The organism is Helicobacter felis ATCC 49179 (assembly GCF_000200595.1).
GTDB lineage: Bacteria > Campylobacterota > Campylobacteria > Campylobacterales > Helicobacteraceae > Helicobacter > Helicobacter felis.
In genome coordinates this window covers 170,281-400,966 of the sequence record NC_014810.2, presented here as the reverse complement: position 1 = coordinate 400,966, position 230,686 = coordinate 170,281, and the positions used below count along the sequence as shown (strand labels likewise).

Sequence of the window (230,686 nt, the reverse complement as noted above, 5' to 3'; positions counted from 1 at the left end):
ACCCAAAGCCTACCTCTCGCACAAATCAAGAGAGCAAAAACAATCTTTGAATTTGAAAAGGTTTCTAAAAACCCCTCTAAAAAATAAGGGGGTCTGTTCTAGGACTTTTTTCTAATTTCTGTAACACTATTGCCACCTATACCCCAGTTATCCATGTCCAACTCTTCGATGATCACTATTGTGGTGGCCCTGTTTTTATTCAAAACTTTTACAAGCAGATCGGTTGCCCCCTCAATAAGAGCCTTTTTTTGCTCAGGAGTAATGGGGGTACTTTCACGCGTAAGTTTAATGTTCACAAATGGCATTCATTCTCCTTATCAAATTACCCATGCTAACAAAAGCCCCCTTGTAACTTTTTAAAATGCGCTAGAATGCTAGTTTTTAAGACGATCTAAGGAGCTCTTATGGATTTGCTAGGGTTGCTAGGTATCCAATTTATTGCCTTGCTCACTCCCGGACCTGATTTTTTCTTAGTAAGTTCTTATGCTTTGAAGCGTAGTTTCAAAGAAGCTTTTTTAGCCGTCTGTGGTCTCTGCTTGGGGGTTTTAATTTGGGTTACCCTCTCGTTGTTTGGGCTAAAACTCTTTTTACAAACCTTCCCCATTTTTCATGTCTTACTCACTCTTTTAGGCACTTTTTATCTATTTTTCATGGGCTATTCGCTTTTTAAGAGTGCTAACTCTCCTCTCAAACTCCAATTTGATTTTAAATCAGCCGCCTTTTTACAAGGTCTCATTACAGATTTGCTCAACCCAAAGACGATGCTATATTTTGTGAGCATTTTCTCAAGTTTAGATTTTTCTCATAGCAATTTATGGGCGATCATGGTAGGCATTGTCTTAGAAACTTTGCTGTATTTTAGCACCATCGCGCTCTTGTTTTCACACCCTAGAGTGCAAAATTTTTACCTCAAACACCACCAAAAAAGCGATCGCTTCTGCGCTTTGGTGTTTTGTGGCTTTGGATTTTATTTATTGTGGGGTTTGTGGCATTAATATGCTAGAATTGCCTCTTTTGATAGGGGAATTTATGGCATTTTTAGAAGGTAAAACAATTTTAATCACGGGGGGGACGGGGAGTTTTGGCAAGAGATGCGCGCGCATTCTCTTAGAACAGCCTCAAGTCAAAAAAGTCATTATTTATAGCCGAGATGAATTAAAGCAATATGAAATGGGGCAGACTTTCAGCGATCCTAGAGTGCGCTTTTTTATTGGCGATGTGCGCGATGGAGAGCGGCTTAAAGTAGCGATGCAGGGTGTGGACATTTGTATCCATGCCGCTGCTCTTAAACAAGTCCCCACTGCTGAATACAACCCCTTAGAGTGCATTAAAACCAATATTTTAGGCGCGAGCGCGGTGATTGAGGCGTGTTTGCACGCACAAGTAGAGCATGTGATCGCTTTGAGCACGGATAAGGCAAGTAATCCGATTAATCTTTACGGGGCGACTAAATTATGCAGCGATAAGCTTTTCACGAGCGCTAATAACATGAAAGGGCGCGCACGCACTAAATTTAGCGTGGTGCGTTATGGGAATGTAGTGGGCTCTAGAGGAAGTGTGGTGCCCTTTTTCCAAAACTTAGTAGCACAAAAGGCTTTGCAAATCCCTATCACTGACACGCGCATGACGCGCTTTTGGATCACGCTAGATCAGGGAGTGCACTTTGTCTTGCGTAGTTTGGAGCGCATGCATGGGGGGGAGATCTTTGTGCCTAAAATCCCTAGCATGAACATTTTAGACCTCAAGCAAGCCCTAGCCCCTGATATTCCCATTAAGATCGTGGGGATTAGACCGGGCGAAAAACTCCATGAGGTGATGATTAGTAGTGATGATCGCGCCTTTGAATTTAGGGACTTTTATATCTTAGAACCTACTATCTCTTTTCAAACCCCTATCGATTACAGCCTAACCCTCTTGGGCGAGAAAGGGAAGCGTGCCCCTGAGGGCTTTAGTTACAATAGCCTAGAAAACCCCCAACGCTTGAGCGCGTCTGAACTGCTAACAATGGTCGCCACGCTGTGAAAACCCTAGACTTACTCGCCCAAAATGCCTTGCTCAAAAATCGCCGTATCTTATTATTGGTAAGCGGATCGATTGCCACCTATAAAAGCTTGGATTTAGTGCGTGCTTTTATCAAAATGGGCGCAAAGGTGAAGGTGGTGATGAGTAAGCAGGCGATGCGCTTTGTTACGCCCTTAAGCTTTGAAGCCCTGAGCCATTACCCCGTGCTCACGCACAAAAGCGAACGCTGGGATTTGAGCGATCCAAATTGCCCCAATCATATTAGTTATGCCCAGTGGGCAGAGGTGGTGCTACTTGCTCCTGCTAGTGCCAACACCCTAGCCAAGTTAGCGCATGGACTTGCTGATAGCCTCTTAAGCGCGGTGTTTTTAGCCAGCAATGCGCCTAAAATCCTAGCCCCTAGCATGAACACGCAAATGTTAGAGGCGCGCGCCACTCAAGAGAATTTAAAACGCCTCAAGTCTTGGGGGTGCATAGTTGTAGAACCTAGAGAGGATTTACTAGCTTGCAACACACAGGGCAAGGGGGCGATGGCAGACATTTTAGAGCTTGTGTGTGCCAGCGTGCAGGCCTTATACAAAAATAGCTTTTGGGCAGGTAAAGAGGTGGTGGTGAGTGGGGGGGGAAGCTTGGAGAAAATTGACAGCGTGCGCTATATCTGCAACTTTTCTAGTGGTTTGCAGGCTAGTTGTCTGGCTTTGGTGTTGTATTTTTGGGGTGCTGAGGTGTCTTTGGTGGCGAGTGCCTTTCCTTTAGAGTTGCCCGCAGGCATTGGATGCTTAAGGGTGCAAAGCGGGGACGATTACCTGCAAGCCCTGCAAGAGAGGGCAAACCTGCAAGACCCACCCTTTTTATTCATGCTAGCTGCCATTAGCGATTATAAGCCTGCTACCTCCCACAAGGGCAAGCTTAAAAAGCAAGATTTGGGCGCGTCTTGGAATTTGGAATGCGTGCAAAATGTGGACATTTTAGCCTCTTTAAAGGGGTTTATTAAAATTGGCTTTAAGGCTGAGGAAGAGGGGGCTAATGCAATCGCCAATGCCCGAAAATTATTAGAGAGCCCAAAAAATGGGGGCAAGGGCTGTTTGGCGGTGTGCTTAAACACCCTTGATTGCCAACCCTTTGGATCGGCGCAAAACCAAATGTGGCTTTTAAGCGCGCAACATAGCCAACGCACAAACCACCTTAGCAAACTCGCCTTGAGTTTTGAGATTTTGAATTTTGTGAGCCAAGTCTGCCGTGCTCAATCCTGTTAACGCGCTTTTAAACATCCAACTTTTACAAGAAGTCCTTAAAGACACACCTTCTCAAAATTTTAACGCGACCTTGCCTTTGCTTTTAAAAGTGCTTGAGAAAAAAGGGGATCATAAATACCTTTTACAACTGGGTAGCCAACTCATTGAGACCAAGAGTCAAAAGGCGTTAGTCTTGGGCAAAACTTATTGGGCACTCATGCATAAAAGCTCAGTAGGAGCGACCATGCTCTCTAACTTGATCCCCCAACCTAAGATTATGGAACAACTTAAAGATGTCCCGCTCAAATTTGAACTCAAGGATTTACCCAAATTGCTCAGTTCAGATCAATTCCAAGATTATAAAGAAGTTTTGATCCAACACTGCGCCCACGCCCCTACTCGTCAAGATTTTTTACTCTTTGGCAATTTGCTCTTATCTTTGCACCATCAGGTGGCTAGTTTTGTGATCCAAGATGGGCAACAAAAAGAAGCGTTGCTCCAACTCAAACCCAAGAAAAAACAGGAGAAATTAGAATTTTATGCTATTTACCCGCATTTAGGACCTCTGCAAGGTGTGGTTTACAAAGAGGGGGAGGGCGTGTGTCTTTTATTAAGCGTCTCTTATGTTAGCGTGTTGCAGTTATTAGAACGGCACAAAGCAGAGCTCAAGGGCTTTGAAAAAATCACTCTAACCCTCGCTCAAGCCCCCTTAGAGCCCCTATTTAACTTTGAGGAAAGCTTGCTAGACACGAGGGGGTGATTAACAAGAAGCTAAAGGCTTTTAGGCTAGAATCCGACTTTCAAAAAATCAGCGAAGGATTTTTGTGGAGTATTATGAAATCTTAGGCGTGGATCGCAATGCGGACAAAGAAACGCTCAAAAAAGCCTATAAAAAACTCGCCTTAAAATACCATCCCGATCGCAATTTAGGAGATAAGGAAGCCGAAGAAAAATTTAAACAGATCAATGAGGCTTATGGTGTCCTTAGCGATGACCAAAAAAGGCAAATTTACGATCGTTATGGCAAGGAAGGCTTAGAGGGGCGCGCAGGAGGAGGGGGAGGTTTTAGCGATTTAGGGGATATTTTTGCTAACTTTTTTGGCGAGGATTCTATTTTTGGGAGTGCCTTTGGATTTAGCAAACAAGAACAATCTAAAATCCCTAAAGATCGCTTAATGACTTTAGAGCTCAGTTTTAAAGAAGCGGTCTTTGGGTGCAAGAAAACCATTCAAAATCATTACAAAACATTCTGCCATGATTGCTCAGGCAGTGGAGCTAAGGGGGGCAAGGCGCACACCTGCCCTGCATGCAAGGGCAAGGGACAAACCTATATCCAACAAGGTTTTATGACTTTAGCTAGCACTTGCCATCAGTGTCAGGGTAGCGGGCAGGTTGTGGGGGAAAAATGCGAGTCTTGCAAGGGCGAGGGCTGTGTGCAAAAGAGTGAGAGTTTTGAGCTAGAAGTGCCTGAGGGGATTGATGTGGGGAATCGTATCCGCGTCTCTAGGCGTGGCAATGAATACAAGCCCGGGGTGCGTGGAGAACTTTATTTAGAGGCCAATATAGAACCAGATGAACACTTTGTGCGCAAAGGGACACACATTCTTATAGAAGTGCCCGTTTTTTTCACCTCTATCCCGCTGGGGAGCAAAATCACATTCCCCGCGCTCAAACAAGAATTAGAGCTTCAAATTCCGCCCAACACCCCCGATCGCGCGCAATTTGTGTTTAAAAATCAGGGAGTTAAAGATGTTAATAGCACGCGCTATGGGGATTTGGTTGCCGTGATCAAAATTGTTTATCCCCAAAAGCTCAATGACAAGCAAAAACAGATTTTGCTTGATTTGCATGAAAGCTTTGGCTATGAAAGCGAGCCTTATAAAAATGTCTTTGAGGTTTGCTACAGCAAGGTCAAGCAGTGGTGGCAAGACCTCGTGGGCAAGGCTTAAAAGACGGTGCTATTTTCTAAAATTCTACTAGCTAATATTCAAGTGGGCGATCTTTTTGTCATTGCTTAGAAACAAGCGCGTTACATAAAAGATCGCAATTTCGGATTTTTGAAGCTCTATACCCAAGCTTTTTAAATCAAGCTTCCTTTCACAATCGGGTTTTAAATTTTCAGCCAAGCAGTAGCGCGCGACCTCATCTAAGAGGGCGATTAAATTTTTTGTCTGTGAATCGCCGGGTTTGAGCAAATCATAATCAAGCAATCTAATGGCTCTTAAAACACCCAAGAGTGTGAGGGCCGTATTGACAATGTTGTTTAATTTTTCAAGCTTGCTTAAATTATCTCTTAGAGATTGCAGGGCTTTAAAATTAGTTTGCATATTGTTTTCGATACTATTTAAAAGCGTCTTGCAATCCTGCTCTTTTAGTAACTCGTAAGCCTCTTTGGTATGCCATAGCGCAATCCGCAATGCAAAGAGGGCATGCTTTTCTTCTAATTTTAGGACATGCTCCATCAGTGGCTTAGAGTGGACATTGGCAAGATAAAAGCCCAAATATCTCAGATCTCTTGTTCTACAAGTGCCGCATAGAAAATGCTTTTTAAAATAAGGGTCAAAAAACTCTCTTTGTTGGGGGCTTAAAAGATGTCCTAAGGGAGCGATGATTTTTAGGTATTGTTTTTGGAAAAACGCCTCTTCTTTGGCAAGCTCTTCTTCAATAAATTCTATCCGCTCCTCTAACATCTCTCTAAATGCCTTTGGAAAACTTGTATCTAGGGGTCGTCTTTGCGTAAAAAGTGCGGCTAATAAAGAGGCAAAGTTATTATAAAAATCCTCTTGACTATAGATTCTCATAACACTGGCCTGATTCCTATCATTGAATCTAAGTTTAGCCCTTAAAAGAGTGCCGTGTTTCAACATCTCCTCATTGCAGTAGTATTTGAGAATAACCTCTTCCCCTTCAATATCGCCACAAAACCAACGCGCAGTGGGAGGATCTATCTCATCTAATCTGACTAAATCTACATAGGCATGATGAGAATCGTATTGGCGGTTATAGTATCTCCCAAATTCTACATTTTTGGGGACTTGAAGCCATTCGTAATCCTCTAGCTGCAAAACTTTATCTACTAATTCTGTCTGGATTGGTTGCAAAGCTGGAAACTTGGGGTAAATGTTAGAATCAAAAGGCTTTTGCTCAATGGTGCTTGGGATATACGGCCTAGGGTAATTGATAGGCAGAAAATGGATTGTGTAGACATTCTCATGCTCATAGCAATATTCCAATTCTACATGGCAGACAATGTCGTTTGCGTGAGGCAGGGTTTCTAAATGGAGTTGGTAACGGCTGGGTTTGCCCGCGACACTGATATTAAAATAATGAGAGGTTTCTTTAGCTTTGAGAATAAATTTTTCTGCAATGCAGGTCTTATTTTCCTGGAAGAGGCTTTTTTCATCAACCAGCATAAAAGATTTGAAATAAGTCCCATCAAAATATTCTAAGGAGAGATTGGGCAGGTGATCTTTATAGGGTTTGTTGCCCTGCTCAATGAGTGTAAAAACCTCGCGCATGTTTGTGAGTAAATCTTGGGCATTGGGGTGTTTTATGATAAAGGAACGCTCAGGGTTTGTAATGAGAAATGTCAATCATTATAAGAAATCTTTCTTAGCAAGACTGCAACACAAAAACCACTATTTCTAAGCTAATGCCTCTAGTAGCTGGTAAGATTGGCAACAAGGACAAAAAAGCCCCGTGAAAACGGGGCGGATGCAACTTAGTTAGAGCCGTGCTCTCCATGTTGATTATGGTGGTGATGATGGTGTTCACCGCCGTGGTGATGATGGTGATGATGGTGGGTGCCACCATGATAGTGATGATGATGGTGGTGGTGTACTCCGTGTCCTTCGTGTCCTTCGTGCCCGTGACAGCATTCGCCATGTTCTGACATAATGTCTCCTTGCAAAAAATTCCTAGCTAAAGCTAGGTAGACGCATTCTAACAAAGAAATGTAAATGCAAGTTAGGATTTTTGTGTAAAAAAATCTATGCATTCTTTCTCGAGGACATAGAGTTGATAACGCAGAGTCTTAAATGTGGGGGGAGGCTGTAGAGGGTAGGCATATTTAAAACATTCCTCAAGAACGCGCGCACTCTCCTGAGCGCGTTTAAAATTGGCTTGAAGCATGGATAAGATGGGATCCCCTTCTTTAGGTAAAGTATCGCTATCCTGCAACACATCACAGACACTATCCCTATGTGCATAAAGAGTGTGCAAAGCAAGATGTTGGGCCACAATATCAGTAGCACTGTGGCGCAAATGTTTAAGTTGTAAAGCTAAAGATGGTTGGTCATAAAGATAGCGGAAGACATCCTCCACTACCCGCACCCCCTCCTTGAAGCGATTTAAATTGGCGTCTATGAGCCGTTCAAAAGTCCGTCTAGTCGTTGCGACTCCCCATAATGCCAAAGATTTGAAGCAAAGAGATGAAAACATTCAAGAAATCCACATAGAGCGCTACAGCAGCTTCAATGGGTGTTGCATAAAGACCACGGATGATATTCTGGGTGTCATAGGCAATAAAAAGACTGAAGAGAATCACGCTCACACCCGCAATGGCAACCTGCATCATAGGCGAACCCAAGAAGAGATTGATGAGAGAAGCCACCATTACGACAATCACCGCGATAAAAAGCATCTTGCCCATGTTGGCTAGATCGCTCTTGGTTTTGATAGCATAGACACTCATTACACCAAAAACGATAGTGGTCATTGCTAAAGCCTGCCAAATCGCGCCGACCCCCGCCCGCGCGATCACAAAACCTAACAATGGCACAAGAGTAATGCCAGAAAGGAAAGTAAAAGCAAAGAGCATGAGCAAGTTAACGGTGGGCATTTTTCTAGTAAACATAAGACCGAAAAAAGCGGCAATTTCTGCAATAAAAAACGCCCACTTATATTGGACGACCATTTGAAAATTCATAAAGCCCACCAAAGCCCCGATGGTTGCTAGCAACAAACTAGCTGCAAAAAACTTATAAGTAGTTTTTACAAAATTCACTAAAGCCGTATCGCTGAGTTGGGCAGACGCTTCCAAATCAGGGTTGAGATTAGCATCGCGATTGTATAACGCCATTTAAACTCCTCTAAAATAAAATTCCTCCATGATAACATCAAATATTTAACACTAGACTTAAATCTTCATCCTCCACACCTCAAGCAAAGGGGGTGTGCATGCTCATCTAAGTTGCCTATCGCGCTACAGCGGATAGCGTTGACTAATTCTACAGCTTTGCGCGCTGTTTCTACTCCCACACCTTCACCATTTAAAATGGCCTTATAATTATCTATATGTAGGTCATCAAAGCCATCGCTAAAATCGATTTCTTCGCCCTCTAACACGAGAGAGCGGTAAGAATTTTCTCTTTGCGCGCCTAAGTGTTCAGGATTGATGGAAAGAAACCATGAAATACGGGCATGTTGCAAGGTTAAAAAACCCCCTACACAATCGTTTTGATGCACATGCACTATGCTATCCACCACATCCCCAAAAATATCTAGCAAAATATCAAAAAAATGAACCCCAATATTGCTAGCCAACCCTCCACTTTTCAGTTCATCCCCTTTCCAAGAATTTAAATACCATTTTCCGCGTAAAATCAGGTAAGTTAAAGAAATTTCATAGATTCGATCGGGATGTTTATCTATTTCAGCGCGCACATTCTCTTTAAGAGAGATGATATTAGGATGAAAACGCAATTGCAGAATATTAAACACTTTTTTATTGTATTTTTTTTCTAAATCTTGGATTTCAGAAAGTTCGCCCGGATCGAGCACTAAAGGTTTTTCGCAAATGACATTGATTCCATGCGAGAGCGCAAATTCAATATGTTCAAAATGTAGATAATTAGGACTACAGATCACCATGTAGTCCAAAAATTTGCCCTGATCTTTACAAGTTTCTAAATACTGGTGTAGATCTTCTAAATCCGTAAAAAACTCGCAACCAAGTCCATATTGATCTAAATAGCGCACGCTATCATGAATATCCATCGCACAATCAAGCACATGCCCTAACTCATGGATCACTTCTACATGCCTGGGGGCGATGAATCCCCCTGCTCCAATAATTCCAAATAACATGCACACTCCTTAAGCGTAATGCTAAATGGTACTCAAATTAACTTAAGGGGTTTTTTAGACCCCTCCAAAAGTTCGTTAATGAAACTAAAACTGATAGGAGATTTCAAAACGCGCGTTGAAACCAGGTTCTGGAAGAGCCATGCGGATATGCCCTGCTGTAGCAATCATATCTTCATGGGGTGCGTCTGCGCTAGCTTGCCATACAGAAGTTTGATTAACATACTGCTTGTTGAAGATATTGTTAAACACTGCGCTCAACAACAAGCCTTTCATGCGCCCATGGGGAGGCGACCAGTTGACAAAAATACTGCTCACGCCATAGCCGGGTTTATGGATAGACATCAAACCATAGCCCGGATAGTAGATGCTGTAGCCATTGTAATACATGTTGGTTACAAAACGACTAAGCCATGTAAAAGTAAGCCCGGCTCTTGGAATAGTGTAGTCGCCCTTTAAAATAAAGACATTCCCATAAGTGGCAGCTAGTGCGTAGGTGTCTGCCAATAAGTAATATTTTCCATTCACATTAGCGGTAGGCCAAGAGCGCGCAAAAGAGAAAGTCGCCGTAAAATTCTTATACCTAGCATTACCGCTAACTTCATACCCATAAATAGCAATGGTCTGAGGAAGGTTACCTGTCAAGTTTTTAGCTGTGGCGTTCCCGCCCCCATTCTTGGAGACATCCTGCCCATAAGAGTTAACAAAGTTGTTGATCACCTGATAAAAGGCCGCGCCACGCACATTGAAATACGGACTGTTGTAATCGATGTTAAACTCGACATTCTGTCCAACAGCTGGTTTCAAATTCTTTTGATAGATGACTGAAGGGTCGCGCATTAAAACCCCATCCCCGGGTAATGCGCCCTTGGTAACATAAGCATAACTTAGTTTTAAGCCCAAAGAATCAATGGGGTTGTAAAGAATGGTTGCACTAGGGGAGAAACCAGAAGTCAAATGGTGTTGACCATCTTTATCTTGCAAGACATAAATATCATAACGCGTGCCCGCACCCACAATGAGATTTTTGAGGAAATTGTAGTTTGCTTGGACATAGCCCCCGATAATATTACCGATTGCATAAGAATTTTGAGGCAAACCTCGATAAACAGCGTTGGGCGAACTCATGTTCTGATTGTATTCATCACCCGGATCGACATAGTAATGGCGGTAAGGCAAGCCTGCACCGGTGGGATCATTGGGATTGACATTGCCTTTATATAGACCATTAGAGCCTCTAGGCAAACCGGAAAAAACACTTAGGTTTTGATAAATCGCTCCGTATTCAAAAACATTCCCATAATCTTCGCTAATGGGGTGCTGGACCTTGACATTCACCCCAGAGTTGATCAGATAAATATTACGCTCTAGGGTCCCTTCTGCATCGGCATTTCCTAAAGTCCAATCGCTATTAAATCCTGGTTGCATATCGTATTCGGGGTATTTAGGAATCATTGTGCTTGCACTATCATTCTTTGTGAGTTGGTACCCACCTCCATTTATTGGACTGATACTCCCCTTGATGCACTGTCCGGGGTTTTGTTGACACCATGTCTGCACATTGGCTTGATAGTCAGGATTAGAGGGTTCTACAGAGTTGAGCGCAAAGGGATTGTTAACAGGATTATAATGTCCGTTACGGACACTTAAGAAAGCTGTAGAAGTGATACGAGGCTGATCGAAAGTCTCTCCACCCTCGTGATTGAATTTGAAAGAGAGATTGTTATTGGAGTTGATGGTGTGGGCTAGCTCCTTACCAAAATCGATCACAAAGGGAGCAGGCTGAGTGCCCGGGTCATTGGCCTTACTCAGCGCGCTTGTGGTGTTGGGGCGCAACAAGCGCGTAGAGTTATAGCGGGTCATGTTATAGCTGATGGTCAAGCTATCTCTTTCGTTAAAGTAAGCGTTGAATTTAAGAAGGACATTGTTTTGTTCGCTAGGGCTACCGATCACCTTATCGCTAGCAAAAGGATTTTCTACATCGTAGGTAGGATTAAAGAGATTCTTCATCAAGTTATTCGCATCGCGGTAATAAAAGATATTTTGGTGGGTGAAATAACCTAAGATGTCCCATTTCTCTGCCCTGTAGGCCGCAATGGTGTTAAAACGCATCCCAAAGTTGGTGTAAAAACTCGCTGAGGCACTGCCCCCATAGGTTTGCCCCTTGCGCAAAAAGTCGTTAGCTCCGATGGTCTCCATCGCCATTTTCCCGGCGATGGCTCCCGGCCCTGCAGAAGCGTTAGCTGCCCCCTTGATCACTTCAATTTCTTTGAGCATGCCCGGATCGATCACCGTGTTAGCATCATGGTGGAAAATATTCCCATTTTGTGCCGCACCATCGATGGTTACCCTAAGCAGACGGCTTTCCATGCCCCGCACATAGATTTTTTGTGCCATAAGCCCGCCCCCGGCGACATTGATATCTGCTCTTGTTCTGAATAGATCGTTAACCTGATTACTTTGGCGTTGTTGTAATTCTTTGCGTTCGATAAACATTTTGTTGTTATATTCAAAGGTGCGTTCGCCTAGCGTAGTTACTTTGCCTAAAGTGTGGGTTTCTTCAGCCTCCATTAGCACACCTGCTCCTATAACGCTGAGTGCTAAAAGAGCGCGCGAAAAAGTGGGAAAAGACCATTCCTGTGCTTGTTTTGTATCAAAAAGCACACTACAATTTTTCTTAGGTGCGTTCATTTATTCATCCTAGAGTGATTAGTAATACAATTATTGATTTTATAAGATTAAAGCTAAGATATTACTGAAAAAAATGAATAAAATTTAGACAGAAATCTTACACTTTTCCTAACCCTCCATAGGAGATCATTAGGACTTGTATTTGTCTTAACAGCGCGGAATGTGGACATTAACTGCCAAGCCACCCAGCGAGGTTTCGCGATACTTGGCATCAATGGATTTGCCCACTTGGAGCATGGTTAAAATCACCTCATCAAGGCTTACTTTTGCTTGATAGCCATGCTCAAGAGCCAAGCGCGCTGCAGCAACGGCTTTGATTGAACCTACAACATTCCTCTCAATGCATGGGATTTGCACTAATCCGCCCACAGGATCGCAGGTTAGACCTAGGTGGTGTTCCATGGCAATTTCAGCCGCACTTAAAACTTGGTGCACATTCCCGCCCATCACAAAGGCAAAGCCTGCTGCTGCCATAGAAGAGGCCGCTCCCACCTCTGCTTGACATCCTGCTTCCGCCCCACTGATTGAGCCATTCTTTTTATAAAGATAGCCGATGGCACAACATGTAAGCAAAAAATCTACAATCTGTTCTTGAGAGAGAGGTTTAATATGTCTATGGCAGTAAAGCAACACAGCAGGCACGACCCCACAAGCACCATTAGTGGGAGCTGTAACGACTTTGTTTCCACAAGCGTTTTCCTCACTCACAGCGCGCGCGTACATAGTCATGTAGTCCATCACAGCTAAGGGGTCTTGAGGATTGGGATGTTTGCTCATGCGCTCTTGAATGCTAGGAGCTAGGCGATCCATCCCAATACAACCGGGCAGGCGTTTTTCTTGAGCGTGCACCCCACTCTCAAAGCAGGCTAACATCGCCTCATACACCTCTAAACAATAGTTTTTGGCGTAATTCTCACCAAAAAGCGCGTTTTCATGTTGGGTTACGATGTGAGAAATAGAGCAATGGTGCTTTGCGCACATTTCTTCTAATTCTTTAGCGCTATTGAAGTCAAAGGGGGTGTGTTTTGCATGGGTAGAGGTTTTCTTTCTATGCTTTAATTCCTCTTGTGTGTAAATAAAGCCCCCACCCGTAGAATAATAAGTTTCCTCAGTCAGTAGGTGTCCTTGATCATCAAAAGCTTGCACCACCATGCCATTTTCATGGAATTCTAGGGCCTTATTCTCAAACAGAATATCTTTATGGAAATCAAAAACAATATCATGGTGTTGAGCTAAAAAAATGCGCCCTTCTTTGAGGGCTCTTTGCACAATTTCGTGGCGCTGGGCGACACTCACTTTTTTAGCGCTGATTCCACTCAAACCCACCAAGCAGGCCAAATCTGTTAAATGCCCCTTGCCTGTGAGAGCCAAAGAGCCGTGCAAGGTTACGCATGCGCGCGCTGTGCGCTCTAAAACTCCTTTTTGCGCAAGCAGAGCGCAGAAACGCACACAGGCATCCATAGGGCCTATGGTGTGTGAAGAGCTAGGACCAATGCCTATTTTAAAAATAGAGGTCATGGATTGCGCATAAATTTCTTGTTGGGTCTGAATGTCCATATTTATCCTTTCACAAAGAGATCGATCACGGCGTTAAGCACGGTTAGCACGCCTACAGCTAAAACAAAGGCATCTGTCCAAAAGTTTCTAAAAGTTTTCATTGAAGGAATTATATACATCGCTACGATGGGCAGAATAAAAGTGATCGTGGCTAGTGCAGGCCCACCCAAACTCTCAATGAAGCCTAGAATACTTGGATTATAGTAGGAAACCAAAATAATACTAATCCATAAAAACAAAGTTACAGAAATATCAATTTTTCTATGACAACTAGGAGAGAGCTTGTCTTTCACTAAGGTTTGCACCACTAGACCCTTTAAACCCTCTTTAGCGCCATAATAGTGTCCAAAAAAAGAAGTGCTAATAGCCAAAAACGCCACAACGGGACCAGTGTATCCAATGATGGGATTGCCCAGCGTGTTGGCAAAATAGCTTAAAATAGGGATATTTTGTTCACGCGCTTTAATAAAGTCAGCAGGCTCAAGGCAGAGAATGCAGGAAAAAACAAAAAACATGACAAATAGAAGCAAAAGAGAAGTGTTGAGCAATTCGATCTGATTGGTTTTAAAGTGCTTGAGTTCCCCATAACGCTTCTCAACCGCTTGGGCAAAAGTAGAAATGATCGCGCTATGGTTGAAGGAAAAGACCAAAACCGGAAGTGTGAACCAAAGTGCGGAAAAAAACCCCCCAAAACTAGGGATTTCTGTTAGCATGGAAGTTTTCCAATAGGGAATGAGGTAGAGAGAAAAGACAAATAAAATCAATGCCATAGGATAAACTAAAGCGTTGGCGACTCGTGTAACAATGGTGGTGTTAAAGATCATCACAAAAATCATCCCGCTGACCAAGTGTTCGGCCAAGAAAAAGCGATTGTGATCAAAATAGTGGAGTCCTAACTGGTGAGCAAAAAAGGATTCTACGGTATTGGTAATCCCCACCCCATAAGCAAGGCAGATGGGATAAAAGGTAAAAAAGTAGATAAAGGTAATGAGGTAGCCCGCCTTTTTTCCAAAATAAGTTGCCGCATGGGTGATGTCATGGTTGCCAATCGCATTCACAAAGCGTGCTAAAGCCCGATGACTAAGCCAAGTCATAGGAAAACTCAAAATTGCCATCACCACCACAGGCCAAAAGCCCTGCGCCCCAGCCTTGATGGGCAAAAACAAAATCCCTGCCCCAATCGCCGTGCCAAACATGGACCACATCCAACGGATGTCAAAGAGATTAATTCTCTTGTCCTTCTCCATCACCATCCTTTTAACAAGATTCTTTCATGCTAACAGATTTTCCTCCAGCCTTACAGCATAAACTCAAGACACTCTATCCCTAGTGGGTTGAATGCTTAGTATGGTAACTCCACTTCACAAAGAGCCTTGTAGATTTTTAGCAAGTCTTGATGGGGGGCAATGTCGTGCACGCGTAGAATGCTCGCCCCTCTTTGCAAAGCAACCAAGTGCAAAGCCAAAGTGCCACTTAAGCGATCTTGCACCTCTCTAGCGCAAATCTCGCCAATACATTTTTTACGGCTTGCGCCCACAAGTAAGGGATAACCAAAATGCAAAAAATGCTCTAAGTGCTGGATAAGGGCCAAGTTCTGCGCAGTGGTTTTGTTAAAGCCTAGACCAATATCTAAGAGAATATTGCTAATTTCATATTGATCCAAACGCTCTAATTGCATCTCAAAAAAGCGATCCATCTCCAAAAAAAGTTGCTTGTGGGGCGCAAAATGATCCATATCCATAGGCACCCCGTTAGAATGCATCAGCACAACTTGAACTCCATAAGCTTTAGCCACTTGACACATTAACTCTTCTCTAAAACCATTGACATCGTTGAGTAATTGAAAACCGTGCCGCAGAGCAAAATCGGCTGTCTTGGGATTATAAGTATCTATGCTAAAAATGGCGTGTTGGGTTAGGTTGTGGGTTTTGATTTCTGCACAAATGTCTTTGAGGCGTGCGATTTCTTCATGTGCTTCAAGGCGTGCGCTAAAGGGGCGTGAGCTGGCTGCCCCAATATCAATATAGGCGATTTTTTGTTCTAAATAGTGATAAATTTTTTCTAAAGCTTGCTGGACATTGTGCCGACTCTGTGGGTAAAAACTATCCGGAGTGATATTGATAATACCCATCAGAGCTGGATTGTCAAAAGATGGAGATTGCAGATGGGACTCTAGCATCTTTGCCAATCTTTTTAATCCAAAGGCTTGAGAAGTGCATTTCACGCGCAAGCGTTCTAGTTGGTCGTAAGTGCCCACTAAAAGACATGTGTAGGCAGGTTTCTTAGCCAAAATGCAATCCTTAGGTGTCGCTAATTCAGCTCCCACGCGCAGGGCTTCTTGCTTGAGTGTGAGTGCAGCACTCAAGGGTAAATCGCTAATTTTAAAAGCGAAGAGTCGGGCTTTTTGGCTCATAATAGCTTGACCAACTGGGTGGGGAGTGATGCGCTCTAATTCTAGGGCAAAACTAGCCGGAGCGATGCGTTCTAAAAACACGCAACCCCTCTGAGTTGAAGCACTCTTAAGAGTAAGGGCAAGAAATTGTAGCTAGGGCGGTAATAGAGGGTATTGGCATGGATTGCGCTATCCAAACTCTGTAATAAATCTAAGGGTAAAGGAAGCGCAATTTCTTGCAAGGCGCGCAATAGAGAATAAAGACGCATTTTGATTTCTTCCGGAGTTAGATGTGTTTTGTCTAACTCTTGAAGATAATTACAGACATCCTGCACGCCACATGTGCGCAAATCTAGTCCAAAGGGATCAATAGGAGTTTTTGTGCGGCGATCGGCGCAAATTAAGCGAGAGAGCAGGGTGTTTAAAAGCGCATGCTTATTTTTGGCAATCAATATGAAATGCGTTTGTGGTGGGGGTTCTTCTAAGATTTTAAGCAGGGCATTTTGAGCGAATGCATTAAAATGGTGTGCAGCAATGATGATAAATTTTTGCTCCGCATCGCATAACATAGCGCGCCTTCTGATCTCATGCGCATACTCGACCTTGAGCTCTTCTTGGATAAAACTTTCAATCAAAATAGGTTCTTGGGCTTGTTTTTCTAATTCTTCCTTATAAGCGTGCGCTTCCTCATGGGGTGTGTGGCTAAGAATTAAAGTGTTCAATCCAAAATTCCTAACAAACTTTCAAAAAGCATTGTTTCAAAAACTTGATAAAGTTGGAGAAGTTTTAGATCACAAAGTGGATCGCGCGGACTAAGAAAACCATCTTGCAAGATCCAAAGTAAATTTTTTGTGCTAGAGGCTAAGGTGCTCAAAATTCCCTCTTCACCAACATACCAAAATAGGTAATTTTTATAGGTGAGATTTAAAAGATTTAAAACAAGGGGTAAATTGCGCGCATCTTTTAAAAGCGGATCAAAACCTAAAAGCCCATCAACAATGGGTAAAGGCGGGCGCAACAACTTAGCATTGAGATGTGTAAAGACATATTCTTTAAACCACATACGCGATGCATCTACGCAGAGCAAAATACATCCCCCACCCGCAATGTGGGAGATACATGTCTTAAAATTCTCCCAATCATAATTGGCTATATCCACACGCCCTAAGCGTGTATGGTGTTCTCTGAAAATCTGTTGTGCGCGCCCTTTTAAATCCATCACAGAGCTAATTTGAACGCTTTGTGTAGAGTTTGCAGGGCGAGTTCGGCTAGAGAAACTTCTACGATCACCGAAATTTTGATCTCGCTTGTGCTAATCATCAAAATATTGATATTTTCTTTGGCTAAAGCCTTAAAAGCAGCACTGGCAATTCCAGAATGTGAGCGCATACCCACACCCACTACAGACACCTTAGCTACTTGGCGATCGCATTCTACTGAACCAATATCGCGCACATTTTTGAGCACTTGCTGGCAAACTTCTATATCTTCTTCGGGTAAAGTGAAGTTAATATTGGTCTTACCATTTTTGCCAATGGTTTGCACAATCATATCAATATTGAGTTTGGCCTCTGCTAGTAATCCAAAAATTTCTCCAGCAATACCCGGATAATCACAGGCATCGATGATATTTACACGCGCCTGATCTTTATCTAGGGCGATCCCACTTACGATAGGTTTTTCCATAATTTGCTCCTCTGAAGTGATGAGAGTTCCGGGGTTGTCGTTAAAAGAGTTGCGTGTAATCAGAGGAATGTTGTATTTCTTTGCTAATTCCACTGAGCGGTTAAAGAGAACCTTGGCCCCCATAGAGGCTAGTTCCAACATCTCATCATAACTGATCTGGGTGATTTTACGAGCCTCAGGCACAACGCGTGGGTCGGTGGTGTAAATACCATCTACATCGGTGTAAATCTCACAGAGTTGGGCGCGCAAAGCCCCTGCTAACGCCACAGCACTCAAATCACTCCCTCCCCTGCCCAAAGTGGTGATTTCTCCACCCTTGCTGACACCTTGAAAACCTGCTACAACAACCACGAAATCTTGCGCCAAAAGATCTTGAACACGGGTGGTATCAATCTCTAAAATTTGCGCGCGGGTAAAATGCGTATCTGTAAAAATTCCAGCTGCTTTACCGCTTAAAGAATAAGCTTTTTGCCCCATAGATTCCAAAGCAATGGCTAGAAGCGCGCTAGAAATTTGCTCCCCACTGCTTAATAAACGATCCATCTCGCGATGATTAAGTTTATTCCCAAAACAATGGGCTAATTCTAGCAAATCATCCGTGGTATCCCCCATTGCCGAAACCACCACGACAACATCGCCAAACAAGGCTTTACTTGCCATCACTCTTTGCGCCACAGTCTGAATGCGCGCACAACTCCCCACACTCGTCCCCCCAAATTTTTGAACCACTAACACCTACAAATATCCCTGTTGTTTAAAATAGCTAATAACTTGGCGATAAACCTGCCGCTTAAAGTGCACAACTTTTGAAAAAAGATTCTCCGGCTTGACAAATTCATAACGATCAAATTCTGGAACAGGTGTTTTAATATTGATGAGAGTGTTATTTTTAAGGCGCACTAAAAAATAGCGTTGTTTTTGCCCATCAAAGGGGTAGAGCTTTTTGGTCATGGTTGGTGGAAAATCATAGGCAATCCACTTGGGATATTCGGCAATCACTTCTATTGCATCTGTGCCAATTTCCTCCAACAATTCACGATAGAGGGCCTTTATTGGGGTTTCACCCTGATCAATCCCTCCTTGGGGGAACTGCCAAGCCCCTTGAATATCAATGCGTTGAGCGATAAAAAACTCACAATCCCTAGGGTAACAAGATGAAAGCACCACAGCAGCCACATTAGGACGATAGCTTTTTGGAGCGTCCATGGTAATCCTTTCTAGGGATTATAACATACAATAACCTAGACTATTTTTTAAGAGTGGGGATATACTTAGATAACGCCTCAATCTCCTCATTGCTCAGATTCTTGGCTTGAGCATGCATAATCACACCTGAACCATAACGATTCAAAGAACCCGCTTTATAGCCCATTAAATCTTCTTTGATCTGTGTGCTATCAAGAGTGTTGACAACATGCCCTTTCCCGAAAGCTTTTCTATCCATAGAAGGACCATGACAGCCCGCACATTTTTTAATCAAAACGGCAGGCTCGGCTGCCCAAAGCAAACCTAAACCTGCAACCAAACTCATCAAAACGACTTTTTTCATCGTTAGCTCCTTATCAAAAATGTGTCATAATGGTATTATTTTAAGGGTTAAGCTATGCTTAAAATAAAATCCTCCAAAAGCCTTTATATCCACATTCCCTTTTGTAAAAGTAAGTGTGGATACTGCGCTTTTAACTCTTTTAGTGGTCTAGAAGATTTGCAAAATGTCTATGTTAATGCGCTTTGCAAGGATATGGAAACTTCTTTACAAGGGGAACGGATAGTGTCTATTTTTATAGGAGGGGGGACACCAAATATTTTAAAAATAAAACACTATGATCAAATTTTTAATGTCATTGCACGGCATGCAAGCGTGCCATCTAATACAGAAATCACTTTGGAGGCTAACCCTGATTTAGTCTCATTGGAGTGGTGCCTTGCGCTCAAAAATCTAGGCATGACTCGCCTTTCTATAGGAGTGCAAAGCTTTTTTGAATCTAAACTGTGCTTTCTGCAACGCGACCATATGCCTAAAAATGTTTATAAAGCCTTAGAATATGCTCAAAAAAGTGCCATTGAACATATAAGCATAGATCTTATTTACAATACACCACTAGATACGGCGCAGAATTTGGAAAAAGAAGTGGCGTTGGCAAGTGGTTTGCCCATCGATCACCTCTCTGCCTATAGTTTAACCCTAGAGGATAATACAAGACTAGCAAAGATTGCGCCTAAAAATTTGCCAGAGTTAGATATGGTCATGCGTGCAAGTTTAGAAGCGCAGGGTTTTAAACATTACGAGGTTTCTAATTATGCTCGCAATTACAGAGTAAAACATAATTTACACTATTGGAATTCTTTAGAATATATTGGTTGTGGAGCAGGAGCTGTAGGAAGAGTGGGGCAAACACGCTACCACAAGCTTAAAGATGTGCAGAGCTATATTGCCGACCCTCTACATAGGCGCACAGAAAATTTAACAGACCAAGATTTATATTTTGAAGCCATATTTTTAGGCTTGCGTTGCGATTTAGGAGTGCCAATACATTTATTGAAACCTAAGAAAGTAAAAACACTGCTAGATGAAAGGATATGTGAACAAAAGGGCGACCGACTTATCGCTAGGGACTTTTTCCTAGCTGACGAAATCGCCCTATGGCTAAACCATTAAAAGAACTGCAAACCTAAGTTAAGAGGCGGAGGATGTTTTGTTGCACGGTATTAGCTTGACTCATCGCATAGCTACCAGATTGTGCCAAAATGTTGTTTTTACTAAAGTTAGCACTCTCTTGAGCAAAATCCACATCCCTAATTTGCGACTCGGCTGCCTTCACATTTACCTGAGTGATTGTGATGTTATTCACAGTGCTCACCATTTGGTTTTGCACAGAACCCAAGTCGGAGCGCACTTTATCAAGCATTTTTTGTGCAGATTCGGCAATATCCATAACCACCATTGCTCCACGCAAAGTAGTTACGCCTGAACCCAAAGTAAGATTTTCAGAGGCCAAAGTTTTATTATAGTTGGCCCCAGAAGCTGAACGCACCGCCTGATTAAACTCTCCCAAAACATCTCTGAGATTCACGGTGGTGTTTGCTGTTGTGCCTTTGGCAAAACCAATAGCAGCATATCCAGCAGATGCGCTTACATTGGCCCCAGAAACTACCAAAATATCCCTAGCGTCTTGACGCACTAAGGAGAGGCGACCAAAGTTTGTAGAACCTCGAGTGATGTCCTGTCCACCATTGAGGGTAGTTAATGCAGAAGCCTGCCCATCGACATTAGTTGAGTTAGCTTTAATATTGATCCCGCGTCCATCGATACTGCGCAAATTCAAGCGACCTACAGAGTCTGTATAAGCCTCTACCCCTGTTTGGGCCGTTACGGCGTTCAAAGCAGCAACCAAGCGCCCATCGCTATCGTTTTTCTTGATGCCAAGGATATTTCCAATTTCAATCCCATTCACGGTTAGGCTACTCAAACTCCCCGATTTGATAGCGCTATCAGAGGTCGTGATGACATTAGCAGTTGCGCGTACCCCTGTGGCGTTAGAGTTCTTATTAATAACTTCCGCCAAAACACCTAGCCCAGTGCCTGCACTTGTAGAAATCTTCACACTTTCCAAAGAAACATCGTGCACCCCATCAACCTGCTTGAAAGTCAAAGCCACCTCACCAGAAGCAGTGATATTTTTGCCGGTAGTGATTTTGACCTGCCCAATTTTATCGGAGGTAGCCGATCCAATACTCGCCTTGATCGTTTCGTTGGAATAAGCACCCACCTGAAACTCTTTATTAGAAAAAGCACCAGAGAGCAAAGTCTGTCCATTATAAGAGGTGGTATTACCGATATTGTCTAAGCTCTGAATTAAGCGCACAATATCCGCCTGTAGAGCCTTGCGTGATTGGGTATTCTGACCATCCTGAGCTGCTTGAGTTGCTTTTACCTTAATGGTATCGAGAATTTTGATCTGCTCATCCATCGCTTTATCTGCGATTTGGATGATTCCCATGCCATCGTTAGTATTGGCGATTGCCTGCCCCAAGCTCTTAGCTTGTGAACGCAAAGAATCTGCAATGGTCATGCCTGAAGCGTCATCAGCCGCCTTGTTGATGCGCAAACCAGAACTTAAGCGCTCAAGCGATTCTTTTAACTCGCGCTGTGTAACCAAACCCATTGCGTGAGCGTTCAACGCATTGATATTGGTATTAACCTGAAATGCCATAATAACTCCTTGTTAAATTAACCTAAAGCATCCTTGCTTTGGTGTTTCTATATCGTCAAAATCTTTGTTTTATTAAGTAAACTATAAAAGCTACGCCGTGAATTACGCAAAAGCACCGTAATTCATGAGTTTTTGATAGCGAAGAGCTAAGAAATCGCTCTCTTGGATACGAGGAAGCTGGGCGAGGAAATAATCCTTAATGGCACAGCTAGCCTCAAACTTATTGCGATGCGCCCCTTTTTGGGGCTCTAAGATAATATCATCAATCAGTTTAGCATTTTTGAGATCTGTAGGTGTGATTTTCATGGCTTTCACAGCCACCTCTGCCTTGCTTGGATCGTTCCACAAGATTGCTGCACACCCTTCTGGAGAGATCACGCTAAAGATAGAATACTCCATCATTGCTAATTTATCTGCCACTGCAATGGCTAAAGCCCCGCCACTTCCTCCCTCGCCAATGATAATAGAAATAGTGGGAACCTTGAGCGTGGCAAATTCTTGCAGATTTTTAGCAATGGCCTCACTCTGTCCTCTTTCTTCTGCACCAAGACCAGGATAAGCTCCCGCCGTATCTACCAGCATCAAAATAGGTAAATTGAATTTTTCGGCGAATTTTGCACTCTTTAAGGCTTTACGATAACCTTCAGGATTGGGCATTCCGAAATTGCGCCACAGTTTATTTTTAGTGCCCCTCCCCTTTTCCTCAGCAATGACTACTACAGGGACACCTTCAATTTTGCCTATAAAACTTACAATAGCCTTGTCATCACTAAAATGACGATCTCCAAAAATCTCGTAACGATCCTGTAAAATAAGCTCAATATAATCCATGGCATAAGGCCTATCGGGATGGCGAGCAAGCTGGAGACGCTGATACTCTGTTAAGTTAGAATAAACACTTTTTATCTCTTTGACCAAGCGCTTTTCTAAAATATCCTTAGCGTCAATATCGCCACGAATAGTGGCCGTCTCGATATCGTCCTGAAGTCCTTTGATGCGATTCTCAAAATCTAAGTAAACTGCCACTTTCCTAACCTAAATGGCTTTAAAAATCACCACTGCATTAGTGCCCCCAAACCCAAAAGAGTTACTCATAACCGCTTTTAGTTTGGCCTGCCTTGCTTGATTAGGAATATAGTCCAAATCGCAACCTGGATCGGGAACTTCTTGGTTAATAGTTGGAGGTAACACGCCTTCTTGAAGTGCCATTAAAGAGATCACGGCCTCAATCGCTCCAGCAGCACCCAAGCAATGCCCAGTTTGCCCCTTAGTGGAACTCACGGGTGGAACATTCTCTTTGCCATTAAATACACTCTTTAGCGCAATGGTTTCATAGAGGTCATTGTAGCCAGTGCTTGTGCCATGTGCATTGATATAGCCTACTTCAACCCCATGCTTACTAGCCATTTCCAACGCACGCCTCATAGCTCTGTAAGCTCCCTCACCATTAGGGGCAGGGGCAGTGATATGACTAGCATCTCCGCTTTCTCCATAGCCTATTAATTCGGCAATAATGGGTGCTCCTCGTTGTTTAGCACTCTCATACTCCTCAAGCACCAAAGCCCCAGCACCCTCACCCATTACAAAGCCGTTCCTCTCCTTATCAAAAGGCCTAGAAGCCTTTTGAGGTTCGTCGTTACGGTTAGAGAGAGCACGGATAGAGGCAAAACCTCCGATACCCACAGGACAAATTGTCGATTCTGCTCCTATGACAAGCATGCGATCTGCGCCTTCTAAGAGGATGGTTTTATAGGCCTCGATAATTGCATGGGTGCCTGCTGCGCAGGCAGTTACACTGGAAACATTAGGACCTTTAATACCATATTCAATGGATACAAAGCCTCCAATCATGTTGACAAGGGCAGATGTGATAAAAAAAGGATTCACCTTTCTAGGGCCTTTATCGTAGCAATAAATAGAATTAGCCTCGATATTGCCCAAACCTCCAATCCCAGATCCAGAACTAATACCCATAGTAGGTGCAAAAGACTCCGGACACTTGCCATCAACAAGAATCTGACTCTCCAGCATTGCCTCTTTGCTAGCCAAAAGACCTAGTTGGATAAAGCGACCCGCTTTTTTGACATCTTTAAGGTTCATCACGGAACCTGGATCAAAATTCGTAATCTCGGCCGCAATCTGTACGGGAAAACCGGTAGTGTCAAAGCAACTAATTTTTTTTACTCCACAATCCCCGCGCACAATGGCATCAAAAGCCGTCCTTCTGTTCAACCCCAAGGCATTCACCATACCCATGCCCGTTACCACAACTCTACGCAACAAAAACTCCTCTTGATGATACCAAAAACTTGTAATTGTGGTTAGGACTGCTTGTCTTTTCCGATAAGCTTATTTTCCTCAATAAATTTAACAACATCCCCAACAGTTTTGATTTTCTCGGCCTGCTCATCTGGAATATCAATCCCAAACTTTTCTTCCAAAGCCATAATAAGTTCTACAACATCCAAAGAGTCGGCATTGAGATCCTTAATGAAGTCTGCCTCTTCTGTTACCTGAGACGCGCTCACATTCAACTGCTCCACAATTACCGCTTGGATTTCCTCAAATAACGCCATTAAAATCTCCTCTCAAATCTGCAATTCTTCTCAAAATTCTAACCTAAAAATGCTATCCTAAGCTTAAAAAGCTACTTTTGTTCCAAAACATCAACAATGCGGTAGAGGAAATAAATCACCACTATCAATAAGATCAAAATAATAAAAAGCATGTTTTCTCCTTTTCTTTACATATATAGGCCACCATTGACCTTGAGTGTTTCCCCTGTGATATAGCTAGCCAAATCACTCAACAAAAAGGCCACCGCTCCAGCAACTTCTTTTGATTCGCCAAGGCGACCTAAGGGGATGTTTTTAAGATATTCCTCTTTTACATCTTCCTTGAGGCCAGCGTTCATATCGGTTGCAATAAACCCAGGAGTGATGCAGTTGAAGCGAATATTGCGCAAAGCTCCTTCGTAAGCAAAGGATTTGCTCATAGAAATAACCCCTCCCTTACTTGCAGCATAATTAGTTTGCCCCATATTGCCCCTTTCGGCAATCACTGAAGAGAGATTGACAACACTTCCAAACTTCTGTTTGCCCATCACTTTGAGCGCTTCGCGACAACCTACGAAGACAGAGCGAAGATTGACATCGAGCACATGCATAAAATCCTCAGTTTTCATGCGCACAGCCAACTTATCCAATACGATCCCGGCATTGTTGACTAAGTAGCTCAACCCCCCATCAGCATCCACAATTGTTTTAAAACCCTCTACGAAATCTGCTTCATGAGAAACATCAAATTTTACTAAAGCGGCACGCCCTCCCAAGGCTTCGATCTCTTGTTTGAGACCATCGACCGCTCCCGGATCGCTTCGATAATTGAGCCATACTTTCAGAGGTTGATCCTCTTTGTTGCGACAACTCCCTAAAAACAGCGCAATGGCACGCCCGATACCCCGACCTGCCCCTGTAACCAAGACATTATGCCCACTAAACTCCATCTATCCTCCCTACAATTTAGATTCGTAGCGACGCAGCATATAAAGGCGCTTAAGAATCTTTTTCTTAGCGTTGATCTTTTGCTTTTTGCGCTTCTCTGTTTTGGATTCAAAAAAACGCCGCGCGCGGCATTCTGTAACGACTAAATTACGGTCGGTTTGTTTTTTAAAGCGTCGATAAGCTTCATCAAAGCTATCACTCTCTCTGACCTTGATTCCGGGCATGCTATCACCTACTTTCTCACTCAAATGCGCCAATTTTAACAAAATTTTGTAAATTTAACCTAAAATCAGAATAAATTCTGCTATAATAGATTTTTTGGGTGCTCATAGCTCAGCTGAATAGAGCAACAGGTTGCGGTCCTGTAGGTCGGGGGTTTGAATCCCTCTGAGCACACCATTCTGCTAAATACGATGTAAAAATCCCTTTTTTGGAATACTATGGATGCCTATCAGTACAGCGAACTGCTTAAGGAATTAGAAAACAAATGCCAAAATGTCGCCCAAATTATCAAACCGGAGAGTTTACAAGATACCTTAACTGCCTTAGAGCGTGAACAATCCGATCCTCTCTTTTGGCAAGATAAAGAACGCGCCGCCTCTAAGAACCAAGAGAAAGTCAAAATAGAACGGCTTTTAAGCGCGTATCAGAATGCTAAAAATACTTTAGTAGAAGCGCGTGAACTCTTTGAGTTGGTTCAAAATGATGATCCATCCACACTGGCCCAACTTTTCGAAGACGCTCCTCACTTGCAAGCATGTGTGCAAAGCTTAGAGGTGGGGGTGATGTTGGCTAATGCCCATGATGGGCGTGATGCGATTGTGAGTATCCAACCGGGAGTAGGAGGGGTTGAGAGTCAAGACTGGGGGAGTATGCTTTATAGAATGTATTTGCGTTGGGCGGAGCGCAAAGGCTTTAAAGTAGAGTTATTAGATTACCAAGAGGGCGAAGAGGCAGGGATCAAGGGTGTCGCCTTTATCATTAGGGGGATTAATGTTTATGGCTACATGAAAAATGAAAACGGGGTGCACCGCCTCGTACGCATGTCGCCTTTTAATGCTAATGGCAAAAGACATACCAGCTTTGCTAGTGTGCAAGTGAGCCCGGAAGTGGATGATGATATTGATATTGTGATTGAGGATAAAGACATCCGCATCGACACTTACCGCGCCAGTGGAGCGGGGGGGCAACATGTCAATAAGACAGAATCTGCTATCCGCATTACACATTTAGCGACTGGTATCGTGGTGCAATGCCAAAACGATCGTAGCCAACACAAGAATAAGGCGATGGCGCTTAAAATGCTCAAGTCCCGTCTCTATGAATTAGAGCTACACAGACAAAAAGAACAGAGCAGCGCAGAGGAAAAAAGTGAAATTGGCTGGGGACACCAAATTAGAAGTTATGTGCTTGCCCCTTATCAGCAAATCAAAGATGCGCGTAGCGAAATCGCCTACAGCAATGTAGAGGCCATTTTAGATGGAGATTTGGATGCGATGATGGAAGCGGTTTTGGTTTCTAAGGCGCAATAAGCTAGACACAAAAAGTCTTTAGCTATAATCCAGGCCAAATTTGGGGTGCTAAGGAGAGTGAATGACACAGGAAGAATTGGATGCTTTGATCAATGGGGGTGGTTTAGAGGGAATGGAACCCTTGGATAAGGAAATGGAAAATCAAGAACAGGGGGCATCTTCCTCGAGTAAAAATAAGGACAAGCAAAAGGAGGAGAATTGGAATGAGGCCTATAAGCATTACAAGGTAGATCAAAAAATGGCCGAGAAATACGGCAAGGTGGATTCTGAGGAGTGGCCTCCTCCACCTCCTACCGAAGAGCATAAAGTCGTGCACCAGCTCGATGATGTAACGCGCGATTCTGAAGCCAAAGCAACCCAAGTTTTTGATCAACTAGATTACATTAGTGTTAGCTCAGAAAACATCATTAGGACACTTAAGAAAATCAAAGCACCCCTACAAAAACATTTGGAGATCTTTGAAACTCTAGCTCAAACTTTTCCGCTCATCAATACTTTTCAAACTTCCTTAGAAGAAACACGGGAAATTTTAAAGGGTATCGATCGCATTCAAGAGGGAGCGGAAGGGTGCTCAGACAGCGCGATGCAGGCGATGGATATTATGCAATTCCAAGATATTCACCGCCAAAAAATCGAGCGCGTGATCAATGTCATGCGCGCCCTTACCCAGTATATGAACTCTCTCTTTGAGGGCAATATCGATGATTCGAAACGGGTTAGCTCGGCTTCTTATATTATTGGAGATGATAATGAAAGCGCGGCGAGTGAGAGTGATATTGAAGCCTTGATCGCTGCTTTTGGAAAAAAATAACCTTTTTGGATGAGTCGAGTCGAATTACTGGCCCCTGCGGGCAATCTCAGCAAGCTTAAAATCGCCTTAGATTATGGTGCAGATGCGCTTTATGGGGGGTTAGGGCAGTTTTCTCTGCGTAACCGCGCTTCTAAAAACTTTGATTTAGAGAGTTTTAAAGAAGGGGTAGCCCTCACCCATGCACGGGGCAAGAAATTTTACGCCACGCTAAACGCTTTCCCTTTTAATTCCCAAATCAAGCTCTTAGAAGAGCATTTGTACAAGCTTGCCGATTGCAAGGTCGATGCGCTCATTGTCGCTACGATCGGTGTGCTCAAACTTGCCCAAAAACTCACCCCCCATATTCCTATCCATCTTTCTACTCAAGCCAATGTGATGAATGTCTTAGACGCACGCGCCTTTTATGAAATGGGAGTCAAGCGCATCGTGGTGGCTAGAGAAATGAGCTTAAACGATGTGGTAGAGATCAAAAAGGCATTGCCGGATTTAGAGCTAGAGATCTTTGTGCATGGAAGTATGTGTTTTGCCTTTTCAGGACGTTGCCTGATCTCAGCCCTGCAACACGGGCGCGTGCCCAATCGGGGAAGTTGCGCCAATGATTGCCGCTTTGATTACGAATATTATATTAAAAACCCGGATACGGGGGTGATGATGCGCCTAGAGGAAGAGGAGGGTATAGGCACGCATATTCTCAATGCTAAAGATTTAAATTTGGCTAGCCATATTGGCGCAATCTTAGATAGCAAGGCCATCAGCGCGCTCAAGATTGAGGGCCGCACGAAATCTAGCTATTATGCTGCCATCACCACCAAAACCTACCGCACCGCCATAGAAGACTATTACAATAACCAACACCGTCCCGCCCTCTACCAAGCCGAGCTAGCCACACTTAAAAACCGTGGGTTTACACAGGGGTATCTCATCCAACGCCCCCACCAGAGATTAGACACACAGAACTTTAAAAGTGCAATTAGCGAGGGAGATTTTCAAGTCAATGGTGAGGTGCTAGATAGTGGAGAATATTTTTTATGCAAATTCACCACAAAACCCCATGTGGATTATGAAATTGTTTTGCCTTACAAGGCAGACTTAACCCCCATGCTTAATGAAATTGGAAAAATTTACACTTTTGAGGGCAAATATTATCTTTGTTTGTATAAAATCCTGCTCCAAGATGGGCGGGAGTTAGAGAGTATCCATAGTGGAAACACCCATCCTGTGAAACTCCCCACCAAACTTCCCCCCCATAGTTTTTTGCGCACCCGAAATTTTTCTTAAAAAAGAATAAGGGTTTAGCCCACATTTTAGAAGATTTTAAGTATGGTGATACGCTCTCTTGTTATGTGGTTCTGTGTGTTTACTCTATCATTAGCTCACCCCTCGATCGCCTCTTACTTAGATGGTTCTTTTTTTTCTGTAGGTTTAGATCTTGGCGGAGGAGATGCCCTAGAAAATGAACGCGTGATTCCAGATACAAACACCACAAAACAGCAAATCTACAATACAAACCTGCAATCTTATGATGAGGCGATCAATAACCTTAAAATCAATCAGACCAAAACTATCGCCGTTCTTAAAAATCTAGCCCAACAACTCACAGATCTTAACCCCACTTCGTCCACACTTGATACACTTATTAAGCAGATTGATGGCATGATTTCTGACCCCTCCAGCATCGATCTTGAGGCTATAACAAGTAGTGTGAGTGCCTATAATGCCTATTTACAAAAAACACTCACGCAATATAAAGATGCCAACCAACAACTCCTTATACAGGCCCAACAAACCATAGATAATTATGAAAAACAGATCGCTAAAGATAATGCTATCAACCAGAGCACCTTACAAAATGCCCTCACCACCATTGATCAATTTAATAGCAAGATGAAAAATATAGCCAATGCGCTTAAGATTACCTACACCCCTATACCTTTGCCTAAATCCTTGCAAAATTGTAGTACGCCACCCACATGTGTTAGTAATTTATCACCTAAGGCCACAATTCAGGCTCTCTCTAGCATGTCTGAAAACATGAAAAATGTGGTAGTTATCGTAGGAAATGACATTAACACGATGGATCAAGCCAATCAAAAGCTTGCTATTGAGTATGCGAGTGAATATAATACACTCAAAACTCAAAAGCAAAATGCCATTAATAACGCCCTTGACGATGTGAACAACATTGTAAAAACTATCGCAAGTGGCTTTTCTAGTCAGTGGAAAAATTTTGGATTAGGGCAGGATTTTTTACAGCAGAATGGCAATACAAATGAGATTGGGAAGTATGTCAATGCTGCAGACACTTGCGTTTTTCAGATTATTATTTATAATAATATGGATAGCACGAATACCTGTGGTTATGGGGGTGGAACAACCGCTGCCCTGCAGTCTTTCCAAGCAACCATTCACGATTACAAGGGCTTGACAGCTTGGGCGGTTTGGGACAGCATTTTTGATCTCAACAAGTTAAAAAATAATGTCTTTATCACGCCTTCTGATTGTTCAAGTGGAGGTTGCTCTGGGGTGAGCCCTCAAACCTCTATTGATAAAGTGCATGATTTTTTCAATTTTATGAACGGCTATGTGGGCAACATCTCAAAATTTTCTGGGAATTTTCTCCCTTCTGACTTGACTAAACCCCCACACAATACTCTTTATAGCCTTTTAGAAAACGATCTTAATTCCAACAACTTCACTCTAGCCACCGATCTTGTCAACACCTACACAAACACTCTCATACCAGATATGCTCAATATGTTTGCGCTTAATCCCGTGTGGCTCATGAGCACAATGCCCTCAGCCCAGCAGTATTGTCAAGACAATCTCACTAAGAACCTTCCCTTTTCACAAGGTTATAGCGCTTGTCAATATAATTCGTGGGCACAAGCCACTTTTTTAGGCTATTTTGGATATGTTAACCAACAATCCATTACCGACCTGATCACATCCAAGCAACTCAATACATCTCTAGTTGCTGCACAAAATGCCATCAGCGACGCAACCAAATATAACAACCAGTTAAATGCACTCAAAAAACCTAATAATCTATCTATCTCTCCCCCCTCCTATGCAATTAATCCAGTCCCCATGCCAGCTCTGCCCACCATCAACACCGGGGGCACTCCTTTACCTGATGTCATCAAACCTCAAGTCCCTTTGCTTGTCTTTTCTAGCCGCAGTCTTAAAATGCATCCCCTGCAAATGGGTTTACAAGCTAAATGGGGCTATCAAAAATACTTTAATCCTTTTTTTGGAATTTCCTATTATAGCTCCATGAGTTACCGCTATCTCTATATTAATAAACTGAGCGCAGATAGCAATTTGAACGCCATCAATCATTACGCTTTTGGGATTGGCACCAATTTACTTTTTAATGTCTATAGCAAAATTAGAAAACCAAGATTTGGCCATCCCATCATCCGCACCTATGGATTTTTTACAGGACTTTTAGGCGTGTTTAACCTATATAATGTGGCATCTCTAGGCAGTTCAACGCAGTTTTGGCGCAAAAGCGCGAACATTGATGGGGTGTTTGGATTGAGTATGCGTGTGGATCGCTTTAAATGGATGTTGGGTGTTAAAATCCCCTTTATTAATTCCAGCCAACTTATCAGCATTTCCGGCAAAAATGGCACAGAAACCCTGAGTGTGATCGACAACTACAAAAGCTCCAATCTCTTTTTAGATTTCTTAACTTTCTTTTAGGATCGTGTTATAATTCTCATTGATGTGGAAGATTTGCTATATAAGTTTTTTGCTACTAGGAGGGGAATTACTAAATGCGCGTAATATAGCTTCCTATTTAGATGGGGGGTTTTATGCAGTGGGCTTGGGTCTTGGTGGGGGCAATACTTTGCAAACAGCCCAAATTGCCTCCTCACAAAATACAAGCGGTGCACAAATTTATAAACAGAATCTGCAACTTTATAACGAAGCGATGGCCAAGCTCAAAGCCAACAAAGAACAAACAGCGATCGCGCTCCAGGTCCTCATAGCACAACTCAAAAGCCTCAACCCCACAGCGCCTCAATTACAAAATATCCTTAAAAATATCGGACAGGTAAGCACCAATAGCACACTTTCTAGCGTGGTCGCCTATCAAAACGAACTCAACAAATTGTTAAGCGCTTATGCCAACGCCAATCAAAGACTGCTAAAAACCGCAGAGATGCAATTTAAAAATTACCAACAAGCTCTAAGCCAAGCCAATAATCAGAGCCGTGCTATTCTCACCAATGCGATCAAAACTTATCAAGAGTTTAACACGCAAATTAACACGATCGCCAAGCAACTCAATTTAACCCCTCTCACTCTGCCCCCTCTCTTGCAAAATAATCCGGATGTGCAACAATTCACTCCTGAACAGGTGCAAGAAGCCCTTAAAACCCTTGCTGGACAAGTCAACACTCTCTCAACAACCATCGCTGAGGATATTCAAAAAATCAGTGAGGCCAACCAAAATATCGTCAAAACCAACGCCCAAAACCTCGAACAACTTACCCTTGAGCGCAAAGACGCGATCCAAAAAGCGCTCACGCAAATTACACAGGTGTCTAATGTGGTAGGGCGGGCTTTTCATGAAGCTTGGATGGATTATGCTGTGGGCTCAGTGTTTGGACTGGACAACGCCCAAAAGGCCAATCAAACTTATCAGTGGAAAGGCAAAGATTACAACTACATCAATAATAATTTTAGTTGTGTCTTTGTTTCTATTTTAAAATCTATGCCCGGGTGGAAGGGCGGAGTTTCTAACAATTGTGGCAATCTCCCCGATGTGCCTTCAGTGCCTCAAAGTCTATCTAAGCTAGGGTTTAATTTAGGCGATCTATGGAATAGTCTCTTTGATCTGAAGAGTCTGCAAAAAGGCATTCCCTATCTCTCCAATTCAAATTGCGCAGGGGGAACAAAAGATATGGGGGCGTGCACTCTCCCCTTAGATCAAACTAGGAAAGATGCCAACACTTTTTTTAAAACCCTGAATGCCTCTGTAGGCGCGCCCGGCTTTACAGGTAATTTTGTTAATTCGCAATTTTATAAACAGCTTGAAAAAGATTTAAACGCAGGAAATTTTGATGCCGTGCAAACTTTCCTTAAAGATTATGCTGGCGATCAAAACAGCATGGTTAAATTCATGCTCCAAACCTTTAATAGTAATCCAGTGTGGATCATGTCTGTTATTCCTAATGGTGCGCCCTCAAGCAATCCCCAAGCTCCAAACCATGATTCCGGCGTTCCGGACAATGTCAATTATTGTTATGCAAGCCCTAACAGAGGTTTGGGTTTTAAACAAGGTTATACAGTGTGCCAATATAGCAGCGCTAGCTCATGGGCTAATTCCATCTTCTTGGGCTATTTTGGTTTTTTAGACCCTGCGATGAAAAACACCCTTGCAGAAGTGAATGCTGCCCTTCCAGCCGCAGAGCAAGCGGTCCAAAATGCTAAGCAAGCCACCCAAAACCTCAGCAACTTCGCCCCCACAGCAATCTACACCATCCCCACAATCCCAACCACCACCCTCCCCCCTCAAAAACCTCTCCCTCCAACACCTAGAATTGGCACCAACCCCGCCCCTATTCCCACTCTAAAAAAACCCCAAACCCCTCTCATCTCCCCTAGCACTCTTAGTAATGTCCAAAACAATAAACTACGCACAGGTCTTCAGCTAGAAGTGGGGTATCAAAAATATTTTAATCCCTTTGTAGGCCTTTCCTGCTATGGACACCTATCTTACCATTATTTAATCATGGGAACTCCCAATAGCGCATTGCGTATCAATGCGATTAACCACTATGGCACGGGTTTTGGGACAAACTTCTTGTTTAATTTTTATAGTAAAATCAAGATAGACAGATATGGCATCGCCAAAATTAAAGCTTATGGGCTTTTTGCCGGACTTTTAGGTATGTACAATATTTGGACAACAAGTTTTTTTGGCCATCATAAGGTGTATGCACTGAGCAACACCAACATTAACGCGACTTTTGGTCTGAGCATGCGCCTTAACCGCTTTAAATGGATGTTGGGTGTGCGTGTTCCTCTCACAGATGCTAGCCGCCAACTCGTGCTTACACAATCTGCAAGTACAAATGTGATCACCTTTGTGGATAATTACAAAAGTGCGGGACTATTTTTAAACTTCGTAGCCTTTTATTAACGATTTGTTGGATGTGCGCATGGCAAAACCTCTTATTTTAAATCTTTGCTTAATGTTAGCAACACCCTTATTTGCCCACCCCTTTGCCTCCTATTTAGATGGGGGTTTTTTAGGTGTGGGTGTGAGTGTGGGTGGGGGCAATGTTGCTAAAAATTCAGGCGATGCTTTGCGATCGCACTCTATTCAACTAGGTCTGCAGATACAAGGGGGGTATCAAAAATACTTCATTCCCTTTTTGGGCGTGTCCTGTTATGGCTATCTTGCTTATCGTTACCTTTATATGGATAAATTTGCCACCAGTGTTAGTAATATCAATAATGTCAATCGTTATAGCTTGGGTGTGGGGGGGAATTTACTCATCAATCCCTATAGCAAAATCAGAAAATCGCCTTATAAGTCGGTCAAAATTTATGCCTATGGTTTCTTTGTAGGCGTGTTGGGTTTAGTGAATATTTGGACCACGCAGTTTGCCAATTTTGGGACAACACAACTGAGCAATAATGCCAATGTAGATGCGACCTTTGGAATCCAAGCGCGCATCGATAGCTTCAAATTAAGTTTGGGAATGCGTGTGCCTCTTATCAACCAAACCCGTTTTTTAGTGGGCAAAGAGGCCGGAGGGTTGCGCTTTCTCAACAATTACAAAAGCTCAGACATTTTTATCAATTTCATCAAAATATTTTAATCATCAAAGCTATACCCTTTTAACGCGATTTGGGCGTGCTCACTAGAAGCTCACGCCCCGCGCTCAAAAAAATCAAGAACGCGCCCACTCCAAAGAGCGCGCCAGACACTCCCAAAACATAACCCAAATGTTGCCCAGAAAATGCTGCAATGAGCATGTTGTTGAGGTGATAAAAGGGCGAGGAAGTGATAAAAATTTGACTCCATTTAGGCAGGGCTTGCAGGGGGACAAAGACATTAGCCGACATGATCGCATAGAGATTGATCATATTGCCAATGGCTAGTATATTTTGGGTGTTGTCAAAGTATCTAATAATGATGAGTGCTAAGCCAGAACAAAACACTCCGGCAAAACCTAGCACTAACAAACCCCATAACAGCGACCACACGCTCAAAAGGGGCAAAATCCCTAGCACGCTAAAACTCCCCACAACAAAAAGTGTGCTAAAGCACAATAACCCCATCAAACGCGATAACACCATTCCCATAGCCATCGCTAGGCTAAAAATGACCGTAGAAACTAAATTGAGTGTTACAAGCCCAATAGTCCTGCTAAAGCGAAAATCGGGCGAGTAGGTGTGTTCATAGACTCCAATCAAGAAGGCCAACATCAAAAAAGGATGAATCATGGTCCAAAAAATAGCAATGTGTTGGGTGCGATAAGACTTAGCCTCTAAGAGAGAGATATGATAGATATGGCGCATGCGCTTGTCCTTTAAGTTCCCCAGTGATCTAATGCCAAAAGCAAGTCCTGCGCCTTTGTGGGGCGTAAGTAAAGTCCCATGCGCTTAGTGGATAGGGGAGGTAGTTCTAGGCAGTCTTTTAAAGCCATTGTGCCAAAAAACACATCGCGCTCAGCTAGACTAACTTTTAAGCGGTATGCATTTGCAAGGGTAGTAGCGATACTCTCGCGCTCTAGCTCATTTTCATAAGAGATTTCCAAACTCAGATCACCCAATAACGCCCGCATCACTTCGGCCAATGTGCCATGTTGAATCACTTGCCCCTGATGCAAGCACAAAACCCGCGCACAATTCTCCAAAATTGTAGCATTATGCGTGGCAATGAGAGAGGTTTTTTGAACTTGATTACGCACGCTAATGGCTTCTGCCACGCGCATAATGGTGGGCTCATCTAAACTCGATTCGGGTTCATCTAAGATCAAGAGATCGGGATTGTGCCCTAAACTCAAATCCAACTTCAAGCGTTGTTTCTGCCCATCTGAAAAGCTGTCATAGGGTTTAGAGAGTAAATTTTTTGGGAAAAATTTAAGTGGGCAAGTGCCATGCGAACTTTGATAAAAATCTAAAAGGTCTTTGGCTTTGAGTCCGGGAGGGAAGTTTAAAGAGGGCGCGCTATAGCCAATTTGGGCGCGCAGGGGTGGGGTAGTGTTGGTGTAAGCGATTCCATTGAGGCTAGCTTGCACCTCAAAATCTAGGCGAAAACCCAACAGCGCGCCTAGTAGAGTGGATTTACCCGCTCCATTGCTCCCAATGAGGGCCGTGCTAGTGTTTTCTGTGAAACTTAAATTCTCTACACTCAAAGGATACAGAGGTTTTAGCTTCTCAGAACCGCAATAGCGCAAAGATTGGAGGGTGAGTTGCATTTAAAAATTAGGCAAAAATATCAGAATTTAAAAATTAGGCAAAAATATCAGATATCATTTTTTACTCCCCATGTATATATAAATGTAATAACCAACTCCGCCCACTAAAACGGCGATAAGAAACACTAACATCAAGTCATCCAACAGACCCATAAAAACCCCTAGTTTTTTGGCCATTATAGCGCAATGGCTTTGCAACTGCGATTATCTAAATTATGCTAGAATAATCTTCCATATATTCTAAAGAGCGCGATTTGGACATCATTAGTATTCGTGGGGCTAGGGAGCATAATCTTAAAAATATCCATTTGGACATCCCCAAAAATAAGTTCATTGTTTTTACAGGTTTGAGTGGCTCAGGAAAATCTACTTTGGCTTTTGACACTCTCTATGCTGAGGGACAGAGGCGTTATTTAGAATCTCTCTCCAGCTATGCGCGCCAATTTTTAGATAAGGTGGGCAAACCTGCAGTGGATAAGATTGAAGGTTTGATCCCCGCCATCGCCATCGATCAAAAAACCACTTCCAAAAATCCACGCTCCACTGTGGGCACGATCACAGAAATCTATGATTATTTGCGTCTGCTCTATGCCCGCATTGGTCGCCAACACTGCCATTTGTGTGGCGCGCCCATCGCTTCTATGAGCGCAACTGACATCATCGCCCAAGTTTCACAGGATTTTCAATATAAAAAAGTGTTGATTTTAGCCCCCTTAGTAGAAAACAAAAAGGGGAATTTTACAGAAATCTTTCAGACTCTGCGTCAAAAGGGCGTGGTGCGCGCCCAAGTAGATGGAGTTTTGGTGCGCCTAGATGAACCTCTTGAACTCTCTAAAAATAAAAAGCACACCATTAAGGCTGTGATGGATCGCCTAGAGATCAGCGATGAAAACCATGCTCGCCTAGCTAGCGCGCTAGAAAAAGCTTTAGCCGAAGGTTATGGGCAGGCTGAGGTGTGGAGTCTTGAAGATCAGCAAAGCCGCCATTACAGCGAACATTTGGCATGTTTTGCTTGCAAAGTGGGCTTTGAAAAGCTCCAACCTTTAAGCTTTTCGTTTAATTCACCTAAGGGAGCGTGTGCTGAATGCGCTGGATTGGGGAGCAAGGTGCGCTTAGACATCCAAAAAATCTTAGATTTGAGTTTGCCCATCAGTGGCATGAAAAAAATTTTCTACCATAATGCCTACTACTGCGCTCTTTTTGAGGGGTTTTGTGAGGTTAATGGCATCGACCCACAAAGCCATTTTGAAACTCTAAGCGCACACCAACAAGAGGCATTGCTCTATGGTAATGGCAAGGAAATCCGCTTTATGTGGAAGCAGAGGGTTATTGAGCAGGCATGGCGTGGGCTTGTTCAGATCGCCTATGATATGTTTAAGGACACCAAGGATTTAGGCCAGTATATGAGCGAAAAAGCTTGTCCTAGTTGTAAGGGGCATCGCTTAAAGCCGGAATCTTTAAGTGTGAAGGTCGCTGGACTTGGTATTGCAAATTTGCTTGACATGCCTATTAGTGCCGTGCATGCTTTTTTTAACAATCCTAATCATTTTGCCTATCTGAGCGCGCAAGAAGCTAGAATTGCTGCTCCTATTTTAAAGGAAATTAACGAACGCGTATTCTTCTTAGTGGATGTGGGATTGGGATACTTAACTTTAGGTAGAGATGCGCGCACACTCAGCGGAGGAGAAAGCCAGCGCATCCGTATTGCTAGCCAAATAGGTAGTGGCTTAACCGGCGTGCTCTATGTCTTAGATGAACCCAGTATTGGCTTGCATGAGAAAGACACGGCTAAATTGATCAGAACTTTAAAGAATCTACAACAAAAGGGGAACACCCTCATCGTAGTCGAACATGATAAAGAAACGATTAGACAGGCGGATTTTATCGTAGATATTGGACCTAAGGCAGGCAAGTATGGCGGAGAAGTGGTTTTTAGTGGCGACACGGCAACACTTTTGCAGAGCCAACACCCCACCGCGCTTTATTTGCAAGGACTTAAAAACATCGCGCGCCCTAAGCACACTTCTAAGAAGCCTACACAATTTTTAGAGCTAAAGGGAGTGAGTATACATAACATTAAAAATCTTCAAGTCAAAATTCCTTTAGGGCAGTTTGTCTGTGTTACGGGAGTGAGTGGGAGCGGGAAAAGCTCGCTTATTTTACAAACTTTGTTGCCTATCGCTCAAGAACGCCTAAACCATGCCAAAAAGAATGCTAATTTGGGGGTGCGTGTTACGGGTTTAGAGCATTTGGACAAAGTGATCTACCTTGATCAAGCTCCTATTGGCAGAACCCCACGAAGCAATCCAGCCACTTATACGGGTGTGATGGATGATATTCGGGAGTTTTTTGCCCAAAGCAAGGAAGCTAAGGTATTAGGCTATAGCGCGAGCCGCTTTAGTTTTAATGTTAAGGGGGGGCGTTGCGAGAAATGCCATGGGGAGGGAGAAATTAAGATTGAGATGCATTTTTTGCCCGATATTTTGGTGCAGTGCGATAGTTGTAAGGGAAACAAATATAACGAGCAAACTTTGGCTATCAAAATTCGCGATAAGTCCATTGCCGATGTGCTCCACATGAGTGTAGAGGAGGCTTTAGAGTTTTTCTCTAAAATCCCAAAAATTGCGACAAAGTTACAAACTCTAGTGGCTGTAGGCTTGGGTTATATCACTTTGGGGCAAAACGCCACCACTCTAAGCGGTGGGGAAGCCCAACGCATAAAACTCGCTAAGGAATTAAGCCGTAAAGACACAGGCAAAACGCTTTATATCTTAGATGAACCCACTACGGGGCTACATTTTGAAGACATCCAATTACTTTTGAATGTTTTGCATTCTTTGGTGGATTTAGGCAATTCTATGATTGTTATCGAACATAATTTGGATATCATTAAAAACGCTGATCACATTATTGACATGGGGCCTGAGGGGGGGGATGGTGGGGGGCAGATTGTCGCCACAGGTTCACCTATGCTATTAGCCAAACACTATAAACGCACAGGAAGCCACACAGGGGAATTTTTAAGTAAAGAATTAGGGTTGGAGTTTCTCGCTTAATTTGGCTAAATGATGGAGTCAATTTTCTATCTAATCTCAGTAAAGGACTTGGATGAATTTTAAAACAAAAATTTTGCTGGTTTTGGCTGGATCATTAAGCATGATCTTTTTGACTATCATTTTTATCATCAATCGAACCGTGAGCACTAATATTGCAACTAGGGTGCAACATTCTTTAAATTCAGCCGTTACTCTAATCTCTGCCTCCATTGCAGATTGGGATGACAATATCCGCACGGGGATTACAAGTTCCGTGCAACATTTAGAGGCGATGAATTTACAAGATAGTGTGCGCATCTTGCAAATGTTAAATTTCATCCACTACAGCATGAACACTGAGAGCACCTACATTGGCTTTAAAGATGGCCAAATTTTGGGCACAATGGCCTCCATACCTGAGGGTTACGATCCTAGAAAACGCCCATGGTATAAAAAAGCGCAGGAAAAAAATGGCATCGCCGTTTCTAGTCCCTATATAGATGCCTTTACTCAAAAAATGATCCTCACTTATTCTATCCCGGTTTATGAAAAAGGGGTTTTTCAGGGTGTTTTAGGGATGGATATGAATTTAGACCGATTGTGGCAAGGTGATAAAAGATTTCATTTTGAAGGAGGGCGTGTGCATATCTTAGATTCGCAGGCCCTAGTGATCCGTTCAAATAAATTCAAAAAAGGAGAGAGTTATTACGACTCGCATAAATATCCGGGTGGTAAAGAACTCACCGATCGTATTCTAGCTACCCATTCAGGTTTTACTGAACATATTGCTAGAAACACAGATAAGTTTTATGTCTACACCACCGTGCCCAAATTGGGTTGGAAAATCTTGGGTGTGATCAATAAAGATGATGCCTTTGCTAGACTTTACAAGTTGCGCAACACTTTGGTAATTCTTGCCATTCTCTCCATTGTGGGCAGTTCTCTCCTCTTATTTGGAGTGATTCAAATTCTTTTCAAGCCTTTGATTAGACTACGCGATCTTGTCATGGATTTAGTTTCTGATGAGGGCGATCTTACCAAAAGATTAGAGGTTAAGGGCAAGGATGAAATCGCCGTGATTTCTGAGAATATCAATAAACTTTTAGAAAAAATTCAAGGGATTATTTCCAAAATCAAGGAACTTAGTTCTCAAAACAGCAAGATCGCCAACACGCTACACCAAAACGCCAACGATGTGCAAAAACATCTTCAAGAGAATACAGGCTATATCTCTAGAGCTGTGAATAATGGTAATGAGATTGTGCACACCATTTTAGCAGGGGCCGACAACGCCCATGGCAATAATGCGAATTTAGTGCAAACTGGCGATAATTTAGGCGGTGTGCGTGTTAAAATTGCTGATTTAAGCTTAAACCTTGCCAATAACGCGCAGGTGGGCGTGGAGTTTTCTCATAAGCTTGAAGAGGCCTCTAAAAATACCGCAAATATCAAGGCGGTCTTAACCATCATCTCTGAAATTGCCGATCAAACCAATTTATTAGCCCTAAATGCTGCCATTGAGGCTGCGCGCGCAGGAGAACATGGAAGAGGCTTTGCGGTGGTGGCTGATGAAGTGAGAAAACTAGCTGAGAAGACGCAAAAATCCCTGACAGAAATTCATGGCACGATCAATGAAGTTGTGCAGAGTGTGGGGGATATTAGCCAAAACTTCCACAAGAACGCGCAAGACATTTTAAAGACTTCTGAGCTCACTAACGAACTCCAAGCGGTGGTAGACACCAATGTACAAAGTATTCAGGTGGTGATTGAGGCGACCACAAAGGATGTTGAAGAATTTAAACACATGGCTGAAGCGATTAAAGGAGTCGTCAAAGAAGTTCAAGAAATTAGTAAGCTCGCTTCCCTAGACTATGAGAGTGTGCAGGAAGTGGGCAAAGCAAGCACCTCTTTAACCCAAATGGCACATATCTTTAATGAAGAATTGGGCAAATTCAAAGTCTGATTATAGAACTTGCCTATTTTTAGTATTTAAACACAAGCGTGAGTTCTGCAAAAAGTTTGTTTTGTGTGCTAAAAAGAGTATTGAATAGCAAGTCTAAATCCTTGCTAATGCCCAATAAGCGCCCTGCTTCCTGTGGCTTAAAAAAATGGGGTTTGTTGTGAATGTAGTTGAGCATTTGGGTATAACGATTGAGAATGAGGCGGGTATTATTGTGCACAAAAAGTTGGGTTTCTTCAGAAAGAGGGGTAGATTGGCAAAACTCATAGAGGCGATAGCTAGAAGTATCTAGCACATCTAGGCATTTGAGAGCTCTAAAGAGGGCCTCAATGCTCTTGGTATCAGCGGTTTCACTGCGCGCGTTTTTTAAACAAAGTCTAAAATCGTTAAATTGTTCTAAAAATACCTTTTGGGTTGTCAAAACATGGGGGCTATTGGGTTGGAGTGTGAGACTTAAGAGATTTTTAAGGGTGCTCAAAGTGTTTTGGGTGTGTTGGATGAAGGTATCTTTATCGTATTTGGGCCATATAAAGAGAAAAACAGCATAGACAATACTAATACCTATAGCAATGTCTATCAAGCGCGCGGCGACCAAATCAACAAATTGTTGTTTAAAGAGTGAAAAACAGAGCACAAAGGCAAACATCAGCGCAGCCGCCCAAGTGGTGTAGGAATACACCTTTAGGTAGATAAAAAGAAAAATGGACACTCCCAAAAAGACACCAAACGCCCAGCTCTCTCCTAAAAGCCACACCACCAATAAACCGGGCAATAACCCAATGGCTGACCCTTTGACAAATTCTATTTGTGCTTCTTTAGTGCTCCCTAGAGAAGAGCGCGAAACAAGTAAGGTTGCCATCGCAATCCACATGCCATGGTTAAAACCAAAATAGCGTGCGATAAAAACGGCGATGCCCATAGCCGTGGCGTATTTAAAGGCGTATTGAAAAATGGGGTTTTTAATGTGAAAAGCATGGAAAATATTTTTGGGTGAGGGCAGGGGAGTATTATGAGGATTGAGGGGCATTTCCCCACCTATTAAAAAGGTGTGCATTTTATTATAGATGATTTCTAAGGAGCGTTGCACTAACTTATCTACATGGGGATCAAGATGTTGCAGGGCATCGGTGCGCAGAGGGACATTTTTTTGGGCAAACAAACCGGCTAGAATCTTAAAGTTGAGTAAGAGTTCTTGGCGCACAAGCTCAAGGGCTTGGGTATTAAAATGCCCATAAATTGAGTGGATAGAATGGTACATCTCTTCTAAGGCATGGAGCTGGAAAAGGCTTCGTTGTAGGTTTTGGATAGTGTGGGGGTCTTTGATCTTGCTAGATTTAGAGTTCAGGATTGTTTTAGTGTTTTGAATCTGCTGCAGCACCTGAGTCTTGATCAAGGCGTAATCATGGGGATGGTTAGCGTATTCTAGCATTAGCTCCATATTTGAGAGCAGAATACCAAAACGCTTTTTAGTGAAAGTGCTGTATTTGGAAACAAAAATAAAGTACTGCAGCACAATACTTAGTAGACCAAGCAAACTCACCATTCCCAAACTCTGCTTGAGGTCGATGGGCGCATGCGCGTCTACAAATAGACAAGTTACAATCCCATTAGAGAGAGCAGTGTTGCAAACTTTATGCAGATCCGGACTATAGGCCATAGACATGCCCACTAAAAAAGTAACCACAAATATGGGTACACACAACCACACCCCAAAATGTGCGATGGGATAAAAAAGTAGAATATTCACACAGCTGAGCAACACAAACATCAATAGGTAATGGATTTCGTGATCTTTATCGCTGATAAGCACACTCAAGAAATGGATAAAAATAGCCTGAAACCCTGCCCAAATCGTAACAGAGGGGGCAAAAAAGAGGGCCCCCAACCCCGCACAAATAAAAGTTGTAAAGGTCGCCTTAAGCGCATAAATCAGACTGAAATAACCCGGATCGTGAAGGTGAACAGCGCGCTTAAGACTATATAACACAGATTTAACGCGTGGTGGGCTGGATCTCTTTGTTAGTTGCTAGCTCTTCGCGCGCCACTTTTTCCAAAAACTCTAAAAGTTGATCGCTAGCTTGTTGGTAGGCGAGGCTTACGGGGGATTTAGGGTTAAGCACACTAATAGGTGTGCCTTTATCTCCTCCCTCTCTCACCTGCATTTCTAAAGGAATGCGTGCGAGCAGTTGGGTTTGGTATCGCTCTAAGAGCGTGTTTAGATTGTCTTTGCCAAAAATGTCGCTCGTGTGCTCACAATGGGGGCAGACAAACCCGCTCATGTTCTCAATCACGCCGGCAATGGGAATGTGCAATTTAGCAAACATGTCTAAAGAACGCGTCGCATCATCTAGGCTCACTAATTGGGGGGTGGTTACGCTAATACCCGCGCTAATAGGCACAGCTTGGGCTAAAGTGAGCTGTGCGTCTCCAGTTCCGGGGGGCATATCCACGATGAGAATGTCTAGCTGTCCCCATAAGATATCGGTGAGCATTTGCTCAATGGCACGCATGAGCATGGGTCCGCGCCAAATCAAACTCTGTCCCTCTTCATAAAGCAAACCCATGCTCATGGTTTTGACATTGAAAGCCTCTAAAGGAATGAGCTTTTTACCGCTGGGATCGCTCATGGGGTCCACACCCACCAAGCCTAACATTCTAGGAATATTAGGCCCATAGACATCAGCGTCTAAAAGCCCCACTTTTTGCTGGCGTTGGGCTAGAGCGATGGCTAGATTGACGCTAGTCGTGCTCTTGCCCACCCCGCCCTTACCAGAACTCACCATCACTACATGTTTAATATTGGGAGCGAGATTTTTACTGCTAGTGGCTTGTTGGGGTTCTCTTTTAGGGGGAGTTTTGATGTCTAGTTGCAGTGCGCCAATGCCGATCTCTTGCATTTTGGCACGCACGGCTTGCTCTAAGCTTGCTTTGACCTCTGAGGAGCTAGAGGGGATTTCTAAGAGTAATCCTAAGCGATTTTCATGCAGGGTTACATTCTTGACAAAGCCAAAGCTCACAATATCGCGCTCAAAATTGGGATAAATAACACTTTTAAGTGCTTGGAGCACTTCTTCTTGGGTGATCATAATTCTCCTTTGGATATGTTTTTAGTCTAGCATGCGCGCGTTAGGATTGGCTTAATCTTTATGGAGAGCGTTGGGAGTGAGATACTGGTTTTTGATGAGCATTTGCACAATCTGCTTGAAGATAGGCGCAGCGGTTTGGCTACCATAGTATTCCTCACTACCCAAAGACCCAAAGACCACCACCCCGATCCCATAAGTGTTCTGCTTGTCCTTAGCAAAGCCAAAAAACGAACTATTGTAAACATCGGTGTATTTGCCCTTGTTAGCAATGCGTGCCGTGCCCGTCTTGCCCCCGATGACAAGCCCGCTCACCTGCGCACTCCTGCCCGTGCCATGCGTTACAACCTTGATCAAGAGTTCCTGCATTTTGCGCGCACTCTCTTTACTGATCACCTGCTTTTTAGGAGGGAAATCGGGGATATAGACATCCCCATTAGAGGCATTAAAGCGTTGGGCTAAATGGGGGGTTACCAAAAAGCCCCCATTGGCAAAAACCCCGTAGGCGCGCAAGAGTTGCATAAAAGTCGTGCGCAAACCATAGCCATAAGAAACACTACCCTTGTAGACTTCGCCATTGAGCAGGCGCACACTGGGGAGTAGCCCCGTTTTTTCATAGGGCAGATCGATCCCAGTAGGCTCGCTCACCCCAAAGCTTTTAAGTCCTTCATACATTTCTTGGGCACTTAGTCGCTTAGAGAGTTTGATCATGCCGATGTTGCTAGAGCGCACTAGCACATCTTCGATCGTGGCGTTTTTGGGGGGGGTGAGATCGTCCTTGATCGTGTATTTACCTAACTTATAAGTGCCATGCCCTAGATCGATGGGCTTAGTGGTGTCAATGCGCTTTTTATCCACTAAAAGGCTATAGACAATGGGCTTAATGGTGCTCCCGGGCTCAAAAGAGAGTTCAATCGCATCCACATTAAGTGCGGGGTAATCGCTCTTTTGGATATTGCTAGGATTAAAACGCTTGGTGGTCGCCAAAGCCAAGAGTTCGCCATTGATCGGGGAAAACACGCCTGCGATGATCTGCTGGGACTTGTAATGAGTTTTTGCCCTGTCTAAAAGGCGTTCTAAATCGCGTTGGATTTTCAAAGGAATACTCAAAGTGATGTCAAAGCCGTCTACGCGTGTGATACTCTCAAAACTCTTGTCTTCAATGAGGTTAAAGCCGATGTCGCGTTTGCCCGTGTCCTGCCCGTCATGCTTGGCACTGAGTCTTTTATTGTCAAATTTTTCTAAGCCCTTGACCCCTTGCACGATTGTGATTTTAGAGGTGTCGATCTTCTTGACATAACCTATTAAGGGTTCAAAGTTGTCTTTGTAGGGGTAGTTGCGTGCCATTCCGCTGACCTCAATACTCAAACCCACTTTAGGCATGATCTTTTTATTGGCATCCTCATACTCTACAAAAACATTATAGGCGAGTAGTTTGGCGTTGAGTTGGCGCAAGCTAGCTGCCGTGTTAGCGTTGATACTATAGGAAAGGGTTACATAGGTGTTTTGGGTGCATTTTTCAGCAATGAGGGAGCGGGGGATATTGGTATAAATGGCGAGCAGATCGATAAAAAAATCGCGCTTGTCTGGGTCAATGGAGAGGGGGTTAAAACTCACCTTAAAGAGTTTTTGACTGCTGGCTAGGGAAAAACCATCTTGGCTATAAATCGTGCCCCGCATGGCGATATTGGTTTTAGTTACCACAAAAGCGGGCATTTTTCTAGGCAAAATGGCTTTAAAAAACATCACCACCACAAAGAGCAACAAACACCCCCCCACGACTATAAAAATCAATAAAAGTCTCTCGGTGCGTCTAGGGTCTAGGTCGGGATTCCTAAAATCAGAATAAGAAGAATGTGGGTTAGGCTCGGTGCTCACTCAAAACCCCCCAAAAGCACAAGCCCCATAGTGAAGATTAGATTTGCGTCCTTAAAAGCTCTTTGTAGGCACTGATCGCCTTGTTACGCACCTCTAGCATGAGTTTCATGCTAGTTTCGGCTTTGCCGATGGCAATCGCGGCTTGGTGCAGGTCTTTAACCTGCCCGGTTGCCATATCCGCAAGTGCCTTATCGGACTCCTTTTGGGTGTTGTTGAGTTCATCGATAGAATGCTTGAGCATCGCAGAGAACTCCCCCTTCTCCATTAGATTCTCATGCGCTTTTGAATCTAAAGGAGTGCTAGCTTTATTCAACCCTATATCAGTGTATAAAGTTTTCATGTTGACTCCTTGCATCGTATTCACCTATTATCGTCTCTTTCAGCTAATCTTTAAGTCTAAAAGAGAATCTCCTTTCTTGTAAATTAAGCTTGTAGCATGCCAATGGCGTTAGTTGCCATGTTTTTCGTGCTTTGAAATGCCGCCACATTGGCTTGATAGGCACGCGTGGCCTCGATCAAATCCGCCATCTCCACGACTGGATTCACATTAGGGTAAGACACATAGCCATTCGCGTCCGCGTCCGGGTGGGTGGGGTCGTACTTGAGTAGGGGGGCTTTGTCATCGCGCACGATTTTTTCAATGTAAACCCCTGTAATAGGCGGATTAGGCTTTTCAATCTCATCACTTTCATCTAAGGGGTCTTCATACTCCATCAAGTTGTTGTTTTGGGCAAGTTTTTCATTTAAAATTTTATTAAAATCAAAAGACTTAAAAATCGCCTCTTGACGGCGATAAGGCCCACCCTCATCGGTGCGAGTGGTGTTGGCATTGGCAATATTAGAAGAAATGAGATTGGCACGCACTCTTTGGGCAGATAATCCATAACCGCTGATGTCAAAACTAGATAAAAACATGGTTGTCCTTTCTTCTAAATATTCTTAGCCGCGTCAATGGCGTAATTGACGATACCTCGATGTTTTTTAAGTGCGGTGGTCAGAGCTAAATACATAGTTGAGTTTTTCCCCATCTCTGAGGTCTCAATGTCAATATCTACGCTATTCCCATCGTTCTTAGCTAAATGCCCATCCCTAAAAAAGATAGTCGCCTTATTATCTTCAAAATCCTTAGGCTCTAAATGCCGCGGATTGGTTTCGGCAAGTTTTAAATGCTTGTCTTTTTGGTGATCAAACACCTCTGCCTTTTTATGGGCTAACATGGTTTCAAAATCCAAATCCTTAGGGCGGTAAAAAGGCGTATCCACATTGGCGATATTGCTCGCGATCAAATCCTGACGCAAGGCGCGGTAATCCATCGCCTTATACACTAAAGGATAGGCTTTAGACAAATCCATAAGAACCCTTTCTTAAGAGACTTAAAAGCAAGGAGTATTCCACAACCTCACAAGCCAAGTCTGCAAAATTTTGTATAATTATAGCACATATTCCAAACATATTTTCCAAAGGTCTTTGGATGGCTTACCAGCGTTTATTCCTCTACGCGTGCCTACTGATGGGCTTAAGCGTAGTGATGAGCTACTCTCTTTCGACTTACACCACTTTACTCTACCGCTACCAAGAATTCCATTTTTTCATCCGCCAAGCGGTGGCTGTGGGGGTGGGAATAGTGCTCATGTGGGGGATTTCTTGGCTCAACCCAGATAAATGGTTTGTTAAACTAGGTTTTGTACTCTTTTTTAGCTCGTTTTTACTCATTGTGCTGATGAACTTCTTACCTGAGAGTATGTCCTCTAGCGCGGGGGGAGCCAAGCGTTGGATTCGCCTCCCCTTTTTCTCGCTCGCGCCCACAGAGTTTTTTAAAATTGGCTTTGTATTCTTTCTTTCTTGGAGTTTGTCGCGCACCTTCTTTAACCAAGAAAAAGCCAGCGTCAAAGAGGAGCTGATGATCCTTATCCCCTATTTTGTGCTCTTTTTGCTGGTAGCCTTTTTTATCGGAGTGTTGCAAAACGACTTAGGACAGGTGATCTTGCTAGCCATTGTCTTAGGCTTTTTGTTGATCTTCTCGGGGGGGAGTTTTAAACTCTTTAAAATCTTTTTCACCCTCGCGCTGTGTGTTGGTGTGGTCGCTATCCTCACTAGCGCGCACCGCATTTTGCGCATGAAACTCTGGTGGTCCAATCTACAAAGTTCGATCCTCTCCCTTTTGCCCTCTAAGCTTGCTAATAGTCTACGCATCGACAACTTACCCGAACCTTATCAAATTTATCACGCCACTAATGCCATCAAGCATGGCGGGATATTTGGGCAGGGCTTGGGCGAGGGGGTGGTCAAACTAGGTTTTTTAAGCGAGGTGCATACGGATATGATTTTAGCCGGACTCTCTGAAGAATTGGGTTTTGTAGCGGTCTTTGTGTGCGTGGGCTTGATGCTAGCCCTCTTGCATGGGATGTTTAAGATCACCAACCGCCTAGATAACCCCAAACACATGCTTTTTTGCTTGGGCGTGGCCTTACTCATGGGCTTTTCCTTCATCATTAACGCCTTTGGGGTGAGTGGGATCATCCCTATTAAGGGAATCGCCGTGCCCTTTTTGAGCTATGGGGGGAGTTCTATCATTGCTAACGCGCTGGCTCTAGGGCTAGTGCTCTGCCTCTCCAAGCAGGCGCGCAGTTAAGATAGCAATTGCATAAACTCCGCACGCGTGCGCGCATCGCTTTTAAACAGCCCCTTAAGTGCGCTGGTTTTCACCAAAGTATCTTGTTTTTGCACCCCGCGCATCGCCATGCATAAGTGTTTGGCCACGCAAAATACCCCCACGCCCTTAGGCTGTAAAATCCGCTCAAAGGTGCTCGCGATCTCCTCACTCAAGCGTTCTTGAATCTGTAAACGCCTTGAAAACGCCTCTACAAGCTTGGCGATCGCATCCAACCCCACAACCCTATCTCTAGGGATGTAACCCACACTCACATGCCCAAAAAAGGGCAGTAAATGGTGCTCACACATGCTATAAAACTCAATGTCTTTGAGCACAATAATCCCATCACAACGCTCAATACTAAAGGCACTCTGTAAAATTTGCTCCGGGTTTAAGTGATAGCCCTGCATGAGGTGATCCCAAAGTTCTTTAAGGCGTTTGGGAGTGTTTTTAAGCCCCTCTCTTTGGGGGTCTTCCCCTATACGCGCGCACAACTCAAGCCATAAAGCTCGCATTAACGCCCTCTTTGCAAGAGTGCGATGCGTTGCTCGATGCTAGGATGCGTGTTAAATAACTCGGCGGGGTTAAAAATGTAGCTGGCTAATCTTGTGGGGTTGGGATCAGCTTGGCTAAAATCGTGGCTAGAGTAATTGCCTGCGATCTTTTGTAGGGCAGAGACCATCGGCGCGCTATTGCACATGATGTGAGCTGCCCCACTATCTGCCATAAATTCGCGTGTGCGACTCAAATACATTTGCAAGAGCAGGCTAAAAATGGGCAAAACAAACTGCAACACGAGCAAGATTGTGCGCGCTGTGCGCGCCCCACTCTCATTGCGCCCTCCCAAAAACGCCCACACACCCACATTTGCCCCCAAGAGCATGATATTGCTCAAAATCCCCACACACATGGTCAAACGGATATCCCCGTGCAAAATATGGCTAAGTTCGTGCGCCATCACCGCCTTTAATTCCTCACGATCTAAATTGTCAATAAGGGTTGTGGTGAGCGCGATGAGGGAGTTATTAGCATCCCAACCGCTAGCGAAGGCGTTCATAAAGGGCGCGTCCATGACATACAATTTTGGTCTAAAGGGGGTATTAGAAGCGCGTAATAACTCCTCTAAAATCTCAGAGAGCATGCGCTCCTTGCCCCGCAAAACTTGGCTAGGATCGATGAGTCTATACTCATTGCCCGAGAGCATGATCGCTTGAGAATTATTAATGCAAAAGAAAATGATCCCCAAAGCTAGCGCAAGCATGATTAGTGTGATAGTGGGCATTACCTGAAAACTGAGCAAGCGCACTAAACCCACGCTTAGACTAGGCGCATTAATGCGCACTAAATCCACGAGCAGGCCAATGAATACAAAAGTCGCCCCGTAAGTGAGGAGCACCCATAAGCTTTTGCGTTGATTTTGGGCAATGATTTGATCAAAGGTCATGTTAACTCCTTTGAGGAAAATAGGGTGCGTCCGGCGATCTCCTCTAAAAAGATGGTCGCATACGCCCCCTTGGGTAGAAAAAACTCTAATGTTCCCTGTGCTTCTTGGGAGATATAACTAAAGCGCACCTCAGCAGGAAAGACAAGGGCATAACGGCGATCTCCTTGTGCTTTAAGGGGGTGGGCATAGGGGCACTCTAAAGACCAAGCTAGATTTTGAGCATGCATAACCTTCTGTCCGGTGAGCAAACCGGTGGGGGCGATCTCTTGGGTGATCAAGCGCGCGCTATTGAGTGGGTCTTCATGCACAAAGTATTTTCCAAAGGGGTAATGACAGAGAATATCCCCCTCTAGGAGTTTAAAATAATGTTCTTGATCTTGTAGAGCTTTGAGGGTATCTAACTTTAAATTTGCAAACTCCGCGCGCAGTTCTTGGGCGGAAAAATGGGCTAGTAAAGTATTCAAGCGCATGCGCGCGCTGAGCCAGTGGTTAAAGAGATGGCTTTGGTAGCTAGAGAGAAAAAAGGCGTTGAGTTTTTTAGAACGCGGGGCGGATTGTTTGAAATTGTCTCCTCTCTTGCCAAAGCGTTGCGCTCCAAAGTAATTCGGAAAGCCATAAGTTTTAAGAAAACCTAACACCTGCTCTATTTTGTGCGCATCTGTGGGTTTAAGCTTTTTTAAGCGCATGAAGAAGTGGTTGCCCTTGAGATGCCCTAAGCGGATTTTATGGCTGTGGGCACTGATTTCTAAAATCTTAATACCATGTTCTAGCAGAGTGGGGGTGTGTTTTTCTAGGGCGGGGGCGTGGATTTTGGGTAGAGAAATATATTGCGTGGTGATGGCTTGCTTATCTTTGAGCCCGGCATAGCCAAAATCTGCCATTTTGCACCCGCTGATTTGGGAGAATAAGCTTAACATCTCCCATGTGCTCCGATCTTTCTTGCGCACTTTTAAAATGGTGTGATCGCCAGAGCCGCTAAAAGGATAAAGAGGCTCTTCACACACGCTAAAATCCCGTGAGCATTTTTTAAAATAAAAGTCTATGGGCGCGTGAGAGGAGGCAAAAAAGCGCGAGGGTAAATCCAAAGGAAAAAAGGGCGATGTTAATGTGTGCATATTTTATTATAACCATTGGAGGACTTAAGATCAAGTTGGACTGATTTTTGCTTTGGATAGGTATCTTTGATTTAGGATGGACTCAATGGAAGTTAAAGATATACGCAACCAACCTAATTTATACGCCTTGTTAAACGCCTCACATCTGGAAAGAGGCGAGTCCCCTGCTCCCACAAAAACAGAAAAGCAACCCGAAGTGGTTGCTGAGGTCTCCAAAGCGGAGCGCGAATCTAATGGCTTAAAACGTGAAACCTATGGCTTTTTAGTTTTGGAATTGATGAGCGACAACGAATACAGCGCGTTTTTGCGCGCCACAGCGGGGATGAATGAGAATGAAAAACGCCTTGCTGCCCAATCGCTCTACAGCCTCACAAGTTTTTACGGGGGGCAGATCCAACAAGACGCGAAGGCGATCGAGCGCAAATTTGACGGACTGCAAGCCATCCAAGAGAGTCAGTTTAAAAAAGCTTTAGGTTTGGATCAAAACTTTGTAGATCGTTATAAAAACGCTTACGATCAGGCTTACCAAGCCCTTGATGTGATGCTTTAATCAACTATTTTTAAGCAAAATACCTTTATAATAGGCGTTTTTCTGCGTCAAGGTAGCTCAGCTGGTTTAGAGCGCTGGTCTCATAAGCCGGAGGTCGGGGGTTCAAGTCCCCCCTTTGACACCATCTCCCCTAATATTTTTTTACATCGTTTTTAAGGATTACCATGCACATTTTATTACTCAATGGAGCTAAGGAATTTGGGCATTCCAAAGGTAGGCTCAATGCCACTCTGCACGCGCATGCGCTAAAAATCCTACAAGATTTAGGGCATAGCACCACTCAAACCCACATCGATCAAGGCTACATAATTGAAGAAGAGATTGAAAAAATTTTGCAAGCTGATACACTCATTTGGCAAATGCCCGGCTGGTGGATGGGCGCGCCTTGGGTCGTCAAAAAATACATGGACGAGGTTTTTACCACCGGGCGGGGCAAACTCTTTAAAAACGATGGGCGCACTTTGGACAACCCCACTAAGAATTACGGCACGGGTGGACTTTTGCAGGACAAAACCTACATGTTTTCACTCACTTGGAACGCCCCCCTAGAGGCATTTACTCAGAAAGAGGAATTTTTTGGAGGCGTGGGTGTGGAGGGGGTGTATTTCCCCCTGCATAAAGCGCACGAGTTTTTGGGTATGCGCGCTTTGCCTAGTTTTATCTGCAATGATGTGAGCAAAAACCCCCAAGTGGAACAATACCTTAAAGACTACAGTGCGCATTTGCAAAGGGTGTTTAACACGCTCTAGGTTATGTTTGGGGTAAATACTGCTGAATAAAGGCTACCAACGGGTCTAAAATCTGAGGGATTTCAATGAGTGCCATGTTCATCTCTTGCTCTGTGTCTGTTGTCTGTGGCATGAAAGCTAAATGTTTGGAAGGATCATTGATAGGTTGCCAACGCAGGGGGGCAGCAGAGGCGCGCGCAGGGTAGAAAGCACAGGTAGGCACATTGAGTGCAGAGGCTAAATGCAGAGGACCTGTGGCTGCTGAGATGAAAAAATGCGCGCAGGCTAGGGAACGCGCAAAATCTACCATCCCCTCGTTTTTATCATACACCACGATATGAGGATGCCCTATTGAATCAGCTAATGCGTGCGCATTTTGACTCTCATCAGGTCCTGCGCTTAAAATAATCTGCACATCTAAGCGATCTAAAAGACCTTTGATCAACTCTGTCCACTGCTGAAAAGATAAATTAGGCGAAGAGCCTCCTGTTCCGGAGTGCACCACTACCCAAGGTTTAGCACTATCCAATCCCCATCTGCGCTTTAACATATCTGCCTGAGTTAGGATTTCTGTTTGCTCAAAACACAAATAGGGGGGACCTTTAGGTTCTACCACCTCAAGATTTTGCAAGTTTAAAAAATAGCGTGCCAAGTCTAAGTTATATTCAAATTCGGGCTTGATAGAGAGAGAACGGCGTTGGCGTAAGCGGTGATTATAAAGGAATTGAATAAGCTTGGTGGCAGGGGCAAGGCGGAAGGGGATATGCGCCTTATAGAGCAAAAAAGCGTTATAAGAGGTGGAAAAAAAGCTAATCACAGCGGGGAATTTTTGGGCTCTAATCTGCTCTAAGGTCTCTCTTTTAGCCTTTTTGGAAGCGTTGCGCCCGGCGTCCACAATCACACCATCTAAATACGGACAAATGCGCGCTAAGGGAGCGGTATAACTAGGCACAAGGGCAATGAGGCGGGTTTTAGGCATGGAAGCTTTGAGCAGGGCAAAGGCAGGCCAAGCTAGGACAAAATCGCCCAATTTATCGTTACGCACCACTAATAATTTTTCCATGTTAAACCATTGTATTGGGATAGGCTTCACCATCGGCACATGGTGGTTTTTTTAAAGAAGAGGATTTGGCCTGCACTCTGAGCAAATGATTAGCCCCCTTAAATTGCCACACACAGCCGTAATTTCTAAAGAAGGCGCACAATGCCTTAACGTCCATAATCGCATCTTCCAACCCGATAAAGACCTCCAAACGCACTCCCTTAGCGCATAAAAACTCTAACTTTTCAGGGGCATAGTAGTAGTTGAGCAAGGTTTGCAAATCTTGCAGACTACCTAAATGCGTATAACGCGCTAGGCTGGGGTCTTGTGCTAAGAGCGCGCTCCAACCGATTTTTTCAAAGAAAGCTTGCATGTAAGCTTGGGGGTTTTGTTGGTAGGCTTTGAGTTGTAAATTTTTAAAGGCTTGGCTTTTGTGGGCGAGCATGCAAGGGGCGATTAAGACGAGGTGTTGCACGCGTTTGCTCTGTCTAACTTGCTCATAGGCATACTCTAGCGCACGCGTAGCCCCATAGCTAAAACCGGCTACATCGTAGCGCGTGCATTTTTCTAAAATCCAGCCAAAAAGCCAGCTCTCATTGGCAAAACCAAAACCGCTAAAGTAGGTGCCCACCATCATACAAAGGAATGTAAAATCTCTTGGATTTGGGGCTTGGAGAGCTTTTCTTTTTCTAGCAAGATTTTAGCCATCGCCTGCACCTGTATTTTAGAATTGCTCAAAAATTCCTTTTGCTCTTTATACAATGTGCCTAGCAACGCCTCCATGTCGGAGCGATCCCCGATGAATTTATGCCCCATCGCGTAATCCTCACACATGCGCTTGGCGATTTCAAAGGCATGTTTGAGATCGTCTTTGGCTAAGGTGTAGTGCTCTTGAAAAAATAACTCTAGGATGATCATCCCACTTAGATACACCTTGATACTATTGTTCATCTCGCTTTGGCTACGCACCTTTTGATCGCTAGCAATCAAAAAATCTCCCATCAACAAGACCTTGTCAAATTCCACTTCTAGCCAGTAGGCACTAAATGCCTTAGCACTTTGATACAGAGCATAGAGATTTTTTTCTTGCTCACTCAGGGCAACATTTTTCTTCTTGCCAAAGGCGATCTTATCCTTGACCTCTAAAATGTCCTTCATGGTGATGATTTGGGCGTTGTGGCGCAGAGCGTTGAGCGCGCTCTCATTGACCAAAGAGGCTAACATCGCCCCGCTAAAGCCCACGCAGATTTTAGCCACTTCTTTACAATCTAGGCTATGTTGCTTGTCCTTGAGATAAGAATCTAAAATCTGTATGCGTTCTTCTAAATCGGGCAGAGAGATAAAAATGCGCCGATCAAAACGCCCACTGCGTAGCAAGGCTTCATCCATCACATCAATTTTATTGGTCGCCCCAATCACAATCACTTGAGAGCTTTCCTCAAAGCCGTCCATCTCGGTTAAAAGCTGGTTGAGCGTAGCTTCCCTCTCGTCATTGCGCTGGTGGCCTCTAGCCTTGCCCACCGCGTCAATCTCATCGATGAAAACGATTGAAGGGCTAAAGGCTTTAGCCTTAGCAAAGAGTTCACGCACCCTCTTAGCCCCCACGCCCACATAAATTTGCACAAACGCGCTTCCGCTATGATAAAAGAAGGGCACTTTGGCTTCAGAAGCTAGGGCTTTAGCAATCATTGTCTTGCCCACCCCCGGGGGTCCTACCAAAAGCACGCCTTTAGGTAGTTTGATCTTTAGATCTTGGTATTTCTTGGGGTTTTTGAGATAGTCTACGATCTCATAAAGCTCCTCCTTGACCTCCTTAGTGCCCGCGACATCTTCAAAGCGCACGCTAGGCAGAGTGGCGTGCAAAGAGGGCATGGGCGGACTCTGAGCTTTGAGCACGCTATCATAACTGGTTTGCAAGGGGAGATTTTTGCGCGTCCATGCAAAGCGCAGGAGCAATAATAGCAACACAAGGAAAAAGAAGATGATGGTTAAATCTAAGACTTGTTGGGTTGTATTGCCATCTTTGAGGATTTCAATAGGGATATTGGTGGGAAACTCTAAGCCATCTTTCCAACCTATCCGCGCGGTCTTGTAGATTTTAAAATTTATTTTAAGATAGACATAATGGTCATCCATCTGGATACTTTGGATTTTATCTGAATGTAAAAGCGCGTTGAAATCTTTCAGACTGACCAATCTGACCTGATCGCGCAAGAACAAAAACACCACAAAAATTGCCCCTATCAACACCCCCAACGCCCCAAAAATCAGCTTTTTATTCAAAAAGCGCATAGTTTTTATCTTCTCGTACATCATAATCACTCACATGAATCCATTGTCCGCGCAAATCCTCTTTGGCGCGGATTTCTATGGGGTTAAAATACTGGTCGCTTCCATGATAAAGCCCCCCTTTGTAACTTTCTATCAACACTTCCAAGACATGTTGCTCTGCTTTCACCTGCTGGCGGAAGGCGTGGTTATTGGTCTGTACCTGTGTTTTAATAATCTGTAGTCTTTCTTTAGCTATTTTGCCATTGACTCGATTCTGCATTGTGCTAGAGAGTGTGCCTGAGCGCGGACTATAAATAAAGGGATGGATGTGTGTGAGGGGGAGCTGCTTAAAATTCTCCAACGCGCTTTGCCAAATTTCCTCACTTTCATAAGGGTGTCCTACAATGAAATCCGTGCCTAGCGCAAAGCCCTTAGAAGCGATCTTCTCTAAGAGGGCGCGATCGCTGTGCGTGCGGTTGCGCCGCCGCATGTGTTTGAGCATAGTGTCATGGCTGTGCTGCAGGGCAATATGTAAATGCTTTTCTAAAATGGGGTGATCGAGCAGTTCTAAAAATTCTGCATCGATCTGACTAGGTTCAAGACTGCCAATGCGCACGCGCTTAATCCCCTCAATGCGCGCGATTTTTTGAATCAGGCGGGCGATATTGCTACGGGTTTCCTTGCCATAACTCCCTACATTGGTCCCTGTCAAGACAATTTCTACAATGCCCTTTTGTGCTAAAACGCGCACTTGATCTAAAATTTGATCCTCGATCAAACTCCTAGACTTGCCCCGCACTAGGGGGATCACGCAATAACTGCATTTGAAATCACAGCCTTCTTGGATTTTGACAAAGGCGCGGGTTTTGCCGACAAAATCGGGCACAATGCTACGCTCTACATAGGTTAGACTATCTGCATAGAAAAATTTTTCTGGGGTTTGGAGTAGGGCATTGATTTGCTCCTTGCGATCGTGTCCAAAGACTCCAAAGGCATGCCCTTGCTCAAAAAGTTTCAAGCCTTGAGAATTCGCTCCACACCCGGTAAAATACACCTTTTTGCCCAAAGCATGCACCTTTTTAGCATAGGCGCGCGCGGTGTAATCGGCATCATTGGTTACCGTGCAGGAATTGAGCACCACAATTTGCGCCTCTTCTAAAGACTCCACGCGCTCAAAGTCTTTCAAGTGCGCTAACATGACCTGCGTGTCGTAAAGATTAGTGCGGCAACCAAAGGTTTTAAAATAGACTTTCTGTTTCATGCTTTTTCCTGTAGGTAGTCCTTATTGCCAAACCCATCACCCATATCTTGCACAAATTTAGTCGTGCTATAGGCGATCCAAATATCAGGTTCTTGCAAAAGAGCTTGGATAATATCACTAGAAATCTTAGACTTGAGCGCGAGGGTCGCATAAGAGTTGGTTTGATACCACACGCTAATTTGAATCCCATCTTTTTGCAAAGCCATGAAAACCCTAGGGTTTACGCTGGTGTTACGCAGAGAATACTTGGTGCGCATTTTGCCTAGTTGCTTATAAGTCATCTCGGTATATTGTTTGGCGTGCGTATTGGCGGTGTTGAGCGCGATTTCCATCGCTTTTTTGTGGTTAGAATCAAAGGTGATGCAAAAAGTTACCCCGTCCCAAACACTTTTCATGCCAAAGTGGCTGTAATTGGCAAAGAGATTGGTAAAAATATAGTTATTGGGGATAAAAATAATGCGCCCTGCCCGACAATCATTTTCCATGTAGCTGGTCAGGGTAACATCCTCTAAGATGGTGATATAGAGCATGGAAATATCTAGCACATCGCCTACATAAGTATTTCCTTCCTTGGAAACTTTGATGCGATCCCCTACATGCACATTACCCCCCACAATGATAGTAAACCACCCCAGCACACTCATAAATAAATCGCGCATGGCGATGGCAAGCCCCGCGCTAGCAAACCCTAGCACAGTTACAAGGTAGGATACATTTTCTAAGTAGGCAAATAAAAAAATCAAAATGATAATATTGGCATTGATGAAGTTGATCGCTTTGTTGATGGTATAGGCGCGTTCATTGCTTTGGACATACTTATGACTGATGATTTTTAACACCCATGCTAGAACAATACTTGCCAAGGCGATTAGCATCACATACAAGAGTTTGAAGAGTTGGGCTTTGATTTGGGTTTGGATATTAGCACTAGCTTCTTCGATGTCTTTAGCATATAAATCCATGCTAGTTTTTAAGAGTTTTTGCGCCCCTTGCAATTCGATTTTTTTAATCTGCTCTTGGTAAAGCTTTTTAGCGATATTGTTATTCCCCTGCAGGGTTTTTAACTGGGTCAACACACTCACTTCTTGCTCTAAGAGTTCTAAAGCCTGCACTAAGAGCTTGTGATTGCGTTGCATTGTTGCATATTGCGCTTTAATGGTTTTGATAAAAGACACCCCTGTTACAATCGCTAAAGGATTGCTAATGAAGGGAATCGTGCCAATTTGGGGTTTTTCTACGAGTTCTTTAAAAGGGTTGATCTTATATTGTTCCAAAAGCTCCTCTTGGTGTTTGAGAGCCTGCAAAGTGTGATTTAGGGTGCTGATCTGTAGAGTGTCTCCCCCTCTTTTGCGTTTGAGCACCTTGAGTTGGTGCTGGATACTTTGGATTTCCTCATAGATTTGATCGTAGCTCTCCACATTATTAAATTTTTTAAGCCAAATGTTGTTGTTGGTGTCTAGGTGTTTTTCAAGGCGTGTGAGTTCTGTTTGGAGCTGCATTAAGGTTTCTTTGGTCGTGCTAGCATTTTGAGAGCCTAGCAACACGCCAAAATATAAAGCTAAGAGCCACCACCTCATGAGGCAGACTTAGGGGTGATGAAAATGTCATCCGCCTGTTCGAACGCCTGAGTGATCTCTAGGGCGATCGCAGAGCGCAAACTCAGCGTGTCATAAGCGTTCACCAAGTAGGAAACATGCAAGCGCAACCCCTCTTTTTCAGGCATGAGGGCTATTTTAGGCTCAGAATCCAAGGCGCGCAGGGCGTATTTGGCGCGCATCTTATTTAAGCGTGTGCGGGTGGCTTGGCTGTAAGGTTGAGAGTGCATGGTGGCAATTTTTAGGGCAATGTCTATAGCGTGTTGGTAATTAGAGCCAAAAGGGAGCAAGAAGTCTATGCTATCCCATATCGCATTGAGGCCCAAATGCGTGTAATTAGAAAAGAGTCCGGTAAAAATGTAGTTATTGGGCACAAAGATAATGCGCCCGGCACACCCATTATTTTTTGTGTAGGTAGTGAGAGTTACATCTTCTAAAATGGTGATATTGAGCATGGAAATGTCCAACACATCGCCCACATAGGTATTTCCATCTTTAGTAATCCCAACCCGATCGCCCACATGCACACTTCCCTTAATTAAGATGGATAGCCACCCTAGCGCGCTCATGAAGACATCCCGCATAGCAATAGCAAACCCCGCGCTGGCAAAACCTAAGAAAGTGATGAGATAAGAGATATTTTCCAAATAAGCAAACAGGAAGATTAAAACAATGACATTGGCATTGATAAAGTTGATCGCCTTATTAATGGTGTAAGCGCGCTCATCTCCGCTCAAGTATTTATGACTCAAGCGTTTGAGCAACCAAGCCAATAACACACTCCCCAAAGCAGCCAACACCACCCAAGCCAATTTAAAAAGTTGATCTTTGATCTGATCTTGGAGATTGGCGCGCGTGGCCTGCACATCTTTAGCATAACTCTCAATACTCGCACTTAAGAGATTTTGCGCGCTTTGAAATTCGAGGATTTTCACTTGCTCTTGGGAGATTTGTGCGCTGAGTTGTGGCTTAGGACTGAGGGCGTTGAGTTGTTCTAAGAGGGCGCGTTTTTCTTGAATTAGAGTTAAAGCGTGTTTCAAGCTCCCTAAATTGGCCTGCATGATTTTATAATGCCCTTGTAAGCTCTTGAGAAAAGAGAGTCCTCCGATAATGGCAAAGGGGTTGGTGATAGTGGGAGTGTTGAGAATGGGGGGTTTTTCTACTAACTCTTTAAAGGGAGGGTTTTTATAAGATTCTAAAAGTTTTTGTTGGTGTTGGAGACTCTGTAAATTGTGTTCTAACGCGCTTGTCTCCAGGCCATGTCCTCCCTTGATCTTGAGAGTCCTAAGCTGTCCTTGCAAGTGGCGAATCTGCAAAGAGAGCTGTTGGTAATGTTCAAAATTCTTGAATTTTTGCACCCATGTGTTGGGTTCGAGCTGTTTGTCCAAACTCTCTAGCTGGGCTTTGAGCGCACTAGGGTCTAACTGAGCATATAGCCCTACGCATAGCAAACATAAAAAAACAAGGATTCTTAAGCCCATGCTCTCAGCACTTCACACACCACGCTTTGGGGCACCTCATCGCATATTTTAAAACTTCCGATGCTTGTGGGTAAAATGAAACGCACCCCTGAGCTATTTTTTTTATCCTGTTGCATGGTGGTATAAAAACTCTCCATGTTTTTGATTTGATAGGGTAGGTCTAAGCCATAGGCGCGCAACAAAGTCTCCATGCGCATATAATCCGTATGCTTAAGAAAACCCAAGTGCAAAGCTAGCGCATTGGCCATGCGCATGCCTATCCCCACTGCCTCCCCGTGCAATAATTCCGTATAATTACCCTCTTTTTCAATGGCATGCGCGAAAGTATGGCCATAGTTAAGCCCCATACGCAAGCCTTTTTCCTGCTCATCTTGTTCCACCACTCTAGCCTTGATTTGCACGCTTTTAAAAATCGCCTCCTCCAAGTGCGACTCTATGGGGTGATTGCCCAACCACTCAAAATAGGACGCGTCCAAACAGATCGCCTTTTTGATCATCTCTGCAATCCCAGCCCTAAACTCGCGCTGGGGCAAGGTTTTTAAAAAACTAGGATCGATGTAAACGGCTTTAGGCGGATGAAAAGCTCCGATGAGGTTTTTCCCATGCGCGTTGTTAATCCCCGTTTTGCCCCCTACACTCGCGTCCACTTGGGCGAGCAAGGTCGTAGGGATATTATAAAAATCAATCCCTCTTTTATAGATCGCGCTAGCAAAGCCCACCATATCGCTCACCACTCCGCCCCCCAAAGCTATCATGCAATCCGATCGATTTAAATGCGCACCAAAGGCACTCTCTAAAATACCCTCCAAAGTCTGCCAAGTTTTAAAAGACTCGCCTGTGGGCACTAGGTGGGTTACTATGTGTGTTGCATTGATACGCTTTAGCAAGGAAGTCAAATACAACTCTCCAACTAGAGTATCGCTCACAACCAAAGCTTTACAGGACAATTTAACTTGAGGCAATGCCCCAATGCTCACAGCATAAGCTCCTTGTTTTGTCTGTATGTCTAAGCGCATCATTCGGCTACAGGGATAAAAAGTTGGGGGTGCAGATCGCTCAAAAAGGCAATCTTTTCAACTTTGGTTGAAAACATCCAAAAGAGTTTGCTTTGAGTAATGCAGGATTCAAAGGGTAAAAACTGCACAACGGGGGTTTCAAGCTTTCTTAAAAATAAAATAGGATTTTTCATAGAAGTGCGGATAATTTTGATTTTACGATTATAAATGTGGGAGAGATGCTTGTAATTGTCAATGACTTCCACCTTGTAGCGCTTGTCCGGATCAAAGTCGTATAATAGCATGTCTAAGTTCATTTGTGCGCAAACATCAAACATCACAGAAGAGATATCTTCGCTCTGTTGCATGCTTGTATTGAGCACCACCATACCCTTTTTAATTTCGCCCAGTCCCCTAGCATTGGTTTTAAAAATGGGGGTGGTGATCTTAAATAGAGTTTGGCGGTTTTGAGTGCAACTAAAGATTTCCTTACCCACCACTACCAAGCCGATCTTTTTTTGACTATCCAAGTGCAATTTTTCATGAAAAGTGCTTCCACTAAAATCTAAATGGACATGGATATCTTCTTTTTCAATAGCACGCATTTCAGAAGCACCGATTTTGGGATTGAGAACATGGATATAGAGGGCCAGACTTTTTAGATTCTCATGCAAAAAGAGAGCCTGCTTGAGATCGCGCTCGATAGCTTGAGGATTTTGCAAATGCATATCTATGTATAAATAAATATCCCGCCCAAAAGGCACAGGAAATTGCCCTACATTGCTTTTTACTTGCAAATAAACATTGTTTAACACTTCTGGATTGCCTGCTACCAAGAGCTGATCGCGGGGCTGAATGATAGTCGATGGACTGCTCAAAAAAAACTTATTCTTACGATAAATCCCCACAATTCTATAATCTTTTTGGCGCAAAGCTCCAATATGGCGGTAGGCAAAGACACTTCCAAAGGGCACGCCAATTTCCATCACTTCCCCCTGCTCTAACCCAAATCCCTGAGGCACATTGGGCACATTGGGAATTTTGGCGATGCATTTATTGGCGATAATCTGAGCATTGTCCATTAATAACAACTTATCATCTTTGTTCCCCTCCCACTTTGCCCCACTTTTGAGAGCCACAACAAGACGCACTTCCTTATTTTTTTGACGGATAATTTCATAGACGGCCTGTTGTTCTTTGGTGTCTCCCATGATGAGGAAAACATCGCTCACTTGCGCGTCTAAAAGGGGATGCAAATGGTAGGCAGAGGTGGGATCAAAATAGTGCACTACAAAAGTGCTAGGCAAACTTGCGGGCAAACAGCTAGAATTTTTGGCGATAACAAGATAGAAATTATTACTAAAATACTTGGTTGCGACCACTTCTATGAAATTTTTAGCGATCACGCCCTCCAAGATGAGCATCACCCTTTTCAAGCACTTCCTATCGTTTTTGGCTATTATATAGTAAAAAAGTTAAGGTCATTGATGGATGTAAAATTGGACGCTCAGGAGGGACACGCGCGCGCACTAAGCCTTAATCTCGCGCATGGATGTGTGCAAACCCCCATTTTTATGCCTGTGGGCACACAAGCAAGTGTTAAAAGTTTGGACGCACAAGACCTGCAAGCCCTGCACGCTCCCATTATTCTAGGCAATACCTACCACCTCTATTTGCGCCCCACCCCTGAGCGCATCGCTAAGTTGGGTGGTTTGCACGGCTTTAGCGGTTTTAAGGGGAATTTTTTAACCGATAGTGGGGGTTTTCAAGCCTTCTCTTTGCGATCTAATACAAAAGAACATGAGGAGGGAATTGTTTTTAAATCTCATATTGATGGAAGCAGCCACTTTTTCACTCCTGCTAAGGTGCTAGACATTCAATATGCTCTTAATAGCGACATTTGCATGGTATTAGATGATTTAGTAGGCTTGCCCGCTTCCTATGATCGTCTCTTAAAGGCGGTGCAAAAAACCACCGCTTGGGCGCAAAAAAGCTTAGAACATCACATGCGCTATGCCCGCCCTAACAACCATATCTTTGCTATTGTGCAAGGGGGGGTTAATTTAGAGCTACGCACCCAAAGCGCGCTGGATTTAAGCGCGCTAGATTTTGATGGCTTTGCTATCGGCGGGCTGGCAGTGGGCGAGAGTGCGCAAGAGATGTATGAGACCATTGTCCACACTACCCCCCTTTTGCCCGCGCACAAGCCCCGCTATTTAATGGGCGTGGGCACACCTCAAGATTTATTAGAAGCTATTGATTTAGGGGTGGACATGTTTGATTGTGTGATGCCCACGCGCAACGCTAGAAATGGCACGCTGTTCACCATGCAGGGCAAAATTAGTATTAAAAACACCCACCACAAAGACAGCGACATGCCCCTAGATTCTGCGTGCGCCTGCCATACTTGCACACATTATTCTAAGGCGTATTTGCACCATTTATTTAAAGCAAGAGAATTAAGTTATTTTCGCCTAGCCAGTCTGCACAATCTGCATTTTTACTTAGAATTGGTGCGCGGGGCTAGAGAGGCGATTTTACAAGGGCACTATGCAAGTTATAAAACTTGCATGTTAGAGAGATTGGGCTAGTCTTTTTGGTGGCGCAAAAAGGCGGGCTTATCTAAATCGATACCTTGATAGGTTTCTCCATTGCCGGCTAATTTGATATCTTCTATCGCGCTCTTAGACAAACTAAAAGAGGGCTCAGATTTGATTTCTTCTTTAGGAGTGGCGGGTTTTTCAAAACCAGTTGCTACGATGGTAACCCTCACATGATCGGTGGGTGTGTTGGTGGAGGTGCATGTCCCAAAGATGATGTCCGCATTCTCATCGGCCATAGATTCTATAATGCTCACTGCAGCGGTGATCTCTAGGAGAGGGTAATCCGGATGGCACTCAAAATTGATAAGCATTCCCATCGCGCCATTGATGGAAACATTGTCAAAGAGGGGCGAAGCGATGGCGTTTTCTACTGCCACTGTGGCGGCATTCACTCCGGTGGCTTCTCCAATGCCCATTAAAGCCAATCCACGGTGATTCATCACCGTTTTAAGGTCGGCAAAATCCACATTGATGTCGTTCTCCCCGTAGTTGATGATCATCCCGGAAATCCCATTGACCGCTTTAGCTAATACGCTATCAACATGAATAAAGCTGGCTTTAAGACCAGCATCTTTGGCGACAAAGCCTGTCAGCTTATCATTGGGGATCACCACAATCGAATCGCTCACAGCCTTGAGTTCTTGCAAACCTGCTTCGGCAATCTTAGCCCGCTTACGCCCTTCAAAATTAAAAGGTTTTGTAACTACAGAGATGGTTAGAGCACCGGCATCTTTAGCAATTTGGGCGATCACAGGGGCGGCCCCTGTGCCTGTGCCTCCGCCAAGCCCCGCAGCAATAAAGACGATGTCTGCTCCAGTTACCATCTCTTTAATAATTTCCACGCATTCTTGGGCAGCTTGTTTGCCCACTTCAGGGCGCATGCCCGCCCCCCTGCCTCCAGTTACCTTTTCCCCCAAACGGATTTTATTTTTAGCGTTTGAAGATTTAAGCGCTTGCCCATCTGTATTGGCCGCAATAAGAGTGATGTCTTTATAAGTGCCTGTAGCAATGAGATGAGCGATGGTATTGCACCCCCCTCCCCCTACACCAATGACTGTAATCTTTGCCCCATTGGTTTCAAAGATTTCTTCTACACCTATACCCGCTTCATTCACCATTGTCACCCATCATCCTTTAAAACAACTTCGATCCCCACTCTTTTAGCCGCTCAAAAAAACCCATTTCCTTAGGCGTGTTGCCATAAGGATACATTATATCCTTTTTCCTCTCTTTTGTGCCTTCTTGGGGTTCACTATGTTTGAGATTAGTTAAATCTGTTTCAATATAGTTACGCTCCGGCGTGTAAGTAAAAGTGGGTTGCGTATTGTGGTGGCTTTCTCGATAGCGAATCGTTTTTTCAGAATCTTTTTCATAGTTTGTATGTCCTCCCGCTCCATAAAGAATCAAACCAATGGCGACTGCGCTAGTGGGCCCCTTTAGCTCTTCAAATAACCCGCTAATTTCTACAGGCTTAGCGATGCGCACAGGGATATTCCCAAAAATTGCTCCTGCTACATTTTGGATTCCTTGCATATGAGTCATCCCCCCAGTGAGCACCACACCCCGTCCTAAGCTATCTTTAAGCTTACTACTAATTAGTGCATTATTGAGCAAATTAAACACTTCTAAAACGCGTGTATTGATGATCTCATGAACAAATCTTAGCGGGAAGCGATTTTTCTTATTTTCTAGTCCCACTGCGGGCACTTCGATCTCTTGATCGCTCTCTTCGGCTAGTAAATTCCCATATTCGCGCTTGACATATTCTGCTGCGCCTAGTGGGGTGTGTAAACCGATAGCTAAATCATCTCTGATGTGTTCTGAACCTACGGGCACATAGCCATTAAAGCGCATGGAATTGCCCTCATAAACCATGATATTGCAGGTGCTCCCGCCAATGTCAATACAGGCCACGCCCAAGGTTTTCTCATCTTCGCTTAAGACTGCGATTGAGGCTGCATAAGCACTCAAAACGATGTTTTCGATCTTGACTCCGGCAATTTGGATCACCCGGCGCAGATTTTCTAAACTGCTATGTTGGACGGTTACAATGTGGGTGAACACTTCTAAGCGCGAACCACTCATCCCCATCGGATCTTCAATATTGTCCTGATTGTCTAATTTGAACTGATAAGGCAAAATATGAATCACCTCGTGCCCGGCCGGAATTGAGGCATTGTGCAAGGCGGTGTCTAACCCGCGGTTGATTTCTTTAAGTGTGATTTCATTATTGGGCACATTGATGATCCCAGAACTATTTACGCTTTGGGTATAAGCTCCTGAAATAGAAACGATTGCCTTCTCCACGAAGTCGAGTCCTGCCATGCGCTTGGCATCCTCAATGGCTTTTTTGACGATTTCGCCCGCTTGAGAGATATTGCTCACGCTCCCCTTGCGCACTCCCTCAGATTTTTGCGTACTCGCTCCGATGATTTGGGGCACCCCCTCTTTGAGCTCGGCAATAATGGCGCAAATCTTGCTAGATCCAATATCTACGCCAAGTATGATCGGATTCACAAGCTACTCCTGCAAGCTCTTCACATAGATAGTGATGGGATACTTGTTTTTGAGCATGGCCACAAGCACGCGATCGAAGTCTTGCGCCTTGAGATTGGTCGCCATCTCTGTTAGATAGGACTCATTTCCTAGCTTGTGTTGAAAATCTTGTTGAGAAACTTTATAAAGAACCGCCTTATCTTTGAAAACTACAAAGCCTTCTTTACTTGGATGTTTAAAAATATGATCCACTAAAGATCGCGAATCTTTTACATCCAGCCCTTGAATAGTCCCATAAAACTCTGGAGATAAAACACCAATATCGTTACCTTGAAAATTTTTAACCTGTTTTTGGGCTTCTTGTTTGAGCCATTTCTGTTGAGCTTCTGCTTGCAGAGTTGCCATAATCTCACTCTTGGCTTCTTGGAAGCTTTTAAGAAGTCCGCTGGATTTTTCTACAAGTTTGACCACCAAATAACCCTCTTTATACTCTAAAGGTTTAAGCACTTCGCCCGGCTGCATGGCAATAATTTTAGTGTCAATATCAGTCCCATAGGGCAAATCTGTAAAACTCTCTTTTTTGGGGTTGAGATTGCCCCTTTTAAGAGCCAAATACTGCTTTAAGGCGTTCTCTTTAGCTTGCGCTTGGTTGTAGTCATGAATGACTCGATCTTTGGCCTTTTCAAAGGTTTCCAATTTGCCTTGAGCATCTGTATAGTTGCTTTTACGATCTTGGTAATATTTGCGCAAAATACTTTGGTCTAGGGTCGCTGTTTTAGGTTTGATCCATAGAGTTTGCAAAGTGTAGCGCGTGGGCTTTTTGTAAGTATTTTTATGCTGATCATAATAGGCTTTTAATGCGCTCTCTTCTAGCTGGATAGGGGCATGGCTAGCTTCTAAAATCTTAATACTGATACGATCTTGAATTTTAAGCGGGTATGTGAACGCCTCTTTTTCTAGGGGGGTGGTTGCGCTAGGGAAAAGTCCTGAAACCTTTTGTAAAATCAAGGCGTTCTTGACATTTTCTTCAAAGAGAGCGGGGCGGTAGTGGTTATCTTGAAGCACTTTTTTATAAAGATCCACATCAAAATGGCCGTCTTTTTGAAAGAGCGCGCTTTTTTGTATCTCAGTAGCGATTTCAGCATCGCTCACGCCAAGCCCTAAATCTAAGGCTAAATTTTTAAGATAGGCCTGATTAATGAGCATGCGTAACGCGGTCTTTTCAAGCCCCATAGCCGCAATTTGCTTCTCGTCTAAATCTTTAAAATTAGGGATGGACTGGCTATAAGCATCCACAAGCCTTTTGCGCTCCATCTCCAATTCTTCGCTGGTGATCAAGACTCTACCCACTTTAGCCACACTTCCAGATGCCATGGAGAAACTATACTGCCCCCAACCGATCATCCCTGCTGCAATAAAGGCAATAGTGCTGATCCAAATGGTTACAACGAGGTATTTTTTATGCTTTTGCATCCAAGCAATCACGAAAGCCCCACATTTTTAAAGCTGATATAAAATTAAATCCGCATTTTAATCAAAGCTGACTAAAATTTGCTTTAAGAAATGACGATATAGGGAGTTTTTATGCAAAACAACACAACTTGGCATGCGCGTAGTTTGGAGTATATTTGGCATCCTTGCAGCCAAATGCATGATTATCAAGAACTGCCCTTGCTTCCCATTGCGCGCGCTAATGGACTTTATCTCTATGACTTTGAAGGCCACGCTTACCTTGATGGCATTAGCAGTTGGTGGGTGAATCTCTTTGGACACAATCACCCCTACATTAACCGACAACTCAAAACTCAAATCGATACCCTTGAACATGTGTTGTTGGCAGGCTGCACCCATCCTCAAATCGTGCGTCTCTCTCAGAGACTCTGCGCTTTGAGCGGATTTGATAAATGTTTTTATGCCGATAATGGTTCTTCATGCATTGAAGTTGCCTTGAAGATGAGCTACCACGCCCATCTTTTACAAGGGCAACACAGGCCAAAAATTCTTTCCCTAACAAATGCCTACCATGGAGAAACATTGGGCGCGCTCTCTATTAGTGATTTGGGTTTGTATAAGGAAACTTATAAGGCCCTCTTTGTAGAACACCTGCATACGCCCGTCCCCAAAGACAATAGCGACATCCCAAACGCCATCGCTAAACTAAAGACAATCTTAAAACAGCATGCCCCAAAGATCAGTGCCTTTGTTTTAGAACCTTTGATCCAATGTGCCGGAGGGATGCATTTTTATAGTCCTGAGTTTGTAAAGCAAGCCGTGTATTTATGCCAAGAACATAAGATTCACATTATCCTAGATGAAATTGCAGTCGGGTTTGGGCGCACTGGGAGCATGTTTGCCTTTGAACAATGCGCTATTAAGGGCGATTTTCTCTGTCTCTCTAAGGGGATTAGTGGGGGATATTTACCCCTAGCTGTAGTGCTCACAAATAACGCCATTTACGATCAATTCTACGCTCCCTACAATCAAAATAAAAACTTTCTGCATTCCCATAGTTACACAGGCAACGCTTTAGCGTGCGCTTGTGCTAACGCCACTCTAGATCTCTTTGAACAAGAAAACACCATTGAGCGCAACCACACTCTTAGCTCAAAAATTTCTCAAGCTTTGCAGGACAATTTGGGGGATTTGGCATGTGTGGCCAATTTGCGCTCCAGAGGGATGATCTTTGCTTTTGAGTTAGAGGGCTATGTGGGCGCAAAGCGTGTCAGCTTGGCAGTCTTTGAAAAGGCATTACAAAAGGGCTTGCTTTTAAGACCTCTGAATAACACCATCTATTTTATGCCCGGCTATATCATCACAAGCGAACAAATAACCCACAGCGCGCGCATGCTCAAAGAAGTTGTCTTAGAATTGACACAAACTTAAGTCTTTCTACTATAGAATTACAGCCCTTGATTGTGAAGGGAGAGTATGCAAAAAGAATCTAAAAATAAGCGTGTGTTGGTCAAATTTTCTGGTGAGGCCTTAGCAGGAGAGAGTCATTTTGGGATTGATATTCAAATTTTAAGTTACATTGCCAAAGAAATTAAGACTTTGGTTGCCAATGGCATTGAAGTAGGGATTGTGATTGGAGGGGGAAATATTATTAGGGGTGTGAGTGCGGCCAAGGGGGGGATCATTCGGCGCACGAGCGGAGATTACATGGGCATGTTAGCCACGGTGATCAACGCCGTAGCGATGCAAGAAGCTTTGGAGCATTTAGGGCTAGATGTGCGCGTGCAGAGCGCGATTGAGGTCAAAGAGATTTGTGAAACTTATATTTATAGAAAGGCGATCCGCCACTTAGAAAAGGGGCGTATCGTGATCTTTGGAGCGGGCACGGGCAATCCCTTTTTCACCACCGACACGGCCGCTACTTTGCGGGCGATTGAAATTGGAGCTGATGTGATTGTCAAAGCGACTAAGGTGGATGGAATTTACGACAAAGACCCCAATAAATTTGAAGATGCGCAAAAAATCGACACGATAAGCTATAATGATGCCCTCATTGGAAATATTGAAGTGATGGATGACACTGCCATTTCTCTAGCCAAAGATAATAAGCTCCCTATTGTGGTGTGCAATATGTTTAAAAAAGACAATCTTTTGCAAGTGGTCAAGCATAATCAAGGTGTCTTTTCTGTGGTAAAATAGAGGATTAAACTTAAAAAGGATGCAATTGAGAACAGAAGAAATTGTCGCTAGGGCGTTAGCTAGAGTGGATAATGATCGCTATGTGCTTTCTAATTTAATTTTTACACGGGTTAAGCAACTTGGCGCAGGTGCTAAGCCCCTTTTGCCAAAGATTAACTTGAAAGAGTATAAACCTACTGACATCGCGCTCTTAGAGATCGCTGAAGGAAAAATTAATCTTGAATGCATTGAGACAAGATACTAAGCGTGGCTATGGGGATTTGCTTGAAATCTTAAATGCAATTAGGGAGGTTTGTAGTCCGCAAGAAGCTACGCGAGTCCTAGAAAATGTCGCTACCCTCACGCCCAAAATTACCCAAGCCCTAGATGTAGCCCATCATTTTCATCAAGGACAAACGCGCAAGGGTGGAGGTCCTTACATCACGCACCCTATTTGTGTGGCTGCGATTGTGGGTTTTTGCGAGGGAGATGAGGCCATGATTTGTTCTGCCCTCTTGCACGATGTGGTGGAAGATACAGAATGCAGTATAGACTATGTCCGCGAGGAATTTGGCACAGATGTGGCCAATTTGGTAGATGCGCTCACCAAAATTACTGAAATCCGCAAAGAAGAACTTCCCGGCGATGTCCAAGATACGCGCCTACTTGCTTCCGCGCTGACTTTCCGTAAAATTCTAGTAGGCGCAATCGAAGACCCCCGCGCCTTGATTGTTAAAATTAGCGATCGCTTGCACAATATTCTAACCCTAGATGCTCTCCCTAGAGAGAAGCAAATCCGTATTTCTAAAGAAACTCTAGCGGTATATGCTCCCATTGCCAGTCGTCTAGGAATGGCCTCTATCAAGAACGAACTTGAGGATAAAAGCTTTTATTACATTTACCCTCAAGAGTATCAAAAGATTCAAGCTTATTTGGACAAAAGCCGTCAGGCTCTTACTCTTAAGCTGAATCGTTTTGCCGGCAAACTTGAAAAACTTTTCATTGAAAATGGCTTTTCTGGAGGAAAATTTAAGCTCTCTACACGCATCAAACGCCCTTATTCTATTTATCTTAAAATGCAACGCAAGGGCGCGGTGAGCATGGATGAGATTTTAGATTTGATGGCTGTGCGGGTTTTGGTGCAAAATCCGCTAGATTGCTACCGCATTTTAGGCATTGTGCATTGGCATTTTAAACCGATCATCTCGCGTTTTAAGGACTATATCGCCCTGCCAAAGGAAAATGGATACAAGACTATCCACACCACTATTTTTGATCGCTCTTCTATCTATGAAGTCCAAGTGCGCACCTTTGAGATGCATGAGGCTGCTGAATATGGCAATTCGGCGCATTGGAAATACAAAGCCGGAGGCATGGAGTCTGATGGACTCAAGTGGTTGCACAATTTTAAATATCAAGGCCATGATTCTAGGTCCAATCCCAAAGAGTTTTACGATCTTGTGAAAAACGATCTCTATCGAGAGGACATCACCATCTTTTCCCCCGAAGGGGATATTTATACACTCCCAGCTGGTGCCATTGCCCTAGATTTTGCCTACATGATTCATAGCGAATTGGGTGATAAGGCTCACGAAGCTTTGATCAATAACCAAAAAGCGCAACTCAACCAAGAGCTCAAAAGCGGGGATGTGGTCAAGATTATTAAGGGTGAACAACCCACATTGCGTTATGCTTGGTTAGACCAGCTCAAAACCTCGCGCGCTAAAAATCATCTTAAACTCCAACGCAAAAATCAGCTCAAAGAGATTGATGCTAAGAGTATGATTAACATCTTGACTTGCTTCTTTGAAGCCCCGATTTTTGCTCAAGAGATCGCCCCTAAGGACCATGCTCTTTTTGATCAAAAACTTGCGCAATGGGGAGTAGGAATCTCTTTGAGTGAGGCGAGCAAAAGCTTAGAAAATCTTAAAAAACTCATCGAAGAAATCCGTGAAAAGGTCAAAGAGATGCCCAGACCTTTAAAAAAGAAGCCCGCTTATCGAGAATTTGGTTTTTTGATGAAAAATCTGATGCAATTTCGCCTCACAACCAAAATTATTAATCTCTCAGATTCTCAGATTGGATTGAGCAAATCCTATTTAGATAATTTTATCATCCACACTAATCCTTATTTGCAAATCAAGCAAGTTTTGTTCAATGATTGTTGTCGCCCTAAATATGGAGATGAAATTGTAGCTATTTTGCCAAATTACAGGGATCAAAAAATTGTCGTGCACACTAAACTTTGCAAAGAAGCAGGGATAGAAATCGATCTAGGTTTGCCCATGGTTTCTATTAGGTGGAGCAAGAGACGCAAAGAAATTTATAAGTGTCTGTTCTACTTGGGAGACAAACATGGCGCACTCTTGCGCATTTTAGAGGTGTTACACAAAAATCATTGCAGTGTGGTAGGTGTAAATTATTCCGGTTATGGAGATGACTTTTCCTCACATTGTGAAATCATTGTGGAATGCAATGCCCGCGATGCTAGTGCGCTCAAGGAGTTGCTCACCCAAGTATTTAAAGAAAAACTTGTCAGTTTTTCTAGTCTCAAAGATGCCTATCAATCCTAAAGGACAAGCATGCAAGTAGAGCAAGCGATGAGCGCTATTAGTAAAGGAATGGGGGAATGTATCGGTTTTGAAGCCCTGCAAAGCCGTGTGGCGCACTTTTATCAGACAGGGCAACGCTTCATTGTTAAGGCTGGTTTTGATCCCACCGCTCCCGACCTGCATTTAGGACATGCTGTGCTCCTAGAAAAACTAGCCACTTTGCAAAAACATGGTGGGTTTGTGAAGTTTCTCATTGGGGACTTTACCGCGCGCATTGGCGATCCTAGTGGTAAGAGCGAAACTAGAAAACCTTTGAGTGAAGAGGCTGTGCAAGAGAACGCTAAAACTTACGCCAAACAAGTGTTTAGAGTTTTAGACCCCGCACTTACAGAAGTGTGTTTTAACTCCACTTGGCTTAATCCTTTGGGGACTTCTGGAATTTTGGCCCTCACTTCTAAATTTTCTGTCGCGCGTATGCTTGAGCGCGATGACTTTGAAAAACGCTACCGCAACCACCAACCCATTAGCATTGTAGAGTTTCTCTACCCTCTTTTGCAGGGTTATGACTCTGTAGTTTTGGAATGTGATTTAGAATTAGGGGGCAATGATCAAAAATTTAATTTGATGGTAGGGCGTTTCTTGCAACGCGCCTATGGGCTTGACAAAGAACAGAGCGTGCTTACCATGCCTCTTTTAGAAGGCTTAGATGGCGTGCATAAGATGAGTAAAAGTTTAGGGAATTACATTGGTATCACAGAAGAACCAGCGAGCATGTATGCCAAACTTTTGAGCATTAGCGATGATTTGATGTGGCGTTATTACGAGCTTTTGAGTGCCAAAACTTCCGATCAAATCGCCAATTTGCAAGAAGCGGTGCGCGCACACAGAGCGCACCCTAAAGCCGTGAAAGAAGAGCTAGCCCTAGAAATCACTGCGCGTTGGCACTCTGAAGAGCAAGCTCAAAGCGCAAAAGCCGAATTTGACAAGGTCTTTAGGCACAAGCAAACCCCAAGTCAAATGCCTGAATGGCATTTTGAAAATGGGGCGTGGATTGCTAGTGTTCTTAAAGAATGCCAACTCTGCCCCTCCAGCTCACAGGCGCGCAGGGATATTCTAGGGGGCGGGGTGCGCCTCAATCACGAAGTGATGAAAGACGATCAATATCAATTTAGCAAAGGGTCTTATATTGTACAAGTGGGAAAAAGAAAATTTGCCTTGGTTCATATCCACTAAAAGGATAGCGCATGGTTTCCACACTCAAACCCCTTAAAATTGGCAAACACATCCTCAAATACCCCATTTTTCAAGGAGGTATGGGAGTAGGCATTAGTTGGGACGAATTGGCCGGCAGTGCCGCCAAAGAAGGTATTTTAGGCGTGATCTCAGCAGTGGGCACGGGTTATTATAAAAATATGCGTTTTGTAGAAAAAATGGTCGCTAAAAAGCCCTTTGAAGCGCTGAATTTTTATTCCAAGCAGGCCCTCCAAGAGATTTTTAAAAATGCGCGCAAGATTTGTGGGTCAAACCCTTTGGGGGCAAATATTTTGCATGCTATCAACGAATACGGGCGTGTGGTGCGCGATGCCTGCGAGGCTGGGGCCAATGTGATCATCACCGGAGCAGGCTTGCCTACCAATATGCCTGAGTTTACTAAAGACTTCCCCAATGTCGCGCTTGTGCCCATCATCTCCTCGATCAAAGCCCTACACATCATTTGCAAACGCTGGAGCGCGCGTTATAAACGCGTTCCGGATGCCGTGATTGTGGAAGGTCCTTTGAGCGGTGGGCATCAGGGCTTTAAATACGAAGATTGTTTTAAAGAAGAGTTTCAATTAGAAAATTTGGTCCCGGGCATTGTGGAAGCCTCCAAAGAATGGGGGAACATTCCCATCATCGCAGCCGGGGGTATTTGGGATCGCAAAGACATCGATACAATGCTCTCTTTAGGGGCTAGCGGGGTGCAGATGGCTACGCGCTTTTTAGGCACTAAAGAATGCGATGCTAAGGTTTACGCTGAAATTTTACCCTCTTTAAAAAAAGAAGACATTTTGCTCATCAAATCCCCAGTAGGTTATCCTGCGCGCGCGATCAATATTGGCGTGTTGCAGCGCATTAAAGAGGGCAACGCTCCTAAGATCGCCTGTGTGAGCAATTGTGTCGCGCCTTGTCATCGTGGAGAGGAAGCCAAGAAAGTGGGTTACTGCATCGCGGATGGACTAGGGCGTAGCTATCAGGGCAATAGAGAAGAGGGGCTTTATTTCACTGGAGCCAATGGGTATAGAGTTGAACGCATTTTGAGCGTGCACGAATTGGTGCAAGAACTCATCAGGGGCTGAATGGGTGCGCCTGATTCTTTGTTTGATCATTGGGATTTATGCCCATGCCTTAAGCATCACGCAGGTTGTGCCCTTTGGCACTAGCAGTGTGCGTATTAGCTTTGATCACAAACTTAGCAAACAATATATCAAACAGACTCATTTAGGAAAATTTGAGAGTGTCCTAGATATTAAGGCGCATTTTAAATTCCCCACAAAACACTACAACTTTGATAATCAAACTTCTGTGAGCGTGACTCAGGGAAAAGTAGGGAACACTAAGGTGCTTTTGCTTTATCCAGAGGGCAGTTATCAACTTAGGCGCGCTGATAACCACCTCTATATCATCATCACCACGCACCAAGCAACACCGCCTGCATCCCCTCCTCCTGCACCTCCTCAACAGGTGAGTTCGTCCAAGCATTTTAAGGTAGTTGTAGATGCTGGGCATGGGGGGCATGATTGCGGGGCGCGTGGAATCAATGGGGTTTGCGAAAAGTGGATCGTGTTGGCTGTTGCCAAATTCTTAAAACAGGAGCTCCTAAAGAGAGGCTACATTGTTTTTATGACCCGCAATAATGACACTTATATTAGTCTCAAGGATCGCACAGATTTTGCTAATAATAAGAGTGCCGACCTTTTTATTTCCATCCATGCTAATTCCATCCCGCACCATTCTCCCACCACCCCCCAAGGGGTAGAAACTTATTTTCTCTCCACTGCTAGAAGTGAGCGTGCGCGTAAAGTAGCCGAACAGGAAAACCAAGATGATGTTAAGGTCATGGATTATTTTTCTAAACTCTCTTTTTTAAATTCGCTTAATTCTCAAAGGCTCATCGCTTCTAATAAGTTGGCTATAGATATCCAATTTGGGATTTTAAGCCAATTACGCCACACTTATAGACATGTGGTCGATGGGGGGGTTAGAGAGGGGCCTTTTTGGGTGTTAGCTGGCGCGCTCATGCCCTCTGTGCTCATTGAGATTGGCTATAATTCCAACCCTTTTGAAGCCAGACGAATCCAAAACAAGCGCTACCAACAAGGTTTGGCTAAGGGAATTGCCAATGGTGTTGATAGTTTTGTAAGTAAGAATTTTTAATGCATTCCAAAAAAGCCACTCCTTATAAAGTTTTTGTTGCTTCTATCTTTTTTGTGTTGGTTGTGTGCAATTCTTTAGCCCTTCTTTTCTCTAGTTTTAGTCATAATTTTTCTCAACTCTCTAAAATTCTTAACACGCAATTTTACCCCTCTTGGTTGCATTTCATTTATCTTTGTGGGCTGTTGGGTTCTCTTTTCTATTTTTTACGCGCAACCCGCCACCATGCTTTACTCCCTAAAATAGGCGCACTTAGTGTGAGTGTGTTTTGCACTTATTGTCTTTTTTTCTCTCCTTCTCTCCCTCCTAAGGTTTTTTATCTTTTTCCCTTAGTCTCCTTAGTGGGTTTGCATACGGGGTATAAAAAAATCCCAAGTTTTCTCACTTTTGCTCCCTCCATTAGCACTTGTATTTTATGGGTTTATGCTTGTGGCTTGCAAAGCACTCTGCTGCATTGGCAATTTTCAACACTCTTTGATTTCTCCTTGTTTATTGTTATTTTAGGGGGACTGGTCAGTTTAGTTGCAAGACATAAAGAATATTTGGGGGTCTATGAATATGCAAATTTGTTAGTGCTTTGTGCGGGGTTGGTGGTTTGTCTTTTGTGCCCCAAAGTTCTGGAAATGCAGGAAAATACAAGAGTGTTTTTTCTTTGGCTAGGGATGCTCTCTTGGGTGGGGGAGTGGATGCATGAGAGTTTGCGTTCTTGAAAAAAGTGCATAAGGGGCGTTTATTCTTACTAGAGGACGATGTGCCTTTGCATGCCGTGATCGCCGATTTTTTAACACGGGTAGGTTTTGAGGTGCAGGGGGCTTATGAGAGTGCTCAAGCCCTCAGTATTCTTTCTTGTGAATCTTTTGATCTGCTTCTCTTAGATGTGCAGGTGTCGGGCACAGATAGTTTTGAAACCCTTCAAACGCTTCGCCAGTTGCATATTACCACCCCCACTATTTTTATTAGCGTGTTGAGCGATATGACTTCTTTAAAAAAAGCTTTTGATTTGGGAGCAAGCGACTATCTCAAAAAGCCCTTTGATTTAGAGGAGTTGCAAATCAGGATTGAACGGCTGTTGATTACTCAGAAGGTTCATATTGGACCAGATTGCTTTTATGAGGGTGGCACACTTAATGTACGGGGACAGAACTTTTTTTTGACCTCTAAGGAAAAACAACTTTTGGAGTTCTTTTTACGCCATCAAAACACTATTTTATCTAGCGATCAGATCATCGCTAATGTATGGAGTTATGAAAGCGGAGTGGATGATTCCACTTTGCGCACCTATATTAAGAACCTGCGCAAACTTCTTGGCAAAGACATTATTCAAAATGTCAAGGGTTTGGGGTATTGTTTTAAAAACCCATGCGTCTAGGCACTTATGAAAAACAATCCTTAAGGCGTTTCCTAGCCCTCTATTTAGGTTCGTCCTTTGCGCTTATGGCGATTATTGCGCTTCTCTTTTTTGTCCATGAAAAAAACGCGCTACTCAATAACATCCAAATACAAATGCAATTACAAGCTAATCATTTGGCTCAAGACATCGTTTTAGATCACATGGAATCTACCCCCAACCCTTTTAAACGCCTTGCGCGCAAATACAGCAATCTAGCTTTCGTGCTCTTGGACGCGCAAAATAAAATTCTTTACCGGCACAATTTGTTAGGGGGGACAAGCTTTGTTTTCTTTGGAAATCCCAAGAATTTGCCCTTGTTTTTGCAAAAAGATGGCGATTTTTACCTTGTAGACAATAAGGCATTTGGGCATTTGGGCGTAGCGACTATTATTTTACAACAACCAAAGCCTGCAAATCTTTTTGTGCCTCTGTATCGTTGTATCCTATTGGTATTATTAGGGGTTTTTATTTGCGTGGGACTGATGGCCTATTGTTTAACCAAGCTTTTTTTAAAGCCTATTAGCGATGAAGTGAAACGACTCGATTCTTTCAGCAAAGATATAGCTCACGAACTCAACACCCCCATAGCCACCTTATTGATGAGCGCTAAGGAATTGGCGCGCCATAACTCTAAGGCTCTAGGAATCTTAGTGAGTGCAAGGCGGATTTTTTATTTACACAACCAGTTATCTTATCTTTTCATGCAGGATCTGCGCCACGAGCAACCCGGCTTGTTAGATCTGCAAAATCTCGTTGCGCAACAAGTGAGTGCTTTTTGCGATATGGCCGATTTCTATCAGATTCAATTGATACAACATCTACAACCTACTATATTTAAGGCTTTAGAAGAGGATATGATCACGCTAGTCAGCAATCTCTTGATGAATGCTATCAAATACACGCCTCCTAAGGGCTGTGTGCGTGTCAATTTAGATGGTGCGCTCAGTGTGAGTAATACTGGACCCCTATTAAATCCAGCACTTGTTACCCATCTAAGCGCGCGCTATGTGCGCGGCACACGGACACAAAAAGGCTATGGCATTGGTTTGGACTTGGTCAAAAACATCTGCACGCGCTATGGTTTAGAGTTGGAGATTAGCACACGGGAAAAATGCAATGTTTTTAAGATCAATTTTAGCGCATCTTTGCATGCGTGAAGCTAAAATAAAGATTTTTTAGGCTAAAATCGCAGTTTTGGAAAGAAATTTAGCAAAAGGATATGTGTGCCCACTATCAACCAGTTGATTAGAAAAGAAAGGAAGAAAATTCTCAAGAAAACCAAGTCTCCAGCTTTGGTAGAGTGCCCCCAAAGAAGAGGAGTTTGCACGAGAGTTTACACCACCACTCCCAAAAAACCTAACTCAGCCCTTAGAAAAGTTGCTAAAGTGCGTCTCACCAGCAAATTTGAGGTCATTAGCTACATCCCCGGAGAGGGGCATAACTTACAAGAACACTCGATCGTGCTTGTGCGTGGAGGTAGGGTTAAAGACTTACCCGGGGTGAAATACCATATCGTGCGTGGCGCATTGGATACCGCTGGAGTGAATAAGCGCTCTGTTTCTCGTAGTAAGTACGGAGCTAAAAAGGCCAAAGCTGGGGCTGAGAAGAAAAAGTAAAGGGAATAAATGAGAAGAAAAAAAGCACCCGTCCGAGAGGTTTTAGGCGATCCCGTTTACAATAGCAAGGTGATCACTAAGTTTATTAACAAGATGATGTATGATGGCAAACGGAGCGTAGCAGAAAAAATTATCTACGCAGCTCTCAATAAAGTCGAAGAGAAAAGCGGAGAAAAGGGCATTGAGGTTTTTGAAAAAGCCTTAGAAAATGTCAAACCCTTGTTAGAAGTGCGCTCTAGGCGTGTGGGCGGAGCGACCTACCAAGTGCCCGTAGAAGTGCGCCCAGCCCGCCAGCAATCTCTCTCTATCCGCTGGATTTTGGAAGCCACTCGCAAACGCAACGAACGCATGATGGTGGATAAATTAGCCAACGAATTATTAGATGCAGCTAGTGATAAGGGAGCGGCTTTTAGAAAAAAAGAAGAGATCCACAAAATGGCAGAGGCTAATAAAGCCTTTGCTCACTATCGTTGGTAGGAGGATTAGATGGCACGCAAAACTCCTTTAGAAAAGATTAGAAATATCGGGATTGCCGCCCATATCGATGCAGGCAAGACCACTACCTCTGAGCGTATTTTGTTTTACACTGGGGTCAGCCACAAAATCGGCGAGGTGCACGATGGCGCAGCCACAATGGACTGGATGGAACAAGAAAAAGAACGCGGGATTACCATCACTTCAGCCGCTACGACTTGTTTTTGGCAGGATCATCAAATTAACTTGATCGACACCCCCGGACACGTGGATTTTACTATCGAAGTAGAACGCTCCATGCGTGTGCTCGATGGTGCAGTGGCGGTGTTTTGCTCGGTAGGAGGGGTGCAACCCCAGAGTGAGACCGTGTGGCGGCAGGCGAATAAATACGGCGTGCCCCGTATCGTATTTGTCAACAAGATGGATCGTATTGGGGCTAATTTCTACAATGTAGAAAATCAAATTAAAGAACGCTTGAAAGCTAACCCTATACCCATTAATATCCCCATTGGTGCAGAAGATACTTTTCAGGGCGTGATCGATTTGGTCGCCATGAAAGCCATCGTGTGGAACAATGAGGCGATGGGAGCTAAGTACGATGTGCAAGAGATTCCCTCAGATCTACAGGCTAAAGCTCAAGAATACCGCGACAAACTCCTAGAAGCGGTGGCTGAACAAGACGAAGCTTTGATGGAAAAATATTTGGGTGGAGAGACTTTGAGCGTAGAAGAGATTAAGCATGGCATCAAGGTTGGGTGCTTGAACATGGCTCTTATTCCTATGCTCTGTGGTTCTTCTTTTAAGAATAAAGGCGTGCAAACTCTGCTAGATGCTGTGATTGACTACTTGCCTGCTCCTACAGAGGTCGCTGATATTAAAGGCGTGGACCCCAAGAATGAAGAAGAGATCAAAGTGCAGTCCAGTGATGAGGGCGATTTTGCCGGCTTGGCGTTTAAAATCATGACTGACCCCTTTGTCGGACAGCTTACCTTTGTGCGCGTGTATCGCGGGAAGCTCGAATCAGGGAGCTATATCTATAACTCCACTAAGGATAAAAAAGAGCGTGTAGGTCGTTTGCTCAAAATGCACTCCAATAAACGCGAGGATATTAAAGAGGTCTATGCGGGCGAAATTTGTGCTTTTGTAGGGCTTAAGGATACCTTGACTGGGGACACACTTTGCCATGAAAAAAGCCCTGTGGTGCTAGAACGCATGGAATTCCCTGAGCCTGTGATTCATATCGCTGTTGAGCCTAAAACTAAGGCCGATCAAGAAAAAATGGGTGTGGCTTTGGGCAAACTTGCCGAAGAAGACCCCAGCTTTAGAGTGATGACTCAAGAGGAAACCGGGCAGACTTTGATTGGGGGAATGGGCGAGTTGCACCTAGAAATTATCGTAGATCGCCTCAAAAGAGAGTTTAAAGTTGAGGCAGAAGTGGGACAACCTCAAGTAGCCTTTAGGGAGACTATCCGCTCTGAAGTGCAAAAAGAACATAAATATGCTAAACAATCTGGTGGGCGTGGGCAATATGGGCATGTCTTTATCAAGCTTGAACCCAAAGAACCCGGAAGTGGCTATGAGTTTGTCAATCAAATTAGCGGGGGCGTGATTCCTAAGGAGTATATCCCTGCAGTGGATAAGGGTATCCAAGAAGCGATGCAGAGTGGGGTTTTAGCAGGTTATCCGGTTGTAGATTTTAAAGTAACCCTATATGATGGGAGCTACCACGAAGTGGACTCTTCAGAGATGGCCTTTAAAATCGCGGGTTCTATGGCTTTTAAAGAGGCCTGCAGGGCAGCTAATCCCGTGCTTTTAGAACCAATGATGAAAGTAGAGGTCGAAGTGCCTGAAGAGTATATGGGCGATGTGATCGGAGATTTGAATCGCCGCAGAGGGCAAATTAACGCGATGGAAGATCGCTTAGGACTTAAAATCGTAAATGCCTTTGTGCCCTTAGTAGAGATGTTTGGTTATTCCACAGATTTACGCTCGGCTACTCAGGGGCGCGGGACCTATTCGATGGAGTTTGATCACTATGGCGAAGTTCCTGCTAATATCGCTAAGGAAATCGTAGAAAAACGCAAGGGTTAGGCGTACTTAAGCGCGCTTGGGCGTGATCGGTAGCGATCCGCTCAGTCTAGTAGGTTTCCAAAAAATAGAGTATTTTTTTAAATCTCTCTAACTTCTTGAGTGTTCTTTAGTTACAAGGATGCAATTTCTGATAGGGCTTGTGCCCAAAGCTTAGTCTAAATTCAAGCGTATAATGCTACAATGACCCATGCGTATTGACAAATTTTTAAATGCTACCAATATCACCAAGAGGCGCGCGGTCGCGTTAGACATGCTTAAAGAGGGTGTAGTTTCCTTAAATGGGATACCGGTTAAGCCGAGCAAAGAGGTCAAAGTAGGCGATGTGATTAAGCTTATTTATCTAGATCGCACTAAGTCTTACCGCGTGCTGGCTATTCCCACACTTAAAACTATTCCCAAAGCCCAAAGCCATTTGTATGTGCAAGAACTAGAATAAATCCCAATAGAAAGGTTTGTTATGCAAGATTATAAAGATAGTCTAATCCTCCCCCAAACTTCCTTCCCCATGAAAGCTAACGCTATTGCTAACGCTCCCAAGCTTTACGCGCGTTGGCGCGAGCAGGATGTTTATACCCATATGCTGGGCAAACGCCATGACGCGCCCCAAAGTTTCATCTTGCATGATGGTCCGCCCTATGCTAATGGACACTTGCACATCGGGCACGCGCTCAATAAAATCTTAAAAGATGTGATTGTCAAGCATCAATATTTTTTGGGTAAAAAAGTCGAATATGTACCCGGGTGGGATTGTCATGGTTTGCCCATTGAACAGCAGGTAGAAAAGGATTATAAAGCCTCCCAGCATAAACTCCCCGCCGAGCAACGCCACAATCTAAGCCCGCTAGAATTTCGCGATCGCTGTTATCAACACGCCTACAAGTTTATCGGTGTGCAAAGAGAGGAGTTTTTGCGCTTGGGTGTGGTGGGGGATTATGAAAAACCCTATGAAACCTACAAATACGATTTTGAGGCAAGCATTTATGAAATGCTCTGTATTGCCGCACAAAAAGGCTTGCTCAAACAACGCTTTAAGCCCGTTTATTGGAGCTGGGCGTGCCAGAGTGCGTTGGCTGAAGCCGAAGTAGAGTATAAAGACAAGCAATCCGATTCGATCTTTGTATGCTTCCCTCTACAAGAAGAAAGTGCACAAAAGATCGCCCAAGAAGCACATTTTAGCACGCAGGAGAGTCCTAAAACCTTTTCTCTTGTGATCTGGACCACGACCCCTTGGACACTCGCAGCCAATGTAGGCATCGCGCTCAAACCCAAAACCACTTATGCGATCACCTCTAAGGGGCATATCATTGCGCTAGAATTAGCCCAAAAACTGCTAGAACAGGGCATTTTAGAAGGGGAAATTGTGGGGAGTTGTCAAAGCGAGCTTTTAGAAAAAAGCCTAGCGACCAACCCTCTAAACCAACGCGATTCGGTGGTATTGCTGGGCGAGCATGTCAGTTTGGAGGAGGGGAGTGGGGCTGTGCACACCGCCCCCGGGCATGGTGAGGAAGACTATCATCTATGTCTGCAATATGACTTAGAGGTCTTAGTGCCTGTGGATGATTATGGGCGTTACAATGAAGAAATCTTGCATAAAAAACTCTTGCCCAAAGAGTTTTTAGGTCAGCATGTGCTCAAAATCCAGCCCAAAATTATCGAACTCTTGGGCGATTATCTCTTGCACCATAGCACCATCACCCACTCCTACCCGCATTGTTGGCGTACACACGAACCCATTTTATACCGCGCCACCACGCAATGGTTTATCATGATGGATGTGCCCTTTTTACAACCTGATGGTAGTCATAAAACCCTGCGCCAAGTCGCCCTAGAAGCGATTGAGGATGTCGCCTTTTACCCCAAACAAGGGAAAAACCGCCTCAAAGCTATGCTAGAGCAACGCCCCGATTGGTGTGTGAGCAGACAGCGCAACTGGGGCGTGCCCATGGCGTTTTTCTTAAATAAGCAAACCCAAGAGCCCCTACTAGAGGAAGCGGTCTTAAAGCATATCTACAACATCTTTAAAGAAAAGGGTTGTAATGCGTGGTGGGAGCAGAGCGTAGAGGAGCTTTTGCCCGCGCAGTTCAAACACCTAGCCCCCAATTTGGAGAAAAACACCCATATCTTAGATGTGTGGTTTGATAGCGGGAGCACTTTTAAGGCGGTGTGCGAAGAACGCTTGGGGGTCTATCCTAGCGATTTGGTGCTAGAGGGGAGCGATCAACACCGCGGATGGTTTCAAAGCTCTTTATTATTGAGCTGTATCAAGCATTCCCGCGCGCCCTTTAAAGGCGTGTTAACCCATGGCTTTACTGTGGACGCTAAAGGGCATAAGATGAGCAAATCTAAAGGAAATGTCTTTTCTTTGGACGAGGTGCTTAATACTTATGGCAGTGATATTTTGCGCCTATGGGTGGTGATGAATGACTACCAAGACAATTTGAGCGTCTCGCATGCTTTCTTTGCCCAGACTGCCGAAGGCTATAAAAAGGTGCGCAATACTTTACGCTTTTTGTTAGCCAACACAGCCGGGCTAGAGAGCTTAACCCCTCTGCAAGATTTAGGGTTAGTGGATCGCTGGATTTTAGCCCTAAGCTCTAAAGTCTTTAGCCAAGTGCAAGAACATTTTAAGCAATATGACTTTGTCAAAGGCTTGCAAAAACTCTTTGCCTTTATCGCCAACGATCTAAGCGGGATCTACATGGACATCTGCAAAGATAGCCTATACTGCGATGCCAAAAATGATCCTGCTAGGCGCGCGATTCAAACAACTATGTTGCACTTAGCCCACCATCTGAGTTTTGCGCTCGCGCCCATTCTCACTTATACCATTGAAGAGGTGTTAGAACACGCCAGCCCCTTATTTAAAGAGGTGGCTTTGATAGGGAGTGGGGTTTTTGATCTACAAAAACCCTTTTTATTAGAGGGAACGCAGGCTCAAAGCGTCTTAGATCAATTCGAGCGTCCCCTAGAACTGCGCGCGCGCTTTAGTGAGGCGTTGGACGGGCTAAAAAAAGATAAGAGCGTAAAAACCTCTTTGGAAGTGCAAATCTACTTGAAAGACCACAAGGATTTGGAGTTTACCCATTACGATCAATGGCTCATGGTGAGCGCACTCAGCGCATGGGAGGGAAGCGCGCCAGAGGTGTTGTTTGAAAATCAAGATTTTGTTTTAGCGCGCGCCTCTTTGGAAAAATGCCCGCGTTGTTGGCGTTTTTTAGCCCCTAAAGAGGATCTTTGTGGGCGTTGTAAAGAAGTCTTGCATGCTTGAGAATTTGAGTCATTTAGGAAGCAAAACCAGTTATCCCACCACCTACAGCCCTCATCTGCTAGAAGCCTTTGAAAACCCCCACCCGGGGCAGGACATTTTTACCACCCTAGAGAGTGAGGAGTTTACCAGTCTGTGTCCCATCACCGCCCAGCCGGATTTTGCGCGCGTGCGTATTGCCTATATCGCGCATTTGAAAATGGTAGAGAGCAAATCGCTCAAACTCTATCTCTTTAGTTTCCGCAATGAGGGGGTTTTTGGGGAGGATTGCGTGGGCAAAATCCTAAACGACCTAGTCGCCCTCCTAGAGCCCAAATACCTAGAAGTGCACGCCCATTTTAGCGCGCGCGGAGGGATCACTATTACCCCCTTTGCTAACTACGCCACTCCTGATTATGCGGACTTCAAGCGCCAAAGATTGCTCAAAATTTAAAAGAGCGCCAAAAGAGATATTTAGAATTTGTGGGCGCGCTTTGGGTGCGCTTTTTTGGGTGGTGAGCGTTGCCTTTGCCCAACCCTCTAAAGAGCTGATCCAAGACATGCAAGCGATGCGCGCGCTCACGGTGCGTATGTATGAAGAGGATTTGATCAAGGATTTTACAGGATTTGAGGATTGTAAAGACTTTTATTTTTATAAAGATGCGATGGAGAGGCATGCCGCATTATTTTTCTCTTTAAGTTTGGATTTTATGGACAAGATTCCCCTGCTCCAAGCCCTCCAGCCAAAAACTCCCCAAGATAGAGAGTTTTTAAGGGTTTTTAAGTCTACGAGTCCTTTCAACTCTTTGCGATCCTGCGTAGCTATATTCCCTCCGATTTTGATTGCTCTGATGTCTCGCCCCCCCTTGCTTTTGATGCCACCCAAGTAACCCAAGACTTTTTAGAGGTCTTAAATCTATTGTTTGCTCCTCTGCTCCAAGCCCGCAAGGAAAATTTGAATCTATGGGACACCCTAAAAAGCCAAACGATGAGCGTGGAAGAAAACGATTTAAATGCGCTCAACAGACGCATTAAAGAAATCCTAGATGACATGCCAAATGGGCAAAAACATGATCCTAGTATCCAGCCCTCTTTGCACACCTTTAAACAGCTAAACTGGTATGAGGGGACACTTGTAGATTATGAAGAAGAAACCTATGAGAAGTTTGTTAAAACATTTTTGGGTGTGGATTTAGAGCAACAACCTGCCACGCTTTTAAATGCCTATTATAACTCAAGGCTTAAGGTCCTTTGGCAAGACATCAAAGCGCATTTGCCCTAAGGAGTTTTGATGCGATCCTTAGTGTGGATCTGCTTATTGTGCTTTAGCTGGGTTGGCTTGGCGGATGCAAAGCCTTCAAAAAAGTCAGACAAGTCCTTTGAGGCGTGGTATAAATCCTTTTTTCCTCCGCAGGCATGGCAAGATCAGATGCAAGCCTTGCAATTGGAGATGATTGATAAAGATGTTGCCTACACGCGCTTGCTTTTGGATCGCAGTGTGGCTAAAGAAACACGCCAAAAACGCCTCCAAGCTTTTGAAAAACAAAGGGCACAAGATTTTTACACCAAAGCTTGGCCTCTATTGGACATTTTCCCTATCTTTAAAGATCGCAAGCTCCCCGCACACATCCATAAGATCTTTAAAAACATCGTTCTGCTCTTGTTGTGGGAGTATTTGGAGGACACCCGCTTAACCAACCTAGACTACGATCCGGACGACTCTGTATATCCTGACGCACTTGAGCCCTACTTTTTTCTCAAAGACACCCTCCTCCCCTTTTTCTTCTCCCCTCTGCTTGCCTCTCAACTAGACCCCCTAGCCTATGTTCAAAGTCTGCCTTCTCTTGAACAGACTTGCGCACAGGGCAAATGCGCCTATGTCAAGGATTTAACAAGCGCGATGGGGGTTTTCCATTGGCTTTATTTCATCGATGCTTATAATGAATTTGCGACTTCTCCCATCTCAAGGGAGGTTTGGGGTCTTGTACATTCCGTTCCTCTGCGCGATAATCTCAAGAGCGCGTGGTATCTAGTCCAGCTCTCCAAAAAACACAATCCCTTTTTAGAAGAGATTTTAAAGCGCGATCTTAACGCCCTCCTAGAAGCGTTTAAAAATTACGCTCTGCTTAGGGGTTTGTTCTACCTACACAACACCCCATTTTATCTCCAAGGGTTCTTTCAAGATAACTATCCGAATTTTCAAGATAACTACCCGGAGATTCCTCATTTTTCTACCAGCTATAAAAACACACACACCCGCATTTTAAATCAACCCCAACTCTGTTTGCTCCCCAAATATCTAAGTAAAAAAGCTAAACGGGCGTGTTTGGTGGTTTTAAAAAGTCCGCCTAAAAGTGTACTCGACTCTTTGCGCACTCTCTTGAAACAAATGCGTCTTTTGAGCGTGGATGATGTCCCCTGTTTGTATTTAAACCCACAAGGTGAAATCCAACATTTCAAATCCAAAAGCGCGATTTGTAGGGCTTTGAGTGCGCTAAAACTCCATTAAAGCGCCACATAGTCTACCTCTCTGGGGCGTTGGTGCTGGAGCACGAGATTTTTAGACTTGGTAACCCCCTCAGAAGTGCCAATGACCAATAATTTAGCCTCGCTAGCCACAATGGTATCGCCCTCTGGCATGGGAATATAACGCCCGTCCTTTTGGATAATTCCAATGACAAAGATTTTAGCAATCTCTCTAAAATGCGCTTCTTTGAGCTTGCGTTGCACGAGCCAACTCTCTTTGGGCACAATTACCTCTTCTAAGTCTAGCAAGGTGTCTTTTTTGTAAATAAAATTTTCTAGGATATTTTCCATATCCGGGCGAATTGCCATCGCGCTCACGCGTTGCGCCATTAATTTAGTGGGCGAAACCACACTATCCGCGCCTAGTTTTTTGAGTTTTTCCAAATCTTCATCATTGTGTGCGCTAGCAATGATGTAATAAGGTTTGCGCCCCAACTCTTTTTCTAGCAGACGCACATTGGCGATTAGGGCAATATTGACAGAAAAGGTTTTAGAAAAGGTAACCACGCCCTTAGCGCTACTCAGATTGGTTTTGAGCATGCTCAAATTGGTGTGGGGATCACCCACAATGTAGTAAGGGTATTTGTGCTTGATGGCCTGTTCTTCAAAGTCTGGATTGTCATCCACTACCACAAAGGGAATTTGGGCGTTTCTAAATTGCTTGGCAAGTTCAATGGTGTATTCGTTGTGGTAACAGATGACATAGTGTTTGGTGAGATGGGCAATTTTATAAATCATCTTTTTCTCCCGAATGAGTTTAGCTAAGACCCCCTTGTTGATCACCCCAATGAGCACGGCGACCGTAAAGGTCATCAATGCTTCCCCACAAAACATGATCAAAACGCTTAGAAAAATACTCCAAGTGCCAAATTTACTTTCATCCAAAGCCCCAAACCCTGTCGCCGTGAAAGTGTAGGCTGTTTGGAAAAAGGCCTGCATGAGAGAATAATTTTCTAAGCATAGATAGCCCAAAGTGCCCAAGAGGATAAAAAGCTGAATGAGAACTAAAGGCGGGGCAAAAAGTTTAAAATGAGAGTAAATCTCGGCGTTGATTTGGCGGGTGGCACTCTCCTTAGGGGGTGTTTTCTTGAAAAGTGCCTTGAAATTAAACATTGTCCTTACGGACTACTGACTTTTGCGCATGGTCCTTAAGGTGGAAGCAGCAACGCGAATCTTTTGTTTTGTGCCATCTTCTAGGGTAATGCGAATGGTGCGCAAATTAGGGAGTAAACGCCTCTTGCTTTTATTGTTTGCATGGCTTACATGGTTGCCTACCATAGGGCCTTTTAAACTTAAATCACATCTTCGTGCCATAAATTCTCCTTGATAAATAAAAGCGCACATTATAGCCTAATGCGCGCGTCTTTGTGCTTAAATTAGTGGGTGGTGGATTTGGTAGATTTGCTAGGTTTAGCCGATTGACTCTCTTGCTCCATAATGCCCTCAGGTTTAGGGGTGTTGTTAGCGATGGTGGGTAATTGAGGGTAGGTGATGGTAGGTTTTTTACCCGTGAGAGCACCAAAGAAGACAGCGATTTTTTGCGCATCGCTATCACTGATTTGGATTCCTAGTTGTACAGCACCCATGGCCTTGATCGCATCCTTGACATTCCAATATTGTCCATTATGGAAATAGGGCATGGTTTCTAAGATATTGCGCAAGGTAGGCACTTTGACCATGCCGTTTTTATCTCCCTTGAAATCCCCCACATTGGCAAATTCATAAGGGGCAGCCACTTGGAAAGGTTGCATAGTGCCTCCTAAGTTGATTCCATTGTGGCAACCTGCACAGCCCTTTTCTAGGAATAAAGACAAGCCCTCTTGTTCTTTAGGACTTAGTGCTTTGACATTGCCCCGCAAAAAGTCGTCAAAACGGCTAGGGGTGTTGAGTGTGGCTTCAAACATAGCAATCGTATCTGTGATCAAGTTAAGATCGATTTTAACATTGTTGCCATAGGCGCGTTTAAAGGCTTTGACATAGCCGGGCATAGAATTGATCTTAGCTTCCACAACTTTAGGATCGGCATTCATTTCTACCGGGTTGCTGATGGGGCCTTTAGCCTGATCGTCTAGGTGTGCCACACGCCCATCCCAAAACTGCACCGCATTAAAGACGGAATTATACACGGTGGGGGAATTTAAAAAATGGGGGTTAGGTTTCCAGCCCTCTCCTACAGCTCGTGATACAGTATCTACCCCTGCCATGCCTAAGTTATGGCATGTGTTGCAAGAAATAAGATAAGAAGTAGAAATTCTAGGGTCTAGGTAGAGCATTTTTCCTAACTCAATTTGCGCCTTAGTGAGCACAGCACCCTTATAAGAAAGACCTAAGTCGCGCACCTTATCTTTGAGATATTTATCTAAAACCTTGCCTGTTGGCATGGGCATAAGATTAGCGTCTAGGGCTTTCTTAATCAATTCTTGCGCACTTATGGTATGGTGGCTTGGCTTAGCATAAAGGGCAGCGCACAGACCTACAGACATAAAAGACACTTTGAACAAATTTTTTATTTTCATTGGCGTATTCCTTATAAAGTAGTTTAAATGAGAAAATTATACGCCAAGAATCTTAAAGAATTCAATGTGTATCAAAATAATGCTGGATTTTTTGAGGGTCATGGGTTTGGCTTAAAGCTAGCATCAAAAGCACCCTAGCTTTTTGAGGATTGAGATTATCGCTAGTTACAAACCCGTATTGAGAATCATTGATTTCGCCCGGATTAGTAACAAAGCCACTTCCCACACGAGAAGAGCGCACCACTACCACGCCCTTTTTAACCGCGTGGGCTAACGCCTCCAACACAGCAGGATAAATGTTTCCATTGCCCATCCCCGCGCTCACAATTCCTTTAGCTCCATGTTCAAGCGCGCTTTGCACAAAATCCGCATGGTCGTTAGCATGGCTGTAGACAATATCCACACGGGGCAAATCGTGGATTTTAGCAATGTCAAACGCGCTCTCTAAAGTGTGCTTGCGCAAAGATTGCATATAAAAGCGCACATGTCCATAGAGCACTTGGCCTAGAGGTCCGCTATTGAGCGATTTAAAAGTGCTCACTCCTGTCGTGTGGGTTTTGCTCACTTCTCTAGCGGCATGGATGCTATCATCCATCAAAACCAACACTCCCTTGCCTTTGGATTGCGGATTACTAGCTAGCGCGATGGCGTTGTAAAGATTGAGAGGTCCATCTGCGCTTAAAGAATCCGCATTGCGCATCGCCCCTACCATCACAATGGGTTTATGGCTTTTGATCACAAGGTTGAGGAAATAGGCGGTTTCTTCCATCGTGTCCGTGCCATGTGTGATCACCACCCCATCGACCTCTTTTTTAGAGAGGAGGGCTTGCACGCGCCTAGCCAACTTAAGCCAAACCTCATTATTCATTTCCTGAGACCCGATGTTGCTTATCTGCTCGGCTTTAAGATTAGCCAACTTTTTAGCCTGCGGGATAGCACCCACGAGGGTATCCACACTCAACGATCCAGATTTATAAGCACTACTAAGCGCGCTTGAAGAACTTCCAGCGATTGTTCCCCCTGTAGCCAACACATATAAATTAGGTTTAGCGACCATCCAACACACTCCCAAAATGATTAAAAATAAAAATCTACTTAGCATATTAAAAAAGATTCAACCCTTCAGCAATAGAAGGGTGTGTGTAAATCATATCTTTGAGCGCGCTAAAACTTAAATGGTGGTTTATGGCTAGACTAAAGAGGTTAATCACCTCATAAGAGAGGGCGCAATGCAAACTAGCTCCAAGCACTCTCTGTTGCGCATTGTCCTCTACAAGCACCTGCAAACGCCCTGTGGTGTTCTCTATCACTCTAGCCCCGGGCATCGCAGCACTCTCTAGCGTTTTAATTAAAACTTTTTTACCGGATTTTTCGATGTCTTTAGCGCGCATGCCCACATGACTATAGGGAGTTTCCACATAGAGCACTTCGGGCAAAACTCCGCGATTCTTTGTAGAACGGGATTTATCGCCATAGAGATGCTGGGAAACAATTCTGAAATCATCTAAACTAACATAGGTGGTGAACATTTCTCCCCCTTTCACATCCCCTACAGCATAGATATTACCCTCATGCTCAGCGTTGGCAACAAGAAATTCATTGGTCAAAATCTCCTTATGCGCGCCTAGTTTCAAACCAGCTTTTTCTAATTGCAATCCTGCTGTATTGGGCACACGCCCGATAGCTAGCAAGAAAGCGTCTGCTTCTAAAGAAAGTTTTTCTTGTGTTTTAGTATCTGTATAGTGGACTTGGTGTTCAACAATGCTGTCCACACTGGCGTTATAAATGACTTGAATCCCCTTGCTTGTTAGTGAATCTAAAATACTCTTTTGAAAAAGCGCATCTTCTTTGGGTAAAAAGGTATCCCCGCGCACTAAAACACTCACCTGAGTAATATTTTTTTGCCCTACACGCCCAAAAAGATTAAACATACTGGCAAATTCTAGGCCGATGTAGCCTCCACCCACCACGACCAAATGCGAGGGCAATTTATTGAGCTGCATTAAAGAAGTGCTGTCATAAACACACTTGGATTTGATAGGGATAGATGGAGTGATAGGAATAGATCCGGTGTTAATAACAATAGTGCGCGCGCTCACTTCCTTACAACTATCCTCGTGATAGATCATTAGCGTGTGAGAGTCTTTAAAACTCGCCTGACCTTCTAGGAGTGTAACCCCTGCTCCAACGAGGGCCTGGTAGTTTTTTTCTCGTAAAAAAGCCACCATCTTGTTTTTTTCTTCAATGCTTTCTTTATAGCCCGAAGTGCCTTTTTTATGTGTCGCTAGGCTTAAAAGAGCTTTGGAAGGAATGCAGCCAATGTTGATGCAAGTCCCCCCATACATCTCTTTGGATTGTTCGATGAGCGCAACTTTTTGACCTTTTTTGGCCGCCATAGTTGCCAAAGTTTTCCCTGCCTTACCAAAACCAATGACCACTAAATCATATTCATAACTCATGCATGTCCTCCATAAATAATTTAGAATATCAACAGGGATTATAGCAAATCGCTAACCCCTCCAAAAGCAATCCTTAAAATTATGAATGAATATTAAATAATAACATCCAAAACATGGGGTTCTAAGAATCCTTCAAGTTCTTCAGTATTCTCTAGCGCACGATCTAGCGCGCTGTCGCTATAATAGTGGCCATGGTAGCAGTGGCGTTTATCCCCATTGAGACAACGCCGATCCATTTGGGGTTGTTCTTGTTGGGACTGCCGTTGTTGAGGAGGAGATTCCTCCTTATCTCTGTGCACGGCCTTATTTTTTTCCAAAGCACGGGTCTCTTGGATGGCTTGCAACCTCTCAATAAACTCTTTTTGACTCTCTTGGTCAAGTTTGGGCAGAGCGTTCTGATAAACAATCGATCCAAAGGGCGCATTCTGATTGATATGAGTCAGATTGCCGGTAAAAGAAGACATGTTGCCTCCTTGTTTTACCCATTAAATCGGCCTCTTGGTTATTTTCTTATGCGAATCACACCCCAAAAAAGACTTCAAGCGGATAAGTTTTATCTGTGGCCTTAAGTTCCAAATAGGCATTGATCACCATAAATTCGTCTTTAGGGTGGCTACTCAAGCGTTCTCTAGCCTGATCGATCATCTCTAAATCAAGCAAAACATATAGAAAACTTTTTTCAGCGCGCTCATCTTTGGTTGCCAACGCCTCAAAGAATTTAAAGCGCGCATCCGGAGCAAGCAGAGCCTTAGATTGTTTAGCCAATTGCAAATAATCTTTGCCCTCGTAGCCTACTAAAGCGCACAAGCGCACCATTTCCTCTTGATCTAGTGTAGTTTTGCCATGCCAATAGGCATCTAGCAAATGCTTTAAAATTTCCTTGTTTAAAAGGTGTTGCGATCCCTTGAGTGCCTTAGATAAATCCTTGCTCGATCCACGCTGAATAATGGCGATGAGCGCGGCTTGTTTGATTTCAGGGCTTAAATCTTCTCTTTTGAGAAAGTCCTGAGCACACTTGAGGTCTTGATGGATTTGATTTTGCAGATTATGGAGATAAAAAGGATTTTGGCGTGCAAAATCGTATTTATGCAAGTCCACGACTCGATCCTCATTAATATCTTGGTAATAGGTGAAGAGGCGATCGATTTTCTCATGCCCACTCTCAGGACTGCTTGGATCAGCATGGAGATCAAAACGACCCAGAACCCTAGAGAGAGTCGCGAAAGTGGGGTTATGGTAATGCGATTTGCTAAAGGTGTCCTTGATGTCCTGCTCTATGATCTGTTGTATCAATTTCTCCATATCACGCCGTTCGTGGTAGCGTGTAAATAGACCCATGATATTGCCATAAAGCACGAAGAGTAGAGTGAACCCAAAAAAAGCAACACTACCCCAACGATCCAAAGAGCAATGGGTAGATCTAAAGTGCTTGTAGAGACAGAGACAATAAAATGGCCCGGGGCAATGCCGTGCACATACCACCCTAGCGCAATGATGAATAGAGCTGTGAAGGCCGTGTAGTAGCGTAGTTTCATAAATTTCCTCCAAAATGTGCATTATAGCTCAAAGTAACTAATAGTCCTTATTTGTGATAGGGATGGTTGTTTAATAGACTTAGAGCTCTAAAAATTTGCTCACACAACACTAATTTAGCGATCTCATGACTTAAAGTGAGCGCGCTCAAAGAAAGAGGGACACATCGATCTAAAAAGTTTTGATCAAATCCAAAAGCTCCTGCAATAAAAAAATGCACACGGGCATGTGAGGCTAAAAGTTGGCTAAAACTCTCGCTAGTGTGGGTATGCCCACTTGGGTGCAGAGCTAGGAGGTGTGTGTGGGGTGTGAGATAGGGTTGCAGAGCTTTGGTGTAGCTAACCTTGCTATTATGCTTACTGGGGCTAATATCTACAATCTGTAGCTTTGCACCAAATTGCAGGCACTGGCGTTGATAGTGCGCAACAAGAGGGGCGAGTTTAGGATTGGGTTTAGAAATAGCATAGACACAATAAGTCATGTGTGCGTAAGCATACCCACTAGATCGCTAATGCTCTTTTTGAGGTCTTTACGCTGGATGATCATGTCAATTAAACCATGTTCTAACAAAAATTCTGCACTTTGAAAACCTTGAGGCAATTCTGCGCCGATCGTCTGCTTGATCACGCGCGCACCAGCAAAACCTATCATAGCACCCGGTTCAGCAATGATGAGATCGCCCAAAAAGGCAAAAGACGCGCTCACACCTCCAAAAGTTGGGTCTGTGAGCAGGGAAATAAAGGGCAACTTCGCCTCAGAGAGTTTGTTAAGAGCTGCGCTAGTTTTTGCCATTTGCATGAGCGCGTAAGTGGATTCCTGCATTCTAGCACCTCCGCTAGCTGAAACAATCAAAAGAGCTTGGCGTTTTTGCACCGCTCGATCAATGGCGCGCACAATCTTTTCCCCCTCTACAGAACCCAAAGAGCCCCCCATAAAGGCAAAATCAAAGATGACAATTTGCATTCTAATCTCATTAATCTCCCCCTCTCCGCTAATCACCGAACTTGGCCGCCCTGTCTTGGCTTGGTATTTTTTGACGCGTTGCTTATAACTTTCTTTATCTACAAAGTTGAGCGGATCAACAGGTCTGAGCTCTTTATCAAATTCAACAAAAGTCCCCGGATCGCAGAGGAAGTCAATGCGATCGTTAGCACTCATGCGAAAATGGTAATGACACTTCAAGCAAACATGATATTTGGCAAACACCTCTTTATAGTACATCAGCGCGTTGCACTGCGGGCATTTAATCCAATGACTAGGCATGTCTTTTTCTGAAGATTGCACCCTATTTTTCTTAAGACTCTTGAGGAAATCGGCAAAACCCATGCACAACCTTTGAGAATTTATTAATAAATGACCAATTTTAGCACATTTAGTCTTGACAAAGCCTTGTAAAAAGTGTAATATTGCGTTTTTGTGTCATTTGACCCGTTAGCTCAGCAGGTAGAGCAATTCCCTTTTAAGGAATGGGCCGCTGGTTCGAATCCAGCACGGGTCACCAAGGCTCCTTCATCTAGTGGTTAGGATACCACCCTTTCACGGTGGTTACAGGGGTTCAAATCCCCTAGGAGTCACCACTTAGGTCGCTTAGCTCAGTTGGTAGAGCGCCACCCTTACAAGGTGGATGTCATAAGTTCGAGTCTTATAGCGACCACCATTGGAGCGGTAGTTCAGCTGGTTAGAATACCTGCCTGTCACGCAGGGGGTCGCGGGTTCAAGTCCCGTCCGTTCCGCCACCTCATCTAAATTTTTTAGTTCATCCGAGTCCGACCCCTTCATCTAGTGGCCAAGGATACCACTCTTTCAAGGTGGAAACGGAAGTTCAAATCCTCCAGGGGTCGCCATTTATCTAGGGCACTCTAGGAAAAGTTCAAAAGTCGCCTTATTGCGTAACTCGCGCTTAAAGTCTAAATTAATGCTAATTTCCTTGCTGTGGGCGAAAGTGTCGATAAGTTGTTTGCTGATCACAACACGACAACCTGTTATGTTGAATTTATAGGGGATTTTTTGGATACCTTCAATCTCGAAGCGAGTTGGCGTTTGGAGTTTGAGAGAGTAGCGTTGATAGGCCGTATTGATCTTAGCCTCTTTTTCTGGCTTTTGAGAATATTTGTAGGTTTTAAGTTTCCCTTCCACATTGGTGATTTGCGTAGAGGAATTGTTGAGGGCAAAAATTTGTGTTTGCCTTTTAGTGGAGAAATCCTCGCCCTGCATGAATTTTTGTAAGGGAAACGCATGGACTTCTAGGAAAAGGCGATCGTTAGATTCGCTCACATCCACTTCTTGCCCGCTCAAAGGATAGTAATTTTCTTGGGAAAAAATGACCTTTTTAGGGCCCTCTTTTTTAATTCTAATGGGCTGAATATGGGGTTGTGGATTAGGATTTGGGTTGTATTGGGAGGTTTGGTTTTGAGAGTTTTGGTTGTTATCAGGTTGTTCCCAACATCCAGCTAAACCCAATGTCAAAGCAATATAAGTCAGAGAAACTCTATAAAACTTGCACGCACAAAACACCCCAAACACTTCTCTCATCAAAAAACCCTTCTTAAGTTTTAAAGCTTATAATAGGCCATTAATTATAGAGGGTTTAATAAAACTTCATGCTTAAAGAACAATCCAGAGATGTAGGCTTGTGATGCGCACGATCGCTCTTGTAGGTCGCCCCAATGTGGGTAAAAGCTCCCTTTTTAATTGTTTAGTTAAAAGTAGGCAGGCCATCACCTCTGCATTTGCAGGCACAACTAGAGATATTAGACAGGGTGTGGTTTCTCTAGGAGGTGTTTTTGTGCAACTCTTAGATACCGGAGGCCTTGATCCCGGACATGCTCTAGGAACACAGATTACAAAACATAGCCTAGAAACCATTCAAAAATGCGATTTGGTATTCTATGTGGTGGATGGCAAACAAATCCCCTTAGATGAAGACAAAAACTATTTTTATCGGATATGCCAAAAGGTGCGAAACTGCTTTCTTATCGTTAATAAAATAGACAATGATCAAGAAGCAAGAGAAGCTTATAGTTTTTCAAGCTTTGGGGCTAAGGCGATGTTCTTTGTTTCAGCGAGTCATAATAGAGGATTGCAAGCCCTTATACAGGCCACCATCACCCAATTAAACCTTCAAGAGAGTCCTACTCAAGAAATATCTCCCCTTGTATCTGCGATCCAGGTAGGCATTATTGGGCGGGTGAATGTGGGCAAGAGTTCGTTATTAAACGCCCTAGTGCAACAGGAACGCGCTCTAGTTTCAGAAGTGGCGGGCACAACCATAGACCCAGTAGATCAGCACATCAGCCACCATGGCCAAGAAATTTGTTTCGTGGACACGGCAGGTTTGCGTCAAAGAAGCAAAATTCAAGGGTTGGAAAAATACGCTCTAGATCGCACCACAAAGGTGCTTGAACAATCTCAAATTGCGATCTTGGTTTTAGATGTGAGCGTCCCCTTTGTAGACCTAGATGAAAAAATCGCTGCTTTGGTGGATAAACATCGCTTAGGCGTGGTGGTGGTGTTCAATAAATGGGATATTCGACATGCCAATTTTGAGGCAATTATGGAGAGCTTTAAGCACAAGTTTAAATTTTTGCACTACGCGCCTACAATCACTGCTAGCGCGCTAGATAAGCGGCATGTTGAAAAAATTAAGGATAAAATCTTAGAAGTGTATGCGCATTTTTGCAAACGCATTTCCACGAGCACGCTCAATCAAGTCATTGCAGAGGCCACTCAAAAACACCCCTTGCCTAGCGATCATGGCAAAATTGTGCGTATCTACTACGGCACGCAATTTGCCTCTTGTCCACCTCAAATTGCTTTGGTGATGAACCGCCCTAAAGCGTTGCATTTTAGCTACAAACGCTATTTGATAAATGTGTTACGCCAAAAATTTGGGTTTTTGGGCACGCCCATTATCCTAAGCACGCGAGACAAGAAGAGTCAATGAATTTGCTACCTTATTTTCAGGATTTTTTAACAGCTAGCCATGTTGATGAAACGCGTATCTTTCCTGCTCTGGTGTGTACTAGAGAGGAAGCACAGATATTGCGTCATTTACTCAAAGAATATCTCAAAGGACAGGTTGAGGTAGAGGTAAGGCAAATCTTAGAAAAAAATACGGCTTCTATGTCTGAAATCTTAGAGGGCAAGATTGCAGACTCTTTGAAGGCTATGTTGGCCTCTCTTGCACATATCAGACGGCTCATAGACTTAGAATGGGTGCAAGAAAAGCGGATGAAAACCCAAGAGAACTCTTTATTGGAACTTGTGGATGGTTGCCTAAGTCTTAGTCCTGCTTTTTTTAAACTTCTTGAAAAGGGGCTAGAGGAAGTGCCCCCGAATACAAACCCCTATGAAGATCATTTGGAGTATTTGAACGATTGGTTTTCCCTCATCGATCTTTTATATAAATTGCAACGGCAAAAAGATTCTTGTGTCAAAAAACATGTCCACGCACAAATCCAGCGTTTAAGACAGAGAATAAACACCCGTTTAGAAAACACTCCTCGCCTTTTTGAAATCCAAAAATTCCTGCATAAGCACCATCTCAAACACGCCGAAGAGATTCTCTTTTTTGCCTTGCTTAAAAGTGCTTATGTGGAAGACTATAGCCGGATTGATGAGGGTTGCGATTTTAAAAGTCTTATTAATTTGCCATGTGTAGACACGCCCCTAGACCCTTCCATTTTAAGTCCTAAATCCCCTTTGCTTCAAAAGGGACTCGTGGATTTTGAAGAAGTTTTAGAACCTCTTAATCAAAATATGGTAAGGCAATATTTTTTACAAGATTGGGTTTTAAATGCCATCTCTGTATCCAATTTTCACCCTAAAAATGGCAACACTTTAAAAAATATTCTCAAAGACAGCGATATTTTTGAGGCTTTAGAGCCCAAATTAGGTTTGGAAGATGTGGTCTTGAGTCAAAAGACTAGAGAAACATTAGAAATTTTATGCAAGCAAATCGATCCTAAATTGCAGGCACGCCTACGGAGTTGGGGCATCATCAAAGAAGCGCGCATAGAGGCCAAAATTATTTTCTATGGCCCTCCGGGAACAGGCAAAACTATGAGTGCCCTAGCTTTAGCTAAAAGCCTTAAAAAAGAAGTCTTATGTTTTGATTGCTCTAAAATCCTCTCTATGTATGTGGGCGAATCTGAAAAGAATGTACGCAAGATTTTTGATGATTACTATAAAATCGCCAAACAATGCAAAAATCCTCCCATTCTGTTCTTAGATGAAGCCGATCAATTTTTGAGCAGCCGCACCACGGCGACCAGTGGGGCGGATAAAATGCACAACCAGATGCAAAATATCTTTTTACATCAAATTGAAAAATTTGAGGGGGTTTTAATCGCCACCACGAACTTATTAGAAACCCTAGACACCGCTTTTTCGCGCCGTTTCAACCATAAGATCGAGTTTAAACCCCCCACTTTTGCCCAAAGAGTCCAGCTTTGGCAACAATATTTGCCCCCGCACGCCCCCTATTCTGGAGGACACACTCTAGAAAGCTTGGCCAATGCTTTGGCGCACCATACTTTGAGCGGGGGGCAAATCGCTCTAGTGGTTAAAAACACCGCCTACAAGGTAGCTACCTATGCACATCCGACTTTCACCCTAGAGGATTTTCTAGCAGAAATCCATAAAGAGAGACAGGGGAATTTTGAGGGGGGTAAAAATATTGGATTTGGGGTTTAATCTCTTCTTTAAAAACTTTTAAAAGGATTATTGTGAAATTCATCATTGCTAAAACGGAATTAGAGGCCGCACTCAAGGATCTCATCGCCTTTACCAATAAAAAAGACATGGTTAATATCACTTCTCATGTTTGCATTGAAGCTAAAACAGATGCTTTAATTTTTCAGGCTAATGATTTAGAAATGGGACTGTGCTTGACTTTAAATATTCCTGCTCAAGAAACCGGTAGCGCGGTTTTAAACGCTAAATATTTGCTAGACATCATCTCTAAATTAGAAAAGGGAGATTTGCTCTTAGAGAGTCAAGACAACTTTATGCATGTCCACTTTAAACGCTCTAAATTTAAATTGCCTCTTTTGGACAAAGAATATTTCCCCTCATTCCCCACTTACGATCATCTTCCTGTCGTATATTTTGACGATTCCACTCTGAGCGACTATTTTAAAAAGCTTGCTCAAGTCATTACAACAAACGCGTCCAAATATGAATTTTCAGGAGTGCTTTTAGCCCTCCAAGAGAATTTAGAACTTGTCGCCACAGATACAAAACGGCTCTCTGTCGTGCAGATGGAAATTGGAGGAACAACAAGCGCGGACAGACAAGAGTTGATTCTTCCAAAACGAGCGATGCTTGAGGTCGCTAAACTCTTTAGAGGGGACTTTGAAATGCGCTATGATAAAAACATGATCTTCTTTAAAAACGCGTCTATGGTGTTGTTTGCAAAACTCATCAGTGGTAAATACCCCCATTACCAAAACATTATCCCCTCTACATTTGCCCACCAACTAGAATGTAACACCCAAGATTTTAAAGATGCTATCAATATCACACAAGCACTAGGAGCGACCACGAAAATTATTTTCCGCCCCGATAAAATTGAATTTGAAACTCTGCAGACAGAAAACCCTAGTTTTGCTTCTACTTTTGTGGAGGCGAGCACTCCCCTAGATGGTTTTGTGATCCACGCCCAAGCGCGCCATTTATTAGACGCTCTGAGCGCTCTCTCCACCCCCACTTTTGATTTTTGCCTTAGCGTTGAAAACCAACCCTTTGTCATTCAAAAAAATGGTTTCATCACTGTGGTGATGCCCGTAGCGATATAACCTCCTCTTCTTTTCCCCCTCATTTTGCACTTATTTTAGAGTTAATACCTTGATGGTGTTAGCTACTGGGAAAGTGCGCACAAAGATAATATTATTCGCATCACTACAAACTTGGTTAGCACTAGGCGCGCTCTTGCCCGCACAAGTTACAAACTTAAAGGGAGTGGATGCGCCATCAATGACTAAACTAAAATCGGTCCCACTATCCACACGCCCGGCATACACAGTGTTAGGGAAAACATTTGAACTGCGTATATCTGCTGCTGTGGTGGCTTTATTAAGCATGGCTAAACCAGCTCCAGTAGCCTGCATAGCCAACCCAGCACTTCCACCTACAGCTGCACCCCCACCTACTAAGCCCGCCTCTGCACCCGTTTTTAAGATCGCTGAAGTGATAGCGCGGGCTTTAATGGCAGGCAAGGTGGTTTGGTATTCTTTCTGCACCACAGCGTTAAAGTGGGAGAGAACTGCTAAATTTTCCGCCTTGCCACTAGCACTAATTTGGAAAGTTTTATGGAAATCTTTACCCGGCTTTAAGAGGGGCAGAGCAAAGTTAAACTCCGTGATTTTAAATTCTTCTAAAGTGGGTTGCATCCCATCTTCGACAATCACCCAAGTCATCTTTTTGGGATCATGGCTTTCAAAATGTTTGATGTCTTGGGCAAGGAGTGGGATTTGACTAATTCCATAGGCTTCTTTGAGATCATCAATGCCCTTACTATCTCCATTAGTCGAATAAAACAACCCGGCAACATAGCTCACCATAGGGGGTTAAAAACAGCAATATAAAATCTATAAAATTCTATAATTCTCTATAAGTTTTTTATATGATTTTAAGTTTCTAGGTGCTACTATGTTGGCATGAATAATTTGCTATCCATAGGTCAAGCAAGTAAGGTTTTAGGTGTCAGTATCCAAACTTTGAGAAATTGGGAGAAAAAAGGCTTACTAAAACCCGACAACTATACAAAAGGCGGGGAGCGTAGATACAAGCTAGAGAGCCTTAAAAATATCAACAAAAATATTGTTTTTCATAACGATAACCGCAAGACCATCGCCTATGCCCGTGTTTCTAGTGCCGACCAAAAAGAGGATTTAATCCGCCAAGTGCAGGTTTTAGAGCTTTATTGTTCTAAACTGGGCTTTAATTACGAAGTGATCCAAGACTTAGGCTCAGGTATGAATTATTATAAAAAGGGCTTAACTAAACTTCTTAACCTTATCCTAGAGAGCCAAGTAAAAAGGCTTGTTTTGACCCATAAAGACCGCTTGTTACGCTTTGGCGCGGAGCTAGTGTTTGCTATCTGTGAGGCTAAAGAAGTGGAAGTTATTGTTATTAATCAAGGCGATGAGAATGTCCGCTTCGAGGAGGAGTTAGCTAAAGATGTGCTAGAAATCATTACCGTATTCTCCGCTAGACTTTATGGCGCACGCTCCAAGAAAAACAAACAACTTTTAGAACAAATGCAAGCAGTGGTAGAAAACAATGTTACAACTGACCCACAAGATTGAGCTAAGCCCAAACAACCACGCTAAAACCCACTTTAAAAAGGCGATGGGGTGCGCTAGACTTGCTTATAATTGGGGGCTGGCAAAGTGGAGAGAGAACTACGAAAAGGGCATAAAATCTAACCACTTTGCCCTAAAGAAAGAGTTTAACGCTCTTAAAAAAACGAATTACCCCTTTGTCTATGAAGTTACAAAATACGCCACTGCCCAACCCTTTACACATTTAAACCTAGCATTTCAAAAATTCTTTAAAGATTTAAAGTTAGGCAAGGTGAGTTACCCTCGCTTTAAACGCAAAAGGGAATATCAAGGAGCTTTTATATTGGGGGCGACCAAGTAAAAATCATTCAAGGCGACAAAAAGGATTATCTCAAAATCCCCAACTTGCCTAAAATCAAAATGACCGAAAAACTACGCTTTAAAGGCAAAATCAATGGGGCGACCATCACGCAAAGAGGCAATAAATTCTATGTTTCAATCCAAATAGACATTACACAAGAGGAGTTTAACCGCACACATAAACCCATAGCAAACAACCACACTCTAGGCATAGATACAGGAATAAAGGCTTTTGCTAGTCTATCTAATGGCTTACAGATACAAGCACCCAAGCCCTTAAATAGGCTGACAAGACGGCTTAAAAGACTTAGCAGGCAACTTAGCAAAAAACGGCATTCGAAAACCAAGAATGACGGAGTTAAGAAGTCGCGCAATTATCTTAAAGCCAGCTTGCGGCTGAATCGATTACACACCAAAATCGCCAACACCCGTAACGACTTTTTACACAAACTCAGCACCGCCCTAGTCAGGCACGCTAAAACCCTTTGTATGGAGAGTTTAAAAGTAAAGAATATGCTTAAAAACTCTAAACTAGCTAAGGCTTTAAGCGATGTCAGCATCTCTGCTTTTAACACCCTTTTGGAGTATAAGGCGAAGTGCTATGGGCAGGAAATCTTGCGAGCCGATGTCTTTTATCCTAGCTCTAAAACTTGCTCTAGCTGTGGCAGTTTGAAAAAAGACTTAACCCTAAGCGATAGAGTGTATAAGTGTGGTGTTTGCGGTGCTGTGGTGGATAGAGATTTTAACGCAAGTGTCAATCTTGTCAAGCATTTAGTAAGTGGAGTTCCCACTGAATTACGCCTAGCGGACATGACGGCTCTATTAAGCGATTTTGCAAAGAATGGCTTAGTAACCAGCATGGTGGAAACAGGAATACAACAGAAACCGCTTAAATTTTTTCTATTGATAGGATTTTATAGGATTTTATGCGGTTTTATAGGTTTGTAAGAACGTTAATAAAACCATCATAGGCTTTAAATTGCTCAAGACTGGAGTATCTCTTACTTAACTCTTGATCCAAGCCTTTCATGGATTTTTCCATGCCCTGTGCCTTATTGCCATCTTTCTTTTTGGCCTTTTCCATTTCGGCATTGACTTTAGCAATTTGTTTTGCATAAGCTTCTTTAATGCGGCGTTGGCGATCCACAGTACGGTTAAACTCTACGCGAGCTTCGTTGAATTTATCCATAAAGGCGTAATCTAGTGCCATATAATAGTTGGTAAGAGTCCACTCATACATGTGTCCTTCATAAGGCACATTGGTCGCACTTCCAAAGGTCGCCGCACCCACTTTGGCTAAACCTTTTTCCATATTCTTCCAATTGGTGTCAAAGGTTTTATTTGCCTTGTCTAAGGTGTTCAATGAATCTTTATAGTTGCCTGCCATAAAGGCATTGACCCCATTTTCTAGATTCCACAAAGAAGCGTCTCTTTGCTTTTTATCCTTGGCGATTAATTCTTTAGACAAAGCGTCGGCCTTTTGGTGTTGTTGTGTATAGTAGTTTTGGCTGAATTTATCCAAATCCGCCCCGCTCTTATGAGCACAACCTAAAAACACCAAACCACAAGTAGATACCAACAACAAGCTTTTGCTATAGCGCATCTACAACCTCCAAATATTAAAATTAGGGTCTAATTTTACAGCATATCTCCCCGTATTTTTGCTTAATCCTATCCTACAGACTCTAATAGCTTAAGCTAAAAACTTGATTATCTTGCTACAATGCTAGGTTTACAAGATCGATTTTAAGGATACAGATGTCTAGGACACTCTCCATTATTAAGCCCGATGGGGTGCAAAAGCGCATCATCGGCAAAATCATCACGCGTTTTGAAGAGGCGGGCTTAGAGGTGGTGCGCATCAAACGCCTGAAATTAACTCCCGAGCAAGCGCATGACTTTTACGCCGTGCACAAGGAACGCCCGTTTTTTAAAGATTTAATGGCTTTTATGACCAGTGGGGAGGTGGTTGTGATGGTGTTAGAGGGCGAGAATGCGGTAGAAAAGAACCGCGAGTTGATGGGAGCTACCGATCCAAAAGTAGCCAAACCGGGCACTATCCGCGCTGATTTTGCGGACAATATTGATGCTAATGTGGTGCATGGGAGCGATAGTGCTGAAAACGCCCAAAGAGAGATTGCCTTTTTCTTCGCATAATCATGAAACTAGAAATGCGCAAAATTGGTACTGGCCCTAAACCTATCCATGTGGAGGTTGGAGGTCTGTGCTTGGAGGGGGAGTTGTGGCGCGTGGATAGTAAATTGTTTTTGTTAGAAGGAAAATTACATGGAGTGGTGGAGGTGGCGTGCGCTTCTAGCGGAGTGCTTTTCAATAAATCCATCACTCAGGAAGTTCTCTTTTGCTTTTCAGATGGTATTTATCAAGGCGCGCAACGAGAACAGCATATCGGCGGCGGGCGGCTTGTGGATACTATGGACATTGTAGAAAGTTTGGATGGTTGCATTGATTTAAACGCTTTATTACTTGCGGAAGTGCAATCGATTCATAGCGATTACCATTATAAAGATCAATCAAATTCATAAAGGATAATTTATGGCAGTTCCTGATAGACGCGTGAGCAAAACAAGAGGCAGAAAAAGACGCACACATTACAGCGTGAAATTGGCGATGCCCGTTAAAACCAAAGACGGAAGTTGGAAATTGCCTCATTTTACCAATAAATTTACGGGCACTTACAAATAACTCTAGGTTAGGGCAATGAAAATTGTTGTTGATATGATGGGAGCAGATCAAGGGGTCTTACCCATTATTGAAGGGGTTTCTCAGGCACTCGGCACCAAAACCTTTGAAGCCATTATGGTAGGCGATGCGCAAAAAGCTAAGGCCTTTATTTCTAAAGACCTCGCTCCCAAAGTTGAGATTATTGACTGCCCAGACTATATCCGCATGGAAGAACATGCCACCGATGCGCTCAAGCGCAAGGAATCTTCTATCTTTGTGGGGATGGACATTCTCAAAAATGGGGCGGATGCGTTGGTTTCAGCAGGGCATAGTGGAGCTACGATGGGATTAGCTACCTTGAAGATCGGGCGCATCAAAGGAGTTAGCCGTCCGGCACTTTGCACCCTTATGCCCTCTATTAAAAACCGGGCGAGCTTGTGTCTGGATGTGGGTGCTAATACAGATTGTCGCCCCGAATACCTCTTAGACTTTGCAATCATGGGTTATCAGTATGCTAAAAGTGTTTTAGGGTATGAGAACCCCACCATCGGGCTTCTTTCCAATGGTGAAGAGGATAGCAAAGGAAATCTGATCACCAAAGAAGCTTTTAAGCTCATTAGTGAATACCCTCTTTTTGCCAATCATGCGACTACCCCTATTTTTAAAGGCAATGTAGAGGGTAATGACATTTTTGACAACACCGTGGATGTCATTGTTTGCGATGGCTTTGTGGGCAATGTGGTCCTAAAAACCATTGAGGGGACAGCCAGTGCCATTGGCTCTATTTTTAAAAATGAAATCCGCCATAGCTTTGGAGCTAAGTTGGGGGCCCTGCTTCTTAAAGGCGCTTTTGGCACTCTGAGGCAAAAGACGGATTATGCTGAATATGGGGGCGCGCCCCTCTTGGGCGTGAGTAAAGCTGTCATCATCAGTCATGGCAAGAGCAATGCCCGCGCTATTGAATGCGCCATTTATCAAGCGATTAAAGCTAAAGAGGGTGGCATGTGTGAAAAAATGATGCAGGCTTTTGAACACAAGGATACACAGCCATCTTAAAAGGAGAAACATGCCTTATGCAGCGTTAAAGTCTGTGGCATCTTATGTGCCTAAGGCTTGTGTAGAAAATAGCGCGTTTGAACCTCTTTTGGACACTAGTGATGAATGGATTCAAAAGAGGACAGGGATAAAAACGCGCTATTTTTCTAGCTCTGAAGAAAAAAGTAGCGATTTGGGTGTTATGGCTGCTAAGGAGGCCATTGCACGCGCAGGGCTCACTAAAGAAGATATCGATCTAATTTTGGTGGGCACTTTAAGTCCAGATTACATGTGTATGCCCTCTACTGCCTGTGTATTAGCAGCAAAATTGGGATTAGACAGCACGCCTAGCATGGATATCATTGCTGCATGCAGTGGCTTTATTTACCTCTTGGCTACAGCAAAAGCATTTGTCGAGAGTGGTATGTATCAACATGTGCTCATCGTGGGGGCGGAGTGTTGTAGCAGTGTTTTAGATTTTGAGGATCGAAGCACCTGTGTGCTCTTTGGAGATGGGGCTGGGGCGTGTGTTATAGGGCGCACGGAGAATATCAAAGAGAGTATCTTAGATGTCAAAATTGCGGCTAACGGCCAACATGCCAATTACCTCTATACCCCACGCATGCTTAAACCTAGCGCGTTCATCTTGGAAGAAAATCCCTCTCAACAGACCTTGCACATGAAGGGTAATGAGGTGTTTAAATTGGCGATCAAAACCCTCTTAAAAGATGTAGAAGACATTTTAGAAGCTAATGCCATCCAACCAGAAGAGATCGCTTATTTCATCCCCCATCAGGCAAATTTACGCATCATTCAGGCCGTGCAAAACCATCTCTCTTTCAGTGAGGAACAGGTGGTGCTCACGGTGCAAAAATACGGCAACACTTCAGCGGCCAGTATTCCTATGGCTATTGATGAAGTTTATAGGCAAGGACGGCTTAAAAAAGGCGATCTGATGTTGCTAGATGCTTTTGGTGGGGGTCTTACTTGGGGTTCAGCTTTAGTATATTATGGTGGCGATCAAGCTTAGTTTTAGCCAGAGGGCGTTAAAATTGAAACTTTTGAAAGGATAACATGACAGTTGTAAGACTTACACGCACAGGGCGCAAGAAAAAGCCTTTTTATCGGGTTGTTGTAACAGATTCTAGAAAAAAACGCGATGGGGGCTGGATCGAATCCATTGGATACTATAACCCCTTAAGTCACCCAAAAGTGGTCCAAATTGACCATGCGCGTTTGGATTATTGGAAGAGCGTAGGGGCTAAGATGAGTGAGAGAGTTGCCAAACTCGCAGAGGTTTCTAAGGCTTAATGTCTGAGGAAACTTGTGTAGAAGATTTTATCCTAGAGTATTGCAAAAAGGTTGTTACTTACCCGCAGGTTGTGGAAGTACGCTCAAGATTACTTGAGGATGACCCCCATACTAAAGAGATTGCTATCTACACAAGTCCGGTGGATATGGGGAGGGTGATTGGCAAGGAAGGCAAAATGGTGAGCGCGCTCAAGGCTTTTATCTCTGGAATGAAAGCTAAGAATGGTTTGAGTTATAAACTTGTGGTGCTCGCTTCTGAAAACCCCTATGTGATCTAAGCACTGCGCTTTGATTTAATGTTTGCAATAGAAGATTTGGTCGTTATAGGACATCTGGGGCGGGCGGTAGGCTTATTAGGGGGGTTAAAGTTTGCCCTAGAGGGTGATTTTATAGAGACTTTAGTGCATGGAGCTTGTGTTCATCTTTATCGGCAGGGCGCATTTGGACAATTACCCATTTCTTTACATATCACTCGTTTTGAACCAAAGAAAAATTTAATTTTCTTTGAAGAGGTCCAAACTTTGGAAAAAGCTAGGGAATTGACCAATCTTGTAGTGGCCATGACCCAAGAGGAGAGCTTGAGGCGTTGCACTCTGCAAGAGGGTGAATTTCTCTATTTTCAGCTGCTAGGTTTAGAGATTATCGAGGAGGGAGTTAGCTTGGGACAGGTGGCGCGTGTCGAGCGTTTGGCCAATACAGACTATCTTTTTGTGCAAAACCCTCAAAAACTCTTTTTGATTCCCTATATTCCAAACTACATCCAACATACCGATCTGCAAGCCAAACGCATTTATACACGCAATGCGCGCGGTCTTCTTGAAGAGAGTTGATGCGCTTTAGCTTTTTGACTCTTTTTCCTCATTTAGTGAGCTTTTATTTTGAGGATTCCATCCTAAAACGCGCCTTAGATAAGGGGGTTTTCAGTGTGGACATCCATAACATGCGGGATTTTTCCCCTCATAAATTTCAAAGAGCGGATTTTGCGCTGGTAGGAGGGGGTGCGGGCCAGATTCTCGATCCCTACATGGTAGAAAATGCCCTTAATGCCGTGCGCTCCAAAACAACGCGAGTCATCTTTTTAAGCCCTAGTGGCAAACGCTTTTGCCAACAAGATGCGAGGCGTTTAGCCCATGAACAGCACCTAGTTTTAGTTTGTGGCCGTTATGATGGCTTTGATGAGCGACTCATTGAGACACATGCGGATGAAGTCTTAAGTGTTGGGGATTTCGTGCTCACAGGGGGGGAACTTGCGAGTTTATGTTTGTGCGATAGTGTAGCGCGCCAACTAGAAGGCACGCTAGGCAATGCTACCTCTTTGGAACAAGAGAGTTTTGAGGATCATCTCCTAGAAGCGCCTAATTTTGCCCGCACTCCTTCGCTTAAAACACCCAGCTGTGCGCACATCCCCAGTATTTCAGAGTATTCAAAGGGAGATCATGGCAAAATCAAAGACCTTATGCGCGATTTATCCATGGACAAGACGCAGTTTCACGCTCCTAGTTTCTATGCTTTGAATCGTTCGTTGCGAAATTTTAGCCATTGAAAGGGCATTTTATGAAAAACCGCTACATCCAACATTTTGAAGACTCTCAAATTAAAAATCAACCTCCTGTTTTTAAGGCTGGCGACACAATCAAATTAGGTATTCGTATCCAAGAGGGTGATAAAGTGCGCACACAGAATTTTGAGGGTGTGTGCATTAGTGTGCGTGGTAATGGTGTAGACAGAACTTTTTGCGTGCGCAAAATCGGTGCTAATGGTGTGGGTGTAGAAAGGATTTTCCCCCTTTATTCAGAGAGCTTAGTGAGTATTGAAGTTTTGCGTATTGGGCGTGTGCGCCGTGCAAAACTTTACTATCTGCGCCACCGCAAGGGCAAAGCTGCTAGAATTAAGGAAGTGCGTAAAAAAGAACTCGCCTAGCTTTGGAAATACCCAAAGGGGTTTTAGGCTCTAACTCCTAGCCAGTTATGATAGAGTGGGAGGGGTGTTAGTGCGATCGCTCTTTGAGGGGTGGGGTGTCCGTATGGACTATTCTGCCTCTCTTTAGAGATATGCATGCAACCATTGACAACTTTTAGAGCCCTGACGTTGATTATAGTTGCGTCTTGAGAAGCTGTTCTTGTTTTAATTTTTTAGCATTGGGACTTGATTTGATCTCACACAAATACACAGAGATATTGCCCTCTTTTTGGTTAAATTTAAAGATGATGGCATCGCAACAATAATCTGTTGCGTGATTTTCCCCCGTAAAGAATTTAATGCCATGTTTGGTCTCATCTTGTTTTGGCATAAACATAGAATCATTGCACCTAAAATAAAAATCCATCTGCTTAATACGACTTTCTGCGTGTTTTTCACATACCCTAAAACAATCCCCTCTGCGTGTAATTTTTAAATTCTGATGGATAGCGTTTTCTATCTCCTAAAACTCCCTAGCCGTCATGGGAGCTTCTTATTTTTGGCAACATGCGCATAGATCAAGCTTTCATTTTCATTTTACCTATTTCTAAATCCGCCTTATGGAGAGTTCCGATATTTTTTAGAAGGATGGAACGCAGGTTAGAGGGCATGGGCGATCTGCTCCTAATAAGCAGGGTTTAGGGCTATTTTAGCCGATTTTTGACTTTAGCACCCCTCCAAAGGTCTATAGTCTTATGCTAGCCATAAAAATCATAGAAGTTAAGGCTAGCTTGTGTGCTAGCCTTGTGGTTTGTTGCAAACTAGCAAACTAGAATATTATCCGATCACAACATGAGTTTTGACTATCCCCTCAGCATTCACTTTCTTATAGCAGTTGTCATAGGGTTTAGCAAACACTCTAAGATCGCTATGGATAAGACGAAAAAGACCATCAAAATAGTTGCGATTTTTTCCAGCACTCTCTGCAAACCAAGTGTTTGGACGGACTAAAGCATCGGCAATTTTGTAGACTTTACTTTTAGCAAGTTCTAGCAAGGGTTGGTAACGCTTGATTTCTCCTAAACCAATACGCATATTGATCGCTCTTGCCAAACTTAAGCCGTATAAAAAGCTTAAAAGCACTCTATGGTGTCTGCAATGCAGGGCGACAAATTCTTGTAATTTTAAGCACTCCATCAGTCGATCCATAAATTCTATAGACTGATCAACCGCTAGCTCAAAATCCTCTAAACTATCTCTACCCTCGTAAGGGAGATTTTCCATAGAGGGGCGTAACCCTCTGGCACACTCCCCACTGCCTAGCTTTGCCCCTTGCTTGTAATAGGTGTTGCGTTTCTCCTCTTTTTCTGCCTCCGTATATCCAGACCCAAGCATGTTAGCATAGACAAAATCAGCCAAATAGCTATATCCATCGGCATAACCTAAATCAATAGCCCTATGATAAAATTGCATGCTCTCTTGGTTACTAAACCCAGCGCTTTCTTTTAGCGCTTCACCCATCAACGCATAAGCTTCCCCATCGCCTTTTTCAGCTTGGGGTTTTAAAAGTCTAATAGCTTGATTGTAATACTCCTTTGCCCTATCCTCATCATCCCACATAAATATTTCTGCCAATCCCAAATACCCTCGTCCCTCCCCTAAACTGACCGCCTTTTCAAAGAGTTCTTTAGCCTTTTGCTCGCAACCAAAAACGCTTTTATCTTTAAAAACTTGACACACTTTAAGGATTTCCAAGTAATCCTCGCTTTCCACATCATCGCCCAAAGGTTTAAGCGCATTGACCACATCTTGCCCACTGATGGCTTCCCCACTCCCATACTCCAACACCTGCGTGTCCCCATTTTCCATGTAAAGCTTTCCTAGCTCCACCATCGCCTGCACTGAGCCTAACTCAATGGCTTTTTCAAAACAACGCATCGCCACATTATTATCAGGGACAAGCACAATGCCTTCTGCGCTCATCTTGCCTAGCTCTAGCCAAGCCCCAGCACTGCCCAAGTCTTTAGCCTTCATGTAATCTTGAAAGGCTTGCAGGGTGTTAGACCCATATTTCCATAGGGGTTTGACTTGCGGGGTGTTGTCATTAGTGGATGTGGTGTTTTGAGGTTGTGCTTTAGGGGTTTCTTGGGTAGAGTTTTGCTCTGCTTTGTTTTCAAACCAAGTCTTGTGGTTGGCTTGGAGCACTTCTAGCAACACCTCTAAATCCTCCAAAGGTTTAGCTAGTCCTTTAATATGCTCTAAAGTTGGTGCGCTTTCTTGAGGATTATTTAATGCGCCAAGATGGGTGTTGATTTTAACCTTGACTTTTTTAAATTGCATAAGAGAATCCTCTAAGTCTGGATCGTCCTCTGCATTTTGTTGGTAAGCCTCCTCTAGGACTTTGTTAAAGGTATTGAGTGTGTCTAAGAGTTGGTTAAACTTGGTGCCAAGATCGTTAATTTCCTCTTGGAGGGCATTTATACCCCCCCCCCCCGCAACATCCTCTACTAGAGAAGAAAACAAGCGGTGTGCGCGTTTGGTGGCTTTAAGTTGTTGGCTTAACTGGCTGTGGGCGTGTTGCATAAAAACTCCTTGTGATTGAATAAAGGGGTATGATAACATGCAAATATAAATTTTAAAGTGAGGTTTGGTGTGATTTTAGGAATCGATGAGGCGGGGCGGGGGTGCTGGTGCGGCTCTTTGTTTGTAGCAGGAGTGAGCTGTGATCAGAATGTAGCTAGCGCGTTTGTGCGCTTAGAACTTAAAGAGAGTAAACAGCTAAGTAGGACTAAACGCTTTGAATTTGCCACACAAATTATCCAAGATACACGCATTACTAGCGTGGTGGTGAGCAAAAGCGCGCCAGAGATCGATCACAAGGGTTTGAGCGTGTGCATGCAAGAGGCGATCACAGAGATTGTTTCAAAATTGCCCACTATCAAGCATGTACGCCTAGATGGGAATACTCTTTTTAAATTAGAGTTTGCGCATTTAGAGAGCTTTGAAGCTATTATCAAGGGAGATGATAAAATCCCTCAAATTGCGATGGCCTCCATCTTAGCCAAGGCGCATAAAGATCGAGAGATGTCAGTCTTAGATGAACGCTACCCAGAGTATGGCTTTGCTAGGCATTGTGGCTATGGCACGTGCACACACGCCTTAGCCATTGCCAAATACGGACTAATTCAAGAACACCGCAAGAGTTTTAAAATTTGGTCTTTAGAGGTGCAAGGCTTGTAAGTCAGACATTTAAAAAAATGTCCTGCAATGCAAAGGGGCTATTTTTTATGTAAAGAGAACGGGTTGATGGGTTTATGGACTAAGGGCGTGTTTATAACTGCATTTGTGGGCGCGTGTTTGTTGATAGCGCGGACAAAAAGCAAAGGCGACCAAAGATTTAGAAAAAGTGGGAGATTTTGGGAGTGCTGAGGCGTATCAGAATTTGGCTGCGATTTATGTGATCGGATCAAAGGAAGTCCCTGCAGATGCCCAAAAGGTGATCGAATACAGCAAAAAAGCCTGTGGGTTGGGCAACAAAGGGGCGTGCGTGTTCCATGAGAAAAATGATAAAAGCGAATAAAGTCTAGTGCTCTACGCCGAGTGGCTATAATTTACTCCACCGGTTTTGCCTGCGCTCGATGAAGCAAATGTTGCGACTCACTTTGTTTTTGTTGTTTTAATTTTAATTTTTCTAAACATTTTTAGCGTTTATAGCTTAACCACCGCCTAAGCGGTGGGTTGTGGTTTAGGCTTTAGTAATTTTTACCGCGCACTTTTTGTAGTCGGTTTGTTTGGAGAGTGGGCAGGTCGCATCTAAGCACACCTTATTAATAAAGACATTTTCATCAAACCAAGGCACATACACTAAGCCTACTGGGGGCGTGTTGCGCCCGTGCATATCCACCCGCGCCTTGACTCTGCCTCTCCGAGATTCAATCCACACCGCATCGCCTTGATTGACTCCTAGTTTTTTGCCATCTTCTTCATGCATATAACACAAGGCCTCAGGCACAGCTCTAAAGAGCTCGGGCACGCGCATGGTCATCGTGCCACTGTGCCAATGTTCTAAAACCCGCCCTGTGGCTAGCCAAAAGGGGTATTCTTTACTAGGGCGTTCGGGAGCTTTCATAAAAGGTCTAAAGAAAATCTTGGCCTTGTTTTCTAGGCTTTTAGGCGTGTCGTTTGTAGGAGCTTTAAGATCCCCACTGACAAGTTTCTTGCCCGCCTTGCCATAAAAGGCAAAATCACTATCTGGAGCAGCCTTTTTGGCGTAGTAGTCATACTGCGTATTAAAACGCCAACGGGTTTCTTTACCATTGACCACAGGCCATCTTAGACCTCTAGCGTAGTGGTAGTCATCAAAATAGGCCAAATCATGCCCATGCCCTACTCCAAATTTGCGGTATTCCTCCCAAAGATATTTTTGAATAAAGAATCCATAGCCTCTAAAGGGTTTGCCATCACTGCCCACGACATGGCGTTTGTCCCCATGCATCTCAGAATTAGGCGCGCCTTTGGCGATGGGGTCTGTGCTTTTGTAGCGTTTGGCGTATTTGTTGGCAAAGAGCACATCATAGAGAGTATCCGTGCTTTTATAACCCATCTTGCGCGCTTGGGCTAACACACTGGGTAAGGTGAGCTTGTCATCCACTTTTTGCTCTCCCCACACCTCTTTGAGCTTAAAGCGTTTAGCAAATTCTAAAATCTGCCAAGTGTCGCTCATTGCAGAACCCAATGGAGTAACCTGCTGTTTCCAGTGTTGGCTTCTGCGCTCGGCATTCCCATAAGCTCCCCATTTTTCATAAATCATCGCACTGGGCAAGATCAAATCCGCCACTTTAGCACTAATTCCCGGATAGCAATCGCTCACCACGATAAAGTTATCCATCTCTCTAGCAGATTTGATCCAATGGTTGGCATTGGCTGTATTTTGCCAAGGGTTATTCACCTGCACCCAAATAAATTTAACTTTAGCGTCTTCGAGCGCGCGCATCATCGCTACAAAATGGTAGCCGGGCTTGGGGTTGAGGGTGCCATGGGGCACATGCCAAAGCTTTTCGGCAGTTTTGACATGCTCGGGGTTTGTAACCACCATATCTGCAGGCAGGCGGTGGGCAAAAGTGCCCACTTCTCTAGCCGTGCCGCACGCGCTAGGCTGACCGGTGAGAGAAAACGCTCCACAACCCGGTTTGGCTTGCTTGCCTAATAGAAAATGCACCATGTAGGCCTGTTCATTGACCCATGATCCTCTTGTGTGTTGGTTAAAGCCCATGGTCCAAAAGCTCACCACCTTGCGATCTTTTTCAATATAAAGTTTGGCTAATTGTTGCAATTTATGCGCAAAAACCTCTAAGGATTCATTAGCGTCCCCTTTGGCCACTTTAGCGACATATTCCAAAGTGTAGGGCTCTAGGGCTTCTTTGAATTGGGCAAAGGTGATCTCCCAATGTTTGCCCACTTCATTTTGGTGTTCCATTTTTAACACATCGCCCGCCTTGACTCCCAAGTGTTTGAGGGCGATCGCCTCCTCCTCATCTAGGGTGATCGCATTTTGTTTTTCTACGGTGTCTTTTTCACTGGGTCTAAAGCCCGGATGGCTGGGATCTGAGCGCATGCCATAGCCAATGTCTGCATAGCCGGTAGCAAAGACAATATGCTTATTGATAAAATCTTGATCAATGGCCTCTGGATGGTTATAAACGATTTCTCTAGCGATGTAATTCCAAATGGCTAAATCCGTATTGGGGGTGAAGATGATCTCCATATCCGCTATCCCAGAGGTGCGGTTTGTAAAAGTGGTCAGATTGACTACTTTAACTTTATTGGCGTTGTTGAGTTTGTGATCGCTCACCCTAGACCACAAAATGGGGTGCATTTCGGCCATATTTGCCCCCCAAGTGATGATAGTATCGGTAGCCTCAATGTCATCATAACATCCGCTAGGCTCATCGATGCCAAAGGTTTGCATGAAACCTACCACCGCGCTGGCCATGCAGTGGCGCGCATTAGGATCGATGTTATTGCTTCTAAACCCAGCTTTGATGAGCTTGCTGGCCGCATAACCTTCTTGAATGGTGTATTGTCCGCTTCCAAAAATCCCAATCCCAGTAACCCCTAATTCTTGATAATATTTTTTAAACTGCTTTTCCATTTCATCAAAGGCGCGTTGCCAAGAGATGGGTTTAAATTTGCCTTTTTTATCAAACTCACCCTTTTCGTTTACGCGCAAAAGGGGTTCTACAAGCCGGTCAGCTCCATACATGATTTTGGAGTTAAAATAACCTTTGATGCAATTTAAACCACGATTGACAGGAGCAAGAGGATCGCCTTTGGTAGCAACAATTCTATCATCCTTAGTGGCAACCATAATTCCACAGCCCGTGCCACAGAAACGGCACACTGCCTTATCCCACTTCCAGCCCGCTTGGGCCTGCTCTGCTTTGGCCGCTAGGTTTGGAGGAGTGAGCAATCCAGCACTGCCCAAAGCCGAGGTGATAGCCACAGATTTTAAAAATTCGCGTCTAGAGTTGTCTTGTATGCGGTGTTCAGATGATCGGTTTGTCATTAGGAAACTCCTTAATAAGTGGATGCAGAAACCTGCATTTTAAAGTCCATTTATGAGTAAATGGTTGGTAATTATAGTTATTTTTCATCAATTTTTGGTTATGATCGCGAGCATTACGGCTTCAAAAATCAGTGGAGAACTAAAAAATGGGGAATTTCTATGGACATTTGAGTGGTAATACACATAGGTTATCACCTTCTATGCGTAAGTGGAGTGGCTTTGTATGGCTGTTAGGGATTGTGTTGGGCATACTATTTGCCTTATGAGATTTTTTCTGTCAAAACCCATCAGGAGTGGGTAGAACATTTGGATAGAATGGTGATCGCTTGGGTGCGCACTCACCCTATTCCTATGGCAGAAAGTAGTTATACTAAGTTTATTAGCATAATCACCTTTTGTGCAAAATCTAAATTCACTTTGAGTTTGGCGGCACTTGTAGGACTCTTTTATATTTTTATCAAAAAAAATAGAGTTTTGGGCTTGGGGTTTTTCTTAAGTATTGTCTTGGGTGAAACCGCCCTGAAAGTCATGAAACTTTGGGTTGCACGCCCTCGCCCAGAAACTAATGGAGAAATTGTCTTTGCCCATGGGTTTAGTCATCCTAGCGGACATGCTTTGGCTGCAAGCCTGTTTTATGGTTCACTTTTATTGTTGGTTTGTATGAGCACCATGAAAGCTAGCACAAAATGGATTTTTAGCGTTGCCTTATTGTTGTGGATTTGGTTTATGATGTACACGCGCATATATTTGGGTGTGCATTATCCTACAGATGTGTTGGGGGGGTTTTTGATGGGCATGGCTTGGGCATGTTTTTCCATGGGGTTGTATGTAGGATGGTTAAAAAACGCTAGATGAGTATTAGGATAGTGCGTGGATTTTAAGGGTTTATTCCAACAGATCATCGATCTTTTTGCCCGGCTCAACAAGGCGCAAAAGATCACCATTGTTTCAGCCTTTGTCTTGGTGGTGGCCTTTCTTATTTTCCTACTTGTTTATCCCACTAAAGGGAATAACGATCTCTCCAATTATGGTGTGCTCTTTGAGGGGATGGATAATAGCGACAATGCTTTAGTTCTGCAATATTTGCAACAAAAACAAATCCCTTATAAAATCCCCAAAGACGACACAATTCTAATCCCCAAAGATAAGATTTATGAAGAGAGAATCGCGTTGGCTTCGCAGGGGATTCCCAAAACCAGTAAAGTAGGCTATGAAATCTTTGATACAAAAGATTTTGGCGCAACAGATTTTGATCAAAATATCAAATATATCCGCGCTATTGAGGGGGAACTGAGCCGCACTATTGAGAGTTTAACGCCCATTGATAAAGCCAGTGTGCACATCGCCATTCCCAAAGATAGCGTCTTTGTCAGTCGAGAGATTCCTCCTACCGCTTCTGTGATGCTCAAAATCAAGCCCAATATGCGCCTTTTGCCCAAACAGATCCTTGGAATCAAGAATCTAATTGCTGCCTCTGTGCCTAAGCTCACTGTGGAGAATGTCAAATTAGTCAATGAAAATGGTGAGCCTTTAGGAGAAGATGATGAATTAGACACCACTAAGGAGTTAGCTCAAGCCCAACTCCACTATAAGCAGAATTTTGAAAATCTACTAGAAAGCAAGATTTCTAACATTCTAGCTCCCATTGTAGGAGGGCGCGATAAAGTTGTCGCTAAGGTAAGCGCAGAATTTGATTTCAGTCAAAAGAAAAGCACAAAAGAAACTTTTGATCCAAATAATGTCGTGCGTAGCGAACAAAGTATGGAGGAAAAAAGAGAGGGTTATCCTAAAAAACAAGTGGGTGGAGTGCCTGGCGTGGTGAGTAATATCGGGCCTGTGCAAGGTGTCGCCAACGATCAGCTCAAAGAAAAATACGAAAAATCTACCAACACCACAAACTACGAAGTAGGGAAGACGGTTAGCGAAATCAAGGGCGAATTTGGCGTGCTCACTCGCTTGAATGCGGCCGTTGTTGTGGATGGGCGTTATAAAAAAGTGGATAAAAACGGGACAGAAACAATTGAGTATGTGCCTTTGAGCGCTGAGGAAATGGACAAGATCAACGCGCTTGTCAAACAGGCCATAGGTTATAGCCAAAGCCGTGGAGATGCGGTGGCGGTGAGCAATTTTGAGTTCAATGCCAAAACCGCCAAATATGTGCCTATCAGTGCCTATGAGAAATTTGTCAACACCACAGAGAGATACTTAGGACCTTTCTCCTCCCTCTTTAAGTATCTTATCATCGGGTTAATTCTCTATGTTTTTTACAAAAAAGTCATCACCCCTTTCAGCCAGCGTATGCTAGAAATCCAGCCAGATGAAGAAGAAAAAGTTCAATCTCTCTTTGCGATGGATGAGGATGATGAAGAAGAGATCGATCGTTTTGGAGAAATGCGTAAAAAAGTGGAGGATCAGCTAGGGTTGAGCGCGAGCTTTAATGAAGAAGATGTGAAGTATGATATTATGCTAGAGCGCGTTAAGGGCGCGCTCAAAGAAAAACCCGCAGAGGTGGCTTCTTTATTTCAGTTGTTAATTAAGGATGAGGTGGCAATCACTACCACAAAAGGAAACTAAATGGCAAAGCTAACCCCCAGACAAAAAACTCAGCTCGATGAATTTACGATGTCTGAAAAGCTTGCAATCTTGTTGATTCAAGTGGGCGAAGAGGCCACAGCGGGGATTTTACGCCATTTAGATGTGGACTCCATCACTGAAATTAGCAAGCAGATTGTGCAACTCAATGGCACAGATAAGGCAGTGGGTGCGGCGGTTTTAGAAGAGTTTTTTGTCATTTTACAATCCAATCAATACATCAATAGCGGAGGACTAGAATACGCACGCGAGCTTTTAGTCAAAGCCTTAGGGCCTGAACAAGCCAAGATCATCTTAGAGAAACTTAGCCGTTCTTTACAAACCCAAAAGAATTTCGCTTATTTGGGACGGATCAAGCCCCAACAACTTGCCGACTTTATCATCAACGAACACCCTCAAACTATCGCGCTCATTTTAGCCCACATGGAATCCCCCAATGCTGCTGAAACCTTGAGTTTCTTCCCAGATGACATGAAGGCGGAAGTGAGTATTAGAATGGCTTCCTTAGGAGATATTTCTCCTCAAGTGGTTAAAAGAGTTTCCACCGTTTTAGAGAATAAGTTAGAGGCCCTCACTAGCTACAAGGTAGAAGTAGGTGGCACGCGTGCTGTGGCTGAAATCTTTAACCGCTTGGGTCAAAAGGCAGCCAAAACTACTCTTGCGCGCATTGAAAATATTGATGCTAAGTTGGCCAATGACATTAAAGAAATGATGTTCACCTTTGAAGATATTAGCGGACTTGATAACTTTGCCATTCGTGAAATCCTTAAGGTGGCAGACAAAAAAGACCTTACCCTTGCGCTCAAAACCTCCACTGAGGAGCTTAAAGCCAAATTCTTAAGCAATATGAGTAGCCGTGCGAGCGAACAATTCATTGAGGAAATGGCTTACTTGGGTGCAGTGAAAATTAAAGATGTGGAATCTGCCCAACGCAAGATCATTGAGATAGTCCAATCCCTAGCTGAGAAAGGTATTATCCAAATGGGTGGAGAAGAGGATATTGTTGAATAATTTTAGTGAAGAAAACCTGATCGCCAAGGACGATCTTGCCAAGCATAGCATCGCGCGCTACGAGTTTAAATCCATTGCCGATTTTGCCCCAGAACCTGAGCCTGAGAGCAACACACCGCGTAGCGCGCCCCCTCCTCCACCTTTGGAGTCTGCAGAGCTCACGCGTTCCATCCAATTAGAAAATGAGCTTGTAGAGTGTTTGCTCAAGAAAACCGATGAACTCTCTAGCCATTTGGCCAAGTTGCAGATGCAGTTTGAAAAAAGTCAAGAAGAAAGCCAAACCCTTTTGCAACAGACTAGGGAGGATAGCTATAAGTTAGGTTTTAAAGAAGGAGAGCAAAAAGCTAAAGATGACTTGAGCGCGAGCATTGAGGAGGAGAAAAAACACCTCCTGCAATCCTTAGGCACTATTGATCAACAAATGCAACAATCTCAAGCCCACCTAGAGACACTAGAAAAAGAACTCAGCGCGATCGCTGTGGAGATCGCTAAAGAAGTCATTGTAAAGGAAGTGGAGGAGAAAAGCCAAGAGGTTGCTCTAGCTTTAGCCAAGCAACTTTTACAAAACATCATGGACGCTACGGATATTTGCTTGAAAGTCAATACGCTAGATTACCCTTACCTCTCCCAACACCTTAAGGACATGCCAAAAATCAAGCTAGAACCCAATGATGCGATCGCTAAAGGAGGAGTGCTCATTAGCAGTTCTCAGGGAAATATCGATGGCAATTTAATGACGCGCTATAAAAATCTTAAAGAAAGTGTATTAGACAACTTAAAGGTATAAGGTGGAAGCACTGATTGATGCGCAAGATTTAAATGTGTATGGGCAAGAAAGCGCGTATTTAGAAAAAATTTGCGCCTCATTGAGAGGCCGTATCTTAGAGGTAGTTAGTTCTAGGGGAGGACATTTAAGCTCCTCACTAGGGGCCACAGAACTCATTGTGGGCTTGCATAGCGTTTTTGATAAAGATAAGCATCCCTTTATTTTTGACACCAGCCATCAAGCCTATGCGCATAAACTTTTAACTGGGCGTTTTGAGGCCTTTGACACCTTGCGCCAAATTCATGGCCTCAGTGGATTTTGCCGTCCTAGCGAGTCCATTTATGACTACTTCATTGCCGGGCATAGTTCTACGGCGATCTCTGTTGGTGTTGGCGTGGCCAAAGCCTACGCACTTGCAGGTAAAACAGAGGTTCCGGTTGTGGTAGTGGGCGATGGGAGTTTGAGCGCAGGATTAGCCTATGAAGCCCTTAATGAATTGGGCGATCGCAAATACCCTCTAGTAATTCTCTTAAATGACAATGAAATGAGTATCGCTAAACCCATTGGGGCGATTAGCAATGCGCTCTCTCAACTAATGGCGCGTCCTCTTTATCAGTCTTTCCGTGACAAAATCAAAGCTATTCTAAAATCCATGCCGGAGGGCGTGAATTATTTGGCTAATCGCTTTGAGGAATCTTTCAAGCTCATCACGCCCGGGATTTTCTTTGAGGAATTAGGCATTAGTTACATGGGTCCTATTGATGGCCATGATTTAGAAGCCATTGTGCAGGCCTTAAAACTAGCCAAAGAGACCAAAGGCCCCATGCTCATCCATGCCCAAACTACGAAGGGCAAGGGGTATAAGATTGCTGAGGGACCTTATGAAAAATGGCATGGAGTAGGACCTTTTGATTTAGCTACAGGATTGCCCAAAAGTGTTAAAGATAACTCTAAACCTTTAAGTCCTACGGAGGTATATTCTAAAACCCTTTTGGCATATGCAACTGAGGATGAAAAGATTGTGGGAGTTACTGCAGCTATGCCCGGAGGAACTGGACTTGGCAAACTCCTAGACACCTACCCCAATCGTTTTTGGGATGTGGGTATTGCTGAACAACATGCCGTAACCTCTATGGCAGCTTTAGCCAAAGAAGGATTTAAGCCCTTTGTAAGCATTTATTCTACCTTTTTACAACGCGCCTTTGATCAAATTGTACACGATGTCGCCATTATGTCCTTACCTGTAAAATTTGCGATCGATCGGGCTGGGATTGTGGGTGAGGATGGAGAAACCCACCAAGGCCTGTTAGACATCGCCTACTTGCGCCCCATTCCAAACATGGTTTTACTAGCACCTCGAGATAACGCTACCTTAGAGTGTGCCATTGCTTTTGCGCACAATCATGATCAAAACCCGTGCGCTTTTCGTTATCCTAGGGGGAGCTTTTTGCTTGAAGAAGGTGTTTTTGAGGCAAAACCCTATGTTTATGGCCAATGTGAACTGCTTAAGGCACAGGGAGATATTTTATTCATCGGATATGGCAATGGCGTAGGACGGGCTTATCAAACTCTAAAGATTCTTGGAGATTTAGAAATTGCATTGCTTGATCTTTGTTTTTTAAAACCCTTAGATCGCGCGCTCCAAGAAATTCTACCACGCTATGCGTATATCTATGTTTTTAGCGATTCCTATGCCAGTGGAGGCGTAGGGAGTGCCTTATTGGAATACTTGGCTAAAATAGGCTATTTTCCTAAAATTTTTAAAACTTTTGAATTAGAAGATGCTTTTGTTTTGCATGGAAATACAGCTCTTGTAGAACAGAGTCTAGGCATCGATCCAAATACTCTAGCCTCTCAAGTTTTAAAAGATTATAAAGTCTAGTTCCTTCATGTAAAGTTTTGAGGATTTAAAGGGTTGTTAAAGCTTGTTACTGCATAGCATGTAAAAGCTACCCACCACATCTACGAGAGATGCAAAACCACAAAAATATAAGAAATTAAGTAGAAAAATGAGGAAAGAAGACAAAAATTAAATCCGCCTTGACCCCCTCCTTTTTAAACTATTCGTGGTGTTCGCCACCTTCTTGTTTAACTTCTTTGTGTTCCTCAGTTTTAGCAGGAGCTTTGGCAGAAGCTGGTTTGCTAGCTTCCTCTTTGTGTTCCTCTGCTTTAGGGGCGGATTGTTTAGCCGCTCCTTTATTTTCGTGCTTCATGCCTTCATGCCCATGTTTAGCCCCATGTCCATGATGCTTGCTTCCATGTTTTTTAGTATGTTTATGCGCACAAAGAAGTTCGCGTTTTTTACCCTTACACACTTGCACATCTAGGCCCATTTCCAATAATTCATCATGGCTATGATCTTTTTTCTTTTCTTCAAGAGCACTAGCCACTTCTTTACGCAAAGCCATAAAGTCTTTCGCACTCATTCTAGCAAGATTAGCTTTGTAAGTTCGATCTAGCTTAATTTTAAAGTTAGTGCGTGCCTTACCCTTTAAAGCTTTAAGACGCTTGGCCACTTCCATTTGGTAATCCAAAACATCTTCCGCATTGTGCAAAGTACCTGCCAATTTTAAAAACTCACCAGTTTTTAAACTGGAATAGTCCTCCGCATGGGCCACACCCAAAGCTAAAGCACCCATCATCACAAGACCTAAAAAACGACGCATCAAAAACCCTTTCTAAAAGCAAGATTTAAAAAAACAAGCTAAATTCTAGCTAAAATCTATTGAATTTGAGCTTAATATTGTAGATCAACTCAAACTTTCAAAACAGACTCAGAGATTGGTACCAAAAGTCGGACTCGAACCGACACGAGGTTGCCCCCACCAGATTTTGAGTCTAGCGTGTCTACCAATTCCACCATTTTGGCACAAAAGGCTACAATGCATGGCACACCAATCATTGCGTAAGCAAATATCACGCATTTGGTGCACTGGGCGAGAGTTGAACTCGCACGAGTTGCCTCACCACCCCCTCAAGATGGCGTGTCTACCAATTCCACCACCAGTGCAAATCCCCCTCCCAATTGAACTATGCTAAGAACGGATTGCTATAAACCGCAATAATCGCAAACACTAAAGTGTAAATAACTTGCGCTTCGATCATCGCCATCGCGATAAACATGGTTGTTAGGAGTTTCCCCCCTACCCCTGGATTACGCGCTGTACCCGTGATAGCTGCTGCAGCTGCATTGCCCATCCCAATAGCACCCCCGCAAGCGGCTACCCCTAAGCCCACAACAGCCCCCACAATGGAGTAGGATTTAATCATTTCCACACCACTAATATCCGTCCCAAAGGCCAACCCAACCATCCCTAAAAAGAAAAGCGCAAAAAACCTCATGCACAACTCCGCATCTTTAGAATATTGCTAAGCGCAAAAGTTTATTATGGCATTCCCAAACTTAATTTTCAAGCCAAATCTACATCAATTTTACCGCTATCATCGTGAATGGCAATGATCCTGCACTCTAAAGTGTTATTTTCCATAAAAGAATCTTTATCTAGATCGCGTTTTTCTAAATGACTTTTATGCAAGAGCGCGTCCCCACCTCGTGGCAAACGCACAAAAATTCCAAAATCAACCACTTTTTTTATCTCTACCTCTAAGACCTCTTCTACATGGTAGGGCTGAAATCCTGTCATTTCTAAGATGTATTCCTTAGCATCTAAAACATTTTGAGCACCCCCACTGATACACACTGCTCCACTTGTTTTATCTAATTCAATCTGCACCTCAAAACGCTCAATAATTTCTTTAATGCTTTTTCCAGAAGGTCCTATAATCGTAGCGATTTTCTTAGGAGGCACAGAAAAACTCTCTTGGGTGGGCAGAGCATCTGTATTGGGCATGATGCCTTCGATAGCTTGCTCCATGCACTCTAAGATCGCCCCGCGTGCTTCTTTGGCCTGTTGGAGGATTTGGGATAGAAGTGCTAGAGAAAGTCCTGCGATTTTAGTGTCCATTTGTAAGGCTACCACGCCTTCTAGGTTTCCGGCAATCTTGAAATCCATATCCCCTTGCATGTCTTCTAAAGCACTAATATCGCTCAAGATCGCTGTTTCTTCGCCTTGTATAATGAGTCCCATAGCCACCCCAGCGATTAAGGATTTCAATTTAATCCCGCTTGCATAGAGAGCCAAAGATCCTCCACACACGCTAGCCATTGAGCTTGATCCATTGGACTCTAAAATTTCTGAAACAAGGCGGATGGTTTGATCGGACTCTAAGATCGATCCCTGCAAAGCGCATTTGGCTAGATTACCATGTCCAATTTCTCTACGGCCCGGCGCGCTTAAAGGAGTGGCTTCTCCCACGCTAAAGGGGGGGAAGTTATAGTGGAACATAAAACGCTCCTTGTGCAATCCATCTAAATTTTCTTGCAACTTGGCATCGTTGGGCCCTCCCACGGTGCAAACAACTAAGGCCTGTGTATGGCCACGCGTGAAAAGTGCACTCCCATGACAATGGGGTAGTAGATTAGTTTCAATAGAAATAGGGCGGATAGTTTCAAAACCACGCCCATCTGGGCGCGTCTTGGTGTGTAAAATCTCTTCACGGATGCATTGATGCGTATAACGCTCTAAGCTCCTTTGAATCTGCTCAAAAGTGTAGGAATGCCCCTTCTCTTGTAGAGTGTGTGCGATGGCGGTGGTCAAATGAGCAAAATCGACTTCTCGCTCGCTTTTTGCCATCTGTGTTTTTATTTCTAAAATCTGTTGGTGGAAATGTTGCTTTAAGAGCAGTTCTAAAGTAGGATTTGGAGGGGTGGGGGTATTGATAGCAAGAGGAGCTTTTCTATGAGGCGCAAAGCTTTTTTGAAATTGTAAGCAGTTTTCGCGGATATGTTTTTGCGCTTTTTCTAACAAATCTAAAAGGGTGGCTTCTGGTAAGCTCTCTTGAGAATGCATTTCAACCATGAGCAGTGCCTCAGAAGTGCCAGAAACATAGAGATTGAGATCACTTTTTTGTAGCTCTGTAGCATTAGGATTGTAAACAATTTTTCCTCCAATTCTACCCACACGCACCGCAGCTACATTTTCAATGCCAAGATTAGCCAAATAAAGCGCGTTAGCAGCAGCATGCAGGGCGCAAACTTGCAGATCGCTTTGCTGGTCATGGCTGAGGACCAATAATGTAATTTGGGTGGGATGGGCATAGTCTTTGGCAAAAAGAGGCCGCAAACTCCGATCGATAGCGCGCGAAGTGAGGGTTTCAAATTCGCTCAACTTACCTTCGCGTTTGTTAAACCCACCCGGAATGCGCCCTATAGCATAAGCTCTTTGACTAAAATGCACACTTAGGGGTAGAAAATTTTCCTCTACACAGGCCTTATCTACCATAATGGTAGCCAATATCACGCAACCCTTATGGCGATAAAGAAGCGCGCTAGTGGCCTGTTTGGCAATGTCATTGAGGCGATACTCCTCGTGATGAATACGAATGGTCATAATTCTCCTTTATGAATTGGTTTACTAGAGTCTGAAAAGAAAGCCTCGATTTCAGCTGCACTTAGTTTTAGAGGCTTCTTATAGTGATGTTCAATGGATACAAAAAAATCAGGGCGGTAGACACTCACTACATTATCACAAATCAGGCTAAGATTTTCTTCCACAGATTTGGGCAAAATCGGAGTGAGCACAGAGATACTTTTAGCCTGTTTATCCATACAAGTTTGAATCGCTAGGCCGGCTGTAATGCCTGTTTCAATGCCCTGATCGACTAATAAGACATTTTTATGCGCTAGAGATTTGAGCATGTTGCCCTTGCGAAATTTGTAGATTTTAGAGAGGATTTCCTCTTCATACACCCGTTTAGCTTCACCATAGACATAATCCAAGCTGATCCCAAAGGCTTGAATGAGCTTTTCATGCATGATAATATCCATCCCCTCGCTTACAAGCGCGATTTCACATTCGCGATTTAAGGGCGCATAAATAGAGCCACTAAAAAGGAAATCGCGATCTGTGTGGAATTTACTAGCGAGGGTGTTGGCGTATTGGATACCACTTAGACTGGTTGCCAACACAATGGCATTGTGTAAATCTAAATGACGCATCATAATCTCATTCATCAGTTTTTCTAAAGCGTCCTGATGGTCTTCAAAACGATAATCTTGCGCAATCATTGTTTCAGCTGTCGGTAGGTGATATTGGTTTTGGTAATAGGAGAAAAGTCCAATTCTAGTTTGACATAATTATTCTCATAGACTCTTAGAGGATCGGCGGGGTCATTGGTAAGCACGGGCCGGCGACGATTCACAAACATCAAACCGATTCCAAAACAACGAATTTTTTTGAAGATACCAATATCCCAGTTGAGCACGACATTATTTTTAATGTCATAACCAATAGAGCTTGTGAGTGAAAACCAGCGGAAATCATTGCTAAGACCGGCTTTAAGATAATTAGAACTATTTTCGACAATTTTATTGATGCCGTTGTCATTGAAATTAGATTTGAGGTAGTAGGAGATATTGGCATTAAGAAATTTATAATTGTAGTTAGCATTGATAGACACCTCATCAAGGCTGTTGTAATACCAAGAGTAAAAGAGAGTGCCATAAATATTAAGTCCCTTGAGTGGGGAAAACCCTATTTTAGTCTCCATGGGCATACGAAAAAAAGAAACCTTGTCCGAAAAATCTAAGGCCTGAGAGATGCGCCAATAAAATAGTTCGTGGCCATCTGTGCCGTAGAGATATTGCGTAAGATTTAAATTGAGTTGCCCTCTTGAGGGGTTGGGCTCAATGATGGCTGCAGGATTCCACACCGAATCATAAACCTGTCCTCGATAATCGTAATTGCTAAGAGTGTCTGAAGTAAAATCATTGCGCGCCTGCGCGCTCAACACATACATTTGGTTATTAAAAAGCCCGTTGGTGAAGTTATAATAAGTTCCCTGCAACACAGCCTCTAATTGCATGGTATGCAGGAGCTTATTGTATTCACGCGCCAAATCCGAGTTGAGATAGAGGGCATAAGAGCCAGAAAAGGCATTCCCATAATTGCGACTCACGCCCTGTATGCTAGGAACATAGCTATTTTTCTGATCTGTCATCACCACATTGCTAAAGTTGAAAGTGTTCCAAAGTCCCACAGAGAGGTATTTTTTAAACAAGGAAAATTGTAAGCCTAGAGGCACTTTAGCGCTGTTTTGCAAATATCCATAGCCCACTTGGCGCACAATATCATGAAATTGATAATCCAAAGAGTAGAGGAGATGTTTCCAACCCAAAGGAGCTAGGTATTTATGGTATTGCAGACTAGGGAGAGATTGAAAGGTGCGGTCGTTGTTGATTTTATTGAGATTGAGAAAATACTTGAGATTTAAGCCATAATAATTGTTGTTGGTTTGGACATAGTAATTGCCCCTTGACATATGGGTTGCATCTGTGATGCGCTGGTTGACTTTTTCAAAGCGCACATAGTCCAAATCGTTCATATAAAGAAAATCAAGATAAAAGGCGTTGTCTAAATGAGATTTCAAGCCAAAATATTTTTGCAAAACCTGACGGCTAGCCTGCAGGGCTTCAAAACCAAAAACATTTTGATTACGCAAATTATATTGTTTGGTATAGTGATCGTAGTTGCGGAAATAGCGCATATTGAATAAAAATTTATCTTGGTGCTTGTTGACCATTCTAAAATTAAAATTCAGCCCTAAACCTCTTTTAGAGCGGATTTGAGGCGTTAAGGTCATGTCCCAAGAATCTCTAGGAGCGATGTAGATGGGTTGCAAATAGATAAAGCCGGCTAAGTTAGAAGTGCCAAATTCTGGATAGAGAAGCCCACTGGTGCGTTTCGTGCTAGTGGACATAAAAATATAGGGCAAGTAAAGCACGGGGATATTCCCTAGATAAATCTTAGGATTCCATAAACTCAAATGGGATTTATCTGCATTAAAAGATCCAGAAGTGGCGTTGATATGCCAAATAGGGTTTTCTACACTACAGCCTGAAGCGGTGAGGTTTTTAATGCGGTAGGTGTTTTGATTGGCATGGGCGATGTCTGCGCTGATCCATATCCCACTCACACTATCCTGCACATAAAAAGGAAAAATGAGCTCGTAGTGTTTATTGAGCTTGATCTTAATATGTTCGGCGCGCACCAAAAGCCCCTCACCTCTATAAATCTTGACATGACCATTGAGGGTAGCTTCTTTTGCTTCCGTGTTATAGGAAACTTCATCAGCCATGATATAAACATCATAGTTAAGCAAAATCGCATGCCCAGTAGCAGTTACTACATTGTTTTTAGCCTCCACACGATCGGCTAAAATCTCAAAAATCTTGTGGTTTTTTTTATTGAATTTTTGCACAGCGACCTGCTGTTTTGCTTCTATAGCCGTCCATAAAAACCAACATAAAAGAACAAAACGCCAGAGCATTCATCTCATGATGATCAAAGTCTTCGCCCCTCTGTCATGAAAGGTGCGTTGAAATTTATCCATAGAGAGATAAAAGAAAGGACACAATAAAGCAAGTTCCTTGAGAGCAAAACGCTTTAATCTTTCTGAAAAAGTGGGTCTATCTAAACTTTTTAAACTCACGACTCGCAAGTGAAACACCAATTTCCCTACACTTGCCCAAAAACAGCCCATGCAAATCCCCTCATAACACAAGTGCAAAAAGGTATATAGCAAGATATAGCGTAAAAAAGCATGGGCATGGAGTAAAAAGCCCAAATGCAGAGCGTCTAACCAACGCGTGTTAAAATCCCAAGCCATCAAACCCACTAAGAGCACATCTACCCCATAAGCCCCCACACGACACCACCAAGGCGCGAGCACTAGGCGTTCTTTGTAAATGGTTTCTTCTAGTTTGTAGTGATCGGGCATCAAGAGCCAATATCCTCGCGGAATTGCATGCCTTCAAACTGCACCTTGTGCACAAGATGGTAGGCATGTTCTCTAGCCTCCAAAAGAGATTTCCCCACTCCTACACACGCCCCCACACGCCCTCCAGAGACCGAAAAAACCCCGTTCTCTTGGGCAATCTCTCCTAAATCTAAATGCCCATTTTTTTCATCCATAGGATCGATATAGACACTTTGACCCTCTGACATTTGATAGGGGTAATCTTTCGAGGCAAGCACCACACCTAAGCAATATTGTGGGTGCAATTCTAGGGACAATTCTTGCAAGTTGCCCTCTAAAGTCGCTTGAAACAGATCAAATAAAGGAGTTTTGATCAAAGGGAGTAGCACACTGCATTCTGGGTCTCCAAAACGCACATTGTATTCGAGCAAATAGGGCTCTAAAGTCCCTTCTTCTTGAATAGCCATGATGCCTGCATATAAAACCCCTACCAAAGGTCTACCCATATCCTTCATGGCTTTTAAAATGGGTTCAATCACCCTAGTGGCGATCTTTCTCTGCAAAGTGGTATCGCACATGCCAGCGGGTGCAAAAGCCATCCCCTCTGTAGTGGGGCCTCCTCCAGAAAGTTGTTTATAAGTTTGGCAAGGAGGTAAAAGTAAGTAGTTTTCATGGTGCACTAAAGCAAAGAGAGAAAGCTCCATGCCCTCCAAATAAGTTTCAACCACTACCTTTTTTTGCTCTCTTTTATTGAAAAAGTGATCCAAGGCTGCCATGCTTGCATTCTCATCTCGTGCGATCACCACTCCATCCATACACAAACTATCAGCTTTAAATACTAAGGGATAGTGCAAGTCTTGAAGTTGATTCAAATTAGGGCTTGTAAGAATTTTAAAAGGAGCCAAAGGCACATTGTGAAGTTGGGCTATTTCCTTAGCAAAGCTCTTGGAGCTTTCTAGCAAGCTAGCTTGCTGGCTAGGTCCAAAAACTTTAAGCCCTGCGCTCTCACAAAGATCGCTCAAACCTTCTACCAAAGGTTGAGTAGCTCCAATTACAATCAAATCAATCTTTTTTTCTAGGGCAAATGCGACTAATTGCTGGTGATCAGAATGATTGACATTGATGCCAAAACTCTGAGTTCCTCCATTACCCGGGCAAAAATAAATGTCGCCCACACGCGTATCCTCTCTAAATTTGCGCCCTAGCGCGTATTCGCGTGCCCCACTCCCCATAATTAAAATTCTTTTTTTCATCTAAACCTTACATTCACCCAAATGACCGTTACTATGTTGCGTAGTTCAACGAAGCTACGAATCGGCTAGGAGGACCTTCTTAGGTGGCAAATCCTTAAAAGGAAACACCAAGCACACAAAAGCCACTACGCCAACCTTAACAAAATATAGATAAACGAACTTACAAAAAGTAGAAACGCGTATCATCCAGGCTAAATTTGGCATGACATTATACTTGAATGTAACTTAGATTGCGATAGTGATTGTTTCAAAGTGGGTGTAGAAAACATGCGCTCCGGGAGTTTTGGGCGCAAATTTGACATTTTTTCTCTGCGTATAATCTACACGGACCTTAAAAGATTGACTGCTAGGATTTGGACAGACTAATTTAGCCAAGAGGGTGCAAGCTTTGATCAAAAGTGTCTCGGAGGGGTTAAAAGGGTGAGAGAAAACCACCATATGGGGGCCCGGAACATTATAGACATGCGCCCAAATATCACGCGCGCGCGCCATTTTGAGCAAATCGCGATTCTCCTGTTGGTTGCGCCCAATCACTACCCGCAACCCCTCAATCTCAAAGCTTTCTAAATGGATGTTTTTAGAGGTTTGGCGTTTAGTTTTAGGTCTGAGCAATTCTAATTCTTCTAGGCTAGCTTCTTGCAAAAAATGTATTTTGGCTTTTAAAAAAGTGATCTTAGAGGTGAGATTTTCTCTTTGTAGGACAATGTGGGTAGCTTTTTGCGCGCTCTTTTTAGCCATTTTAAAAAGTTTATTAGCCGCATCGCTAAAAGATCGAGAGCGCGGTGGTAAAACGATACATTGATTTTCTAAAAAAATCTGCGGCGCGTAGAGATCAGCGCTCTTAAGGGTGTATAGATGTGTGAGAAGTAAATTAGCGTGTTGGCGTTGTTCTAGGGCGTTTTGCTCAAGTTGGGTGGCACTGGGTAATCCAGCCAAAATCATTTCTAAATTGTCCTGTTTTTTGCACCATGCTTGGTGGAGCTGTGCTTTTGCCTGCTCAAGTCTTTGTGCGCTGTATTTGGTATGGATGTCCTGCAAAGCGCGCAAGAGAGTAGGGGTGTCTATCTCTTCTAAAGGAGGACGCACAAAGGAGGTCTTTTTAAGGGGGGCTAGGGTTTGGTGTTTGCGCACGGGGCGGTAACTCTGCTCAGGAGTTAGAAAATGCAGGGCTTCTAAAACGCGCCCCTGAGAGTCTAATAAAATAGCGTTGCTGTGTTTGCCGGTAAACTCAAGTTGTAAAAAAGCTTGGGTTTTTTTGTAGCTATGCGCGCATTCTAGGGCGATTTTAAGAATGCGATCCTCATTTTCTAAAAAGGCGTCTAAGATCGTGGCGTTAGAGGCATGTTTTTCTAGGGCGAGGTTGAGAGGAGTTTTAGGATAATTGCAATCTTTAGAGGAGTCCACAAAAATATAACTCTGCCCCTTTTGCAAACAAGCTTTAAAAAGATATTTAGGGGTGTCTAAAGAAAAAATATTTTGGTGGTGGCGGATGGTGATCTTATTTTGTTGCCTGAGGAGTTTGGCGACATTGTATAAAAGATTATAGCTAAGAGCACTCAAGCTTCATCCTCGCATACGCCAAAGCTTCCTGCCCCAAATTAGCATCCACCATGCGCGCAATTTCTAAGATCTGTTCTTGTTTGTTGAGCAATTTAGCCCGAGTATTCTCTCCCTCTTTATAGACTAAAAAATGCGCGTCAGCTAAACCGGGCAGATGGGGGGCGTGGGAGATGGCGATCACTTGATACAGGGTGCTGAGTTCTTTGAGAATACTAGCCACGCACGCGCTCTCTTGCCCGCTTAAATTAGTGTCCAACTCGTCCACTAAGATCGTTTGTGTGGGGGTGGTTTGTTGGCAACGCTTGGCTTTGATGGCTAAAATCGCTAGGCGCAGGCGATTAAACTCCCCTGCGCTCAATGTAGCAGACGCGCTATTGCCTAAAGATAGTTGGAGAGTGTCTAGGCCCTGCGCGTTTAAATGAGTGTCCTCTAGGCGCAAAAGGGGGTTTTTGAGCAAAAGTTTTGCGCTGTATTCCTCTAATATGGCCTGCATAGCGGGCAAATACTCATGGCGGGCTTCTCTAATTTGCAAGCCTAGTTGCATGCAAGTATTTTCTAGGCGTGTTAATGTGTGCTGGACTTCTTGAAGGGCTTCATTATGATGGCAATAGTGTTGATAATCCTGTTCTAATTTTTCCCTCTGCGCGCGCGCTTGGGCTTCACCCCCATATTTACGCACAATGGCCCCTAGTTTGGCCATCTCATCTAGCAGGTTATCCATGTCAATATTTTCTAGTTCCTCAAGCTTAAAGGCTTCATCTAGCAAAATTTGACGGGCCTCTTCAAGGTTTTGTGTGAGTTGCTGGACAAACTCTAGCGAGGCAGAACTAGAAGCCAAAGCTTTGTGAATAACATCCATGCCCTCTAAGGCGTGCAACCCTTCTTGAACACGCATACCCCTCTCTTCCTTGTTGCGGTGTTGCGCTTTGATGGATTCTAAGCGCGCGTAGGCCCCCTCTTCTAAATTGAGCGCGCGCAATTTGGATAGCTCAAAATCTACCATCTCTTTGCGTGTTTCTATATCTTGATGTTCTTGCTGGAGTCGTGTTAGACGATCGCGCGTTTCTAAATAGTCCTCATACACCTCTTGAAATTCAAGGCGCAACTTTGAATCCACATAGCTATCTAAAATTTCTAAGAGGAAATGCGCTTGGAGCTCGTGGGTGTGTTTGTAGCTAGAAATATGCAAAATATGGGGATCAAAACGCGCAGAAAGGGCTTTTTTAGAAATAGGCACGCCATCGCAGACATAGCGTGTTTGTTTGTCCTTAGAAGCGGTGATTTTGTGGTTTGTGAGGAGTTTCCAAGAAGCTTTTAGGGTTTTAGCATGCAAGCGCGCATGGGCGATGCTCCCTAAAAGACATTCTAGTAACACGCTTTTTCCACTCCCGCTCGCCCCACTGATCACATTTAAGCGGGGATGAAAATGCAAAGACAGGGTTTTAAAAACTAAAGCGTCTTGGACCTCTAAACTCTCTACCATGTTTTTATGCTACTACACAGAAGTTTAAAGCCCACTAATTACGCCCACCCCAAGAAAATTTTTCTCTAAGGACTCTAAAATAATCCCGTTCAAGAGGCTGGAGTAAGGTTGCCTGTTTGGAAGCGCGCCTAAGTATTAATCTTTGGCCCGGGTGCATGAAATGGTGTTGTTGCCCATCTATCACAACCATGCAAGATTTTTTAGACCGCACGCCCAAGCGCACATGCGCGCCTAAAATCAAAGGTCTTTGTGTGAGAGAATGGGGGGCTATGGGCGTGATGAGGATATTTTCACAAAGAGGGTGCACCACAGAGCCACCCACACTAATATTATAAGCGCTCGATCCAAGCGGAGTTGCAAAGATGAGGCCATCTACTTGATAGATATTGGCCAATTTGTCATCAACAAATAATTCTAATTCCAAAATACCATAGACATCTTTACGGCTCACGACAATATCGTTTGCACAGACAAAAGACTCGCTTTTTTCTTGCTCATCTTCAAGCCAAGCCTCTAACATCAAGTGTTTTTCAATTTTGTAATGCCCTCTTTTTAATTCTTCTAAAAAGCTCTGTAAGTTTTCTAAATTAGCCGCGCTTAAAAATCCCAAGTGTCCTACATGCACACCAAAACATGCCGCTCCGCTACGCAAAGCTCCCAAAAGCGTGCCATCTCCACCCAAACAAAGCACAACCCCTTCAGATTTAGGATTGAAGTCATAAGTAATTTGGGCGCTCTTTAGGGCTTGTTCAAGGCTATGTATGCATTTTGGAGACACGAGGGGCTTAAGGACGATATGCACAAAAGATACCGGAGGATTATTCATCTATAAAACTTGTGTCTTAAAATCAGCACCCCAAGAGGAAACCTCTTGGAGCTAAAAGGAGGGGATACCAATCTATCCAATTTCCTCTAAGATTTCTCTTAAAAAGCATAGCGCATACCGACATTGCCAGTAACATTAATATCTTGGTAATTGAGCCCAAAACGCGCCCCAATACCCGCGTTGATATAGAGAGAACGCCACAAACGCACCTCGCCTCCAGTTGTCAGACCCACAAAAGTGTTATAAAGTCCCCCTTTGCGATAACTCAAAGTATCGTCCCCGATGAAGCGCACCAATTTATCCCCAGAAGAGCGCACAAAGAGATCGCGTCCAATATCAGCCAAAACAAAATAATAGGAATTTTTCCCAAAGTAATGCCGACTCTCTAGGGCAAGATTGAGAGTGAGAACGGATTTTTTGGCCGGATCGGCATTGGCCTTAAATTGCGCATAAAGAGGATTATCCATCACGCCCTGTAAACCTGAAAGGCCAATGTAGTAATAGCGCAAGGCGACTTGAGGTTTGAGCACCACATGCTTATTTTTAAAGAAGAAATCATAGCCATAGTTAGCATTGACATTGGTTGTCCAAGTGTTGTAATCGTAGCGTTGGTTGATGATGCTCAAAAGGGGGTTAGACGCTTGGATATAAGTTTTATTATAGCCCCAAGTTTCATTAGCGCTCAGAGTGATTTCGCTTCTTTTGACAAATATACGGCTATAAAGCCCCACATTGACATTATTAGAGCCGGAATTAGCGATATTGCCTCGGAAATTGCTATATCCATAAGCTGCATAGCCTCCTACAATCACGCCCTTAATAAAGCGGTCGTAACCTACATTGATTCCATAGAGTGTTCCTGTGCCCCCAGCCACAAAACTAGCCCCGCCCACGCCCTGCATCCACAGGTTGTTTTTGAGCACATCGCGTTGGGAGTATTTGAGGATCACATCCATCGCATTAGGCACTGCGCTAGCAAATTTCTTACCTTTCAGACTTTCTAACATGTCCGCAAAACTGGGAGTGCTAGGCAAAGGACTGGAGAGTTTTGTCAAACGACTCATCTGTTGGGTGTAGGTGTTGATTCGCAAGATGTCCGTAGAATTAGCCTTAAGATTAGGAGAGGCAATTAAATCGATACTATTGGCGATATCCTTAGCCACTTGCACCAATTCCTTCATCGAATGGTCTTCTAAATAATAGGGCGCAAAGAGGGGGGAGTTTTTGGTATTGATCAAGAGCTGTTGTAGCCAATCCATCACCCGCGGTCCTCCGGCTTGGTAGATGGCATTTACACTGCTTTGTCCTTGAATTTGTTGGATATAATTTTGGACATTGGGCATCGTGGTGTTGAGAGCTTGATTTATCCCTACTTGCATTTTATTATAAGCAATGGATGCGCTGACCATTTGTCCAGCTTGGTTTTTATAACTGACAAGCAGACCATCTTTGCCAATCTGCACCGCTTGGCCATTGTAGGTTAATCCATCACCTTGGGCGTTGAGTTGGAGCTTTTGTCCATCAATGTCAAGGTAGGTATAGAGCGTGAGATAGTCCTTCCAACTATTGGGGTTGAAAGCTTGATTCACCAATCCATAACGAATCCATTTATTGGCATTTATCAGGGTATAGACTCCCTGAGTGGAGGGGGTGGGAGTTTGGGGAGGAGTGGGTACTTGCACCAACACGCTCTGTTGGGATTGTTGGGATTGTTGGGATTGTTGGGATTGTTGTTGAACTGGGGCGAGTGTATTGAGGGTAAAGGCGGTCGTATTTCCAGGGTTGAGTGTAGCAACTCCGGCTACATTGATAAAGGGATTATTGACATTCTGCGCATTGCTATTAAAGGTCATTGTGCCATAGCTATCTAAATTCCCACCTACATCAATTCCCCCCACGCCCGTGCTCAAAGTTGCCCCGCTGTAAAGATCAAAATTTTGCGCCACATTTAGGGCATTGCTAGAAGCATTGTTAAGTTCTTTGATAATCTCAAGATCGTTGGCGCTCAAAGACGCGTTAGCGCCTAATTTGATCGTGCCAATTTGGGTATTTTGAGTTACTTTTGAGAGATCGATACTCCCCCCTTGTGAGGCATCGATCGTGCCTCCCATGTAGAAATTTTGCGCGTTTACGACCAAACTTTCATAGGGGTTTGTGGTGGCGATGGTGCCATTTTGCACAAAGAGATTATTAAATTGCGCGTTGATATTTAGGCCATTACTCGCATTGAGGGTAGATAAATTGATATTAGAGGTGTCGTTAGAGAAAAAATTAAGCGTGCCTTGAGAGTTGCTAAAGCTAATGGTGTTGCTCCCCATAAAGATAATCTGCTTGCCGGCTACAAAGCTTAAATCTCCACCTGTCGCGTTGCTAAAACTACTGTTGGAAACCAATACATCCCCATTAGCCAAAAAGCTAAAATAGCCCTTTTCCCAAAAATTGCTCAATGCCTTAGGGGCTAAGAGCGATCCAACGCCTGCTTCTTGCAACTTTTCTTGCAAAGATTGAGGCAGAACGCTCCCTAAACCATTAGCCCAAATCCCTCCTAGCCCTTTGTCTGCAATGATGGTTTGGAGCACCTTTTGCACATCTTGATCTTTTTGGAAGTTTTTAAGCGTGTTGAGCGCTTCAGACCCAAAGATTTTACTAATGATCTTCTCTCCAATATTGGTTGCTGCGCTCACCATTTCCTTAGAAGGATTTAACATATCTTTAAGCGCCACATTCAGCATTTCGCCCAAAATTTGCGGACCCAACCACGCCACGGTTTTATTAAGCAATTCCGCATTGCTGATCAGGCCAGCAAACACTTGTCCAAAGGTATTATCCTGTAAAAATTTTGTGAGCGCAGCCTGCCCCTGTGCGGTGTTGGAAAAATTGAGCATGTCATTGACATTCATGCCTGTCATGGGTGAGAGAGAGCCAATTAAATTAAGTAGGGTGCGGTTTCCAAAAATCCCATTAGCAAGGCTTGCAACAATTCTACCTCCCCCTAGTGGCAATGCCTTACTAAGCTCTCCAAAAATTTTATCTTGCTCCGCTTGGCTTAGAGAATGAATTAGTCCACTGCTCCCTAATACAGAGCTCACGGTTTTAGTGCTCAAAATATCCTTGATCACATTTTCCATGCCTGGCATTTGTAAGAGCGCGCCCATGTCTTGAGCGCTCAAAAAATCGCTCAATTTGAGATTTTGAAGTTTGTCGCCTAAATCCTTGCTCAAGGGTGCGGGCAGAGCGTCTTTAATGCCATTGGGAATCAAATCAGGAAAAACTTTAGACCCGGAGGCTACGCTGTAAATATAATTGCCCAGCATCTGCGAGAGGCCTTTTTGCCCTAAAAGTTTTTCAAGCCCCCCCTGCCCTAAGAGATTAAAAATCCCATCTGTAGCCTGCGCTTGGATTTTGGCCTCATTGAGGGTTAAATTGGTCGCGCTATTAAAAGTAACATCGGCACTTCCTCCCATGCCCCACGCGTTCCCACTCCCCACGGTCCCAGTGATATAGATATTTTTAGCATTAAATTGGGCCTGGATATAGCCCATCGCTGTCGCTGTGGAGCTGATGAGTTGCCCTATATTGGTGTTTCTAAGAGATTGGCATCCAAAATCGCCCGCGCTGCAAGCTTGGCTATAGCCATTGCCTCCAAACCACACCACGCTACTGCTCCCTGTCTGACCTGCTTGAGGAGTCCCCACGGCCAAAGTCCCATTTTTAAAGGTTTGATTAATATGACTATTAAGCCCATTAATAAAGCCTAATAGTTGGGTTTTTTGCTCATCAGTGAGGCTAATACTAGCACCTAATAAAGCCTGCAGGGCCTTATTGGGATCGTTTAAATCATTTAAGATTCCCTCCTTAACTAATTTCTCTAACTGGGGCACAAGGCTTGAGGCAATGTTATAGAGATTATTAAAAGTGTCCTTTTTAAAAAGGCTATTGGAGATATAAAGCCCTTGGAGAGGTTGCCCATAAGCGTTATAAGTACCTGGGACAATGGGTGTCCCCGGTTTGCCATCTGCACCTTTAGGTCTAAACACTCCTTTTAAATTGCTATCTAAAAAGAAAGTCCCGGTGCGATCGTCGCTGTAATTGAAATCCGCCCCTGTACTGTTTTGCTTGGATTGTTCATAAAAATAGAGTTCGGGCGCGATGTTGTAATAAGAGGTAGCCACAGGGTTAGAGTTTTTAGAAATTTTAATGGTGAGCTTGCCATCTTTGATCTCTTCGGTGATGGTTTGCGCGCCATCAAGAGGGTTTGTAAAGCTCCAGCTTTGAGTCTGAGTGGTAGCCCCACTGGTACCAGAAGTGCTGTAGGTGGCGTTATCGATCTTGATGCCATAAAAATCGATCTTTGAATACCCATCAGATCCATCGATACCCTTAATCTCTTTAGCCTGTAAAATGTCATAGGTGGTAGCGCTGTCATTTGTAAGGGGGGCAGAGAGATCGATATTGGCAATATTGAGCAAGCCACCTGAATTGGCTAACTCAAAGGTTTTATCTACCTTGATGAGAGGTTGGGTGTTGCTACCATTTAAAAAACCGCTAAATTTCAACGCTCCATTGAGATTAAAATTATCACTAAAGGTAAACTGACTATTGCTCTGCAAATTTAAATCGGTGTTTCCGCTCGCTGTTCCACTAGTTGCCTGCACTTTAGAGTTTTGTAAGAGGAAGTTCCCCCCCTGCAAAGTGAGAGTGCCCGCATTCAAAAGACTATTAGCCATGCTCACCCCAACATTGTTGCTAAAAGTGCTTTTGCTACTTTGAATCGCTGCGTTGTTGAGAATAAGAGCCGCGCTATCTTTAAAATTTAGATCTTTAAATTGCGCTTGGTAGTTGATGGTTTGGGAGTTTTGGGTGTTTGTTGTCTGTGTTTGTTTTGAAGGATCGTATTCACCCGACACATTTAAGAAAGACTGACCGCTAAAAGTCGTGCTAGGGTTAGTAGTCTGGGTTATATTAGGGATTGTATTTTGTTTTGTATCTGAAGAAGTGGAGGTGTTGAAAGTAGCGCTAGTTCCCTTGGTCAAAGTGATGCCCGAATCGCCATTAAAAGTCGTGTTGCCGGTGAAGGTGGCTTTAGCACTATTGATTAGGTTGAGATTAGCATTGCCTGCAAGGGTGGTGTTTTGATAAAAAGTGATTGTGCTGTTGTGATCTAGATTGAGGATAGTTGTGCCTGAGAGCGTAGTAGGTCCGTAAAAATCCGCACTGGAGCTTAAATTAAGAAAAGAAACCGTGTTATTTAAGGTGGTGTTGCCATGAAACCAAACATGGCTGTTTTGATTGAGGTTGAGCGTGCTGTCAGCAATGTTTGCGCTGATAGAAGACAAATAACCCGTTTGATTAGCGCCTTGATTAAAATCTAAGCTGGCTTCATTGCCTAGGAAAAAAGCAGAGTTATTAATAGTAGCCTTAGGCGAGTAGATGGTCATTGTCGTGTGGCTTCCCTGCACACTGCTTTGATTGAAGCTAACACTAGTCGTTCCGCTAAAATTAAAGCTGCCCCACGAATCGTTTTCAAGAGAAGAGTTGGAGACGCTCAAAGTGCCTAGGCTATTGAAGGAGGCGTTAGATTTTTGGGCTATCGCGCTATCAAAAGGGGGTAAAGCCGTGATGTAGTTGTGGTAAGTGAGTCCATCGATGGTAAAGTTTTTCTTAGCAGTGAAGCTCATAGATGCCCCCCCACCACTTAAAGTCTTTGTGCCCACATTGATGGTATTGGTCATATAAATATTATCAGCGTTAAATGTGTCTTCGATATAGCCTAGATTAGGAGCTTTACCAAAATGAATAATCCCTCCCGTGGCGACTTGCGTCTTATCATTCCCAATCACTAAGGTCGCGCCATTGCCTTGTATATTGTAAATCCCGCCATTGCCCCCAAAAGTCCAGGTGTTTAAAGTTTTGCCAACAGGATTGATGTAAGCGATTCCATCACCCACATTAACATTGTAATTTTTATAGCTACCCTTGATAATATCAGTCCATTTGGGCCAGCCAACACAGCCACCGCCTGCAGCCTTGGAGCACCCCGGGGTCATGTTGTACACATCATTCCACAAATCCACATATCCGGTTAGCATGGTGAAAGTGAGTTTGCCATCTACTAAACTACTTTTCATGCGATAATTTTTGCCATTAAAGTTAAAAGTGGCGACGCTGCTATTGGAGGTATCCGCAACTATAGAAGAGGCGTGCACGCCATTAAAAGATAGGAATTTCCATAGCGCTTGATCTTGACTGATGGTCTGATCGCCGGATGTAATTTGCGTTTCTTGATTAAAGAGAGTGTAACTCTGATCGACCCCTAAGGATTGCTTAATATTGATGATAGCATTGGGCGAGAGAGTGATTTTTCCCTTTAAATTTGCAAAAGGGGAAAGACTTTGAGAATCTGTGCTGATAGTGGTTGTGCCACTAAAGGTGGTATTGGTAGAGGTGCCACCATTTTGAGCCTCAAACTTATAGTAAGTAGACCCGCTCCATGTGGTGTTGTCTAAAGTAAGGCTATTGGTTTTAAAGACATTTTGTTGTTGTCCGGTCGTGTTAAACGAGGAGTTAGTAAAACTCGCGCTATTGGCATTGACTTGTAGGGAATCTGCCCCAGAAATATTGACCTCCGTTGCGCTCAAGGCATTAGAGGCGCTGATACTAAGCTTGCTGTGATCACCCTGAAAACTGCCATTTTTAAGAGTCACGCTACTACCTTGCAAAGTGACATTTCCACGGGCATTATTTAAATTAGTGGAATCCATGCTGAGAGCTTGGCTAGCTTTTACGCTCACAGTCGTCGAGTTTCCATTCAAAGAAGTTTTGTTAAAAGTGGTGTCTTGGCCATCAAAATGAAGAGCCCCACTACTCTGATCGCTAAAGGTGGAGTTTTGCACATTCAAAGTTCCACTGCTGGTATTAAAAGTGGCGTTTGAGTGTTGCGTGCCCGCTTTAGCGTCATTAAAATGAAGCCCATTAGCAGTAATGCCCTGAGTGGCCTGAAAATTCAGCGTGGTGCCTCCCCCTGTTGCCCACGCATTCCCAGATTGGATGGTATTAGTCAGGTATATCTTAGGTGCTTTGAGATTACCAGTAATGTAGCCAACATTTTCAGAGTGCCAACCCGTCCCCCCAAAGAGAATTTTACCCCCCTCTAAAGGACTTTCGCTCTTATTGCCAAGGACTAAAGTCCCCCCCCCTGTTACATTAACCCCAAAACTGCGAGCCCCTGCGGCATAGGTATCAGCTGTACTTTTTCCTGGATCAATGTAGTAAATCTCCCCATCTTTGCCGCGAATATTCTGCTGGTGGAGCCAATAAACCCCACTCCAAACATTTTGTTCTCCAGCCCTAAGCACTCCTCCAGCTACTAAAATCCCTAAGAAAAATAAAGGGATTTTTAAGCGGAATTTTAAAGGATACTTAAAATCTTGATGGGCCATGTCTTTTGGGCATAGAATCCCAAAAGGAATCTTGTTTTTTGCCTCAGGGTGTGCTAAAGTCTGCACAAGATCAGAAAATGGAAATCGTATTTTCATGGTTAAAGTGTCAGTTGAAGCCCGACACAGAGCTAAAGAAGATATTTGTTTTCATAGAAAAACCTTTTCTCGATTATATCGTGTAAATTTTAATGATTTTTAACGCCTTGTTATACAGAAAGTTGAGGGCATTAAGTAAATATACTAAAAAGTTCAAAAGTTGTTGTCTAAGGGGTCTTCATGGATATGATCAACCTAGTTTTGTTTTTGCTATTGGGCGGATTTACAGGTTTGCTTTCTGGATTTTTTGGAATCGGGGGGGGGATGGTGATTGTGCCTGTGATGCTGGTTTTAGGGCATTCTTATGATAGTGCAGTGGGCATTTCCATTTTACAAATGGTCTTTTCTTCTGTGGTGGGGAGTTGGACTAATTTTAAAAAGGGGTTTTTAGATGTGCGCACGGGGATTTTTGTGGGGCTTGGGGGGATGGTGGGGGCAAGCTTTAGCGGGCTGATTTTGCGCACCTTTTCGCATAAATTTCTCTTAGGGGTTTTTATTTTGGTAACTCTCTATTCTTTTTTGCGTTTTGCGTTTAAGAGTAAAAGCCCTGCTGTAGACAGTCCCCAAGACTTTACCCTAGATACTAGAACCAAGCTTATTTTAGTATCCATCGGCGCGCTCACGGGAGTTTTTGCGATTAGTCTAGGCATTGGAGGAGGGGTGCTGATGGTGCCCTTGTTGGCGCATTACCTGAAAATCCCCGCTAAACAAAGTGTGCCCTTGGGGCTTTTCTTTGTGATTTTTTCCTCTATAAGCGGCGTGCTCTCTTTAGAGAGGCATGATCTACTAGACTTGTATGACCTGCAATGGGGTTTGATGGTGGGTATTGGGAGTGTGATAGGTGTGGTGATAGGTGTGCGTCTGATGCCCTTAGTGCCTGCTCTTTGGCATCGGCGCGCTCTGTTGGGGATTTATGCGATCTCTATTGGCATATCTATCTATAAATGGTTTTAAAAACGCTGGGGGTGGGGTAATCGTTTAAAGCGCAGGGCACGGGCAAATAAACAAAGAGATCGCCTTTCTTTGCTCGCGATTTTGTAACTAATGCCCTTGAGATAGTCTAAAATCTGTTCTCTTGAGAGCTGGCTCTCCTGGGCGCGTTTTTGCAAAATGTAGTGGGGGATTTTGATTCTTTTGCGCCTAAAGGCGCGCGCTAGAGTAGCATAAATTGGCGCGTAACGCCCACAACACAAACGCCCAAAAACAAAGGGTAGATGCGTTTTAGCATGCCATAGTGTGGCCAAGTCTACAAACTTTACTTTAGGTTCTCTTTGGTGATAAAAACGCAGGGCTTTATCTCCAATCAAAACCTGCCCTTGTTGCCCCAAGACAAGGCAGAGAGCGTTAGAGGTTGCCGACTCGTGATCGCTGTTGGGGGTTTGTTTGAGAGCTAATACGCTACGCACCTGCTTATGGGCGATAATCCCACAATCTAGGGCATGTGGGGCGCGCAGGCTCGCAATAGAAGAGATGAAACCCGCATCAATGCGCCTAAATAGAAAATCCCGGTTGAGTTTAGCGGGGTAGGTTTTTTTGAGGTGTAAAAAGGTCTTAAATCCGGGCAAGCGTAGAGGATAGGCCTTGATAAACACATCAAAAGGGAGCAAATTTAGATAATCGATCTTGCCAAAACGCATGCTAAACCTTTTTATGCCATTTTACCCCAAAAGCCCACGCTAAAACTCTTAATCCTCTTTGTATTCATAGACTATGGGCATAGGATGCCAATCTTTCACGCCATCTCCACAAGCCCCCTGCCCAAAAAAGATCCACACCCATTCTTGCTGTTTTCCATAATCTTTCAAAACGGGACAACCCGATGTTTCTACAAGGGTGCCATCATTTGCCAAGTCGCGATAAAAGCGTTGAATCCGCGCGATTTTAGTGCGGTTGTCTGGGAGACAATGGGCATCTTGAATGAGGGCTTTAATCGCCTTAGAATCGTAAGTCCATTTGCTCTGTGTGGGCACTAGGTGGAGGGTCGCGCTTTTGAGCATTTGGGGTAAATCATTAACGATTTCCAGAGTGCGCTTGTAGGCGGGAGTATCGCGATCGCTGGGGTATTCAATATAGGATAAGAGGATATAGAGTTGCTTGGCATGAGGGTTTTCAGAGCGTAAAGTGATGATACTAGACTTGGGGATACGATCAAAGAGAGTGTTAAAGTCATGGGTGTAATAGCGTTCATTAGCCTCTTTTGCCCATTGGACACTTTTTGTCATTTCTTTAAGGGCTTGTTTAGGTCCTAAAGCGTGCTCTAGCCGGATAGCAAAACTCAAGTTTTGATCTAAAAGCCATGCGCTGTAGGTGGGGGCTTGATCCCCATAAAACTCATCCTTATGTGCTTGATTATAATCCTTGATAGTGGCAATTTGAAAAGAGGTCCCGGGTATTGGCTTTAGAGATAAGAGGGCGGGAAATAGATAACTCACCTTTTCCTCTTCTTCATTGACTCTTTGACTGAAGAGGTGCTTGATTTTAGGGGGCGTGGCGGCTAAAGCGCGCGCCTCTTGCATACGCGCTTGGATAAAGGCTTTTTGTTTGGGTGTGGCGCGTTTTAAAAAATCCTCAAGCGAATAAACCTTGCCACTCTCTCTATTGGCGACAACGGCATAAATTTTTTCTCCCTCTTTTAAAATGCGTACATTAAACGCGCTGTCCAAACGGGTGGTCTCTAAGAGGCTTGCATCGTTCAAGTCTACCCCTCTTAAGAGAGCAAAAGCGCATATGCATAACAAGACAAGACGCATGGGACTCCTTTAGCGGATTTCATAAAATAGAGGCAAATATGGCTGAACGCCCTCTAATACGCCAAATTTGGACGCTAAATTTACATTCTCTTGAATACGATCCAAAAAGGACTCTTTTAAGGGGTCTGTTTTTGTAGACATGTCTTGATCGCTCCATTGTTTTAAAAGCACGATTTTTTTTTTGGCGTGTTAGAGATTGCTTGCAAACCCTTAAGATAGCCAGCCGCATCATAGGAATTGCTTGTATCATCTTCATTAGGAAGTGCGCCCAATAACACCACATGCACCCTTGCCTCTTTGAGTAATTTTTCTAGCTTGGCAATAGAGGTTAGGTTTAAATCCTGTTGTCCCCTAGCAAAAAAGTAAAATTCCTTAGAGGGGTGCTTGGAAAGAGATTCTAAGAAAATCGTATTTTCTGAGGGCAAAGCCTTGATCAAGGCTTGAAAATCTTTGTGGTGCATGATAAAAAAATTGTGTTTGACAACTTGTTTATATAAAGATCGCAACTGCGCGCTCTCTTTTTTATCTGGTAAAATAAAATCCCTGCCCAGCAACACCTTTAAAGAACTTTTATCATCGACAAGTAAGATCTGTTGGATCTGTGTTTGTTTATCTTGCACCAAGAGGACTTGAAAGGGAGGCAAAGAGCGCAAGCGCATTTGCTTTAAAATCTTAGATGGGGTGTGAAAAGTCAAAGGATCAGCCAAAAGAACTTGGCAAGCTAAGCAAGCTAGGGCGGTCATTTTAGCCAAGTTAATCATCAGAGCATCCTTTAAGTCAGGTTACCATCTGCAAGTGTTTTAAATTATTATATACTACGGCTAACGCCATTTTATTAAGGAGTTATATGCACCCATTTATCCAAGAATACAAAGAGATTGAGGCGCAACGCGCCCAAGAGAATATCCCCCCCCTACCTTTAAGTGCTCAACAAGTAGAGAGTGTGGTAGAGATTCTCTTGCACTCTAAAGATAGCGCAGAATGTGCCTTTGCTAAGGATCTATTGATTCATAGAGTGAGTCCGGGCGTGGATGAGGGCGCACAGGTCAAAGCGCAGTTTCTAGGTCAACTCGCGCTCAAAAAGTTGGAATGCGCGCATTTTAGCCCCTTAGAAGCGGTGGAGTATTTGGGCACGATGCTAGGAGGGTATAATGTCGCGCCCTTGATTGAGGCGCTGCAAAGTGGCGATCAAGAAATTGCCAAAGCCGCCTGTCAAGCTTTAAAATCCACGCTTCTAGTCTATAACGCCTTTGAGAGTATCGCCAACTTAAGCAAAACAAACCCTTTAGCTAAGGAAGTGTTAGAGTCTTGGGCGGATGCCGAATGGTTTTTAAATAAACCCGCTCTGCCTGAAAAGCTAGAACTCTGCGTGCTTAAAATTGATGGAGAAACTAATACGGATGACTTGAGTCCGGCTAGTGATGCCTTCACCCGTAGCGACATTCCCTTGCATGCTAATGCCATGCTCAAAAACCGCGTGGAAAACTACCAAGAACGCCTAAAAAACATCAAATCTAAGGGCGTGCCCGTTGTGTATGTGGGCGATGTGGTGGGCACGGGGAGTTCTCGCAAAAGCGCGACTAATTCTATCATGTGGCATTTTGGCACAGATATTCCCTATGTGCCTAATAAGCGCAGTGGGAGTGTGGTTATTGGGGGGGTGATCGCCCCCATTTTCTTTGCGACATGTGAGGATAGCGGGGCGTTGCCCCTTGTAGCCGATGTGAAAGATTTACACGAGGGGGACATCATTGAGGTTTATCCCTATAAGGGCGAAATCCATAAGCAGGGAAAGGTGGTGAGCACCTTTAAACTCGAGCCCACCACCCTAGCCGATGAATACCGCGCAGGGGGGCGCATTGCTTTAATCATCGGGCGTGGGCTCACCAATAAGGCGCGCAAATTCTTAGGGTTAGAACCCTCAGAAGTCTTTGCCAAACCCAAACAACCCGCCCAAAGCCAAAAGGGCTACACTTTAGCCCAAAAAATGGTGGGGCGTGCGTGTGGGCTAGAGGGTGTACGCCCGGGCACTTATTGTGAGCCCACTACTACCACTGTAGGAAGCCAAGACACCACCGGAGCGATGACGCGCGATGAGGTCAAAGAATTAGCCAGCCTGAGTTTTGAAGCCGATTTTGTGCTGCAATCCTTTTGCCACACAGCGGCCTACCCAAAGCCCTCCGATGTGAACCTACAAGCCACTCTGCCCCAGTTTTTCACCTCTCGGGGTGGGGTCGCGCTCAAGCCCAAAGATGGGATCATCCACTCATGGCTTAATCGCATGGGACTTCCAGATACTCTAGGCACGGGCGGAGATAGCCATACGCGTTTTCCTATCGGTATTAGTTTCCCCGCTGGTAGCGGTTTAGTGGCTTTTGCCGCGGTTACGGGCACCATGCCCTTGAATATGCCCGAGTCTGTACTGGTGCGCTTTAAGGGGGAAATGCAGCCGGGCATTACGCTTAGGGATTTGGTGAATGCGATCCCCTACTACGCCATTAAACAAGGTTTGCTCACCGTGGAGAAAAAGGGCAAGAAGAATATCTTTAACGGACGCATTTTAGAAATCGAGGGCTTGGGGAATATCAAAATCGAACAGGCTTTTGAATTTAGCGATGCGAGCGCGGAGAGGAGCGCGGCTGCCTGCACCGTGCGCCTAGATAAAGAGCCTATCATCGAGTATTTGAATTCCAATATTAAGCTCATTGAGCAGATGATAGAGAGCGGGTATGAACACAAAGAAACTTTAAAAAGGCGTGCCCAAAAAATGCAAGCATGGATTGATAACCCCGTGTTATTAGAACCCGATCCAGATGCGGAGTATGCCGCTGTGATTGAGATCGATTTAAATGAGATCAAAGAGCCTATTTTGGCATGCCCCAATGACCCAGACGATGTAGCCACTTTGAGCGAGGTGTTGAGTAATCCCAAACGCCCCCAACAAATCGATGAGGTCTTTATTGGCAGCTGCATGACTAATATTGGGCATTTTAGAGCCTTTGGGGAGATTGTCAAGGGGGCGGGGGCTTCGCCTATTCGCCTTTGGATTGTGCCCCCCACTAAAATGGACGAACAACAGCTCATCAAAGAGGGGTATTTTTCTATCTTTGGGGCTGCTGGGGCGCGCACAGAGGTGCCCGGATGTAGTTTGTGCATGGGCAATCAAGCACGGGTGCGCGATAATGCGGTTGTTTTCTCCACTTCTACGCGCAATTTTGATAACCGCATGGGCAAGGGGGCGCAGGTGTATTTGGGCAGTGCGGAGTTGGGCGCAGTGTGTGCGCTCTTGGGTAAAATCCCCACTCCAAAAGAGTATTTGGATTTGGTGGCTAGCAAATTAGAAGCCCGCAGAGAGGAGATTTATCGCTATATGAATTTCCATTTAATGGAAAAAATGGCTCTTTAGGCTTTTAAGCGCAACCTTAGCTTATTTCTCTAAGATAGGGACTTTTAGCAGACTTTAAGTTTGCGAAAGGTAGCGTTGTGGATTTGGATTGGCAGTTTATGCGCCACGCCTTGCCTCTTTTTGGGCGTGGGCTTTTTATCACTCTTGAGATTTCCTTTTGGGGCATTTTAGGGGCAACTCTTTTAGGCTTTGGTGTAGCTCTGTGTTTGTATTTTAAACCCAAATTTTTGTTGCGTTTGGCGCGGGGTTATACAGAGTTGGCCCGCAACACCCCTCTACTCATACAGCTCTTCTTTTTATACTATGGCTTGCACGAGATAGGCTTGTCTTTAAGCGCACTCTCTTGCGCCGTGCTGGGCGTGATCTTTTTGGGTGGGGCGTATATGGCGGAGAGTTTTTTGCTCGGGCTAAAAGCTCTAAGCAAAGTGCAATTTGAGAGTTCTTTAAGTTTGGGACTCTCTAAATGGCAGAGTTTGCGTTTTGTGCTCTTGCCCCAAAGTTTGGCAATTTCTTTGCCTTCACTGGGAGCCAATACGATTTTTTTACTCAAGGAAACTTCTGTAGTGAGTGCGATTGCTCTAGCAGACTTAATGTTTGTGGCTAAAGATTTGATTGGCATTTATTACAAGACTAATGAGGCTTTAATATTATTGGTGCTTGCTTACTTGGTTGTGTTATTGCCCTTAAGTGGGTTGTTTGTGGCTTTGGAAAAACATTACACGAAAAAGATATGTTAGAAATTTTAAATCTCTTTAATGCGGATAACTTAGCGCGTTTGGGCGAAGGTCTTGCTACAACTTTAAGTCTTGCCTTGATTTCTATTGTGCTTTCTTTAATAGGGGGGGTGGCTTTGGGAGTGTTGATGACTTTTGGGGGGCGTGTAGCTAGGTTAATTTGCCGGGTATATTTGGAAGCGGTGCGGATTGTTCCGCTCTTAGTATGGCTGTTCATCGTGTACTTTGGATTTGCGTCTATATTGGATTTGCACATAGAAGCTTTTAGCGCTGGGGTTGTTGTCTTTGTTTTATGGGGGGTGGCCGAGATGATGGATTTAACTAGAGGAGCCTTAAGCTCTATTTCTCAACATCAAAGACAAAGCGCAACCGCTTTAGGACTAAAGCCCTTGCAAACTACTTTTTATGTTCTCTTTCCCCAAGCCTTTTTAGCATTATTGCCCTCCAGCGTGAATTTATTCACCCGCATGATTAAAACCACCGCTTTAATCTCTCTTATTGGTTCGATTGACTTACTCAAAGTGGGGCAACAAATTATAGAAGTGAATTTAATTAACATGCCCCATGCGAGTTTTTTTGTTTATGGATTGATTTTTATTCTTTACTTCATGCTGTGCTATCCCCTATCTCATCTTAGTCAGTATTTGGAGAAAAAATACCAACACAATAGAGGCTAAATGGCAATTTTACAAACTATCAATTTACAAAAACGCTACGGGGATCACGAAGTGCTAAAAGGCATTGATTTTAGCCTGCAAAAGGGGGAGGCGGTGGTGATTTTAGGGCCTAGTGGGTGTGGCAAGAGTTCGTTTTTAAGATGTTTGAATGGCTTAGAGGAGATTCAAGGGGGGCAGATACTCTTTAATGGAGAACAGATAGCCCATAGCAAAGATTGGACAAAGGTGCGCCAAAAAATTGGTATGGTCTTTCAAAATTACGAGTTGTTTCCCCATTTGAGCGTGTTACAAAATATCTTATTAGCTCCTTTGAAGGTGCAAAAGCGTTCTAAAGAGGAGGTTACACAACAAGCACACACTTTGTTAAAGAGAGTGGGGCTAGAGCATAAAATGCAAGCCTATCCTAGGGAACTCAGCGGAGGGCAGAAACAACGAGTTGCCATTGTTCGGGCTTTATGCATGCAACCTGAAGTGATGCTTTTTGATGAGGTTACTGCTAGTCTTGATCCTGAGATGGTAAAAGAAGTGTTAGAAGTCATTTTAGAGTTAGCTCATGAGGGCATGAGTATGGTCATTGTTACCCATGAAATGAAATTTGCAAGAAAAGTGGCGCATAGAGTGGTGTTTTTTGATGAAGGGATGGTGGTAGAGCAGGCGCATCCAAAGGAGTTTTTTAAAGCGCCTAAATCAGAGCGCGCGCAAAAATTCCTAGAAATTTTTAATTTTTTAGGAGATTGTTGATTTTATTATGCTAAAAGTTCAAATTTAGACTCTTTTAGATTATTTAAGAGGTGAACATGTTAGCATTGATGAGGGTTTTGGGTATTTTTTTAGTCGTTTTGGGTTTAGGATTAGCCGGTTGTGGGGATCATAAAAATCAGAGCAAAGAGAGTGGTCTAGCCTCGATCAAGCAGCGCGGAGTGCTCAAGGTGGGCGTGTTTAGCGACAAACCTCCTTTTGGATATATGGACAGCAAGGGGGAATATCAAGGTTTTGATGTCTATATTGCCAAGCGTATGGCTAAAGATCTCTTGGGGGATGAAAAGAAGATAGAGTTTATTCCTGTAGAAGCGGCCGCGCGGGTGGAGTTTTTAAAGTCCAATAAGGTGGATATTATTATGGCTAATTTCACCAAGACTAAAGAAAGAGAAGCTGTCGTAGACTTCGCTAAACCTTATATGAAAGTGGCTTTAGGGGTGGCTTCTAAAAATGGAGAAGTGAAAAGCATTGAGGACCTTAAGGACAAGCCCTTGATTGTTAACAAAGGCACAACGGCGGATTTTTACTTTTCTAAAAACTATCCTAACATTTCCCTTTTAAAATACGATCAAAACACTGAAACCTTTTTAGCCTTAAAGGACAATAGAGGTCCTGCTTTAGCGCACGATAATACTTTGTTGTTTGCATGGGTGAAAAAGAACCCTGAGTTTAAGGTGGGTATCCCTAGTTTGGGCGATCAAGATGTAATTGCTCCAGCGGTGAAAAAGGGCAATAAAGCTCTGCTAGAGTGGCTTAACAAGGAAATAGACACTCTAACAAAAGACGGGTTCATCAAAAAAGCTTATGACGCTACGCTCAAGCCCGTTTATGGGGATGAGATCGATCCCAAGACGGTGATTTTTGAATAAGTTTCCCCCCCCCCCCCCCAGTTTGGGGGTTTGTACATTTAATAGATATTACAAAATTAAGAATAGTATTTTTATCAGAAATTTTATCATTAATCCAAAGTTATTCGTTTTTTATTTAAACAGCTCATCTGTACAATTAATCAATCAAGGAGTCTCCTATGTTTTTTAGTAAGAAAAAAAATGCAGAACACATCCAACGCATTGCTGAGGAGCACCATGAGCTAAAAGCCGTTCATGGGGCTATTGATAAATCTGTCGCTATGGTGGAATTTGACCTAGATCGCAAGGTAATCAGCGCGAATGAAAATTTTTTAAACCTCATGGGCTATTCCTTAGATGAAATTCAAGGCAAACCCCATGCCTTATTTTGCAATCCTGAGTATGTCAATGCTCCGGAATATCTACAATTTTGGGATGCCTTAAAAGCGGGACAACACAAGTGCGACACTTTTAAACGCGTGGCTAAGGGAGGCAAAATTGTTTTCTTGGAGGCGAGCTATACGCCTGTTATAAACTCTCAAGGCAAACTCTACAAAATTTTAAAATTCGCTTCGGATGTAACCCCCCGCATTTTAGAGTACAATGATCTAAAGGCAGTATATAACGCCGTGGATCGTTCAATGGCTTTGATTGAATTTGACACGCAACTCAATGTACTTAAGGCAAATGATAACTTTTTGAAGCTCATGGGTTATACCATGAGTGAGATCAAGGGCAAATACCATGCAATCTTTTGCGATCCAGAATACACCAAGCAACCTAGCTATAGAGCCAATCAGGATAAATTACGCGAAGGGCAATTTGTTGGGGGCACATTTGAGCGAATTACAAAAAGTGGCAAAAAGGTCTACTTAGAAGCTACATATAACCCCGTCTTTGATGATCAGGGCAAGGTCTATAAGATCATCAAAATCGCCCATGATGTTACGAGCAAAGAGGACGACACCAAAGACAAACTCGCGATGACTTTAGAGCTTATCAAAGAAAATCAAAAACTCACTGGTGATGGAAGTGCTATGGTAGAAAAAACTGTATCCAATATCCAAAGCGTGGCCGATACCATGAAAAATAGCACACATTTAGTAGATACCTTGAGCTCACAATCTGAATCTATCTCTTCTATTACCCAAACTATTAAGGACATCGCCGATCAAACTAATTTATTAGCCTTGAATGCGGCCATTGAGGCTGCTAGAGCAGGTGAACACGGACGGGGGTTTGCAGTGGTGGCCGATGAAGTGCGCAAGTTAGCCGAGCGCACGGGCAAATCAGTCGCCGAAATTGGAGCGATCATTGGCTCCATTCGCGAGATCACTTCCCAAGTAGTAGGGCATATCACAGCTGGAATGGAAGCTTCTGCTAAAACTGTGGAATTATCCCAGCAAAGCAAAGCCTTGATGGACAAAATCAAAGAAGCGAGCGACAAAGTGGCCCAACGCATGGAAGTGGAGGCCTAATTTATCTCTCCTTGCTATTTTTGTGCTAATCTCTGCGACAAAAAATACAAGGAGAATCAATGAAAGTTAAAGCTGTGATGTTGGAGGCGGATTCTTTAGGGCGGACTAATAAACTTGCTCCTTTGGAGGAATTTGTTGATCTGACTTCCTACCCTAGCACCCCTAAAGAATTAGTCTTAGAGCGGTGCAAAGATGCCCAAATTGTCATTCTTAATAAGGTGGTGATGGACGCGCCTACACTCAAAAGTCTGCCCAAGCTCAAGCTTATCTGTGTTACAGCCACGGGGACAGATATTATCGATCACACTTGCGCGCAGGAATTGGGCATTGCGATCAAAAATGTAGAAGGTTATTCCACCCACAGCGTAACCATGCACACTTTCGCTTTAGTTTTTACTCTACTCTCCAACATGCCCTATTACGATCGCTATTGCAAAAGCGGGGAGTATTGCAAAAGTCAAGTTTTTGCCCACTTCAATAAAGATTTATTGTCTTTGGAAGATAAGGAATGGGGAATTATAGGGTTGGGCAATATTGGCAAAAATGTCGCTCGTATCGCTAGTAGTTTTGGTGCGCGGGTGAATTATACCTCCACAAGTGGGCGCAACCATGATAATACTTACCCTCAAAAGTCTTTGGAGGATTTACTAAAAACTAGCGATGTGATCAGTATCCATGCCCCACTCAATGATCAAACCCGTAATCTCATCAACGCCTCTAATTTGCCTCTCTTAAAAGAAAAAGCCATTTTGATCAATGTGGGACGCGGAGGGATTGTCAATGAAGAAGCGGTCGCTAAAGCCTTAGAAGTGCAAAATTTTTACTACGGCGCAGATGTGTTTGAAAAAGAGCCTATGCGCGCCAATCACCCCTTTTTAAACCCCCATATCCAACACAAACTTTTGCTCACCCCCCACATCGCTTGGGGCTATGGCAACACCATTAAAAAGCTCGTGGAGGGCACGATTAAAAATGTTAAATCTTATTTGGAAACTAGGGATTGAGTCGGATTCCTATTCCAAACCGGTTAGAAAATACATTGTATTCATAAAGTCCATCCCCATAGCCATTAAAGTATTGGGCGTAAATGCCCACAAAGGGATTAACACGGAAGGTATAACCCAAGCGCACCGCGCCATGCCAGCGTTTGAATTTCCAATAAGGGGTGAAAATATCATAGAGACGCATTTCAAAATGATGCCGTCCTCGCCTGTATTCCACAAAAGCATTCCCATAACCCATGTAATCGATCAAATCTGGATTAGATTGGTTATAGGGAATATAGGGCCAGTAGCCAATTCTAATTTTGAACCCCCCTTTTTGCCATGTGAGCTTGAATACCGGGCGTTGCCCGGCACTCACTGAGCGACAACCCCCATCAAGCCCCCCCTGCTGGACAATTATGTTCTTATTCTCTTCTGTAATGTGAATGGGTGTTCCCGGAAAGGCATCAGTGGGATTCCCATTGCGAAAGGGTTGGTAGCACTGCCTGCCCCCAATGCCATTGGAAATATGTTGCCAACCAATCCAAAACTCGCTCAGATACCCCATCTTCTTAGTAAAAAAGGGGATATTGAGAGGGTAGACATAAATAAGCTCGGGCATGTAATTGACCATGCGCATGGGCGCACTTTGAGGATTATTGTAGATCTGAAACCAGTTGGTTTGGGTGTAGGCTAAATAAAGCGTGCCATTGGTGAAGAGAAAATGCCTAAAAACAGGCACTTTAAAGCTAATTTGAAATTTAAACTCGGTGCTTTGGTAGCGGTTAATGTCGGGATGATACCACTGGTAAATGGGGGTAAAACTATGGTAAAAAGGCATAAAGTAAGTGCCGCGGTATTCCATAATATCCAAGTATTTTTTGGCAAAATCAAGGAAAGGATGGGACTTTTTAGGTTTCTTGGGGGCAATTTCCCAGCTATTTTTCAAGCTATAAAAATCCGGTTTGTAAAAATCATCACGGGGCGCATCAATATAGCCTGTGTTTTTGAGTTGCGATTTGCTAAGTCGCCCACCAAACCCCTCACCCTCTAGGCATAGAATGCAGCACCCAAAGGCGATAACAAACTTACGCATTTTTGAAAAATTGCAAATATAGAATCAGCAAGACGATCACAGGAGCAATAAAGCGCACACTGAAAAACCACACTAAAAAGGCAGGGCGACTCAAAAAGCGCGCGCTAGCCTTATAAATGCGTTTTTTATGCATAAACCACCCTAAGAAAATCAAAGAGAACAGCCCCCCTAAAGGCATTAACACCGCCGAAGTGATGAAATCTGCCCAATCAAAAACGCTTTTATGGAAAAAAGTTAAACTCTTAGCGTAATCCTTGTGTATGGAGAGAATTACCAATAAACCCAGAATAAAAATCCCCAAACCCACCAAGTAAGACGCTTTAGAGCGACTCCATTTTAAGCGGTGCATCAAATAGAGAATTGCGGGTTCTATTAGTGAAACTGTGGAGGTAATGCCCGCAAAGATCAAGGCTAAAAAGAATAAAAAGGCGATAAAAGAGCCCGTTGCGCCCATGCTATGGAAAATTAAGGGCAAAGAGATAAAAACTAACCCCACCCCCTGAGAAGGCTCGCCATTAAAATTAAAAATAAAGGTAAAGATCATCAAGCCCGCTACTAAAGAGATTCCAATACCGGGCAAGACCACCCATAGCGAACTGCCCAAAAGATTCTCATTAGAACGCGTGAAAGCTGCATAGGTGGTGATTGTTCCTACTCCCAAACTTAAAGAAAAAAACATTTGCCCCAAAGCCTCTAAGAACACCTTGCGAGTGATTTTACTGGCATCAAAACTAAACATATAAGAGCACGCCTTAGAAAAACTAGGCAGAGTCATGGCATAAAAGAGCAAACCAATAAAAACTAAAAACAACAAAGGCATTAGCCATAAACTTAAGCGCTCAATCCCCTCTTTGATCCCTTTAGAGACAATCCACACGGTGAGCCATAGCCAAAGACTAAACCCGGCCACTTGCCAAAGCAAATCACTAGAACTCAGCGTGCTAAAAGTTTGTTGGGCCACTTGCAAAGAAGCGGGTAAATTAAAACTCACTTTGAGCAAATAATAGAGAATCCAGCCTAGCACCACCGCATAAAAAGACATAATGATAGGCCCTCCCACCAATAAAACCGCGCTCCAAGACCAAATTTTTTTATGCTTAGTATTGAGGTGCTGGTAACAAGAAACCACATCTTTACGCCCTAAGTTGCCAATTACCATGTCTACTAAGAGCATGGCCACCCCTAAAGTGAGGGTAAGCCCCAAATAAAGTAAGACAAACGCTCCCCCGCCATTACTCCCAGCCATATAGGGGAAACGCCAAATGTGCCCTAGCCCAATAGAGCTCCCTAAAGTGGCTAAGATAAAACCTAACTTAGAAAAACCCATACTAACCTTGCAGAACCTTCACAGCCCAAATGACTAAAATCACAATAGGAGCAATGAATTTAAGCAAGAACACCCACACTAAAAACATCCATCTACTTAAAAAGTGCAAGCTTACTGCATAGAGTTTCGTCTTGCTCACTACCCAACCCACAAAGATTACAGAAACTAATCCCCAAAAGGGCATAAGAATAGAGGTAGAAAAAAAGTCAGTGAGATCAAAAAGGTTTTTGCCAAAAAAGCTCAAATGTTTTTCATATTTAGCATTCAGAGATAAAACCAACACCACGCCCACCGCAAAAACTACTGCCGTAAGTACCCATGTCGCTTTAAAACGCGAATAATTTTTGTCCACCAAATACTGCACAGGGGGTTCTAAAAGCGCGATGGTAGAGGTGATGCCCGCAAAGGCCAAAGCGCATAAAAACAAGATGGACACCAAGCTTCCTATTGATCCCATTTTAGAAAACACCACGGGCAAGGACACAAAAATAAGTCCCGCGCCCTGTGAGGGGTTGGCCCCGTATTCAAACACAAAAGTAAAGATCATCAAGCCTGCCATTAAGGAAATGACAATTCCGGGCAAGACAATCCAAATGGCGCTTTTGAGTAAATCCTGTTTATAGTGCGTGGAAGAGGCATAAGCGATATTGATCCCTATGCCCAAACTCAGAGCAAAGAAAACTTGCCCTAGTGCGCTCACAAAGACCTTTTGGTTGAACTCAGCCAAGCGAATCCCAAACATAAAATCTAGGGCTTTTTTAAAGGAAACCTGCGTAGAGGCGTAGATGAGCAAACCAATAAAGATGATGAACAAAAGGGGCATTAAAACAAAATTGAGCTTTTCGATGCCATCTTTGACACCCCTAGAAACCACCCAAGCACTGAGCAAGAGAGTTACAGCCAATCCGGCAACTTGTATGCCAATGGAATTACCCAAAAGATTAGTTAAAATTTGCTCAGAAGCCTTGATATCTGTAGGCAAATTGAAACTCACCACTGTTAGATAATAAAACACCCAACCTAGCACAATGCCATAAAAAGTTAAGATGATGGGCCCGGTGAAGAGCATCAGCCCCGCATAGCGCCAAGTTTTGCGCTCAGGATGGGGGTCTAGCTCGGCAAAGGCGCAGGCGACATCTTTTTGCGTGCTCTGCCCTATCACCATTTCAGCAATCAACATCGTGAGCCCTATGGTGAGTGAGAGGATTAAGAATAGAATCACAAAACCACCCCCACCACTTGTGCCGGCCATATAAGGGAAACGCCAAATATGTCCTAATCCTACCGAACTCCCTAAAGCGGCTAAAATAAAGCCTAACCTAGAAAAGTTGTTCACTTAAGGCTCCTTTCTGTTGGAATAAAAAAAGTCGCATTCTAGCATAATAAGGTTTAATGTTTACTAGATTTAGATAAAATTAAGGTTTTTAATATCATTTTTTGGGGTGGTATGCGTTTTAGGGTTTATTACGAAGATACAGATTGTGGCGGGATTGTCTACCACGCCAACTATTTAAAATACTGCGAGCGGGCTCGGAGTGAGGTGTTTTTTGCCAATGACCTTAGCCCTTGCGATCAGCAAGGCTTTTTTGTGGTGCGATCTCTGCAGGCGCAATTTTTCACCCCGGGCAAATTAGGCGACACCCTAGAGGTTTTGACCAAACTCAAAGAACTTAAAAAAGTCAGTGTTATCTTAGAGCAAGAGGTGATCAGAGTTGCGCCCCAAAGCGCGCGCCTCTTTTGCATGCAGATTAAACTAGGCTTTATCTCCCAAGCCACCCACGCCCCAACACCCATCAGCGCGCCCTTTGTAAGTTTGCTAAAAAGCCTGCTCTAGCACCCTTGAGAGTGCAATTCTGGAGCTTTTTGACTCTGAGGAATCATAGGAGTCATGTTGGGAGAAAAGGTCGTGGTATCTATCTTATAAAAAACATTTTGTCCCTTTTCATAACCCACCACTATGAGCGCATCCTCAACCAAAGCCAACGCGCTAGGATTGCTAATTTGACTAGGCAAACCATAGGCATCGAGCACTTGTGCGCTGAGCGGATCGATCACCAATAAAGTGTTAAAAGCTTTGCTCAAGGCCAATAACTTGCCTTGATAGAGGGTTAGCCCAGTGATATAAAACTCGCCTAAATGGCGTTGTGCTTTTAGCGGAGTGTTGGTAGTGGCTTGCACTATACGCTCAGAATTTAGGCCCAAATCTTGATCTAGCATGCTAATTAAGATCAAGTTTTTGTAACGGGCATTGGGCACACTCAACATATAAGTATAAGTGCCATCACTGCGCGCGCTGAGCACATAGGAAGTTGAGGCCCGACTTGTGCGTAAGCGGTTGCGCCCCAATTCCTCAAACTGGCGCGCCCCTTGCACGAATTGCGCGAAATTATCCCCTGTTTTAGGGTTGTAGCGCACATCTGCACTGCTTTTATTTTGACCCATCACCCTAATCACATTGCCCACCATATTTACGCCTACAAAATTCTCCACCGTTGCAGAATAGTATTTGTCCAGCACAAAATGTGTCAAGATTGTTTTTAAATCTTTATCCACCACATAAAAGCCCTCTTTCTGTGTGCCGATCAAAAAGGTATTTTTGAAGAGCGCATTATCTCCGGCGAAAGTGTTGGGGGAAAAATGAAAATGGCTAGGCTTGGGGGCAGGGGCGCAACCTTCAGAGAGGGTGGGGCTAGCTAAAAGATTACTAGGCGCACCAATAGGGGCAGTTTTGGGCGCACTTAGGAATAAGAGATCACTAATGGGAGCATTGAGGGCTAGAGAGTTGGTTATTTGCGATCGCAGAGGGAGTTCTTTGCGCACTTGCAGGGGAGCGTTGTGGTAATCGCGATCCCATGCGTGTTTGTCATCAGCTAAAATGGGAGATTCTACGATTCTTTTTCCCCAAGTTCTAGGAAAGCCCATGTGCTTCCAATTTTGCGCGCTCCAAACATTCTCTTTTAAATTCCAAGAAAAGCGGATGGGATCGCCCTGCCCTAGATAGGGAAAGGGACCTGTAGAAATGAAAGCTTGCACCATGTTTGTGATGGCGATCACGCCCACGATGAGAAATGCCCAGTTATTCGCTTTGGTCAAATCGCGATAGGTGCGCCGACTTCCGTGTGCATAAACCCCTCCCTCTTGAGCTAAAACCTGAAAACTAGGGGCAAAGAGTAACAGCCCTCCCAAAATTAATACCACAAACCAAAAGACCACATGCGCCCAAAATTGCGTGTGTAACCCCAAAATGGAGAGCGCAAATCCCTGACCGACATCTTCTAGGGCGTGGTTGCCATAGTGATAGAAGCTTTGGTATAGCCCTCCGGCCACAATTAGAAGCAAAATCGCTAAGTATTTGGGCTTCAGGCCATAGCGCAAAATAAACAGCCCGGCTAAACCAATATACACCATGCTTTGGCGTTCTGCCCAACACTGAATACAGGGTGAATCTCCATAAATAAAGCCCAATACAAGATTGCCAATCCCTACTGGCAAAGAAACAATCCCAATAATGGCTAAGGAAAAAAGAAAGTAAAATTTTCGAGTTTGTTCCATGATATTCCTATAAGTTCACATTAGGAAAGAAATTAGAGGTATGGGCGACAAACATCACCAACTCCACTAACCACGCGATCACAAAAATTCTAAAAGCTAATTTTTCATAGGTGGGTTTAAAAAAGAGTAAGCACACCACCACAAACACCGCCATAAAGCCTAAAAATTCCACCACGCGCTCCTTCAGGCTACAAAATCAGATGAGACTTTGAGTATAACACAACAAAATTCAAAAATTAGGTTTTAAAATATGGGGAGTGTAAAACCCCCTCTTTTTCTAGTTTATTGGCAATGATGGCATTCAAAAGAACGATCGAGCGCGCCTGTTTCCAAGCTTGGACTAGCTGTACGCAGATAATAAGTAGACTTTAAACCTAGTTTCCATGCCAAGTGATAGATTTCATGTAAAAGCTTCCCACTCGCTTGATCGGGGCGTAAAAAGAGATTGAGGCTTTGCCCTTGATCGATCCACTTTTGGCGCACAGCTGCTAGGCGGATAATGGCTTTGGGATCGATGTCGTAGGCAGAAGTGTAATAATGCCAAGTCTCTAAACTAAGTTCAGGCACCACAACTGGGATCATCCCGCTTAAATTTTCCTCAAACCATTTTTTTTGATAAATGGGCTCAATCGTTTGAGTCGTGCCCACCAAAATAGAAATCGAACTTGTGGGGGCGATGGCCATCAAATAGCCATTTCTCAAGCCATGTTGCTTGACCTGTGCTTTTAAACCCCCCCAATCGCAGGTAGGCTTATGCGGGCTGATCTCCCAAGCTTGGCTCTTTGCCTTGTCCATAGGAAAGATTCCTCGACTCCACTCTGAGTTTTCAAAATGGGCATAACTCCCGCGTTCTTGAGCTAGCTTACAACTCTCTAAAATCGTTGTATAGCTGATTTTTTCCATCAATGCATCAATATAGTGCGCGTGCTCTACACTTCCCCATTCTATTCTAGCTTGAGCCAAAGCCTGCGCTTCGCCCATCACGCCAAATCCTATAGCACGGCTTTGTAAATTTGTGCGCTTTGCCTTATCAATGGGGTAAAAATTTAAATCGATGATATTATCTAGCATCCGCACAGCGATAGGCACAACCCGCGCAATGTCCGCCTCGCTTTGCACCTTGCTAAGATTCAAGCTTGCTAGATTACACACTGCCACCTGCCCACCTTGGGCAATTTTGGTGGTCATAAAAATGCGCTTGCCCTTCAGACTATCGTTGCTAGTGAGTTTATTGGCTTTTTTGGTGATGTGCGCATCTGTTGTAATGAGGTCTTTTTCCTCATAGTATTCTAGGCTTCCATCTACAAACTCCACCGCCACTTTATAATGGCTACTGCCCGTCATTTGATAAATTTCGGTGCAAAGATTAGAGGAGCGGATAAGTCCGGTATGACCATTGAGATGCGCATTATTGGCATTGTCCTTAAAGCCCAAAAAGGGTAATCCGCTCTCAAAATAATTCGTGAGGATTTTTTTCCACAGCGTGCGGGCTTCAATGCGTTGCTTGATAATATTTTCATTATTCTCATAAGCCAAATATTTTTGGGTAAAGACATCTCCATAACATTCTGTCAAGTCAGAACACACATAAGGATCAAAGAGAGTCCACATCCCATCTTCTTCCACTCTCTGCATGAACAGGTCGCAAATCCAAAGGGCGGGGAAGAGATCATGGGCTCTACGGCGCTCATCTCCGCTATTTTTGCGCAAGTCAATAAACTCTAGCACATCTTTATGCCAAATCTCCAAGTAAACGGCAATCGCCCCTTTGCGTGTGCCCAGTTGATCAACCGCAATCGCGACATCATTGACAATTTTTAAAAAAGGAATCGCTCCTGCGCTCGCTTCCTTATGCCCATCAATATAGCTCCCCAAACAGCGCACTTGAGAAAAATCCCAACCAATCCCTCCGCCGTATTTGGACAAGAGAGCCATGTCTTTATAGCTATCAAAAATCCCTTCAATATTATCCGGAGTTGAGCCCACATAGCAAGAACTCAACTGATGGTTGGGCGTGCGCGCATTAGCTAGAGTGGGGGTAGCGCACATCACTTCAAAACGGCTTAAAACCTCATAAAATGCTAGAGCCTTTTCATTAGGATCGCTCTCATTTTGAGCTAAAAACATCGCTATAGCCATAAACATATGTTGTGGCAGTTCGATAGGACGATCTTGCTTGTCCTTGAGCAAATAACGATCATGGAGGGTTTTGATCCCCAAATAATTAAATTGTAAATCACGCTTGGGTTCTAGGGCAGAATTAAGCCGATCTAGGTCAAATTTTTCTTTGAAACCTCGCACAATACGCCCTTCTCTCTCACCCACCTCAAAATATTCAGCGAGGTGTTTGTAGCCCATAAAGCCACTTACCTTGTGGTAGAGATCAAATAAAAATAGACGCGCTGCGACAAAACTCCAATTAGGGGCGTGGACATCAATGTGATCGATCGCGGTCTTAATGAGCGTTTGCTGGATGTCTTGAGTCTTAATGCCATCCTTAAAAAAATGCGCTTCTAGTTCTAATTCGTCCTTATTGATTCCCTCTAGCCCCTCTGTGGCGCTGATAATATATTTTTGGATTTTTTCCACATTTAAAGGTTCGGTGCGCCCGTTGCGCTTGATCACCCTCACTTCCATGCTCCCTCTCATTTCTTGGCTCTGCGGCGCGCTGTGGGGTCTAAGAATTTCTTACGGATACGCAGATTTAAAGGCGTAACCTCTAAAATCTCATCTTCTTCAATCCACTCTAGTGCCCTCTCTAAAGCCATGCGTCTTGGAGGCGTGAGCTTGATCGCATCATCGCTCCCACTCGCGCGCATATTGGTTAGATGTTTAGATTTAATGGGATTGACTTCTAAATCATTGTCCCGGCTGTGCTCACCAATCACCATGCCTACATAAACTTTAGTCTGGGGGTCGATAAACAGCGCGCCTCTCTCTTGGATATTAAATAGAGAAAAAGCCGTAGCTTCTCCATTTTCCATACTTACTAGCGCGCCGTTTTTGCGTGACTCCACACTCCCACTAAAGGGACGAAATTCTAAAAAGGAATGATTCATCACGCCCTCGCCCTTAGTGTCTGTCAAAAACTCAGAGCGATAGCCAATCAGCCCCCTAGCTGGAATCTCAAATTCTAAACGGCTGTAGCCATCATTCATCGGATTCATCGCTTTCATCTCCGCCTTGCGCCGCCCGAGCCGCTCAATGATCGCCCCACTAAAATCTTGAGGGGTGTCGATCACCAGATGCTCAAAGGGCTCTAATTTGATCCCATCTTGCACTTTAACGATCACCTCAGGGCGCGAAATACTAAATTCAAAGCCCTCACGGCGCAAATTCTCAGCCAAAATCGTAATTTGCAACTCTCCGCGCCCACTCACTTTAAATTTTCCCTCGCCCATTTCCTCGCATTTCATGGCGATATTGGTTTGCATTTCTTTAAGCAGGCGATCTTTGAGCTTGTTGGCCGTAACATGCTTACCCTCTGTGCCTGCTAGAGGGGAATCATTGATAGCAAACACCACGCTCATGGTGGGCTCTTCTAAGTGCATGGGGTCTAAGGGCATAGGATTATTAGGATCGACTACGCTATCGCCCACATCCATGGCATTAAAGCCAGCAATAGCAATAATATCGCCCGCTTGCGCTTGTTCGATTTCCATGCGCGCTAAGCCTAAAAAGCCGATCAGTTTTGTGATTCTGCCTGTTTCCTTGCTCCCATCGCTTTTATACAAAGCAACTGTATCTCCCTTTTTGATCTGCCCATTAAACACCCTAGCAATTCCAATTTTGCCCACATAATTATCATAATCCAAAGTAAAAATTTGCATTTGCAACGCATTATTAGAATCTCCACTGGGGGCAGGCACATGGGAGAGAATGGTTTCAAATAAGGGTTCTAAATTCTTTTTCTCATCGCCCAATTCCTTGATCGCATAACCCTCTCGTGCGGCCGCATAAACGACCGGAAAATCTAACTGGGCATCGCTTGCCTCCATCGCCACAAAGAGATCAAACACTTCATTCACCACTCGATCTGGATCGGCAGCGGGTTTGTCGATCTTGTTCACCACCACAATGGGGCAAATACCAAAGCTCAAAGCCTTTTTAACTACAAATTTAGTCTGAGGCATCACTCCCTCTTGAGCGTCCACTAAGAGTAACACGCCATCGACCATTTTTAACACCCGCTCTACTTCGCCCCCAAAATCGGCGTGCCCGGGAGTGTCAATAATATTAATTTGGGTGTCTTTATAATGGATGGCTGTGTTTTTGGACAAAATGGTAATGCCCCGTTCTTTTTCTAAATCATTGCTATCCATCATGCGTTCATCGAGCTTATCCCGTTCGCCAAAAGTGCCCGACTGGGTGAGCAAACCATCGACTAAGGTCGTTTTTCCATGATCGACATGCGCAATGACAGCGATGTTTCTAATATGTTGCATTAAAGCCTCTTGATTGATGATTTTTTTGAGGGCTCAGTATAACCATTTGCGTATTAAAAAATCCTATATTCGCTAGCAAGCGAAATTGCTAACCAAAATCCTCCAAATAAGCACCCCCTTAAGGTTAAATATCACCCTTTTTTTGTAGTTCTACTACCTCTACTCTGCTCTTTTAAGAGCCAAAAAGCTTTAGATCCAAGTTTTAACACGCCCTTCACAAAGCGATATAAATCGACAAAATAACGCAAAATTATTTTCAAACCCCTATAAACAAGATTATCCGGAGTGATACCCGCATCTTGAATAGTTTGTCTCAAAGTGGTGCGCATAGGGACATCGGTGGGATCGATACAAACATCATCGATATAGCCCTCCGGCTTAGGCTCTCCTAATTTTAGAGTTTGCATTTTTTCTTGAGAAAGGGCATTTTTATGCGGACTTAAAGGCAATATTTTAGAAAGCGCGCTATTGGGAATTAGAGCGTAAAGTTGGGCATATTGTTGGGCCAATTTAATGCCTTGAATATCAAGGTCTTTTGCGTGTTGAGAATCTGGTCTTATAGTAAAGTGCGGGCTTTTAGCATGGTAAAAATGCCCCAATCCCTCTAGGTAAAAATCTAACCCAGCGCAATAGATTTCTTTGTAGCCCAAGGCGATTGCTACGACAATCATCATCACACCAGTGGTGAAATGTTGTTGGTGAAAATTACGATGGGTAGTGTAGAGTTTATAAAAAGGCTCTAGATTTTGTAGCAAATCGTAAGTGTTGCGCGCCCCTGCATAATGCTTGTCTAGGTAATCTTGGGCGTGTGTACAGCAATTCCCAAAATTCATAAAAGGCGCAATGGTCGAACAAAACAGATCTTCAAAATAATATTCTTGGCGCAAACTTAATTCTCTAGCCGTTTTCATCTGTATATCAAAGACTTGCGCGTTAAAAAACACCCCCTTGACTTCTTTGCCCAGATAGTATTTATCCTCAAAATAAAACTGGTTGCATCTAAAGACATCAAAATCGGGGGGAAAAAGGCTATAGTCTAGGTCTTTGATACTAGGACCATTGCCAGCGATGATGAGGGGCTTAAGCGGCATACAAGCCCCCTTGCGTAAAACTGATCCTTACGCGACTAAAATCACCACTTAATTTCACCCCCCCCCCCCCCCCAATATCCGGCGCATCTGAGGGAACACCCTTTCTATATTTCCAAAGCAATTTAAGTCCTTTTTTGTCGGTTAAGAAGCGCGCAAGAGCGCGCAAGAAGCGATACAAATCTAAGAAGAAAGAAACAATAATGTTAGAGGGACTTAAACCCGCACTGCTCAACACTCGTTTTAAAAGAATTTTGCGCCCAATTGGTATGGGGGTTTTTGGAGGGGCTATCAAGATGTCTTGGATATATCCCGGGGGTTTTTCATACCCTAAGTGTAGGGTTTGCATTCTCTCTTGAGAAAGGGCGTTTTTATGTGGACTTAAGGGCAAGATTTGCGCTAAGGGGGTGTTAGGCACTAGAGCGTAAAGCTGGGCGTATTGTTTGGCAATTTCAATAGCTTGCATGTCCAATTCTTGGGTGTGCATGGGGGCATGTTCTAGGATAAAAAAGCGGCTATTATCTTGATAAAAATGCCCCAATCCCGTTGTGTAAAAATCAATCCCTGCTAGGTAAATTTCTTGATAACCCAAAGCGATCGCACTAATGAGCATCATAATTCCACCAGTGAATTGTTGGCCTTGAAAATTGCGCGCCTTTGTGTGCAGGTCCAAAAAGGGTTTTAGAGTCGCTAGAAATTCATAGGTGTGGGTGATATTAGTAAAGTGTTTGTCTAAAAAAGAGCGGGCATGCAAGGATTGCAGAGCGCTGTATCTTTCACCTATATTATTGGGTAGTTCACGATTCTTATTGTAACTTGGATCAAAGGGATTTGGATCAAAGGGGCTATACTCTGCATCTGTGGCGCAATAAATGGTATCTAGCTTGTACTCATCGCGCGCAACTAGCTGGCCGGCCGTTTTCATTTGGAGGTCAAAAATCCATGAATTAAAAAACACCCCCTTGACTTCTTTGCCCAGATAGTATTTATCCTCAAAATAAAACTGGTTGCATCTGAAGACATCAAAATCGGGGGGAAAAAGACTATAGTCTAGGTCTTTGACACTAGGACCATTGCCGGCAAGAATTAAGGGTTTCATACTGTTGCTAGAAGAAAGAGATAAATTACGCATCAAAATCCTTTAAACAATCAATATCTAAGGCGTGATCCAAGGCAATCTCATACCCCACAGGCGCATCGTTGAAACTTGTGTCTTGGTTGAGAGTAGCGCATGGATGGATATAGATCGCTCCATTGATTTTATAATAAGCGGGCAAATCCTGACGGCGCACAGAGCTAGGGATATTGAGCAGGGATTTAAGGCGGTGGTTGTGCAAGGTGCGCATGAATAAAGGATGTTCACGCACCAAGTGCACGCTCGCTAAAGGCAAATAGCCCTCTTGCTCAAAGAGCGCATAAGCTCCCTTAATATCCTGCGCATCTCTGAGGGGGGAAGTGGGTTGGAGCACCATTACATGATCGAAAGACATCTTCAAATCCTTATAATTTTGCAGGGTTTCTAAGAGTCCGCTAATGGTGGGAGCGGTGTGGCTTGAAGCCTCTTTAGAGCGCAAAAAAGGCGCATTTGCGCCATAACTCTTAGCAATTTTGGCGTATTCTGGGCTATCCGTGCTCACTAAAATCTCGCTAAAAATTTGGGCTTTTTTGGCAGCTAAAATGGTGTGTGCCATCAAGGGTAAACCCCTAAAATCCTTGATATTTTTATGAGGCACACCTTGACTACCACTTCTTGCTGGGATATAGGCCAAAACTTTAGTCATGGGCAAAATACTTTTGGGTGGGAGTGTCAAAAAGTGCAGGGGTTAGGGCGTTTAAAAAGTTCTCTACGCTCGCGCCCGTGCCAAAATGGTAGGCAGGCTCTAAGCGGGGCTTGTTTTTAACTTCTAGGATCGCTTCTAAAATGGCGTGGCGATTCTCGCGCACTTGCATAATGTGGGAGGCTTGAGCGCGTTTGTACTGGCGGCTACCCAAATTCAAGCAAGGCACGCCATACACTCCCGCCTCTCTAATCCCGGCACTAGAGTTTCCGATGATGAACTGGGCGTTCTTGAGCAAAGTCAAAAAATACTCAAATTTCATGCTCGGAAAACACACAAAATTAGGGATATTTTTCAGAGTCTCTAGGGCGTTTAAAATGGTCTCTGAACCTAGATCGTTATTAGGATAAATGCACACAAAATTTTGCCCCCTTTGGCTAGCTAACTTGCACCCCTCTAAGATTTCATAAATCGTATGGGGCAGGTCTATTAGTTCGCTGATGACAGAATGGTAGGTAAAGATCGCATACTCCCCCTTAAAAGCTTGAATCTGAGAATAGCGCGACTCCACTTGGGGAAAACTAGGTAAATCTCCCAACATCACATCAATATCACTAGAGCCGATCACAAAGATATTTTCTGCCCGCTCGCCCATTTGCAACAAAATTTGGCGGGCGCGCTCCTCACACACAAAGTGCAAATGCGCTAATTTAGACACACTATGACGGATGCTCTCATCTAAAGTCCCGCTAAGCTCCCCGCCCTCAATGTGCGCGCTCAAAATGGAGTTAAAACTCCCCACGATTGCGCATGCCAAAGTTTCCAACCTATCGCCGTGGAAAATGATGAGATCGGGGCGTTGTAAAGTTACGAAATGGTGGAACTGCTTGATTGTGTCGGCTAGGGCTAAATCCATTTCTTGAGGAGTGGCTTTAGCTAAAAAGACATGCTCAAAACCATCTTTAAAGATTTCAATATAAGTGCTGCCGTATTTTTCCAAAAGGTGCATGCCACACACAAAGATCGCGTAAGTGATTTTGCCTGCCATGGGGTGATCTAATTTGCCCTTTTCTAGCGCATCTATGGCTTGAATCAAGGGTTTTAATTTGCCATAGTCCGCTCGACTGTTGGTAACAAAAACTAAATGTTTTTTCATGCCAACATGTCAGCTGAGATATGGCTATCTTTGGGGATAAATACCTTAGCCACCCGTCCCAAAGTCTTTTCATAATCCTTAGCTAAAATCCCCTGTGTGCCCGGGCGCTTCACCCAAGAGTTTTCTTTGCTAATCGCCTGTCCGGGAGCGATGTCAGCAATAGCGACCATTGTAGCAAAGGCAAAATCTCGAGTAACCTGCTCCTCTGCTAAGTGGGTTTTAGCCCCTCCGCGCATTAAAAAGAGTTCCTGCGCGCTTTGCACTAAGTCCTGCGCCTCTAGTGGGTCCATAGAACAAATAATATCGGGTCCCTCGCGATCTTTAGAATCTGTAAAGTGCCGCTCTACTAAGCTTGCCCCTAAGGCGATCGCCCCCTTGCAGGCGTTGTTATTGAGAGTGTGATCGCTCAAACCTACCGGCACACCCGGGAAAGCTTTAGAGAGTTGCACCATCGCGCCCAAACGCACCAAGTGGGGAGCGGTGGGGTAAAGGTTAGTCGTGTGCATCAAGGCTAGGGGGACTCGATCTAATAAAAAGCTGACATGCTCTTTAACAGACTCTAGGCTGTGCATCCCTGTAGAGATGATCATGGGCTTTTTAAACTGGGCGATGTGGGCTAAAAGGGGCGTGTTATTCATCTCTCCTGACCCAATTTTAAAGCCCACGACCCCGATATCCTCTAAGAAATTCGCCGCCGCACGGCTAAAGGGCGTGGAGAGGTAAATCATCCCCAGTTTTTCTACATACTCTTTAAATTCCCGCTCTTCTTGGGGGCTTAGGGCGCATTTTTTCATGATCTCATAGATGGAAGAAGAACTATTGCCCGGGATGACTTTTTGAGCTAGTGGGCTCATCTCATCCTCTATAATGTGGGTTTGGTGCTTTAACACCTCAATCCCTGCGGATTTGGCCCCATCGGCCATAAGCTTAGCGATTTCTAAACTCCCTCCATGGTTGATTCCTACTTCTGCTACTACCAAAGGCGGGTGGTCTAAACCAATTTGCCTAGAGCCTAAATTGAATGTCATGAATAGCCTTTAAAGGGTATGGCTTATTTTAGCCAAAATGACTTTTTTTGTCCTAAATGGCGCAAGCGTTGGTAAATCTCCTCCCATGTGCGCCTTAAATATCTTCTAAGAGCCAATCACTTTTGGGAGCTTGTCCAACAAGAGTGATCCAAAAAGTCCTGCAAAACACCAAGCACGCCTAAGCGCAAGTTTGCGCTACTGATATCAAGGCTAATTTAGATTATAATCTAAATTCTATCACACGCTTTTTTAGCGTATTGAGCGATTTTTTGCCCATCAGCAGGGAGTCTTTATGACCTGAAATACAACATGGTTAAATTCTGATAAGCATTATCCGTGCCTCAATACTGCAACCATTAACAATATGAGTATTTTTCCCTAGACTGCACTAATTAAGATGATCAAAATAGAATATTAAAAATGTTGTAATGGTGGAGGATAGCGGGCTCGAACCGCTGACCTCCTGCGTGCAAAGCAGGCGCTCTCCCAAACTGAGCTAATCCCCCACAATAAGAAGTAAAAAAGAATGGTGGGCTTAAGAGGACTTGAACCTCTGACCTCACCCTTATCAGGGGTGCGCTCTAACCACCTGAGCTATAAGCCCGTAAAAACCAAAGGACATCACTAGATGCCTAAATAAGACCATAAAGGTGTTAATCTAACAAAGATTTCCTTAAAGCAACATAAAGAGATTAAAAATATGAGAATACTCTCATAAGGCTATGTTTTTGTATCGTGGCGTAGCGGGGAATATACGCTTCTAAATTTTGAGTGAGAAGTTTATAGTAATTCAAATGGCTTATGAAGTTTCTAAATACACACCCAGCACATTTTACAAGACAACAAAGCAGGAAGAAATTTTTCACCACTTCATCCAAGAGCTACAATGAGTAGAAACAAAACCTCATCTGAGAATTAACAATTTGATCAAAAAAAGCAATCTCAAGCGCGTTTAGGCTTATCTTCTTTTAAGCTCAAACAAGCCCCTAACACTGCTCCTACCCCAGCGCCTACAAGAGTACCTACCAAAGGCACCATCGAGCCTAAGAATCCACCCACCACAAAGCCTGTTACAGCTTTGGGTACCTTAGGGTGGGATGTGTCCTCTGAGGAATCTTTAGGCATCATTGCCCTTAATTTTATCTTTAAGCTCTAAGCCAACTCCAGTAGCGACCGCTCCTAAAGCCACCACAGCTCCTACAACGGGCACTGTAGCCAGTAAAAAGCCCACACCCACACCCATTCCCACAGATGCTTTAGGTGCGGTTTTAACCATCTTATCAAAGGCTTCTTGTGCCTTTTGGCAATATTGTTTCTGTTCTGGGGTTAAGCGTAACATTCTCTCTCCTATTCTAGTAATTGCAAAGCTTCTTGATAAAGCGCAAAATTTTTAAGCACCCAATCTTTGAGCTGGTCCACTTTTTGGGTGGAAATACCCATTTCTTTAGCATATGCGTAGATGGTGTCGCGTTCTCTATCATGCCAATGACTATCTGCCAAAGCCACAGAAACCAACTCCAACAACATGGCATGTTTGGCCTGATTGGTTGTAAATAAGTTTCCTAGCTCGCTTAAGGGAATTTCTTTTTCATGGATTCCATGTTCGCATTGCTGTTTAATCACATCCAATGCGCCAAGTTGCAACTCATGCAACACGCCATCAGCCTCGATCACCTTTCTAGCCAAATACAAAAATACCTGCTGTTGCGTGGTATCTAAAACTTGGATAAACATACACGCCCTTTTACAAATCTCATCCGTGCACTATAACCAAAAAATTTGAGAATCGATTAAATAAGACTACACCTTCCACACACGCCAACAATCCATCCCCAAGATTCTAGCACTCTCTTGACTGGGCTTACGCGCATAAATCGCACCCTCCACACTCTGTCCCAAACATTCTACAATGAAACCATGGCAATTATTTTTAAACAAGTGATAATCTCTAGCCTGTCCCACTAAAGCTAGCGCTCTCTTAGCCACTTCTAAATCTCCAATAGCTCTTTTGCCCAAACAAGAGACAAAAATCATCTTGCCTCCGCTAAATGTTTGAGAATCGCATTGTTCGATCTTGCTCCCATTAAGTTTACCTGTCAGATGCACGATCTGCCCCCCGCCCACATAAATTCCGCTGTGTGAAAGCGTGTCCACTAAATCATGCCATAACACACTGCCAATAGCCGGCTCGCTCACACCATCACCCTCCCGGTAAATAGGAAAATCTTCTAGGTATTGTTCATAAAAATTTTGCGCCATCTGTTTTGTGGTAAGCAAAGTGTCTATATGTGTGCGGATTTTAGGGGGCAGGGCGTGTTTGGCAATCACTCCGGCTGTGGATAGGACGGATTCTACATCTAAGCCATTTTTTAAACTTTTCCTAACTTCTCTTGGCACTATTCTCCCTGCTTAAAATTTGACTTCATAAAATAGGGCGTATTTTTCATAGCTCTCAGTTTGGGTTTTGCACGCCCCAGAACCACCCACCTCTACGCCTAAGTTTAATCGAGATAACTTGGCTAAAAACCCCTTAGCAAAAAAGTTTTGCAAGCCCTTCTTCATGCCAATTCGCGCTTGAAAGTCCGCTTGCTCATCGCTAGCTTCTTGGAAAATTTTTTCCATTTCATAAAACCTAGAAACAAATGCACCCGCCTTAATTCCCCCCTCTCTTTTAAAGGTCTCTACAATGTCCGCTACACCTAATTTTTCTAATGCACGATCGCTAATTTCATTTTCATCCAGCCATGCTTGCAATTCCTCAGGGGTGCACTTGCCTCCAAGATCACCGGATTTATGCTTGAGTGTGGAAGATTGTTTTTTCTCTGTCCTTTGGGTATTTTGGAGCTGGGCCTGCGCAGAAGCTTCAAGCACAATAGCACCTGCATCCCCCTCCATGTGTATCCTCTCTTCTAACGCTTTAAATTCCTCTTGATTCCTGCTCATTTCGTAGCAAAAATCCGTTTTGCCCATTTTACTAAAGAGTGTCCCCAAAAAGTGTGCCAAATCTTTATGGTAATCTTCTTGATAGGTATCTAGGGGGTAAAAATGCCCGGGCAAGATGTCCGATTCAACCGCCACCAACGCGCCCTCTTTAGAGGGTTGAATCTCACGCGTGCCACACACTAACGGGCCTTCTTTAGTCTCATAACCTTCAAAAACTTTCATCTCCTGAGGGAAAAGGCTCTTAGCCGCGCTAAACTCCTGCGCTTGAGATTTGTCTAGTAAGATAACTTTATTCATTGCCGTCCTTTTGGTTTTTTTAAAAGAAGTTTATAATTTTTGAGTGCACCCAATATTTAAAATAAAGCCATGACCACCACTTTAGTTTTTTAGCAACCTCTGTAGCTTCAAAGCCCAAAGCCTGCGCGCTTGGGATGATTGCTTTTAAATTTTGGCATTTATCGCAGATAAAAAAGGCGTAGCACACCCGCCCTAAGCGATCTAGTTTGGGGTGTTTTAGATAGACTAGACGCTTATCTTCTACATCACAAATCATCTCTTTTTTAAGCTTGGTTGAAAGTGCTAAAAGGGTTTGATTGATGGTCTCTAGGGCTTGTTCTTGATTTTGCCCCGCTAAGATTTTGCCATCTTGCACCACTACGAGCTGTTGCTCTGCATTTTGCATATAGGCATAGACACTCATGAAATGCCTAAAAATCTTTCAATCTGTGAATAAGGACTCTCCTTGAGCTCAAAAATTTGCACAAGGGCTAAACTTTGCAATTCTTGGATAATGCGCCCATGCTCATCTTGGCTAGGCACATAGTCCTTATACTGCGCGCTTGGGCTATGCGTGCCTAAAGCAAATACTTTTTCTGCACCCACAGTGCTCGCCATTTTTGTATAGGCTCCAAAATCATCCTTAATATTTTTTGCTATCTCTGCTTCTTTGAGATATTGCACCGCGCTAAAGACATAAACAAGAAAGCATTCATCGTAGTCGTTGATTTTTGTTTGAACAAACTCGTTATTGAGGCTATGGTTGATCCCAGTGCAATCTATCAGCCCAAAATTTCCTCTCTCGTGTATATCCGGTTGGCTTGTTGCTTGATACGGGCTTTTAAATTCGCGATCAATTAAAACATTGCGCAATTCTGTTTTACCCGCTCCACTAAGACCATAGAGCAGGTAGAGTTTTTTCTTAGGAGGCGGGGAGTATTCTTTGTAGGAGTCTTTTTTGTCTTCTTTAATAAATTCATCATAAACCCATTTTGCTCCGGCACCAATAATTGCTCCCAAAATCCATGGCCAAGGCATATCAAGCTCCCTCTTGTGGATTTAAAACGCGCACACGCCCCAAGAGAAGAGGGGAATTAAAATCTGCGGGGGGGGGGGGGTAACATGCAACTCCTTTTTTGTACAATAAGGGAGTATTCAAGCACAAATAAGCTTAAAGTTTTCAAATCTCAATGGTTTAAAACAGGACTAAATCCAATGCGCTTTAAGAAACTCAAGAGCGTCTTACATGCTCTGAGGCACGCTTACATCATCGTAACTAAGGGCTTCCTCAAAAACCTTTTTGACACCTCGTAGGATATTATTGATGGTGGTGTTGTCTAAAACTTCAATATCCTGAAGTAATTGTTTTAAACGCTTGGCGTTATAATCGCTGACTCGCACCAACATAAACACCTCATGGTTATTAGGGTTGATATACTCCCCTAGTTGCACTTCTTTATCTAAGCTCGCTGCGATGGCTTGGGTAATTTCTGTAAAAATTTCCGCATCAAAGGGCTTTTGTTCGGTATTTTGACTGGCTATATAGATGTCTTTGATTTTATCAGCGATATGAATTGCTATGCGGAAACGCGCCCTCTCTCTAGCGATCCCCTCTGATCTCTCTACCTGACCATTGATCACATGGGAACTATCGATCCCTTGAGTAACATACATGCTCCGATCTTCCATCATCCAAGCGGGCATGTTTTGTAAAAAGACTTGTTTTTTGGGTTTAGTTGCACACCCAACCAAGAAAAGGGTAGTGGCAAGGATTAAAGCAACTCTTCTTACACCCACTGCCACTCTCAATACCTTTAGGCAAGCTGACCTTGGATTTCCTGTATCCAAGCTTGGATACGCTCATCTGTCAAATCGTCTTGATTGTCTTCATCGAGCACAAGACCTACAAATTTGCCATCCTGCACAGATTTAGAGGCTTCAAAGGTATAACCATCTGTAGAAGTAAAGCCCACAACTTTACCTGCTTTGGCTTTCTCATAGAGATGGAAAATTCCTTCTGCAAAAGTTTCTGAATAGGTGTCCTGATCTCCTAAACCTACAAGAGCAATAGTTTTGTTGGCAAAATCCGTATCGCTCAGAGTGCCTAGAAAATCTTCCCAATCACTTTGCAAATCACCCGCGCCAGCCGTAGGTGCAACCAAAACAACGGAACTAAAACCATCAAAATCAGCTTTAGAAGCTTTAGCGACATCAAAAACTTTCGCCCCGCCTAATTTCTCAGAAAGCTTATTGCTAATGGTTTCAGAATTCCCGCTATCTGTGCCATAAAAAATTCCAACTGCCATGTCCGTCCTTTATAAAATTTAGCATCAAGTGCTCCCTCATTTTAGCCAAGTTTTGGCAAAATATCAAGCCCTAATGTCCGCCTCTCTCTTTGGTAAAATCATGCTCAGTTGCCGCATCTTCAGACAAGACCACATCATTGAAAATCTTTTTCACCTGGTCCATAATCTTTTTGACTGTATCTGCTTGGAGGGCATCAATATTTAGCAAGCGTTTTTCCAAGCGTTCGCTATTGTATCCATCCACGCGCACCAACATAAACACCTCATGGTTATTAGGATTAATATACTCTCCTAGCTGCACCTCTTTATTTAAACTCGCTGCAATAGCTTGAGTGATCTCTTTAAAAATTTCCGCATCAAAGGGCTTTTGTTCGGCGTTTTGGCTAGCTGTGTAAATGTCTTTAATCTTGTTGGCGATATGGATCGCCACACGGAAACGCGCCCTCTCTCTAGCGATCCCCTCTGATCTTTCTACCTGACCATTGATCACGTGGGAACTATCAATCCCTTGAGTAACATACATGCTCCGATCCTCTATCATCCAAGCGGGCATGTTTTGTAAAAAGATTTGTTTTTTGGGTTTAGTTGCACACCCCACAAAAAAAAGAGTGGTAACAAGGGTTAAAGCAATACACCTCATAGCAAAGCTCCTTTGAGATAATTTTAAAAAGTGTAGCGCAATTTAATAACAATTTGCCGTAAGTTTGAAGGCATGGTTGCGGTAAGGATAGGAATCAATACTCCAGTTAAAATGCGTTTCTTTTTGGCGCTCTAAAGTGGTTTCAAAGGTTTTAAAATAAGTTTTTGCAGAGATGATGTGTGAAAGGATCTCTTGAAATTTATTATGAAAAGATTGTTGCACATCTAGGCGTAACACACATTTTTTAAGAGGAAGATGGCCTTCATTTTTGATCTTGATCTGTGCGGCAAAGGCAGGGGTGTAGACAAGTGCGGCAGCGTGCTCAATGGTGGTTTGAATTTTATAAAAATAAGCTTCTGTGGCATAGCGCACCACAAAGGGAGCTCCAAACAACACAAGAAAAGATAGAACATAAAGAAAAGCAGAAGCCACACCTCTAAGCACAATCCCTATGCAGAATAGTAGGATAAAAAGCGCGTAATGCGCTCCAAAGATGCCCAAAGCTAAAGGGCTGGTTTGTTCCCAAAAACATCGAAGTATCTCAAGGATATGTTGTTGGACATCCATGATGGGCTATTTTTTCTCTCCTGCGCTCACAGCTTTTTGCTTACTCTTGGTGTCTAGCCACACATTGGGCACAGCTCCGCCCGGAACTAAGAAAATTTGGGCGTTTTGGTTGTGTTTGAGAGCTTCATTAAACTGCCCTTGCACTTCAATTTGGCGCAAGCTCAAGAGTTTATCGCTCAAACTCTGTCCGATACTAAGATTAGCTGCTGATTTGGCTTTGGCTTCAATCACGATCGCATCGGCCACACCTTGAGCCTTGATGCGATTAGCGTCCGCTTCCCCCTTAGCCAAAGCAGCGAGTTTTTGGGCTTCTTGTTTGGCTTTTTCCACCTCGTATTTCACCCGCTCGGATTCTTGGCGGGCAATTTGCACTTTTTCGATCTGCTCTTTAATTTTTTGAGGCAGAACAATTTCTCTTAATTGGATAGAGCTAAGTTCTACAGGCGCATTAGGTAATTTAGAAACCTCTTTGTTGATGTCTGTGTTGATCAGAGCTGCGATCTCATTGCGCTTAATGGGTAAATCTTCAGCTGGATAGCGCCCCACCACAGAGCGCACCACATCGCGCACCACTGGGTTAATGATCTTTTGCTCCCAACTCAAGCCATAAGTGGCAATAGTTTGAGGGGTGGTTTGGGAGTTGAGGCGGTATTGCACAGTGAGCTCAATAGAAACTGTAAGTCCCCTAGAATCCATTACATTAATGGCATCATTTCTAAAGATACCTTGATTTTTCCCCACAATCCCCATGTCCTCTGTGCGTGAAAAATTGATAGTGCGCACACGCGTATCGATCACTAAAATATCTTGCACAAGCGGGATGAAAAAATGGATTCCGGGTTGTAAAGGCAGAGGATCGTATTTCCCTGCTGTAACTTTGATTCCTATTTCCCCAGATTGGATAATCATAAAAGGTTTGGCGATCAACAAAATCACTACAATTAAAACCAAAATCACTAGAGAGGTGAATCGTTTGGATTGAAAAAAATTTGGGGGCATGGCAGGTTTAAAAGAAGGTGGAGCTTTGTCGGGTTCTTTGGGGGGTTGGGGTTTTTGGTTACCCTGCTTATTTTTAAGATGTTCATTAAGATCGATGGGCATACGCGCTACCTTTGTCTGCTCTGTCGTGGAGTGTGGCGGGATTTAGAATGCGTGGGACGTTTGCGGAAAGTCTTATGGTCAGATTTAGGAGGGCTTAGAAAATCTTCTTTGCTAATTTTTTGGCTTTTAAATTGCAAACTTAAAAGCTTTAAGGTCAGTTGTGCAGGCTCAAATTGCTCCATAAGCCGTTCATACAAACTCACCACTTCTTCATCCACTTCCACTTTAGAGAGCGAGCGCACTAGGCGATCCTCATTCATGTCAGGAATTTCATAAAGCTCGATAGTGGAGTCGATCTCCTTTTGCATGCGCTGTAATTCTTTATACTCTAAGGGGGTTACCAAAGTAATGGCGATGCCCTTTTTGCCTGCCCTACCTGTGCGCCCGATGCGGTGAATATAACTCTCGGTATTGAGGGGTAAATGGTAGTTAAATACATGGCTGACATCGCTAATATCTAACCCGCGACTAGCCACATCAGTAGCGACCAACACATCGGCGCGTTTGGATTTAAACGCCTTAATGGATTCTTGGCGCGCGCGCTGCTCCATATCTCCATGCAAGGGCGTTGTTTTATAACCTCTCTCCACTAAAAAGCGGTGCAATTCATCGACTTCGCGTTTCATGCGCATAAAAATAATGCTCTTGGTGTGGTTTTCTTTATCTAGCAAACGCATGATAGCTTCGTTGCGCTCGTGTTCATTGATCACATAAAAGCGCTGGGAAATGTCCGCGTTAGTGATATTGGCCGGGGCAATGTGAATAGATGCGGGGTCTTGTAGGATTTTATTAGCCAAATCTCTAATGGGTGGGGGCATTGTGGCAGAGAAAAGTAAAATTTGCGCATCATTGGGCAGGTAGTCAAAAATCTCTTCAATGTCGTCCAAAAAGCCCATGTCCAACATCTCATCGCTCTCATCTAGCACCACAACTTTAGGGTTAAAATGCTTGAGTCGCTTGTTTTTGAGGTGGTCTAAAAGCCGTCCGGGAGTAGCGATCATCACTTGAGGGCGTTTTTCCAACAATTCGCATTGTTTGCGGATGCTCTGCCCTCCATAAATGCAAATAGTGCGGGTGCGCGAGCTCTTACCCAGTCTAAAAATCTCATCGCTAATTTGCATGGCCAGCTCTCTAGTGGGCGTGATAATGAGGGCTTCTACACTGCGATCGTTTTTAAGATTATGGATAATGGGCAGAGCAAAGGCGGCGGTTTTACCCGTGCCCGTTTGAGCTTGAGCGATCACATCGCGCCCCTGCAAGATCACAGGGATTGCTTTTTCTTGAATGGGGCTAGGTTGGACAAATCCGGCTTCGGCGATGGATTTTAAAATTCTAGGATGCAAACCTAAATCTTTAAAACCCACAGCAGAGGCTTCTTGCGGATTCAAGTCTTCTATATTCTGTTGCGTTGACATAGGGGAAACAACCTTTTATGGTAATGTATAGGGGGATTCCTTTAGGAAACTCAGATTATTATAACACGAAAATCTTAGGATCGCCCATGCTAGAGAGTAATCTCCTATCAATCTTTGATCAAACCCCTCTTTTGGCCTCTTTTTTAGCGGGGTTATTGGCCTTTTTAAGCCCCTGTGTGCTCCCTCTCATTCCGGCCTATCTCTCTTACATTTCCCAAAGGTCGCTTGAGGACATCAAAAGTGGATCGGTGAATCGTTTTGGAGTTTTGCTCAATGCGGGTTTTTTCGTGCTAGGCTTTGGCTTGGTCTTTTGGATTTTGGGGGCTTCGATGGCTAAAATCCTGCACAACTTCTTAGGGAATTTGTGGGTGCGCGTGGGGGCAGGGCTCATTGTGTTGCTCTTTGGTTTGCACTTCTTAGGAGTTTTGCGCTGGAATTTTCTCTATTCTTCCAAAACTCTCAATTTCACTCTTGCCCCTAAAAACCCTATTTTGCGCCATTGTTTGCCCTTTATCTTGGGCATGTGCTTTGCACTAGGTTGGACTCCATGCATTGGGCCTATCTTTACAAGCATTGTGCTTTTGAGCGGTGCAGAGCAAGCTTTTGGTCTAACTCTTTTGGGAGTCTTTATTGTAGGCTTTGCACTTCCTTGGTTGTTAGTGGCGTTCATGCTAGAAAAGTCGCTAGGCTTATTGAAAAACTTAAAAAAACATGGGCGCAGGGTGGAAATCATAGCCGGTGTGGTGTTGGTAGTGATGGGCGCGTTGATCTTGAGTGGAAAAATGCAAGATTTGGGCGCGTGGTTATCTTAAAAGGGATTGAATGCTGTTAAAAAACGCTAACTTAAGTATAGAGGGACACTCTTGCGTGCGTATAGAAGAGGGGCTGATCACAGAGATAGCGCCCCATCTCCAAGCGCGCACACACGAAGAGGTGATTGATTGTCAAGGCAAAACATTATTACCAAGTCTTATTGATTTGGGGGTTTTCTTGCACAGGCGTGATGCCACGACCTACGCTCATCTTAAAGAACAGGCCTACAAAGGAGGTGTGGGGAGCTTGATGGCTATCCCTTTAACGCCTCTTTATTCTCTCAAAGAAGCGGACATGGAGCCCTTAAAGCTCGCACAGAGCGAAGACACGCCCTTAAGCCCGCTAGAATTTGGGGCGATGCAAGAGGCCATTAGACTTAAAGACATGATTTGTCTACATCCCCTTGATTCAGAGCAACGCCTAGAAAGCCTTGCCCTGCTATGTGCCAAGCTCCCCCCCCACACTCCAACTTGTCTTTACATTTACAATTTAGAGGGGCAAAAACTTCTCCCCGCCCTAGATTATGCGCGCATGTTAAATCTCAAGCTTGTTTGTGGCGTGCGGGGCTATGAGGGGCGTTTTAGTTTAGGCATCATGGATCAAACCCCCCTATCTTATCAACTAGGCTTACCCAGCGTGAGTCCTCTCATTCAAATTAAAGAGGTGGGCAAATACGGCGCAATGGCACTGCACACCCAGCTCCCCCTATTGCTAGATAGCGTGGTGGAGCTAGAAGCCTTTGAGATTCTCAAAGGCTTTAAAAATTTGGGAGCTCCCATTTGGATACAAACCCCCTTGCACCACCTTATTTTAGATGAAACCATCTACGCACACTATGACACCCGCACTAAGATTCTCCCCCCCCTCAAACCCAAAGAACACCAAAATGCCCTGCGCGAGTTGCTTGAAGAGGGGATTGATATTCTCACTTCTTTACACTATACGCATTCTCCTAGCATGCATATTTTCGAGGATGCGCCTTTTGGCATGAATAGCATTGATGCCTTTTTCCCCTTGGCTTATACCCATTTGGTCAAAACCGGCTGTATTAGTTTGGAAAGATTGCTAGAACTGAGCGCACGCAATCCGGCGCAGTTTTTGGGCTTGGATTGTGGAGAGGTGGCTTTAGGCAAACAAGCTCGCTTAATGCTAGTGGATTTAGAGGGTAAAACCCGTGTAGATAATCCGGCAAGTATTTACCATCATCAAGTTTTAGAGGGGCATGTGGACGCTGTGATTTCTCTAGATCGGATCATTTGGCATGGATAATCTTAAGATCATTGGGGCAAGCGCGCTAGTTAGTTGCGATAATGCCTTTAGCGTGTGGGAAAATGGCGCAGTGGCACTAGCCTCTGGGCACATTGTGGACATCGGTAAATTAGAAACTCTGCGCCGCACCTATCCTAATGCTCCCTTAAAATTTTACCGCCATTGTGCTTTGCTCCCTGCATTAGTCAATCCACATATTCATTTTGAGTTTTCCGGTCATAAGAACACTTTTAAATATGGGGGCGGGTTTGAGGGGTGGCTTACCAGTGTGATGCGCCATCGTGAGAGTGTGTTTAAGGGATTAGATAGACACATCCAACAAGCTATCCGCGTCCAGTTGCGCAGTGGAGTGGGGAGTGTGGGGGCTATTAGTAGTCATGGTTTAGAAAGAGAGACTTTAGCGCGCACGCCTTTAAGGGTGGTTTTCTTTGATGAGTTGATTGGGAGCACTCCTCACGCACTAGAGCAAAATTTAGCAGATTTTGAGCGCCGATGTGCCCTATCCAGACAACATGCAAGCGCGCATTTTATCCCGGCTATTGCCATCCACGCCCCCTATTCTGTGCATAAAACATTGGCCCAAAGAGTGCTCGATAAGATCGATCTTAAAACCCCTATTTCGGCGCACTTTTTGGAGTCCAAACCTGAATTAGAATGGTTGGAGAGCAAACAAGGTTGGTTTGGGCATTTTTTTTCTGACATCTTGCGCGTGCAACACCCTGTGTACTCTTATGAGAATACGCAGGATTTCTTAGATCTCTTTAGCAAAAGACATCTTTTATTAGTGCACGCCCTTTTTGCACGCCCTGAGCATTTCCAACATGCCAAAAAGATCGCCGCACAAGTCCATGTGATCACCTGTCCTAGGTCTAATCGCCTCTTAAGCGGACAATTGCTTGATCTTACACTCTTGCGCGCCGCACAAATCCCCTATGCCCTTGCTACAGATGGCAAAAGCTCCAACATGGATATCGATCTCTTAGAAGAGTTAGGTTATGCCCTTTTTACTCTGCCGGGCAATTTAGAAGACAACGCCTTAGAACTTTTACTAGGTTGCACAAGACATGCCAGTCAGGCTTTGGGCTTGAGCAATGGGAGTTTGGAAGTGGGCAAAGTGGCTGATCTGAGCGTTTTCCCTTTCACAAAGGTAAACACACCCCTAGAGATTGTTTTGGGCATGGTGAGGGCTAAAAAAGCGCGCGCCCTTTATATTCAGGGATGCCAAGTGTTTTAAGCCAATTTAAGCTAAAATAAAAATTTTCACAAGAGGTTTACCATGGAATTGCAATTAGCTAGACAGAGTTTAAAAGATGACGCAAAAAAGATGCCTAAGTTACCCTTAGAGGACATTATCAAAAAACATGAACATGGGGAGTGTGTCTTTTATTTTGCCGGGAGTAATCCCCATAAAGATATGCTGGCCATGTTGGCTTCTTTGGAGAAAAAGGGTTATAGAGTCTGTCTTTTTGAGGTCAAAATCAGCACGGACGCTAAGGATTTCCTTTACGCCTTGCATTTCATTTAGGAGTTGCCATGAAAGGTGCTGCTAAAAAAGTTTATATTGAGACGATGGGTTGTGCGATGAACACCCGGGATAGCCAACATCTCTTAAGCGAGCTTCATAAAGTGGGTTATGAAGAGAGTGGCGATCCTAAAGAAGCGGATTTAATTTTGCTCAACACCTGCAGTGTGCGCGAAAAACCTGAGAGAAAGCTCTTTTCAGAGATCGGGCACTTTGCCAAGATCAAAAAAGCGGGGGCTAAAATAGGGGTGTGTGGGTGCAGTGCAAGCCACATGGGAGCTCAAATTTTACAAAAAGCCCCAAGCGTGGATTTTGTGCTAGGTGCGCGCAATGTTTCTAAAATCAGCCAAATTATTCACCGCCCTAAGGCTGTAGAAGTTGCCCTTGATCATGATGAGAGTCATTATGTCTTTGGTCATAGCAAAAGCGCGCTCCAAGCCCTCATCAATATCTCTATTGGTTGTGATAAACATTGTAGCTATTGTATTGTGCCCCACACGCGCGGAAAAGAGATTTCTATTCCTATGGATTTGATTTTGCAAGAGGCGCGCTATCGGGTGGAAAATGGAGCTAAAGAAATTATCCTCTTGGGGCAAAATGTCAATAATTATGGCGCGCGCTTTAGCACAGATCACCCTAAGGTTACATTCACCACCCTTTTAGAGTCTCTTTGTCAAATTGAGGGGCTCAAGCGGATTCGCTTCACCTCCCCCCACCCTTTGCACATGGACGATGCCTTTTTAGAATGTTTTGCTAAACATCCTCAAATTTGCAAGAGTATTCATATCCCCTTGCAAAGCGGATCGAATGCGATTTTAAAGGCGATGAGACGCGGTTACACCAAAGAGTGGTATTTAAACCGCATTGAAAAATTGCGCTCCCTTGTGCCTGATGTGGGCATTGGAACGGATATTATCGTAGGTTTTCCCGGAGAGAGTGAGGTAGATTTTGAGCATACAATGGATGTGTTAGAGCAGGTGCGCTTTGACACGATGTATAGTTTTATCTATTCCCCCCGTCCACTCACTTCAGCGGCTAGTTGGGATCACCAAGTGCCCTATGAAATTGCCCAGCAGAATTTGAGTCGCTTGCAACAAAGACATCAAGAGATCTTAGAGCAAAAGGCCAAAACCCAGCTGGGCAAAGTTTATCAAGTCTTAGTAGAGAGTATCAAAGAAGGGCGCGCGCAGGGGCGTAGTGATCAAGGGCGTTTGCTCAGCTTTGAGGCGGAGGGTGTGCAGGTGGGGGATTTGGTAGAAGTGGAAGTGAGAGCGCACCATAGGGGGAGTTTGCAAGGGCAACGCTTAGGAGCTTGATTTGTGTTAAAGCGTTTGCGCAATGGAATGGTTTTAAAAGCACTGCCTGTGTTGCTTTATTGGGTGTTAAAAATTTTGTTTAAAACTTGCCGTAACCGCTTTTTCTTGGCTGAAAACCTCAAACACACTTCTTTTATCGCCAGCTTTTGGCATGGAGAAATTGCGATGTTGCCCTTTGCCTATTTGCGCCTCAAAAAACAACCCAATTTATATGTAGTGGCTAGCGAGCATTTTGATGGAAGTTTGGCCGTAGGGTTGTATCGGTGCTTTGGCTTTTATGCTATTAGAGGATCGAGTAAAAAAGGGGGCGTGCGGGTTTTAGTAGAGGGGATGAAGCACCTGCGTGCTGGGGCAGATGTGGGCTTAACTCCAGATGGTCCTAGGGGGCCTTATCATAGTATCGCTGATGGCGTGGTGGCATTAGCACAAAAAACAGGCATGGGCGTGGTGGTGTGCCGCGTGATCTTTAAGAATGCCTTCACTTTCAAAACTTGGGATCGCTTCCAACTCCCCAAACCCTTTTCCGAGGTGCGCTATTACATGCAAGAACCCTTTTTTATCCCTAAAGAGATGGAGATGGATCAAGCTAAACAACTGATCGCAACACGCATGGATGAGTGTGGACAATGTTTGGATTCTTAAAATCTATCTTTTATGACAGCATTAAAGAATTATTTTTCTCTGATGTCTTTATCGCGTTTAATTTGGATCATGAGACTCTAACTGGTCGCGTGGAGCACCTCAAACGCGGAAAAGTTTTAGAGGTGATCAATAAGGCCTACGCTGTCAAAGATGGGGTTGTTCCGGTTAAAGCACTCAAAGATGTGCGGGATTTTATGCGCACCTATCCTTTTTCGTATTTGTGTGGCATGGCTAAGAGTGTGGATCAGGGGGTGTGTAAAAAGGAGCATTTGGATATCTACGCTCCCACTCCTAAAAAAGAGCTCGTGATCTTAGAAGTGGATAATCATTATTTTTTTATCCCCAAAACTTCTCTTAAGAAAGACATTAAGAATTTCCGCATGGTTTTACAAAAAGTCGATTATCTTTTTTCGCCCTTTTTGTTGATGTATGGTTATATCCACCCCATGCGCGAAGAGGGGGCGATTCTTTATGCCATGCTTGAACATTCTAGAATATGCGTGATGGTGATGCAACACAAAAAAGTTTGTTATAGCAAATGCCATCATTTAGAAATTCATAAAAGCTTGAGCACAGCAACCCATGAAACGCAAGAAGACTATGAGCAAGAAGAAGCGCTTTTAAAATCGTTTTTAAGCTCTATGGAGGCTAGTTTGGCCAGCATGGACACGATGGATGGTAGCTCATCAACTCCGCAGACCACACCAGATTTGCAAGATCCAAAAACTCTCATAGAAGACATGGCCCATGTGTCTGACATCGTAGCGATTTTGCAAGAGAGTCTTAAAACGGTTTATGAGCGCCCTCGCTATCCCTTAGAAGACTTTGTAGAGAAAGTTTGCATTTTAAATACCTACCAACTCAATCCACACATGGTAGAAATACTAAGAGATGAGCTGATGTTAGAGGTGGTCAATATTCCTATTTCGATTGCCGAACAATTGAATATCTTTGCCAAAAGAGAGCAGTATAGACATGCGCTATAGTTACAGCAAACCGGGCACTAAGCGCATGGTAAGCCTACACACTAAGGTGTGGGTGTTCTACATGCTAGCAGCTGTGTGTTTGAGCGCGTGGGCGGGGTATTTTCTTCAGAAAACTACCAGCACTTTTAGCCAAGAGAGCGCTGTTGCTCAAATGCAAAATAGTATTTATGGCCACGAAATTGCTCGACTTAAGGTTAAACAAGAAAACATTAAAAAACAGCTCGAAGATGTGGCTTATCGTGTTGTTTATAACACTAATATTAAAAGTGCCATCAAGGGAATTTTACAAATTATTCCAGATTCCATTACCATACAATCTATCACTATAGATCATTCTTCTTTGGTGATCAAGGGGATGGTCTCTTCTAAAGAAGCTTTTCGGCTTTCTTTGTTGCCGCGACTCCGTTCTATTTTTGAAAACAATCAGATAAATTTTTATCCTGCGGGCAATGCTTGGCGCTTTGTCTCTAGTAGTTCTTCTAGCACCTCCTTTGTTGAAAAGAGAAGAGATTAATGAGCAATGATGTCGAAACAAAAAGAGAAAGCCGCTATGAGAGGAGTTTAGCTTTTGAGCGGCTGGTTAAAAATTCTTTATTCACGGTGATTTTTAGCGTGGTGGCCAGCTTGTCTGTGCGGCTTTTTGTATGGGAGCATATCGAAAAATTCCGAGTCCAGCATGGAGACACGACACAAAAGCATCTCATCGCCCAACACAGAGAGAAAAATTTTTTAGTTGCCCTGCAAGAATACCGCTCTTTTAAGGATTCTAGCGCACCTAAACTCACCCATTTAAGCTACCAAGCGAGCATAGGACAACTTAACCAACTCTTGAATCGATATTTTTATCGCCTGCAGATGCAGGCCAAACCTGAGGCGCGCCGTCATGATGGAGGGGTGATTCATGAAATCTTAGCGATCAAAGCGCACGCACGCTCTTTGAGCAATCTCTATGATTTTTTAGATGGCATGGGCAAAATTAACGCCTATATTCAAGTGGATCTCCCCATTACCATCAGCAAAGATCAGCGCGCTTTCGCGCTAAGTTTTAACATCCATGTTGAATATAAAAGTAGTGATCTATGAAATCTATCCGTTTTAATGCTCAGGCCTGCGCCTCTTGTGGGGCTCGTTGTTGTTTGGGAGAAGGCTATGTTTTTGTCAAAAGAGGGGAAATAGAACAGATCGCTGAGTTTCTAGGGATGTCCTTAGAAGATTTTGCAACCCAATACCTGCGGCGTGTGGAGGGGGCTTATAGTTTGTTAGAAAGCTCAGAGGTGCATAAAGCTTGCGTGTTTTTAGATGTGGAAAGTAGTCATTGCCGTATTTATCCTGTGCGCCCCAAACAATGCCGCACTTATCCTTTTTGGGAATGGCTAGAAGAGGGTGATCTTGCCCATTGTCCCGGAGTGGAATTTATCAAGGAGAGATGATGAAGCAAAGAATGCATGGTTGGAAAAAGTTAGTGTGGGCGGGGATGTTAGGGGGTTTGCTCATAGCGCATGGATTAACAGAAGATGAGCAAATTCTCATCACTTCAGACGCGTTCCATAGAGGGGATTTTGCGACAGCCAAAAAAGGTTATTTGGATCTCTACAAGGAAACTAATAATATTCTCTACGCTAAAGAGGCGGCCATTTCGGCAGCAAGTTTGGGAGATATCAACACTGCGGTTAAATTGGCCATGCTCTATAAAAAAATCACTAAGGATGATTCAGATATTTCCATTAATAAAATCTTGGTAGATGGCTATATTAAAACTGGGCAAACAGATAAAGCGATCGCCCTGTTAGAAGAGATCCGCCGTGAGGATAAATCCTTAATGCTAGATCATGTCCTAGGTTCTTTGTATCTTAGTCAAAAACGCTATGACAAAGCCTTTTCTCTACTGAGCAAACTCTATAACCAAACCCACAACGAGGATAGTTTAGAGAAATTGGTAACCATTTATTTTATGCAAAATAGCCACCAAGAGGCTATCAGTCTATTGAGTTCGCACATTAAAAATTATGGTTGCTCGCCCGATCTCTGCCAACGGGCTTATAATACTTTTATCCAACTTCGCGAGCTTGAAAGAGCCAAAGATGTTTTTGGCACTCTGTATGAAAAAAACCCCGTAGTCCAAAATGCTCAAATCTATATTGGGGTTTTGATCCTTCTTAAAGAATTTGAAAAGGCCCAAGAGATTGCCGAGCATTACCCCTTTGATCGCCGACTTCTCCTAGACCTTTACACGGCTCAAAAAAAATTTGCTCTAGCGGCCAAACAAGCAGGCCTAATTTACAAAGAGAAAAAAGATCCTAATTTTCTAGCCTTAGAGGCTGTTTACACCTACGAACATCTCAATGCTACCCATCATCCCATCACCAAAGTTGAGGCAATCTCTATCACTAAGAAACTTGAACGAGCTATCAACGAGCGCACGCAAAAATTGCAGAAAAATAAGGGAGGCTTGAATCCTCAAGATGCCTTTTTTTATAATTTTTTAGGCTATTCCCTCATTGACTATAATCTCAATGTTAAAAAGGGAATTTCCTATGTCAAAACCGCCTTGCAAATCGAACCCGATTCGATTTTCTATTTAGATTCTTTGGCTTGGGGTTACTACAAACTTGGTCAATGCGCACAGGCTAAAGAAGTGTTAGCAAAGATCGACTCCAATGCAGTTAAAACTCAGCCTGAATTACAAGCCCACGCTCATGCCATCGACAAATGCCATTGATTTAAATACGCTCAAATCTTATATTGCCCTCAAGGAGCAGATTCTACCTTTGGATGTTCTGGGGCGCACTTTGGCTTATAACCCCTATGCGCCTAGACTGGAGCTAGAATATCTCAAACGCCCTGAGCACACCCCTCACTCTCTTTTATACTTAGACGCACACACAGATTTAGAACTTCTTTTACACCAATTAGAGCAAGCCACACATGCCCACGCCCTGGTGATAGACTTCACACCTCTCTACGATCAAGACACGCCTTTTTTAGCAATGTTAGACTTACTAGGCTATCTGCGCCGTCTCACTCAAAAACCTCTTATCCATCAGGATTTTTTTATCACACCCTACCAACTCTTGGAGAGTGTGGTGCATGGGGGAGATGGAGTGATTTTAAAGGCTTCTCTGCCTAATCTTAAAGATCTATACCACTATGCAACCCGATTAGGCTTGCTTGCCATTGTTGAGGTGCGCACTAAAGAGGAATTAAAAGCAAGTATTTTGGCCCGCGCACAAGCTCTCTATTTGAGCGCAAACTTTGAAAACCTACTCAAACTCACCCCCCAAAACCTCATCATTCTTAAAGATCACGACCCCACCTGTGCAGATAATGCCTATGGTGTGGACGCGCTCATCACCACACCCTAAGAGTGTTATAAAGACTATCCCTTTCCACAGGTTGGAATTGTGCGTCCTTGATCTGGGCGATCAAGTCCGCTTTGGCGACCCCCTGCGCACTTTTAGCCCCCCCAGCAGATTGGATCTTTTCTACCCCAATGGTGCCATCTAAATCGTCCGCGCCAAACTCTTGAGCCACTAAAGCCAAATTGAGCCCCAAAGTCGCCCAATAAGCCTTAATATGGGGGATATTTTGCAACACAATGCGCGCGATGGCAATGGTTTTTAAAATCTCCACCGCGCTAGGACTGCGAGACACTTTTAAGAAATTATTATCTCTTTGATAGAGCAGGGGGATAAAGGCGTTAAACCCCCCTTTTTTCTCCAAAGCACGCGGGCTCTGCGCAGCTTTGAGGCGCAACATGTGATCGAGGCGATCCTCCCTACTCTCAATATGCCCAAACAGCATGGTCGCATTGCTCATTCTGCCCAAAGAATGCCAATACTGGTGGATTTCTAGCCAACGCTTCGAGCTCACCTTGCCCCCACAAATGCGCTTTCTAACCCCCTCAGCAAAGATTTCCGCCCCGCCCCCGGGCATGCTATCTACCCCTGCCTCTAGCATGTCTTCTAGCACCTCTTGGTAGGGCTTGTTAAACTTGGTGCTCAAAAAATGCACCTCAGCGGCCGTCATCGCCTTTAAGTGCAAATCTGGCATGCGCGCCTTAATAAGTCTAAAGAGCTCCAAATACCATTCATAGGTGTAATTAGGGTTATGTGCGCTGACTACATGCACTTCTTTAACCCCGGCACCATAGGCGTTTTCAATCTGATCTAAGATTTCCTCATGCCCCATTTCATAGGGATTAGGGTTTTTACGGCTAGCAGAAAAGGCGCAGAATTTACAGCTATCCGCGCAAATATTGCTAGGATTGAGGTGGCGGTTGGTGTTAAAAAAGACTTGATCTTGGTGGTAATCCGTGCGGATGGCATGCGCTGCCTCGCCCAGAGTGTAGAGATCGTAGTCATAAAGCCTAGCTAGACTTTCTGCGTCTAAATCCTGCGAATCTAAAGCCTGTGTGAGTAAATCCATTTAGCCTCCAGTTTGATAAAATGCGCGCTCAGAAATTTGATAGCTCCCGCTCCAAAGATTCTTTTCAGGTTTATTGGCCACTGCCTGCCTGAGTGCGCTTTGCATGCGTGCATGCTCTGCGCTTAAAATCGCCTCTTTGGCGTTCACGCTATCTTGGTAATAAAGACAGGGGAAGAGTGTCCCATCCGCGCTTAAACGCACGCGATTACAGCTCTTGCAAAAATCCTCTTTATGCGGGGCGATGATTCCAAATTGGTAGCCGTTCTCTAGGGTGTAAATTTGGGCAGGTCCTAGTTCTTTTTGGGGTGTGCCTACAATTTTATAACGCTGACAAATCGCCTCTAAAATCTGCGCCTCTCCCATCCCCACCAAGCGCGCGTTAGCATGGGTGTTTTCCATAAACTCAATGTAGCGGATTTGCGCGCCCTTTTCTTGGGCAAATTCTAAGAGGTCTAGGATTTCGTCCGCATTAATCCCTTTGAGCACGACCATGTTAAACTTGAGTTTCAAACCTGCCTTTAGTGCGGCTTCAATGCCCCTAAGCACTGCGGGCAAGGCATCTTTTTTAGAAATTTGCAACACACGCTCAGGTTTGAGAGAATCTAAGGAGATATTTACGCGGCTCAAGCCCGCTTGCCTAAGCGCGTGGGCGTGTTTTTCTAGCAAAAACGCGTTGGTGGTGAGCACTAATAAAACCTTAGGATTATAAGCGTGCAACTGGGCAATGAAGGGCACTAAATCCTTGCGCAAGAGAGGTTCGCCTCCTGTCAGGCGGATTTTTTCAATGCCCTCATCCATAGCCACTTTGAGGAAGCCCAACATGCGATCTAGGGGGATCAAATCCTCTTGGGGGCTAAAGTCTAGGGGGGTGGTGGGCATACAATAAGCGCATCTAAAATTGCATTGTTTGGTGAGCGAAACCCTAAGATAAGTGATCTGCCGCCCAAAACCATCAATTAGCATTAGTCTCTCTCTCTTTAAAAATTTGCGCTAAAATAGCAAATTTGGGCTGAATATGGTATTCTTAATCAATAGGTAATGAAAAAGATTGTTGTAAACGCTTCGATTTTGTTGAGCGATCTGACCGGAATTGGGTTTTATACCCTAACTTTCATTCAGGCTTTGGAAAAACATTTCGCAGATCGCAATGATGTAGAACTCAAGCTTGTAGCCGATGGGGTTCTTTATGATAATCTGAGTGCCTTACAAAACCGCCCCCATTCTAACCCACATACCGGTGGTTTTTCTTTTCATAAATGCTTAAAATATGCCCAATATGTTCTCACTCAACCCCTTTATTCTTATCTCAAGTACAAATATATTTTCCCCTATTTAGAGAGGCGCAAATACCAACATTTACCCACTTTTGATCTCTACATTGAGCCTAATTTTATAGCTATGCCCATTCGAGCTAAAAAAACTCTAGGGTGTATCCACGATCTACCCCCTTGCGATAAAAAAGGATGGGTGCTCTCTAAGGATGACGAGCGGTGTTGGGATCTTTATGTGTTGCCTAAAATGCGCTGTTATGATGTGGCCATTTGTTTTTGTCAAGTTGTGAAAAAAGATATTTTAAAAACATTTAAATGGTCAGAATCTAGGGTGCATGTTATCTATCATGGATTACGGGAATATTTAGATGCTCCTATGGAGGATTTGCCCTCTTGTTTATCTCAAGATTTTATTTTGGTCGTGGGAGCTAAGGCTAGACGGCGCAATGTGCATAAACTCATAGAAGCCTTTAAATTGTTGCCTATACCTATGCAACAACGCTATCAAATTGTCCTTACAGGCGCGCCTAACAATTTAACGGACGAGGACGAAGAAGCTTACAAACAGCCTTTTATCACAAATTTACATTATGTTTCTGATACCATACTAAGGACCCTTTACGCCCATGCTAAATTGCTATGGTGGGGAAGTTTGGCTGAAGGATTTGGGTTGCCCATGCTAGAAGCAATGCAGGCTGGTTGTGTGATTTTAGCTAGCGATGTCTCATGCATGCCCGAAATTCTAGGCGATGCGGGGGTGTATTGCAATCCTTATAATGCCCAAGACATTGCCCAAGCCATGCAACGAGCCCTCAATGATGAAAATTTGCGCCAAACCTGCATTGCAAGGGGATTTCAGAGAGTGAGAGACTTTAATGTTGAAACGAGTATGCAAGAACACATGAAAGTGGTCGAAAAAATGTTAAGGGAATAAAAACAATGCTATTTTCAAATCCTTTATCAAAAATAAAAATCCCCTGTGTGATCTTAACTGGGGGCAAGAGTGCGCGTATGCGCGTGAAAGGGCAACAATGTGATAAGGCGTTGTTACCCTTTGGCAATTATCCTAGCCTCCTAGCTTACCAGCACGCTAAAATGAACGCGCTTTTTGAGCGGGTCTATATCAGTTGCAAAAAATCCTATGACTTAAAAGCGCATGCCTCCTATATTTTGGACTGCCGATCCGATTTTAGCCCCCTACTGGGCATCGTGCGCGCCCTCTATGCCCTCCGACAAACGATTTTTGTGATCCCCATAGATATGCCTCTAGTGTCTGCCCAGAGTATTTTAACACTCTGTAACCACGCCCAAGAGGCGGGGGTGGTGTATGCTAAGAGTTCCGAGTGTTTTTACTTGCTAGGGTGCTGGCAGATGGGCATGGCAGATGCCCTAGAGGACACTTTAGAGAGTAATGGTTCTGTTAGTTCTCTTTTGGAGGGAGGTTTGGCAATAGAGGTACAGGAGGGCCCGGAGTTTAGTAATTGCAACACCTACAGGGCATACCAACACGTGTTGAAAATTTTAAATGGCTGAAGAAGAAAAGACCGAACTCCCCTCGGCTAAGAAGATCGAGAAAGCGCGCGAAGAGGGTAATGTCGCTAAAAGTTTAGAGGTGGTGGGGTTTTTGGGGCTGGTGGCAGGCTTTGGGGGGGTGATGGCTTTTTTTAGCATGTGGTTAGACCATTTTGAAAGCATTTTTAGGCAGAGTTTGCGCTGGATCGCCCTAGATTTCACGCCCCATAATCTCCACTTGCTCTCTTTACAATTACTTAAAGATGTGGCTTGGGTGCTCTTGCCTTTTTTATTTCTCATGTTTGTGGTGGCGTTTTTGGCTAATGTGGTGCAATTTGGCTTGCTTTTCAGCCCGAAAGCGATTGTGCCCAAATTTTCTAAAATCAACCCCATCAATGGGCTTAAAAATCTCTTCTCTCTTAAAAAGCTCTTAGATGGATTGCTCATCACGGCGAAGGTGTGTATCGCCTTTGTCTTGGGCTTTGTGGTGGTGAGTTTGTTTATCGGGGAGTTAGCTAAAATCGCGCGTGTTGAGATTAGAGATCAGGCGTTGTGGTTTGAACACAAGGCGTTAATCCTCATCGCAAGCTTGTTATTTCTCTTTTTGGTAGCCTCCTTGTTAGATTTTCTACTCAAACGCCGTCAATACATCAATTCGCTTAAAATGACCAAGCAAGAAGTCAAGGACGAATACAAACAACAAGAGGGTAACCCCGAGATCAAAGCCAAGATCAAGCAACTCATGCTCAAAAACTCCATGAGTAAGATGATGGCGGCCATCCCTAGTGCGAATGTGGTCGTTACAAACCCTACCCACTATGCCGTTGCGTTACGCTTTGAAGAAAAGGATGTCGCCCCTGTGGTGGTGGCTAAGGGGATTGAACATTTGGCGATCCGCATTAAGGCGATCGCCAGAGAACACGAGATTGAGATCATCGAAAACCCCAAGCTAGCGCGCGAGCTGTATAAAGAGGTGGATGTGGATGAGGTGATTCCTAAAATGCTCTTTGAAGCAGTGGCGATCGTCTTTGCCCAAGTGGCGCATATCGAGCAGATGAAAAACAAGCGTTAAAGGCCGCGTTGCTCCAGCCAAGCTAACAAAATCTGTAAGATCGCTTCTTTTTCGGGTTCTTCAAAGATTTTATGCCGTCCTTGCTCTAAGAGTTGTAAGGATACCTGTTTAAACCCTTGCGCGCGCAGGGCATTATAAGCCTTGATCACCCCCACTCCAAAACCCCCACACACATCTTCTAAACCACTCATCAGCAAAATAGGCAGGTTTTTATCCCCATAAGCATGCGCGCTAAAGACTAAATGCGCTCCCTCCAGCAGGCAGGCGAAGCTGTTCATGCTGAAAGTAAAACGGCTTGCCTTGTCCGCGTGGTAGCGTTTAAGGGCTTTGGGGTCTTTGCACAGCCACGCGCCCCTAAATCCAAAGGCGCGCACGCGCGGATGCAAGCTAAAAAGCACGCTCAAATTCCATCGAGGCGAGCAATGCAGAGTGCTTAGCCCTCTAGCAAGGCGCGCACACCATTTTAAGCCCCTAAAGGGGCTGGGTGTGCCCGTGAGAATGAGCGCGTCTAGGGAGGTGTAACCATGTTGGATTAAACGGCGCGCTAGTAGTGAGCCCATGCTATGCCCTAATACCACTAACTTATATCCCTTGCAAATCCCGCGCACCACACGGATAAACTTCGCTAAGTCCAATACGGCATGCTCAAAACCATTTTCTCCCATTTCTCCCCAAGCAATTTCAGAGCTATCCTCTAACACGCTTTGCCCATGCCCGCGGTGATCGAATACAAAGACATCATAACCGCATACACACATACGCGAAGCTAGCCATGTGTAGTGTTTGCGGTGTTCTACCATGCCCGTAGCAATCACCACCCCCACGCCTTTAGGGCGATCGGGCACATAGTGATCGAAATATAAATCTAAATAACTGGGGTGATCTGAGCTAAAACGCGCGCTAACCATGGCTTTAAGAAAACCTTAGGCTAAGGTAGCGCTCAGGGATGAGGTGATCTTGTGTGCGCAGAGGGGCGGGGTAAAGACCATGTTTAAAGCCCAAGGTAAAAAGGGCGTTGAGCCCTTGAATTTGTATCTCACTCAAGCGACTTGCATTCGCATAGAGATTTAAATAGGTAGCTAGATTTTGCTTTTGCACACGCACAAGACCCCGTTCTAAGAGCATGGAAGAGAGTAACTCCGAGTGGGCTAGGGCTAAGTCGATGGCTTTAGTTAATTTCTTCTCTAAAGTGATGGCTTGCAGGAGCGGAATGGAACGGCGCAGCACCATACCGCCCAAGGGTAGTGGCAATTCCGATTGGGAGAGCTCACACCACACCTCCCAAATCTCTTTTTCCACCACTAGATCGGGATGAAAATCTAAAATACTCTCATGGATGAGCACCCCCGCATCTACCTCCCCACTCAATACCGCCCCTTCAATTTCTAAGAAGTTCTTATACACCACGCGCGCATGGGGGTAGTAAAGCCTAAAGAGTAGAGCATTAGTGGTGTAACGCCCACTTAGAGCGACTTTAAAATTCTTTTTAAGCTTTGTAGAAGCTTTACGGATAAGCTTAGGCCCATACCCTTCTCCAAAGCTAGCCGCACAGCGCAGGAGGGCGTATTGATCGGCGATGAGGGGGTAGAGGGCAAAGGAGATCGCGCTGATGTCATGCACGCCTTGTAGGGCTTGGGTGTTGAGGGTTTCAATGTCTAGGGCGTGGTGGCTGAAGGGTTTTGGCAAATCCACCCAGCCAAAGGCGATCGCATAGAACATAAAAATATCATCCGCATCTGGGCTATGGGCGATGCTTAACATGCATTTTCCTAAGAGTTTTTATGGATTTTAGCTAGTTTTGCTAAAGGTTTGTCTATGCATGTAAGGAGAGCGTAAAATTTTCACCTGTAAGCCACTAGAGGCTAGATCACCAAAAACACAACTCCAATGACCAAACCTGTAAATAATAAAGTGATCACACAATAACCCATGATGTCCTTAGCTCCAAGTCCGGCAATGGCCAAAGCTGGCAGGGCCCAAAAGGGTTGGATCATATTCGTCCAAGCGTCCCCCCAAGCGATAGCCATAGCCGTAACAGCAGGCTTAATTCCCAATTCTAAACCTGCGGGGATCATAATGGGGGCTTGCACTGCCCATTGCCCGCCTCCTGAGGGCACAAAGATATTGAGAAGACCCGCGCTCCAAAAAGTGAATAGGGCAAAGGTATGCGGTGTAGCAATCTTGATAAAAAACTCAGAGAGCAACCCCGCCAAACTCGCCCCACCCCCAGCACTACCCACCATCATGCCCATAATCCCCGCGTAAAAGGGGAATTGGATCAAAATCCCCGTGGCGTTTTTGGTTGCCTCATTAGCAGCGCGGATATAGGCGATGGGGGTTTTATGCAACAAGAGCCCAGCAAAAAGAAAGATCATATTGAGGATATTTAAACTCAATCCCCCACCTTGCACAAAATGCGCCACAATGTAGCTAAAGCCTAACAAAGCTAGTAGGGCACTCAAAAACTTACTTTGTTCTAAGTGGCCGGCTAGGGTGGAGGGTTTCTCTATAGGGACTTGGGGTGCGTCTTCTAAAAGTTTGGGATCAACTTCTATGGTGTCTTGATTTTTGGGATGGACAAAAGCCAATAAAAAAGGCAGACCACAAAGAATAATCCCCACAATCATTAAGTTAAAGGGGGCAAAAATAGTCGCAGAAGCGGGGATACTCTCATGCAAAATGCCCGCTGTACTTTTGCTCAAGGCTTCTCCACCGCTAGCTAAAGTTAAGGGGATTGAGCCAGAAAGCCCGCCATGCCACACTACAAAGCCTGAATATGCGCTTGCAATCAAGAGGCGGTAATCCACACCCCGCACCTTTTTAGCCATCTCTTTAGCAAAAATAGCTGATACCACCAGTCCAAAACCCCAGTTAATTAAGCTAGCCACCATACTAAGCGCGCTCACCAAAACAATAGCCCCAAAAGGACTTTTAGGGATTTGGGCTAATTTTTGCAAACCCCAAGAGATCGCTCTTGCCTGTGCTAGCACCTGCCCTAAGACAAGCACTAAAGCCATTTGCATAGAAAAGGCGAGTAACTTCCACGCTCCATGACCCCAGTTTTGCACAATCTGCAGACTGGATTGGCCTGTAAAAATCCACACCGCTACAAACACCATAAAAGTTAAAATCACCACCAAGACAAAGGAATCGGGCAACCAACGAGAGGCCAAAGACACACACAGACGCGTAAAAGCCCGTAACATGTTTTACTCCATTAAAATTTTCTTTATTCTAGCCCACAAGCTGGATTTATAATTCTGTATTTTGGGTTAAAACCTACCCTCTTTAATGAGTTGGGTAAAATTGTGCAAACAGTTAAAAGCGCGCATCTCTAACTTCCCGCAATTTGAGGCGTATAAATCCCTTAATAACAAGGGGTATTTAAAAGGTTTTTTAGGATAAAATGGGCTTTTTGCCAACCCAAAATTTAAGTTGTGATTGATGGAAACAAATATTTCTAAGGCACTTTATGAAGCTAAGAAATTGCTCAGGGATAAGGGCATACGGATGGCTCTAGAGTCCGAGATTCTCTTAGCCCATTTATTGGGCGTGGATCGTGTTTATTTGCATATGCATGCTCAAGAAGAGTTAGATGGTTTTGCCTTAGAGCGTTTTATGCGCATGGTCAAAGCGCGTGCGCGCGGCAAACCCATTGAATACATCACCCATGAGGTGAGTTTTTATAGCCGTCTGTTCTTTGTAGATGAACGCGTCTTGATTCCTAGACCAGAGACGGAATTATTGGTGCATCAAGCCTCTGAGATTATCCAAGAATATGGCATTAAAAATGTGATTGAGGTTGGCATTGGAAGTGGTGTGGTCGCTATCAGTTTAGCTTTACAGCACCCAAAAATCAATGTCATGGGGACAGATATTTCTATGGATGCCCTAGAAGTGGCCAGTATTAATATCACCACCTTCAGTTTGCAGTCGCGCGTTTCTTTAATGCACACCTCTTTATTACAAGGTGTGGAGGTTTCTCCGCGCACCCTTGTAGTGAGCAACCCTCCTTATATTCCATTAGATTACCCCTTAGACGAATCGGTGCGTTATGAACCAGAAATCGCGCTCTATGGGGGCGAAGAGGGGGATGAAATCCTTAAAGCCCTTATTGATGAAGCCGCAAGCAAGCGTGTAAAATTTCTTATCTGCGAGATGGGCGACAACCAAAAAGCTTCCTTGAGCGAGCATTTAGAAATCAGAGGCTATCGGGGGATATTTTATAACGACTATGCCAAACTCAATCGAGGCTTTGTAGCCACGCTTAGAAGTTAATTGCGATCTTTGTAATGGGCGTACTCAAAGGATTTAAGCAACTTAAATCCTCCATTTACTATTAACCCTAAAGAGGGTAGAGCAACCCCATTAAAAGTATTGTTTTTGACGATACTATAATGCAACATGTCTTGAAAGAGGAGACGATCGCCCACTTCTAAGGGATTCTCAAAGGTATAAGGCCCTATGTAATCCCCTGCTAGACAGCTTGCCCCCCCTAAATAGTAGGCCAAACCTCTCTCTAGCTCGGGTTGTGTTTTTCCATTTTTATCAACATGTAAAACTTCGGGTCTATAGGGCATTTCTAGGCAATCAGGCATGTGATTGGTGATACTCACATCCAAGATTGCAACGCGCCCCTCATTTTCAACAATATCCACCACGCTCGCAAGTAAAAAGCCACTCTGCCAGCCCACCGCCTCGCCTGGCTCTAAAAAGATGTCTTGAATATTAGGATAGCTTGCTCTGAACGCACGCACCGCTTGGCTCAAGACCTCTAGTAAGTAGCCCTCTTTGGTAATGTGTTGCCCGCCCCCAAAATTCATCCATTCCATGTTTTCAATGGCAAAACCAAAATGTTTTTGTACATGCCCTAAAGTTTCCTGCAAAGCGGGCGCGTCCTGTTCGCAATGCGTGTGGAAATGCAGTCCGCTAATGCCCTCTAAGCCATATTGTTGCATACCCTGCTTAAAGGCGGCGGGTGCGATCCCCAAACGGCTATGGGGCGCACAAGGGTTGTAGATCATCGGTTGCACACGGCTAAAAAGAGGGTTGATGCGCAAACCCACTTTAAGGGGCGAGAGCCCCAGTTTTTCTAGTTTTTTATTCTTGGCCTGTATGGAATCTTTATAGGTGTGGTATTGGGCAAAGGAATTAAAAATAATATGCGTGGCAATGGGCAAAAGTTGCGCCATATCCTCAGCTTTATAGCCCGGGCTAAAAACGCAGATTTCCTTGCCACTCTCCCTAGAACCAAATTCTTCATAAGCTAGCAGAGCCTCATGCACCCCGCTAGCACAACACCCATACAAACTAGAACGCACCCATTCAAAACTTCGCCAAAAAGCGAACCCTTTGAGGGCAAGCAAGATTTTAACCTGCGCTTCTCTCTGCGCCCTTTCTAAGATCGCAAGATTATGTTGTAACTTGGCAAGTTCGAGCACATAGCAGGGCGAAGGGATGGCTTGGTAATCTAACATCACTTGCCCACTAAGAATTGTTTGATAATGCGTTCCACATCCAAAGGATTAGATTTAGAGATGAAGTCATCAGCTTGCAAGGAGCGCGCCATCTCTTCATTACTGCTCCCGCTCATGGAGGAATTGACCACAATGGGAATCTTGGCCATCCTAGGGTCGAGCTTGACGCGTCTAATCACCTCAAACCCGCTCGCCTCTGGCATTTCTAGGTCTGTGATGATGAGTCCAATTTCCTCTACAGGAGTTTCCTTATCAAAGAGATAATCTAGGAGTTGCTGCCCATTGATGAAATCAACATGCTTGATTCCCAACTTATCCAAAATCACCTGCATGGTTTTTAGCACACTGGGCGAATCGTCGGCAAACAAGACTATTTTATCGCTATAAAGTGGAGAAAGTTTTGCCAATTCCTCATGGCTCTCTTCTTCAATCCAAGGAAAAACATCGGTGAGCATTCTCTCAATATCCACTACCTGCACCAAACGCCCATCAAAATAACGCGTGCGACTCACCAGCTTAGAATTGCCAGTGTTCCCGCCCACGCCCGCGCTCTGCTCGATCTCTGTCCATTTTTTATTAAGGATGCGATCGGCTTCATAAATGCGCACCCCAATGGTCCAGCGCGAAAACTCGCAGATCATGATAATGTCATCCTCATGGGGTTCTTTTTCAATGCGGAAGGGGCGCAGATCTTTTTGCTTGTTATTGCTATCGTAGTAAAACCACTTTTTCATATCGATAAGAGGAATGGTCATCTCTCGAATGATGATCAGTCCCTCCACAAGCGAGTTAGGTTCGTGGCTAATCATGGTGAGAGTGCCATTATATTTCACCACCTCGCGGATTTTAAAGACATTCACGGCGTAGAGGTCTTTATTTTTACCCAATCTAAAGCACAAGAGTTGCAACTCATTGTTGCGGTGTAGATTGGTAACCTGATCGATATGGGCGAGATTATTGGCCATGCGCACTCCTCAAGACAAAATGAAGATTCATTATAGCATAGCTATACATTGAACCTAAAGTGCATCACATCCCCATCTTGCACGATGTAATCCTTGCCCTCAATGCGCAACGCGCCCTTTTCCTTAGCCCCAGCTTCGCCCCCGTAGGCAATAAAATCTTGGTAAGCAATGGTTTCTGCGCGGATAAAACCCTTTTCAAAATCCTTATGAATCACCCCTGCTGCTACAGGCGCGCTAGAGCCCTTGCTAATGGTCCATGCCCTAACCTCTTTGACCCCAGCAGTAAAATAGCTAATCAAGCCCAGTTCTTGAAAACCAAGTTGAATAATTTGCTCCAAGCCACTTTTTTCAACCCCCAAGCTTTGCAAAAACTCTTGAGATTCTTGGGGAGACATCTCTACCATTTCCTCCTCCAACTTGGCACATAAACTCACAAACTGCGCCCCACGCTCCTTAGCCAACGCCTGCACGCTCAAAGCATGCGCATTCAAAACCCCTAAATCTTCTTCGCCTACATTAGCCGTATAAATCACCTTTTTACCACTCAAAAAGCGCAATTCGTGGTTTAAGGTTTCAAAATAGGGATGATCTTTGTGGGCAAAGGTGCTTACTGGCTTTAATTCGTTGAGATGTGCTAGAAGTTCGCGCGCGAGTTCTAATTGTGCCCCCACCTCCTTAGAGCTTTTAGCCAGTTTTTCCAAGCGTTCTAAGCGTTTTTGCAAAGACTGCACATCAGCTAGAATGAGCTCGATTTCGATGGTTTCAATGTCGGCTAAAGGATTGATCGCAGAGTTGACATGCACCACATCGCTATCTTCAAAACAGCGCACCACATGCAAGATCACCGCACATTCGCGGATGTTAGCCAAGAATTGATTCCCCAATCCCTCGCCCGCAGAGGCCCCCTTGATGAGCCCGGCGATGTCTACAAACTCCACGCTAGAATATTGGATTTTCTCAGGTTTGACAATCTGGGCTAAAGCCTCTAGGCGCGCATCGGGCACATTCACAAGGGCTTTATTGGGGTCGATGGTGCAAAAGGGATAGTTAGCACTCTGCGCCTGCGCGGTGCGCGTGAGTGCGTTAAAAGTGCTGGACTTGCCCACATTGGGCAAACCCACGATGCCAATAGAAAGTCCCACTATTTCAGACTTTCTAGCACAAATTCCACGCACATGCGCACGCCTGCCCCACTAGCTCCGGGTGTATTGACATCCCAATCCTTTTCGACATAAGCAGGTCCGGCGATGTCGATGTGTAGCCACTTATCCTTGTATTCCTCGCGGATAAATTCGTTCAAGAAGAGTCCTGCAGTTACCGCTCCTCCATAGCGCACGGGGGTGATATTGGCAATGTCTGCCATTTTGGAGTCTAAAAGCTTGCGCAAGTGGCGGTTAAAGGGCAATTTAGCGACCAATTCTCCGCTTTTGAGTGCGGCGTGTTCAAACTGGCTTTTAAGCTCCTCGTTATTGCCCATAATGCCACTGGTATAAGAGCCAAGACCCACCACACAAGCCCCCGTGAGGGTCGCAAAGTCTACCAAAATATCAGGCTCTAAGTCTTGGGCAAAACTCAAACAATCGGCTAGCACCAAACGCCCTTCTGCATCCGTGTTGCGCACCTCGATGGTTTTGCCCTCTTTAGAGATGAGAATATCATCGGGGCGGTAGGCATCTCCAGCAATCATGTTCTCCGCCAAGCCCAACACGGCATGCACTTCTGCTTCTACTTTTAAGTGTGCGAGCGCATTCACCACAGCCAACACCGCGCACGCTCCGCCTTTGTCCGCTTTCATGGTGATCATATATTCAGCAGTTTTAATGCTAAGCCCCCCGCAATCATAGGTCAAGCCCTTACCTACGAGCACGATTTTTTTCTTAGCGTTTTTGGGTTTGTAAACCACATGCACGAGTTGAGGGGGGTTGGCAGAGGCGCGATTGACGGCTAAATAAGCGTTCATACCCTTCTCTTTGAGATAATCTTCTCCATGCACAAAACACTCTAGCCCGTTTTTTTCAGCCAAATCTTGGGCTTTTTTAGCAACATAGGGCGCGTTTGCCACATCTGGAGGGGTATTGACGAGATCGCGCGCTAAATTGACATGCTCGACAAGCACATTAGCTTTATGGATTAACTTTTCGAGGTTATGCTCTAAGGTCTTGACTTCGTGTTTAAATTCGTGGGCTTCTCCTAAGGCTAGCACGACTTCTTTTAAATGCACGGGCTCTTTTTTACTCTTATACACTTCATAGCTATAAAGTCCAAACTGCAAGCCTGTTAGGATGGCTAACATGGTCTGCCCTAGGGGACACTCGCCTTCGTTTGTGTTTTTAGCAGCGTAGAGCCCTACTTTGACATTTTTAAAGTGGTATTTTTTGAGGGCTTTCACCGCTAAACACGCCGCTTCTCTAAAAAGATGCACATCATTATGCGCCACCCCGACATACAAACGCTTATGAGCTTGGTCTAAAAACACGCCCTCGCCCTCATAATGAAAAGTTTCTAAAACCCCCTTATGGTGCACCCATGGGTGGTTCAGGTCCTTCTCCACCACAAACACAACGGCGACATCGGCTTTTGCCTGCTCAAAGGGAGCATGATCTAACTTAAACTGCAACATTACGATCCTTTCTTGAGTTTTAAGCCCTTTTGGACTTTTTGGATTTTCTTATCGATCTTTTTGGTGTGGGTTTGAAAATACCATATAACAAACCCCAGCACAAAGACTAATAGTAATATAACAAGATAAGGATAACGCTTAAGCACGCCTAGGGCTTGAAAAATTTGCTCGCCAAAAAACCACGCCAAGACAATAGTAATCGAAGCCCACACAAAGGCACTCAATAAATTAATCAGGGCGAATTTGAGCGCGCTATAGCGGGTGAGTCCGATGCTAATAGGAATGATAGTGCGCATGCCATACATGTAGCGTTGGATGAAGATCACAAACCAGCCGTATTTTTGCAAGAGCAAATGCGCTAGAGCGAGTTTGCGCCGTTGTTTTTCTAGCTTTTTGGTGATGTAAGCCTTGCTAGTGCGCCCGATGTAAAAATAGATTTGATCCCCAGTAAAGCCCCCCAATCCAGCAACCAAAATAGCTAGCAGTAGGTGCATGTGCCCGGCATAACAGGCAATACCGGCTAAAATCAAACCGATTTCGCCTTCTAAAATACTCCATAAAAATAAAATTAAATAACCCCAAGTGGGCGCGTAATCATTCCATAACTCTGTAATGTAGGCTTCCATCAACGCTCGCTTTGCAGACTTAACATGGATACTCTAACACGCTAAAGACATTCACTTTTTCTCCCACTTTTTCTAATCCCCCAAATTCTGCCAAATTGATCAAAAAACATGCCTCTAAACACTTGGCCTGTAATCTCTCTAAAAGCTCTAAGCTGGCTAATGCCGTGCCTCCTGTGGCGATCAAATCATCTAGCAATAACACATGCGCATCCTTGATTTCTCTGAAAGCGTCCGTGTGCATTTCGATGCTATCTGTGCCGTATTCTAACTGGTATTGTGCGCTGAGGGTTTTAAAAGGTAATTTGCCTTTTTTACGCACGGGGACAAAGCCTATTCCTAGAGCATAAGCCAAAGCCGCCCCTAGAATAAATCCGCGTGCCTCAATGCCGACCACAAAATCAATACTGTGGTGTTGGTAGCGCAATTTGAGATTATCAATGAGTTTACTAAAGAGGGCGGGATGGTTGATTAGTGGTGTGATATCTTTAAATAAAATCCCCGCTTTGGGGTAATCTTTAATCTCTCTAATAGTCTCGTGGAGTTGGGTTTTAAATTTCTGATTGAACATGCATTTCCTTACAACAACGCTTCGATTTTTTGTTCTAATTCGCGGATACGGGCTTTGTACTTGTCAGTTTCTAAGCGGTATTGCGCATTGCGTTGTTTTAAGACCTTGACCTCATCCTTGAGCGCGTTCATTTCGTGGGTGAGAATATCAATATTACCCAAAGAGCGTTGGAGCTGTAATTGGTGCTTTTGGATCAGCACTTCTGCTTCTTGCAAGGTGAGCTTCATAGACGCAGAATATTTTTCTTGGCGTTTGGCCACAGAGCGGTAAAAAAAGGCTCGAATAGCCATGTAAGCTACAAAAAGCACAACAAGAGTGATGATCATCCATTGGGCTAACATGTATTCATCCTCTCTAGTTTTTCTACACGAATGGCATGCCGTCCCCCCTCAAACCCTGTTTGCAAAAAGGCTTCTACAATGCTCTGAGCCACGCCAAAACCTACGACATTTTGCCCCAAACAGAGCACATTAGCGTTGTTGTGCAAGCGCGCCATCTTGGCCATGTAAGCGTCTGTGCACAGGGCTGCACGCACTCCGGAGATTTTATTGCAAGCAATGCTCATGCCAATCCCACTGCCACAAACTAAAATTCCGTACACACCTTGAGGCGCAGGTGAGATCAATAGCTTATTACAAACCTCTTTGGCATAATCAGGATAATCCACTCGCTCCCCTGTTGGAGGTTTGCAAAAAGTAAGAGGGATCTGGTTAGTAGATAGGAAGTCTTGGATAAATTCTGCCAAAGCCAACCCGGCATGATCGCAACCTAAAATGACTTTTTTCATTTAGATTCTCCAGCCATCGCTTCAAGTCCGCTTAAACTCTTAAACATGCGCTTCCAACGCACCTTAAAAACATCTTTGGGATCGCTCGTACCTTCGCTATTGGTCAGATTGAGACTAAAATACACAAACCACGGCGTACCCACGATATGGCTATAGGGCACACTTCCCCAAAAGCGCGAATCGCTACTATCATCGCGGTTATCTCCAATCATAAAAAAGTGATCGGGTTGGATTTTAGTGTAAAAAAGCATTTCGCCCTCTAATTCTATAAGGGGCATAGAAACGCTAACGCCCTTGACTTCTATTTGATGAGTTGCCAAGGCTTGCATCATTTCAAAGGTGTGGTTATTTTGCGCATAAAAGATCCCCTTATGTGTAGAGGCATAGGGAGCAAAGACAAAATCTTTACCTAAAAATTGTTTGATTTGGTGCTTGGGGAAGTGTTTGGTAATATACTCAGGATCGCCATCACTCTCTTTTGGATGCAGATAAAACCCCTCTTGATTGAAAATGACTTCATCCCCTCCTAGCGCAAAAAGCCGTTTAACATAATAACCCTTATTGGTAGGTGGAATGAACACCACTACCTCGCCCCGGTGTGGGCGCTTTCCCTCAATCAAGTGCCCATTGCCTTTAAAATCGGGGAGCAGAGGGATGTCTAGCCATGGCAGTCTTGGGATGGGAATCCCATAGGCAAATTTTTTCACAAAAAGCATATCCCCCTCATAAAGCGTTCCTACCATTGAGCGCGAGGGGATGATAAAAGCTTGGGCGACAAAAAAGATTGCCAACAGCACCAAAACAAGGCTTCCTGTCCAACTAGAAATAAAACGGTTGATCTTTTTTAGCATGATCGCTCCAAAGAGGTTTTGGTTGCTAAAAGTGTATTTTGCAAAAGCGCACTAATAGTCATAGGGCCTACACCCCCGGGCACAGGAGTAATATAACTCACCTTATGGCGCACGGCTTCAAAATCCACATCTCCTACAATTTTATCTCCCTGCTTGTTGATCCCAATGTCCACCACCACAGCCCCCTCTTTAAGCAAATTTGGACCAACTAACCCTGCCTTGCCCACGCCTACGCACACAATGTCTGCCTTTTGGGTGTAGACACTTAAATCTTTGGTGAGAATATGGCAAATACTCACACTCGCCCCCGCATTGAGCATTAGAGAGGCTAGGGGTTTTCCAATAATATTACTTGCCCCCACAATGACCACATCCTTACCCTTTACCTCAATTTGGTAATGCTCTAAAAGTTGCATCACCCCCATCGCGGTCGCGGGCAAAAACCCTTTAAGAAGACTATTAGAATACACCCGTCCCACATTGAGTGGATGGAATCCATCCACATCTTTAAAGGGTGCGATCGCCTCTAAGATTTCGCGCGTGTCCATGTGTTTGGGTAGGGGCAGTTGGACTAAAATCCCGTGCACACTTGGATCATGGTTAAGCGTATGTAAAATTTCTAAAAGCTGGCTTTGCGGGGTTGAATCTTCTAAATGTTGGAGTTGGCAGGTGATCCCTACTCGCGCACAAGCTTTGGCCTTCATTTGCACATAAACCCGACTGGCAGGATTATCTCCCACCAAAATCACCGCCAAAACAGGCGCAACATCCAAGCGCGCTACCTCCTCTTGCAACATTACCTCTTTACGCTTTGCTAGGGCCTGCCCGTCCAATAAGACCATATTCATCCTAAGAATTTTTTGCGCTATTATAATCAAAAATCTTTGAAAAGGGCTAGCATGCGCAGACTGGTGGTTATGGGGCTATGTTTGGGGCTATTGGAGGCGCAGGCTTTGAAAGTGAAGGTCAAAGAAGAGAGCTTTATCACAATTCTTGAATATGGCAAAGAACTTTATAAAAATCCGCGTGATATTAGTTGTGCGCGTTGCCACGGCCCGCTAGGCGAAGAGAAAATCATCACTCATTACACCCAACATGGCAAGGAGCGTATCTTTAAAGCCCCCCCCATTTATGACTTGAGTTTTGAACGCTTTAAAAACGCCCTAGAACGAGGGAAATCCATCATGCCTCGTTATAACCTGACTCTGGATGAAATCAAGGCCATTTATTATTACATCACTTCTATTAGGAGCAACAAGCAAAACTAAGCCCCTTTGTAATTCTTAAAAATATCCTGACTCACCTTGTAGCTACAAAACTTAGGCCCACACATGGAGCAAAACTCCGCTTCTTTAAACACCTCTTGGGGCAGAGCCTCATCGTGGTATTCGCGCGCACGATCGGGATCGAGAGCGAGTTCAAATTGCTTGTTCCACTCAAAGGCATAACGCGCATCGCTCATCAAATCATCGCGCACGCGGGCGTTGATCCGACCCCGTGCGATGTCAGCAGCATGCGCGGCGATCTTGTAGGCTAAAATCCCCTCTCGCACATCTTTAGCATTGGGCAAGCCTAGATGTTCTTTGGGCGTTACATAGCAGAGCATCGCCACCCCCTTCCATGCCGCCACACACGCCCCAATCGCGCTAGCGATATGATCGTAGCCAGCAGCAATGTCGGTTACCAAAGGTCCTAGCACATAAAAGGGGGCTTGATTACAAAACTCTTGCTGGAGTTTGACATTACGCTCGATCTGATTTAAGGGCACATGTCCGGGACCTTCAATCATCACCTGCACATCTTTTTCATAAGCACGCTTGGCTAACTCCCCTAAAACTTTGAGTTCTGCAAATTGGGCGGTGTCGCTAGCATCAGCCAAACAACCCGGGCGTAAAGAATCCCCCAAGCTCAAGCTTACATCGTAAGCTTGGCAAATGGCTAAGATGTCATCAAAAGCTTCGTAAAAGGGGTTTTGTTTGTGATAATGCATCATCCAAGAGGCCATTAAACTCCCCCCTCGACTCACAATCCCCATTTTGCGTTTGCTCACATAGGGCATGTGTTCGAGCAAAAACCCGCAGTGGATGGTAAAGTAGCTCACCCCTTGTTTAGCTTGTTTCTCTAATACAGCTAGCATTGTGTCGATGTCTAGTTTCATCACATCGTTATTAACATCGTGCAGAATTTGATACATCGGCACAGTGCCAATAGGCACACTGGAGGCGTTAATGATCTCTGCGCGAATCATATCTAAATCCCCACCGGTGGAGAGATCCATCACGGTATCTGCTCCGTATTTGATAGCGATGCGCAATTTTTCTACCTCTTCATCCACTGAGTGGATGATGGCAGAACTTCCAATGTTAGCGTTGATCTTAGTTTTTAACGCAATCCCAATGCCCATAGGCTCTAAATTTTGGTGTTGGATATTAGCCGGGATGATCAAACGCCCGCGCGCTACCTCTGCGCGCACGCATTCTGGACTTACTTCCTCTACATTGGCAATATAAGCCATCTCTTCAGTGATCATACCCTTCTTGGCGTAGTGTAATTGGGTTTTAATTGGGTCGTTGGCGCGTTTAGCGCAATATGTGCGTGCCATCTTATCTCCTCTTATTAAGATGTCCTAACATAGCGTAGCGCAACTTAAAAGCCAAGATACCCTTATATGTTGCTCTTGGTAAGCTTTTGAGATATTTTTAACCACTAAGCATAGAGTATTAGCTTATTTTAAGTCAAGTCGTAATACAATGAATGGTTATGCCAAAATTAAAAGAGACAAAATTAAAAGAGATAGATTTTAGTGTTTTTAAAGGCATGGGAGTCTCGCTAATCCTAGCAGCTGCAGGACAGGGCAGGCGTTTTGTGGAGGGCCTAGAGGGCTTAGAAAACCTCAAAAAGCAATGGATTTTAGTGCACGGCATGCCCTTGTGGCAGAGAGTGTATGAGCAATTTGCCCGTTTGGGGTGTTTTGAGCGCATTGTTATCGTGGTGAGTAATCCTGTAGAGCGGGTTTTTGTGCAACAACGCCTACCTAGTGCCTGCGTGGTGGTGGGCGGAGAAAGCCGTCAAGAGAGCGTGCAAAATGCCCTAGTGCATGTAGAAAGCCATTTTGTGGTGGTGAGTGATGTCGCCCGTTTTGGACTAGATTTGCGTGTGCTGTTCAATCTTTTTGACACCATGCAAAAACAAACCTTAGATGGCGTTGCCCCGGCTATGCCTCCTAGCGATACTCTTGTTTGTGGGACACCCCCATGGACACTGAACAGACAAGAGGTCCGCTGTGTGCAGACCCCCCAAATTTGCTTGACTTCTAGCCTGAAAAAAGCCTATGGACTAGGAAAATTTACCGATGAGAGCAGTGCTTTATTGCACTTGGGCGCGCGGGTAGAATTCATAGAGGGAAGCGCGCACCTGCACAAACTCACCCATCGTTGGGATTTTGCTATATTGGCCCCCCTTATCGATCCGCCAACTCAGCATACTGGCATGGGTTTTGACACGCACGCTTTCGAGTTGCACAAACCCCTCAAGCTTGGCGGAATCCTCATTGAATCTGCAGATTGTCAAAATTTAGGACTCAAAGCCCATAGTGATGGGGATGTTTTATTGCACGCGCTCAGTGATGCGATCTTGGGCGCGATCAAGGGAGGGGATATTGGGATGTATTTTAGCGATCAAGACCCTCGTTTTAAAAATATGGATTCGGCGATCATGCTCCAAGAAATTTATGCTCTCTTGCAAAACATGGGCTATATTGTGCAAAGTGTGGATCTCAATCTCTTGACTGAAATTCCAAAGATCGCTCCCTATAGAGAGCGTATCTGTCAAAATGTCGCTAATTTGTTGCGCATACACCCCCATCAGGTTAATCTTAAAGCCACTACTTTGGAGGGCTTGGGATTCATAGGAAGAAAGGAAGGCATGGGCGCGCAGGCTGTGGTGCAAATCACGAGTCGCCCTATCGATCTGCATGAAAAAAGTTGAAACCGCTTTAATTGTTGAGGATGAGGTCCACCTAGCCCAAAGCATTGCCAACGCGCTTACAGGCATAGGCTACCACTGCCAAGTTGTCTCAAGTATCTTTCATAATTTTAAGGAAGATTACGATGTGGTCTTAATATCTGCCAAAGTGTGTGTGGATCGCTGTGCGCACTTTGTGCGCAAAAACTCCGATTCAATCACTATCATGATGACCAATTTCATTAGCGAAGATAGTGTAAATCGCCCTCTGCAAGCCGGTGCAAAGGACTATATTTTAAAACCTTTTAAAATGGAAGACTTGATTCGTCGAATCAACTATCATAAGGCCTATAAAGAGATTTTAAATCGTGTGCGCCTCTATGATAAATACCTAGATGCTATGATCACGCAACGCAATTTTAGCCCCCACATGGAACGCTCCCTCCCTCTTATTATCCGTAGCCATACCCAAAACAACGCCGATATTTTTGCCCTACACTACGCCCGCACCCACCATCTTAATTTGGAATTTATCTCTTTGAAAGATGTGTCTTTAGAAAATATTCAAGGCACTGTCTATGCTACGCATTTAGAGGCGTTAAAACCCTCTGAGAGAGATAGATGTCTTAAAATTCTTGGCAAGCGCAACGCTATTATTTCCTTTGTAGGAGTTGGGTCGCTTGATTTTGAAAATGTGATCGATTTAGAGGATCACCAAGAAATGGGCATGCCCTTAGAGCTACTCTCCATCCAAGACTATGAAAAAAACGCCATCGTGCAGTTTAGCCCATGCTACACCGACACCGAATTAGCCAAACATCTAGGCATTAGCCGTAAATCTCTTTGGGAAAAACGCCGCCGTTATAATTTGCCTCGTAAATCTAATGTTTAGCGTGGGCGAGCACCACTCCAAAATGCACCCTAGCCTCTGCCTTTTCTAAGGTTACAATGGCTTGTTGCATAGTCGTTCCTGTCGTAAAAATATCGTCCACTAAAAAGTAATCCCCCCTCACGCCCTTAAAAGTAAAACCTTTAGGGTGGTTTTGGCGAAAATCGCGACTCTTTCCCGCATAGGTGATATTTTTAGTCGCTCTAAGTTGGTTATATAAGGCGGATAACTTGCTTGCTTGGCAGAACCCTTTAAGTATCACCGCGCTATGCGCATAGGCCCTTTTGGGCATGTCATCAATGGCGATTCCTTGAAGTTTGGAGGGAAGTTGCAAGGAGGGCTTGATCTCTTGTTCAAAAGTGTGTCCTGCCTTGCGGGCTAAAAGAATTAAAATCCGACTCCCAATATCATAATACTTACTCTTTAAAAGCATTTCTATTTCTTCATAGAGGTAAAACCCATAAATGGCGATTCCCTCCACTTCACGCACTAAAATTTGGGGCTCTAAGAGGGGATCACAGCGTGCGCACACCAAATTAAAAGGGCGTGTCCAACTCTCACAGAGCACACAGCGCATAGATTTTTTCTAGCACTATTTTGTGCACCTCCTCCACACTCTTAGAAGCATTAATAGACTCCGTGCGCACGCCTAGCAGAGCGCAAGCTTGCTCTAAGCGTTCTTGTACGCGCATTAAAAAATCCACCCCCCTAGATTCGATCCCATCGGGGTTTTTGGCTTGCAGGCGCATTTCTAGGGTGTGGGCGTTTAACTTGAACAATAAGACCATATCCGGCAACACATCCAAACCATGTGCGCGGTGCAACTCCCATGCGTGTTCTAAGCCATAGCTAGAATATGCCAAACCAGACACTAAAGAGCGATCGCTAAAAATCAGTTTGTGCGCATTGGGTTTGATCACCTCCTCTAAATGCAAGGCGCGATCGGCTAGAAATAAGAGAAATTGGGTTTGGGCGCAAAAAGCACCATGCAAGGCGGCTTGGCGCAGATGCTCGCCCAGTGCCGTGCCTCCGGGCTCTAGGCTAAAAATGGCTTTGGGAAAAAGGGGTTTGAGTAGATTGATTTGAGTGCTTTTGCCACTGGTATCCACCCCCTCAAACACGATCCACATCGCCCCGCCTTTGGATGAAATCCACCACGCTCGCGGGCACTAGATGGGCGATCTGCCCCTTATGAGCCAAGATAGAGCGCACCACAGACGCGCTAATAAAGGCGTTTTGCAAGGCGGGCATGAAATAGAGGGTTTCTAATTGCGGGTTTAAAGACTTGTTAGCATAGCCCATCTGGAACTCAAATTCAAAATCACTCACCGCCCTTAAGCCTCTAATAATATAGCGTGCATTGCGCTCTCTAGCCAAATCCACCAGCAAACCCTCAAAGCCCATGCACTCCACGCGCGCCAAAGGCGCAATGCTCAAGCGCATCATCTCTAAACGCTCTTCTAGGCTAAACATGGGCGATTTTGCCTTAGAGCGCGCAATCGCCACCACGAGCCTCCCAAAAAGCGCGCTCGCACGCTGGATAATGTCCAAATGCCCATTGGTGATGGGATCAAAAGTCCCCGGATAGATAGCGCAATGTTCTAGCATGGTTGCCCCCAACGCGTGTAAAGATGGTTATCAATGCCCAAAGCATCTAACCACTTGCCCACTAAAAAAAGCTCCATACTTTCTAAATCTTGGGGCTTTGTGTAGTAAGTGAGCATGGGCGGGGCGATGATCACTTGGGCGCGCGCTAGAGCGAGCAGATTTTCTAGGGCAATGCTATGCAGGGGCAATTCTCTAGGGGCAATTAAAAGTTTTTTCTGCTCTTTAAGCATTACGGCCGCGGCGCGACTCATCAATTCATCACAAATTCCATGCGCGATTTTAGCTACAATATTTAGGCTTGCTGGAATGATTGCCATTGCATCTATACCAAAACTCCCTGAGGCAATGGGCGCATTAATTTGGGATTCTTCAAAGATTTCTAGGGGGCGTTGCCATTGTTTGAGTGTGCTTTTAAGATCAAGGCCCTCTTCAGCGCGTGCCACGCGTTTAGCACTCTGGCTTATCACCACAAAAAGGGCGTATTCTTTAGGGATATGCTCTAAGAATTTAAGCGCGAGTTGTGTCCCGCTCGCCCCGCTGATTCCTACGACCAATTTCATAACACCTCTCCTTTAAGTAGCCCTGTGATTCTCACCTGCACGCGCTTTTTACTCTGCACATTCAAAGCCTCAATCACTTGGTTTAAGCTCCCATTTTGTAGAGCCTGCAAAGAAGTTTCCAAAGAAATAGACCCACTGGTCAAGGTCGCGCTAAAAATCTCGTTTTTATAAACCAAAATCTTGGGAGCGACTTTATCCACACTCAAAAGGGTATTAGCCCCCAAAAAACTCTTGGTGCTGCTATTGTTGATATAAGAAGAATCAATAGGAAGAGTGTTAAAGCGTTCAAAGGGCACGCTTTGGGCATACAGCACGCTATTATCTAGGTTGGTGTCTTTCTTGAGCGCGCTCTTGGTTTTGTAAATTTGAATATCTGCGATGATTTGGTATTTGAGCAATGCGCCCCCCACACGCATCCACCCATCGGAACGCAAAAGTTGTTGGGGACGCAGAGCGATGGGCATGAGGCCTTTTTGCTCATAAGGTTTAAGAAATGCGTCTAATTGATCTAGGTTTCCGCTTGTCAAATCCACCTGCACGCTACGGATTTGGAATACATAGGCATGGTAAAAATCTGTATAGGCCTTTTGCAGACATTGGCTTAAAAAGTTGATGGGATTGGCTAGCAGAATATGCGCGCAAAATAGACTTAGAATAAGGGAGCGCATCGATTTGTCCCGATCAAAAGTTTTGCCTCCTCTAAGAAAGACGAGGGTTTTAAGCCCTGTTGTAGCTTGTTAAAATAGAGTCTTTGAGCCACACTGCATAAATATAGTTCCTCTTTAGCGCGCGTGATCGCCACATAGCAGAGACGGCGCTCTTCCTCTAAATCTGCCTTGTAATAAGGAAAAAAGCCCTCTTCAAAGCCCACCACGAACACAACCCGAAACTCCAACCCCTTAGCCGCATGCACACTCATGCAAGAGAGCGCATTTGTGGTCTTCACTCTGGGTTCTTCTAAGATACTTTGCTCTAAAAAATCTGCTAAACTAGCTTGCCGATCCTCAAAGTGATCTTCAAGCATTATTTTTAAACTCTCTACACAGGTAAGTTCGTCTTCACTGCAATCTAAATCAAGGGGAAAAGTTTGTAGAAGTGTGTCTAACACCCCGGCCCCTTTGTGGGATTGCCACTTTTGCACATGATCAAAGAGCGTTTTTAATCCTTTACGCCCTCGTGCGTCTAAAACAGAATCTAGCAGGCCTTGCACATAGAGCTGATAAATACAAAGCCCTTTTTCTTGAGAAAGCCGTGTGATTTTTTCTACCCGATTGACTCCTAAGCCACGAGGGGGCTTATTGATAATTCTTAATAACTTCTCATCATTACAAGGATCGTGGATAACATGCAAATACGCCAAAAGGTCTTTGACAATACTGCGTCCAAAAAACCCTACACTGCCTACGATTCTATAGGGGATTTGTGCGCGCCGCAAACTCTCTTCCACACCTTTAGAAAGGGTGTTAAGGCGGTATAAAATGGCAATTTCATGGTGGGCGACTCCACACTCAATGCGTTCTAAAATCGTGCGCACAAGAAACGCGCTTTCCTCTTGAGAATCGTTAAAATGCCTGCAGACAAGGCGTTGATCTTGGTGGTTGGGTTTGTGTGTAAAGAGGCGTTTGTGATGACGCTGTGTATTATGTGCAATAAGGGTGTTGGCACATTTGACAATCTCTTTGGAGGAGCGGTAATTTTGCTCTAATTTGATCACTTTGGCTTGAGGGAATTGATCTTGAAAATCTAAAATATTGCTAATGTCTGCACCCCTAAAAGCATAAATGCTCTGATCGTCATCGCCCACCACGCATAAATTTTGATGGGTGGTGCAGAGTTTTTGCAAGAGTTTAAATTGTAGTGGGTTAGTGTCTTGGTATTCATCAACCATAATAAAGGCGTAGCGCTGGCTAGTATAGATGGCCAAATCAGGCAAACGATCGAGCAAGGCATAAGGGATGGCTAACAGATCATCTAGATCGATTCGATCTTCTTTTAATAGAATGTCTTGGTAAATAGTGTAGGCCTTTTGGATATCCGGATAGCAATTTCTTAGATCAATTTGATGATTCTTGATTCTAGAGATCATTTTAAATGCATGGCCTAAATACACATCTGCATCCATGAAACCGGGTTTAAGATTAAGAATGGCACTCCTGCTGAGTGTCTTGGCTTCTTCAGGAGAGACCAGTTTAAATTTTTTTTGTTCCAATAGCGAGGCGTGTTCCTTAAGAAAAGCAAATCCAAATTTATGAAAAGTGGTCAGCCATGCAGATTGCGTGTGCGTATGCCCACAGAGTCGCAAAAGTTGCCCAGCTCTTTCTTGCATTTCTTTAGCGGCCTTGTTGGTAAAAGTTAAGGTAAGGGTGTTTTGGGGAGGCACACCCTTACTAGCGATCAAGTAAGCTAGACGGGTGGTTAGAGTTTTGGTCTTGCCACTGCCTGCCCCGGCTAAAATGAGCAAGGGACCCTTGACATGCATACAAGCCTCTCTTTGAGGCTCATTGAGATCGGCTAAGAGAATCTTTTTCACGGGAAATCTTTTTGGGCTGTGGGAGACTGAATAGCAAAATCAAGATAAATAGATTGAAAATCTGAATCCTTGATCGCGCCAAAATGGTTTAAACTGGCTTCAAAATTGCCCATGCGTTGGTAGAGCAATCCCAAACCATAGCGCACATCGTAATTACCGGGTAATTTGGTTTTGGCAAATTCTAGTAACAAGGCCGCATCACCATAACGCTTAAGGGCAATATAGGCCAGACTGGCAAGAAGTAAGGGCTCTGCGCTAGTTTCCTTGCGTTTATCGATGAGAAAAGTGAAGATTCCAACAGCCTTTTCGTATTTTTTTTGAAAGATACTCAAAAGACCTAACATGCGCATTAAATCTGTGCTCAGATCTTCATCCCGCGTAACACTTAGGCGTGTGGTTAATTCCTGTTCTTGCTGGTTTAAAAGCCCTGTAACAAAACCCAAGTAAATGTACATTTTGCGCGCTAATAATGGCCCATGCACCAACTCTTCAATATTCATGCTCTTGTTGGTCAAAAGTGCGTAAGCCTCTAACATTTGTTTAATATCCGCCCGGTATTTGAGCATCATCTGATAAAAAAGGTTGGTGAGCATATTATCAGGTTGCATGATTTTAAGAGCCTTAAAGCTTTGAATCAAACGATCTTTATTGTGGGCTTTGTTGGCATAAGCAACATTGAGGGCATAATAGATTTTTAAAGGTTTTTTCACATCGCTCAGCCATGCCAAATCGTCATTGCTCGCATCGTTGAGATAGGCAATAAAAGAGTTTAAAAACGCCCGATCGGTTTTGTTAGAAAAATCCATCGCCTGAAAATCTGCTGTGAGATTTTTCAAAAACACACTCATATCTTCATAGTTGAGTCGTCCGGCGATCACGGCAAAAATTCCTGCAAGGATGTTATGACTGTCCAAATGGTAAGATTTTCTAAAATGAAAACTCGCGTCATTAAAATCGTCTAATTGGGCATAGACAAGACCTAAGTTGTAATGACTCACTGCATTATTGGGGTTGACTTGTAGAGCGCGTTTGAGTTGGTGCATGGCGCTACGCAAATGCGAGTGGCCAATCTCTTTGAGGGCCTCGATGGTATATTGATCGGAAATACTCATGTTTTTGCCATTTTCTATGGATTTGAGAGCTCCATCAAAGTCTTTGCTTCCACTCGTATCCACAAAAAACACCCCCTCTTGGATCGCCTCTAAACCTTTCTTGGCATTGATGAGCTTGAAAGGGGCGTAATAGAAGAAAATGCGATAAATGGGTAAACCGATGCTTTGTCTAAAATTGTTGGTCCAGAAATCACGCCGCACGGTGTCAATATCAAAAAAACGCGCGTTAAGAATGGGAGCGATGGGGTAAGTGTCGCTGAGAATCTTAAGCTTATTGGCATCGTTTTTAGCCTGTTGTTGTAAAAAACTCAGTGCCCCACTTGCTTGGGGAAAGTTTCCCATTTTTAAATAAATTAATTCCTTAGCCATATAAGTGCTCAAATCGTGCGGGAAATGATCTATATAGCGTTCCAAGTGCCTTAAAGCTTCCCTGTAGTGGCCTAAGCGCGCATAAAGCAACCCCAATGCCTTATCATCTTTAGGAGTGGCCACTTCGCCCAAACTATTTAAAGCGTTTTGGGTATCTCCAAAGAGAAGGTAAATTTTAGAGGCTAGGCGTTGGCGCATAGGTTTAAAGATGACTGAGTTGGAATGGTTAAGGGTGGAGAGGGTCTCAAAATAATGCCCCCCATAGTAGAGCCCTAGAGAATAGGCATAGGCATAAATAGGTTGGTTAGCAACTTCGGGGAGACTTTGCATGGTTAGACGCAAATAACGCGTATAAAGGTCCATATTGTTAAGATAAAAGGAAGCCACCATCGCATTGATCGCGTTGATAGAAACATTTTGTTTAGAGGCGATGGCTTGGTTAAAAGCTTTGAGCGCGCCCGTATAGTCGTGTTCGTGCATCTTAATCACGCCCAAATTGTGGTTGGCGATACTAGAAGACTGTTGAGAGATGTCGCTAAAGATTTTCAGGGCTTCTTGGCGTTGTCCTTGATGGTAGAGCAGATCGGCTTTGGTGATCAAAGCATTGATCTCTTCTTCATTGCTCAGAGGAATTGTGCTCTCGCCCTTAATAGTGGGTAGATTAGCAAAATCTTCGTTTTTATTGGAGGCAACTTTTTCTCGTTGTTTTTGTAACTGCGTTTCTGTTTCGATGATTTCTTTATGGTCGCTTTGCGCCTTGTAATGCCTAAATAAAGAGAGTGCAATAAGTAGCAAGATAAATGCTAAAATTCCCCCGCCCACTCCATAAAGCACCTTTGGACGGCTTTTGAGTTCGCTCCAGTTATTTTGGAGTTTGTCTAAAGTGCTACGACTAAAAACCCCCCTGATCGCCTGAATCAAAGAGGGAAAGAGGGATTTTTTAGGTTTATCTTGTGGATTTTCTTCTGCCATCTCACACCCAAGATTTTAAATAAGGTTCTAAAGCTTTGGGAATATGAATATCCCCATCGCGAGTCTGGTGGTTTTCCATCAAGGCGACTAAGGTGCGCCCAATGGCTAGAGAAGAGCCATTGAGTGTATGCGCCAACGCGTTTTTCTTGCCTTCTTTGTAGCGGATTTTGGCCCGCCGAGCTTGAAAATCGCGCGTGTTGGACACCGAACTAATTTCACGATAACAATTTTGCCCGGGCAACCACACTTCAATATCCACCGTATTGCTCGCACTAAAACCCAAATCTCCGCTACAAAGTTGCACAAAACGATGGGGCAATTCTAAAGCACATAGAATCGCGCTAGCCGCCTCTAACATTTTCTCTTGCATGTGCGCGCTCTCATCTGGGTGGGTGATGGCCACTAATTCCACTTTGTCAAATTGGTGTTGGCGGATCATTCCATGTGTGTCTTTAGAGGCACTGCCTGCCTCTTTGCGAAAACAGGGGGTGCAGGCAGTCATCATAATGGGCAAATCTTCCACGCGTAAAATCTCATCAGCATAGAGATTGGTCAAACTTACCTCAGAGGTAGGGATTAAATAGAGGGATTCGTCCTCAATCTTAAAAAGGTCTTCTTGAAATTTAGGCAACTGCCCCGTGCCAAAAAGAGTTGTGGTATTCACAATCACGGGCGGGCTCACGATCTCAAACCCGCGTGAGGCATTAGAATCGAGCATGAAATTCGCTAGGGCTCTATGCACCAACGCCCCGCGCGCGCGCAAGACATTAAAACGACTCTTAGAGATTTTTACCGCACGCTCAAACTCGATCCAGCCATTTTTTTGAGCCAAAATGTGGTGCTCTTGGGGCTCAAAATCAAAACTCTTAGGGGTTAAAATGCGCTTGATCTCCACATTGTCGCTTTCATCCTTGCCAAAGGGCGTAGCCGGATCGAGCAAGTTAGGCAGTCCTGCTAAAAGCGTGTCTAGTTTTTCTTCTAGGGTATTGACTTGGGCTTGCAGGTGGGCGATCTTGGTTTTATTTTCCTCTAAAGAGGTTTTGAGATCTCTAGCTTGTGGGTCATTTTGGCGTTGGGCTTGGAAGAAATCCTTAGAAATCTTGTTTTGGAAAGCTTGGGACTCTTCAAGCTGGAGTTTTTGGGCTTTAAACTCTAGCAACACCTCTTTTAAATTTAGCAAAACTTGGGGGTCTACAAAGCGTTTTTGCAGATTTTCCACCACACCCTCAAAATCTTTTAATAGCAATTTTTTATCAATCATACTTTTCTCCCACATGAGTTTGGGGGCTTCTAAAACCCCATTCACGCGCCCACGCATCTAAATATTCTTTGTGCACCTCTAAATGCAATACTCCCTCCTGCCCCTGCAAGCTATCGCTGATGTGTCCATTAGGCAGGGCGATAAAACTATCTCCATAAAAACGCCATGGCAAATTATGTTTCACGCCTTGATAATACTCTTGGCGCACCATGCCAATGCGATTAGCCCGCGCGACCAACACCGAATTACAAAAGGCGCGCGCGCTGCACACCGCCCGCCAACGCTCAAAAGATTCAAACGCGCTCGCACTGCTCAAAAGGACCATATCCACTCCCTCCTCTTGCATTTTTAGCCAAAGCGCATCAAAATGCACCTCAAAACCAAAGAGGGCAGCGATCTTAATCCCCTCGAGCACAAAGCTAAGAGGGGTTTTAAAGTCCTGTTTAGGATTAACAAAAAAGGCTTGTTCGTCCCAGTGATCAAAAGCAATCAAGCGTTGCTGAGGGCTAAATTCTGCATGCTTGGGACTGATCCATGCGAGCTCTTTGAGCAAACCCTTAGAGTGTGCGCGCAGAGTAGGGATCACTAAGTGCACCCCGTGTTTACAGGCGAGTTCTTGAAGTTGGACTTGGCGATCCTGAACTTGCAAAAGAATATGTTCGGGGTTTTCTTGGAGCAAATCCAAAAAGAAAGGGCTTAGGATGTATTCGGGGAAAAGACAGAGCGCACCTTTTGGGATTTGGGCTAAATTACTCTTGATAAAATCTAAATCAAAACGCGCCATTTGGAAGAGGGCTAGGTGCATGCCTGCTCCTGCGTGTTTTTCACGGCCAAAATGCACGAAACACTTTTATAAAGGTAGTGCTTTTTCTCCACCACTTCTAAGCCCACAGCGTTTAATTCGTCTTCTAGTTCGTCCACACTAATAAAACCCTCAATAGAAGCAGGTAGATAGGCGTATGCGCTGTAATTACGGCTCAAGAGCATGCCAAAAATGGGCAGGATTTTAGAGGTGTAAAAATGCGCCAAAGTGCCTAAAATTCCGCGCTGATCACAGCGCATAAACTCTAATATGAGAAGCACACCCCCTTTTTTCAGCGTGCGGCTAAATTCGCGCAAGGCTGCGCGCCGATCGAGCACATTACGCAGACCATAGGCAATGGTGATCAAATCCAATTCTTCATTTTGAAGAGGGGTGAGTTTCTTGGCTTCTAAACATTCTAGTTTAATGGGAGCTTGGGGAGCCAGTTTGGCGATTTTCTCGCGGGCTAGGTGTAGCATCTCTTTGGAGGGGTCGATTCCATAAATACGCTCCAAACTGCCTTTATGTTCCAAATCCCGCACGATGTGCAAGAGCATATCTGCCGTGCCACAAGCCACATCGCCTACTACCAAATTTTGCAAATCCCCCTTAAAGGCATAGACACAGCGTAGTGCGCGTGCGATCGCGTCTTTGCGCCATTTTTCATCTTGCTTAAAACTTAAAACGCGGTTAGTGGTGTCGTAAGTTTTGGCGATGTTATCAAACATGCCAATGATCTTTTTTTGTTCTTGTTCGCGCTCTGGGCTCAAAAGAATTTCCCCACCACACAAAAGACAATCACCACCATGCAGATCGTGGGCACTTCATTAATCCAGCGGAAAAACCGCCCACTTTTATAATGCGCATTTCTGCCCAATTCGCGGATAAATTTCCTGCACATAAAATGGTAATGCAATAAAATGAGCACACAGAGTAACTTAAGGTGCAACCATCCGTGGTGAAAAATCTCAGAACCTAGAACAGAGAGCAAGGCTAAACCGCTCAAAACCGAAATAATCATAGCGGGCATGGCGATGTAGCTAAAGAGTTTTTGCTCCTGCACCTGCACAATGGCGACAAATTCCTGCTTATCACTATTTTCGCGGTGGTAGACAAATAAACGAGGCAGATAAAAGAGGGCTGCCATCCAAGAGATGATCCCAATTACATGAATAATCTTGAGCCAAATATACCAATCTTCCATTCATTCTCCTAAAATTCTATGCGCTTGTGCGCCCTTTAGACTTACCCAAACTCCATCGGGCTCTATAGCTTGCTTTTCTAGCACCACAGCGCACTTTTTGGCGCGCGCACTCAAGCCATCTAGTTTAGCATAAGGGATGAAACGCACAAGGGGTTCTTCAAAAACTTCTAGGGCTTGGTTGGCGTGCATCTCTTGGATACAGAGTTGCACACTGGTAGTATAAGCCTTCATCAAACCCCCTACTCCTAACAACACGCCCCCAAAATAGCGCACCACAATGACCGCACTCTGGCATAATGTTTCATGGCGCAGAATATCTAGCAAACCTTGCGCGCTGTGTTTGGGTTCTTTGGCCTCATGCAAAGCTTCTTTGAGCTGTCCTTTTTGCATGTAGCGGTAAGCATAGACAATATGGCGCGCCTTGTGGTGCTCTTGGCGCAATTGCACGAGAGTCTCCTCAAAGCACGCACTAGGCATCAAAAACCCTAAAAAAAGCGACCCCTTTACGCGGTGCTTGGAGGTGATTAAATGCTTGACTTGATGCATATTAGTGTTGTAAATAAATTTGCATTTTTTGGTTGTCTAAAACGAGCGTGTTTTTTCCCCGTGTGATGGTGAAAAGACCCTTTAGATGATCGTAAAAGGCGAGTTCAAAAGCCATTAATTTATCATTTTTGCACACACGGCGCGAAATGCCTTTATCCTCAATGCGCAAATGATCGTCATCGCGGAAAGAATAGCTAATGAAATATTTGTTGCAATAGATTAGCCCATAGGCCCGTAACTGTTTTTGATCAAATTCCACACGCCCCATCGGGCTATTGACTACATTGGGAGGAAGTTTTTTAAGGTGGTTGCGGGCAATATCGCTTTGGAGTTGCCGCATGTCTGTTTTGATCATGGAATGATCGGGGGGAAGGCTTTGTGCGTTGAGGTCTTTGATCTTGGCATCTAATTCTGCTTTTAGTAAATCAAGCTTGCTTTTAGGAGATTGAGAATTAGAGGGGGTTGAATCGGATTTTTTAGGCGGTAGAGGCGCGTCATTCATGGAAGTATCTTGGGCATCTTGGGCAGGATTAAGACTTTCGGCTTCTAAGATAATGTCTTTAAAGTCAAAAGCATGCCCATCTATAACAACCTTAGTGATGCGATAGCGGTTGTAATTAAAATTCTTGCTAAAAAAACGCACCAAGAAGCAACCCCCCAATAAAAAAGCGCATAAAAAAACCCCGACCCATAAGCTTAAATTTCTCTTTACCCCATTAAAAACACCCCTAAAACCTCGCACTCCACCCCTTTAGACATTGAAACCCTAATTATAGCACAACCCCATACGCATATTTTCTACAAAAACGCGCAAATTTTTTAACATCCAAGAGGAATCTTTGAGCCCTTCTTCTATAATTTTTACAATGGCTGAACCACAAATCACCCCATCTGCGCCCAATGCTAACGCCTCTTGTATGTGGCCAGGCTGAGAAATGCCAAAGCCTAGCAGACAAGGCAGAGGTGCGAGCTCTTTAAGATGGACAATCACTTCTCTAGCCTCTTGGCCTAGAGTTTGACTAGCTCCAGTAACTCCTGCGCGCGCCAACACATAGACATAAGCTAAACTCTGTGTAACGATCTGTCTTAAATGCGCCGAACTTGTGTGTGGGGCAGCAATAAAAATCGGGGCGATATGGTGTTGGTTTGCGCTTTGCACAAAGGGCGCACTCTCTGTTAAAGGCACATCAGCCACCAACACGCTATCTACTCCACTCTGTGCACAAGCGCGATAAAAATGATCCACCCCAAAGTGGTGCACCAAATTAGCATAAAGCAAAAGTCCGATGGGAATATTTGGGGCATAGGCGCGCACCTTTTCTAAGAGAGCAAAATTAGTGCGCATATTCACCCCGCCCTTAAGAGCTCTAAGATGGCTTGCCTGAATGGTGGGGCCATCAGCCATCGGTTCAGAAAAGGCAAAACCCAATTCTAAGGCATCCACCCCTGCATCAATAAGAGTCTTAATGATCTCAAAACTCACCTCATAACTAGGATCGCCCAACATCACAAAGGGCACAAAAACGCCCCTTTTTTCAAACATATTTGTGTATCTCATGCGGGCTACATCGGCACGCAGAACAAAACCTCAAACCCCCTTTTGCAAATCTGCCCCATTCCCTGAACCCCCAACCCCTAAAAAAGTGTTAACTATAGGTTAATTGCAAGGCGCAGGTATGCCTTAAAGTTCAAAATTCTTACTTTTGAAGCATATGCAAATATTCGATCGTGCTCTCTTTAGTCTGCGTGCGCTTAGAATCAGCCTTAAAGCGGGTGTAGGCATGGCTTTTAAGATTGTAGTGCCCGTATTGGCTAAAGAGGGTTGCGATTTCCTCCAAACTTAGCAGACCCTCATCGTTGTAACTTAAAAAAATAAAACGCGCGCGGGTGTGCTTAATGACATATTCTAAACTCTCATACGCTGAGGATTTTTTGCACCAAGCGGATTTTTCGTAATTTCTTAGTCCCGTTTTGCCTTGTGGAATGAAGTCATCATAAAGAGCAATGCTATTTAAGAGGTGGTAATTGGCCCCGTATTCGCGCTGATTATAGGGAGGGTCTAAATATAAAATATCGGTGTGTAGGCGTGCGATGAGCTCTTTAGCGTCTTTGTTGTAGGCATAATGGGAGTTTTGGCTTAACTCTAAGGGTGCTGGAGTTAACACTAATTCTTGTTGCGCGCTTTTTTTGAGGTGTTTTAAAAACGCTCCATAGACAGAAGCGGTGTTAGCTACCTTGTCGCTAGCCTCTAAAAGGGAGGCAAGTAAAAAGTAAAATTCTGCTTCATTAATGGTGTGATTTTCTTGCCATTTTTTAATTTGCATGCGTATGCTATCAATCTTGCCTGCATTGTGATTACTGAAATACTGCCGCCCTTCCCCGCCCCCTAGCGCGTAATGCTGGTAAATTTTGCCCTCTGTTGGGGGGAGGGCATTAAGTTCATCTACAAGGACTTGGGCGCGCTCTAAGGGCTGGGTGTTCTGAATATAGTGTTTGGCTAGCACGAAGCTATAAAACTCTTTATCATTGCTAATGACCTGTCTAACATGGTTTTTAAACAGCCGTCCTACAGCCGCTGTGCCTGAAAAAAGGTCAGTAAAAACACAATCGCAGAGAGAAACTCCGCAATTTAACAACACTTCTTGAATGTTGCTAAATAAAAAATTAGAGAGTTTGCGCTTAGAGCCAATATAGTTCATGCATCGATGGGTATGAGTTTCCCATCAAAAACTAAAGACATAGTTAAAATACACCGAAGCGTTGCGTTTAAAGCCTATTTGTTGCTTGTAAGTTCCCAATATTCCATAACTTGTAGCCATAGAGGCGTAGTAATAGGGCATGGGCAATAGAGGAATGCGTGTGCCGATCTCAAAACCATTATGCGCGCCAATATTAGTCCTAAAACCAAAGGTCAAAGGCAGTTGGAAATAACTAGATCGCATCTGCAGTGTGCAAGCGCGATCATTTTTGCACGCATTAATGGCTGTTTTTAATGCCGTGTTATTATTAATCCATGAATTGCCCACTACCATTAACCCTAAAAAGACTCCGGCATTCACACCATGACTTCCGCTCTCAAAGAAGTTAAACAAACCATCTATGCCCGCTCCATAGATCACGCTGTTGATGCCATGGCCTGTTTTAGAGCCCTCTCCCCAGTTGTAACTAAAACTGCCATAGTAGCGCAACCCCCAACGCTTCGAACTCCCAAAGAATTGTTTGTACCCCATTTGCACATTCACTCCATAGAGATTAGAATTGCTGTAGCAGTGTTGCATAGCAGGAGAAATGCCATAGCGTTCTTTTAAAACTTTCTGAAGAGCTTGAGCAAGCACGGAAACTTGGTCCGCATCAGATTGAATAGCCGCGCTAAACTTCCTCCTTTGATTAGGATTATCAATAAGAGGTTGTTGGTTGGAGGACGCACTGGTGAGTACATTAAACAGCGTAGAACTTAGAGTGTTAGCCGCATTCTCTAGGTTAGAGACTTGGGCTTGTAAAACAGCAAGGCTAGCCTGACCCTCATCATGACTTAAAAGCAATATACTACCCATCCCTAAAGCTTGGGCAGCTTGCTGGCCAACTGTATTAAACGCTTTATAAGCTGCCTCAAGCTGGGGGTTTTGAAACCTGTATGTTTGATAACCCATCATAGCTCGACCTGCAAAATTACCCAACTCGCTAAGCATATTCCCTATAACTTTATTAGGCGCATTAGGTGTTTCTTTTTGAGCACTTTCGATAGTGTAAGCTAGCCATGCGGGCATTAATTGTTCTGCGTTTTTTGGTAGTCTGCTTTGGCCATATCCATATCAAGATTTTTTCCATCCCAATCGATTATTTGATCTAAAATTTTCTCAGTCTGTTGAAATGGATTATTTACCGGATCCTTAAATGGTATGTCGCCCGCTTGTGGTGCGTTCCACTGGTGCTTAGAAGGGAACGCCTTATTAAAATTAACCGCCGTATTTAAAGCCTGAATGTCCGTTTTGCTTGCCACATTGTCTTGCAAGACATTAGAATATTGAAATCCTGCTTGTATGTAAAACCCACTGCTTTCTGCACTCAAACCCACCGCTAATACCGCCAATAAAGCTAGCCGCATAAACAGACACTCCTACCATTGTAATTTTGGGATTATAATCTCAGAATAGTAGCGTATTTGATAAACACTTATTTTAAGCTTAGAAAACTCTAAGCCTAACCCCCTAAACTCTAATCCCGCAAACTATAGGGCCTAAAGTCTGTGTACGCGTCTGTGGATTTGTCAAAAAAGCGGGCGTTGGCGCGCTCTAATCTCTCTTTAATCTCTATGCTGGTCGCCTTCTCAGTGTTTTCTTGATTGCTTTTAAAAACAATGCGGTACTTAAAGAGCTCCAACATGTCCTTTATATCGGGGATACCGGTAACTCTTTTCATGTTAGTGAGCATGACGATATAGTGATGGCCGTAGTCTTTGGCGTTAGTTAGAGAAGCTTTCCATTGCGCCAATCCTACGCTCTTTCTATCATGCAAATCCTGCGCTTCATCCAAAGAATCAATGAGAATAAAGCTCCCCGGCTCTAAATTTTCCTCAAAGATTTGCGCGTTGGTGTGGGTGGCTTGTATGCCGTAGGGCTGGATCTGGTCTTGAATTTTTGCAAGAGCTTTACTAGCATTATAATAGTAAAGTTTTTTGCCCAAAGCATGCAAATTTTTACCCAAAATCTTTAGCCATGTTATCTTAGCCTCGTCTGCGCCCACTAAGAGCAAGTGATCGCCCTCTTCAAAGGGTAAAATAAATTCTCTGCCCTCATAATCCACGCCTACGCCCAGCTGTAAGCTCATGTCTTGCAAATGAAGCGCTTGGGGCATATAAACGGGTTCTTCGCCATTATAGAGCTTGCGATCCTCTAGGGGTTTTGTGCCCCGTTCCCTAGCTTCTTCTATGGTTTTTGCAATGAAATCAGGGAGCTTTTCATTAGCGGCATAGGGGATACTTGTGTAAGTCATTAACGAGTCGTCTTTTTGCTCGCCTACAGAGCTATAAATGCCTATCTTGGGCTCAAGACGCGTGGCCGCATCATTGCCCAAAACAGAGAGACTATCGTTTGTTTCGTTTACGGCTAAGGCCATGCGGTTACCAATTTGGCCCAGTATTTCCTTAGGAATTTGGCCTCCCACCATAGTTTGGGTGGAAAAAACCATGTGCACCCCATAACTGCGCCCTTTTTTAAGCAAATTAACCACCAAATTTTTTATCTCCTCTAACTTTTTGCCTTCCATGAATAGGACCTGAAACTCATCAATAATCACCACAAATCTAGGCAAAGTATGGGTTTGTCTATAGCCTTTAAAATCCTTTGCTCCGCAATCTTTAAACAACTGCGCACGGCGCGTCAACTCTTTATTAAGCCACTCTAAAAAAGTGATTCCATAGGCCACGCAAGCCTGCACACTCACCAACTGAGCGTGCTCTAGGGTGGGGTTAGCATAGGCGTTAAACTCTACCCCCTCTTTGTAATCTAGCAGGAATAAACGCAATTCATCGGGGGAATAGTAGTAAGCTAAATTCTGAATGAGCACATTTAAAAAGTTAGATTTCCCGCTCCCACTGCGCCCACAGACTAAAGTATGGTGCTGGGTTTGATCGCCTCCGATCTCAAATAGGACCTCTCGATGGTTTTTATCCCACCCAATGGGCGCACGCACAATATAAGTGCTCTCTTTGTTCCAAAATTCCCCTTCTTGTTGCAGTTCGCTCACCTCGCGCTTGATCTGATTGCGCCCATCATAGTAGTCAGCTACCTCTTTAGCAAAGGCGTTTAAATGCGCGGAGTTTGTGCCCGTAGAATCGTGTAGGGCTTTTAAACGCAAGCGTTCAAAGGCAGGAGTGCTCTCAAACCTCTCAGCGTATTGTTCTAAGAAACGATCTAAAAATGCCTCTTCTTTGCTACGCTCTTGCTTTTCGCTCAAGCTATAGACAAAACACAGCACCCCATTAGCCGCGCCAAAGCGCACCAAGCGCTGTAAGTAGCCCCGACTTTCCGCATCTAAAGCGTCCACCCCGCTTAAAAACAGGGCGCGTACCTCTAAGCGGTCGGTGTTATGGCGGTTGTAGTCCATAAAATCCTTATAGCCTGCTAATTTCTCTTGTAAATTCGTTTTCAGGTATTCATAAAGGTCTTTTAGGGCTTGCTTGATCTCCCCGCCCTCTGTGAGGATTTTTTGTTGGTAAATAAATTTGTGATCTTTTTTTAAAAGCCGCCGTGCGAGTGCAAAGACTCCGCCTAATTGCAACGCATCCACTAAGACCACTTGTAAATGAGTGAGGGGGATGGTAGAGACCAAGCGCAAAAAGGCTTCGCGTAAAAATCTAGGCGTGTTTGGACTATTGCCATAGAGAGCGGGCGGAGGGAAGGGGTAAACTTTAGGGATAAAGAATTTTTCAAAGCTCTCTTCTAAGCCTTGTGGGGTGTTTTCGCCCACTTCCAACACGCCTAAAGCTAGAAACTCAGGGTAACTTTGGCTTTCATTAAGGTGTAATTGCCCGCCTAGTTGGGGCTGACTCTCTCTAATATTATCTCTAATTTTAAGCAATCTCTCTTGACTCTCTTTAAGAGTAAAAAGCGGGCTGTGTGCAAAACGCACTTTGTGCAGGGCTTGGTCTAAATCTTGTAGGGCAGCTAACATGGTCTTCCTTTAGGGTTGTATGTTGTGGGCTTGTTGGACTAAATCACGCGCTTCTTCTAAACGCCTCGTGATACTCTCTTTATTGCCAATCATCTCTAGTTCAAGATTTTCAAACTGATTGGCCAAATGGCGCATTTCCTCAATCACTTCTGTGCTGAGTTTATGCCCTAGGTCGTCATTCATCGCCTCTAAGAATAAATCTTGCAAATGTCTTATATGCGAAGCACTGCCTTCATAATGCATACAAAGCTCCTAAGATTCTAATTTTTTAAGGAAAAGATCAAAGGCAATCAAGGGTTTTTTAACCCCCGTATCCGTGTCTAAAAACAGCACTTGATCAGTGCTAGTATTTAAGATAAACAGCCCGCCATAGCCATCACTGCCAAAAAAGATTTCTGGTGCGTCTAAATGCGCTTTGAGCTTTTGCATGAAAAAAGCAAAGGTGCATTTGCCCTCTGTGTTGAAGTTGAACACATTTTTAAAGGTGTAGCTCTCTTGGCCTAGTGTGAAGTTGCGTTTAGCAGGGATGGCGTTATTAGCCCGCTGTAAAAACGCGATAAAGGCAGGGCTAAACTCTAGGCCGCATATCTTTTGCGCGCTCTGCAGGGCGTTTTCTTCTAGGGGGATTACAAATCCCCAATTTGGGTTTGCAGTTGAGGGAGTATTTCTTTCCATAGAGGGTATCCTTTCGTGTGGGGGACAGATAACAGCACTTCTTCGCGCACTAATTGCATCGTGCCTAGCGGGGGGTTGGGATCAAAATGCCAGAGATAGCCCTTAGGCGTGATGCCCTTATTGATCTGATCCTTGTCCTCATCGCTTAATATGTCTTGCAGGGCTGTGCTTGTAGCTAAGGCTTTTTGCAGGGCTTTGAGCGCATAAAAGCAGAGCATGGGTTTTTCATTATCTAAGGTCTTTAAATCTAATTGGGTGCTAAAAAGTGCCGGAAAAACGGGCAAATTGAGATCGTTAAAGGGAGTTTTAAAGGTTTCATCCTCAGACACTATAAAACCCTCTTTGCGCTCCTCTAAGAAAGCGCGGTATTGATCGTGAATGGCTTGAATTTGTGTTTGCTTGATGAGAGGGTCTAGCTGGGATTCTAGGCCTTGTAATTTGTCATAGAGTTTTTGAATCCAAGGGGGGATCATATACTCCTGCTCGATGATAGCAGAGGCTTTGAGCGCGCGCATGCAAAGTTCATGGTGTTCTTGCCCATAGGCCAAGTGCAAAGTCCGACTTTGTTGACAAAACTCTTCGATTAAAATCGTTTGGATACGCCTAAGCTCCTCTGTGTAAATTTCAACCGCCTCCTCTAGCAGGGCGACCTTTTGCTCCCATTTTTCGCGCTTTTCAACGGCAATATTAAGAGCGATTGTAGCCGCCCACACCCCCCACTCTGTGGCGATGGCGATGGCTAATGCGATTTCACAAGCAACCTCCCACGCCCTAGCCCTAGCTAGCCCCTCCTTTGCCTCTTGCAAAGCCTTCTTGGTCTGGGCTAGCTCCTCTTTAGTTTCCCCATAAAAGGTTTCTAGCTCCTGCAAAAAGGCGCGGGTTTCTTGGTATAAATGCTCCTGAAAATCCTCAAAACGCTCTAAGAGCGCGCGCACCTGCTCCGTGTCCACATTGACAGGCATACTAGACTCCTAAATAAGTACGCGTCTCTTCAATCTTGCGTCTGAGCCAGCGCACTTGCTCCTCAGCCTGCTCATCAAAATGCTTTAAAAAGCTCTCCAACTCTTTAAGCACTTCCTCGAATTCCCAATACTTAGCATCGTCCCAGGTATCCCCTAAAGCGCGGAAGTGTCCATTCAAACTGCGCACCATTTCGTTGAGATCGTCCATAAACTGCTGGAGATGGTTGGTGAAGTCCTCAGTTTCATCTGGGTCCATAAATGCTTGTGCCATTTTTTACTCCTTAATAAAATTTCCCACCCCACCACCCTTAAAATTAGTGGTTGGTTTCGTGTGTTGTAGGGGGTTCGTCCCCACCTTGTCTACCTAGCTTGCAATTTGTGGGTTGTGGACTCTGAGGTTTGAGGTGTTTTTTGCCTCTAGCCTCCTCAAGTCTTTGCGTTTCTTGCATTTGCTCTACCTGCCATTCTGATTGCGCACTATTGGGCAACACTTTAAGGTTTGTGCTCTCTTGAGGACTTAGATTGGCGTTAGTGTAAAGTATGTGGCTATCCCTAGCCTCCCCCAAACAATGCCCTAAACTGTCTTTCAAACATGCCTTAAGATTGTGCTGTGTGTAGAGGATATTAAGCAGATCACAGAGCAAACTAGCCCCCCACACACTCCCCTCTAATTGGGGTTTAAAATAGGGCAATGAGGTTGGATCGCACCCTTCCTCCCATACAAAGCAGAAATCCCGCGCCTTGCACGGATCGATATTATAAATCTCTATAAAATTCGTAAAAAAATCCGCTCCTGCCTCCTGCATGCACACAAAGATCAAGCCACCTTGTTGGGTGCGCTTAAACACCCCCACCTTTTGATTTAGGATTACAAAAACATAGGCATACATAAGAGCTCTCCTAGACTTTTAATTGTACAAGGTGTTCGTCCTCACAAGAATCCCCATCCATAGTGAAAACCCCCACAATCACACTATCCGTATTGACCCGCTTGATTTTAATTTGGTAAATCCCCTCTTCATAGTCCTCTTCAAAGTCAATCGGTTCTCTGTGCGCTTGATCGATGGGCAATTCGTTTGTGGTGGCAAGAGGTTTATCGGTGTAATAAAGCTCTAGTCTTGATCCCCTGAAATTCTTACCAAATTCCACCCACTCCCCGACAACCATTTCTTCTTTTTCTAAGATCAAATGGAAGCAATCCCCTTTTTTGCGCCCTAAGTAGAATTTAAAGAGAGGGTCTTTGCCCGGGCAGACATCCTTAGAGCAGATATTAATCCCTCCGCCGTATTGATTGCGTCCATCCAAGAGTCCAAAAACGACTCCCGTTTTACAAGTTACGCGTTGGTGTGGATCGGGTTCGGGGTCTTTGTTGGTTTTTTCTTTAATGATCGCATCGGCTTGGGGTGTGCCTAAGGGGGGGTAGATGATAAAATCAATGGTGGATTTTGACTCCGCCTTTCTTTTGGCTGCCTCTTCTTCAAAAAGCATTTTTACTAAAGGCGAGCGGCTGGAGTTCCCGCCTAAGAAAATATGCACCTCATTGGCATCTTTCATGTTAGGCGCGGCCACGCGTAACGCCTCAAAAAAGTTGACAATAACCCCTCCGATTTCAGTTTTTAAAATCTTTAATAATTTGGTACGATTCACGACAAATTGCGCGCTTTTTGGCTCACCTTGGCGGTTGACTAAATTTAAACTAATTT

At 44.0% G+C, this 230,686-nt stretch carries 223 protein-coding genes, 11 tRNA genes and 4 pseudogenes (2 of these 238 running past the window's edge); 95 read left to right on the top strand and 143 right to left on the bottom strand.

Annotated features, from left to right (window positions below; all coding sequences use genetic code 11):
* Positions 1-87, top strand: the 3' portion of a protein-coding gene (locus HFELIS_RS02080) for a ribosome maturation factor RimP (RefSeq protein ID WP_013468882.1). The gene continues 384 nt to the left of window position 1, outside the view; the window shows 87 of its 471 coding nt (coding positions 385-471); its start codon lies off the left edge, out of view; its stop codon occupies positions 85-87.
* Positions 88-98: 11 nt separating this feature from the next.
* Here the strand turns inward: HFELIS_RS02080 and HFELIS_RS02075 are convergent, their stop codons facing one another.
* Positions 99-305 carry a tautomerase family protein gene (locus HFELIS_RS02075; protein ID WP_013468881.1) on the bottom strand — a complete coding sequence of 69 codons (207 nt, stop codon included), beginning with the start codon at positions 303-305 and terminating at the stop codon, positions 99-101.
* A 99-nt stretch (positions 306-404) separates the two neighbouring features.
* Between HFELIS_RS02075 and HFELIS_RS02070 the strand changes: the two genes are divergently transcribed.
* The 5 genes from HFELIS_RS02070 to dnaJ all read left to right on the top strand — a co-directional run bounded on the left by HFELIS_RS02070 (position 405) and on the right by dnaJ (position 5,206).
* Positions 405-995, top strand: coding sequence for a LysE family transporter (locus HFELIS_RS02070; protein WP_013468880.1), 591 nt, complete (start codon positions 405-407; stop codon positions 993-995).
* 34 nt (positions 996-1,029) lie between these two features.
* Positions 1,030-2,022: a UDP-N-acetylglucosamine 4,6-dehydratase (inverting) gene (gene pseB / locus HFELIS_RS02065; protein ID WP_013468879.1), complete on the top strand. Its 993-nt coding sequence runs from the start codon at positions 1,030-1,032 to the stop codon at positions 2,020-2,022.
* Entirely contained in the window at positions 2,019-3,278 is a 1,260-nt protein-coding gene (coaBC, locus tag HFELIS_RS02060; protein WP_013468878.1) for a bifunctional phosphopantothenoylcysteine decarboxylase/phosphopantothenate--cysteine ligase CoaBC, read from the top strand. Before pseB ends, coaBC begins: the two co-directional genes overlap by 4 nt.
* Positions 3,262-4,017: a hypothetical protein gene (locus HFELIS_RS02055; protein WP_013468877.1), complete on the top strand. Its 756-nt coding sequence runs from the start codon at positions 3,262-3,264 to the stop codon at positions 4,015-4,017. Before coaBC ends, HFELIS_RS02055 begins: the two co-directional genes overlap by 17 nt.
* 64 nt (positions 4,018-4,081) lie before the next feature.
* Positions 4,082-5,206 (top strand): molecular chaperone DnaJ, encoded by a 1,125-nt coding sequence (gene dnaJ / locus HFELIS_RS02050; protein ID WP_013468876.1) that lies wholly within the window; start codon positions 4,082-4,084, stop codon positions 5,204-5,206.
* A 27-nt stretch (positions 5,207-5,233) separates the two neighbouring features.
* On the opposite strand, the gene HFELIS_RS02045 is transcribed toward dnaJ, so the two are convergent.
* From HFELIS_RS02045 to HFELIS_RS01980, 14 genes are all read right to left on the bottom strand, one after another.
* Complete coding sequence (locus HFELIS_RS02045) at positions 5,234-6,850, bottom strand: hypothetical protein (protein WP_013468875.1); 1,617 nt, start codon at positions 6,848-6,850, stop codon at positions 5,234-5,236.
* A 19-nt stretch (positions 6,851-6,869) separates the two neighbouring features.
* Positions 6,870-7,142 carry a hypothetical protein gene (locus tag HFELIS_RS09030; protein WP_013468874.1) on the bottom strand — a complete coding sequence of 91 codons (273 nt, stop codon included), beginning with the start codon at positions 7,140-7,142 and terminating at the stop codon, positions 6,870-6,872.
* Positions 7,143-7,223: 81 nt separating this feature from the next.
* A complete protein-coding gene (locus HFELIS_RS02035; RefSeq protein WP_013468873.1) occupies positions 7,224-7,697 on the bottom strand; it encodes a hypothetical protein in 474 nt (157 codons plus the stop codon).
* Positions 7,642-8,337: a Bax inhibitor-1/YccA family protein gene (locus HFELIS_RS02030; RefSeq protein WP_013468872.1), complete on the bottom strand. Its 696-nt coding sequence runs from the start codon at positions 8,335-8,337 to the stop codon at positions 7,642-7,644. The genes HFELIS_RS02035 and HFELIS_RS02030 overlap by 56 nt, the downstream gene beginning before the upstream one ends.
* A gap of 65 nt (positions 8,338-8,402) precedes the next feature.
* Positions 8,403-9,344 carry a Gfo/Idh/MocA family protein gene (locus HFELIS_RS02025; protein WP_013468871.1) on the bottom strand — a complete coding sequence of 314 codons (942 nt, stop codon included), beginning with the start codon at positions 9,342-9,344 and terminating at the stop codon, positions 8,403-8,405.
* A gap of 84 nt (positions 9,345-9,428) precedes the next feature.
* Positions 9,429-11,912: a TonB-dependent receptor domain-containing protein gene (locus tag HFELIS_RS02020; RefSeq protein ID WP_197531893.1), complete on the bottom strand. Its 2,484-nt coding sequence runs from the start codon at positions 11,910-11,912 to the stop codon at positions 9,429-9,431.
* 267 nt (positions 11,913-12,179) lie between these two features.
* Positions 12,180-13,589 carry an L-serine ammonia-lyase gene (locus HFELIS_RS02015; RefSeq protein WP_013468869.1) on the bottom strand — a complete coding sequence of 470 codons (1,410 nt, stop codon included), beginning with the start codon at positions 13,587-13,589 and terminating at the stop codon, positions 12,180-12,182.
* Positions 13,590-13,591: 2 nt separating this feature from the next.
* The gene (locus tag HFELIS_RS02010; protein ID WP_041302717.1) at positions 13,592-14,842 is read right to left on the bottom strand and encodes an aromatic amino acid transport family protein; all 1,251 of its coding nucleotides are present in this window, start codon (positions 14,840-14,842) and stop codon (positions 13,592-13,594) included.
* Between the two features lie 89 nt (positions 14,843-14,931).
* Complete coding sequence (gene folP, locus HFELIS_RS02005; RefSeq protein ID WP_013468867.1) at positions 14,932-16,083, bottom strand: dihydropteroate synthase; 1,152 nt, start codon at positions 16,081-16,083, stop codon at positions 14,932-14,934.
* Positions 16,074-16,703, bottom strand: a complete 630-nt coding sequence (locus tag HFELIS_RS02000; protein WP_013468866.1) for a DNA polymerase III subunit delta' — start codon at positions 16,701-16,703, stop codon at positions 16,074-16,076. The genes folP and HFELIS_RS02000 overlap by 10 nt, the downstream gene beginning before the upstream one ends.
* Positions 16,700-17,200: a HobA family DNA replication regulator gene (locus tag HFELIS_RS01995; RefSeq protein ID WP_013468865.1), complete on the bottom strand. Its 501-nt coding sequence runs from the start codon at positions 17,198-17,200 to the stop codon at positions 16,700-16,702. Before HFELIS_RS01995 ends, HFELIS_RS02000 begins: the two co-directional genes overlap by 4 nt.
* Positions 17,200-18,402: an aspartate kinase gene (locus HFELIS_RS01990; protein ID WP_013468864.1), complete on the bottom strand. Its 1,203-nt coding sequence runs from the start codon at positions 18,400-18,402 to the stop codon at positions 17,200-17,202. Before HFELIS_RS01990 ends, HFELIS_RS01995 begins: the two co-directional genes overlap by 1 nt.
* The gene (locus HFELIS_RS01985; protein WP_013468863.1) at positions 18,403-18,873 is read right to left on the bottom strand and encodes an RNA pyrophosphohydrolase; all 471 of its coding nucleotides are present in this window, start codon (positions 18,871-18,873) and stop codon (positions 18,403-18,405) included.
* Between the two features lie 40 nt (positions 18,874-18,913).
* Positions 18,914-19,216 (bottom strand): c-type cytochrome, encoded by a 303-nt coding sequence (locus HFELIS_RS01980; RefSeq protein ID WP_013468862.1) that lies wholly within the window; start codon positions 19,214-19,216, stop codon positions 18,914-18,916.
* Between the two features lie 54 nt (positions 19,217-19,270).
* Between HFELIS_RS01980 and hemW the strand changes: the two genes are divergently transcribed.
* Positions 19,271-20,326, top strand: coding sequence for a radical SAM family heme chaperone HemW (gene hemW, locus HFELIS_RS01975; RefSeq protein ID WP_013468861.1), 1,056 nt, complete (start codon positions 19,271-19,273; stop codon positions 20,324-20,326).
* 13 nt (positions 20,327-20,339) lie between these two features.
* Here hemW and HFELIS_RS01970 read toward each other — a convergent pair whose 3' ends face one another.
* The 6 genes from HFELIS_RS01970 to rpsU form a co-directional block, all read right to left on the bottom strand.
* Entirely contained in the window at positions 20,340-21,881 is a 1,542-nt protein-coding gene (locus HFELIS_RS01970) for a flagellin A (protein WP_013468860.1), read from the bottom strand.
* A 102-nt stretch (positions 21,882-21,983) separates the two neighbouring features.
* Positions 21,984-22,907: an acetyl-CoA carboxylase carboxyl transferase subunit alpha gene (gene accA, locus HFELIS_RS01965; RefSeq protein ID WP_013468859.1), complete on the bottom strand. Its 924-nt coding sequence runs from the start codon at positions 22,905-22,907 to the stop codon at positions 21,984-21,986.
* A gap of 9 nt (positions 22,908-22,916) precedes the next feature.
* Positions 22,917-24,161 (bottom strand): beta-ketoacyl-ACP synthase II, encoded by a 1,245-nt coding sequence (locus tag HFELIS_RS01960; RefSeq protein ID WP_013468858.1) that lies wholly within the window; start codon positions 24,159-24,161, stop codon positions 22,917-22,919.
* Positions 24,162-24,202: 41 nt separating this feature from the next.
* Positions 24,203-24,457: an acyl carrier protein gene (gene acpP / locus HFELIS_RS01955; protein WP_013468857.1), complete on the bottom strand. Its 255-nt coding sequence runs from the start codon at positions 24,455-24,457 to the stop codon at positions 24,203-24,205.
* 167 nt (positions 24,458-24,624) lie between these two features.
* A complete protein-coding gene (gene fabG, locus HFELIS_RS01950; protein WP_013468856.1) occupies positions 24,625-25,386 on the bottom strand; it encodes a 3-oxoacyl-ACP reductase FabG in 762 nt (253 codons plus the stop codon).
* A gap of 9 nt (positions 25,387-25,395) precedes the next feature.
* Complete coding sequence (gene rpsU / locus HFELIS_RS01945) at positions 25,396-25,608, bottom strand: 30S ribosomal protein S21 (protein ID WP_006018650.1); 213 nt, start codon at positions 25,606-25,608, stop codon at positions 25,396-25,398.
* Between the two features lie 98 nt (positions 25,609-25,706).
* Here rpsU and HFELIS_RS01940 point away from each other — a divergent pair.
* The 7 genes from HFELIS_RS01940 to HFELIS_RS01905 all read left to right on the top strand — a co-directional run bounded on the left by HFELIS_RS01940 (position 25,707) and on the right by HFELIS_RS01905 (position 34,566).
* Positions 25,707-25,783: transfer RNA gene (locus tag HFELIS_RS01940), tRNA-Arg, on the top strand.
* A gap of 41 nt (positions 25,784-25,824) precedes the next feature.
* Positions 25,825-26,916 carry a peptide chain release factor 2 gene (prfB, locus tag HFELIS_RS01935; protein ID WP_013468855.1) on the top strand — a complete coding sequence of 364 codons (1,092 nt, stop codon included), beginning with the start codon at positions 25,825-25,827 and terminating at the stop codon, positions 26,914-26,916.
* 61 nt (positions 26,917-26,977) lie between these two features.
* Positions 26,978-27,727, top strand: a complete 750-nt coding sequence (gene cheZ, locus HFELIS_RS01930) for a protein phosphatase CheZ (protein ID WP_013468854.1) — start codon at positions 26,978-26,980, stop codon at positions 27,725-27,727.
* 9 nt (positions 27,728-27,736) lie between these two features.
* Positions 27,737-29,005 carry a peptidase U32 family protein gene (locus tag HFELIS_RS01925; RefSeq protein WP_013468853.1) on the top strand — a complete coding sequence of 423 codons (1,269 nt, stop codon included), beginning with the start codon at positions 27,737-27,739 and terminating at the stop codon, positions 29,003-29,005.
* Between the two features lie 75 nt (positions 29,006-29,080).
* The gene (locus HFELIS_RS09195) at positions 29,081-31,432 is read left to right on the top strand and encodes a coiled-coil domain-containing protein (protein WP_197531863.1); all 2,352 of its coding nucleotides are present in this window, start codon (positions 29,081-29,083) and stop codon (positions 31,430-31,432) included.
* Between the two features lie 124 nt (positions 31,433-31,556).
* Positions 31,557-33,881: a hypothetical protein gene (locus HFELIS_RS08465; RefSeq protein WP_158305094.1), complete on the top strand. Its 2,325-nt coding sequence runs from the start codon at positions 31,557-31,559 to the stop codon at positions 33,879-33,881.
* Between the two features lie 19 nt (positions 33,882-33,900).
* Positions 33,901-34,566 (top strand): outer membrane beta-barrel protein, encoded by a 666-nt coding sequence (locus tag HFELIS_RS01905; protein WP_013468850.1) that lies wholly within the window; start codon positions 33,901-33,903, stop codon positions 34,564-34,566.
* A 19-nt stretch (positions 34,567-34,585) separates the two neighbouring features.
* On the opposite strand, the gene HFELIS_RS01900 is transcribed toward HFELIS_RS01905, so the two are convergent.
* Together HFELIS_RS01900 and HFELIS_RS01895 are read right to left on the bottom strand one after the other, a co-directional pair.
* Positions 34,586-35,269, bottom strand: coding sequence for an ABC transporter permease (locus HFELIS_RS01900; protein WP_013468849.1), 684 nt, complete (start codon positions 35,267-35,269; stop codon positions 34,586-34,588).
* Between the two features lie 11 nt (positions 35,270-35,280).
* Positions 35,281-36,171, bottom strand: coding sequence for an ATP-binding cassette domain-containing protein (locus HFELIS_RS01895; RefSeq protein ID WP_013468848.1), 891 nt, complete (start codon positions 36,169-36,171; stop codon positions 35,281-35,283).
* A 254-nt stretch (positions 36,172-36,425) separates the two neighbouring features.
* Here HFELIS_RS01895 and uvrA point away from each other — a divergent pair, with 254 nt between their 5' ends.
* Positions 36,426-39,227: an excinuclease ABC subunit UvrA gene (gene uvrA / locus HFELIS_RS01890; RefSeq protein ID WP_013468846.1), complete on the top strand. Its 2,802-nt coding sequence runs from the start codon at positions 36,426-36,428 to the stop codon at positions 39,225-39,227.
* Positions 39,228-39,279: 52 nt separating this feature from the next.
* A complete protein-coding gene (locus HFELIS_RS01885) occupies positions 39,280-41,169 on the top strand; it encodes a methyl-accepting chemotaxis protein (RefSeq protein WP_013468845.1) in 1,890 nt (629 codons plus the stop codon).
* A 19-nt stretch (positions 41,170-41,188) separates the two neighbouring features.
* Here HFELIS_RS01885 and HFELIS_RS01880 read toward each other — a convergent pair whose 3' ends face one another.
* The 6 genes from HFELIS_RS01880 to flgB form a co-directional block, all read right to left on the bottom strand.
* Positions 41,189-43,153: an FUSC family protein gene (locus HFELIS_RS01880; RefSeq protein ID WP_013468844.1), complete on the bottom strand. Its 1,965-nt coding sequence runs from the start codon at positions 43,151-43,153 to the stop codon at positions 41,189-41,191.
* A 4-nt stretch (positions 43,154-43,157) separates the two neighbouring features.
* On the bottom strand, positions 43,158-44,252 hold the full coding sequence (locus tag HFELIS_RS01875; RefSeq protein WP_013468843.1) for an Mrp/NBP35 family ATP-binding protein: 1,095 nt from the start codon (positions 44,250-44,252) through the stop codon (positions 43,158-43,160).
* Between the two features lie 51 nt (positions 44,253-44,303).
* On the bottom strand, positions 44,304-46,127 hold the full coding sequence (locus tag HFELIS_RS01870; RefSeq protein ID WP_013468842.1) for a peptidoglycan D,D-transpeptidase FtsI family protein: 1,824 nt from the start codon (positions 46,125-46,127) through the stop codon (positions 44,304-44,306).
* 37 nt (positions 46,128-46,164) lie between these two features.
* On the bottom strand, positions 46,165-46,467 hold the full coding sequence (gene fliE / locus HFELIS_RS01865) for a flagellar hook-basal body complex protein FliE (protein ID WP_013468841.1): 303 nt from the start codon (positions 46,465-46,467) through the stop codon (positions 46,165-46,167).
* Positions 46,468-46,550: 83 nt separating this feature from the next.
* Positions 46,551-47,042: a flagellar basal body rod protein FlgC gene (gene flgC / locus HFELIS_RS01860; RefSeq protein WP_013468840.1), complete on the bottom strand. Its 492-nt coding sequence runs from the start codon at positions 47,040-47,042 to the stop codon at positions 46,551-46,553.
* A 14-nt stretch (positions 47,043-47,056) separates the two neighbouring features.
* Positions 47,057-47,479 (bottom strand): flagellar basal body rod protein FlgB, encoded by a 423-nt coding sequence (gene flgB, locus HFELIS_RS01855; protein WP_013468839.1) that lies wholly within the window; start codon positions 47,477-47,479, stop codon positions 47,057-47,059.
* A 119-nt stretch (positions 47,480-47,598) separates the two neighbouring features.
* Between flgB and HFELIS_RS01850 the strand changes: the two genes are divergently transcribed.
* On the top strand, positions 47,599-48,759 hold the full coding sequence (locus HFELIS_RS01850) for an FtsW/RodA/SpoVE family cell cycle protein (protein WP_013468838.1): 1,161 nt from the start codon (positions 47,599-47,601) through the stop codon (positions 48,757-48,759).
* Here the strand turns inward: HFELIS_RS01850 and folE are convergent.
* The 3 genes from folE to truD are packed head-to-tail and all read right to left on the bottom strand — an operon-like array spanning position 48,756 to position 51,339.
* A complete protein-coding gene (gene folE, locus HFELIS_RS01845; RefSeq protein ID WP_013468837.1) occupies positions 48,756-49,295 on the bottom strand; it encodes a GTP cyclohydrolase I FolE in 540 nt (179 codons plus the stop codon). The genes HFELIS_RS01850 and folE overlap by 4 nt on opposite strands.
* A complete protein-coding gene (gene htpX, locus HFELIS_RS01840) occupies positions 49,295-50,224 on the bottom strand; it encodes a zinc metalloprotease HtpX (RefSeq protein WP_013468836.1) in 930 nt (309 codons plus the stop codon). The genes folE and htpX overlap by 1 nt, the downstream gene beginning before the upstream one ends.
* A complete protein-coding gene (gene truD / locus HFELIS_RS01835) occupies positions 50,221-51,339 on the bottom strand; it encodes a tRNA pseudouridine(13) synthase TruD (protein WP_013468835.1) in 1,119 nt (372 codons plus the stop codon). Before truD ends, htpX begins: the two co-directional genes overlap by 4 nt.
* Before the next feature lie 85 nt (positions 51,340-51,424).
* Between truD and HFELIS_RS01830 the strand changes: the two genes are divergently transcribed.
* From HFELIS_RS01830 to HFELIS_RS01820, 3 genes are all read left to right on the top strand, one after another.
* Positions 51,425-51,889, top strand: a complete 465-nt coding sequence (locus HFELIS_RS01830) for a hypothetical protein (protein ID WP_013468834.1) — start codon at positions 51,425-51,427, stop codon at positions 51,887-51,889.
* Between the two features lie 46 nt (positions 51,890-51,935).
* A tRNA-Met gene (locus tag HFELIS_RS01825) sits at positions 51,936-52,013 on the top strand.
* Between the two features lie 40 nt (positions 52,014-52,053).
* Positions 52,054-52,638 carry an NAD(P)H-dependent oxidoreductase gene (locus HFELIS_RS01820; protein WP_013468833.1) on the top strand — a complete coding sequence of 195 codons (585 nt, stop codon included), beginning with the start codon at positions 52,054-52,056 and terminating at the stop codon, positions 52,636-52,638.
* A 1-nt stretch (position 52,639) separates the two neighbouring features.
* Here the strand turns inward: HFELIS_RS01820 and HFELIS_RS01815 are convergent, their stop codons facing one another.
* The 8 genes from HFELIS_RS01815 to HFELIS_RS01780 are packed head-to-tail and all read right to left on the bottom strand — an operon-like array spanning position 52,640 to position 62,698.
* A complete protein-coding gene (locus HFELIS_RS01815; protein WP_013468832.1) occupies positions 52,640-53,680 on the bottom strand; it encodes a glycosyltransferase family 9 protein in 1,041 nt (346 codons plus the stop codon).
* Position 53,681: 1 nt separating this feature from the next.
* Positions 53,682-54,296 carry a pimelyl-ACP methyl ester esterase BioV gene (gene bioV / locus HFELIS_RS01810; RefSeq protein ID WP_013468831.1) on the bottom strand — a complete coding sequence of 205 codons (615 nt, stop codon included), beginning with the start codon at positions 54,294-54,296 and terminating at the stop codon, positions 53,682-53,684.
* Positions 54,293-55,951 carry an AAA family ATPase gene (locus HFELIS_RS01805; RefSeq protein ID WP_104710286.1) on the bottom strand — a complete coding sequence of 553 codons (1,659 nt, stop codon included), beginning with the start codon at positions 55,949-55,951 and terminating at the stop codon, positions 54,293-54,295. Before HFELIS_RS01805 ends, bioV begins: the two co-directional genes overlap by 4 nt.
* Positions 55,935-57,191 (bottom strand): tRNA (N(6)-L-threonylcarbamoyladenosine(37)-C(2))-methylthiotransferase MtaB, encoded by a 1,257-nt coding sequence (gene mtaB / locus HFELIS_RS01800; protein WP_013468829.1) that lies wholly within the window; start codon positions 57,189-57,191, stop codon positions 55,935-55,937. The genes HFELIS_RS01805 and mtaB overlap by 17 nt, the downstream gene beginning before the upstream one ends.
* Complete coding sequence (locus tag HFELIS_RS01795) at positions 57,188-58,768, bottom strand: mechanosensitive ion channel domain-containing protein (protein WP_013468828.1); 1,581 nt, start codon at positions 58,766-58,768, stop codon at positions 57,188-57,190. Before HFELIS_RS01795 ends, mtaB begins: the two co-directional genes overlap by 4 nt.
* Complete coding sequence (locus HFELIS_RS01790) at positions 58,765-60,267, bottom strand: mechanosensitive ion channel family protein (protein ID WP_013468827.1); 1,503 nt, start codon at positions 60,265-60,267, stop codon at positions 58,765-58,767. The genes HFELIS_RS01795 and HFELIS_RS01790 overlap by 4 nt, the downstream gene beginning before the upstream one ends.
* Positions 60,258-61,286, bottom strand: coding sequence for a 3-dehydroquinate synthase (gene aroB, locus HFELIS_RS01785; protein ID WP_013468826.1), 1,029 nt, complete (start codon positions 61,284-61,286; stop codon positions 60,258-60,260). The genes HFELIS_RS01790 and aroB overlap by 10 nt, the downstream gene beginning before the upstream one ends.
* The gene (locus HFELIS_RS01780; protein WP_013468825.1) at positions 61,283-62,698 is read right to left on the bottom strand and encodes a COG3400 family protein; all 1,416 of its coding nucleotides are present in this window, start codon (positions 62,696-62,698) and stop codon (positions 61,283-61,285) included. The genes aroB and HFELIS_RS01780 overlap by 4 nt, the downstream gene beginning before the upstream one ends.
* Before the next feature lie 51 nt (positions 62,699-62,749).
* Here HFELIS_RS01780 and tgt point away from each other — a divergent pair, with 51 nt between their 5' ends.
* Complete coding sequence (tgt, locus tag HFELIS_RS01775; RefSeq protein ID WP_013468824.1) at positions 62,750-63,853, top strand: tRNA guanosine(34) transglycosylase Tgt; 1,104 nt, start codon at positions 62,750-62,752, stop codon at positions 63,851-63,853.
* Here tgt and ftsZ read toward each other — a convergent pair.
* Genes ftsZ through HFELIS_RS01760 form a run of 3 tightly spaced genes read right to left on the bottom strand, consistent with a single transcriptional unit; the run spans position 63,850 to position 67,846 of the window.
* Complete coding sequence (gene ftsZ, locus HFELIS_RS01770; protein ID WP_041303067.1) at positions 63,850-64,983, bottom strand: cell division protein FtsZ; 1,134 nt, start codon at positions 64,981-64,983, stop codon at positions 63,850-63,852. The genes tgt and ftsZ overlap by 4 nt on opposite strands.
* A 16-nt stretch (positions 64,984-64,999) precedes the next feature.
* On the bottom strand, positions 65,000-66,382 hold the full coding sequence (gene ftsA / locus HFELIS_RS01765; protein ID WP_013468822.1) for a cell division protein FtsA: 1,383 nt from the start codon (positions 66,380-66,382) through the stop codon (positions 65,000-65,002).
* Between the two features lie 3 nt (positions 66,383-66,385).
* Complete coding sequence (locus HFELIS_RS01760) at positions 66,386-67,846, bottom strand: peptidylprolyl isomerase (RefSeq protein WP_041302710.1); 1,461 nt, start codon at positions 67,844-67,846, stop codon at positions 66,386-66,388.
* Between the two features lie 99 nt (positions 67,847-67,945).
* On the opposite strand from HFELIS_RS01760, the gene HFELIS_RS01755 reads away from it, so the two are divergent.
* From HFELIS_RS01755 to HFELIS_RS08455, 19 genes are all read left to right on the top strand, one after another.
* Positions 67,946-69,244: an adenosylmethionine--8-amino-7-oxononanoate transaminase gene (locus HFELIS_RS01755; protein ID WP_013468820.1), complete on the top strand. Its 1,299-nt coding sequence runs from the start codon at positions 67,946-67,948 to the stop codon at positions 69,242-69,244.
* A 45-nt stretch (positions 69,245-69,289) separates the two neighbouring features.
* The gene (gene pyrH, locus HFELIS_RS01750) at positions 69,290-70,012 is read left to right on the top strand and encodes a UMP kinase (RefSeq protein WP_013468819.1); all 723 of its coding nucleotides are present in this window, start codon (positions 69,290-69,292) and stop codon (positions 70,010-70,012) included.
* A 25-nt stretch (positions 70,013-70,037) separates the two neighbouring features.
* Positions 70,038-70,256 (top strand): DNA-directed RNA polymerase subunit omega, encoded by a 219-nt coding sequence (locus HFELIS_RS01745; RefSeq protein WP_013468818.1) that lies wholly within the window; start codon positions 70,038-70,040, stop codon positions 70,254-70,256.
* Positions 70,231-72,564 (top strand): RelA/SpoT family protein, encoded by a 2,334-nt coding sequence (locus HFELIS_RS01740; protein WP_013468817.1) that lies wholly within the window; start codon positions 70,231-70,233, stop codon positions 72,562-72,564. Before HFELIS_RS01745 ends, HFELIS_RS01740 begins: the two co-directional genes overlap by 26 nt.
* Before the next feature lie 9 nt (positions 72,565-72,573).
* Positions 72,574-73,776 carry a tyrosine--tRNA ligase gene (tyrS, locus tag HFELIS_RS01735; protein ID WP_013468816.1) on the top strand — a complete coding sequence of 401 codons (1,203 nt, stop codon included), beginning with the start codon at positions 72,574-72,576 and terminating at the stop codon, positions 73,774-73,776.
* A gap of 11 nt (positions 73,777-73,787) precedes the next feature.
* The gene (locus HFELIS_RS01730) at positions 73,788-74,879 is read left to right on the top strand and encodes a nitronate monooxygenase (RefSeq protein WP_013468815.1); all 1,092 of its coding nucleotides are present in this window, start codon (positions 73,788-73,790) and stop codon (positions 74,877-74,879) included.
* A 4-nt stretch (positions 74,880-74,883) separates the two neighbouring features.
* Complete coding sequence (locus tag HFELIS_RS01725) at positions 74,884-75,957, top strand: N-acetylmuramoyl-L-alanine amidase family protein (RefSeq protein WP_013468814.1); 1,074 nt, start codon at positions 74,884-74,886, stop codon at positions 75,955-75,957.
* Positions 75,957-76,664, top strand: a complete 708-nt coding sequence (locus HFELIS_RS08460) for a hypothetical protein (RefSeq protein ID WP_013468813.1) — start codon at positions 75,957-75,959, stop codon at positions 76,662-76,664. The genes HFELIS_RS01725 and HFELIS_RS08460 overlap by 1 nt, the downstream gene beginning before the upstream one ends.
* Positions 76,661-77,323 carry a copper response regulator transcription factor CrdR gene (gene crdR, locus HFELIS_RS01715; protein ID WP_013468812.1) on the top strand — a complete coding sequence of 221 codons (663 nt, stop codon included), beginning with the start codon at positions 76,661-76,663 and terminating at the stop codon, positions 77,321-77,323. Before HFELIS_RS08460 ends, crdR begins: the two co-directional genes overlap by 4 nt.
* Complete coding sequence (locus HFELIS_RS01710) at positions 77,314-78,501, top strand: sensor histidine kinase (protein ID WP_013468811.1); 1,188 nt, start codon at positions 77,314-77,316, stop codon at positions 78,499-78,501. The genes crdR and HFELIS_RS01710 overlap by 10 nt, the downstream gene beginning before the upstream one ends.
* 66 nt (positions 78,502-78,567) lie before the next feature.
* The gene (gene rpsL, locus HFELIS_RS01705; RefSeq protein WP_013468810.1) at positions 78,568-78,960 is read left to right on the top strand and encodes a 30S ribosomal protein S12; all 393 of its coding nucleotides are present in this window, start codon (positions 78,568-78,570) and stop codon (positions 78,958-78,960) included.
* 9 nt (positions 78,961-78,969) lie between these two features.
* Complete coding sequence (gene rpsG, locus HFELIS_RS01700) at positions 78,970-79,437, top strand: 30S ribosomal protein S7 (protein ID WP_013468809.1); 468 nt, start codon at positions 78,970-78,972, stop codon at positions 79,435-79,437.
* Between the two features lie 9 nt (positions 79,438-79,446).
* Positions 79,447-81,525 (top strand): elongation factor G, encoded by a 2,079-nt coding sequence (fusA, locus tag HFELIS_RS01695; protein WP_013468808.1) that lies wholly within the window; start codon positions 79,447-79,449, stop codon positions 81,523-81,525.
* 187 nt (positions 81,526-81,712) lie between these two features.
* Complete coding sequence (locus HFELIS_RS01690; RefSeq protein WP_013468807.1) at positions 81,713-81,961, top strand: RNA-binding S4 domain-containing protein; 249 nt, start codon at positions 81,713-81,715, stop codon at positions 81,959-81,961.
* 21 nt (positions 81,962-81,982) lie between these two features.
* Positions 81,983-84,793 carry an isoleucine--tRNA ligase gene (ileS, locus tag HFELIS_RS01685; RefSeq protein WP_013468806.1) on the top strand — a complete coding sequence of 937 codons (2,811 nt, stop codon included), beginning with the start codon at positions 81,983-81,985 and terminating at the stop codon, positions 84,791-84,793.
* Entirely contained in the window at positions 84,786-85,223 is a 438-nt protein-coding gene (gene queF / locus HFELIS_RS01680) for a preQ(1) synthase (RefSeq protein ID WP_013468805.1), read from the top strand. The genes ileS and queF overlap by 8 nt, the downstream gene beginning before the upstream one ends.
* 40 nt (positions 85,224-85,263) lie before the next feature.
* Positions 85,264-85,659, top strand: a complete 396-nt coding sequence (locus tag HFELIS_RS01675) for a hypothetical protein (RefSeq protein WP_041302706.1) — start codon at positions 85,264-85,266, stop codon at positions 85,657-85,659.
* 65 nt (positions 85,660-85,724) lie between these two features.
* A complete protein-coding gene (locus HFELIS_RS01670) occupies positions 85,725-86,051 on the top strand; it encodes a hypothetical protein (protein ID WP_041302704.1) in 327 nt (108 codons plus the stop codon).
* Positions 86,052-86,060: 9 nt separating this feature from the next.
* Positions 86,061-87,278 (top strand): hypothetical protein, encoded by a 1,218-nt coding sequence (locus tag HFELIS_RS08455; protein ID WP_013468802.1) that lies wholly within the window; start codon positions 86,061-86,063, stop codon positions 87,276-87,278.
* Here HFELIS_RS08455 and HFELIS_RS01660 read toward each other — a convergent pair.
* The 9 genes from HFELIS_RS01660 to accD form a co-directional block, all read right to left on the bottom strand.
* Complete coding sequence (locus HFELIS_RS01660) at positions 87,275-88,408, bottom strand: potassium channel family protein (protein WP_013468801.1); 1,134 nt, start codon at positions 88,406-88,408, stop codon at positions 87,275-87,277. The genes HFELIS_RS08455 and HFELIS_RS01660 overlap by 4 nt on opposite strands.
* Positions 88,409-88,420: 12 nt before the next feature.
* Positions 88,421-88,609: a 50S ribosomal protein L28 gene (gene rpmB, locus HFELIS_RS01655; RefSeq protein WP_013468800.1), complete on the bottom strand. Its 189-nt coding sequence runs from the start codon at positions 88,607-88,609 to the stop codon at positions 88,421-88,423.
* Positions 88,610-88,671: 62 nt separating this feature from the next.
* Complete coding sequence (locus HFELIS_RS01650) at positions 88,672-89,778, bottom strand: cytochrome-c peroxidase (protein WP_049776995.1); 1,107 nt, start codon at positions 89,776-89,778, stop codon at positions 88,672-88,674.
* Positions 89,779-89,872: 94 nt separating this feature from the next.
* Positions 89,873-90,913 carry a type II asparaginase gene (locus HFELIS_RS01645; protein WP_041302703.1) on the bottom strand — a complete coding sequence of 347 codons (1,041 nt, stop codon included), beginning with the start codon at positions 90,911-90,913 and terminating at the stop codon, positions 89,873-89,875.
* Between the two features lies 1 nt (position 90,914).
* A complete protein-coding gene (locus HFELIS_RS01640; RefSeq protein WP_013468797.1) occupies positions 90,915-92,270 on the bottom strand; it encodes an FAD-dependent oxidoreductase in 1,356 nt (451 codons plus the stop codon).
* 92 nt (positions 92,271-92,362) lie between these two features.
* A complete protein-coding gene (locus HFELIS_RS01635; RefSeq protein WP_013468796.1) occupies positions 92,363-92,734 on the bottom strand; it encodes a hypothetical protein in 372 nt (123 codons plus the stop codon).
* Between the two features lie 55 nt (positions 92,735-92,789).
* Positions 92,790-93,608, bottom strand: a complete 819-nt coding sequence (locus HFELIS_RS01630) for a hypothetical protein (RefSeq protein WP_231844188.1) — start codon at positions 93,606-93,608, stop codon at positions 92,790-92,792.
* A gap of 244 nt (positions 93,609-93,852) precedes the next feature.
* Complete coding sequence (locus tag HFELIS_RS01625) at positions 93,853-94,284, bottom strand: 23S rRNA (pseudouridine(1915)-N(3))-methyltransferase RlmH (protein WP_013468794.1); 432 nt, start codon at positions 94,282-94,284, stop codon at positions 93,853-93,855.
* Positions 94,281-95,129 (bottom strand): acetyl-CoA carboxylase, carboxyltransferase subunit beta, encoded by an 849-nt coding sequence (gene accD / locus HFELIS_RS01620; protein ID WP_013468793.1) that lies wholly within the window; start codon positions 95,127-95,129, stop codon positions 94,281-94,283. Before accD ends, HFELIS_RS01625 begins: the two co-directional genes overlap by 4 nt.
* A gap of 99 nt (positions 95,130-95,228) precedes the next feature.
* Here accD and HFELIS_RS01615 point away from each other — a divergent pair.
* From HFELIS_RS01615 to HFELIS_RS01595, 5 genes are all read left to right on the top strand, one after another.
* Positions 95,229-95,304: transfer RNA gene (locus HFELIS_RS01615), tRNA-Lys, on the top strand.
* Position 95,305: 1 nt separating this feature from the next.
* Positions 95,306-95,380, top strand: a tRNA-Glu gene (locus HFELIS_RS01610).
* Positions 95,381-95,384: 4 nt separating this feature from the next.
* Positions 95,385-95,460, top strand: a tRNA-Val gene (locus HFELIS_RS01605).
* 2 nt (positions 95,461-95,462) lie between these two features.
* Positions 95,463-95,539: transfer RNA gene (locus HFELIS_RS01600), tRNA-Asp, on the top strand.
* A 32-nt stretch (positions 95,540-95,571) separates the two neighbouring features.
* Positions 95,572-95,647 (top strand) — tRNA-Glu (locus HFELIS_RS01595).
* A 1-nt stretch (position 95,648) separates the two neighbouring features.
* Here HFELIS_RS01595 and HFELIS_RS01590 read toward each other — a convergent pair.
* Positions 95,649-96,335 carry a hypothetical protein gene (locus HFELIS_RS01590; RefSeq protein ID WP_013468791.1) on the bottom strand — a complete coding sequence of 229 codons (687 nt, stop codon included), beginning with the start codon at positions 96,333-96,335 and terminating at the stop codon, positions 95,649-95,651.
* An 82-nt stretch (positions 96,336-96,417) separates the two neighbouring features.
* Between HFELIS_RS01590 and der the strand changes: the two genes are divergently transcribed.
* From der to dnaN, 3 genes are read left to right on the top strand one after another with little or no spacing between them, the layout of a single operon-like run.
* Entirely contained in the window at positions 96,418-97,746 is a 1,329-nt protein-coding gene (gene der, locus HFELIS_RS01585; RefSeq protein WP_407918929.1) for a ribosome biogenesis GTPase Der, read from the top strand.
* Positions 97,743-99,497: an ATP-binding protein gene (locus tag HFELIS_RS01580; protein ID WP_013468789.1), complete on the top strand. Its 1,755-nt coding sequence runs from the start codon at positions 97,743-97,745 to the stop codon at positions 99,495-99,497. Before der ends, HFELIS_RS01580 begins: the two co-directional genes overlap by 4 nt.
* A 32-nt stretch (positions 99,498-99,529) precedes the next feature.
* Positions 99,530-100,600, top strand: coding sequence for a DNA polymerase III subunit beta (dnaN, locus tag HFELIS_RS01575; RefSeq protein WP_013468788.1), 1,071 nt, complete (start codon positions 99,530-99,532; stop codon positions 100,598-100,600).
* A 30-nt stretch (positions 100,601-100,630) separates the two neighbouring features.
* Here the strand turns inward: dnaN and HFELIS_RS01570 are convergent, their stop codons facing one another.
* Complete coding sequence (locus HFELIS_RS01570) at positions 100,631-101,365, bottom strand: putative lipoprotein (RefSeq protein ID WP_013468787.1); 735 nt, start codon at positions 101,363-101,365, stop codon at positions 100,631-100,633.
* Between the two features lie 96 nt (positions 101,366-101,461).
* Here HFELIS_RS01570 and HFELIS_RS01565 point away from each other — a divergent pair, with 96 nt between their 5' ends.
* Both HFELIS_RS01565 and HFELIS_RS01560 read left to right on the top strand, forming a co-directional pair.
* Complete coding sequence (locus HFELIS_RS01565; protein ID WP_013468786.1) at positions 101,462-102,112, top strand: IS607 family transposase; 651 nt, start codon at positions 101,462-101,464, stop codon at positions 102,110-102,112.
* A pseudogene (locus HFELIS_RS01560) lies at positions 102,087-103,396 on the top strand (RNA-guided endonuclease InsQ/TnpB family protein). Before HFELIS_RS01565 ends, HFELIS_RS01560 begins: the two are co-directional and overlap by 26 nt.
* Here the strand turns inward: HFELIS_RS01560 and HFELIS_RS01555 are convergent.
* On the bottom strand, positions 103,383-104,051 hold the full coding sequence (locus HFELIS_RS01555) for a lipoprotein (protein ID WP_013468785.1): 669 nt from the start codon (positions 104,049-104,051) through the stop codon (positions 103,383-103,385). The pseudogene HFELIS_RS01560 and the gene HFELIS_RS01555 overlap by 14 nt on opposite strands.
* A gap of 155 nt (positions 104,052-104,206) precedes the next feature.
* On the opposite strand from HFELIS_RS01555, the gene ndk reads away from it, so the two are divergent.
* The 10 genes from ndk to rplS are packed head-to-tail and all read left to right on the top strand — an operon-like array spanning position 104,207 to position 109,396.
* Positions 104,207-104,605, top strand: coding sequence for a nucleoside-diphosphate kinase (ndk, locus tag HFELIS_RS01550; RefSeq protein ID WP_013468784.1), 399 nt, complete (start codon positions 104,207-104,209; stop codon positions 104,603-104,605).
* A gap of 2 nt (positions 104,606-104,607) precedes the next feature.
* Positions 104,608-104,991 carry a hypothetical protein gene (locus tag HFELIS_RS01545; RefSeq protein ID WP_013468783.1) on the top strand — a complete coding sequence of 128 codons (384 nt, stop codon included), beginning with the start codon at positions 104,608-104,610 and terminating at the stop codon, positions 104,989-104,991.
* A gap of 10 nt (positions 104,992-105,001) precedes the next feature.
* Positions 105,002-105,151, top strand: coding sequence for a 50S ribosomal protein L32 (gene rpmF, locus HFELIS_RS01540; RefSeq protein WP_013468782.1), 150 nt, complete (start codon positions 105,002-105,004; stop codon positions 105,149-105,151).
* Between the two features lie 15 nt (positions 105,152-105,166).
* Positions 105,167-106,186, top strand: coding sequence for a phosphate acyltransferase PlsX (plsX, locus tag HFELIS_RS01535; RefSeq protein ID WP_013468781.1), 1,020 nt, complete (start codon positions 105,167-105,169; stop codon positions 106,184-106,186).
* 10 nt (positions 106,187-106,196) lie between these two features.
* Positions 106,197-107,195 carry a beta-ketoacyl-ACP synthase III gene (locus HFELIS_RS01530; RefSeq protein ID WP_013468780.1) on the top strand — a complete coding sequence of 333 codons (999 nt, stop codon included), beginning with the start codon at positions 106,197-106,199 and terminating at the stop codon, positions 107,193-107,195.
* Between the two features lie 44 nt (positions 107,196-107,239).
* Positions 107,240-107,476 carry a 30S ribosomal protein S16 gene (gene rpsP / locus HFELIS_RS01525; protein ID WP_013468779.1) on the top strand — a complete coding sequence of 79 codons (237 nt, stop codon included), beginning with the start codon at positions 107,240-107,242 and terminating at the stop codon, positions 107,474-107,476.
* On the top strand, positions 107,476-107,754 hold the full coding sequence (locus tag HFELIS_RS01520) for a KH domain-containing protein (RefSeq protein WP_013468778.1): 279 nt from the start codon (positions 107,476-107,478) through the stop codon (positions 107,752-107,754). The genes rpsP and HFELIS_RS01520 overlap by 1 nt, the downstream gene beginning before the upstream one ends.
* A gap of 18 nt (positions 107,755-107,772) precedes the next feature.
* Positions 107,773-108,306 (top strand): ribosome maturation factor RimM, encoded by a 534-nt coding sequence (rimM, locus tag HFELIS_RS01515; protein ID WP_013468777.1) that lies wholly within the window; start codon positions 107,773-107,775, stop codon positions 108,304-108,306.
* Complete coding sequence (trmD, locus tag HFELIS_RS01510; protein WP_013468776.1) at positions 108,306-109,019, top strand: tRNA (guanosine(37)-N1)-methyltransferase TrmD; 714 nt, start codon at positions 108,306-108,308, stop codon at positions 109,017-109,019. Before rimM ends, trmD begins: the two co-directional genes overlap by 1 nt.
* 11 nt (positions 109,020-109,030) lie before the next feature.
* On the top strand, positions 109,031-109,396 hold the full coding sequence (rplS, locus tag HFELIS_RS01505) for a 50S ribosomal protein L19 (protein WP_013468775.1): 366 nt from the start codon (positions 109,031-109,033) through the stop codon (positions 109,394-109,396).
* Between the two features lie 172 nt (positions 109,397-109,568).
* On the opposite strand, the gene HFELIS_RS01500 is transcribed toward rplS, so the two are convergent.
* Positions 109,569-109,802, bottom strand: a complete 234-nt coding sequence (locus tag HFELIS_RS01500; RefSeq protein WP_013468774.1) for a hypothetical protein — start codon at positions 109,800-109,802, stop codon at positions 109,569-109,571.
* A 410-nt stretch (positions 109,803-110,212) separates the two neighbouring features.
* Positions 110,213-111,958, bottom strand: a complete 1,746-nt coding sequence (locus tag HFELIS_RS01495; RefSeq protein WP_013468772.1) for a tetratricopeptide repeat protein — start codon at positions 111,956-111,958, stop codon at positions 110,213-110,215.
* A gap of 69 nt (positions 111,959-112,027) precedes the next feature.
* Here HFELIS_RS01495 and HFELIS_RS01490 point away from each other — a divergent pair, with 69 nt between their 5' ends.
* Entirely contained in the window at positions 112,028-112,615 is a 588-nt protein-coding gene (locus tag HFELIS_RS01490) for a ribonuclease HII (protein WP_013468771.1), read from the top strand.
* A 166-nt stretch (positions 112,616-112,781) separates the two neighbouring features.
* Complete coding sequence (locus HFELIS_RS09025) at positions 112,782-112,955, top strand: hypothetical protein (RefSeq protein WP_013468770.1); 174 nt, start codon at positions 112,782-112,784, stop codon at positions 112,953-112,955.
* A gap of 165 nt (positions 112,956-113,120) precedes the next feature.
* Here HFELIS_RS09025 and napA read toward each other — a convergent pair whose 3' ends face one another.
* Positions 113,121-115,940, bottom strand: coding sequence for a periplasmic nitrate reductase subunit alpha (gene napA / locus HFELIS_RS01485; RefSeq protein ID WP_013468769.1), 2,820 nt, complete (start codon positions 115,938-115,940; stop codon positions 113,121-113,123).
* 200 nt (positions 115,941-116,140) lie between these two features.
* Here napA and HFELIS_RS01480 point away from each other — a divergent pair.
* The 5 genes and pseudogenes from HFELIS_RS01480 to dxs all read left to right on the top strand — a co-directional run bounded on the left by HFELIS_RS01480 (position 116,141) and on the right by dxs (position 122,191).
* Positions 116,141-116,795: pseudogene (locus tag HFELIS_RS01480) on the top strand (phosphatase PAP2 family protein).
* Positions 116,796-116,810: 15 nt separating this feature from the next.
* Positions 116,811-118,514: a flagellar basal-body MS-ring/collar protein FliF gene (fliF, locus tag HFELIS_RS01475; RefSeq protein ID WP_013468767.1), complete on the top strand. Its 1,704-nt coding sequence runs from the start codon at positions 116,811-116,813 to the stop codon at positions 118,512-118,514.
* On the top strand, positions 118,515-119,543 hold the full coding sequence (gene fliG / locus HFELIS_RS01470) for a flagellar motor switch protein FliG (RefSeq protein WP_013468766.1): 1,029 nt from the start codon (positions 118,515-118,517) through the stop codon (positions 119,541-119,543).
* Positions 119,536-120,330, top strand: coding sequence for a flagellar assembly protein FliH (gene fliH / locus HFELIS_RS01465; protein WP_013468765.1), 795 nt, complete (start codon positions 119,536-119,538; stop codon positions 120,328-120,330). The genes fliG and fliH overlap by 8 nt, the downstream gene beginning before the upstream one ends.
* A 13-nt stretch (positions 120,331-120,343) precedes the next feature.
* Positions 120,344-122,191, top strand: a complete 1,848-nt coding sequence (gene dxs, locus HFELIS_RS01460) for a 1-deoxy-D-xylulose-5-phosphate synthase (protein WP_041303048.1) — start codon at positions 120,344-120,346, stop codon at positions 122,189-122,191.
* A gap of 178 nt (positions 122,192-122,369) precedes the next feature.
* Here the strand turns inward: dxs and HFELIS_RS01455 are convergent, their stop codons facing one another.
* The 14 genes and pseudogenes from HFELIS_RS01455 to HFELIS_RS09575 all read right to left on the bottom strand — a co-directional run.
* Positions 122,370-122,975: a DUF1104 domain-containing protein gene (locus HFELIS_RS01455; RefSeq protein ID WP_013468763.1), complete on the bottom strand. Its 606-nt coding sequence runs from the start codon at positions 122,973-122,975 to the stop codon at positions 122,370-122,372.
* 116 nt (positions 122,976-123,091) lie between these two features.
* Positions 123,092-123,178, bottom strand: a tRNA-Leu gene (locus HFELIS_RS01450).
* 56 nt (positions 123,179-123,234) lie between these two features.
* Positions 123,235-123,319: transfer RNA gene (locus HFELIS_RS01445), tRNA-Leu, on the bottom strand.
* A gap of 20 nt (positions 123,320-123,339) precedes the next feature.
* Complete coding sequence (locus HFELIS_RS01440) at positions 123,340-123,651, bottom strand: F0F1 ATP synthase subunit C (protein ID WP_013468762.1); 312 nt, start codon at positions 123,649-123,651, stop codon at positions 123,340-123,342.
* A 68-nt stretch (positions 123,652-123,719) separates the two neighbouring features.
* Positions 123,720-125,759: a polyribonucleotide nucleotidyltransferase gene (locus HFELIS_RS01435; protein WP_013468761.1), complete on the bottom strand. Its 2,040-nt coding sequence runs from the start codon at positions 125,757-125,759 to the stop codon at positions 123,720-123,722.
* Positions 125,756-126,436: a phosphoribosyltransferase gene (locus tag HFELIS_RS01430; RefSeq protein WP_013468760.1), complete on the bottom strand. Its 681-nt coding sequence runs from the start codon at positions 126,434-126,436 to the stop codon at positions 125,756-125,758. Before HFELIS_RS01430 ends, HFELIS_RS01435 begins: the two co-directional genes overlap by 4 nt.
* Positions 126,433-128,697: an LPS-assembly protein LptD gene (locus tag HFELIS_RS01425; RefSeq protein ID WP_013468759.1), complete on the bottom strand. Its 2,265-nt coding sequence runs from the start codon at positions 128,695-128,697 to the stop codon at positions 126,433-126,435. Before HFELIS_RS01425 ends, HFELIS_RS01430 begins: the two co-directional genes overlap by 4 nt.
* Positions 128,698-129,147, bottom strand: coding sequence for an RDD family protein (locus tag HFELIS_RS01420; RefSeq protein ID WP_013468758.1), 450 nt, complete (start codon positions 129,145-129,147; stop codon positions 128,698-128,700).
* Positions 129,147-130,379 carry a phosphoribosylamine--glycine ligase gene (gene purD, locus HFELIS_RS01415; RefSeq protein ID WP_013468757.1) on the bottom strand — a complete coding sequence of 411 codons (1,233 nt, stop codon included), beginning with the start codon at positions 130,377-130,379 and terminating at the stop codon, positions 129,147-129,149. The genes HFELIS_RS01420 and purD overlap by 1 nt, the downstream gene beginning before the upstream one ends.
* A gap of 225 nt (positions 130,380-130,604) precedes the next feature.
* Positions 130,605-131,939: an NFACT family protein gene (locus HFELIS_RS01410; RefSeq protein WP_013468756.1), complete on the bottom strand. Its 1,335-nt coding sequence runs from the start codon at positions 131,937-131,939 to the stop codon at positions 130,605-130,607.
* The gene (locus HFELIS_RS01405) at positions 131,926-133,422 is read right to left on the bottom strand and encodes a DNA repair protein RecN (RefSeq protein ID WP_013468755.1); all 1,497 of its coding nucleotides are present in this window, start codon (positions 133,420-133,422) and stop codon (positions 131,926-131,928) included. The genes HFELIS_RS01410 and HFELIS_RS01405 overlap by 14 nt, the downstream gene beginning before the upstream one ends.
* A gap of 34 nt (positions 133,423-133,456) precedes the next feature.
* A complete protein-coding gene (locus HFELIS_RS01400) occupies positions 133,457-134,248 on the bottom strand; it encodes an NAD(+)/NADH kinase (RefSeq protein WP_013468754.1) in 792 nt (263 codons plus the stop codon).
* A gap of 98 nt (positions 134,249-134,346) precedes the next feature.
* A pseudogene (locus HFELIS_RS09580) lies at positions 134,347-135,561 on the bottom strand (autotransporter outer membrane beta-barrel domain-containing protein); the annotation flags it as partial.
* Positions 135,562-137,634: 2,073 nt separating this feature from the next.
* Positions 137,635-141,687: pseudogene (locus tag HFELIS_RS09575) on the bottom strand (vacuolating cytotoxin domain-containing protein); the annotation flags it as partial.
* A 276-nt stretch (positions 141,688-141,963) separates the two neighbouring features.
* Between HFELIS_RS09575 and HFELIS_RS01390 the strand changes: the two are divergent.
* Entirely contained in the window at positions 141,964-142,737 is a 774-nt protein-coding gene (locus HFELIS_RS01390) for a sulfite exporter TauE/SafE family protein (protein WP_013468752.1), read from the top strand.
* Here HFELIS_RS01390 and HFELIS_RS01385 read toward each other — a convergent pair.
* The 4 genes from HFELIS_RS01385 to HFELIS_RS01375 are packed head-to-tail and all read right to left on the bottom strand — an operon-like array spanning position 142,734 to position 145,294.
* Positions 142,734-143,420 (bottom strand): MqnA/MqnD/SBP family protein, encoded by a 687-nt coding sequence (locus tag HFELIS_RS01385; RefSeq protein ID WP_013468751.1) that lies wholly within the window; start codon positions 143,418-143,420, stop codon positions 142,734-142,736. The two genes, HFELIS_RS01390 and HFELIS_RS01385, sit on opposite strands and share 4 nt — an antisense overlap.
* Positions 143,421-143,468: 48 nt before the next feature.
* Positions 143,469-144,533 (bottom strand): hypothetical protein, encoded by a 1,065-nt coding sequence (locus HFELIS_RS01380; RefSeq protein ID WP_013468750.1) that lies wholly within the window; start codon positions 144,531-144,533, stop codon positions 143,469-143,471.
* 9 nt (positions 144,534-144,542) lie between these two features.
* Positions 144,543-144,674 carry a hypothetical protein gene (locus tag HFELIS_RS09460; RefSeq protein ID WP_013468749.1) on the bottom strand — a complete coding sequence of 44 codons (132 nt, stop codon included), beginning with the start codon at positions 144,672-144,674 and terminating at the stop codon, positions 144,543-144,545.
* Positions 144,675-144,694: 20 nt separating this feature from the next.
* Positions 144,695-145,294: a hypothetical protein gene (locus tag HFELIS_RS01375; protein ID WP_013468748.1), complete on the bottom strand. Its 600-nt coding sequence runs from the start codon at positions 145,292-145,294 to the stop codon at positions 144,695-144,697.
* 86 nt (positions 145,295-145,380) lie between these two features.
* Between HFELIS_RS01375 and acnB the strand changes: the two genes are divergently transcribed.
* The 7 genes from acnB to HFELIS_RS01340 all read left to right on the top strand — a co-directional run bounded on the left by acnB (position 145,381) and on the right by HFELIS_RS01340 (position 153,439).
* On the top strand, positions 145,381-147,939 hold the full coding sequence (acnB, locus tag HFELIS_RS01370) for a bifunctional aconitate hydratase 2/2-methylisocitrate dehydratase (RefSeq protein ID WP_013468747.1): 2,559 nt from the start codon (positions 145,381-145,383) through the stop codon (positions 147,937-147,939).
* A gap of 77 nt (positions 147,940-148,016) precedes the next feature.
* On the top strand, positions 148,017-148,676 hold the full coding sequence (locus HFELIS_RS01365; protein WP_162467500.1) for an amino acid ABC transporter permease: 660 nt from the start codon (positions 148,017-148,019) through the stop codon (positions 148,674-148,676).
* Positions 148,670-149,350 carry an amino acid ABC transporter permease gene (locus HFELIS_RS01360; protein ID WP_013468745.1) on the top strand — a complete coding sequence of 227 codons (681 nt, stop codon included), beginning with the start codon at positions 148,670-148,672 and terminating at the stop codon, positions 149,348-149,350. The genes HFELIS_RS01365 and HFELIS_RS01360 overlap by 7 nt, the downstream gene beginning before the upstream one ends.
* A complete protein-coding gene (locus tag HFELIS_RS01355; protein WP_013468744.1) occupies positions 149,351-150,091 on the top strand; it encodes an amino acid ABC transporter ATP-binding protein in 741 nt (246 codons plus the stop codon). It abuts the gene before it with no gap.
* Positions 150,092-150,147: 56 nt separating this feature from the next.
* Complete coding sequence (locus HFELIS_RS01350; protein ID WP_013468743.1) at positions 150,148-150,978, top strand: cysteine ABC transporter substrate-binding protein; 831 nt, start codon at positions 150,148-150,150, stop codon at positions 150,976-150,978.
* Positions 150,979-151,136: 158 nt separating this feature from the next.
* Positions 151,137-152,435 carry a methyl-accepting chemotaxis protein gene (locus HFELIS_RS09625; RefSeq protein ID WP_013468742.1) on the top strand — a complete coding sequence of 433 codons (1,299 nt, stop codon included), beginning with the start codon at positions 151,137-151,139 and terminating at the stop codon, positions 152,433-152,435.
* A 59-nt stretch (positions 152,436-152,494) separates the two neighbouring features.
* Positions 152,495-153,439, top strand: coding sequence for a D-2-hydroxyacid dehydrogenase (locus HFELIS_RS01340; protein ID WP_013468741.1), 945 nt, complete (start codon positions 152,495-152,497; stop codon positions 153,437-153,439).
* On the opposite strand, the gene HFELIS_RS01335 is transcribed toward HFELIS_RS01340, so the two are convergent.
* From HFELIS_RS01335 to HFELIS_RS01325, 3 genes are read right to left on the bottom strand one after another with little or no spacing between them, the layout of a single operon-like run.
* Positions 153,429-154,514, bottom strand: coding sequence for a phospholipase A (locus HFELIS_RS01335; RefSeq protein WP_013468740.1), 1,086 nt, complete (start codon positions 154,512-154,514; stop codon positions 153,429-153,431). The two genes, HFELIS_RS01340 and HFELIS_RS01335, sit on opposite strands and share 11 nt — an antisense overlap.
* The gene (locus HFELIS_RS01330) at positions 154,507-155,841 is read right to left on the bottom strand and encodes a sodium-dependent transporter (RefSeq protein ID WP_013468739.1); all 1,335 of its coding nucleotides are present in this window, start codon (positions 155,839-155,841) and stop codon (positions 154,507-154,509) included. Before HFELIS_RS01330 ends, HFELIS_RS01335 begins: the two co-directional genes overlap by 8 nt.
* Position 155,842: 1 nt before the next feature.
* Positions 155,843-157,177 carry a sodium-dependent transporter gene (locus HFELIS_RS01325; protein ID WP_013468738.1) on the bottom strand — a complete coding sequence of 445 codons (1,335 nt, stop codon included), beginning with the start codon at positions 157,175-157,177 and terminating at the stop codon, positions 155,843-155,845.
* A gap of 111 nt (positions 157,178-157,288) precedes the next feature.
* Here HFELIS_RS01325 and HFELIS_RS01320 point away from each other — a divergent pair, with 111 nt between their 5' ends.
* A complete protein-coding gene (locus HFELIS_RS01320) occupies positions 157,289-157,675 on the top strand; it encodes a YbgC/FadM family acyl-CoA thioesterase (RefSeq protein WP_013468737.1) in 387 nt (128 codons plus the stop codon).
* Here HFELIS_RS01320 and HFELIS_RS01315 read toward each other — a convergent pair.
* The 24 genes from HFELIS_RS01315 to HFELIS_RS01205 all read right to left on the bottom strand — a co-directional run bounded on the left by HFELIS_RS01315 (position 157,672) and on the right by HFELIS_RS01205 (position 178,136).
* Positions 157,672-159,393, bottom strand: a complete 1,722-nt coding sequence (locus HFELIS_RS01315) for a disulfide bond formation protein B (protein WP_013468736.1) — start codon at positions 159,391-159,393, stop codon at positions 157,672-157,674. The two genes, HFELIS_RS01320 and HFELIS_RS01315, sit on opposite strands and share 4 nt — an antisense overlap.
* Positions 159,394-159,400: 7 nt before the next feature.
* The gene (locus HFELIS_RS09155; protein WP_013468735.1) at positions 159,401-159,565 is read right to left on the bottom strand and encodes a hypothetical protein; all 165 of its coding nucleotides are present in this window, start codon (positions 159,563-159,565) and stop codon (positions 159,401-159,403) included.
* Positions 159,566-159,675: 110 nt separating this feature from the next.
* Positions 159,676-162,030: a ribonucleoside-diphosphate reductase subunit alpha gene (locus HFELIS_RS01310; RefSeq protein WP_041302695.1), complete on the bottom strand. Its 2,355-nt coding sequence runs from the start codon at positions 162,028-162,030 to the stop codon at positions 159,676-159,678.
* Between the two features lie 8 nt (positions 162,031-162,038).
* Positions 162,039-163,838, bottom strand: coding sequence for a translational GTPase TypA (gene typA / locus HFELIS_RS01305; RefSeq protein WP_013468733.1), 1,800 nt, complete (start codon positions 163,836-163,838; stop codon positions 162,039-162,041).
* Positions 163,839-163,969: 131 nt separating this feature from the next.
* A complete protein-coding gene (locus HFELIS_RS01300; RefSeq protein WP_013468732.1) occupies positions 163,970-164,929 on the bottom strand; it encodes an alpha-2,3-sialyltransferase in 960 nt (319 codons plus the stop codon).
* Complete coding sequence (locus HFELIS_RS01295) at positions 164,919-166,058, bottom strand: alpha-2,3-sialyltransferase (protein WP_013468731.1); 1,140 nt, start codon at positions 166,056-166,058, stop codon at positions 164,919-164,921. Before HFELIS_RS01295 ends, HFELIS_RS01300 begins: the two co-directional genes overlap by 11 nt.
* Positions 166,051-166,707, bottom strand: coding sequence for an acylneuraminate cytidylyltransferase family protein (locus tag HFELIS_RS01290; protein WP_013468730.1), 657 nt, complete (start codon positions 166,705-166,707; stop codon positions 166,051-166,053). Before HFELIS_RS01290 ends, HFELIS_RS01295 begins: the two co-directional genes overlap by 8 nt.
* Complete coding sequence (gene neuC / locus HFELIS_RS01285) at positions 166,700-167,860, bottom strand: UDP-N-acetylglucosamine 2-epimerase (protein ID WP_013468729.1); 1,161 nt, start codon at positions 167,858-167,860, stop codon at positions 166,700-166,702. The genes HFELIS_RS01290 and neuC overlap by 8 nt, the downstream gene beginning before the upstream one ends.
* Positions 167,857-168,888, bottom strand: coding sequence for an N-acetylneuraminate synthase family protein (locus tag HFELIS_RS01280; protein ID WP_013468728.1), 1,032 nt, complete (start codon positions 168,886-168,888; stop codon positions 167,857-167,859). The genes neuC and HFELIS_RS01280 overlap by 4 nt, the downstream gene beginning before the upstream one ends.
* Positions 168,889-169,317: 429 nt before the next feature.
* A tRNA-Ala gene (locus tag HFELIS_RS01275) sits at positions 169,318-169,394 on the bottom strand.
* A gap of 21 nt (positions 169,395-169,415) precedes the next feature.
* Positions 169,416-169,492, bottom strand: a tRNA-Ile gene (locus HFELIS_RS01270).
* A gap of 338 nt (positions 169,493-169,830) precedes the next feature.
* Entirely contained in the window at positions 169,831-170,013 is a 183-nt protein-coding gene (locus HFELIS_RS01265) for a glycine zipper domain-containing protein (RefSeq protein ID WP_013468727.1), read from the bottom strand.
* Positions 170,006-170,227 carry a hypothetical protein gene (locus HFELIS_RS01260; protein WP_013468726.1) on the bottom strand — a complete coding sequence of 74 codons (222 nt, stop codon included), beginning with the start codon at positions 170,225-170,227 and terminating at the stop codon, positions 170,006-170,008. The genes HFELIS_RS01265 and HFELIS_RS01260 overlap by 8 nt, the downstream gene beginning before the upstream one ends.
* Positions 170,228-170,235: 8 nt before the next feature.
* A complete protein-coding gene (locus HFELIS_RS01255; protein ID WP_013468725.1) occupies positions 170,236-170,622 on the bottom strand; it encodes a tellurite resistance TerB family protein in 387 nt (128 codons plus the stop codon).
* Between the two features lie 66 nt (positions 170,623-170,688).
* On the bottom strand, positions 170,689-171,285 hold the full coding sequence (locus tag HFELIS_RS01250; protein WP_013468724.1) for a lecithin retinol acyltransferase family protein: 597 nt from the start codon (positions 171,283-171,285) through the stop codon (positions 170,689-170,691).
* 12 nt (positions 171,286-171,297) lie between these two features.
* Complete coding sequence (locus tag HFELIS_RS01245) at positions 171,298-172,128, bottom strand: hypothetical protein (RefSeq protein ID WP_013468723.1); 831 nt, start codon at positions 172,126-172,128, stop codon at positions 171,298-171,300.
* Between the two features lie 19 nt (positions 172,129-172,147).
* Complete coding sequence (locus HFELIS_RS01240; RefSeq protein WP_013468722.1) at positions 172,148-172,531, bottom strand: hypothetical protein; 384 nt, start codon at positions 172,529-172,531, stop codon at positions 172,148-172,150.
* A complete protein-coding gene (locus tag HFELIS_RS01235) occupies positions 172,528-173,145 on the bottom strand; it encodes a GTPase domain-containing protein (RefSeq protein WP_013468721.1) in 618 nt (205 codons plus the stop codon). Before HFELIS_RS01235 ends, HFELIS_RS01240 begins: the two co-directional genes overlap by 4 nt.
* A 204-nt stretch (positions 173,146-173,349) precedes the next feature.
* A complete protein-coding gene (locus HFELIS_RS01230; RefSeq protein WP_231844187.1) occupies positions 173,350-173,910 on the bottom strand; it encodes a hypothetical protein in 561 nt (186 codons plus the stop codon).
* 11 nt (positions 173,911-173,921) lie between these two features.
* Entirely contained in the window at positions 173,922-174,413 is a 492-nt protein-coding gene (locus tag HFELIS_RS01225) for a flavodoxin (RefSeq protein WP_013468719.1), read from the bottom strand.
* A gap of 70 nt (positions 174,414-174,483) precedes the next feature.
* Positions 174,484-175,053 (bottom strand): tumor necrosis factor alpha-inducing protein, encoded by a 570-nt coding sequence (locus tag HFELIS_RS01220; protein WP_013468718.1) that lies wholly within the window; start codon positions 175,051-175,053, stop codon positions 174,484-174,486.
* Between the two features lie 42 nt (positions 175,054-175,095).
* Positions 175,096-175,620: a DUF2393 family protein gene (locus tag HFELIS_RS01215; protein WP_013468717.1), complete on the bottom strand. Its 525-nt coding sequence runs from the start codon at positions 175,618-175,620 to the stop codon at positions 175,096-175,098.
* A 6-nt stretch (positions 175,621-175,626) separates the two neighbouring features.
* The gene (locus tag HFELIS_RS01210) at positions 175,627-176,721 is read right to left on the bottom strand and encodes an SPFH domain-containing protein (RefSeq protein WP_013468716.1); all 1,095 of its coding nucleotides are present in this window, start codon (positions 176,719-176,721) and stop codon (positions 175,627-175,629) included.
* A 5-nt stretch (positions 176,722-176,726) separates the two neighbouring features.
* Positions 176,727-178,136 carry a DEAD/DEAH box helicase gene (locus tag HFELIS_RS01205; protein WP_013468715.1) on the bottom strand — a complete coding sequence of 470 codons (1,410 nt, stop codon included), beginning with the start codon at positions 178,134-178,136 and terminating at the stop codon, positions 176,727-176,729.
* 86 nt (positions 178,137-178,222) lie between these two features.
* Between HFELIS_RS01205 and HFELIS_RS01200 the strand changes: the two genes are divergently transcribed.
* Genes HFELIS_RS01200 through HFELIS_RS01145 form a run of 12 tightly spaced genes read left to right on the top strand, consistent with a single transcriptional unit; the run spans position 178,223 to position 188,046 of the window.
* Complete coding sequence (locus HFELIS_RS01200; protein WP_013468714.1) at positions 178,223-178,948, top strand: cytochrome c biogenesis protein CcdA; 726 nt, start codon at positions 178,223-178,225, stop codon at positions 178,946-178,948.
* Between the two features lie 10 nt (positions 178,949-178,958).
* Positions 178,959-180,218: an amidohydrolase family protein gene (locus HFELIS_RS01195; RefSeq protein WP_013468713.1), complete on the top strand. Its 1,260-nt coding sequence runs from the start codon at positions 178,959-178,961 to the stop codon at positions 180,216-180,218.
* Complete coding sequence (gene mqnF, locus HFELIS_RS01190) at positions 180,211-181,452, top strand: aminofutalosine deaminase family hydrolase (protein ID WP_013468712.1); 1,242 nt, start codon at positions 180,211-180,213, stop codon at positions 181,450-181,452. Before HFELIS_RS01195 ends, mqnF begins: the two co-directional genes overlap by 8 nt.
* Positions 181,453-181,494: 42 nt before the next feature.
* The gene (locus HFELIS_RS01185; RefSeq protein ID WP_013468711.1) at positions 181,495-181,743 is read left to right on the top strand and encodes an HP0268 family nuclease; all 249 of its coding nucleotides are present in this window, start codon (positions 181,495-181,497) and stop codon (positions 181,741-181,743) included.
* Between the two features lie 8 nt (positions 181,744-181,751).
* Positions 181,752-183,056 carry a tRNA (N6-isopentenyl adenosine(37)-C2)-methylthiotransferase MiaB gene (gene miaB / locus HFELIS_RS01180; RefSeq protein ID WP_013468710.1) on the top strand — a complete coding sequence of 435 codons (1,305 nt, stop codon included), beginning with the start codon at positions 181,752-181,754 and terminating at the stop codon, positions 183,054-183,056.
* Positions 183,057-183,059: 3 nt separating this feature from the next.
* Positions 183,060-183,698 (top strand): lysophospholipid acyltransferase family protein, encoded by a 639-nt coding sequence (locus HFELIS_RS01175; protein WP_013468709.1) that lies wholly within the window; start codon positions 183,060-183,062, stop codon positions 183,696-183,698.
* On the top strand, positions 183,683-184,684 hold the full coding sequence (locus tag HFELIS_RS01170; RefSeq protein WP_013468708.1) for a hypothetical protein: 1,002 nt from the start codon (positions 183,683-183,685) through the stop codon (positions 184,682-184,684). Before HFELIS_RS01175 ends, HFELIS_RS01170 begins: the two co-directional genes overlap by 16 nt.
* On the top strand, positions 184,674-185,198 hold the full coding sequence (locus HFELIS_RS01165; protein WP_013468707.1) for a hypothetical protein: 525 nt from the start codon (positions 184,674-184,676) through the stop codon (positions 185,196-185,198). The genes HFELIS_RS01170 and HFELIS_RS01165 overlap by 11 nt, the downstream gene beginning before the upstream one ends.
* Positions 185,198-185,767, top strand: coding sequence for a hypothetical protein (locus HFELIS_RS01160; RefSeq protein WP_013468706.1), 570 nt, complete (start codon positions 185,198-185,200; stop codon positions 185,765-185,767). Before HFELIS_RS01165 ends, HFELIS_RS01160 begins: the two co-directional genes overlap by 1 nt.
* A complete protein-coding gene (locus HFELIS_RS01155; RefSeq protein WP_013468705.1) occupies positions 185,764-186,114 on the top strand; it encodes a YkgJ family cysteine cluster protein in 351 nt (116 codons plus the stop codon). The genes HFELIS_RS01160 and HFELIS_RS01155 overlap by 4 nt, the downstream gene beginning before the upstream one ends.
* Positions 186,114-187,403 (top strand): tetratricopeptide repeat protein, encoded by a 1,290-nt coding sequence (locus HFELIS_RS01150; RefSeq protein ID WP_013468704.1) that lies wholly within the window; start codon positions 186,114-186,116, stop codon positions 187,401-187,403. The genes HFELIS_RS01155 and HFELIS_RS01150 overlap by 1 nt, the downstream gene beginning before the upstream one ends.
* Positions 187,381-188,046 (top strand): beta/alpha barrel domain-containing protein, encoded by a 666-nt coding sequence (locus tag HFELIS_RS01145; RefSeq protein ID WP_231844186.1) that lies wholly within the window; start codon positions 187,381-187,383, stop codon positions 188,044-188,046. Before HFELIS_RS01150 ends, HFELIS_RS01145 begins: the two co-directional genes overlap by 23 nt.
* Here the strand turns inward: HFELIS_RS01145 and mqnE are convergent.
* On the bottom strand, positions 188,033-189,109 hold the full coding sequence (gene mqnE, locus HFELIS_RS01140; protein WP_013468702.1) for an aminofutalosine synthase MqnE: 1,077 nt from the start codon (positions 189,107-189,109) through the stop codon (positions 188,033-188,035). The genes HFELIS_RS01145 and mqnE overlap by 14 nt on opposite strands.
* Positions 189,110-190,072: a GTP 3',8-cyclase MoaA gene (gene moaA, locus HFELIS_RS01135; RefSeq protein ID WP_013468701.1), complete on the bottom strand. Its 963-nt coding sequence runs from the start codon at positions 190,070-190,072 to the stop codon at positions 189,110-189,112.
* Between the two features lie 75 nt (positions 190,073-190,147).
* On the opposite strand from moaA, the gene HFELIS_RS01130 reads away from it, so the two are divergent.
* From HFELIS_RS01130 to flhB, 3 genes are read left to right on the top strand one after another with little or no spacing between them, the layout of a single operon-like run.
* Positions 190,148-191,314: a glycosyltransferase family 4 protein gene (locus tag HFELIS_RS01130; RefSeq protein WP_013468700.1), complete on the top strand. Its 1,167-nt coding sequence runs from the start codon at positions 190,148-190,150 to the stop codon at positions 191,312-191,314.
* Positions 191,315-191,319: 5 nt separating this feature from the next.
* Positions 191,320-191,913, top strand: a complete 594-nt coding sequence (locus HFELIS_RS01125) for an NTP transferase domain-containing protein (RefSeq protein ID WP_013468699.1) — start codon at positions 191,320-191,322, stop codon at positions 191,911-191,913.
* On the top strand, positions 191,906-192,964 hold the full coding sequence (gene flhB / locus HFELIS_RS01120) for a flagellar biosynthesis protein FlhB (protein ID WP_013468698.1): 1,059 nt from the start codon (positions 191,906-191,908) through the stop codon (positions 192,962-192,964). Before HFELIS_RS01125 ends, flhB begins: the two co-directional genes overlap by 8 nt.
* On the opposite strand, the gene HFELIS_RS01115 is transcribed toward flhB, so the two are convergent.
* The 3 genes from HFELIS_RS01115 to HFELIS_RS01105 form a co-directional block, all read right to left on the bottom strand.
* Positions 192,961-193,872, bottom strand: coding sequence for an alpha/beta fold hydrolase (locus HFELIS_RS01115; RefSeq protein WP_013468697.1), 912 nt, complete (start codon positions 193,870-193,872; stop codon positions 192,961-192,963). The two genes, flhB and HFELIS_RS01115, sit on opposite strands and share 4 nt — an antisense overlap.
* Before the next feature lie 4 nt (positions 193,873-193,876).
* Entirely contained in the window at positions 193,877-194,725 is an 849-nt protein-coding gene (locus HFELIS_RS01110; RefSeq protein ID WP_013468696.1) for a menaquinone biosynthesis family protein, read from the bottom strand.
* Between the two features lie 101 nt (positions 194,726-194,826).
* A complete protein-coding gene (locus tag HFELIS_RS01105; protein WP_013468695.1) occupies positions 194,827-196,170 on the bottom strand; it encodes a short-chain fatty acid transporter in 1,344 nt (447 codons plus the stop codon).
* 238 nt (positions 196,171-196,408) lie between these two features.
* On the opposite strand from HFELIS_RS01105, the gene prmC reads away from it, so the two are divergent.
* Positions 196,409-197,242, top strand: a complete 834-nt coding sequence (gene prmC / locus HFELIS_RS01100) for a peptide chain release factor N(5)-glutamine methyltransferase (protein WP_013468694.1) — start codon at positions 196,409-196,411, stop codon at positions 197,240-197,242.
* On the opposite strand, the gene nspC is transcribed toward prmC, so the two are convergent.
* Genes nspC through HFELIS_RS01050 form a run of 10 tightly spaced genes read right to left on the bottom strand, consistent with a single transcriptional unit; the run spans position 197,239 to position 205,700 of the window.
* Complete coding sequence (gene nspC / locus HFELIS_RS01095; protein WP_013468693.1) at positions 197,239-198,441, bottom strand: carboxynorspermidine decarboxylase; 1,203 nt, start codon at positions 198,439-198,441, stop codon at positions 197,239-197,241. The two genes, prmC and nspC, sit on opposite strands and share 4 nt — an antisense overlap.
* Entirely contained in the window at positions 198,441-199,406 is a 966-nt protein-coding gene (locus tag HFELIS_RS01090) for a chemotaxis protein (protein ID WP_013468692.1), read from the bottom strand. Before HFELIS_RS01090 ends, nspC begins: the two co-directional genes overlap by 1 nt.
* 41 nt (positions 199,407-199,447) lie before the next feature.
* On the bottom strand, positions 199,448-200,548 hold the full coding sequence (gene ychF / locus HFELIS_RS01085; RefSeq protein ID WP_041302690.1) for a redox-regulated ATPase YchF: 1,101 nt from the start codon (positions 200,546-200,548) through the stop codon (positions 199,448-199,450).
* Positions 200,548-202,026: a leucyl aminopeptidase gene (locus HFELIS_RS01080; protein WP_013468690.1), complete on the bottom strand. Its 1,479-nt coding sequence runs from the start codon at positions 202,024-202,026 to the stop codon at positions 200,548-200,550. Before HFELIS_RS01080 ends, ychF begins: the two co-directional genes overlap by 1 nt.
* Complete coding sequence (locus HFELIS_RS01075) at positions 202,026-202,652, bottom strand: DedA family protein (protein ID WP_013468689.1); 627 nt, start codon at positions 202,650-202,652, stop codon at positions 202,026-202,028. The genes HFELIS_RS01080 and HFELIS_RS01075 overlap by 1 nt, the downstream gene beginning before the upstream one ends.
* 19 nt (positions 202,653-202,671) lie before the next feature.
* Positions 202,672-203,220, bottom strand: a complete 549-nt coding sequence (apt, locus tag HFELIS_RS01070; protein WP_013468688.1) for an adenine phosphoribosyltransferase — start codon at positions 203,218-203,220, stop codon at positions 202,672-202,674.
* A gap of 8 nt (positions 203,221-203,228) precedes the next feature.
* Positions 203,229-203,561 carry a coiled-coil domain-containing protein gene (locus HFELIS_RS01065; RefSeq protein WP_013468687.1) on the bottom strand — a complete coding sequence of 111 codons (333 nt, stop codon included), beginning with the start codon at positions 203,559-203,561 and terminating at the stop codon, positions 203,229-203,231.
* Positions 203,555-204,007, bottom strand: a complete 453-nt coding sequence (gene rpiB, locus HFELIS_RS01060) for a ribose 5-phosphate isomerase B (protein ID WP_013468686.1) — start codon at positions 204,005-204,007, stop codon at positions 203,555-203,557. The genes HFELIS_RS01065 and rpiB overlap by 7 nt, the downstream gene beginning before the upstream one ends.
* On the bottom strand, positions 204,004-204,858 hold the full coding sequence (lepB, locus tag HFELIS_RS01055; RefSeq protein ID WP_013468685.1) for a signal peptidase I: 855 nt from the start codon (positions 204,856-204,858) through the stop codon (positions 204,004-204,006). The genes rpiB and lepB overlap by 4 nt, the downstream gene beginning before the upstream one ends.
* Positions 204,852-205,700, bottom strand: a complete 849-nt coding sequence (locus HFELIS_RS01050; protein WP_013468684.1) for a bifunctional methylenetetrahydrofolate dehydrogenase/methenyltetrahydrofolate cyclohydrolase — start codon at positions 205,698-205,700, stop codon at positions 204,852-204,854. The genes lepB and HFELIS_RS01050 overlap by 7 nt, the downstream gene beginning before the upstream one ends.
* Positions 205,701-205,757: 57 nt before the next feature.
* On the opposite strand from HFELIS_RS01050, the gene HFELIS_RS01045 reads away from it, so the two are divergent.
* The gene (locus HFELIS_RS01045) at positions 205,758-206,126 is read left to right on the top strand and encodes a c-type cytochrome (protein ID WP_013468683.1); all 369 of its coding nucleotides are present in this window, start codon (positions 205,758-205,760) and stop codon (positions 206,124-206,126) included.
* On the opposite strand, the gene thiC is transcribed toward HFELIS_RS01045, so the two are convergent.
* Positions 206,123-207,460, bottom strand: coding sequence for a phosphomethylpyrimidine synthase ThiC (thiC, locus tag HFELIS_RS01040; protein ID WP_013468682.1), 1,338 nt, complete (start codon positions 207,458-207,460; stop codon positions 206,123-206,125). The genes HFELIS_RS01045 and thiC overlap by 4 nt on opposite strands.
* Positions 207,461-207,618: 158 nt before the next feature.
* On the opposite strand from thiC, the gene ispF reads away from it, so the two are divergent.
* Positions 207,619-208,845 carry a 2-C-methyl-D-erythritol 2,4-cyclodiphosphate synthase gene (gene ispF, locus HFELIS_RS01035; RefSeq protein WP_013468681.1) on the top strand — a complete coding sequence of 409 codons (1,227 nt, stop codon included), beginning with the start codon at positions 207,619-207,621 and terminating at the stop codon, positions 208,843-208,845.
* Positions 208,832-209,713: a response regulator gene (locus tag HFELIS_RS01030; protein ID WP_013468680.1), complete on the top strand. Its 882-nt coding sequence runs from the start codon at positions 208,832-208,834 to the stop codon at positions 209,711-209,713. The genes ispF and HFELIS_RS01030 overlap by 14 nt, the downstream gene beginning before the upstream one ends.
* On the opposite strand, the gene HFELIS_RS01025 is transcribed toward HFELIS_RS01030, so the two are convergent.
* The 24 genes from HFELIS_RS01025 to HFELIS_RS00910 form a co-directional block, all read right to left on the bottom strand.
* On the bottom strand, positions 209,703-210,287 hold the full coding sequence (locus HFELIS_RS01025; RefSeq protein ID WP_013468679.1) for a ComF family protein: 585 nt from the start codon (positions 210,285-210,287) through the stop codon (positions 209,703-209,705). The genes HFELIS_RS01030 and HFELIS_RS01025 overlap by 11 nt on opposite strands.
* Entirely contained in the window at positions 210,268-210,840 is a 573-nt protein-coding gene (tmk, locus tag HFELIS_RS01020; protein WP_013468678.1) for a dTMP kinase, read from the bottom strand. Before tmk ends, HFELIS_RS01025 begins: the two co-directional genes overlap by 20 nt.
* Positions 210,824-211,318, bottom strand: a complete 495-nt coding sequence (gene coaD / locus HFELIS_RS01015; protein WP_013468677.1) for a pantetheine-phosphate adenylyltransferase — start codon at positions 211,316-211,318, stop codon at positions 210,824-210,826. Before coaD ends, tmk begins: the two co-directional genes overlap by 17 nt.
* Positions 211,312-211,878, bottom strand: coding sequence for a UbiX family flavin prenyltransferase (locus tag HFELIS_RS01010; RefSeq protein WP_013468676.1), 567 nt, complete (start codon positions 211,876-211,878; stop codon positions 211,312-211,314). Before HFELIS_RS01010 ends, coaD begins: the two co-directional genes overlap by 7 nt.
* Complete coding sequence (flgA, locus tag HFELIS_RS01005) at positions 211,875-212,546, bottom strand: flagellar basal body P-ring formation chaperone FlgA (protein WP_013468675.1); 672 nt, start codon at positions 212,544-212,546, stop codon at positions 211,875-211,877. The genes HFELIS_RS01010 and flgA overlap by 4 nt, the downstream gene beginning before the upstream one ends.
* A complete protein-coding gene (locus HFELIS_RS01000) occupies positions 212,528-214,408 on the bottom strand; it encodes an ATP-dependent helicase (RefSeq protein WP_013468674.1) in 1,881 nt (626 codons plus the stop codon). The genes flgA and HFELIS_RS01000 overlap by 19 nt, the downstream gene beginning before the upstream one ends.
* A complete protein-coding gene (locus tag HFELIS_RS00995) occupies positions 214,405-216,861 on the bottom strand; it encodes a tetratricopeptide repeat protein (protein ID WP_013468673.1) in 2,457 nt (818 codons plus the stop codon). The genes HFELIS_RS01000 and HFELIS_RS00995 overlap by 4 nt, the downstream gene beginning before the upstream one ends.
* Position 216,862: 1 nt before the next feature.
* Positions 216,863-218,122: a serine--tRNA ligase gene (gene serS / locus HFELIS_RS00990; RefSeq protein WP_013468672.1), complete on the bottom strand. Its 1,260-nt coding sequence runs from the start codon at positions 218,120-218,122 to the stop codon at positions 216,863-216,865.
* Positions 218,115-218,963, bottom strand: coding sequence for a carbon-nitrogen hydrolase family protein (locus HFELIS_RS00985; RefSeq protein ID WP_231844185.1), 849 nt, complete (start codon positions 218,961-218,963; stop codon positions 218,115-218,117). Before HFELIS_RS00985 ends, serS begins: the two co-directional genes overlap by 8 nt.
* Positions 218,918-219,694, bottom strand: coding sequence for a bifunctional demethylmenaquinone methyltransferase/2-methoxy-6-polyprenyl-1,4-benzoquinol methylase UbiE (gene ubiE / locus HFELIS_RS00980; RefSeq protein WP_013468670.1), 777 nt, complete (start codon positions 219,692-219,694; stop codon positions 218,918-218,920). The genes HFELIS_RS00985 and ubiE overlap by 46 nt, the downstream gene beginning before the upstream one ends.
* The gene (hemJ, locus tag HFELIS_RS00975) at positions 219,691-220,128 is read right to left on the bottom strand and encodes a protoporphyrinogen oxidase HemJ (protein ID WP_013468669.1); all 438 of its coding nucleotides are present in this window, start codon (positions 220,126-220,128) and stop codon (positions 219,691-219,693) included. Before hemJ ends, ubiE begins: the two co-directional genes overlap by 4 nt.
* Complete coding sequence (locus HFELIS_RS00970) at positions 220,129-220,674, bottom strand: YigZ family protein (RefSeq protein ID WP_041302685.1); 546 nt, start codon at positions 220,672-220,674, stop codon at positions 220,129-220,131.
* 1 nt (position 220,675) lies between these two features.
* Positions 220,676-221,416, bottom strand: a complete 741-nt coding sequence (locus tag HFELIS_RS00965) for an META domain-containing protein (RefSeq protein WP_013468667.1) — start codon at positions 221,414-221,416, stop codon at positions 220,676-220,678.
* A gap of 24 nt (positions 221,417-221,440) precedes the next feature.
* Positions 221,441-222,232, bottom strand: a complete 792-nt coding sequence (gene trpA, locus HFELIS_RS00960) for a tryptophan synthase subunit alpha (RefSeq protein ID WP_041302684.1) — start codon at positions 222,230-222,232, stop codon at positions 221,441-221,443.
* Between the two features lie 139 nt (positions 222,233-222,371).
* Positions 222,372-223,373 (bottom strand): DNA adenine methylase, encoded by a 1,002-nt coding sequence (locus tag HFELIS_RS00955; RefSeq protein WP_013468665.1) that lies wholly within the window; start codon positions 223,371-223,373, stop codon positions 222,372-222,374.
* A gap of 24 nt (positions 223,374-223,397) precedes the next feature.
* The gene (locus HFELIS_RS08450) at positions 223,398-224,441 is read right to left on the bottom strand and encodes an outer membrane protein (RefSeq protein WP_013468664.1); all 1,044 of its coding nucleotides are present in this window, start codon (positions 224,439-224,441) and stop codon (positions 223,398-223,400) included.
* Positions 224,441-224,779, bottom strand: a complete 339-nt coding sequence (locus HFELIS_RS00945) for a hypothetical protein (protein WP_013468663.1) — start codon at positions 224,777-224,779, stop codon at positions 224,441-224,443. The genes HFELIS_RS08450 and HFELIS_RS00945 overlap by 1 nt, the downstream gene beginning before the upstream one ends.
* A gap of 110 nt (positions 224,780-224,889) precedes the next feature.
* A complete protein-coding gene (locus HFELIS_RS00940; RefSeq protein ID WP_013468662.1) occupies positions 224,890-227,346 on the bottom strand; it encodes an FtsK/SpoIIIE domain-containing protein in 2,457 nt (818 codons plus the stop codon).
* Positions 227,347-227,355: 9 nt separating this feature from the next.
* Positions 227,356-227,589, bottom strand: coding sequence for a hypothetical protein (locus HFELIS_RS00935; protein ID WP_013468661.1), 234 nt, complete (start codon positions 227,587-227,589; stop codon positions 227,356-227,358).
* Between the two features lie 9 nt (positions 227,590-227,598).
* Entirely contained in the window at positions 227,599-228,021 is a 423-nt protein-coding gene (locus HFELIS_RS00930; RefSeq protein WP_013468660.1) for an SMI1/KNR4 family protein, read from the bottom strand.
* Complete coding sequence (locus tag HFELIS_RS00925) at positions 227,973-228,983, bottom strand: HNH endonuclease (RefSeq protein ID WP_013468659.1); 1,011 nt, start codon at positions 228,981-228,983, stop codon at positions 227,973-227,975. The genes HFELIS_RS00930 and HFELIS_RS00925 overlap by 49 nt, the downstream gene beginning before the upstream one ends.
* Position 228,984: 1 nt before the next feature.
* Entirely contained in the window at positions 228,985-229,254 is a 270-nt protein-coding gene (locus HFELIS_RS00920) for a hypothetical protein (RefSeq protein WP_013468658.1), read from the bottom strand.
* A 43-nt stretch (positions 229,255-229,297) separates the two neighbouring features.
* The gene (locus HFELIS_RS00915; RefSeq protein WP_013468657.1) at positions 229,298-229,873 is read right to left on the bottom strand and encodes a hypothetical protein; all 576 of its coding nucleotides are present in this window, start codon (positions 229,871-229,873) and stop codon (positions 229,298-229,300) included.
* A 10-nt stretch (positions 229,874-229,883) separates the two neighbouring features.
* On the bottom strand, positions 229,884-230,686 hold the 3' portion of the coding sequence (locus HFELIS_RS00910; protein WP_013468656.1) for an acetate and sugar kinases/Hsc70/actin family protein. 1,870 nt of this gene lie beyond the right edge of the window; 803 of the gene's 2,673 nt are visible here — the last part of the coding sequence; its start codon lies beyond the right edge, outside the window — the gene reads right to left on this strand; its stop codon occupies positions 229,884-229,886.

Bases quoted from the DNA above. Each gene is read 5' to 3' on its own strand.
- thiC (WP_013468682.1), bottom strand. From the start codon at position 207,460: ATGGCACGCACATATTGCGCTAAACGCGCCAACGACCCAATTAAAACC.
- HFELIS_RS01375 (WP_013468748.1), bottom strand. From the start codon at position 145,294: ATGATTAACTTGGCTAAAATGACCGCCCTAGCTTGCTTAGCTTGCCAA.
- HFELIS_RS09030 (WP_013468874.1), bottom strand. From the start codon at position 7,142: ATGGCGAATGCTGTCACGGGCACGAAGGACACGAAGGACACGGAGTAC.
- flgC (WP_013468840.1), bottom strand. From the start codon at position 47,042: ATGTTTTTATCTAGTTTTGACATCAGCGGTTATGGATTATCTGCCCAA.
- mqnE (WP_013468702.1), bottom strand. From the start codon at position 189,109: ATGGATTTACTCACACAGGCTTTAGATTCGCAGGATTTAGACGCAGAA.
- trpA (WP_041302684.1), bottom strand. From the start codon at position 222,232: ATGAGATACACAAATATGTTTGAAAAAAGGGGCGTTTTTGTGCCCTTT.
- HFELIS_RS01065 (WP_013468687.1), bottom strand. From the start codon at position 203,561: ATGTTAGCCCAATGGATGATCATCACTCTTGTTGTGCTTTTTGTAGCT.
- apt (WP_013468688.1), bottom strand. From the start codon at position 203,220: ATGTTCAATCAGAAATTTAAAACCCAACTCCACGAGACTATTAGAGAG.
- HFELIS_RS01150 (WP_013468704.1), top strand. From the start codon at position 186,114: ATGAAGCAAAGAATGCATGGTTGGAAAAAGTTAGTGTGGGCGGGGATG.
- pyrH (WP_013468819.1), top strand. From the start codon at position 69,290: ATGCAAAAAGAATCTAAAAATAAGCGTGTGTTGGTCAAATTTTCTGGT.
- queF (WP_013468805.1), top strand. From the start codon at position 84,786: ATGCTTGAGAATTTGAGTCATTTAGGAAGCAAAACCAGTTATCCCACC.
- HFELIS_RS01195 (WP_013468713.1), top strand. From the start codon at position 178,959: ATGCTGTTAAAAAACGCTAACTTAAGTATAGAGGGACACTCTTGCGTG.
- HFELIS_RS01315 (WP_013468736.1), bottom strand. From the start codon at position 159,393: ATGGAACAAACTCGAAAATTTTACTTTCTTTTTTCCTTAGCCATTATT.
- HFELIS_RS02020 (WP_197531893.1), bottom strand. From the start codon at position 11,912: ATGGAGGCTGAAGAAACCCACACTTTAGGCAAAGTAACTACGCTAGGC.
- fabG (WP_013468856.1), bottom strand. From the start codon at position 25,386: ATGGAGTTTAGTGGGCATAATGTCTTGGTTACAGGGGCAGGTCGGGGT.
- HFELIS_RS01080 (WP_013468690.1), bottom strand. From the start codon at position 202,026: ATGTTGCAGTTTAAGTTAGATCATGCTCCCTTTGAGCAGGCAAAAGCC.
- HFELIS_RS01045 (WP_013468683.1), top strand. From the start codon at position 205,758: ATGCGCAGACTGGTGGTTATGGGGCTATGTTTGGGGCTATTGGAGGCG.
- tgt (WP_013468824.1), top strand. From the start codon at position 62,750: ATGGATGTAAAATTGGACGCTCAGGAGGGACACGCGCGCGCACTAAGC.
- HFELIS_RS01660 (WP_013468801.1), bottom strand. From the start codon at position 88,408: ATGTTTAATTTCAAGGCACTTTTCAAGAAAACACCCCCTAAGGAGAGT.
- HFELIS_RS01985 (WP_013468863.1), bottom strand. From the start codon at position 18,873: ATGGACGCTCCAAAAAGCTATCGTCCTAATGTGGCTGCTGTGGTGCTT.
- HFELIS_RS01310 (WP_041302695.1), bottom strand. From the start codon at position 162,030: ATGGAAGTGAGGGTGATCAAGCGCAACGGGCGCACCGAACCTTTAAAT.
- rpsP (WP_013468779.1), top strand. From the start codon at position 107,240: ATGACAGTTGTAAGACTTACACGCACAGGGCGCAAGAAAAAGCCTTTT.
- HFELIS_RS01260 (WP_013468726.1), bottom strand. From the start codon at position 170,227: ATGTTACGCTTAACCCCAGAACAGAAACAATATTGCCAAAAGGCACAA.
- HFELIS_RS01590 (WP_013468791.1), bottom strand. From the start codon at position 96,335: ATGAGAGAAGTGTTTGGGGTGTTTTGTGCGTGCAAGTTTTATAGAGTT.
- HFELIS_RS01025 (WP_013468679.1), bottom strand. From the start codon at position 210,287: ATGCGCTGTGTGCTCTGTGAGAGTTGGACACGCCCTTTTAATTTGGTG.
- HFELIS_RS02035 (WP_013468873.1), bottom strand. From the start codon at position 7,697: ATGTTTTCATCTCTTTGCTTCAAATCTTTGGCATTATGGGGAGTCGCA.
- HFELIS_RS01640 (WP_013468797.1), bottom strand. From the start codon at position 92,270: ATGAGTTATGAATATGATTTAGTGGTCATTGGTTTTGGTAAGGCAGGG.
- HFELIS_RS00925 (WP_013468659.1), bottom strand. From the start codon at position 228,983: ATGCCTGTCAATGTGGACACGGAGCAGGTGCGCGCGCTCTTAGAGCGT.
- HFELIS_RS01165 (WP_013468707.1), top strand. From the start codon at position 184,674: ATGCGCTATAGTTACAGCAAACCGGGCACTAAGCGCATGGTAAGCCTA.
- HFELIS_RS01255 (WP_013468725.1), bottom strand. From the start codon at position 170,622: ATGTTTATCCAAGTTTTAGATACCACGCAACAGCAGGTATTTTTGTAT.
- HFELIS_RS01815 (WP_013468832.1), bottom strand. From the start codon at position 53,680: ATGGAAAAATTATTAGTGGTGCGTAACGATAAATTGGGCGATTTTGTC.
- HFELIS_RS01360 (WP_013468745.1), top strand. From the start codon at position 148,670: ATGTTAGAAATTTTAAATCTCTTTAATGCGGATAACTTAGCGCGTTTG.
- bioV (WP_013468831.1), bottom strand. From the start codon at position 54,296: ATGATGGTGGGCACCTACTTTAGCGGTTTTGGTTTTGCCAATGAGAGC.
- prmC (WP_013468694.1), top strand. From the start codon at position 196,409: ATGGAAACAAATATTTCTAAGGCACTTTATGAAGCTAAGAAATTGCTC.
- HFELIS_RS01710 (WP_013468811.1), top strand. From the start codon at position 77,314: ATGCGTCTAGGCACTTATGAAAAACAATCCTTAAGGCGTTTCCTAGCC.
- HFELIS_RS01155 (WP_013468705.1), top strand. From the start codon at position 185,764: ATGAAATCTATCCGTTTTAATGCTCAGGCCTGCGCCTCTTGTGGGGCT.
- HFELIS_RS01330 (WP_013468739.1), bottom strand. From the start codon at position 155,841: ATGGGTTTTTCTAAGTTAGGTTTTATCTTAGCCACTTTAGGGAGCTCT.
- HFELIS_RS01545 (WP_013468783.1), top strand. From the start codon at position 104,608: ATGAAACTAGAAATGCGCAAAATTGGTACTGGCCCTAAACCTATCCAT.
- HFELIS_RS01185 (WP_013468711.1), top strand. From the start codon at position 181,495: ATGGAATTGCAATTAGCTAGACAGAGTTTAAAAGATGACGCAAAAAAG.
- HFELIS_RS01295 (WP_013468731.1), bottom strand. From the start codon at position 166,058: ATGCGTAATTTATCTCTTTCTTCTAGCAACAGTATGAAACCCTTAATT.
- fusA (WP_013468808.1), top strand. From the start codon at position 79,447: ATGGCACGCAAAACTCCTTTAGAAAAGATTAGAAATATCGGGATTGCC.
- HFELIS_RS00915 (WP_013468657.1), bottom strand. From the start codon at position 229,873: ATGTATGCCTATGTTTTTGTAATCCTAAATCAAAAGGTGGGGGTGTTT.
- fliE (WP_013468841.1), bottom strand. From the start codon at position 46,467: ATGAAAACTTTATACACTGATATAGGGTTGAATAAAGCTAGCACTCCT.
- ftsZ (WP_041303067.1), bottom strand. From the start codon at position 64,983: ATGGTGAATGAAGCGGGTATAGGTGTAGAAGAAATCTTTGAAACCAAT.
- HFELIS_RS01970 (WP_013468860.1), bottom strand. From the start codon at position 21,881: ATGGCATTTCAGGTTAATACCAATATCAATGCGTTGAACGCTCACGCA.
- HFELIS_RS00945 (WP_013468663.1), bottom strand. From the start codon at position 224,779: ATGCGGCTAGCTTTATTGGCGGTATTAGCGGTGGGTTTGAGTGCAGAA.
- HFELIS_RS01335 (WP_013468740.1), bottom strand. From the start codon at position 154,514: ATGCGTAAGTTTGTTATCGCCTTTGGGTGCTGCATTCTATGCCTAGAG.
- HFELIS_RS02025 (WP_013468871.1), bottom strand. From the start codon at position 9,344: ATGTTATTTGGAATTATTGGAGCAGGGGGATTCATCGCCCCCAGGCAT.
- lepB (WP_013468685.1), bottom strand. From the start codon at position 204,858: ATGCTAAAAAAGATCAACCGTTTTATTTCTAGTTGGACAGGAAGCCTT.
- HFELIS_RS01245 (WP_013468723.1), bottom strand. From the start codon at position 172,128: ATGAATAAAGTTATCTTACTAGACAAATCTCAAGCGCAGGAGTTTAGC.
- cheZ (WP_013468854.1), top strand. From the start codon at position 26,978: ATGACACAGGAAGAATTGGATGCTTTGATCAATGGGGGTGGTTTAGAG.
- serS (WP_013468672.1), bottom strand. From the start codon at position 218,122: ATGATTGATAAAAAATTGCTATTAAAAGATTTTGAGGGTGTGGTGGAA.
- acpP (WP_013468857.1), bottom strand. From the start codon at position 24,457: ATGGCGTTATTTGAGGAAATCCAAGCGGTAATTGTGGAGCAGTTGAAT.
- truD (WP_013468835.1), bottom strand. From the start codon at position 51,339: ATGCACACATTAACATCGCCCTTTTTTCCTTTGGATTTACCCTCGCGC.
- HFELIS_RS00935 (WP_013468661.1), bottom strand. From the start codon at position 227,589: ATGCATTATGAAGGCAGTGCTTCGCATATAAGACATTTGCAAGATTTA.
- HFELIS_RS01895 (WP_013468848.1), bottom strand. From the start codon at position 36,171: ATGCAACTCACCCTCCAATCTTTGCGCTATTGCGGTTCTGAGAAGCTA.
- flgB (WP_013468839.1), bottom strand. From the start codon at position 47,479: ATGGATTTGTCTAAAGCCTATCCTTTAGTGTATAAGGCGATGGATTAC.
- HFELIS_RS08450 (WP_013468664.1), bottom strand. From the start codon at position 224,441: ATGCCCGCATGGCTAGCTTACACTATCGAAAGTGCTCAAAAAGAAACA.
- HFELIS_RS01205 (WP_013468715.1), bottom strand. From the start codon at position 178,136: ATGTCAACGCAACAGAATATAGAAGACTTGAATCCGCAAGAAGCCTCT.
- HFELIS_RS01280 (WP_013468728.1), bottom strand. From the start codon at position 168,888: ATGACATTCAATTTAGGCTCTAGGCAAATTGGTTTAGACCACCCGCCT.
- HFELIS_RS01900 (WP_013468849.1), bottom strand. From the start codon at position 35,269: ATGCGCCATATCTATCATATCTCTCTCTTAGAGGCTAAGTCTTATCGC.
- prfB (WP_013468855.1), top strand. From the start codon at position 25,825: ATGGATGCCTATCAGTACAGCGAACTGCTTAAGGAATTAGAAAACAAA.
- hemW (WP_013468861.1), top strand. From the start codon at position 19,271: ATGCTTAAAATAAAATCCTCCAAAAGCCTTTATATCCACATTCCCTTT.
- HFELIS_RS01455 (WP_013468763.1), bottom strand. From the start codon at position 122,975: ATGCGTCGTTTTTTAGGTCTTGTGATGATGGGTGCTTTAGCTTTGGGT.
- HFELIS_RS01390 (WP_013468752.1), top strand. From the start codon at position 141,964: ATGGATATGATCAACCTAGTTTTGTTTTTGCTATTGGGCGGATTTACA.
- fliG (WP_013468766.1), top strand. From the start codon at position 118,515: ATGGCAAAGCTAACCCCCAGACAAAAAACTCAGCTCGATGAATTTACG.
- rimM (WP_013468777.1), top strand. From the start codon at position 107,773: ATGTTTGCAATAGAAGATTTGGTCGTTATAGGACATCTGGGGCGGGCG.
- HFELIS_RS09625 (WP_013468742.1), top strand. From the start codon at position 151,137: ATGTTTTTTAGTAAGAAAAAAAATGCAGAACACATCCAACGCATTGCT.
- HFELIS_RS01820 (WP_013468833.1), top strand. From the start codon at position 52,054: ATGCACATTTTATTACTCAATGGAGCTAAGGAATTTGGGCATTCCAAA.
- HFELIS_RS00995 (WP_013468673.1), bottom strand. From the start codon at position 216,861: ATGGCAGAAGAAAATCCACAAGATAAACCTAAAAAATCCCTCTTTCCC.
- aroB (WP_013468826.1), bottom strand. From the start codon at position 61,286: ATGATGCGCTTAGACATACAGACAAAACAAGGAGCTTATGCTGTGAGC.
- htpX (WP_013468836.1), bottom strand. From the start codon at position 50,224: ATGACCTTTGATCAAATCATTGCCCAAAATCAACGCAAAAGCTTATGG.
- HFELIS_RS01105 (WP_013468695.1), bottom strand. From the start codon at position 196,170: ATGTTACGGGCTTTTACGCGTCTGTGTGTGTCTTTGGCCTCTCGTTGG.
- HFELIS_RS01580 (WP_013468789.1), top strand. From the start codon at position 97,743: ATGAATTTGCTACCTTATTTTCAGGATTTTTTAACAGCTAGCCATGTT.
- HFELIS_RS02010 (WP_041302717.1), bottom strand. From the start codon at position 14,842: ATGGTGATGGAGAAGGACAAGAGAATTAATCTCTTTGACATCCGTTGG.
- HFELIS_RS01235 (WP_013468721.1), bottom strand. From the start codon at position 173,145: ATGCCTTGGCCATGGATTTTGGGAGCAATTATTGGTGCCGGAGCAAAA.
- HFELIS_RS01795 (WP_013468828.1), bottom strand. From the start codon at position 58,768: ATGAGGTGGTGGCTCTTAGCTTTATATTTTGGCGTGTTGCTAGGCTCT.
- HFELIS_RS01625 (WP_013468794.1), bottom strand. From the start codon at position 94,284: ATGACTTATTGTGTCTATGCTATTTCTAAACCCAATCCTAAACTCGCC.
- HFELIS_RS01010 (WP_013468676.1), bottom strand. From the start codon at position 211,878: ATGAAATTGGTCGTAGGAATCAGCGGGGCGAGCGGGACACAACTCGCG.
- HFELIS_RS02030 (WP_013468872.1), bottom strand. From the start codon at position 8,337: ATGGCGTTATACAATCGCGATGCTAATCTCAACCCTGATTTGGAAGCG.
- HFELIS_RS01265 (WP_013468727.1), bottom strand. From the start codon at position 170,013: ATGCCTAAAGATTCCTCAGAGGACACATCCCACCCTAAGGTACCCAAA.
- HFELIS_RS01220 (WP_013468718.1), bottom strand. From the start codon at position 175,053: ATGAGGTGTATTGCTTTAACCCTTGTTACCACTCTTTTTTTTGTGGGG.
- HFELIS_RS02070 (WP_013468880.1), top strand. From the start codon at position 405: ATGGATTTGCTAGGGTTGCTAGGTATCCAATTTATTGCCTTGCTCACT.
- neuC (WP_013468729.1), bottom strand. From the start codon at position 167,860: ATGAAAAAACATTTAGTTTTTGTTACCAACAGTCGAGCGGACTATGGC.
- HFELIS_RS01145 (WP_231844186.1), top strand. From the start codon at position 187,381: ATGCCATCGACAAATGCCATTGATTTAAATACGCTCAAATCTTATATT.
- HFELIS_RS01925 (WP_013468853.1), top strand. From the start codon at position 27,737: ATGAGTCGAGTCGAATTACTGGCCCCTGCGGGCAATCTCAGCAAGCTT.
- HFELIS_RS01875 (WP_013468843.1), bottom strand. From the start codon at position 44,252: ATGATCACCCAAGAAGAAGTGCTCCAAGCACTTAAAAGTGTTATTTAT.
- HFELIS_RS01340 (WP_013468741.1), top strand. From the start codon at position 152,495: ATGAAAGTTAAAGCTGTGATGTTGGAGGCGGATTCTTTAGGGCGGACT.
- HFELIS_RS01995 (WP_013468865.1), bottom strand. From the start codon at position 17,200: ATGGATTTAAAAGGGCGCGCACAACAGATTTTCAGAGAACACCATACA.
- tmk (WP_013468678.1), bottom strand. From the start codon at position 210,840: ATGTGGATCGTGTTTGAGGGGGTGGATACCAGTGGCAAAAGCACTCAA.
- rpsG (WP_013468809.1), top strand. From the start codon at position 78,970: ATGAGAAGAAAAAAAGCACCCGTCCGAGAGGTTTTAGGCGATCCCGTT.
- flhB (WP_013468698.1), top strand. From the start codon at position 191,906: ATGGCTGAAGAAGAAAAGACCGAACTCCCCTCGGCTAAGAAGATCGAG.
- HFELIS_RS01830 (WP_013468834.1), top strand. From the start codon at position 51,425: ATGGAAGTTAAAGATATACGCAACCAACCTAATTTATACGCCTTGTTA.
- HFELIS_RS01555 (WP_013468785.1), bottom strand. From the start codon at position 104,051: ATGCGCTATAGCAAAAGCTTGTTGTTGGTATCTACTTGTGGTTTGGTG.
- HFELIS_RS00940 (WP_013468662.1), bottom strand. From the start codon at position 227,346: ATGTTAGCTGCCCTACAAGATTTAGACCAAGCCCTGCACAAAGTGCGT.
- HFELIS_RS01090 (WP_013468692.1), bottom strand. From the start codon at position 199,406: ATGGCCAATAATCTCGCCCATATCGATCAGGTTACCAATCTACACCGC.
- rpiB (WP_013468686.1), bottom strand. From the start codon at position 204,007: ATGAAAAAAGTCATTTTAGGTTGCGATCATGCCGGGTTGGCTTTGGCA.
- HFELIS_RS01730 (WP_013468815.1), top strand. From the start codon at position 73,788: ATGGTTTCCACACTCAAACCCCTTAAAATTGGCAAACACATCCTCAAA.
- HFELIS_RS01160 (WP_013468706.1), top strand. From the start codon at position 185,198: ATGAGCAATGATGTCGAAACAAAAAGAGAAAGCCGCTATGAGAGGAGT.
- purD (WP_013468757.1), bottom strand. From the start codon at position 130,379: ATGAAAAAAAGAATTTTAATTATGGGGAGTGGGGCACGCGAATACGCG.
- napA (WP_013468769.1), bottom strand. From the start codon at position 115,940: ATGACAAACCGATCATCTGAACACCGCATACAAGACAACTCTAGACGC.
- HFELIS_RS01435 (WP_013468761.1), bottom strand. From the start codon at position 125,759: ATGACCATTCGTATTCATCACGAGGAGTATCGCCTCAATGACATTGCC.
- trmD (WP_013468776.1), top strand. From the start codon at position 108,306: ATGCGCTTTAGCTTTTTGACTCTTTTTCCTCATTTAGTGAGCTTTTAT.
- HFELIS_RS01905 (WP_013468850.1), top strand. From the start codon at position 33,901: ATGGCAAAACCTCTTATTTTAAATCTTTGCTTAATGTTAGCAACACCC.
- HFELIS_RS01570 (WP_013468787.1), bottom strand. From the start codon at position 101,365: ATGGTGAGCTATGTTGCCGGGTTGTTTTATTCGACTAATGGAGATAGT.
- typA (WP_013468733.1), bottom strand. From the start codon at position 163,838: ATGCAACATATTAGAAACATCGCTGTCATTGCGCATGTCGATCATGGA.
- HFELIS_RS01050 (WP_013468684.1), bottom strand. From the start codon at position 205,700: ATGGTCTTATTGGACGGGCAGGCCCTAGCAAAGCGTAAAGAGGTAATG.
- HFELIS_RS01200 (WP_013468714.1), top strand. From the start codon at position 178,223: ATGCTAGAGAGTAATCTCCTATCAATCTTTGATCAAACCCCTCTTTTG.
- ileS (WP_013468806.1), top strand. From the start codon at position 81,983: ATGCAAGATTATAAAGATAGTCTAATCCTCCCCCAAACTTCCTTCCCC.
- HFELIS_RS01125 (WP_013468699.1), top strand. From the start codon at position 191,320: ATGCTATTTTCAAATCCTTTATCAAAAATAAAAATCCCCTGTGTGATC.
- HFELIS_RS01645 (WP_041302703.1), bottom strand. From the start codon at position 90,913: ATGCTAAGTAGATTTTTATTTTTAATCATTTTGGGAGTGTGTTGGATG.
- HFELIS_RS01755 (WP_013468820.1), top strand. From the start codon at position 67,946: ATGCAAAACAACACAACTTGGCATGCGCGTAGTTTGGAGTATATTTGG.
- HFELIS_RS01170 (WP_013468708.1), top strand. From the start codon at position 183,683: ATGTTTGGATTCTTAAAATCTATCTTTTATGACAGCATTAAAGAATTA.
- HFELIS_RS01980 (WP_013468862.1), bottom strand. From the start codon at position 19,216: ATGAAAAAAGTCGTTTTGATGAGTTTGGTTGCAGGTTTAGGTTTGCTT.
- miaB (WP_013468710.1), top strand. From the start codon at position 181,752: ATGAAAGGTGCTGCTAAAAAAGTTTATATTGAGACGATGGGTTGTGCG.
- moaA (WP_013468701.1), bottom strand. From the start codon at position 190,072: ATGCTAATTGATGGTTTTGGGCGGCAGATCACTTATCTTAGGGTTTCG.
- HFELIS_RS01380 (WP_013468750.1), bottom strand. From the start codon at position 144,533: ATGCGTCTTGTCTTGTTATGCATATGCGCTTTTGCTCTCTTAAGAGGG.
- HFELIS_RS01520 (WP_013468778.1), top strand. From the start codon at position 107,476: ATGTCTGAGGAAACTTGTGTAGAAGATTTTATCCTAGAGTATTGCAAA.
- rpmB (WP_013468800.1), bottom strand. From the start codon at position 88,609: ATGGCACGAAGATGTGATTTAAGTTTAAAAGGCCCTATGGTAGGCAAC.
- HFELIS_RS01115 (WP_013468697.1), bottom strand. From the start codon at position 193,872: ATGGTTAGCGCGCGTTTTAGCTCAGATCACCCCAGTTATTTAGATTTA.
- HFELIS_RS01690 (WP_013468807.1), top strand. From the start codon at position 81,713: ATGCGTATTGACAAATTTTTAAATGCTACCAATATCACCAAGAGGCGC.
- HFELIS_RS01420 (WP_013468758.1), bottom strand. From the start codon at position 129,147: ATGCCCGATCACTACAAACTAGAAGAAACCATTTACAAAGAACGCCTA.
- HFELIS_RS01500 (WP_013468774.1), bottom strand. From the start codon at position 109,802: ATGGATTTTTATTTTAGGTGCAATGATTCTATGTTTATGCCAAAACAA.
- HFELIS_RS01110 (WP_013468696.1), bottom strand. From the start codon at position 194,725: ATGTTAAGCATCGCCCATAGCCCAGATGCGGATGATATTTTTATGTTC.
- accD (WP_013468793.1), bottom strand. From the start codon at position 95,129: ATGGGTTTTGCCGATTTCCTCAAGAGTCTTAAGAAAAATAGGGTGCAA.
- mtaB (WP_013468829.1), bottom strand. From the start codon at position 57,191: ATGAAACAGAAAGTCTATTTTAAAACCTTTGGTTGCCGCACTAATCTT.
- HFELIS_RS09460 (WP_013468749.1), bottom strand. From the start codon at position 144,674: ATGTCTACAAAAACAGACCCCTTAAAAGAGTCCTTTTTGGATCGTATT.
- HFELIS_RS01530 (WP_013468780.1), top strand. From the start codon at position 106,197: ATGCCTTATGCAGCGTTAAAGTCTGTGGCATCTTATGTGCCTAAGGCT.
- HFELIS_RS01405 (WP_013468755.1), bottom strand. From the start codon at position 133,422: ATGGTAGAGAGTTTAGAGGTCCAAGACGCTTTAGTTTTTAAAACCCTG.
- HFELIS_RS01635 (WP_013468796.1), bottom strand. From the start codon at position 92,734: ATGTCTTCTTTTACCGGCAATCTGACTCATATCAATCAGAATGCGCCC.
- HFELIS_RS00930 (WP_013468660.1), bottom strand. From the start codon at position 228,021: ATGGAAAGAAATACTCCCTCAACTGCAAACCCAAATTGGGGATTTGTA.
- HFELIS_RS01225 (WP_013468719.1), bottom strand. From the start codon at position 174,413: ATGGCAGTTGGAATTTTTTATGGCACAGATAGCGGGAATTCTGAAACC.
- HFELIS_RS01030 (WP_013468680.1), top strand. From the start codon at position 208,832: ATGAAAAAAGTTGAAACCGCTTTAATTGTTGAGGATGAGGTCCACCTA.
- HFELIS_RS01565 (WP_013468786.1), top strand. From the start codon at position 101,462: ATGAATAATTTGCTATCCATAGGTCAAGCAAGTAAGGTTTTAGGTGTC.
- HFELIS_RS01320 (WP_013468737.1), top strand. From the start codon at position 157,289: ATGCGTTTTAGGGTTTATTACGAAGATACAGATTGTGGCGGGATTGTC.
- HFELIS_RS01130 (WP_013468700.1), top strand. From the start codon at position 190,148: ATGAAAAAGATTGTTGTAAACGCTTCGATTTTGTTGAGCGATCTGACC.
- HFELIS_RS00955 (WP_013468665.1), bottom strand. From the start codon at position 223,373: ATGAACTATATTGGCTCTAAGCGCAAACTCTCTAATTTTTTATTTAGC.
- plsX (WP_013468781.1), top strand. From the start codon at position 105,167: ATGAAAATTGTTGTTGATATGATGGGAGCAGATCAAGGGGTCTTACCC.
- nspC (WP_013468693.1), bottom strand. From the start codon at position 198,441: ATGTTAGATTACCAAGCCATCCCTTCGCCCTGCTATGTGCTCGAACTT.
- HFELIS_RS01430 (WP_013468760.1), bottom strand. From the start codon at position 126,436: ATGATTGCGCAAGATTATCGTTTTGAAGACCATCAGGACGCTTTAGAA.
- hemJ (WP_013468669.1), bottom strand. From the start codon at position 220,128: ATGGAAGATTGGTATATTTGGCTCAAGATTATTCATGTAATTGGGATC.
- HFELIS_RS01805 (WP_104710286.1), bottom strand. From the start codon at position 55,951: ATGCGCTTTTTGAATAAAAAGCTGATTTTTGGGGCGTTGGGGGTGTTG.
- HFELIS_RS01350 (WP_013468743.1), top strand. From the start codon at position 150,148: ATGTTAGCATTGATGAGGGTTTTGGGTATTTTTTTAGTCGTTTTGGGT.
- mqnF (WP_013468712.1), top strand. From the start codon at position 180,211: ATGGATAATCTTAAGATCATTGGGGCAAGCGCGCTAGTTAGTTGCGAT.
- HFELIS_RS01385 (WP_013468751.1), bottom strand. From the start codon at position 143,420: ATGCGTTTTGGCAAGATCGATTATCTAAATTTGCTCCCTTTTGATGTG.
- HFELIS_RS01075 (WP_013468689.1), bottom strand. From the start codon at position 202,652: ATGGAAGCCTACATTACAGAGTTATGGAATGATTACGCGCCCACTTGG.
- HFELIS_RS01400 (WP_013468754.1), bottom strand. From the start codon at position 134,248: ATGAATAATCCTCCGGTATCTTTTGTGCATATCGTCCTTAAGCCCCTC.
- ndk (WP_013468784.1), top strand. From the start codon at position 104,207: ATGTCTAGGACACTCTCCATTATTAAGCCCGATGGGGTGCAAAAGCGC.
- HFELIS_RS01885 (WP_013468845.1), top strand. From the start codon at position 39,280: ATGAATTTTAAAACAAAAATTTTGCTGGTTTTGGCTGGATCATTAAGC.
- rpsU (WP_006018650.1), bottom strand. From the start codon at position 25,608: ATGCCCGGAATCAAGGTCAGAGAGAGTGATAGCTTTGATGAAGCTTAT.
- rplS (WP_013468775.1), top strand. From the start codon at position 109,031: ATGAAAAACCGCTACATCCAACATTTTGAAGACTCTCAAATTAAAAAT.
- HFELIS_RS01355 (WP_013468744.1), top strand. From the start codon at position 149,351: ATGGCAATTTTACAAACTATCAATTTACAAAAACGCTACGGGGATCAC.
- HFELIS_RS02015 (WP_013468869.1), bottom strand. From the start codon at position 13,589: ATGGACATTCAGACCCAACAAGAAATTTATGCGCAATCCATGACCTCT.
- tyrS (WP_013468816.1), top strand. From the start codon at position 72,574: ATGCAAGTAGAGCAAGCGATGAGCGCTATTAGTAAAGGAATGGGGGAA.
- HFELIS_RS01215 (WP_013468717.1), bottom strand. From the start codon at position 175,620: ATGGATGTCCAACAACATATCCTTGAGATACTTCGATGTTTTTGGGAA.
- flgA (WP_013468675.1), bottom strand. From the start codon at position 212,546: ATGCGCTCCCTTATTCTAAGTCTATTTTGCGCGCATATTCTGCTAGCC.
- HFELIS_RS01790 (WP_013468827.1), bottom strand. From the start codon at position 60,267: ATGGGCTTAAGAATCCTTGTTTTTTTATGTTTGCTATGCGTAGGGCTA.
- HFELIS_RS01650 (WP_049776995.1), bottom strand. From the start codon at position 89,778: ATGTCTGTAGGTCTGTGCGCTGCCCTTTATGCTAAGCCAAGCCACCAT.
- HFELIS_RS01210 (WP_013468716.1), bottom strand. From the start codon at position 176,721: ATGCCCATCGATCTTAATGAACATCTTAAAAATAAGCAGGGTAACCAA.
- ispF (WP_013468681.1), top strand. From the start codon at position 207,619: ATGCCAAAATTAAAAGAGACAAAATTAAAAGAGATAGATTTTAGTGTT.
- HFELIS_RS01290 (WP_013468730.1), bottom strand. From the start codon at position 166,707: ATGACTAAAGTTTTGGCCTATATCCCAGCAAGAAGTGGTAGTCAAGGT.
- rpmF (WP_013468782.1), top strand. From the start codon at position 105,002: ATGGCAGTTCCTGATAGACGCGTGAGCAAAACAAGAGGCAGAAAAAGA.
- HFELIS_RS08455 (WP_013468802.1), top strand. From the start codon at position 86,061: ATGCGATCCTTAGTGTGGATCTGCTTATTGTGCTTTAGCTGGGTTGGC.
- HFELIS_RS01850 (WP_013468838.1), top strand. From the start codon at position 47,599: ATGGCTTACCAGCGTTTATTCCTCTACGCGTGCCTACTGATGGGCTTA.
- HFELIS_RS00920 (WP_013468658.1), bottom strand. From the start codon at position 229,254: ATGGCACAAGCATTTATGGACCCAGATGAAACTGAGGACTTCACCAAC.
- HFELIS_RS01425 (WP_013468759.1), bottom strand. From the start codon at position 128,697: ATGCTCTGGCGTTTTGTTCTTTTATGTTGGTTTTTATGGACGGCTATA.
- pseB (WP_013468879.1), top strand. From the start codon at position 1,030: ATGGCATTTTTAGAAGGTAAAACAATTTTAATCACGGGGGGGACGGGG.
- coaD (WP_013468677.1), bottom strand. From the start codon at position 211,318: ATGCTAGAACATTGCGCTATCTATCCGGGGACTTTTGATCCCATCACC.
- HFELIS_RS01240 (WP_013468722.1), bottom strand. From the start codon at position 172,531: ATGAGTGTCTATGCCTATATGCAAAATGCAGAGCAACAGCTCGTAGTG.
- HFELIS_RS01630 (WP_231844188.1), bottom strand. From the start codon at position 93,608: ATGGGTCTATTTACACGCTACCACGAACGGCGTGATATGGAGAAATTG.
- HFELIS_RS01300 (WP_013468732.1), bottom strand. From the start codon at position 164,929: ATGCCGCTTAAGCCCCTCATCATCGCTGGCAATGGTCCTAGTATCAAA.
- HFELIS_RS01440 (WP_013468762.1), bottom strand. From the start codon at position 123,651: ATGAGGTTTTTTGCGCTTTTCTTTTTAGGGATGGTTGGGTTGGCCTTT.
- acnB (WP_013468747.1), top strand. From the start codon at position 145,381: ATGCACCCATTTATCCAAGAATACAAAGAGATTGAGGCGCAACGCGCC.
- HFELIS_RS02075 (WP_013468881.1), bottom strand. From the start codon at position 305: ATGCCATTTGTGAACATTAAACTTACGCGTGAAAGTACCCCCATTACT.
- HFELIS_RS00970 (WP_041302685.1), bottom strand. From the start codon at position 220,674: ATGCATCAAGTCAAGCATTTAATCACCTCCAAGCACCGCGTAAAGGGG.
- HFELIS_RS08460 (WP_013468813.1), top strand. From the start codon at position 75,957: ATGCATTCCAAAAAAGCCACTCCTTATAAAGTTTTTGTTGCTTCTATC.
- HFELIS_RS01495 (WP_013468772.1), bottom strand. From the start codon at position 111,958: ATGCAACACGCCCACAGCCAGTTAAGCCAACAACTTAAAGCCACCAAA.
- folE (WP_013468837.1), bottom strand. From the start codon at position 49,295: ATGCGAGCTTTATGGCTTGAGTTGTGCGCGCGTATAGGGGAAGACCCC.